Source organism: Salmonella sp. NW722 (assembly GCF_051702785.1).
GTDB lineage: Bacteria > Pseudomonadota > Gammaproteobacteria > Enterobacterales > Enterobacteriaceae > Salmonella > Salmonella enterica.
Map to the genome: position 1 here is coordinate 65,600 of NZ_JAMMIN010000005.1, position 225,304 is coordinate 290,903.

Below are 225,304 nucleotides of genomic sequence, written 5' to 3' on the forward strand. Positions count from 1 at the left end.
ACGCGACCTGTTCGGTCGTTGATACACACGCTCCTTCGGGAGCGTTTTTTTTGCCCGAAGCGTTGTTTGCCAGTGATTAAAAGGTGTATATTAAATGCATCTTTTAATCACCACATCAGGGAGATGTCTTATGTCCCACTTACGCATCCCGGCAAACTGGAAAGTTAAACGCTCTACCCCCTTTTTCACCAAAGAAAATGTTCCGGCGGCACTGCTCTCTCATCACAACACAGCGGCAGGCGTTTTCGGACAACTCTGCGTGATGGAAGGCACCGTGACCTACTATGGCTTTGCGAATGAAACCGCGACAGAACCAGAAGTGAAAGTGGTAATTAATGCCGGGCAATTCGCCACCAGTCCGCCGCAATACTGGCATCGGGTAGAACTGAGCGATGATGCGCGGTTCAACATTCATTTTTGGGTAGAGGAAGACCATCAGGGCGAGGAAATGTATCAACAGAAAAAAGCCTGACATCGGTAAACCAGTCACCACTGGGCGGCGTCCCGCCCAGTAGCCAGGTGATTAATGGCGCTAATTAAACGCTAGAGTAGTTTAATTTTAACGTGGTATCCCTCAAGCCCTTTCATCGTTTCTCGCGGCGCGAACTCTATTTCGGAAACCTCTTGCCCGGTTTTCTTCCGTAGTTCGGCAACCTTTTTGCTAATGAGTGCCGCGATTTCCTCTTCTGCTTTATGTGTCAACTCTTCGCTGTTCATTGATTTCCTCCTTTGAACTCGCAAACGGCTAAGCGCAATAAGACAGTGTCGTCATGGACGCGCTACTATTTTAACGTACAAAAAATTATAGGCTATCTTTCTGAGGATTATCAGGATGTTTCGCTTTAGAAGATGTAAAAAAACCGCCTGGCACAGGAGCTGCATCAGGCGGTTGGTTAATAGCACAAGTCGCTATCTACGAGGATCTTCAACCTCATTCTGGGTATCCGGGTCGAGAGGATCGTCTCCCTCTGGCGTATCCGGAATATTTTCACCAGGAAGCGGGTCATCCTCTGGTAATGGATCGACTAAATCAGGACGTTCAGACATAAAGCCTCCAACGAACCATAGTTATTAAAGATACCCTACAGCACTACTTTTGGTTTTTCTTTGGATTTTTTCCTTCGTCTTCGGGTGTCTTATCAGGCTTCCTGGGCTGATCCTTTGAAACGCGCAACGGTTGGTTATTCATGGGGTAACTCCTCAGGATAGGCAGCGATATACTGCTTTGAAAGTATAGAGTCGCCGCCATACGTGCGCGAGCGCAGCGACAAGGCGCGTCAGGGAAGAATAGAAGGCAGTGATAACGCCAGGTGACGGAATTTGCACGCAATTCCTGATTTCAGGGGTCGCCCGGCGTAAATTAAAGAATTGTAAACAATCAGCCGTTTTGCCGAAGACTTATTCTGCCCACGACGGTTTATTTAAAATATGATCCTGCCAGTCCCGTACTTCAGATTCTTTAACCGCGATATGACGGACAGAAATTCGCTCGCCATGCATAGCGGCTTTCGATCCAGTCAGCAGCGGATGCCACGTCGGCAAGGGCTTACCTTCCGCTAACAAACGGTAGGCGCAGGTCATCGGCAACCATTCAAAGTCTGGCAAGTTTTCGCGAGTGAGTTTGATACAGTCGGGTTCAAATTCAAAACGGCGCTCATAATGACGGCACTGGCACGTTTTAATATTTAATTGCCTGCACGCCACGTTGGTGAAGTAGATTTCATCTGTATCTTCATCCATCAGCTTATGCAGGCAGCATTGACCGCAGCCATCGCACAGCGACTCCCACTCGGCATCGGTCATTTCATCCAGGGTTTTACGTTGCCAGAAAGGTGTATCGCTCATTAAAGTATCCGCCATTGCACTAAAGCTGCACCTTATAACCAGTCTGGCCTGCAGATGCAAGTTTTACCGCCGCTGAAGGCGGCAAGCAGATTTTACAGAACGCGGGTAGACAACGTTTCGTCATTAAAACGAATGTCCAGCTCATCGCCGCTTAATAATGGCCCCACGCCTGCCGGCGTGCCGGTTAGCACCACGTCCCCGGCTTTGAGCGTAAAATAGCGGCTCATATAGGCGATAAGGGGCACAATAGGATGAATCATATCCGCGGTCGACCCTTGCTGGCGAACCTCGCCATTAACGTTAAGTCCGATAACCGTATTTTGCGGATCGCCGCAGAAGGCCGCGACAGGGATGAAGCCTGAAATCGGACATGCGTTATCAAAACCTTTGGCTTTTTCCCAGGGCTGTCCGGCCTTTTTCATTTTCCCTTGAATATCGCGCAGGGTTAAATCAAGCGCCACGCCATAACCGGCTATCGCTTTACGTACATGATCTTCGGTCGCCTGGCGGAGCGTTGCGCCAATCAGCACAGCAAGCTCAACTTCATGATGAACAGCCCCCATATCCGCCGGAATCGCCAGCGGCTGGCGAATATCACACAATGCGGTTTCCGGCTTGATAAAAAGCACGGGTTCTTCCGGCGTCGCGCTGCCCATCTCCTTGATGTGATTTGCGTAATTACTGCCCACGCAGACCACTTTACTTACCGGGTAATCAAGCAAGGCACCTTGCCAGTTACGATGTTGATACATATTTTCCCCTAAGATCATGATGGAATTCAGGCGCGGCGCCGAATACCGTTTAACGGTCAGCGGGCGACGTATTTTGTCCTACCGAAGAAAGATGTTGTTTCAGCAAATCTTCCGGCGGCGGCGGCAATTGTAAATAATAGCCCTGCTCGCTTAACGCCTGTTTTACTTTTTCGAGCTCGGCATTGACTAATTTTTTACGTCCATCAAGCGGCAGCATCATCGCTAACTGCGGTTGACCGAATCCTTTCATCAACGCTTCAGGCACCCGCGAAAAATCGTCTTTTTTTTCGACATACAAATAGGTTTGATCGCGCTTGCTACTTCTATAGATCACACAAAACATACTTTTACTCTGAATTAACGGGATGGTGACTTGCCTCAATATAATACTGACTATAACATGCCTTCTGGACTTCGGAATATCACTCCGTATCGGAGATGATAAATAGCAAATTGAGTAAGGCCAGGATGTCAAACACGCCAATCGAGCTTAAAGGCAGTAGCTTCACCTTATCAGTGGTTCATTTGCATGAAGCGGAACCAGAGGTTATTCGTCAGGCGTTAGAAGACAAAATAGCGCAGGCTCCTGCGTTTTTAAAACACGCCCCTGTCGTTATTAACGTTAGCGGTCTTGAAAGCCCGGTAAACTGGCCGGAACTGCATAAGATCGTGACCTCAACCGGCTTACGCATTATCGGCGTGAGCGGCTGTAAAGACGCCAGCCTGAAAGTAGAAATCGATCGGATGGGTCTTCCTTTACTGACTGAAGGTAAAGAGAAAGCGGTTCGGCCTGCGCCCGTTGAGCCGGCAACGCCCAGCGAACCGCCGCAAAACGCTAATCCCATCACAAAAACGCGATTAATTGATGTTCCGGTTCGTTCCGGTCAGCGCATTTATGCTCCACAATGTGATCTGATTGTTACAAGTCACGTCAGCGCTGGCGCAGAGCTTATCGCTGACGGCAATATCCATGTCTATGGCATGATGAGAGGTCGCGCGCTGGCAGGAGCGAGCGGCGATCGGGAAGCGCAAATTTTTTGTACCCATCTGACGGCAGAACTGGTCTCTATCGCAGGTGTTTACTGGCTGAGTGATAAAATCCCGGCAGAATTTTATGGCAAAGCGGCGCGCCTGCGTTTAGCAGACAACGCTTTGACAGTTCAACCGTTGAATTGATCCCTTTTTAACAAGGAATTTTTATGGCACGCATTATTGTTGTTACTTCGGGTAAAGGGGGCGTTGGCAAGACCACCTCCAGCGCGGCCATCGCTACAGGTTTGGCCCAGAAGGGAAAGAAAACTGTCGTCATTGATTTTGATATCGGACTGCGTAACCTCGATCTGATTATGGGGTGCGAACGTCGTGTCGTTTACGATTTTGTAAACGTCATTCAGGGCGATGCGACACTGAATCAGGCGCTGATCAAAGATAAGCGTACTGAAAATCTCTTCATTCTTCCGGCGTCGCAGACCCGGGATAAAGACGCGCTAACGCGCGAAGGCGTCGCTAAGGTACTGGACTCACTGAAAGCGATGGACTTTGAGTTCATCGTTTGCGACTCGCCGGCGGGTATCGAAACCGGGGCGCTGATGGCGCTCTATTTTGCCGATGAAGCGATCATTACGACCAACCCGGAAGTCTCTTCTGTCCGTGACTCGGACCGTATTCTGGGTATTCTGGCATCGAAATCTCGTCGCGCAGAAAATGGCGAAGAACCGATTAAAGAACATCTCCTGTTGACGCGCTACAATCCAGGCCGCGTCAATAAAGGCGACATGCTCAGCATGGAAGATGTACTGGAGATTCTGCGTATTAAACTCGTCGGGGTGATCCCGGAAGATCAATCCGTACTGCGCGCATCTAACCAGGGTGAACCGGTGATTCTTGACGCCACTGCGGATGCGGGTAAAGCCTATGCAGATACCGTAGATCGTCTGTTGGGAGAAGAACGTCCTTTCCGCTTCATTGAAGAAGAGAAGAAAGGTTTCCTCAAACGCCTGTTCGGAGGATAAATTATGGCATTACTGGATTTTTTTCTCTCGCGGAAAAAGAGTACCGCTAATATTGCAAAAGAGCGGTTGCAAATCATTGTCGCGGAACGTCGCCGTAGCGATGCCGAACCGCATTATTTACCGCAGTTACGTAAAGATATTCTTGAGGTCATTTGTAAATACGTACAAATCGATCCGGAAATGGTTACCGTCCAGCTTGAGCAAAAAGATGGTGATATCTCCATCCTTGAACTTAACGTAACGCTGCCGGAAGCCGAAGAGTCAAAATAAGCTCTTTTATGGGAAAATTCCTGGATTAAAAAAGGCAGAAGAATCTGCCTTTTTTATTTTTTTACATTATTCCGAATACGGACATTTATTTCACTGGCCGTTTTCCCGGCAATTACCGTCGTTAACGCGGATACTCCTGCAACAGAAGAGTTAACTTCTCCGCCATCAGTTCGGCGCGCCAGCCGGAAATCAATTCCGGTTGCCCATTTTGCGGTTTTAATTTCCAGTGCCAGTTAAGCAACTGATTAATCTGCCGACGCGATGCCAGTAGCTCGCCGCTGACGTGATGCGACGCGCTCACCTCCGCCACCAGCGCTTTGATGGCCTTAAACGCTTTGCGATAGCCCGGCATGTCCATCAGATTCAACAGGGGTTCCGGCAATGCCTCTTCCGGTAACGCCTGTGCTTTCGCCACCAGCGATATCAACGTCTTGCCGTGAAAACGAATCTCGCTGCCGGAAAGCCCCAGGCTATCCAGCTCACCGAGGCTGCCCGGCATATAACGCGCGACCGCCCACAGGTTTTCTTCACGCACAACAAAGTTCACCGCCATATCGCGCTCACGCGCCTTACGCAGCCGCCAGTCAGCTAAAAGTTGCAGACAGGCTAACTGGCGGGTACGCAGTTGCCAGGCATTGGTGATATCCCGCCATGCTTCTTCCGGCGCCTGAATCTCCTGACGACGCTGCTGCATCAATCGGCATTCATCAAGCGCGGCAGGCAGCCATCCTGCGGCTTCAGTTTCAATCATCAGCTTTTTGGCGATCGGTAACAGATACCAGACATCCGCCGCCGCGTATTCACACTGACGTTCGCTTAAAGGCCGGGCTAACCAGTCGGTACGAGACTCGCTTTTATCCAGCGCCACGCCCGTATACTCTTCTACCATCGCCGCAAAACCCCACGACAGCGGACGCCCGCAAAACGCCGCCAGAATTTGCGTATCAATCAGGGGTTCCGGCAGTTCGCCAAACGCATTCAGAAATACTTCCAGATCTTCGCTACCCGCGTGCAGAAATTTGGTGATTCCCGTATCGCGCAACACCGCTTTTAACGGCGACCAGTCGCTGATGCCGAGCGGATCGATCAGGGCGACATTTGCCCCGTCAAATAACTGGATCAATCCTAACTGCGGGTAATAGGTGCGGGTACGGACAAATTCCGTATCTAAAGCAATAGCCGGACATGCGCGGACAGCCTCACACAGGCTCGCCAGCGCATCGTCCGTTTCAATCATTTGGTAATTCAAATCGTGTTCTCTTTGGTTCGCGCCAAAAAAAACGCCGGCTTAACCGGCGTCTCTCGTTAGCTGACTTAACGCTCAGGCTTTATTGTCTACTTTGCCACGGGCTTCGTCACGCAGTTCTCGTCGTAAAATTTTCCCAACGTTAGATTTTGGTAATTCCTCGCGAAACTCGACCTGTTTGGGCACCTTATATCCGGTCAGATGGCGACGGCAGAAGGTGATCAACGCATCGTCAGTCAATGCCGGATCTTTCTTAACCACAAAAAGCTTCACCGCTTCGCCGCTACTACCGGAAGGCACGCCAACCGCCGCGACTTCCTGCACGCCAGAATGCTGCATCACCACATCTTCAATTTCGTTTGGATAAACGTTAAAACCAGAAACCAGAATCATATCTTTCTTACGATCGACAATCCGCAGAAAGCCGTCTTCATCCATAACCGCAATATCGCCCGTATGCAGCCAGCCATCTTTAATGATTTCATCCGTCGCGTCAGGACGCTGCCAGTATCCCAGCATAACCTGCGGGCCTTTCACGCAAAGCTCTCCGGCCTCACCCGGCGCGACTTCGTTGTCATCGTCATCCACCAGTTTGGCTTCTGTTGACGGTACTGGCAGGCCGATACTGCCGCTGTGATAATCAATATCATGCGGGTTGACGCTCACCAGCGGGGCGCACTCGGTCAGCCCGTAGCCTTCCAGCAGGTATTGCCCGGTCAGCTTTACCCAACGTTCCGCAACGACGTTTTGCACCGGCATCCCGCCGCCGGCTGACAGATGCAGCGAAGAAAAATCCAGCTGTTGAAACTCTTTATTATTGAGCAGAGCGTTGAATAGCGTATTAACGCCAGTCATCGCCGTAAATGGATATTTCGCCAGCTCCTTGACCAGGCCGGGGATATCACGCGGATTGGTAATCAGCAGGTTTTGCCCACCCAGCTCGATAAAAAGCAGACAGTTCATGGTTAAGGCAAAAATGTGATACAGCGGCAGCGCGGTCACTACCAGCTCTTTCCCCGGGTGCAGCAGCGGCCCATAGGTCGCTTTCACCTGCTCCAGATTCGCCAGCATATTGCGGTGGGTCAACATCGCGCCTTTCGCCACGCCCGTCGTACCGCCGGTATATTGCAGGAAAGCCAGATCTTCAGCGACAACCTCGGGTTTGACATACTGCATACGGTAGCCATGCTGTAGCGCGCTGCGAAACGAGATCGCATCTGGCAAGTGGTATTTTGGCACCAGACGCTTGATGTATTTCACGACAAAGTTAACAACCGTACCTTTGGCGGTAGAAAGCTGGTCGCCCATCCGCGTCAGAATAACGTGCTGTACCGACGTTTTCTCGACCACTTTTTCCAGCGTATGGGCAAAGTTAGAAACAATAATGATTGCCGCCGCGCCGCTATCGTTAAGCTGATGCTCAAGTTCGCGCGGCGTGTAAAGCGGGTTAACGTTCACCACAATCATGCCGGCGCGTAAAATACCAAATAGCGCGACGGGATACTGCAACAGGTTTGGCATCATCAGCGCCACACGGTCGCCTTTTTTGAGTCCCAGCCCTTGTTGTAAATAAGCCGCAAATGCCCGACTACGTTCTTCTAATTTGCGGAAGGTCATTACCTCCCCCATATTGACGAACGCAGGCTGATCGGCATAGCGCGTCGCCGCATGTTCAAACAGTTCAACCAGGGATTGATAACGGTCAGGGTTGATCTCCGCCGGAACATCAGCAGGATAACGGTTAAGCCAAACCTTCTTCAATGCATCACCTCTAAAATGAGTGTTCGTCGTCATCACAACCCCAGTTAATAAACAAGTCGTTAACATTATATTAACTCAGCGTACCAGTTTATTAATTACGCAACTGAAAGGTTGCGAAGCGCGTCACTATTTATTTTTATTATGTCTCTATGAATGCAGAAACAGCGGACCAGCCGCTGTTTCTTTTATTGATAAAACAAAGAGTTACTCTGTTACTATCGTCTGAACCTCTGCGGGTCCAGGGTTATACCACCCCCAACCGCCATAGCCATAAGGCCAGGCGCGTCCGCCGTAAAACCACGGATCGATCGGCTGTGGAGGCATGACGACCTGCTGAACAAGATGCCAGCGTTTATAGCCGGTAGCCTGCATCAGCATAAATTTATACGGCGTATTGCCGATTTTACCGTCAACCGTGCCGGTTATCGGGCCGACAACGGTAACTAACTGGCCACGGAAGTCCACCGGGTCCAGAAAACCGTTCACATCGGCAAAAATTCTGCCGCGCGAGGCTTCGCCCAGAACAGGACGCGCGCCGCTGTCGAGCGGTACGGTCGCGATTTCAAGCCGGGTTTTTCCCTGCTGATTTTGTACCGCCACAACTTTACCGCCGAAACGCGCCTCTTGCCCGATATAGAGCTGTGGCGCATTCATCACCCGCACCAAATCCTGCTGCGGCGTCGGACTCGAACCTTTAATGGCATCCGGGATAGTCACGCAACCACTCAGCATAAGCGCAAAAGCGCACACCAGCGCCCCTTTTATTAACCTTTTTTGAACCGCCATGATGCGACTCCTTTTTCTCGACCTCTATTCCACCCCACAGCATAAAGTATGGGGGGTAATAGTAGTGAGAGTCATTCTTTGCCGGGAAGTTTCTTCCACGCCACTTCGTTACGCAAATAAACCGGCTCGGCATGTTCCACGGCAACGGTCTCTCCTGCCGCCAGCTTTTGACTGGCGATGGGCAACATATCTTCCGCTGCCGGGAGCGACACCTCCCCATCATGAAGCGTCAGGCCGCACTCCTTCGCCAGATCGGGCCACGCGGACCAACCCGTTCCTACGGTCGCCCACTCGCCGGAAAGCTGTTTCAACCGCTCGCCGACCCGTTCCGGTTTCAGCACCGCTTCCGTCTCTTCGCCCTGCCAGACGCCCTGCGCATCACGCTGGTATTCCGCCCAGTACACTTCGCCCATCCGCGCGTCAATCGCGGCGAGTACGCGGGTCGCGCCGGTTTTACGCCATGCGCCCTGCGCCATCGTGGCAAGCGTCGAAACACCGATCATCGGCAGATTTGCCCCTAACGCCAGCCCTTGCGCAATGCCAATGCCGATACGCACGCCGGTAAAGCTGCCCGGACCGCGCCCAAACGCCAGCGCATCTATCTCATTGAGCGAGGCGCCGCTGGCGGCCAGAATCTCCTGCACCATGGGCAGGATACGTTGAGTGTGTTCTCGTGGACAAAGCTCAAAGTGAGCATTGATAGTACCGTTGTTCCACAGGGCGACAGAACAGGCCTCTGTGGCGGTATCGATAGCCAGAATTCGCATGAGGTTTCGTGCTTAGATCAATAAAATAACGCGCATCTTACCATACTCCGTAACAAATTACTCGGCGGATGGAATCGCAAGAAAGCGAACGGCACGGGCGATATCACGCGTGCGCGGCGCAGGAGGCAGGCTGGCGAGAAACGTGGCGCCATAGGGCCGCATCACCAGCCGGTTATCACAAATCACTAACACCCCGCGATCGTCCGCATCGCGAATCAGCCGCCCCCCCCCCTGCTTCAGCGTAATCACCGCGTCGGGCAGTTGAACCTCATCAAACGGATCGCCACCGCGCAAACGACAGTCTTCCATTCGCGCTTTTAACAGCGGGTCGTCCGGGGAGGTAAACGGCAATTTGTCGATAATCACCAAAGATAACGTATCGCCGCGCACGTCCACCCCTTCCCAGAAGCTGCTGGTGGCGACGAGCAGCGCGTTGCCGGCGCTAACAAATTGCTGTAACAGTTGGCCTTTACTGGTTTCCCCTTGCAATAATACTGGCAGCGTCATGGTGGCGCGAAACTGCTCCGCCAGATCGCGCATCATGGCGTGCGAGGTGCACAGCATAAAACATCGCCCGTTATTGGCTTCGATAATCGGCCTGAGCATAGCCGCCAACTGTCGCGCCGCGCCGGGCTGGTTGGTTTGCGGTAGGTTACGCGGTACGCAGAGTAACGCCTGGCGCGTATAGTCGAATGGGCTGGGCAGTAGCATGGATTCTGCCTGTTCAATTCCCAGACGGGCGGTAAAGTGGTGAAGATCATCATTTACCGATAACGTGGCCGAGGTAAAAATCCAGCTACCGGGTTTCTGTTCCATCACCTCTTTGAATTTGTCCGCCACGGTGAGCGGCGTCAGCGCCAGGGTGAAATGGCGCGAGGTGCACTCATACCAGTAGCTGTATCCCGGCTGATTGATCTCTTTTAAGCGTTTCAGCCGTGAACGGTATAGCGTGGCGCGTTCAAAAGCCGCATCCAGCAGCGCCGAACGGCCCAGCGACAGCTTCGCCACGTCGTAACAAAGCTCCAGCGTATCATCCAGCAGTAAAAATGCCCGTTGGATACGTGGGTCGGCTAACAGTTCACGCAAATTCCCCCGGTAGCCGGGCTCCCCCAGTTGCAGACGAAAATCCTGGGCGCTCTGAGCAAGGCGATCGGCGCATTTTTGCAACTGTTGAGTGTCTTTCAGTTCCGTCCGGTAGGCGATGGTGATGTCTTTTGCTAAATCCAGCAACTGACGGCTGGAGAGCGATTGTCCGAAATACTGGCTGGCGATGTCAGGCAGTTGGTGGGCTTCATCGAAGATCATTACTTCAGCCTGAGGGATAAGTTCGCCAAACCCGCTCTCTTTAACCACCATATCCGCAAGAAAAAGGTGGTGGTTTACAATCACCACATCCGCGTCCATCGCCTTTTTACGCGCTTTCACCACAAAGCACTCGTTGTAGAGCGGGCAATCGCTGCCAAGGCAGTTGTCGTTGGTACTGGTGACCAGCGGCCAGGCCTGGGAATCCTCCGCCACGCTGACGCAGGTGCTGATATCGCCATCCCGCGTCTGATTTGACCAGGAGCGCAGCAATATCACGTCGCTTAACGTTTGTACCGGTAAATCGCCGCCCGCCAGCGCTTGTTGTTCCAGACGCTCCAGGCAGAGGTAGTTTGAACGTCCTTTCAACAGGGCCGTCTTACCAGTAAACGCCAACGCTTTTGCTACCGTCGGCAGATCGCGGCTGTAGAGTTGATCCTGCAACGCTTTCGACCCGGTCGAAATAATGACTTTTTTCCCGGCGCGCAACGCCGGAGCGAGGTAAGCATAGGTCTTCCCGGTTCCGGTGCCGGCTTCAACAACCAGAGGCTGCGCATTTTCAATCGCTTGTGTTACGGCAACCGCCATTTGCCGCTGTGGTTCGCGCGGTTTAAAGCCAGTTATCGCTTTGGCCAGTTGGCCATCTGCTGCAAAATCGTCCGTCACACTGCCCCCTGTTAATTTGCACAGGGATTATGTCAGGGTAGAAAGGCTTACGCCAGTTACAGAGGTGACGGCGGCGCCACATTGTGGCAGTCTTGAGCCATTCAAATGGAAAGCAAATGAGGAATAAGTAATGTCTATCGTGCGTATTGATGCCGAAGATCGTTGGTCAGACGTGGTGATCTACAATAATACGCTGTGGTATACCGGCGTGCCGGAAAACCTGGACGCCGATGCTTTTGAGCAAACGGCGAATACTCTGGCGCAAATTGATGCGGTGCTGGAAAAACAGGGCTCCAGTAAGTCACGTATTCTGGATGCCACTATTTTCCTGAGCGATAAAGCGGATTTTGCCGCCATGAATAAGGCGTGGGATGCGTGGGTCGTCGCAGGCCATGCGCCGGTACGCTGTACCGTACAGGCCGGGTTAATGAATCCGAAATATAAAGTTGAGATTAAGATTGTCGCGGCGGTATAAGCCGGTTATTCGTCTTCATCCTCAAAACGCGCCACTATCCGTTCGCCGGTATGGTTGGCGCGAAGTTCGCCCGCCACTTGGGCAATCGCTTCTCCGCTGCTCATACCTTGCGACATCAATTCCTGGATACGTTCTACGGCTTTTTGCTGTTGTTCATGACTGAGTGAAGGTAAACCTGCAAACATGATTAACTCCTGCTAAATTGTTAGCGCTAATTATTTCACGCTACCCGGCGGTAAGCCAGTAGTGTTGTAACGAGTCAGGAATGATGAAGACGTTATCTCCCACTGTTATCACCTTACCCTGGCGTCCGGACGCCGCTGAACACTATTTTGCGCCCGTAAACCATTTGCCCTGGGCGATGCTGCTGCATTCAGGTGATGCTATTCATCCCTATAACCGCTTTGATATTCTGGTCGCCGATCCTGTCACCACACTGACCACGCGCGCGCAGGAAACCACGGTATGTACTGCGCGCACGACTACCGTCACTCTCGACGATCCGTTACACATTTTGCAGACTCAACTGGAGGCGCTGCCTTTTCATCCTCAGCCTGACCCTGACTTACCCTTTCAGGGCGGCGCGCTGGGTCTGTTTGGTTATGATTTAGGGCGGCGTTTCGAAATTTTGCCCGATACTGCCGCGCGCGATATCGCTTTACCCGATATGGCGATTGGCCTTTACGACTGGGCGCTGATTGTCGATCACCAAAAACAGGTGGTGTCGCTGATAAGCTATCACGATGCAGACGCCCGATATCGCTGGCTCACCAGCCAGCGCGCGCCGACCCAAACGCCCTTCAGGCTTACCTCGGCCTGGCAATCCAATATGACGCGTTGCGAGTATGGCGAGAAGTTTCGTCAGGTGCAGGCCTGGCTGCACAGCGGGGACTGCTACCAGGTTAATCTTTCCCAGCGTTTTCAGGCGAGCTACGAGGGTGATGAGTGGCAGGCTTTCGAACACCTTAACCGCGCCAATCGCGCCCCGTTCAGCGCCTTTCTTCGTTTACATGACGGCGCCATATTGAGCCTTTCTCCCGAGCGTTTTATCCAACTGGAGAATGGTCATATTCAGACGCGCCCGATCAAAGGTACGCTCCCACGGCTTAACGATCCGCAGGCGGATCGTCAGCAGGCGCAGAAACTGGCCAACTCAATGAAAGATCGCGCTGAAAATTTGATGATCGTCGATTTGATGCGTAACGATATTGGCCGGGTCGCCGTACCGGGTTCGGTGAAAGTGCCGGAACTGTTCGTCGTCGAACCATTTCCTGCCGTTCACCATCTGGTTAGCACCATTACCGCCCGTTTACCGGACTCGCTTCATGCCACCGACCTGCTGCGCGCGGCTTTCCCCGGCGGCTCCATTACCGGCGCGCCTAAAGTGCGGGCGATGGAAATTATCGACGAACTGGAGCCGCAGCGACGCAACGCCTGGTGCGGTAGCATCGGTTATCTGAGTTTCTGCGGCAAGATGGATACCAGTATTACTATCCGCACCGTCACGGCAACGCAGGGCCAACTCTATTGCTCAGCCGGCGGCGGTATCGTGGCCGATAGCAACGAAGAAGCGGAATATCAGGAAACTTTTGATAAAGTTAATCGTATCCTGCACCCACTGGAGAACTAATACGTGGATACCAGCCGTCTGACGCTCGATCATTTCTTATCGCGCTTTCAGCTTTTGCGCCCGCAGATGACTCATGAAACGTTGAACCAACGTCAGGCCGCCGTACTGATCCCTGTGGTTCGCCGCCCCCAGCCGGGGCTGCTGTTGACCCAGCGGGCTATTCATTTGCGCAAACACGCCGGACAGGTCGCCTTTCCCGGCGGGGCCGTGGACAGTACCGATGCTTCGCTTATCGCCGCAGCGCTTCGCGAAGCGCAGGAGGAAGTCGCCATCCCGCCGCAAGCCGTGGAAGTGATTGGCGTTTTACCGCCGGTAGACAGCGTGACCGGTTTTCAGGTCACCCCGGTGGTCGGCATTATTCCGCCAAATCTCCCCTGGCGCGCCAGTGAAGACGAAGTGTCTGCGGTGTTTGAAATGCCGCTGGCGCAAGCGTTGCAACTGGGTCGATATCATCCGCTTGATGTTTACCGTCGCGGCAATTCGCACCGCGTATGGCTCTCCTGGTATGAGCATTATTTCGTTTGGGGCATGACCGCAAACATTCTTCGTGAGCTGGCGCTGCAAATCGGCGTAAAGCCCTGACTGTACACAACGCCATTCACGTTGCCTCAAGGCGGTAACAATCGCCTCCCCCAAAGAGGCAGCCTGAAGGGCAACGTGTATATACTTAACTTTACGCGCGCAAGACACGACTTGAGATTACTGTCGCAATATTAGTAAAAACGCGGTTATTCATTAGTTTAATTCATGTGAATAGTTAAGCTGATGCCAGCGTTCCCTCTTACACTATGCGCAGTTATAACATCGTAACCGGAAGCCCCGGTTGCCCTGTCAGGAGTATTATCGTGATTAGCCTATTCGACATGTTTAAGGTAGGGATTGGTCCCTCCTCTTCCCACACTGTTGGCCCGATGAAGGCCGGTAAACAGTTCGTCGATGACCTGGTCGAAAAAGGATTACTGGATAACGTTACCCGCGTCGCTGTCGATGTCTACGGCTCGCTGTCGCTGACGGGGAAAGGTCACCATACCGATATCGCCATTATTATGGGTCTGGCGGGTAATGAACCCGCTACCGTGGATATTGATAGTATCCCCGGTTTTATTCGCGACGTCGAAACGCGCGAGCGTCTGTTACTGGCCCAGGGACGTCACGAAGTCGACTTCCCGAAAGATGACGGAATGCGTTTTCACAACGGCAATTTGCCGCTGCATGAAAACGGGATGCAGATCCACGCCTGGCATGACGACACGGTCATTTATAGCAAGACGTACTATTCCATCGGCGGCGGCTTTATCGTTGATGAAGAGCATTTCGGCCAGGAAGCGACGAATGAGGTTACTGTACCTTATCCGTTTAAATCGGCGAAAGAAATGCTGGAGTATTGCAACAGTACCGGCCTTTCACTCTCCGGCATGGTGATGCAAAACGAACTGGCGCTGCATAGCAAGAAAGAGATTGAAGAGTATTTCGGTCACGTCTGGCAAACCATGCAGGCTTGTATTGATCGCGGTATGAATACCGAAGGCGTTCTGCCGGGGCCGCTGCGCGTACCGCGTCGCGCCTCCGCGCTGCGTCGTATGCTGGTTTCCAGCGATAAGCTTTCCAACGATCCGATGAACGTCATTGACTGGGTGAACATGTTTGCTCTGGCGGTGAACGAAGAGAACGCCGCAGGCGGCCGCGTCGTGACGGCGCCAACCAATGGCGCGTGCGGCATCGTTCCTGCGGTACTGGCTTACTACGACCATTTTATTGAATCAGTCAGCCCGGATATTTACACCCGCTACTTCCTGGCGGCAGGCGCTATTGGCGCGCTGTATAAGATGAACGCGTCTATTTCCGGCGCGGAAGTCGGCTGTCAGGGAGAAGTCGGGGTCGCCTGTTCGATGGCGGCGGCAGGCCTTGCTGAATTGTTGGGCGCCAGCCCGGAACAGGTTTGCGTTGCCGCTGAAATCGGCATGGAGCATAACCTGGGGCTGACCTGCGACCCGGTTGCCGGTCAGGTGCAGGTGCCGTGTATTGAGCGTAACGCCATTGCTTCGGTTAAAGCGATCAACGCTGCGCGTATGGCCATGCGTCGAACCAGCGCGCCGCGCGTCTCGTTGGATAAAGTCATCGAAACGATGTACGAGACCGGAAAAGACATGAACGCAAAATACCGCGAAACGTCGCGCGGCGGGTTGGCTATTAAAGTCCAGTGTGATTAAACGCCGTTTCCCCTCCCTTCGCCCATCTGCTACGGATGGGCGAAATTTTTATCTCTTCCTCGTCGACTCCACGTTTCCCCACTACACTTGCTGTGTCGCGGTTGGCTTTTGTCGCCAACGCTTATTGGGCGGCCCGCATGCAAACAGCACAACGGATCATCAATCATTATCGCCGTAATCGTTTCATTGTTTGCACGATTTGTGCACTGGTCACGCTCATTCTTACGCTGAGCATCCGATTTATTTCGGAGCGGAACTTAAATCACCATCGCACGGTTGCATTCGCGAATCATGCCGTTGATGCGCTGGATAATGTGCTGCATCCTCTCCTGGTCGGACGAAACATACTGCTACCCTTACTTGAGCTTCCGTGCGCGACCGCGCATTTGCCGTTGCGTAAGCAAGCCGCCCGCCTGCAAACCATTCGTTCTATCGGGCTGGTAAAAGAGGGAATTCTCTACTGCTCAAGCATTTTTGGCGCCCGTAATACTCCCATACGCCAGCTTCAGCCCGATCTTCCCGCAGCTGGCGATCTGCTGCTACTTTCCACGGACCAATCGTTACTCAAGGGAAGCCCGATCCTCATTCAGTGGTATCCCGCCTCTGCCGATGGCCAGGATGGCGTGATGGAAATTGTGAATATTGACTTGCTGGCGACTATGCTACTTGAGCCGCAGCAGCCGCAAATTACCAGCGCCAGCCTGACGGTCGGCAAACGGCACCTGTTATATGGTCGGGGCGTGGTCGATACTCTTCCAGAATTAAAAAAAGATGAAGAGCGTTACCAGCTTTCATCGCGGCATTTCCCTTTTACTATCAGCGTCAGCGGGCCGTCGGCAGGCGTACTGGCGTTCAAACATCTCCCGACACAGTTACCGCTGGCCGTATTGCTTAGCCTGTTGATCGGTTATATCGCCTGGCTGGCGACGGCCAGCAGAATGAGCTTTTCCTGGGAGATTAATCTGGCCCTTGCCGAACGGGAGTTTGAGCTATTTTGTCAGCCGTTGCTTAATGCCCGCACGCAGCAGTGTACCGGCGTTGAGATCCTGTTACGCTGGAACAACCCGCGCCAGGGCTGGATCTCACCGGATGTTTTTATTCCTATCGCCGAGGAGCATAACCTGATAGCGCCGCTGACCCGCTATGTGATTGCGGAAACCATTCGGCAGCGGCACTACTTCCCCATCAACCATCAGTTTCATATCGGCATCAATGTGGCGGCAAGCCATTTCCGACACGGCGTGCTTCTCAAGGATCTTAATCAGTACTGGTTTAGTGCGGAACCTGTTCAGCAACTGGTGCTGGAGCTCACGGAACGCGACGCGTTGCTTGACGTTGATTACCGCCTGATGCGCGAGTTGCATCGTAAAGGCGTGAAGTTAGCCATCGATGATTTTGGCACAGGAAACAGCTCGCTCTCCTGGTTGGAAAAACTGCGGCCGGATATTTTGAAAATCGATAAATCCTTCACCGCGGCCATCGGTACCGATGCGGTCAATTCAACGGTGACCGATATTATTATCGCGCTGGGGCAGAGACTGAATATTGAACTGGTGGCGGAAGGGGTCGAAAACCAGACGCAAGCACAGCATTTGCGCCAGCATGGCGTGCAAATGTTACAGGGCTATCTCTATGCGAAGCCGATGCCCATTAGCGAATTTCCACAGTGGCTGGCGGGCAGCGCGCCGCCGCCCACCCGGCATAACGGACAGATTATGTCCGCGATGCCGCATCTATAGACTTGATTCCTGCGTGTGACGTTATTCCTCTTCGTCGTGGGCAGGCTGTTCTTTAACAATCCGAACCAGATCGACACGATAGTCGTTGGCCTCGACAATGGTGATCCGCAGGGGCGGAACATCAATGACATCGCCTACACGAGGAATATGGCCATTAGCGGCGATCACTAACCCCGCGACCGTCGCAATATCGCCCTCTTCGTTCACCAGATGGTCAACTTCCAGCGCCTGCTGTAGCGCATGGAGATCGGTGCCGCCCTTCACTATCCAGCCCTCGGCATCGGCAACGATTTCCGGCGTTTCATCGGCATCCGGGAACTCACCGGCAATCGCTTCCAGCACATCCAGCGGCGTAACCAGCCCCTGCACCACGCCGAACTCGTTAGTGACGATAACGAAACTGCCGCGCGCGCGACGCAAAACGCCTAACAGATTGATAGGATCAAGCGTTTCCGGCACCACTATCGCCGGGGAAGACGCGGCGATAGCCGCAACGTCCGCGCCCTCTTCCAGCCCCACCAGCAACTCTTTCGCGCGAACGATACCGATAATTTCATCCAGCTCGCCCCGACATACCGGGAACAGGCTATGCGGAGAAGAGAGTAACTGCTGACGGATTTCAGCTACGCTGAGATTCGCATCCACCCAACTAATTTCACCTCGCGGCGTCATAATGCCGCGCAGGGAGCGCGACGCCAGAGTCAGTACGCCGTTAATCATGTAGCGTTCTTCTTCGGCGAAGGCGCCTTCCGACACAGATATCGCGGCCGGGCTATCCGTCTCATGTTGCGTACTCGCCTGGCGTTTACCGCCCATCAGACGCAGGATAGCGTCCGCAGTACGCGCGCGCAGCGGCAACGTGGACTGATGACGAATAAAGTTGCGGCGCGCAATCTGGTTAAATACCTCGATAACGATCGAGAAACCAATTGCCGCGTACAGGTAGCCTTTCGGAATATGGAAACCGAACCCTTCCGCCACCAGGCTCAAGCCGATCATCAGCAGGAAACTCAGACAGAGCACCACCACCGTCGGATGCTGGTTGACAAAACGGGTCAGCGGTTTTGACGCCAGTAGCATCACCGCCATCGCAATCACCACCGCCGCCATCATAACCGGCAGATGGTTTACCATACCTACCGCCGTAATCACGGCGTCCAGCGAGAAGACCGCATCCAGGATGACAATCTGCGTGACTACCACCCAGAAGCTCGCATAGCCTTTACCGTGTCCGGTGTCATGCTCGCGGTTTTCCAGACGTTCATGCAGCTCGGTGGTCGCTTTAAACAGCAGGAATATACCGCCCAGCAGCATAATTAAATCGCGGCCGGAGAAGGTAAAATCCCAGACGGTAAAGAGCGGCTTTGTTAAGGTCACCAGCCACGAAATAATGGACAGCAGCGCCAGACGCATAATCAGCGCCAGCGAGAGCCCGATAAGACGCGCTTTGTCACGCTGCTTTGGCGGCAATTTATCGGCGAGGATCGCGATAAAGACCAGGTTATCGATACCCAGGACAATTTCCAGGACGACGAGCGTGAGTAAACCCACCCAAATTGAGGGATCCATTAATAATTCCATGACAAGCTCCTGCTTAAGGAATGACTAAACGGCGCCCACAACATCTCAAAGGATGCAGGCGGTAACGCAATAAACAAAGTAAGGCTATGGCAAGATATGCCAGATTGACAGGCGCAAAACGGCCAAAGAGTGAAATGACGTCGGTGACGATCCATACAACGGGCTGCTGCCCTATACCCCATTCTAATTAAACGGAAGCTAAACATAACAGAGACAACTGGTTTTTGGCAAAGATTTACCTTCCTTTGCAAAGAGATGTAACCGGGATATTTTACACTTCGAAATTTCTCATTATCGAAAACAAAATTACGGATCTCCATCACACAAAATATTTTTTTCGATATCTAAAATAATTCACGAAAATCATGCGTTTTTCGTTGTAACCCTCATCTGAATCGATTCGCTTGCGGACGGCGATTCAAAAAATACATCTGTCAAGTTGATGTGTTGACAATAATAAAGGAGGTAGCAAGTGACCATTGCTATTGTTATAGGCACACATGGTTGGGCTGCAGAGCAGTTACTTAAAACAGCCGAAATGCTGTTAGGCGAGCAGGAAAACGTCGGCTGGATCGATTTCGTTCCAGGCGAAAATGCCGAAACGCTGATCGAAAAGTACAACGCTCAGTTGGCTAAACTCGATACCAGTAAAGGCGTGCTATTTCTCGTTGATACATGGGGAGGCAGTCCGTTTAATGCTGCCAGCCGCATTGTCGTCGATAAAGAGCGCTATGAAGTTATTGCCGGCGTCAACATCCCGATGCTGGTCGAAACGTTTATGGCTCGTGACGACGATCCGAGCTTTGACGAGCTGGTCGCACTGGCGGTAGAAACCGGTCGTGAAGGCGTAAAAGCGCTGAAAGCGAAACCGGTAGAAAAAGCCGCGCCAGCGCCAGTCGCCGCCGCGCCAAAAGCGGCCGCACCGGCAAAACCGATGGGCCCGAATGATTATATGGTTATCGGGCTTGCCCGTATTGATGACCGCCTCATTCACGGTCAGGTCGCTACCCGCTGGACCAAAGAGACCAATGTCAGCCGTATTATTGTTGTGAGCGATGAAGTGGCGGCTGATACCGTACGTAAAACGCTGCTGACGCAAGTTGCGCCGCCGGGCGTTACGGCGCATGTGGTTGACGTCGCGAAGATGATTCGCGTCTACAATAACCCGAAATACGCCGGCGAACGCGTGATGCTTCTGTTTACCAATCCTACCGACGTCGAGCGCATCGTTGAGGGCGGCGTGAAAGTCACCTCCGTGAACATTGGCGGTATGGCCTATCGTCAAGGTAAAACGCAGGTGAACAACGCCGTTTCCGTCGATGAAAAGGATATCGAAGCCTTTAAAAAGCTCAACGAGCGCGGCATCGAACTTGAGGTGCGTAAAGTTTCCACCGATCCGAAACTGAAAATGATGGATTTAATTGCCAAAGTGGCGAAATAACCGCCGGCATTTAATTAGCTTTCACACTTAAGATAGCAATAGGAGAAGTACAATGGAGATTACCACTCTTCAGATTGTGCTGGTGTTCATCGTCGCATGTATCGCGGGTATGGAGTCGGTACTTGATGAATTTCAGTTCCACCGTCCGCTGATCGCCTGTACCTTAATCGGCGCCGTTCTGGGGGACATGAAAACCGGTATTATCATCGGCGGTACTCTGGAAATGATCGCTCTGGGCTGGATGAACATCGGTGCTGCCGTTGCGCCTGATGCCGCACTGGCGTCCATCATCTCTACCGTTCTGGTCATCGCCGGGCATCAAAGCATTGGCGCCGGTATCGCGCTGGCGATTCCGCTGGCGGCGGCAGGCCAGGTACTGACCATTATCGTTCGTACCATCACCGTGGCATTCCAGCACGCGGCGGACAAGGCGGCTGAAAACGGCAACCTGACGGCGCTCTCCTGGCTGCACGTTTCTTCTCTGTTCCTGCAGGCAATGCGTATCGCTATCCCGGCGGTTATCGTTGCCATCTCCGTAGGCACCAGCGAAGTACAGGGAATGCTGAATGCGATTCCTGAAGTCGTCACAGGCGGTCTGAACATCGCCGGCGGCATGATCGTCGTGGTTGGTTATGCGATGGTTATCAACATGATGCGCGCAGGCTACCTGATGCCGTTCTTCTACCTCGGTTTCGTCACCGCGGCTTTCACAAACTTCAACCTGGTCGCACTGGGTGTCATCGGCGCAGTGATGGCTATTCTTTACATCCAGCTGAGCCCGAAATACAACCGTGTAGCGGGCGCGCCTGCAGCGGCTGCTGGCAATAACGATCTCGACAACGAACTGGACTAACAGGTGAGCGAAATGGTTGATATGACTAAAACTACCACCGAGAAAAAACTCACTCCGAGCGATATTCGCGGCGTATTTCTTCGTTCTAACCTGTTCCAGGGGTCATGGAACTTCGAACGTATGCAAGCGCTGGGCTTCTGCTTCTCTATGGTGCCGGCGATTCGTCGCCTGTATCCGGAGAATAATGACGCGCGTAAACAGGCGATTAAGCGTCACCTGGAGTTCTTTAACACCCACCCTTACGTTGCGGCGCCGGTACTGGGCGTGACCCTGGCAATGGAAGAAAAGCGTGCGAACGGCGCAGAGATTGACGATGGTGCTATCAACGGTATCAAAGTCGGTCTGATGGGACCGCTGGCAGGCGTCGGCGACCCTATCTTCTGGGGTACCGTCCGTCCGGTATTCGCGGCGCTGGGCGCAGGTATTGCAATGAGCGGCAGCCTGCTTGGTCCGCTGCTGTTTTTCATCCTGTTTAACCTGGTGCGTCTGGCGACCCGTTATTATGGCGTGGCTTATGGCTACCGCAAAGGCGTCGATATCGTTAAAGATATGGGCGGCGGCTTCCTGCAAAAACTGACTGAGGGGGCGTCAATCCTCGGCCTGTTTGTCATGGGGGCATTGGTTAACAAGTGGACGCATGTGAATATCCCGCTGGTGGTCTCCACCATCACCGGTCAGGATGGTCAGACACGCGTTACCACCGTGCAAACCATTCTCGACCAGCTGATGCCGGGTCTGGTTCCGCTACTGTTGACCTTTGCCTGTATGTGGCTGCTGCGTAAGAAAGTTAACCCACTATGGATTATCGTGGGCTTCTTCGTCATCGGTATCGCCGGCTACTCCGTAGGACTGCTGGGTCAGTAAGGCTGTTGTACACTACCGGGGCCAAACGGCCCCGTTTTTTTATTTCTCTGGAGGATAAATGACTATCACGGACCTGGTGCTGATTCTCTTTATTGCCGCATTATTGGCTTACGCTCTCTACGATCAGTTCATCATGCCCCGTCGCAATGGCCCCACTCTGCTTTCTATAGCCCTGCTCCGCCGTGGTCGCGTAGACAGCGTTATCTTCGTTGGGCTGGTCGCCATCCTTATTTATAACAACGTAACCAGCCACGGAGCGCAGATGACCACATGGTTATTAAGTGCGCTGGCGTTAATGGGGTTTTATATATTCTGGATCCGCACGCCACGGATCATCTTTAAACAACGTGGCTTTTTCTTCGCCAATGTCTGGATAGAATATAACCGTATTAAAGAGATGAATTTATCGGAAGACGGCGTACTGGTGATGCAATTAGAACAACGACGCTTGCTTATCCGTGTACGCAATATCGACGATCTGGAAAAAATATATAAACTTCTTATTGAAAATCAATAATCTAAGATATAGCCTCAACTATGTTTTTCGAATTTTATTTCGAATCATAATATAGCTAAGGCTATATTTTCTATTGACCAATTGTTATTTAATTTAACGTTTTATTGATGAATAAATCTAAATGAAAATCGTTTTCAATTAGAAGGCAAATAATATTTTATCGCTGTTGTTTTATATTCTAAAAATATGTTAATGTTGCGCCGTCAATTGGGGAGTAGCCGATTTCCAGACTCCGGAAATGTACGCGTCAACATACTCGTTGCAAAACGTGGCGCGTACGGACCAGCCGCCGCTGGTCAGGCGAGACCATAGGCGCATCAACTGCTGTGTATTTCGTCACAGAATGGCGACATGCATGTTTGCTGGGGGCAGTGATGTGTTTAATGGATACCCCGGTCAGGACGCTGTCATGCACTTTACTGCTACTGTTCTTCTCGCTTTCGGCATGTCGATGGATGCTTTCGCGGCATCAATTGGCAAAGGCGCCACCCTACATAAACCCAAATTCTCAGAAGCGTTGCGTACCGGCCTTATCTTTGGCGCGGTTGAAACGCTGACCCCGTTAATCGGCTGGGGGCTGGGGATATTGGCGAGTAAATTCGTTCTGGAATGGAACCACTGGATAGCCTTTGTTCTGCTGATCTTTCTGGGCGGACGCATGATCATCGAAGGTATCCGCGGCGGTAGTGATGAAGATGAAACACCGTTACGTCGCCACAGCTTTTGGCTATTAGTCACGACGGCTATCGCGACCAGCCTTGATGCGATGGCGGTTGGCGTCGGTCTGGCGTTTTTGCAGGTAAACATCATCGCTACCGCATTAGCTATCGGTTGCGCCACGCTTATCATGTCCACCCTCGGAATGATGATCGGTCGCTTTATCGGCCCAATGCTGGGTAAGCGTGCTGAAATTCTCGGCGGGGTCGTACTGATAGGAATTGGCGTCCAGATCCTCTGGACGCATTTTCACGGTTAACGGTTACGCTGCCAGAGATGAAGGTTGAAATCCGTCTGGCAGCTAAGTCCGGCGCTGGCGGCCAGTTGTTCCCACACGTCTGGCCTGGCGCGCCAGGCAAATGGCGTCATTTGCAACAGTGCTACAGCCGCTTCGGCGGTGAGCTGCATGTGATAAGCAAGGCGGGTACTCTGCAGCAATGTGAATCCGTCGAGCTGCTCGGTATACGGCGCATGTAAACGCACCTCATCATAAATGAGCCCTTTTAGTTCCATCAGATGATGCGGCCCCGGCGTGGCGGTAACGACCCAACCACCAGGTTTCACCACGCGCGCCAATTCCTGCGCCTTACACGGGGCGTAGATTCTGATCACCGCATCCATTGACGCATCGGCAAAGGGCAGTCGATGGCTTGACGCCACACAAAACTTCACCTGCGAATAGCGTTTCGCCGCCGCTTTGATCGCCGTTTTAGCAACGTCCAGTCCAAACGTGGTAACTCCCGGCAACGCCTCGGCAAAAGCATGAGTGTAATACCCCTCGCCACAGCCAATATCCAGAATCGCCGTGGCCGACTGATCCAGCCGCTCGCGCAACAGGTTAATCACGGCATCGCGCAGCGGCTGATAATGGCCCGCATCAAGAAACGCTCTCCTCGCCTGCATCATTTCGGCGCTGTCGCCCGGATCGCGCGAACGTTTATGCTGTACCGGCAGCAGATTGATGTAGCCCTCTTTCGCCACATCAAACTGATGGCGCTGTGGACATATAACGCTGTTATTAATCTGCGTAAGCGGCTGATGGCAAAGCGGACAGGTAAACGACATGACAACTCCGGACTGGGGCGCTAAAGGGCGCAAGTGTAACGCGAATTGCGCCCCGGGAAAATCCTTTACGAGCCCGGAACCGCAACGTGGCTGCCATGCATCACCAGAAGGTGATCTGAATCGGCTGGCATACCGTCTGGCTCAACATTTTCCAGCCGCAGCACATCGCCCATGATCTGGCTGAATACGGGCGCAGATACCGCGCCGCCATAATAAGCCCCATTTTGCGGATTATTAATCACCACCACCAGCGCAAATCTGGGATTACTTGCCGGCGCGACGCCTGCGGTATATGCCACATACTTATCGACGTATTTACCATCATCGCCAATTTTTTTCGCCGTCCCGGTTTTGACCGCAATACGGTAGTCTCTTACTGCGGCTTTTGTTCCGCCGCCGCCAGGCAACGCGACGCTCTCCATCATATGTTCCACCTCGTGCACCAGTTCTTCCGGCATTACTCGCGTGCCGATCACGGGCGGATCAACTTTGGTGATCGATAACGGACGGTAGATACCAAAGCTGCCAATCGTGGCATAAACATGCGCCAGTTGCAGCGGCGTCACCATTAATCCATAGCCAAAAGCGAAGGTAGCGCGATCTAAATCACTCCAGTAACGGCGTTTCGGTAATAACCCGCTGCTCTCTCCGGTGAGACCCAGTCCGGTAGGCACGCCGAAACCAAAGCTTTTATAAGTATCCATTAATTTCTGCACTGGCATCGCCAGAGAAAGGTGAGAAACGCCGGTATCGCTGGATTTTTGCAAAATGCCGGTTAATGTCAGTTCCGGATAGTAACCGACGTCGCGGATACGGTGTCCATCGAGAGTAAAAGGATGGGTATCGATAACGCTGTCCGGCTGCACGATGCCCTGCTGTAACGCAGTCATAATGACCAATGGCTTCACAGTAGAACCGGGTTCGAAAGTATCGCTAATCGCGCGGTTACGAAAATCGTCCAACTGCGCGCCTTCACGGTTGTTCGGGTTGAAATCCGGATAGCTCGCCATCGAGAGAATTTCACCCGTTGGGATGTTAATCAATACGGCAGCGCCGGATTCCGCTTTGTTCCAGATGACGGCGTTATCCAGCGCATCTTCGGTAACCGTTTGCAGACGTTCATCAATGCTAAGCTGAAGTTCATGAGCAGGAACCGGATTCACTTCCGTAATGTTCTCAATAACGTGACCAAATTTATCTTTACGCACCAGTCGGGAGCCCGGTTTTCCCGTCAGTTGCGCGTTAAAGCTCTTTTCAATACCTTCTATTCCCTGCCCGTCGATATTGGTAAAGCCGATCAAATTGGCCGCTACGTGTCCGGCAGGGTAAAAACGGCGCGACTCTTCCCGCAGGTTAATACCCGGTAGATTCAGTTTATCTATCCATTCGGCTTGCTGGGGTGAAACCTGGCGCGCAAGGTAGATAAAACGGCCTGCCGGGTTACTGTTTACCCGTTCCGCAAGCGTACTGAGCGACAGATGTAAGGCGCTGGCCAGCGCCTGCCAGCGCTCATTGTAGCCAACGCCGCCTTTGCTTATGATAGTCTTCGGATCGGCCCAGACAGCATTAACCGGAACACTCACCGCTAAGGGCCGCCCTTCTCTGTCGGTGATCATGCCGCGTGGAGAGGCCGTGGTCACTTCACGAAGCGAGCGCATATCTTCTTGTTTCACCAGTTTCGACGGCGTAACAATTTGCAACCATGCCACCCGCCCTAACAACAATGCCATACTGAGCAGAATGGCAGTGCAAAGTAGTGCAAAACGTATGGGCGTAAAATTACGGGTACCGCCGTCGCTTTTCTTTTTCACCTGATCTCCAGCCGAATCATTTTTCAGGTGATTGATTTAACGGGAAACGGCCGGAAAAACCAGAAAAAACAATGCTAATAACATCGCGCCTTTGCAACAAATCGCTAACGAGAGCGCATCCAGACACATTTTGAAGGATATTGAATTAAAAAGCCCCGCTTTTAGCGAGGCTTTATATCTGAGGCTGACGCGACAAACGCATCAAATCAGTGGTGTCGATCAGATAGCTGTTACGTTAACAGCAGCCGGACCTTTCTGGCCGTCCTGAATTTCGAACTCAACGTTCTGGCCTTCAGCCAGAGTTTTGAAACCATTGCCCTGGATAGCGGAGAAGTGTACGAACACATCTTTGCTGCCGTCAGCCGGAGTAATGAAGCCAAAACCTTTGGATTCGTTGAACCACTTAACTTGACCTTTAATCTTTGCCATTTGCAAAATTCCTTAGAGTGTTTTCTTTGCCCGTAGGCATAACATAGATAAAACTGAGACATTACTGCTTGAGGCACTAATATAAGGTTCGGCAGAGAAGCGGTATTCAACGTCAACGTGTTTACTCAGGACTTCTTTACTGAAAATGCCACACATAAACAGAACTGTACCTCGTTTAACCCAAAGCCTGTTATCACATACAACGTTAATTATGGCAAGCCATTTTTAAACGTGTCTCGATCCGTCGCACAAATTACGAGAACCTTCACAAATTGACAGCACGTTTATGCAACAAAATTGCGAAAGATATATCCTCACGCGCTGACGGACTCCTGACAACGCCACTGCTGAAAAGCCATTTTTCTACCATAGCTCAATAACTTCGCTTCTTCCAGTGCATCAAATCACATTTAAAAGCTGTATTTTTCATATCACTTTTTATGCTGAGTTATGCATAAATTGTCACAATGATAAAAAACACCTTTTAATCAAAATAATAGAAAAGAAAAGCGATTTTCGACACCGCTTTTTGTGATGTTCTGCGTCTTTACAGAATGCCTTAAAATAATGAACAAACAATGACAATCCATAAAGAGAGAGAAACGTTTCGCTTTTAATAGAGAATGAGCGGTATCACAAAAATGCCATATGTCCATTTGTTATACATATAAAACTATGTTGCATATAAAGCCATATATTATGTAAGGTGTTGATGCTGTAGTATCAGTTGCAAACGGCAACGCGGAGAGATCCGACGGGGAAATGGGGCGTATGGCACTGGCGCCATTTGCGCCCCGGTAAGCATTATCGTTCTGCAACCAGACGAATGATGTCCTCATCCTCTTTTGGTTCGCTTGCCGCTGTTGCGGGTTCCGCTTCTTTTTCTGGTTCGTTTGCTTCGCAAAGGCGACGTAACAACGCGTTTTGCCGCTTCTGTTGATCTAATAACGCTTCGAGCAGTTCTATCTGCTCGTTGGCACGGGAACTTGCCCGGTTGACAAAGAACCAGAGCGCCAGCCCCACCACCAGAACCACCATTGATACTATTAAAGATGCAAGAGAAAACGCACCAGAGTTTAAAACGTCGTTCATTTCACCACCTCAATGTAGAGACGTCATTCTACCACTGCTACACGGGAAGGAAATCTCTGGTGTAAAACGTTTACCAGGGAATAAATTTATTGATGGCGCAAATACCGCTGAAAAATTGTACATCCTGATCGCACATGATATTAAACACCTGCGCCCACAGCAACAGGCATACTACCACCACGATGCCGAGAACGACCCATCGAAATTTTTTCACTCCACTCTCCGATCTTACATCTTATGTCGCTAAATTATCATGCGTTACTTAAACCAGGAGTAACTGTAGCGGCATTATATGTTTTTAGGAATGATTCACTTGTTTCAATCAATGTACACGCTACTCTTATTCTAACTAAAAAAGAAAAGAGGTAGTAATGCGTTTGATCATTCGCGCAATTGTATTGTTTGCCCTGGTGTGGATAGGCCTGCTGATGAGCGGCTATGGCGTCCTGGTGGGAAGTAAAGTGAACGCTGCGGGGCTGGGTTTACAGTGCCATTACCTGACCGCACGCGGCACCAGCACGGCGCAATATCTCCATACCAACAGCGGCATTATTGGCTTTTCCGACTGTCCCATTTTCAGAAAAATCGCCACCGTGGTGGATAATGGCTAAGCGGCAATAAATAATTTCACAGTGAAACTATCGCCAATAATTCCCCTATATTGGCTGTTGTTCATAAGTACTGTTAAATAATATTTTAATAACCGTTAAATAAGCCGACAGATATTATCTACTTTTACGATTTCATCCCACCCGATGTTATAAAAAAAGCAGCTACATTTTTCGTAGCTGCTTTTTTTTAACGTCATGCTAATAACGTTGCTTAGAAGGGATAATCGTTGTAACCCATTTGTTCAGAAATTTTACGCGCGGCGGCGTGTAACATAGCCACATATTCCTGTAGGCGTTCTTCTGAAAAACGCAGCGTCGGGAACGAAATGCTTAACCCTGCGATGACTACGCCAAAACGGTCAAATACCGGTACGCCGATACAACGTAACCCTTCTTCCTGTTCTTCGTTATCTTCACCGTAGCCTTGCGCACGCACTTCATCCAACAGCGGCAGCAACGCTTCAGTGCTGGTAATCGTGCGTCCCGTGCTTTGCTTATACTCTACGCCGTCGAGAATCTGCTTAACCTCATCACGGTCGCGCCAGGCCAGAAGCACTTTACCGATGGCCGTACTGTACAGCGGATTACGACGCCCAATACGTGAGTACATCCGCAGATTGTACATAGAGTCAATTTTATGGATATAGACAATGCTGTCTTCATCCAGCGCGCCAAGATGGATAGTTTCTTTTGTCAGACGAGACAGTTCGCGCATCTGAATGTCCGCACTGCGGATGAGATCAACATTTTGCAACGCTCGCGCGCCCAGCTCAAACAGCTTTAGCGTCAGAGAGTATTTTTCAGACTCCCCTTCCTGAGCCACGTAGCCCAGCGTTTTCATGGTTTGCAAAAAGCGATAAACGGTGCTTTTCGACATCATGACGCGCTGCGATAGCTCGGTAATCCCTATTTCACGCTCTTCACCCAGCGCCTGCAGAATGCCGAAAACTTTCAGCACAGAAGATACAGAATCAGGCTGCTTATCCAGATCTGCGTTTGCCATTTATCACCTCATTACGAGCGTTTTATAAAATTCAGAACGAGTTTTTATTATAATTTCACGCCAGGTCGCCCGCAATCCATCTTTGCTTACTTCGTTACAAATCTGCGACATAACAACTCAGTATTAATGCTAACATTATTATTCAGCTCATAATTCCCCTTATTACAAAATACTTATGGAAAAAACACGGGCCGATGGCCTGCCCCTCCCGCAGAGATACGGCGCTATCCTGACGATTATTATCGGTATTTCGATGGCGGTTCTGGATGGCGCAATCGCTAATGTCGCGCTGCCAACCATTGCGACTGATTTACATGCCTCCCCTGCCAGCTCTATCTGGATTGTCAATGCGTACCAAATCGCCATTGTCGTCTCACTACTTTCCCTGTCTTTTTTAGGCGACATGTTTGGTTATCACCGGATCTACAAATGTGGTTTAGTGGTATTTCTGCTTTCATCATTGTTTTGCGCGCTTTCAGACTCGCTGCAGATGCTGACGCTGGCGCGCATCGCGCAGGGATTTGGCGGCGCGGCGCTAATGAGCGTAAACACGGCGCTGATTCGTCTTATCTACCCCCAGCGTCATCTGGGACGAGGCATGGGAATTAACTCTTTTATCGTCGCAGTCTCTTCCGCCGCGGGTCCGACGATCGCCGCAGCGATTTTGTCCATCTCATCATGGAAATGGCTGTTTCTGATTAATGTCCCGTTAGGTATCATCGCGTTAATTCTGGCCATACGCTTTTTACCAGCAAACATCGCCCATGACACTAAGCCGCGCTTTGACTTACCGAGCGCGGTAATGAATGCGCTCACATTTGGCCTGCTGATTACCGCATTGAGCGGCTTTGCCCAGGGACAGTCGCTAACGTTAATTGGCGCAGAGCTGCTCGTTCTGGTCGTGGTCGGTTTTTTCTTCGTGCGCCGCCAGCTTTCTTTGCCCGTCCCTTTGTTACCCATCGACTTGTTACGCATTCCGCTTTTTTCACTCTCGATCGGCACGTCAATTTGCTCGTTCTGCGCGCAAATGTTAGCCATGGTCTCGCTACCTTTTTATCTGCAAACCGTGCTGGGCCGTAGCGAAGTAGAAACCGGCCTGTTATTGACGCCCTGGCCGCTGGCAACGATGGTAATGGCGCCGCTGGCGGGATACCTGATAGAACGTCTTCATGCCGGTTTGCTGGGGGCGCTGGGAATGGTGATAATGGCAGCCGGGTTGTTTGCGCTGGTCATGTTGCCAGCCTCCCCCTCCGATCTGAATATTATCTGGCCGATGATCCTTTGTGGCGCAGGGTTTGGCCTGTTCCAGTCGCCGAATAATCACACCATTATCACTTCCGCGCCGCGTGAGCGCAGCGGTGGCGCCAGCGGGATGCTGGGCACGGCGCGACTGTTAGGCCAAAGTACTGGCGCCGCGCTGGTAGCGCTGATGTTGAACCAGTTTGGCGATAGCGGTACGCATCTTTCTCTGCTCGCAGCGGCGATCCTGGCGACTCTCGCGGCGGTAGTGAGCGGTTTACGTATTACGCAACCACGCGTTCAGGCGTAAAAAAAGCGCGTCATTCGACGCGCTTTTCATACTTGCCAGTGGGCTTATTATTTCAGGTACTCACCGCTACGCAGCGCTTCAATGCGTTTATCCAGCGGTGGGTGCGTCATAAACAGCTCGCTTAACGATTTCGATTTACCGTTAATACAAAACGCCATCATGCTGGTCGCTTCTTGCGGCTCGTAGCTGGTTTTCAGGCGCTGCAACGCGGCAATCATTTTTTCACGGCCAACCAGCTTCGCCGATCCCGCATCGGCATGAAACTCACGGTAACGGGAGAACCACATGGTGATGATGCTCGCCAGAATACCGAAGACCAGTTCCAGCACTGTCGCAACGGCGAAATAGATTAGCGGATTACCGTTACTTCCTTCGCCTTCATCACGGTTGCCGCCCAGAAAACCAGCGGCAATTTGCGCGATAATGCGCGAAATAAAGATAACGAAGGTGTTAACCACCCCCTGAATCAACGTCATCGTCACCATATCGCCATTGGCAATATGGCTGATTTCATGCGCAATGACGGCTTCCGCCTCGTCAGGGCTCATGTTTTGCAACAAACCGGTGCTCACAGCGACCAATGAGGCGTCACGACGTGCGCCCGTCGCAAACGCGTTAATGTCCGGCGCATGGTAGATAGCAACCTGCGGCATGGCGATACCGGCCTGGCGCGCTTGCGTTGCTACGGTGTTCATCAACCAGCGTTCTCTTTCATTGCGAGGCTGTTCAATAACTTCCCCACCTACGGATTTTAACGCCATCCATTTGGACATCAGCAATGAAATAAAAGAACCGCCAAAACCAAACAGCAGCGCCATGATCAGCAAGCCTTGCACGCTGCTCGACTGTATCCCTGTCAGGCTCAGAACCAGCCCGAAAACGACCATCACGGCCAGGTTCGTCAGCAGGAAGAGCGCGATTCGCATCATAATTTTCTTTTAACCTCAATTTAACAAAGCGCACTATGCGATTACCCACATCGTATGGGTCTTATGGCTATTTTCAAGCATCACCAGGCGGTAAGTCACGAGAAAAACACAACTTTACATTTTGTAGCATTATCCTGACGACTTCTGCGCTTGTTAAAAAAAACAGGCACAATTTTTTGTGCCTGTTTAGCGTTACTTATTGGCTGCCGCCTGCTCCGCTGGTTTTTCTTTTTCAAGATGCGCCAGGTCCAGAGCAATCTTCACCGTTTCATCAAGGTACGGGTCCGGCTCTTGGTAATCCTTTGGCAGATCGTCCAGTTTCTTCAGCAACGGTTTACCCTCACGTTTAAACCGATCGTTAATACGCGCCAGACGCAGAGCGTCTTCTTCATTGTTCTCTTTCTCACGCTGCGCATAATTCAGAGAGACGATGTTGCGCTTATCCTTCATGGCATTGAAACGTGCAATATCCTTCATGATGTACTGAAACTCAGGATCTTTGGCGATACGCGCGTTGTGTTCTTTCAATAATTCCGGGCCAAACGGGGCCAAATCGTCCGATTTCACGTATTTCGCCGCATCAATGCTATCCCACGGCAAGGCGTTATCTTCAAATTTTTCTCCGGTTTCCGTCTCTTCATTGCCAGTCGGCATGATGATATCCGGCGTGACCCCTTTACGCTGCGTACTACCGCCGTTGACACGGTAAAACTTCTGAATGGTGTACTGCACCGAACCCAGCGCAGGCCATTCCGGGCGAAGCATCTGATCGTAAATTCGGTTTAGCGAACGATATTGCTGTACCGTACCTTTACCGAAGGTCGGCTCACCGACAATCAGCGCGCGCCCATAATCCTGCATCGCGGCAGCGAAGATTTCCGATGCCGAGGCACTGAAACGATCGACCAGCACCACCAGTGGGCCTTTGTAGTAGACCACGCCGTCGGTGTCGCTATCCTCACGCACTTTGCCGTTATTGTCGCGCACCTGAACTATCGGACCAGAAGGGATAAACAGACCGGAAAGCGAAACGGCTTCCGTCAGCGCCCCACCGCCGTTTGAACGCAGATCGATAACGATGCTATTAACGTTCTGTTTTTCCAGCTTCTGAAGCTGAACTTTGACATCATCGGTCAAGCCAACATAGAAGCCTGGAATATCCAGTACGCCAACTTTTTCCTTGCCGACGGTTTTCACCGACATTTTAACCGCGCGATCTTCAAGACGAATTCGTTCACGCGTCAGCGTGATAATACGCGTTTTCGTCCCTTTGCCAGCCGGCAGTATTTCCAGTCGAACCTTGCTGCCTTTCGGCCCTTTGATCAGCGCCACCACATCGTCAAGACGCCAGCCAATGACGTCGACCATCGGTTTTCCGGCCTGCCCTACGCCGACGATACGATCGCCGACGCTAATCGACTTGCTTTTCGCTGCCGGGCCGCCGGCAACCAATGAGTTAATGACAGTATAATCGTCATCCATTTGCAGCACCGCGCCGATACCTTCCAGAGACAGGCTCATTTCGGTATTAAACTGCTCGGTATTGCGGGGAGAAAGATAATTCGTATGCGGGTCGATTTCACGCGCAAAAGCGGTCATCGCCAGCGAGAACACATCTTCACTGTTGGTCTGCGCCAGGCGACGAATAGCGAATTTGTAGCGACGCGTCAGCGTTTCGCGAATTTCTTTGTCGCTCTTGCCGGTGAGTTTCAGACTGAGCTCATCGAATTTCACTTTACCATCCCACAGCGCATTTAGCTCAGCCTCATCTTTCGGCCAGGGCGCTTTACTGCGGTCCAGGTTAAACGTATCGTTTCCGGTGAAATCCATTGGCCGTTCCAGCACTTTTAGCGCGTACTGGTAACGTTCAAACCGGCGCTTTTGCGCCAGGTTATAAAGATCGTAAAAAACATCCAGCTTACCCGTGCGCAGCTCATCGCCCAACACGGTTTTCTTTTTCGCAAACTGCTCGACATCGCTCGCCAACAAAACGTTGTGGCTATAGTCGAGAAGATTCAGATAGCGATCAAAAATCTTTGCCGAAAATGCCTCATCCAGATCGAACTGGCGATAGTGGGAGCGGGTAAAACGCGACGTTACGCGCTCGCTCACCGTCGCATGTTGCGTCTCTTCCTTTAGTACGGGAATTTGATCGGCACGCGTAATATCTTCCACGGCGAAGGACTGGCCTGCTAATGCAAGCAGGCCAGCTAACGCGGTAAGCCTAAAAAAAGTGTTCATGCCAGGCCTGGCCTCCGTTTCAGAACACCAGGTGTTCTGCGCGTACAATCAAAGACATACCCGAATTCAGCTGTACACGGACACCATCTTTGGTGATTTCTAATACGGTGGCATCCATCGCATTATTACCCGCTTTCACCTTGAGGGACTGCCCTACGGTCAATACTGAAATATCAGAAACCGGCGTGTGCTTCTCTTCGCGAGGCGCACGCGGCGCTTTCGTCGTCGGTTTATCAGCGCGAGGTTTACGTTCAGCGCCTTCTTTACGACGCGCTACCGGGCGAGGTTTACGCTCGCGTCGCGGCGCGTCTTCTTTTTCGCCAGCCGCCGCGGCAGCTTCGCGTTTTTTCGCTTGCTGCTCTGCGCGCTGCGCCTGAACACGGGCTTTGGCTTCTTCAAGCTGCTTACGCGCATGTTCGACATGCTGTTCTTCCAGCTCGCCGCACGGATTGCCATCAAGGTCGACGCGCGTTGCGCCCGGCTTAACGCCGTACAGGTAACGCCAGCTTGAAGTATAAAGACGTAAAGCGGAACGAAGTTGCGTTTTGCTGAGGTTCATTTCGCCCCCAACTCGCTCTACCAGATCCTGAAAAATACCAATTTTCAGCGGGCGAGCTTCGCCTTCCGCACTAAAACAGTGAGGAAAACGCTCGGCCAGAAACGCGATAACTTCTTTACTGCTATTCAACTTAGGTTGATTTTCCATGAAATTTCCTGATTACAACGGACGTAGCCAACAAGCAGCAGGCATGAACAGGCGTCATTATAATGACGCCATCAGTAATTGCTACGTTATCCGTTGATTATCCTGCGACGCTCGCAAAGAATTTTTTGTAATCCGTCGTTGCAAGCACGGTTTCAAGCTGTGCGACCAGCGTACGCAGGCCGTGTTCATCTTCTTCGGTAAAACGGCCAAACGCCGTGCTATCTATATCCAGCACGCCGATAATCCGTTCGCCAACCGTGACAGGCAGCACAATTTCGGCGTTGCTGGCGGCATCACAGGCAATATGGCCGTCAAACGCATGAACATCATCAATACGTTGAACCTTATTCTGCGCTACCGCTGCGCCGCACACGCCGCGACCAACCGGAATCCGCACACAGGCGATTCGCCCCTGAAACGGCCCCAACACCAGCGTATCGCCTTCGAGGAGATAAAACCCTGCCCAGTTCACCTCGGTAAGACGTTCGAACAGTAGCGCGCTGGTATTCGCCAGCGTGGCCAGAAAGCTGGTTTCACCTGCCATTAACGACTGAAAATCGCGGTTTAACGCCGCGTATAGTTCTGTTTTGCTCATTATATAATCACTTCGTGGTCTTACTCCTAAACACAGGCTATTAAAATAAGCATTAAATGCGTTCTTGCTCAAGATTATTCCTGTCATGAGTTAAGATTACATTATTCTAACACTTTGATTCACGATACATGGATCTGAACACCTCACACGTCACGCCAACAAAAAAGCTAACGATCAGGTCAATTAGCGAAGCGCTGCCGCGCAGCCACTACCAGCGCTGCCCTGAATGCGACATGCTGTTCAGCTTGCCGGAGATGAGCGCTCATCAAAGCGCTTATTGTCCTCGTTGCCAGGCCAAAATTCGCGATGGGCGCGACTGGTCGCTGACGCGGCTGACCGCGATGGCAGTAACCATGCTGCTATTGATGCCGTTTGCCTGGAGCGAACCGCTACTCCATATCTACCTGTTGGGCGTACGCATTGATGCCAATGTGATGCACGGCATCTGGCAAATGACGCAGCAGGGCGATCCGTTAACCGCCGCAATGGTACTCTTTTGCGTGGTGGGCGCGCCGCTTATTCTGGTTTTTTCAATTGCTTATCTGTGGTTTGGCAGCCTTCTCGGCATGAATCTGCGTCCAGTCCTGCTGATGCTGGAAAAACTGAAAGAGTGGGTGATGCTGGACATCTATCTGGTTGGTATTGGCGTTGCCTCTATCAAAGTGCAGGACTATGCCTTTCTGCAGCCGGGCATCGGGCTTTTAGCGTTCGTTTCGTTGGTGGTTCTTAGCATTCTGACTATGATTCATCTGAATGTGGAGCAACTATGGGAACGATTTTATCCGCAGCGCCCTGCTCAACGTGCGGACGAAAGATTGCGCGTCTGTCTTGGCTGCCACTTTAGCGGCTATCCGGATGCGAAAGGACGCTGCCCGCGTTGTCATATTCCGCTACGGTTACGCAGAAAACAGAGCATACAGAAGTGTTGGGCGGCCTTGCTGGCGTCTATTGTCTTTTTGCTGCCGGCAAACCTGCTGCCTATCTCGGTAATCTACATTAATGGCGGGCGTCAGGAAGATACTATCCTGTCGGGCATTATGTCGCTTGCCAGCAGCAATATCGCCGTCGCCGCCGTCGTTTTTATCGCCAGTATTTTGGTGCCGTTTACCAAAGTCATCGTGATGTTTACGCTACTGTTGAGTATCCATTTTAAATGCGAACAGGGACTGCGGACGCGAATTCTGTTGCTGCGTCTGGTGACATGGATAGGCCGCTGGTCGATGCTGGATCTTTTCGTTATCTCGTTAACCATGTCTCTGATTAATCGCGATCAGATTCTGGCTTTTACTATGGGACCGGCTGCGTTTTATTTCGGCGCAGCGGTAATTTTGACTATTCTTGCAGTGGAATGGCTGGATAGCCGCTTACTTTGGGATGCACATGAGTCAGGAAACGCCCGCTTCGAAGACTGAAGCGCAAATTAAAACCAAACGCCGTATTTCACCTTTCTGGCTGCTACCGCTTATCGCGCTAATGATCGCAGGGTGGCTAGTATGGGATAGCTACCAGGATCGCGGCAATAGCGTGACTATCGATTTTATGTCGGCGGATGGTATCGTACCAGGCCGGACTCCCGTTCGTTATCAGGGAGTAGAAGTCGGCACCGTGGAAGATGTCAGCCTGAGCAAAGATCTGCGCAAAATTGAAGTTCGCGTCAGTATCAAATCAGATATGGAAGATGCGTTGCGCGAAGAGACGCAATTCTGGCTGGTGACGCCCAAAGCCTCGCTGGCGGGCGTTTCCGGCCTGGATGCGTTGGTCGGCGGGAATTACATCGGTATGATGCCAGGTAAAGGCAAGCCCAGGGATCATTTCGTCGCCCTGGATACACAGCCTAAATACCGGCTTAGCAACGGCGATCTGATGATTCATCTCAATGCGCCGGATCTCGGTTCGCTTAATAGCGGTTCACTGGTCTATTTCCGTAAAATCCCTGTCGGACGGGTGTATGACTATTCGATTAACCCTAACAAACAGGGCGTGACGATTGACGTTCTGATTGAGCGACGGTTTACCGATCTGGTGAAAAAAGGCAGCCGTTTCTGGAATGTCTCCGGCATTGACGCCGATCTAAGCCTGAGCGGCGCGAAGGTGAAACTGGAGAGCCTCGCGGCCCTGGTCAATGGCGCGATTGCGTTTGATTCGCCGGACAATTCCAAACCCGCCGCCCAGGATGACACGTTCGGCTTATATAAAGATTTAGCCCACAGCCAACGAGGGGTAATCGTTAAACTTGAGCTGCCCAGCGGAGACGGTCTGAAGGCGGAATCTACGCCGCTCATGTACCAGGGACTGGAGGTGGGTGAGCTTTCTAAACTGACGCTCAACCCTGGCGGTAAAGTCACCGGAGAGATGACCGTCGATCCCAGCGTTGTTCCGCTGATGCGGGAAAATACGCGCATTGAGTTACGCAATCCCAAACTGTCGCTGAGCGACGCGAATATCAGTTCGTTGTTAACCGGAAAAACCTTCGAACTGGTGCCGGGCGACGGCGAACCGCGCAGTGAATTTGTGGTGGTGCCGGGTGAAAAAGCCCTGCTGCATGAGGCGAATGCCTTAACCCTGACGCTGACGGCCCCGGAAAGTTACGGCATCGAACCGGGCCAGCCGTTAATTTTACATGGTGTAAAAATTGGCCAGGTCATTGAGCGCAACTTATCCAGTAAAGGCGTGTCATTCACCGTCGCGATTGAACCGCAGCACCGGGATTTGGTACAGGGCGACAGTAAATTCGTGGTTAACAGCCGGGTGGATGTCAAAGTCGGCCTTGACGGCGTAGAGTTCCTCGGCGCCAGCGCCAGCGAGTGGATTGACGGCGGAATTCGTATTTTACCCGGTACGAGCGGGAAGATGAAATCCACCTACCCGCTCTATGCTAACCTGGAAAAAGCGCTGGAAAATAGCCTCAGTGACTTACCGACTACCACCTTAACGCTGACGGCCGAAACGTTGCCGGATGTCCAGGCAGGTTCCGTCGTGCTGTATCGAAAATTTGAAGTAGGCGAAGTCATCACCGTTCGCCCACGCGCCAATACCTTTGACATCGACCTGCATATTAAGCCGGAGTATCGCCACCTGTTAACCAGCAATAGCGTGTTCTGGGCGGAAGGCGGCGCGAAGGTGCAACTTAACGGCAGCGGCCTAACGGTACAGGCCTCGCCACTCTCCCGCGCGCTGAAAGGGGCCATTAGTTTTGATAACCTGAGCGGCGCCAGCGCCAGCCGGCGCAAAGGCGATAAACGCATTCTTTATGCTTCAGAAACTTCCGCCCGCGCGGTAGGCGGACAAATTACGCTACACGCGTTCGACGCCGGAAAATTAGCGGAAGGGATGCCAATTCGTTACCTCGGTATTGATATCGGCCAGATCCAGACGCTGGAATTGATCACCGCACGTAATGAAGTGCAGGCAAAAGCCGTACTTTATCCGGAGTACGTACAGACATTTGCCCGCGCCGGGACACGTTTTTCCGTTATTACGCCACAAATTTCCGCGGCGGGCGTCGAGCATCTGGATACGATTCTCCAGCCCTATATTAACGTTGAGCCAGGACGCGGCGCGGCGCGGCGCGACTTTGAACTGCAGGAAGCCACGATTACCGACTCACGCTATCTGGATGGGTTAAGCATCGTCGTGGAGGCGCCAGAAGCTGGCTCGCTTAATATTGGCACCCCCGTCCTGTTCCGCGGTATCGAAGTGGGAACGGTCACCGGAATGTCCCTGGGGTCGCTCTCCGATCGCGTGATGATCACCTTGCGTATCAGTAAGCGTTACCAATATCTGGTGCGTAATAACTCCGTATTCTGGCTTGCCTCCGGCTATAGTCTCGACTTTGGTCTGACAGGCGGCGTGGTGAAAACGGGGACATTCAATCAGTTCATCCGTGGCGGTATCGCCTTCGCTACTCCACCTGGTACGCCGCTGGCGCCAAAAGCGCAAGCCGGTAAGCATTTCCTGTTACAAGAGAGCGAACCGAAAGAGTGGCGTGAATGGGGCACCGCTCTGCCACGTTAAACACCCGGCTCCGGCGTACTCGCGCCGGAGCGTTTTATGCTACACTGCGCGCCTGTTTTTTTGCCGGCGATACACCTGTGGCTCAACACGCTGTCTATTTTCCTGACGCTTTTCTGACGCAAATGCGTGAAGCAATGCCTTCCACGCTCTCTTTTGATGAATTTATTTCGGCCTGCCAACGCCCGTTGCGCCGTAGTATACGCATCAATACGCTTAAAATCTCCGTGGCTGATTTCCTTGCCCTAATCGCGCCCTACGGCTGGTCGCTCACGCCAATTCCGTGGTGTCATGAAGGATTCTGGATCGAGCGCGATGATGAAGAGGCATTGCCGCTTGGCAGTACCGCTGAGCATTTAAGCGGCCTGTTTTACATTCAGGAGGCCAGTTCGATGCTGCCGGTCGCGGCCCTGTTCGCCGATGATAATCATCCGCAGCGGGTCATGGATATGGCAGCGGCGCCTGGCTCCAAAACCACGCAGATCGCTGCCCGCATGGGGAACCGCGGCGCCATTCTGGCCAACGAATTTTCGGCCAGCCGCGTCAAAGTTCTGCACGCTAATATCAGCCGATGTGGAATCGCCAATACCGCACTGACGCATTTCGATGGCCGCGTATTTGGCGCTGCGTTACCGGAGATGTTTGACGCTATCCTGCTGGATGCGCCCTGCTCTGGCGAAGGCGTAGTACGTAAAGATCCTGATGCGCTAAAAAACTGGTCGCCAGAAAGCAATCTGGATATCGCGGCGACACAGCGGGAACTGCTCGACAGCGCTTTTCATGCTTTGCGACCCGGCGGCACGCTGGTCTACTCCACCTGCACGTTAAATCGCCAGGAAAACGAAGAGGTCTGCCTCTGGCTAAAAGAGACCTACGCCGACGCCGTTGAATTTTTGCCGCTGGATGATCTGTTTCCTGACGCTGACCGCGCCCTCACCCCGGAAGGCTTCCTGCACGTCTTCCCACAAATTTACGACTGCGAAGGATTCTTCGTCGCACGTCTGCGTAAAATATCATCCCTTCCAGCCATGCCCGCGCCGGGGTATAAAGTGGGGACGTTTCCTTTTACCCCCCTCAAAGGCCGCGAAGCATTACACGTTAGCCAGGCGGCCAACGCCGTCGGACTGCTATGGGATGAAAATCTCCATCTTTGGCAGCGTGAAAAAGAGGTCTGGCTGTTCCCGGCAGAAATTGAATCACTGATCGGAAAAGTCCGTTTTTCCCGGCTCGGCATTAAGCTGGCCGAAAGTCATAATAAAGGCTATCGCTGGCAACATGAGGCGACGATAGCCCTTGCCTGCCCGACTCATGCTCACGCGTTCGAACTTTCTGCGCAAGAGGCGGAGGAGTGGTATCGCGGTCGGGATATTTATCCGCAAACACCTCCTGCCGCTGATGATGTCCTGGTGACGTTCCAGCATCAGCCGCTTGGTCTGGCAAAACGTATCGGCTCAAGAATAAAGAACAGTTACCCGCGTGAACTGGTACGTGATGGCAAACTCTTTACTGGTAATAGTTAAAAGGCGCACAAAAAAACCGCACTTTTTGACTGGCGCTTTTGCGTACGTTGACTACGCTGAAAAATGGACGGCTAAACTGGTCGTACCACAATTAGCGTATTAACGGAGAGCACGATGATGAAAACCAGTGTGCGCATTGGCGCTTTTGAAATCGACGATGCCGAATTACATGGCGAATCGCCGGGGGAGCGAACGTTAACAATCCCCTGTAAATCCGATCCGGATTTATGTATGCAACTGGACGCCTGGGATGCCGAAACCAGCGTTCCCGCCATTCTCAACGGGGAACATTCCGTTTTGTTCCGTAATCATTACGATCCTAAATCTGATGCCTGGGTTATGCGTCTTGCCTGACTCAAAAAGAACCCGTCGCCAGGCGGGTTATTTATTCTTCCTTTTCTCATTTCCCCCCTGCGCTAACCTCTCCTACACTATCGTGTAAAGTAGTTAACATTGAGGATGTAATGTTCGCGCTGGTACTTTTTGTATGTTACCTGGATGGAGGATGCGAGGATATTGTCGTGGACATCTACGATACCGAGCAGCAATGTCTTTATTCGATGGACGATCAACGGATTCGCCATGGCGGCTGTTTTCCGGTAGAGGATTTTATCGACGGCTTCTGGCGACCTGCGCAGCAATATAGCGATTTTTAACCCTGGTCGCTGATGCCGCTATTGTATCCGCGCTAACGTCAATTGCCCGCCAAATACCGCGCCCGTATCAATATAGTGTACATTGGCAAAATCCATGCGCCGACGCAACGGCGTATGGCCAAACCAAAAATGATCGGCTCCGCTAATCCCACCGCGCTTATTTATGAGCCGTTCGCGGCTCCAGAGAACCTGATGTAAATCGACCTTTTTTTGCCATTGATAGGTTGATGCTGGATAATCTGCATGAGCGATCACATGCGTGCTATGGCGGCAACGAACTTCCAGTATCCAGGGCAGCCGCTGACAAAGAATAAAAAGCGCTTCAGCTTGCGCAGCGTGTTCAGCCGTCAGGCGGGTAAACCAGTCGCCACCATTCATCAACCACAGCGTCGACTGCAATGAGGCCCGCGCATCCAGCGCCATTTGTTCATGATTGCCGCGAACCGCCGTCATCCAGGACTCACGCAGTAAAGCCAGGCAACCCAGGCTGTCCGGGCCTCTATCAATGAGATCGCCCACAGAAACTAACAAGTCTTGTTGCGGATCAAATCGACACTCACGTAACCTTTTCATTAACATTGAAAAACAGCCGTGAATATCGCCGACCACCCAGACATGCCGCCAATTCTTTGCCTCTATTCGCTGATAAACCTCTTCAGGCCGCATCATGTTTTCCTGTCGTTCATTACCCAGGACAGATATAAAAAGATAGCGTGTGCAGATTTTCTTGCTTAGTAAACGTACACTGTTGTAAATAGCGAATTTCATCAGTAGTGAGTAAATGCTTTGTTATCATCGCACTAAAATATAACTGACTGCGCCAGGGGAGTGTTATCCCCTGGCGCAGCGAGCTACTCACTATCGCCTGTTCACCTTCAATATTCTCCCTCCTTAAAAGCATGCCAAAAACATAAACCACATATCGACACCACAGACTTCAGCACACTCTTGAGCTGAGTGAGTTGCAAGGCAAACCAGCGCCAATGCAGGTGTCGTTACCGTGGCGACCATCACCCCCACAAACAGGAGCAGCATAATTTTTTTTAAAGGCGGCATAACCTCTCCTGACAGTTAACAGACCATTAATCCTTATCGAGACATCATCCGTGCGCGGGTATCATAGACTTAACAACACGCAGCGTTACAAAAAAAACTGTCTGGTTATGTAGGTATTTAGGGTAATAACAATTATTTTAAGTTTTAAGGGTATCCATTTTATTTTTATATTAAAATAAAGATGACGACGTTTTGTTAAAAGCGTCGCCATAAAAATGAATATATACTTTCAGAAAATCTGCTATTAATTCATATGGTTAATAGCAGTATTGTGTTTGCTATCTTCAGGAGGCATTCTGAAGATACTTATTCGCGATATTTTCTATAGTTAGCTGAAATTGTTGTGGCGTCGGCATCGTCCCCTTATTAAACAGCGGCGTAACCTCTTTCATAACGATCTTCTCAGCATACGCTTTAAAAGACACCTGCTGATTATGATTTATAAACATATGCGGATATTTAATGCTCGCGGCAGCAATGAGGGGGACGACAAAAGGATTCGCCCCTGCCCCACCTGGAGTAAATACGCCGTTTTTTATCTCCCCAGGTAGCCCCGCATTCTGCGCAGCCTCTCCTATCTCTTTCAGAAAGGGGGTAATACTGACCCCTTTACTGATGAGTAATTTACAACAGTGATCTTTATTATTACTGTACACGGCTGATAACATGGCTTCGCATGTCTGACGAGCATAGGCCGGATCTTTACTCGCATTACCTTTGATATCCAGGCTATTGAGCTTTTGCAGCATAAAATCTTTAACAGTTTTACTGGTTAATACTGCCCTACCCTCAGAGGCGCTCCCACGATGAAAATGGCTAGTCGGTATGTCTGTTTGCAGATGCAGGCTCAAGCGATCTGACAGACTCGTCGACAGGCTGATAAAGCTATTTCTAACGGCAGTAATACTTTTTGCAAAAACGTCCTTATCCGTTGTTTTTTCTTTTACTGGTTCAACGTCACTTCTATGGATTCTGTAGTGCTGGGTGGATAGGGTTATATTAGTCACGGTAGTTCTCCTTTTAGATAACTATGCATAGCTACACTTTATTTATATTTCTTGCTTTCAAAAAATAGCCACCTTCTCCACAACCATTCTTACTCATTGATCTGTATAAATTTTATTTTCCTGATGAATTTTGTTCTTCTGTCACTTAGCCTGTTTTTTTTCGGCGCAAGGTGATCGACTTTTATCGAGGAACATTTTTATCGGGACAATCCTGAACAGGCAAAACATCACTTCAATTCAACTGCTGCGTCACAAAAAACATTCATGAATATTATTATTTATGCTGATGTTGTTACGATTTTGCCCCCATTCAAACACTGACTGTCAGTTATCCTGCCTGCAGGTTAGCCGCTTTTTCAAAACCTATAAAGTCGCCACGCCAAACCTCTCCACCACTGTAATCCTTATCTAAATATCAATTAATTAACTGATTTTTATATATTATGACTTTTCATGGCGTTCAGAAAAACTACAAATGAAATGGATTGACGCATCTATTAGTGGTCAAAAAAACGCGCTACGAGAAATAATCAGTAACAATTGCAACACTATTCCAATCATAACGTAAACTATATGATACCAGTCGATTATTATTGCTTTTAGGTAACATCTTTGTATAGCCGCTTTTAAGCAACAATACTCTAACACAACATTCAACATTATAACTTACAATAGGTTAACAAATGGAATTACAGCTTATGCTTAACCACTTTTTCGAGCGCGTCAGAAAGGATGCAAATTTCAACGCATTTCTAATCGATCTGGAATATAATAATATCGCTTATTACATCTATTTTGTTGCTACCGGTAATGTGAAAATTATCACTCATGCAGGCCACTTCATTTCTATTAAAAGCAATAGAAAGCTGATTAAAGTCAATTCAACACCAAATACGCAATTAATAAAATTGACTTCAGCTAAACACTTTTCGGGCGAGCATTCCTATGAAAAATACTGTACCGATCTGGCAACAGCAGGCGTTTTTAAATGGATTGTGGAATTAAACCAAAAAACTCGACAATACTGGTCGAAAGACAACCAATTATTATATATAGAAAATGTGGTCATGCCGCTTTAACAAGCCAGGGTAATAATAGCGTCAGTCGTGACATTCGGCGTGTTACGACTGCGGGTTATCCATTTGAGACCATGATGAGAGTCTGACTACGAGAGTTATCCTGTGCAGTCCGACCGACGCAGCAACGTTTGACACGATGCTCGACAACAGCATCTCTTGGATCAGGAGAAATGATATTCAAAGCGATATCGACTAAAAGCTCAAAATATTTGCCTGCTATTTATATTCTATCTAATTAATACCCTCCAGGAAGTGTGGCATAATTGCAGAATCTGTCAGGATTCCGGGAACATACCGGAGCGTAATCGAAAAACCATCTGGAGATGTATGAGCAAGGATGAAATCAGTTATCAAATTCTTTACCGGTACTCTCTGGAAAAGCTGTACAGTACTCTTACCAGAAGAGTAGATAACGTGCTGTCATTCGCCCTCGTTTTTCTCGGGGTCGGCGTCACCATAAACGTCGGGAGTCCCTTTATTCTGGGGCCAGGCATTGTGGGTATCGCCATACTAAAAAGAGTACTCCGCTTCGGCACGCGATCAGCACAGGCCGATCGGCAGTCCCGCGCCTGGCTGAAACTTTTTAATACTCAGCACCGCTTTCCTTCAGATAAAACTCTGTTCCTTGCCTTCACATCGCTTGAGCAAGACGCGAGCGAAGCATGGTCCATGCTTATTGGTCCTGCCATCGTCATGACTGAGACCGCCCTCAGAAAAACGCCCATTGAGCCATTAACGGCGGGTGAAAAACTCTGCGCATTTTTGAGTGGCGCGACGAAATCCCAGCCAGCAGATCGCAATTGACCTGTCTTCTAAACGCCTACGCCATACCACAGAGATTTAGTATAAAATTAATTAATGGAGTACTAACGCTGTCAGCAGGTTTCTCTGAGTGAAAGATTCGTATTATACGCACAGCCCAGTTTACAGTTTATATAACAGCGCTATATGTTTTTGTATCCGTACCATGCCGCCTACAAGCGGCTGTCTGAGTACCTCTAGCCGTGCCAGGGGCGAAGGGCAATTAGTTAAACGCCATCCCAACCCTCCCCTTAGCAATTATTTTTTTATCATTTCATGGTAGAGAGAATGTATTTCTCCAAGCGAATGAAATACCGGTAAATGTAAGTACGCTCTTTTACCTTGCCCATGATACCACAGTCCCAGCACACACTTTCCAGCACTCATCAATTTCAGTGACACGCTATCATCTCCACCAAGAATAATCGCCATAAATACTTGCTCGCGCCATAAAAAATGCTTTATTGTGATAACCTACAAGTCGAGTATTTCAGCAGCATAACGCTGTTTGGCTAAAAAGATATAAATCCTTTCGGCAATTGAAGAGACCGTGATATGAAATTCTCTCAACTGCTGCAATAACAATTTTCGTCTAACCGGAGACAAAGGAATACTTCCAGAGTCGGCATATGTTGTATCTTTAACATTTCAGTGCTCAACACGACTGATAGCCAGACTACTCCAGTAGACAGTGTTAGCTGTAGTAGTTTCATACTATGTTCAGTGCTGCGAAGTACATGGCGACTATCGTGATGACCATCACAATTAAAGAAATATGCCGCTTCACCGATGAAACTTTATTGCATTTGAGCCTGGACAGTTTAAAACATTAGAATTAATAACCTTACATTTGATTTTGTAGCAGTATTTAATCCTGTTTTCGTTTCGGTCTGAACACAGACTTGAAATTATCATTCATGATATTGAGCTCTCCCGCAAAATAAAAGACACATTTCATCAATAATATTATAAAATATTTCACAATCATGGTAAACACTTACAAACAAGACATTCGACATGTTAGTTTTTTAAAAGTGCTTCTTTCATGATTACTCTTAAATCACAATCATAAACGTTTATCGTATCGATCTATTTTTTGTTGTTTTGATTCAAATTCACTATTATTATCAATGAATTATATTAAATGTCGGCGTCCTGGGAGGGGGCCAGACACTTTGGTGGTGTGGCTTTTATTATTGATACCCGCTTTACATGAACGTCTCTCATTAATATTTTCAGACCTATCTTCAGCCTGTGATCAATAATTCTCATTCGCTCAAATGACATTATCTATGCGTAATAAAATAATGCTTACCCTAGCGACTGTCGGTATGATATATGGCGCGTCGACTTTTACTGCTGGCGCTATTGCCACCACTGACGCTGGCGGGAGGGCGATGACCTCAGTGTCTCAGCCATTGATGCGTCGGGCAGCATTGTGCCGGACAGCGAGAGCATCAAAGTAGACCAGGGTCTCAGCAGCAGGCAAGTCCTCGAGTTCGGTTTCAGTTATTATCAATCTTACCGGGTATTTATTCGAGGGCCTCGGAAGTACTTCAGGCGCGGGTGCCGCCACTATTCAACAGTGGCCATGACATTCCCGAGTGTTCTGCCCCCACTGGACGGTCATTTGGCTAAAGGAGAAATAGCAAATACTGCAAGCAATTCTGTTACTAATGTGGCTATTCAGCTTCTGACAGGTGATGGCGTTAATCCTGTGGACCTGAGCAAGGCACCTACAGCAGGTGATATTACGCTGGATACCTATTCGGCGACTAATAAGCTGAATTTCTTTGCACGTATGATAACCGCTGGAGGATCAATCTCCCAAGGCACTGTCGGCACCACAGTCATCTATAATCAGAAACATTTCTGATACGGCCCACAAGCCGATATTTATTTCAGATATTAATAAACAGTTTCGCTGTCCATTTATCTGGTATGTCCGGACGCCAGAATTGTTTATTTCTTCAGTGATGCGCTGTTATTTCACGGAACGGTTTAAATCAGCAGCGGCGGATTTTCATTTATACAGGCAACACGGATAGCGGCTTATACCATGAAACTGAATCGGCCTACACTGCTAATTACTCTGAATATACTGACGTTGCCAGTAGAGACGACGGAGTTCAGCGCCGATTCTCTTAAAAACAGTGACCACCTCAGTGTGGATTTATCCGCCTTCAGCCGGGATGGTTATATTGCGCCAGGGGTTTACCTGCTTGATATTTACGTGAATGACAGACTCATTTACAATCAATAAAAAGTCAGTGTGGTGGAGATTAGCGACGAGCACTCACGGTTCTGCATCATCTCTGCACTGGCAGACATGCTCGGGTTAAAAGAGGAGAACCGCCGACTACTCGGGCCCGTCCGGCAGTGTCTGAAACTGAACACTACGCATGGTAAAGTAACATACAGCCCGGATAACCAATCTCTGTTAGTCACTCTGCCCCAAGTCTGGATAGAATACCAGAATCTGGCTTGAGTACCCCGGCCCGCTGAAGTGATGGTGTCACAGCCGCCCTGCTGAGCTATAACCTGATGACGAACCTGTGGTCTACATTCCACTGGTATTGGCATCTGAAGCTGCACGCGAAAGATCTGGCTGGAAAATGGCATAGCCATTCATAGTCTCAGCCAAGCATGTACTGCAATTGACCCTGCAGATCTCGTCAATTTTGAATCTCTGGCTGTCGCTTGCATATGCTGGGTTCTCCTTAGCCCCCTCGTTCCTAAGTTTGTAATGCAGAGACGGTTTTTATGTTTGTAAATTTTCTGGCGCGATGGTTTTGCTCACAAGTGGTAAGTTGTTTTTCTTTTCCAGTGTAATATGTTAAATTTCTCGCACTGATTAATTCACTTTTTGTACGACATGCACAATCTAACGCCAGAATTATTGCAAACTCCATCTGTAAGAAGCAACAGAGACAGAAGTCTTGATATAGCCAAGGGAATTATGATGCTGTCTGTTGTTGCTGGACACATTGCAAATTTCCCATTTGGGGAGGTATACTATTACTATCAAGTTGCCGGATTTTTTCTGCTATCGGGTTATTTCTTTCATTACGACAAGTATGCTGACAGATTTAGTAAATTTTTAAAAAGCAGATCAAAGCTTATTTGTCAGTACCTTATTTATTCTGCGATAATCATATCGGCGCATAATTTACTTACTGAGTTTGGGTTACAACCTACAAATTACATTTATTACTCACCTACTGATTATGTCACAGCATTTATACGGTCTATAACAATACCATCTGAAGCACTGGCAGGTGCAATGTGGTTCATACCAGTATTGATTTTAATGCAGTTTGTTTTTTATTGGCTAAATAGAGTGGTTAAAGAAAATAAACTGCTAATTGGATCTTCAGTTTTAATTTTATTCTTCATTGGTTGGTGGATTGTAAAAAGTAATGCAATTGCTAATAATCCCTACATAAACACTCACATTCCAAACGCACAATACTTTGTCTATTTGCCGTTTTTCTACATAGGCTATATATTTAAAAAATTTGGATTCAAATCCTTGAGCAGCATAAATGCTATGCTGCCAGCGCTAATCGTCATAGTCCTTAGTTACATTGTAATACGGCCAACTATGTATTTATACGGAAGCATTGATCCGTATTGCTTTATCTTTTTATCGCTTATTAGCATTTCTCTCGTAATTGGTATTTCTTACCACATAAAATCTAACATACTCGTTAGATTTTTCACAACAATAGGCGAGAATACAGTACACATCCTCGCTATGCACTTCTTCTTTTTCAAGATAGCAACTCTTCTATTAACCATTGTAGGGCTCAAGCAAATTGATGATCTTCATCGCATTGACGGCCCATCTAATGGGTCAATCATTGAAACAATAACATATCTTTCATTCGGTATAGTTTTCCCATTAGTTCTTGTATCCTTAGTAAGGAAGATAAGAAGTAAGATTTTTGTAAATAAATATTCTCCGGCATAGCCGGAGGTTTTTCAGATGCGTCTGTAAGGCTATCTTACCCGCAGCCCCTAACAGGCGCATACGATCTAACATTTACATTAAGCTTCGTTACTTACGGCCCGTAAACGGACTGCCCGGATTAGGAGAAATGATTCTGGCAGAAGTAAGCACGCGTCATGTTGCAGAATTTCTTGAGCTATGGATCGCGGAAGGTAAAAACACGATGGCGGGGGCGACGAGGTCTGTACTATCTGACATGTTTTGTGAAGCTGTTGTAGAAGGAAGAATAACACTGAATCCGGTTGAAAAAGCCAAGGTACCAAAAATTGAAGTTGCAAGGGAGCGCTTGCGAATAGAGGTTTATAATGCTACACGAGCATATGCCTTCATGGTTCCCTCTCGCGATGGATTTAGCACTCGTTACAGGTCAACGTAGGGAGGATATCGTAAACATGAAATTTAATGATGTTTTTGACAACCGCTTATACGTAACTCAAATTAAAACCGGAATGAAAATAGCTATTCCCCTATCCCTGACCCTTGAGGTGCCAGGGTTACGTCCGGGAACGGTTATCGATCGCTGCCGGCTGGTAAGCAGAACCGATTTCATGATCAGTGCAGGAATCAGGAAAAATAGCCCGACCGGGAATATTCACCCGGATGGGCTCACAAAGAAATTTGTAAAAGCCAGAAAAATTTCAGGTGTTAAATTCAGTGATAACCCACCGACATTTCACGAGATCCGTAGCCTGGCTGGTCGGCTGTACAAAGACGAACGCGGCGAGGAATTCGCTCAAAAACTACTGGGCCACACCTCAGAGAACACCACGAAACCCTATCTCGATGAACGCAATAATAAAGCTTACGTGATGCTCTGATTTTACTGTAAAAGAAATGTTAACCCGGATTTGGATGTGATCTAACCAAAAAGACCGGAATACAGAAATTTGAGGAAATTTCGAAGGGAAACACATAACCCATTGATTTACAATGGAAATAAAAAGAGACCGAATTCGATTCCTGTTCTCGCCAAAAATAAAAATTCACTTTAAATTCATATAGTTAAACAAAAAACCACTATTTTATCGTCTGAAATACGTTCCGTTGCGTTCTAATAGATTCAATTAGTTATCACTTTTTCCGTTTTAATTCGGGCAGATTTCGGGCAAGTTTTCCTCTTATTATTAGCTCTCCTGACCGCATGAATAATAACGTTTTTTTAACGAATAACGATTTCGTTCTTAACTAGCTATGGAGTTTTATAAGTTCACCAGATGTCACATCCCACACTCGACATCTTTAGCTAGCACGCTAATCTATAATCTGAGAAAATGTTAAACACTTGCCGCTTGTGACAAAAAACAGATTTTAAGCGAAAAAGCGAGGGCCTGCTGTTAAATATACCAATGATTCAGGCAGCTATCATTATACCGGGACACTGCAAGAATCCACTTTATTGCTTGTATTCTATTGAGTTTTCCGCAACTTCTTCGAACTAACCACCGTCATCCTACCGCCAGGTAGTGAGGTACTGCAAACCAGCTAGTTCATTGAGCACATCGCTGCGGCCATCATCAGTGTAAAAGTCGAAAGGTTCGCATACCCCAATAAGTACATAGCAAGAATATTAATAGCTAACGAAGTTGTGAGTTGGTTCATGTTTTTTATCTGTTACGTATGAAATAAGAATTATCTGCAATGTTAATACGAAGTGTCAGGCGCAGTCGCCTCGTTGAGTAAAAACTCAACAAGATTTACGGAGTTACAATGATCGATAAATTAGTGCTTACGGTTACACCAATTTTCTCCATACCACCGCGTGGTGCAGCCGCAGTAGAGATATGGATGTACCAAGTTGCACGGCAAACAAAAACTACCAAACAGAATCGCTTGTATTAAGAATGAAGGTTATAGTGATTTTTTAAAGGTAAATGACCATTGTTCTGTTCATCGCATAGGTTTCAGAAAACTCTATAAGCGCCTCTTTCAGAAGTGGACTCGCCTTGACCCGCTCCCCTACTCACAGCGCATTCTGAATATTGCAAAAGACTTTAACGTTACCGATGATAGTGTAATCATCGTTCATAACAGCATAAAGCTGTACCGCCAGATCCGCAAAAGAGCCCCAAAGGCAAAAATGGTTATGCATATGCATAATGCTTTCGAACCTGATGGGTTAGATCAAAAAGTTAAAACGATCGTCCCCAGCATGATTTTGAAGAAGCATTATCAGGCGTACCTGCCGAATGCTGATATCGCTATCGTCCCTAATGGTATTGACCTGGAGGCCTATCAGAAAAACGTTGTACCACTGCAAAAGTCTGACCTGGGAATAACTCCGGAGAAAAAAACGATTTTCTTTGCAGGCCTTATATCACCGGATAAGGGAGTGACTTTGCTTTTACAGGCGTTCGAACAACTCCTCAAGGAACGCAACGATATAGAGTTAGTTGTCGTTGGTAACTATATGAGTAAAAGTAAAGGTGAAAAAGCAACCTATCAGCGTGAGGTGCGGGAATTAGCAAAACGGCTAAAACCACACTGTCATATGGTTGAAGGTGTAACGCCTGAAGAGATATACAATTACTATTCGTTAGCAGTTCTGGTTGTTATTCCCTTTCAATTCCAGGAACCGTTCTGCATGGTTGCAATTGAAGCAATGGGGCAGGAAAGCCTGTACTGGTCAGTACACGCGGCGGGATGACTGAGCTCGTAAAAGAGGGGGATACCGGCTTCCATTTGCAGGAGCCAATGACCCCAGAGACCATTGCCAGGGACATTAATAAAGCGCTGGCATCCCCTGATTTAAACAATATTGCCTTACATGGACAACGTTGTGTGGAAGAGAAATTCCCGTGAGAAAAAGTAACCCAGCGGTTTGAGGAAGTGGTTAATAACTGGTTTAGATAATTAATGCGCATTAGCTCAAATGTGAGCTGACATATCTATGGCACAGCGCCAAACCTAATCTGACTGTCCGCCCTGTGCCAGAAGCGGACGCTGAACATGGTGTGTACAGGCCAACAATACGATATATTTTAAAGCTACCTGATTGCAGCTTTCATAAGGCTATGGGTATTCAAATGCAGCAAAGCTATAAACCGGGCTTAATTAAATAATGCCTTTGCGAACCTACTTTAGGAAAGTCCGGTAGCGACATTTGAAGTATATAACCCTGTTTTTCATAAAAAGGGAGAGCCTGGAAGCTAAAGGTATCTACAAGTCCATGAACACAGCCTTTCCGCAAACCTTCTTTTTCGGCCATATCCATAAGTTTGCTTCCCAGACCGTTGCTCCTTGCAGATTCACTTACCCAAAGATAGTCGATGCAGAGCCACGGACCTTTTCTGTCAGCAATTAATCCGCCTACCATTTCGCCGCTTTCGTTTCTGCAGTAGACCCCAAGCTGCCCATTTTTACTAAAATCGACGAACTGAGCATTGTAGCTTCTTAATCCGGCTAATAGTTCTTCTTTATCAAATTCAGTAACTTGATGTGTAATTTGAATGTCCATACATATCCAATTGAACAAGTTTGCATTTGGAATATAACGTTATAAATAAGTTAATTAAATGTATCAATAGAAAGTTTATTTTTACTCCTGCGGGACAGGTCACGTCCGCTACTCGCTTAAAGCAAACTGTCAGTTGGAGTCTGAGCTGGTACAATTAATGTGCCACTGGTTAGAAATCAGTAATACGATTTTATCAGGCTGATGCTCTGGCCTGTCAGGATTTGAGGTATCCACCCGGTTTACCAGCCCCCTGTATTTGGCACCAGTGGAACCCACTTCCCGATCCAGGATATCCAGTACCCACCACCGAACCTTTTTCCCCAAAAGACATGAGCAACCTCAAGCGCCTTGTCTGGATGATAACCACGGTATGAAGTTTGATAACGCGTGGAATCAGGGCGTTTGGTACGCTCTCCGTTCAGCAACTGGACGCCCTTCTCCCCAGCCTTTCAGCGTTGAAAATTTGCCAGCGCTGGGTGAAAAGTGTAGGCGAATTATGAAAATCACTTCTGCCGTTTATACTTCGAAAAGACGTTATCAAAAAAGTGGTTCGCAAGCGCGGAGTTATTAAACCTTTACTTAACGAAAGACGCTTTAAGTTGCTTGAATTGCAGCAGAAAGAAAACGACGGCTTGCTGATGCTGGACAAATTAAGCAAGCATGGCATCAATGGACTGATACGCCGTCAATAAAAGGAAGGGTGCATGGACGATCCCGTCACATCACCAATCACAACAGAAGAGCACAAAACAACATTTCACAGCGTAAAGGATAAAACACGATGCCATTTTCAATCAAACACATATGTTCAGGCCCCAAAGGACACTACCCAGAAATCTCCGGACCTATACAGAACAAGCCAGTACCGAGGAATTGCACACTGACCTCAACAACATGCGATATACAGAGCTATACAGTATTCAGCAGATGGTCCTGCAGTTATGAAATGCGCCCACCCGGTGCAGAAGAAAGAACCCCACGACTAAAACTTTCAGCAACGGAGCTCTTATGGCTATCTAAAACAATAGAAACAGAGAGGTGCAACACAAAAGAATGAGCCTGTCAGTAATTCTGTGTAACTGCCCAGTTATTAAAGGTGATCGTTCAGGCGGTCACCGAATTCGATAATAAAACGGCTCATCGCCAGCCGCCAGTTCTGGATCGGCCTACTCCATTTTTTCGACGCATACTTGATTGCCAGATAAATAACTTTTCGTACTGAGTCATCCGTCGGGAACACCTTGCGTTTCTTAATCGCGGCACGGATCACGCAGTTCAGGGATTCGATTGCGTTTGTCGTATAGATGGCCTTGCGGATATCCGGCGGATAACTGAAGAGCGTATTGAGGTTTTCCCGGTGCGCACGCCAGCTTTTGCTGATTTGCGGATATTTATCGTCCCGGACTTTCGCGAACGCATCCATCGCCATCAGTACCGCATCTTCGGCCGGGCCTGAGGCCGCTGGTGGCGGCTTTGTAGTCTTTCCAGGACACGTATTTCAGGCTGTTACGCACCATATGAATGATGCACAGCTGGATATGGGGCTGCGGGAAGACGCTGTTTATCGCACCCGGGAAGCCCTTCAGACCATCCACACAGGCAATCAGGATGTCCTGAACATCAGGACGAAGCAGGTCTTCATAGCGGGTGGTGTACCGAGGCGAAAGCATTTCTCGCTTCATAGCCCACTGTTGCGGCATCCCCTGCCCGGCGAAGTACAACGTCCCCCATTCGCCTGGCGCGGTGAATATCATGTTCAGTTAAGGCGCTAGATAGCTACCCAGCATCTCCTCCACAAGAGGTCGCAGGCCATCCAAAAATGTCTTTTTCGCGCTCTCCATCGCTCTTGCTCCGATAGTGCGCTCTGCATCGGTATTACCGACAAGCCCAAACGGTCTCAGCTCTGTGTCAGACAGCATCCGGTACGTTTCCTCATAATCCGATATTTGCTTTTCACGAAGCGCGTTAACGCGTTCCGGCGCTTTGCGCTCCAGCACGCTGTATAACGGCCCCCACTGCAGTATCCACTCCCTGAGCTCGCTTTTTTCAGCGGCTTTCACCTGAAGCTCCGCAGCCTGAAGGTCTGAAACCGTCACGCCGGATACGCCAAAGAAACGCATTTCTGCCGTCACGCTGGTCAGCCCGAGTGCTTTCTTCAGCTTATTCTGATACGCCAGATAGACTTCAACATCATCGGCCAAGGCCAGCGTTCCGGCCTTTTCCCGGGCAATCTGTTCCAGTTTTTCCAGACGGAACATCTCACGCCCCGTGGCAACCAGCGCCGCGAGATTGTTATCGTATTGCCCTTTTTCTGCATCATGTACCAGTTGTACGTTCTTCATCTGGTGCAGAGCAAGTGTGACCCGATCCTGGCAGCTTGCTGTTGCCTCTGTTGCCATGGCAAAGGTTTTTGCTCTCAGCGCCTCATCTTCAGCCAGTTGTACCAGCCAGGACGATATCTGTGCCTTAAACCCCGCGTCCTTCATGAAGTTTTCCGTCTCACTCAGTCTGTCCAGGAAGAGGCTGAAGGCAGCAGCGTTATCTTCCTGTCCGAACATATGCCATCTGTCTGCAGGAGCCGGTTCGCCCTCCCGGGCAGGCACCAGCCAGCCAGCGGCCGCCAGGTGCAGTGCCCGGGCTTCCCGGGGGGCTGAGGCTCCCGCCATATCGAATAGTATCCTGGGGCCTGAATAGCCTGGCGCGCTGGTGATCTCCCGCAGCGCCTGCAGAGTGCGTTCAGACAGAGGATTGCCTTCCAGATTTACGCTTGCCTCTGAAGACAGACCCGTGATGCTTTCCGGCAGGCGGGTCAGTTGGTTATTGCGGGCATACAACCGTTGTAGGCCTGACGGCAGCGCCGGCAGGCGGGTCAACTGTGGGTTAGCATCAACCGACAGCGTCTGCAGTCCTTCCGGCAACGGCGGCAGGCGGGCCAGTTGTGGATTGCGCTCGAGCGTCAGCAACTCCAGTCCTGCCGGCAACAGCGGCAGGCTGGTCAGTTGATTATCTGATACCGACAGCACCTGTAGTCCTGCCGGCAACGGCGGCAGGCTGGTCAGTTGGTTACCTGCTACCAACAGCCTCCGTAGTCCTGCCGGCAACGGCGGCAGGCGGGTCAGTTGATTACCTGCTACCGACAGCATCTGTAGTCCTGCCGGCAACGGCGGCAGGCTGGTCAGTTGGTTACGTGCTACCAACAGCATCTGTAGTCCTGCCGGCAACGGCGGCAGGCTGGTCAGTTGGTTACCTGCTACCGACAGCGTCTGTAGTCCTGCCGGCAACGGCGGCAGACTGGTCAGTTGGTTACCTGATACCGTCAGCACCACCAGTCCTGCCGGCAATGGCGGCAGGCTGGTCAGTTGGTTATCTTCGACAGTAAGCACCTCCAGTCCTGACGGCAACGGCGGCAGGCTGGTCAGTTGGTTATCTTCGACAGTAAGCACCTCCAGTCCTGACGGCAGCGTCGGCAGGCTGGTCAGATAATTATTATGAGGAATAACCAATGTTGTTATATGCGCTGGTAAACGGTCTGGTAAGGCGGTAAGGCCTGACTCTCCCACATTAAGCTCTCGACTGCCGTTATTCAGGCAGGTACATATTCTCTGTACCGTCGCAGCACGACCGCGTAACTCTTCTGCTGGCGCAGCCCCCTTCCATTCTGACCAGACAGCATCATACTCTGCTGGTGTCTGTGGAGCCGCCGGAGCCGGAAGGGGGGATACCTGGAGTGTCCCGGATGCCCCTTCCGCATGTTCTGTACATTCCTCTCCCTGTTCTATGTCCATGGTGAAGCGATATGTTTCATTGTGCCCCTGGCAATTCACGGTATAGTTCCCGGCGTCATCAAGGGTGACCGACAATATCTCCTGGTTGTCTGCATCCAGGATACAGAAGTGGCTTTCCCCGTGGCGGCCGGAGTGAATGCTTTCCTCGTATCCGGCATACACGAGCATCCTGAGCTGTTCAAATCTGCTGACCACATCCTCCCGCGTCGTTCCGACCGAAGGGTGGCAAATCGTCCAGATACATTCCTGCGCTTCAGTCTGGTGCGTTGAGCAGAAAAACTCCTTAATTTTTTCCCATAAGCTCATTTCAGGCGGGGTTGCAGATTGGGCTATACAGTTAATACGAAGGTTAGTGATTGTGGCGGGAAGACATCCGCTTCCAACATGCAAGGGCATAATAAAAAACCTTTATAAATTTACACATAATGTCTGTCTGGCGGACATCCTCTTTCCCTGGTCTTAATTTCACAATAAGGTTATCGACGGATTCATGGTCGTCCTGCCATGGCGGGCTTCAGTAGGTGCAGAAGAAAAATCCGTTATGATGACCGGATGGCGGGACTGTCATTTTGCAGCTAAAGGTGTCGATTTTTTCAGGGGCGCTTTCTACGATGACCAGATCATCCGGCATCAGCGCCCGGGCGTTCAATTTTGGCAGGCAGATCCCTGACCCTTGAGGTGCCAGGGTTACGTCCGGGAACGGTTATCGATCGCTGCCGGCTGGTAAGCAGAACTGATTTCATGATCAGTGCAGGAATCAGGAAAAATAGCCCGACCGGGAATATTCACCCGGATGGGCTGACAAAGAAATTTGTAAAAGCAAGAAAAGCCTCCGGCGTTAACTTCAGCAATAATCCACCGACATTTCACGAGATCCGAAGTCTGGCCGGGCGGCTGTACAAAAACGAGCACGGCGAGGTGTTCGCCCAAAAACTCCTGGGCCACACATCAGCGAACACCACGAAACTCTATCTCGATGAGCGTGATGATAAAGCTTATATGATGCTCTAATACTCCAATTTTCCTTGTGAGATAAATGTTAAATTTAATTTGATTGTGATATAACCAAAAAGACCGGAATACAGAAATTCGGACAAATTTCGGACATTTTCGGACAAGCGTTTTTAATTGTTTGATTTGTAAGGAAAATAAAAAGAGACCGAATACGATTCCTGTATTCGGTCCAGGGAAATGGCTCTTGGGAGAGAGCCGTGCGCTAAAAGTTGGCATTAATGCAGGCTAAATCGCCTTGCCCTTTAAGAATAGATGACGACGCCAGGTTTTCCAGTTTGTGACGAAGGTGATTGAAAAAACCTGGCGTTTTGTCTGTCATCAGAGATAAAAAAACCGTAAGCCTTTTCGTGAAGGTTTACGGTTTTTTATTAAAAATCAGTCAGCTATTGGATGGATCACAAAGCTTTTGCGCACGTTCGATAAACGGCGCCAGACTCATTTTCTCACCGGGCTTCGCCGGGTTATCGATTTGAATGACGGCAATAGACTGAGCGCGCGTTTTACCCTCCGCTACTTGCTGTTCGGCAATAGCATTCAAGGGATACTGCACCAGCGTACTGGGGTTGATCACATAGAGCGCCTGGCCAGGCCGACAGGTCAACATGACCTCTTCCCGATTAAACGCCCACTTGTCTTTTCCTACTTCAAAACGACTTACGGTAATCACCTGCGGCGCCGCCAACGCTACGCCCGAAGTGGCCAGCAGAAGCGCCGGAAGGAGTATTTTTTTCATTCGTTATGCCAGTCCATCAGAAAGGTTCGAGGGTTGCAAACAGGCTGACGATCGCCAGAACTATGCCTCCAACTCCCCATTCAATTTGCGTCATCCTGACAAACCATAGGTCAGTCCGGGGATTTTCCTGTCGCATACGTGGTACGAGAACATACCGATTCGTCAGCGCAATTGCTACCATAAGCACCACCAGCGCACATTTTAACAAAAGCAACTGTCCATAGGTGGTCTGCCAGATAGCGGTAAATCCCGTGATAAATAGCGTGTTGCCAATGCCTGTGAGCAATACGCCCGCCACAAAAAAGTGACCATAACGAGAAAAACGCATCATGGCGCTAATAGCATGTTGACGCCAGCGTCCCTGAGCCATGCGCATACAATAAACCACTGGCAACAGCCCACCAAACCAGGCTGCGGCACAGAGTAAATGCAGAGCATGGTTAATCTGCTGTAATGTTCCCGCTACACCGTCGCGCATCGTCGCATGTCCAACGCCTGCCAGCAGGATAAACTGAGCAACGGTTAGAATAAGAAGCCGTCGTTGCATTTTTACCGGCGCAATGACTACCACCACCAGCGTGACCAGCGCGAGGATAATTTGCCATATCCAGACCGCGCCAAAGCGGGTTTGCAGTACCGCGCCCCACACCGAGACGGAAAAAACATCGGGCCAGCCGCCGCCCATCAGTCCGCCCTGAATCGCCAGCATGAAAGCCGCGCTGATAACGCTCCAGGCGGCGGCATGTCGTTGCAGATGTAAAAATCGACGCGTCATTAAACGACGAATTGGTGCGGGTGACAGCCAGGCGCCGTAAAGCGCGCAGCCGTAGACCAGCATCAAACTAGCAAAATGAATAAATCGGAGAGTTATCCAGACGAATGTCAGCATCATTTATTTCACGCTGAAGGTGTATTTCCCTTTTGTTTTATGTCCATCCACCGACACAACGTGCCAGTCTACCGTGTAAGCGCCAGATTTTAACGGCTGCTCAAGCGGGATAATCAACTGCGTTTTATCCTGTTCATTTCGCTTTGCCGGGCGCGTTTTGATGAGCTCTTGCTGAGGGCCAGTAATGGTTGCGCCGCTGAACCCTGGCTCAATCCCTTCAGAAAAGTTCAGGGTCAGCGCCTGTGGCGAGGCCGTAACGGCAGCATTCGCCGCTGGATACTGATGCGTCAGGTGCGCATGTGCCCAGGCCGCTGGCGTCGCAAATGTCGATGCCAGCAGCAGTAAAGCTAAACGTCGCGATGGTGCAGAAGAAGCCATATTCACTATTCCTTTTTGTTATACCTACGTTACAAAGAATAACCTTCAACAATCAATGAGTCGAGGATCATCATTTCCATCTTGCCATTACCGCGGACTCTTAGTACCTTCTGGCGGCAACAAAAAAGGAGACGCGTATGAAAACGAATCTGGCTCAGCTTGAACAAGCGGAAATGGATAAAGTCAATGTGGACCTGGCGGCAGCCGGGGTGGCATTTAAAGAGCGCTACAATATGCCAGTTGTCGCGGAGGCGGTCGAACGTGAGCAGCCAGAGCATCTACGCGCCTGGTTTCGCGAGCGGCTGATTGCCCATCGTCTGGCTTCCGTATCACTATCCCGACTCCCTTACGAACCCAAAGTTAAATAAAAATTATATAACGTTACACTTCCTTACATGCAGACGACTACATTATAAGGCGATTCTTAACCTATGCTTTCTAGAATGGCTGTAGAGACTATGAAAAGGAAGTCATTATGTCCTCCTGGAAAATTGCTGCTGCGCAGTATGCGCCCCTGAACGCCTCGCCGGCGGAGCATGTCGCCCATCATCTGGAATATATTGAGCTTGCGGCTCGTCAACAGTGCGAACTGCTGGTCTTTCCGTCACTGTCGCTATTAGGCTGCGACGAAAGGAATAAATCGTTGCCCGCCCCGCCTGACGAGGCGCTTTTACAGCCGCTCACTCATGCGGCCGATACCCACCATATGACTATCATTGTGGGTATGCCTGTTGAGCATAACTGCCGCTTCGTAAAAGGCATCGCTATTTTTGCCCCATGGCTAACGTCGCCGCTCATGTTTCACAAAAGTCATGGCGCCTGTATTGCCAGGCAGCGAAGCGCTATCAACGTGGTGGATGAGCAGCCAGAAGGTGGTGATATAGATCCCTCATTTACGTTATTCACAACCAGTCAATGTCTTAACGAACCTGAACTCCATGCTTCTACCTCACGCTTACAACGTTTTTCGCATAAATATGCGCTGGCCGTACTGATGGCCAATGCCTGTGGCAGTAGCGCGCTGTGGGATGAAAGCGGGCAACTTATTGTTCGTGCCGATTGCGGTTCGCTATTACTGACGGGTCTGCGCACAACCGAGGGTTGGCAAGGCGATATCATTCCATTACGCTAAGGTCTTTCGGTGAGGAATGAATCATGTTGCGGATTATAGACACGGAAACCTGCGGGCTGCAGGGCGGGATCGTAGAGATAGCCTCTGTTGATGTCATTGATGGCAACATTGTCAATCCCATGAGTCACCTGATACGCCCCGATCGCCCTATTACGCCGCAGGCGATGGCGATACACCGTATTACCGAAGCCATGGTCGCCGATAAGCCGTGGATTGAAGATGTCATACCGCTTTATTACGGTAGTGAGTGGTATGTCGCTCACAATGCCAGTTTTGACAGACGCGTATTACCTGAATTGCCGGGTGAGTGGATCTGTACCATGAAGTTGTCGCGACGCCTGTGGCCGGGAATAAAATACAGCAATATGGCGCTCTATAAATCGCGTAAACTAAGCGTACAAACGCCGCCGGGGCTGCATCATCACCGGGCGCTTTATGATTGCTATATCACCGCCGCCTTGCTGATTGATATTATGCGAACCACCGGCTGGACCGCGGAAGAAATGGTCAATATCACGGGCCGTCCTGCGCTGTTAACCACTTTCCCGTTCGGTAAATACCGCGGTAAGGCGGTATCTGAAGTCGCAAAACGCGATCCGGGCTATTTACGCTGGCTTTTTAATAACCTTGATAATATGAGCCCGGAACTTCGCCTGACGCTTAAACACTACCTGGAAGATGTTCAGGCTGGCGAGCAACGCAGCAATGGAACACCACAATAACCCGCGACGCTCACAAGCCGTTGCGGGCGCGCATCTATGCGCTATGTAAGGTTCCCTGCGCCAGGCCGATTAAAAAGGCGAACTCCAGCGCGACGCCTTCGTAGGATTTAAACCGCCCCGACTTACCACCGTGCCCGGAGTCCATATCCGTACATAACAGCAGCAGACGTTGGTCCGTTTTTAGCTCGCGTAATTTTGCCACCCACTTCGCCGGCTCCCAGTATTGCACCTGGGAATCGTGCAATCCTGTCGTCACCAGCAGGTGCGGATAGTCCTGCGCTTTGACATTGTCATAAGGACTATAGCTTTTCATATAGTCATAATACTTAATATCCTGCGGGTTCCCCCACTCTTCAAACTCTCCTGTCGTTAGTGGGATCGACTCATCCAGCATCGTGGTTAATACATCAACAAAGGGTACCTGGGCAATAACGCCGTGGAAAAGCTCGGGGCGTTCGTTGATAGCGACGCCCATTAGCATTCCGCCCGCACTCCCGCCCATCCCATAACACAGCGACGGCGAACCGTAACCCAGTTTTAATAAGGCATCGCAGGCATCAAGATAGTCATTAAAAGTATTCCGCTTTTTGAGGAATTTACCATCTTCATACCACTGCTGCCCCAGCTCACCGCCGCCGCGAACGTGTACGATTGCGTAAACAAAACCACGATCCAGCAAGCTCAGTCGGCTGCTGCTGAAGTCGGCGTCAATACTGGAACCGTAAGATCCGTAGCCGTAAATCAGAAGCGGATTTTGCCCTTTACGAAAATACTTCTGATGATAAACCAGCGATACCGGCACTTCGACACCGTCGCGTGCGGTGATCCACAGGTGTTCGCTCTGATAACAGCCAGAATCAAACCCAGGCACTTCCGTCTGTTTAAGTACCCGTCGCTCTCCGGTATCCATATCCAGTTCAAACAAGGTATCTGGCGTCGTCATTGAAGAATAGCCGTAACGCAGCCGGGAGGTCTCAGGTTCGGGATTATAGGCAAGCCAAGTCACGTAAGCCGGATCGTCAAAGGCGATGCCTATCACTTCACGGGTTTTACGGTTAATTTGCCGCAGGCTGGTAAGCCCCCGTTGACGCTCTTCGACCACTAACCAGTCGGTAAACAGGGTAAACCCTTCCAGCATAATATGCTCGCGCGGAGGGATCAGCTCTTCCCAGGCGTTTTCATTGCGCACGCGGGTACGGTACAACCCAAAGTTTTTACCGTTCCGGTTAGAGCGCAGGTAAAACTTATGTTGATAGTGATCGAGACTATATTCATGGTCTTTGCGGCGCGGTAAAAATGAAAACGGCTCGGCATCGGCCAGTTCCGCGTCAAGTAACAGCACTTCGCTAGTGGTGGCGCTGGCAAGATGAATCACCACATAATGCTGCGAAGTGGTTTTATGCAGGCTGACATAAAAGGTATCGTCTTTCTCTTCATATACCAGTTCATCTTGCGATGACGGAGTGCCAATCGTGTGTCGCCAAACCTGATAGGGCAGCAGCGTCTTCTTATGCTTACGCACATAGTAAAGGGTCAGGGAATCATTGGCCCAGACAAATTCAGGCGCAACGTTATCCAGCAGTTCCGGATACCAGTTACCGCTTTCGAGGTTACGAAAACGCAACCCATACTGACGACGGGATAAATAATCTTCCGCCAGCGCCATGATGGTATTATCCGGCGTAATGGCAAGTCCGCCGAGCGTATAAAATTCGCTGTGCGCGGCCCGCTGGTTCGCATCGAGCAAGGTTTCCCACACATCCCACTCTTCGCTTAACGCCGATTGTCGTTGATAGATGGCATATTCGCAGCCGGGTTCATAGATATAACGGTAGCGATAGCCGTTTTTCACATACGGAGCGGAAACTTCTCTGGGCGGGATGCGATCGATAATTTCTTTTAGAATGCGGTCCTGTAACGCCTGCTGAGAGGACATGACCTTCCGGCCATACTCATTTTCCTGATGCAGGTAATCAAGGACTTCCGGCTGCGAGCGAGTGTCATCTCGCAGCCAGTAATAATTATCAATGCGCGTATCGCCATGTACGGTCATGGCATAGGGAATTCGATTGGCTTTTGGCAACATGTCGTTTTTTCTTTTGCGTTAATATTTGTTATATATCACGCGGCAAACACAGCGGCGTAGCATGGTAGTCCCGGTCGCTCACCTCGGTAAGCGCCTGAGATGTCACTGCTTCGCCGCTATCCTGCAACATGAATGACGTAAACTATCCATCCTATAAGGGTGGCAAAAGACACGCATGATGCAAGCGAAACATGTTACTTAATGGCAGGTTATCAGCCTGGTAGCGCCTGTTTTTGCTGCTGCAAGTCCTGCTCGATACCGTCCCGAACCTCCTGAGGAATTTTTAGCGCGTCTCCTAACGCATTCAGATAGCTACGTTCCATAAAGTGGTCAATATCAATGGCGGCGCAGCTCAGGAAGTAGATTTCCAGGGCTTCTTCTTCATTGCGAACGCCCTGTGCCAGACGTTGTGGATCAAGCGGCTGCTCAATAGCTTTCTCGATAAACACACGCCCTTGCTCTTCAACACCTGATTCTCGCAGTTGGTGCTCAATCGCCGCGCGTTCTTTGGCATCAATATGCCCATCGCTTTTTGCAGCAAAAACCAGCGCCAGGATCAGTCGCTCAGTGCGAACATCCAGCGGCGTACTTTGGCTGCCGAATTGCGGCTCCCCCTGATGCGCAGCGCGTACTTTATCTTTGTACTTATTCCACAATACGGAACCCGCTACCGCGCCGCCGCCCACCAGCAAAGCGCCAGTACCGTATTTGGTTAATAATTTGCGCGAAGACTTATTGGCGACCAACAGTCCAGCCAGACCGCCCAGCGCGCCGGGAACCAGCAGTTTATTTAACCCCTGTTCACCGGAAGACGATGCGGAAGCGCCTTTTTGCCCAAGAAGTGATTGTAATTGGTTCAACCAGTTAGCCATAGTACCCCTCAAATACAGACCAATAATGGTCAAGCGTACCTGAGGGGATGTCAGGAATTGTCTGTTCCGGCAAAAGAAGCGCAAATTACGCTGCTAGCGGGGCTTATATTCCGCCTTGCCGGCTTTGCAATCAACGATGACCTGATAATGAATATCGGCGCTTTTACCGCGAACAGTTAGCGGAACTGTCCATTTATCATTTTGACCCACAACGTCCTGCACATTAACCCACGCGACCGGGTCAGCCTGCCCGACCTTTTTTTGGTCGTCTGCCCACCGCACGATACGATTTTGCTGGTAGTCGCGCTTCACGCTTGCCGCAATCCCGGCGGCATCCAGCCCTTCGCACTGCGGAAACTTAACCGATTTACTCTCGGTGGATGCCGCAAATGCCGATACGCTGGCGGATAACAACAGCAGGCTCAACAACGCTCCTCTTTTATTCATACTTTTCTCCTTAGCACAATGATTCAGGAAAAGCATGGTACAAAACGCCGGGAGCGCAAGTGTGGGTTCAGGCGGCTTGCTTTTTCGTTTTACTCGCGGCGTCCTTTTCAACCGCCTGCGGAGAAGGCAACTTACCGGTTTTGAGGATCGTGCTTAACACCTCTTTATGTTCCGCCAGCCACAGCGACAACGCCTCGCGCTGCCCATCTTCCAGCACGACTGGCGACTGCTCAAGCCAGGTATCAAGAAGATCGGCAGTATCGAGCATTTTGTCCCAGGCGTCGGCTTCCTTTTTACTGGTAAATGACATCTTCTCCTCACCCTCGCGAATGACTACGTATTTAACTTCAACCGCCATTTTGCAGCCCCTTATTTACCTGTGTTTATATACAGTATATTGCAAGACAGCAAGAAAAGCAATCTATTCGAAAAGACATACGCAAACGTTTTCGTATATACTGCGCGCAGGTAAATAAGGGGACAGAAATATGACGCTATTAGGCACTGCGCTGCGTCCGGCAGCAACGCGGGTGATGTTATTAGGGGCAGGAGAATTAGGAAAAGAGGTGGCGATTGAATGCCAACGCCTGGGGATCGAGGTTATCGCCGTCGATCGCTATCCTGATGCTCCCGCCATGCATGTGGCTCACCGTTCACACGTCATTAATATGCTGGACGGCGAGGCGCTACGTCATGTGATTACAGAGGAAAAACCGCATTATATCGTGCCGGAAATAGAAGCGATCGCCACCGATACGCTGCGCGAGCTGGAGGGCGAAGGGCTGAATGTCGTGCCTTGCGCCCGTGCAACGCAGCTCACGATGAACCGCGAAGGGATCCGTCGCCTGGCCGCAGAAGAATTAGGTCTGCCGACATCGACGTATCGCTTTGCCGACAGTGAGGCCAGTTTTCATGATGCGGTAGCCGCAGTGGGTTTTCCTTGCATCGTCAAACCGGTCATGAGCTCTTCCGGCAAAGGCCAGAGCTTTATCCGCTCGGCCGAACAGCTCGCGCAGGCATGGGAGTATGCTCAACAGGGCGGACGCGCTGGCGCGGGTCGCGTGATTGTGGAAGGCGTGGTTAAATTTGATTTTGAAATTACGTTGCTCACCGTTAGCGCCGTCGATGGCGTGCATTTCTGCGCGCCGGTCGGTCATCGTCAGCAAGATGGTGACTATCGCGAATCCTGGCAGCCACAGCAGATGAGCGAACTGGCGCTGAAGCGGGCGCAAGAGATTGCCCGTCATGTGGTACTGGCGTTAGGCGGTCATGGCCTGTTCGGCGTTGAACTCTTCGTCTGTGGCGATGAAGTCATTTTCAGCGAAGTATCCCCTCGCCCGCACGATACCGGAATGGTCACGTTGATTTCTCAGGATCTCTCTGAGTTTGCGCTGCATGTGCGCGCCTTTCTGGGAATGCCCGTAGGCGCTATTCGCCAGTATGGTCCCGCTGCCTCGGCCGTGATTCTGCCGCAGCTTACCAGTCGAAATGTGACGTTTGATAATGTACACGCGGCGGTAGGAGCCGGAGTGCAGGTACGGCTGTTTGGTAAGCCTGAGATCGACGGCAGCCGTCGTCTTGGTGTAACGTTAGCGACAGGTGAAAACGTTGAAGAAGCGGTGATAAGAGCGAAAAAGGCCGCCAGCCGCGTGACGGTAAAAGGCTAATGCGCCATCGCCTGATGGCGACGTTAGCGCATTTTTATCAGACCTGCCTGATCGCCACTCGTAAGCCCGATAAGCAAGCGCCATCGGGCATTTAACGGCTTACTGCTTTGCGCCTTCTACCGCTTCGCGCGCCAGTTTGGTGATGCGATCGTAATCACCCGCTTCCAGCGCGTCGGCCGGCACCAGCCAGGAACCGCCGATGCACAACACGCTTTTCAGCGCCAGATAGTCACGATAGTTTGCCGGAGAGATGCCGCCGGTTGGGCAGAAACGTACCTGAGAGAACGGACCGGCAATCGCCTGCAACGCTTTAGTGCCGCCATTCGCTTCCGCCGGGAAGAATTTGAACTCTTTCAGACCATAGTCCATGCCCAACATCAGTTCAGAAACGGTGCTAATACCGGGAATCAATGGGATAGTGCCTGCCGTCGCGGCTTTCAGCAGTGGCTCAGTCAGTCCCGGGCTAATCGCAAACTGCGCGCCCGCTTCCGTCACCTCCGCCAACTGCTGCGGATTGAGAACGGTTCCGGCGCCGACAATCGCTTCCGGTACTTCTTTAGCGATAGCGCGAATAGCATCCATCGCGCAGGCCGTACGTAAAGTCACTTCCAGAACGCGAACGCCCCCGGCCACCAGCGCTTTAGCCATCGGCACCGCGTGCTCCAGTTTATTGACTACAATGACCGGGACAACCGGGCCGGTGGTCAGGATTGCTTCTGCACTTGTTTTCCAGTTTTTCATCGGAATTCTTCTCTCGCCTGATTACTAGTGTGTCATCTTAAAAAGTGATACAGGTTGCGCCCTGCTCCGCACCCGACAGCTTTTCGCGCAGCGCGCCAAACAACTCACGCCCCGTTCCGACGCGCGACGCGCTCAGGTCCGGAATATGAGGCTGACGAGCGGCAAGTTCCGCCTCGTCGACCAGCAGAGTTAACTCACCTGTCTGCCCATTCACGCGAATGATGTCGCCATCGCGCACTTTTGCCAGTAAGCCGCCATCGTAGGCTTCCGGCGTTACGTGGATAGCTGAAGGCACTTTACCCGAAGCGCCTGAAAGTCGTCCATCAGTAACTAACGCGATTTTGAAACGGCGGTCCAATAATACACCAAGTGGCGGCATGAGTTTATGTAATTCTGGCATTCCATTCGCTTTTGGTCCCTGATGACGCACGACAACGACACAATCCCGGTCAAGCAGGCCCGCGTCAAACGCAGGCAGCACATCATGCTGACTTTCAAATACCATGGCAGGCGCTTCAATGATCTGGTTTTCAACCGGTACCGCAGACGTCTTCATTACTGCGCGTCCCAGATTACCGCTTAGCACCTTAGTACCGCCGTGAGGAGAGAACGGCTTATCAAAAGAGGCAATGACATCGTTATCCAGTGACCTTTCCGCGCCTTCACGCCAGTCCAGCTCGCCGTTGTTGAGCCAGGGCTCCAGCGTATAGCGTTTCAGGCCGAAGCCTGCGACAGTATTAACGTCTTCGTGCAGCAATCCGGCATTGAGCAGCTCACGCATCAATACCGGTACGCCGCCCGCCGCCTGGAAGTGGTTAATGTCCGCCGGACCGTTCGGGTACAGACGTGCCATCAACGGAACCACTTCCGACAAATCCGAGAAGTCATCCCAGTTGATCAGAATGCCCGCCGCGCGCGCCATTGCAACCAGATGCATGGTGTGGTTGGTGGAGCCGCCGGTAGCCAGCAGCGCGACAATGCCGTTCACCACGACTTTTTCGTCGATCATTTTACCGAGTGGCATCCACGTATTGCCGTTGCCGGTAAGACGTGTTACCTGACGTGCGGCAGCGGCAGTCAATGCCTCGCGCAGCGGCGCATCCGGATGCACAAACGAAGAACCCGGCAACTGCATTCCCATAAACTCCACCACCATCTGGTTGGTGTTGGCGGTGCCGTAAAATGTACAGGTGCCCGGCGCATGGTAAGAGGCGGCTTCTGACTCCAGCAGCGCCATTCTGTCTACTTTTCCTTCCGCATATAGCTGACGAATACGGACTTTTTCTTTATTCGGCAGGCCGCTCGCCATCGGGCCTGACGGAACAAAAATCGCGGGTAAATGACCAAAAGAGAGCGCGGCCATCGCCAGCCCCGGAACGATTTTGTCGCATACGCCGAGGAATAACGCGCCGTCAAACATATTGTGAGAGAGGCCTACTGCTGCCGACATCGCTATCACTTCGCGGCTGAGTAATGACAACTCCATGCCATCCTGACCTTGCGTAACGCCATCGCACATTGCCGGTACGCCGCCTGCGACCTGACCTACCGCATTCACGGAATGCAGGGCCTGACGAATAATCTGCGGATAATGTTCATACGGTTGATGCGCAGAGAGCATGTCATTGTAGGAGGTAATAATGGCGATATTATTGCGCAACATACTTTTCAGCGAGGCTTTGTCCTCTGGCTGACAGGCGGCGAAGCCATGCGCCAGGTTGCCGCAGGCCAGTTGAGATCGGTGGACCGTGGCGGTTTTCGCCTGCTCAATGCGGGCAAGATAGGCTTTTCGGGTCTGCTGCGAGCGTTCGACAATGCGCTGTGTTACGCGTAACAAATTAGGATTCATAGAGGCTCCTGAAATTTATCTGTCCGGCTACCGGGTTTACCATGCGTTTCATCAATGTGGAAAGACAGTGAAATACATGATGTCCGGGGATAATGGGGCAAAATCGTTTCAGGCAGTGTAATAAAAAAAGCCTCGCAGGTGAATCCACACGAGGCTTAAAAGTGCAAAAATGATTCTACAATCTGTGTTAGATCATGTTACCGGTAAAATACCACCTAAGAGTGAGTGGTAAATTTACTCAAACTCATTCCACGAACGACCGTCACGGGTAATCATCGCCACGGACGCTACCGGTCCCCAGGTGCCCGCCTGATACGGCTTCGGCGCGTCGTTGTCCATCGCCCATGCTTCGGTAATGGAGTCCACCCACTTCCAGGCTTCTTCCACTTCGTCACGGCGGACAAACAGCGCCTGAATGCCACGCATCGTTTCCAGCAGCAGGCGCTCATATGCATCCGCCAGGTGCGTCTGATTAAAGGTCTCGGAGTAGCTCAGATCAAGCTTCGTGATCTGCAGATTATGCTTATGATCCAGCCCCGGTACTTTGTTAAGCACCTGAATATCTACGCCTTCATCCGGCTGCAGGCGAATCGTCAATTTGTTCTGCGGCAGGTCTTGCCAGGACTCTTTAAAGAGATTCAGTTCAGGCGTCTTGAAATAAACCACGACTTCAGAGCACTTGGTTGGCAGACGCTTGCCGGTGCGCAGATAGAATGGCACGCCCGCCCAACGCCAGTTATCGATGTCGACGCGGATCGCGACGAAAGTTTCGGTGTTGCTGCTTTTATTCGCGCCCTCTTCTTCCAGATAGCCCGGCACCTTTTGCCCCTGCGCAAAGCCCGCGGTGTATTGACCACGAACCGTTTTTTCACGCACGTTGGAGCGATCAATACGGCGCAGCGATTTCAACACTTTGACTTTTTCATCGCGAATACTGTCGGCGCTCAGGTCAGACGGCGGTGACATGGCAATCATGCAGAGAATTTGCAGCAAGTGGTTCTGGATCATATCGCGCATCTGACCGGCCTGGTCAAAATATCCCCAGCGCCCTTCAATCCCCACCTCTTCCGCTACGGTAATCTCAACGTGATCGATAGTGCGGTTATCCCAGTTATTAACGAATAACGAGTTGGCAAAACGCAGCGCCAGCAGGTTGAGAACCGTTTCTTTGCCCAGATAGTGGTCGATACGATATACCTGGCACTCTTCAAAGTATTCGCCGACCCGATCGTTAATCTCACGCGAGGTCGCCAGCGAAGTACCCAACGGTTTTTCCATCACGACGCGCGCCGGTTTGGCGTTGAGTTTAGCCTCCCCTAACCCTTTGCAAATAGCGCCAAAGGTGCTGGGCGGCATCGCAAAATAGTTAATGGTGGTGCGGTTTTTTTGATCCAGCATATCGCCCAGGCGACTGAACGCAGGCGTATCGTTAACGTCAAGATTACAAAAATCCAGACGGCCGCTCAGCGTATCCCACAAGCCTTCATCAATTTTTTCCTTCATGAAGGTTTCCAGCGCCTCACGCACGACGTGGGTATAAGCTTCTTTATCCCAGTCCGCGCGCCCCACCCCAATGATCCGGGTATCCGGATGGATCTGGCCGGCTTTCTCAAGCTGATACAGGGAAGGCAGCAGTTTCCGGCGCGCCAGGTCGCCTTTCGCGCCGAAAATGACCAGGTCACATGCCTGGGCTGTTTGCGTTACCGCCATGTCATTCTCCTCAGTTAATCTCCTGGTACTTTAGCCAGGATATCGTTGTAATTTTATTACACAGCACTGTACTGCTTTTACGAGATTACGGAAACCGTAAACGCCTTTTCATAGGTGAACCGGCGTTTGATTGGCAATATAATCGGCAAAACGCCTAATAAAATTGTCGCTTTTCCACACAAGCTGGAACTTAAAATCCGACGTCGGTCATGTAATGAAAAAAAACGACACCTTTTTTAGCCATTTTGCCCCCTTTGACAGCCGCCAGGAGTAATATCTAACAAAACGCGCTCGGTTTCGCGCATCATTGAAATCGCTAATACCCATGAGCCTTGCTAATCATGAATATGCTGGAAAAAGTCCAGTCTCAACTGGAACATTTAAGCAAATCTGAACGAAAAGTCGCCGATGTTATTCTGGCCGCCCCAGGCAGATCGATTCACTTAAGCATTGCCATGCTGGCCCAGGAAGCTAACGTTAGCGAGCCAACGGTGAACCGTTTCTGTCGCAGCATGAATACCCGCGGCTTTCCTGATTTTAAACTGCATCTGGCGCAAAGTCTGGCAAATGGCACCCCCTATGTTAATCGCAATGTGGATGAAGATGACAGCGTTGAGGCCTATACAGGAAAAATCTTCGAGTCCGCCATGGCCAGTCTCGACCATGTTCGTCAGTCGCTGGATAAATCGGCCGTCAACCGCGCCGTCGATTTACTGACCCAGGCAAAAAAAATCGCCTTTTTTGGTCTTGGTTCCTCCGCCGCGGTCGCGCATGACGCCATGAATAAGTTTTTTCGCTTCAATGTGCCGGTGATTTACTCCGACGATATCGTGCTGCAACGGATGAGCTGTATGAATTGTAACGATGATGACGTCGTCGTGCTCATTTCGCATACTGGCAGAACCAAGAGCCTGGTGGAACTGGCGCAGTTGGCGCGGGAAAACGATGCGATGGTGATCGCCCTGACCTCCGCTGGAACGCCGCTGGCGCGCGAAGCCACGCTGGCCATTACCCTCGACGTACCGGAAGATACAGACATTTATATGCCCATGGTCTCTCGACTTGCTCAGCTGACCGTGATAGATGTGCTGGCAACGGGATTTACTTTGCGTCGCGGGGCGAAATTCAGAGATAACTTGAAGCGTGTCAAGGAAGCGCTCAAGGAATCGCGTTTTGATAAAGAATTACTCATCAGGAGTGATGACCGCTAAAAGCAATAACAATGTTCTACCCTTTTCGTCATCCGGGGACGTTCATTTTATACCGTTAAGGTTTCAGAACGACCGGATCAATGTTCACGCAACACCAAGTTGTTTTAGTCAACGGAGTATTACATGTCCAGAAGGCTTCGCAGAACCAAAATCGTTACCACGTTAGGCCCGGCAACTGACCGCGATAACAACCTTGAGAAGGTTATCGCCGCGGGCGCAAACGTAGTACGTATGAACTTCTCTCACGGCTCGCCGGAAGATCATAAAATGCGTGCTGATAAAGTCCGTGAGATTGCCGCCAAATTGGGGCGTCATGTGGCTATTTTAGGCGACCTGCAAGGGCCAAAAATTCGCGTTTCCACTTTTAAAGAAGGCAAAGTGTTCCTCAATATCGGGGACAAATTTCTGTTAGACGCTAACCTGGGTAAAGGCGAAGGCGACAAAGAAAAAGTCGGCATTGATTACAAAGGGTTGCCGGCAGACGTCGTTCCTGGCGATATCCTGCTGCTTGACGATGGTCGAGTGCAGTTGAAAGTGCTTGAAGTCCAGGGCATGAAAGTCTTTACCGAGGTCACCGTCGGCGGTCCGCTGTCTAACAATAAAGGCATTAACAAGCTCGGCGGCGGGCTTTCTGCTGAAGCGCTGACCGAAAAAGACAAAGCCGATATTCAAACCGCTGCGCTGATAGGCGTTGACTATCTGGCCGTCTCCTTCCCGCGCTGCGGCGAAGATCTGAACTACGCACGCCGCCTGGCACGCGACGCCGGCTGCGACGCGAAAATTGTGGCTAAAGTCGAACGCGCCGAAGCGGTATGCGACCAAAACGCCATGGACGATATCATTCTGGCCTCTGACGTTGTGATGGTCGCACGTGGCGATCTGGGCGTTGAAATCGGCGATCCGGAGCTGGTTGGTATCCAGAAAGCGCTGATTCGCCGTGCGCGTCAGCTAAACCGCGCAGTCATCACCGCAACGCAAATGATGGAGTCGATGATCACCAACCCGATGCCGACCCGTGCGGAAGTGATGGACGTAGCGAACGCCGTCCTGGATGGCACGGATGCGGTTATGCTGTCTGCCGAAACCGCAGCCGGTCAGTATCCTTCTGAAACCGTTGCCGCAATGGCGCGCGTCTGTCTGGGCGCAGAAAAAATCCCCAGCATCAATGTGTCTAAACACCGTCTCGACGTGCAGTTCGACAACGTTGAAGAAGCCATTGCCATGTCTGCGATGTATGCGGCAAACCATCTGAAAGGCGTTACCGCGATCATCACCATGACGGAATCCGGTCGTACCGCGCTAATGACTTCCCGTATCAGCTCCGGCCTGCCGATTTTCGCCATGTCGCGCCATGAACGCACGCTCAACCTGACCGCGCTCTACCGCGGAGTAACGCCGGTGCATTTTGATAGCGCGGCTGATGGCGTTGTCGCGGCGCATGAAGCTGTTAATCTGCTGCGCGATAAAGGGTATCTGGTTTCCGGTGACCTGGTTATCGTGACCCAGGGCGATGTCATGAGCACCGTCGGTTCAACCAATACCACGCGTATTTTGACCGTTGAGTAAAACTCCCCCACGCCTGTTCATCAGGTAGTACAGGGTTTGTCAGCATAAAGCCTCTCTTACGAGAGGCTTTATTTATTTGATGGGGTAAAGATCTTTACGCTTATACGGCTGAATCTCGCCTGGCTTACGGGTTTTGAGCAGCTTCAGGATCCAGGTGTACTGTTCCGGATGCGGGCCGACAAAAATTTCGACCTCTTCGTTCATCCGTCTGGCGATAGTGTGGTCGTCAGCCGTGAGCAGGTCGTCCATTGGCGGGCGAATCTGGATAGTCAGGCGATGCGTTTTACCATTATACACCGGGAAAAGCGGTATCACGCGTGCACGGCACACTTTCATCAGCCGACCAATTGCAGGCAGCGTCGCTTTGTATGTCGCAAAGAAATCAACGAATTCACTATGCTCCGGGCCGTGATCCTGGTCCGGCAGGTAGTAACCCCAGTAGCCCTGACGAACAGACTGAATAAAGGGTTTAATCCCGTCATTACGCGCATGCAAACGTCCGCCGAAACGCCGACGCACTGTGTTCCAGATATAGTCAAAAACCGGATTACCCTGATTATGAAACATCGCCGCCATTTTTTGCCCCTGAGAGGCCATCAGCATGGCTGGAATGTCGACGCCCCAGCCATGCGGTACGAGAAAAATGACTTTTTCGTCGTTACGACGCATCTCCTCAATGATTTCCAGACCTTCCCAGTCAACACGCTGTTGAATTTTTTTCGGACCGCGCATCGCCAACTCAGCCATCATCGCCATTGCCTGTGGCGCGGTGGCGAACATCTCATCGACAATCGCTTCGCGCTCAGCTTCGCTACGCTGCGGAAAGCACAATGACAGATTAATTAGCGCCCGGCGACGAGAACTCTTCCCCAGCCGTCCGGCAAAACGCCCCAGCGTCGCCAACAAAGGGTCGCGGAATGATGCCGGTGTTAATGCGATCCCCGCCATTGCCGCAGCGCCCAACCAGGCGCCCCAATACTGCGGATAGCGAAAGGATTTTTCGAATTCAGGGATATACTCACTATTATTTTTTTTGGTTTCCATGCTTTTCCAGGGTCTGCTGACGCGAAAAGGAATTGTGAATAGTGTAGCGACGTCTGCGTCTCACACAAAACAAAAAAGCCGGCACACATCGCGTACCGGCTCTGTCAGCGCATTTGTTAATCGAAGCGCAGTTGTGGCAGAACCTCTTTCACCTGTGCCAGGTATTCACGACGATCTGACCCCGTCAGACCTTCCGTGCGCGGCAATTTTGCTGTCAGAGGGTTAACGGCTTGCTGGTTGATCCATACCTCATAATGCAGATGCGGCCCTGTGGAACGCCCGGTGTTACCAGAAAGCGCAATACGATCGCCACGTTTCACTTTTTGCCCCGGTTTCACCAGCAGCTTACGCAAGTGCATGTAACGTGTGGTGTAGGTGCGTCCATGACGAATCGCAATGTAGTAACCGGCAGCGCCGCTACGTTTAGCGACCACTACCTCGCCATCCCCCACCGACAGCACCGGCGTACCCTGCGGCATCGCAAAGTCAACGCCACGATGCGGCGCAACGCGTCCGGTAACCGGGTTCAGACGACGCGGATTGAAGTTGGAGGAGATGCGGAACTGTTTGGCGGTCGGGAAGCGTAAAAAGCCTTTCGCCAGGCCAACCCCATTACGGTCATAGAATTTACCGTCAGCGGCGCGAATGGCGTAGTAATCTTTACCATCGGAACGCATCCGCACGCCCAACAACTGACTCTGTTCACGCTTGCCATCCAGCATCTCGCGCGACATCAGAACCGAAAATTCATCGCCCTTTTTCAGCTTGCGAAAATCCATCTGCCACTGCATTGCTTTTATCACTGCGCTGATTTCGCTGCTGGTTAAACCGGCCTCTTTCGCGCTGGCGACAAAGCTACCCCCTACCGTACCTTTCAGCAGACTGTTGACCCAGTCCCCCTGCTGCATTTCACTGCTCATTTTAAAACCGTTGGCAGTGCGATCGTAGGTACGCGTTTCACGGCGGGAGACTTCCCATGTCAGACGCTGTAAATCGCCATCGGCGGTCAATGTCCAGGAAAGCTGTTGGCCAATTTTCAGATTGCGCAGCTCCTTATCAGAAGCGGCAAGTCGGCTAATATCGCTCATATCGATGCCGTACTGATTCAGAATGCTGCTTAACGTATCGCCTGTGGAGACGACGTATTCATGGACGCCGACTTCGCCTGCGGTTTTATCGTCCAGCTCATCCTGAGGAATAGCTTCATCTTCCTGCGCGGCCTGATCGATGGGTTCGCTGGCCTCCGGTAAGAGGGAACGAATCTCGCTTTTCTCCAGTTCAATAGTTTTAACGATTGGTGCGGATTCTGGGTGGTAAACATAGGGCCGCCATACGGCGACGGCCAGTGTCAGAACGGTAAGTGACCCCAGCATAACGCGGTGGGGTCGGGGCAGATTATTAAATGCCAGGGCGACAGAGCGGGCTATCTGTTGCACGTATTCACTTCCTCGTTAATCTCCTTTCAGGCAGCTCGCATACTGGTTGGCTAATTGGCTTAAAAACGCTGAATAGCTTGTTTTACCCAGTTTAATGTTCGTCCCGAGGGGGTCCAGTGTTCCCATTCGAACGGATGTCCCTCTCGCCACGGCTTCCACGACCGCTGGCCTGAATTGTGGCTCAGCAAAAACGCAGGTTGCTTTTTGCTCAACCAACTGTGTTCTTATTTCATGTAAACGCTGCGCGCCAGGTTGTATCTCAGGGTTCACGGTAAAGTGACCGAGTGGGGTGAGTCCGTAGTGTTTTTCGTAGTAACCGTAGGCGTCATGAAAAACGAAATACCCTTTCCCCTTGAGCGGCGCGAGCTCGTTACCGACCTGTTTATCGGTTGCGGCTAATTGTGCCTCAAAATCCTTCAGGTTGGCGTCGAGTTTGGCTCGACTTTGCGGCATAAGTTCCACTAATTTTTCATGGATTGCAACCGCTGTAGCCCGCGCTATCTCTGGGGAGAGCCAAAGATGCATGTTATATTCGCCGTGATGGTGATGTACGTCACCTTTTTCCTCATCGGCGCCCGTATGCGCATGTTCATCCTCATCCTCATCCGCGCCCTTCATGAGTAACGGTTTTACATCGGCAAGTTGCGCAATGGTAACCTGCTTATTATCAGGGATATTCCTGACCGACTTCTCCATAAAGGCTTCCATTTCCGGGCCAACCCAGACGACTAAGTCCGCGCCCTGTAAGCGTTTTACGTCTGATGGACGCAATGAATAATCATGCTCGGATGCCCCATCCGGAAGTAATACTTGCGTATCCGTAACGCCATCAGCAATGGCGGAAGCGATAAACCCAAGTGGTTTAAGCGAAGCGACAACGGCGGCGTCGGCAGCCTGGGTTGCACTCCCCCAAAGCGCGGCGGATAATGCTGCGAAAAGAAGCGTATTTTTCTGTAACATAATGCGACTAATCATCGTAATGAATGTGTGAAATGTGATATTATAACATTCTATCACTTCTGCAAGCCTAAAATTAACATGACAAGTTTAGTTTCACTGGAAAACGTCTCGGTCTCATTTGGTCAACGCCGCGTCCTCTCTGACGTGTCGCTTGAATTGAGCCCCGGAAAAATTTTAACGCTTCTCGGCCCTAACGGCGCGGGGAAGTCAACGCTTGTACGCGTGGTTTTAGGACTGGTAGCCCCTGATGATGGGGTGATCAAGCGCAACGGGCAACTCCGTATCGGCTATGTCCCGCAAAAGCTCTATCTCGATACCACGCTTCCGCTGACGGTAAACCGGTTTTTACGTTTACGTCCCGGCACGCAAAAAACGGATATTCTCCCGGCGCTTAAACGCGTTCAGGCCGGACATTTGATTGACGCGCCCATGCAAAAACTCTCCGGCGGTGAGACACAGCGCGTACTGCTGGCGCGTGCTCTGCTTAACAGGCCGCAGTTGCTGGTACTTGATGAGCCGACGCAAGGCGTGGATGTCAACGGCCAGGTCGCGTTATACGACCTTATCGATCAGCTGCGTCGCGAACTCGATTGCGCCGTGTTGATGGTGTCACATGATCTACATCTGGTCATGGCAAAGACGGATGAAGTGTTATGCCTGAACCATCATATTTGCTGTTCCGGCGCGCCGGAAGTGGTGTCTATGCATCCGGAATTTATCTCTATGTTTGGCCCGCGAGGCGCGGAGCAATTAGGGATTTATCGCCATCATCATAATCATCGCCACGATTTACAGGGTCGTATTGTACTGCGCCGGGGAAATGGTCACTCATGATTGAATTATTACTGCCCGGCTGGCTGGCCGGGATGATGCTGGCGTGCGCCGCTGGTCCTTTGGGCTCATTTGTGGTCTGGCGTCGGATGTCCTATTTTGGCGATACGCTGGCTCACGCGTCGCTTCTGGGCGTGGCGTTTGGCCTGTTGCTGGACGTTAACCCCTTTTATGCGGTAATCGCCGTTACGCTGCTGCTGGCCGCCGGTCTGGTATGGCTGGAGAAACGCCCTCACCTCGCGATTGATACCTTACTGGGCATTATGGCGCACAGCGCCTTATCTTTAGGACTGGTCGTGGTCAGCCTGATGTCCAACGTCCGCGTTGATTTAATGGCTTATCTATTTGGCGATTTGCTGGCCGTCACGCCGGAAGATCTTATCTCGATCGCTATTGGGGTCGTTATTGTGCTGGCCATTCTCTTCTGGCAGTGGCGCAACTTGCTGTCAATGACTATCAGTCCGGATCTTGCCTTTGTCGATGGCGTGAAGTTACAGCGCGTTAAGCTGCTATTGATGCTGGTAACGGCGTTAACCATTGGCGTGGCGATGAAGTTTGTCGGAGCGCTGATCATTACGTCGCTGCTGATTATCCCCGCCGCAACCGCGCGTCGCTTTGCCCGTACGCCGGAGCAGATGGCGGGCGTCGCCGTTGGTGTAGGTATGATAGCGGTTACAGGTGGACTGACCTTCTCAGCCTTTTATGATACCCCGGCAGGGCCATCCGTAGTGCTGTGTGCCGCGCTGCTGTTTATCTTCAGTATGATGAAAAAGCAGGCAAGCTAAGCGTGTGTTGCCCGGTGGCGCTGCGCTTACCGGGCCTACAAAATCGCCCAGGTCTGATGAGCGCAGCGACTTCAGGCGCTAAGGCATCTCTGGCGGCGTGATCCCGAAATGGTTCCAGGCGCGCACCGTTGCCATACGCCCACGCGGCGTACGCTGCAAAAAGCCTTGCTGAATCAGATACGGCTCCAGCACATCCTCAATGGTTTCACGCTCTTCGCCAATCGCCGCCGCCAGGTTATCCAGTCCCACCGGACCACCGAAGAATTTATCAATAACCGCCAGCAGCAGCTTGCGATCCATATAGTCAAACCCTTCCGCATCGACGTTCAGCATATCCAGCGCCTGCGCGGCAATTTCCGCTGAAATAGCCCCGTCATGCTTCACCTCGGCGAAATCACGCACACGTCTGAGCAGGCGGTTGGCTATACGCGGCGTACCGCGCGCCCGACGCGCCACTTCCAGCGCGCCGTCATCACTCATCTCAAGCCCCATGTGCCTTGCGCTGCGCCCGACGATGTGCTGCAGATCGGGCACCTGGTAGAACTCCAGGCGCTGCACAATACCAAAACGGTCACGTAGCGGCGAGGTCAGCGAACCTGCTCGCGTCGTCGCGCCAATGAGCGTAAACGGCGGCAGATCGATCTTAATTGAACGTGCAGCAGGCCCTTCGCCAATCATAATATCCAACTGGTAATCTTCCATCGCCGGATAGAGTACCTCTTCCACCACCGGTGAAAGCCGGTGAATCTCATCAATAAACAGCACATCATGCGGTTCAAGATTGGTGAGCATAGCCGCCAGATCGCCTGCTTTTTCCAGCACCGGGCCGGACGTGGTTCGGAGATTGACGCCCATTTCATTGGCAACGATATTCGCCAGAGTCGTCTTACCTAACCCTGGCGGGCCGAAAATCAGCAAGTGATCTAGTGCGTCGCCACGCCGTTTTGCCGCCTGAATAAAGATCTCCATCTGGGAGCGCACCTGCGGTTGGCCGACATATTCCGCCAATAGCTTCGGGCGAATGGCGCGATCGGCGACGTCTTCTGCGATCGTGGCGCCTGCTGAAATCAGGCGATCTGCTTCTATCATCCTTTACCTCATAACGCGGCGCGTAACGCGTCGCGAATCAGTGTTTCACTGCTTGCATCCGGACGGGCGATCTTGCTTACCATCCGACTGGCTTCTTGCGGTTTATAACCCAGCGCCACCAGCGCAGCAACTGCTTCTTGTTCTGCATCTTCCGAGGTTGGGCTGGCCGGCGACGTCAATACCAGATCGACCGCTGGCGTAAAGAGATCGCCATGTAGCCCTTTAAAGCGGTCTTTCATTTCGACAATCAGCCTTTCGGCGGTTTTCTTGCCGATACCCGGCAGCTTCACCAGTGCGCCAAGCTCTTCGCGCTCAACCGCATTGACGAACTGCTGCGCCGACATGCCGGAGAGAATCGCCAGCGCCAGCTTAGGCCCGACGCCATTCGTTTTAATTAGCTCTTTAAACAGCGTGCGCTCTTGCTTATTGTTGAATCCGTACAGCAACTGCGCATCTTCACGCACCACAAAGTGGGTGAAGACGATTGCCTCCTGCCCGGCCTCCGGCAGCTCGTAAAAGCAGGTCATAGGCATATGTACTTCATAGCCTACGCCCCCTGTCTCCAGCAGCACGATCGGGGGTTGTTTTTCGAGAATAATGCCTCTGAGTCTGCCTATCACATGACGCTCCTGCGTAAAGGGCTGAAAAGATAATGCACTATCATAAAAAAAGACTGGATGTTTATCCAGATGAAAAACACGTATCCCGATATTTCTCTACTCCGACAACCCGCGATGGTTAACGACGGGTACGCTCCCCGCTGCGTACAAAATAAGTCGTACACTCATTGACAACTTTTTGCGTCCTACGCGAATAACTTTTTGCCAACATGCCGTGGCGCACGTTCGGTAGTCATTCAATAATGAGTATCCTGATAACACTAATAATGTATCCAGTACGAATGCCAACAGCGGAACATCGGGCCTCCAAAAAAACAGACCCGAGAATAGATTTAATAATATTAACCACTAGCGCTGAATTTAATCGCATGTTGTTTTATCGTCGCGCGCGACAGATTTTAATTCGCCATGACACAATAAATATTGTACAAACTCATTTTTCATGCCATCGAAATTCACGGCTGGTATCCCTTCTGAATAACTATAATAAATATTCACATACTCTTCGCTACTAAAAAGTGCCTGTCGTTTTGCTGCTAACCCACGGCCTTTTGCTGCAATATACTGGAAGCAGTGGCCGCTGGCGCCACAGCTCCGCCCATCATCAACAATATATATATCGGCAGCGTTAAACAGCTGTTCCAGCCAGCACTGGCGAATCGTTCCGGCCGCACAAACCAAAAATAATGATGCGCTAATCATCCACCCGGATTTTTTTACTGATGTCATAGCCAGGAAAGCCATAAAGCACGCTGCCTGCAGGCACAAAACCAGTTCTTTATTCCCGGCAACCAAATGCCACTGGTTAAATACTAAGGTAATGAAAACTGAACTCAATGTTGCCAACAGTCTGGTCCTGAACCGCCTGGCAGGGAGAAGCAAAAATAATAATGAAATCGTCCCTGGCTTTAATAAAAAAACAACAGTATTAGCCTCTGCCATATCAATACTCAAACAATAACAAAAACTAATAAACAGATGAAAGATAATAGCAACAAAAATATAAGAAAAATAAAACACCCAACCTATTCTCATTGGTTTATCATCAACCACGTCATACTCCCTGTCAATATGAGAGATCAGATGATGAGAAATTTACCACCTTAATTCCCCCCCAAATATATTTGCGACATTAATTCCAATAAATGAAATATTCACCATACATATTTCGATGACACTAAGGCTTGTCATTTATCTGGTATAATGCTAACTACCCTGTAGAATAAATAAAAGGAATTTATTTCAAATAATGGAATGCAGAGATGAAAAAACATTATTCTGTCCAATATGAAACCGGGGATATCGTCTTTACCTGTATAGGTGCCGCGCTTTTCGGCCAGATATCCACCGCTTCACAGTGCTGGAGCAACCATGTTGGGATTATTATTGGTCATAATGGTGATGACTATCTGGTGGCGGAAAGTCGCGTCCCCCTCTCAACCGTCACCACGCTGTCACTGTTTATACAACGTTCAGCCGGACAACGTTACGCCGTTCGTCGCCTGTGCGGCGGTCTGACGGTCGAACAGAAACTCGCCATCATGGAACAGGTTCCCGCCCGGCTGAATAAGTTTTATCACACGGGGTTTAAATACGAGTCATCGCGCCAGTTCTGCTCGAAATTTGTGTTTGATATCTATAAAGAAGCATTATGTATTCCGGTAGGCGATATTGAGACATTCGAAGAATTACTTCACAGCAATCCTGATGCGAAACTCGCCTTCTGGAAGTTCTGGTTTTTAGGTTCAATCCCGTGGGATCGTAAGACGGTGACGCCAGCCAGCCTGTGGCAACATCCCAATTTAGAATTAATTAGCGCCTGTGGAATTGAAACCCCTCAACGCGAGGCTGAGGGAGAATGATTTAGCGCAACCTTCCCCGCGCCAGATTGAGTCGGCTCTCGCTCATTTGCATCGCGTTCTGGCTAACGTGGCAATGCGTAATGGCGATAGCCAGCGCATCCGCGGCATCGGCCTGCGGGTTAGCGGGGAGCTTCAGCAACGTGCGCACCATATGCTGAACCTGGCTTTTCTCCGCGCTACCAATACCGACGACGGTTTGCTTCACCTGACGCGCCGCGTATTCAAACACGGGCAGTTCCTGATTGACCGCGGCGACAATCGCGACGCCGCGCGCCTGTCCCAGCTTGAGGGCTGAGTCGGCATTTTTCGCCATAAACACCTGTTCGATAGCAAAATAGTCCGGCTGGAACTGCGTGATGATTTCCGTCACGCCTGCGTATATGAGCTTCAAACGAGACGGCAAATCATCGACTTTGGTGCGAATACATCCGCTGCCCAGATAGGTCAGTTGTCTGCCTACCTGGCGGATAACGCCATAACCGGTAATGCGCGAGCCGGGGTCAATACCGAGAATAATCGACACGCTATCCCCCCTGCCCGCCGGCGTTTAACAGCACCATTACAGGGTCGCCGCCACCTCATCAGAGATCTCACCGTTATGGTAGACTTCCTGAACATCGTCACAGTCTTCCAGCATATCGATCAGACGTAGCAGTTTCGGCGCGGTTTCCGCATCCATATCCGCTTTGGTTGACGGGATCATGGACACTTCGGCGCTATCCGCTTTCAGACCCGCCGCTTCCAGCGCGTCACGCACTTTGCCCATCTCTTCCCAGGCAGTGTAAACATCAATCGCGCCATCATCATAGGTCACAACATCTTCCGCGCCAGCTTCCAGAGCGGCTTCCATGATGGTGTCTTCATCGCCTTTCTCAAAGGAGATGACCCCTTTCTTACTGAACAGGTATGCCACTGAGCCATCGGTACCCAGATTACCGCCGCACTTGCTGAAAGCATGACGCACTTCCGCTACGGTACGGTTACGGTTGTCACTCAGACACTCAATCATAATGGCCGTGCCGCCAGGACCATAACCTTCATAGATGATGGTTTCCATGTTCGAGTCTTCATCACCACCCACACCGCGAGCGATGGCACGGTTCAGAGTGTCGCGGGTCATGTTGTTGGCCAGCGCTTTATCTACAGCCGCGCGCAGACGCGGGTTGGCATCCGGATCGCCGCCGCCCAATTTAGCTGCCGTTACCAGTTCACGAATAATTTTAGTGAAGATTTTACCGCGCTTGGCATCCTGCGCAGCTTTACGATGTCTGGTGTTGGCCCATTTACTATGACCTGCCATAAATATTTCCTCAAAAAAAGCGCGCCTTTTCAGGCGACGTTAATGACAAACTCTTCAATCGCTTGCCGGTTACTCCAGGACTTGGTAAGCGCCGCCGCGTCAGGCGCATCAAGCCACTGGTACGTCAGATGTTCAGTGAATATCACCTGCCGCTCATGCGGTAACGCAAGGCAGAACCAGAATTCTGTATTGTGCATGACGCCCGGCGCATAGCGATGACGTAAATGTGAAAAAATTTCAAACTCCACCGTACGTTGGCAGTCGATTAAGGTCAGTTGCTCTGCCGCAACATCAATCGTGACCTCCTCTTTGACTTCACGTACAGCGGCCTGCAACGCGGTCTCCCCTTCTTCTATGCTGCCAGTCACTGACTGCCAAAAATCCGGGTCGTCGCGTCGCTGCAACATTAGCACCCGTTTCGTATCCTGCGCGAAAATAACCACCAGGACCGAAACGGGGCGCTTGTACACTTTATCCTTCACGCGACCTCGTTGTTGGCTGTTGAGTGACGCCGCGCATTGATGAGACTCGCCCTTGCGGGCCGCCGCGATATCACGCGAATGATGTCGTGTACATTGTTCATATCAGTTATTCTCGGCTTTCTTCACAACCTGAATCCCCAACTCCGTCAACGCTGCCTGGTTGGCGAAACTCGGCGCTTCGGTCATCAGACACGCGGCGGCGGTCGTTTTCGGGAAGGCGATAACATCACGAATATTGTCGGTGCCGGTCAACAGCATGGTCAGACGGTCCAGACCAAACGCCAGGCCCGCATGCGGCGGCGTACCGTATTTCAACGCATCCAACAGGAAGCCGAACTTCTCGCGCTGCTCCTGCTCATTGATACCGAGAATACCAAATACGGTTTGCTGCATTTCACCGTTGTGAATACGCACCGAACCGCCGCCCACTTCATAGCCGTTAATCACCATATCGTAAGCGTTAGCGACGGCTTCTTCCGGCGCAGTTTTCAGTTCAGACGCCGTCATGTCACGCGGGGCGGTGAACGGATGGTGCATCGCGGTCAGACCGCCTTCGCCGTCGTCTTCGAACATCGGGAAGTCAATCACCCACAGCGGCGCCCATTTGTCTTCGTCGGTCAGGCTCAGGTCTTTGCCCAGTTTCAGACGCAGCGCGCCCAGCGCATCGGCAACCACTTTTTTGTTATCTGCACCGAAGAAAATCATATCGCCGTCCTGGGCGCCGGTACGTTCAAGGATAGCCTCGACAATGTCGGCGGTCAGGAACTTGGCCACCGGACTGTTAATCCCGTCCAGACCTTTCGCGCGCTCGTTAACTTTGATATATGCCAGGCCTTTCGCGCCGTAGATCTTAACAAAGTTACCGTAATCGTCGATCTGCTTACGGCTAAGCTGTGCGCCGCCAGGCACACGCAGCGCTGCCACGCGGCCTTTCGGATCGTTAGCCGGGCCCGCGAAGACCGCGAACTCTACCGATTTCAGCAGGTCAGCGACATCTACCAGTTCCATCGGGTTACGCAGGTCTGGTTTGTCGGAACCGTAACGACGTTCCGCTTCGGCAAACGTCATGACCGGGAAATCCCCCAGATCCACGCCTTTCACTTCCAGCCACAAATGGCGCACCAGCGCTTCCATCACTTCGCGCACCTGTGGCGCAGTCATGAAGGAGGTCTCGACGTCGATCTGAGTAAACTCCGGCTGACGGTCAGCACGTAAGTCTTCATCACGGAAGCATTTGACTATCTGATAGTAACGATCGAAACCGGACATCATCAGGAGCTGTTTGAACAGCTGCGGCGACTGCGGCAACGCGTAGAATTTACCTTTGTGCACGCGCGAAGGCACCAGATAGTCGCGCGCGCCTTCCGGCGTGGCTTTGGTCAGCATCGGCGTTTCAATATCAAGGAAACCGTGATCGTCCATAAAACGACGCACCAGGCTGGTAATTTTGGCGCGAGTTTTCAGGCGCTGCGCCATTTCTGGACGACGCAAATCCAGATAGCGGTACTTGAGACGCGCCTCTTCGGTATTAACGTGGTTAGCGTCAAGCGGCAGTGAGTCTGCGCGGTTGATGATAGTGAGAGAGGACGCCAGCACTTCAATTTCGCCGGTCGCCATATCCGCATTGACGTTTTTCGCGTCACGCGCACGCACGGTGCCCGTAACCTGAATGCAGAACTCATTACGCAGTTCAGAGGCCAGCTTTAACGCGTCCGCACGATCCGGATCGAAGAACACCTGCACAATACCTTCGCGGTCGCGCATATCGATAAAGATCAGGCTGCCAAGATCACGACGACGGTTGACCCAACCACACAGAGTCACCTGCTGCCCCACGTGGGACAGACGTAGCTGTCCGCAATATTCTGTACGCATGAGATATCCCTTAACTTAGCCGCAGGCGGATTGTTGCCTGCCATGCAGGCGACGAAGTCGCAGCTTTAGCTGTATGTCACAACTGGATGAAAAAAGGCGGCTATTATACTGGAAATTCTGCCGCACGATAAGAGTCAATCCAGCATGGGAGCGATAACTTGCCCGTTTCATGCGGTATCGACGCCTGGTTCATACTGACTGTACCCGGCTTTTTCACGCGGGTATTGCGTATGCTCACAAAAATTAACAATATTTGTCGCCGCTTTCCCCTTTAATCGCGCTTAAGGTGTAGTGAAATCCGCTATTTTTAGGAGAGTGATTATCATGCTGAAACTCAACGCGACCACAACCGCCCTGGTGGTTATTGATTTACAGGAAGGAATTCTTCCGTTTGCCGGCGGCCCGTATACGGCAAATGAGGTGGTCGCCCGCGCCGCGCGGCTGGCGGAAAAGTGTCGCGCCAACGGCTCGCCCGTGGTTATGGTACGCGTCGGATGGTCTGATGATTATGCCGAAGCGTTAAAACAGCCGGTGGATGCCGCAACGCCTGCGCACGCGTTGCCGGAAAACTGGTGGACCTGGCCTACGGCATTGGGTAAAAAGGACAGCGATCTGGAAGTGACTAAACGCCAGTGGGGCGCGTTTTACGGCACCGACCTGGAATTACAGCTTCGCCGCCGGGGTATCGACACCATCATATTGTGCGGGATCTCAACCAATATCGGCGTCGAATCCACAGCGCGTAACGCCTGGGAGTTGGGATTTAACCTTATTATTGCCGAAGATGCCTGTAGCGCCGCCAGCAGTGAGCAGCATCAGAGCAGTATGACGCATATTTTCCCGCGCATTGGCCGGGTACGCAGCGTAGAGGATATTTTAAACGCCTTATGATCTACATTGGCTTGCCGCAATGGTCGCACCCGAAATGGGCGCGGCTCGGCATCACCAGTCTGGAAGAGTATGCCCGCCACTTTAACTGCGTGGAGGGCAACACCACGCTTTACGCGCTGCCGAAAGCGGAAATTGTCGATCGCTGGTATGCGCAAACTACGGACGATTTCCGTTTTTGCTTTAAATTTCCCGCCACCATTTCTCACCAGGCCGCGCTGCGCCATTGCGACGATCTGGTACAGGCGTTTTTTACCCGCCTGGCGCCGCTGGAAACGCGTATTGGCCAATACTGGCTGCAGCTGCCCGCCACCTTTGGACCGCGCGATCTCCCCGCCTTATGGCAGTTTCTTGATGCGCTCCCCGCCACGTTTACCTATGGCGTAGAAGTTCGTCATCCGTGTTTTTTTGACAAAGGTGAGGATGAACAGCGGCTCAATCGCGGGTTACACGCGCGCGGCGTAAACCGCGTGATCCTGGATAGTCGTCCGGTACATGCCGCCCATCCCCACAGCGAAGCCGTCCGCGACGCGCAGCGAAAAAAACCCAAAGTCCCGGTACATGCGGTCGTGACGGCCAGCCATCCGATGGTGCGTTTTATCGGTAGCGATAATATGGCGCAAAACCGTGAGTTTTTCGCCGCCTGGTTGCAGAAACTCCCGCAGTGGCGGCAGACCACCACGCCTTTTCTGTTTTTACATACTCCGGATATCGCGCAGGCGCCGGAACTGGTGAATACGCTTTGGCATGATTTACGCAGCGTCTTACCGGAAATCGGCACTGCTCCGTCCATTCCACAGCAATCTTCTCTTTTCTGAAAATGCCCCCTATCATAGACAGTGCCATCAGCCATTTTAAAAGGGAGTTTGTATGGTAAGCGCGCTGTATGCCGTTTTGGGTGCGTTATTATTAATGAAGTTCTCTTTTAATGTCGTTCGCTTGCGAATGCAGTACCGTGTCGCCTATGGCGACGGCGGTTTTAGCGAATTGCAAAGCGCCATCCGTATTCATGGCAACGCGGTGGAATATATTCCTGTCGCGCTGGTGCTGCTGCTGTTTATGGAAATGAACGGCGCCGAAACGTGGATGGTGCATATCTGCGGCATCATTTTAATCGCCGGTCGGCTGATGCATTATTACGGTTTTCACCACCGCCTGTTCCGCTGGCGGCGGGCGGGGATGAGCGCGACCTGGTGCGCATTGTTGCTGATGGTGCTGGCAAACCTGTGGTATATGCCCTGGGAGTTGGTTTTCTCCCTGTATTAGCGCACAATATGCGCCTTTATTTTTCCCGGATGTATACGTTATGTCTCACCGCGACACGCTTTTTTCTGCGCCTATCGCCCGTCTCGGCGACTGGACTTTTGATGAACGAGTAGCCGAAGTTTTCCCCGACATGATTCAGCGTTCGGTACCAGGCTACTCCAACATCATCTCCATGATCGGCATGTTAGCTGAACGCTTTGTGCAGCCGAACACGCAGGTCTACGATCTGGGCTGCTCGCTGGGCGCCGCGACGCTGTCTGTTCGGCGTAATATCCGCCATGAGCATTGTCGCATTATCGCCGTCGATAACTCCCCGGCCATGATTGAACGCTGCCGCCGTCATATTGATGCGTATAAAGCGCCTACGCCGGTTGAAGTCGTTGAAGGCGATATCCGCGATATCACTATTGAAAACGCCTCGATGGTGGTGCTGAATTTTACCCTGCAATTCCTTGAACCTGCCGAACGCCAGGCATTGCTGGATAAGATTTACCTGGGGTTGAATCCCGGCGGCGCGCTGGTACTGTCGGAAAAATTTAGCTTTGAAGACGCGAAAGTGGGCGAGCTGTTATTCAACATGCACCACGATTTTAAACGCGCTAATGGGTACAGCGAACTGGAGATCAGCCAGAAGCGCAGTATGCTGGAAAACGTGATGCTCACCGACTCGGTGGAAACACATAAAGCGCGCCTGCGTCAGGCGGGTTTCGAACACAGTGAACTGTGGTTCCAGTGCTTTAATTTCGGGTCGCTTGTCGCGTTAAAAGCCGGAGTTGCCGCATGATCGAGTTTGGTAACTTTTATCAGCTCATTGCTAAAAATCATCTCTCCCACTGGCTGGAAACATTGCCCGCGCAGATTGCCGCCTGGCAACGCGAGCAGCAGCATGGCTTGTTTAAACAGTGGTCGAACGCGGTAGAATTTTTACCGGAAATTACGCCCTGGCGGCTGGATTTACTGCACAGCGTCACGGCGGAAAGCGAAACGCCGCTCAGCGAAGGTCAGCTAAAGCGTATTGATACATTGCTGCGTAATCTGATGCCGTGGCGTAAAGGCCCGTTCTCGCTTTATGGCGTAGATATTGATACCGAATGGCGCTCAGACTGGAAGTGGGATCGCGTACTGCCGCATCTGTCAGATTTAACCGGCCGGACGATCCTTGATGTCGGCTGCGGCAGCGGCTATCACCTGTGGCGGATGATTGGCGCAGGCGCACATCTGGCGGTCGGCATCGATCCTACGCAGCTTTTCCTCTGCCAGTTTGAGGCGGTGCGTAAACTGTTGGGTAACGATCAGCGCGCGCATCTGCTGCCGTTGGGCATTGAACAACTCCCGGCGCTGAAAGCATTTGATACCGTCTTCTCGATGGGGGTGCTTTATCACCGTCGCTCGCCGCTGGAACATCTGTGGCAGTTAAAAGATCAGTTGGTCAACGAGGGTGAGCTGGTACTGGAAACGCTGGTCGTCGACGGCGACGAAAATACCGTTTTGGTGCCGGGTGACCGCTACGCGCAGATGCGTAACGTCTATTTTATTCCTTCCGCGCCGGCATTAAAAAAATGGCTGGAAAAATGCGGCTTTATTGACGTGCGTATCGCCGATGTCTGCGTCACTACCACCGAAGAGCAGCGCCGTACCGAATGGATGGTTACCGAGTCGCTAGCCGATTTTCTTGACCCGAACGATCGCAGCAAGACGGTGGAAGGCTATCCCGCCCCGCAGCGCGCGGTGCTGATTGCGCGTAAACCGTGATGGATTGTCGAATGATCGTTACGTATAGCACCGTTTCTCCAAAATAGTTCAAGTTGCAGCAAGGCGGCAACGCAGCAAATCCCCGGGAACGTAGGTACCTACGTGACCGGGGTGCGCGAGGCGGCCAACGCTGCTGCGGCTTGAAATATGAAGGAGAAAAAAAGGCCCCTGTTGAATTGGCAGGGGCCTGGTACGAGCAAGCATCATATTGGGCGACATGATGCAACGGTAAAAATCATTTGGCCTGATGGCGAACAATGATTCCTTTCATTTCAGCGACCGCCGCACCCTCTACTCTATAGCGAGAATACTCGTCCGCCTGAATATCGGCAGACATCGATAACCCCTGATTGCGATAGCGCATCGGCGAAGGCAGTAAGACTCCGGCGGAACTGTGTACTTCCCGTACTCCGGCATCGAGGAAATTCTGCAGGTTATTTGCACGAACCCCCGCACCAGCCATAATGATTGGAGCATCCCCCTGGGCAATAAGTTCCATAATTATTGATAAACCTTGCGCCGCATCGGCTTTTTGTCCGGAAGTCAGTACTCTTGCTACGCCTGCGTCAGCCAGATTCTTTAGCGCATTGAAGGGATTAGCGCACATATCGAAGGCGCGGTGGAATGTCACCGCCAGCGGCCCGGCCGCCGCCATTATTTTTTCCATTCGCGACATATCGACATCCCCATCAACGGTCAACACGCCAGTAACCAGCCCGGGAAACCCCAACTCTCTGACGAGGCGGATATCTTCCAGCATGGCGGCAAATTCGCCGTCAGTGTAGTAAAAATCCCCGCCGCGAGGACGAATAATCGGATGTACGGGAATCGTAATATGCTCGCGTACGCTGCGTAAGACGCCGAAAGAAGTCGTAAGCCCCCCTTCTTTCGGCGCGGCGCACAGTTCGATACGATCCGCGCCGTTTCGCTGCGCGGTGAGCGCGCATTCCATGCTGTAACAACAGATCTCAAGTAACGCCATATTCACTCCGCTCGGCAGGTTAATGGGCCGCCTGTTCGCTGGCGACAATCGCTTCAATCGACCATGGATGAAATTTTACCGTGACGCGGCCATCGGTCACAGCCAGCGTAGGGTTTGGCAAACGTTCATGCTCGCCCTGTGGCGAACTGGTTTTAACCACGATCCCCGGCTGACTAAGCCCCTCATCCGACAACAACGCCAGCGCCCTCGCGTTCAAGGTCTCCGGCTCGCCGGGCAGCACGATTTCAATATGCTCCCACCCTTCGTGTGGATAGCGTTTTTCTCCCGGCCACGGTAATTCAATAACAGAAAACCGCCAGTGTTCCACACATACCGGTTCATGCAGTTTAAACAGACAAATCGGCCTGCCGTTGATGATATTTTCCGACAGTAGCTCGCCGCATTGTTCAAAACCGCGACGCCAACGCTCCGCCGTCGTATTCTGGTGACAGCGCAATGAAATGTGATCGGCCTCAAGGGCGCTAATCTGCAAACCAAGGCGAGTGGAAAGTTCTCTGAACGCCAGAGTGAATCGCGGTAAATCTGCGGAAATATCATGCAGTTCATCAATGTGTTGCCAGTTCGCCATATCAGGACGCTCTTCTTGCTGTGAAAACCGCTAATTTACGCTGTTGCGCCCCGGTAACCAACCTTTGATTTGGTTGGGCGTTTATTGAATGCTTATGCAGATTATTGTTGCGTATATTTCAGGCGACGCGCCGCGCGCGCAATGCTGACGCCAACGGGCATTTGCAGTATACTCCCGCCCTAATTCTTAAACTGGCGCGGGCAATACAGTCCGCTTCATAAACGTAAGGTATTCCGGTGAATATTCAGGCTCTTCTCTCAGAAAAAGTTAGTCAGGCCATGATTGCTGCAGGCGCGCCTGCAGATTGCGAGCCCCAGGTTCGTCAGTCAGCCAAAGTTCAGTTCGGCGACTATCAGGCCAACGGCATGATGGCAGTTGCGAAAAAACTGGGTATGGCCCCCCGACAACTTGCAGAGCAGGTGCTGACTCATCTGGATCTCAGCGGCATCGCCAGCAAGGTTGAAATCGCCGGCCCTGGCTTTATCAATATTTTCCTCGAACCGGCTTTTCTCGCTGAACAGGTGCAGCAGGCGCTGGCCTCCGAACGTCTGGGCGTTTCTCAGCCGACTCGCCAGACGATTGTCGTCGACTACTCCGCGCCCAACGTCGCGAAAGAGATGCACGTTGGTCATCTACGCTCCACGATCATTGGCGATGCGGCAGTGCGCACGCTGGAGTTTCTGGGCCATCATGTTATTCGCGCTAACCACGTCGGCGACTGGGGCACCCAGTTCGGTATGCTTATCGCCTGGCTGGAAAAACAGCAGCAGGAAAACGCGGGCGACATGGCGCTGGCGGATCTCGAAGGATTCTACCGCGATGCGAAAAAGCATTATGACGAAGATGAAGCGTTTGCCGAGCGCGCGCGTAACTACGTCGTCAAATTGCAGAGCGGTGATACCTATTTCCGTGAGATGTGGCGTAAGCTGGTTGATATCACGATGACGCAAAACCAGATCACCTATGATCGTCTGAACGTCACTCTGACGCGTGACGATGTGATGGGCGAAAGTCTGTATAATCCGATGCTGCCGGGCATCGTCGCCGATCTGAAAGCCAAAGGCCTGGCGGTTGAAAGCGAAGGCGCAACGGTGGTTTTCCTTGATGAGTTTAAAAACAAGGAAGGCGACCCGATGGGCGTCATTATTCAGAAGAAAGATGGCGGTTATCTGTATACCACTACCGATATCGCCTGCGCCAAATACCGTTACGAAACGCTGCACGCCGACCGCGTGCTCTACTACATTGACTCCCGTCAGCACCAGCACCTGATGCAGGCCTGGACCATTGTGCGTAAAGCCGGTTATGTGCCGGATTCCGTTCCGCTGGAACACCACATGTTCGGCATGATGTTGGGTAAAGACGGTAAACCGTTTAAAACTCGCGCGGGCGGTACGGTGAAACTGGCGGACCTGCTGGATGAGGCGCTGGAGCGCGCGCGTCGTCTGGTGGCGGAGAAGAACCCGGATATGCCGGCTGACGAGCTGGAAAAACTGGCTAACGCCGTCGGTATTGGCGCGGTGAAATACGCCGATTTGTCAAAAAACCGCACCACTGACTATATCTTCGACTGGGATAATATGTTGGCTTTCGAAGGCAATACCGCACCTTATATGCAGTATGCCTATACGCGTGTGCTGTCTGTTTTCCGTAAAGCGGACATCGACGAGCAGGCGCTGGCGAGCGCGCCGGTTATCATTAGCGAAGATCGCGAAGCGCAGCTCGCTGCCCGTTTGCTGCAGTTTGAAGAAACCCTGACGGTGGTCGCGCGTGAAGGTACGCCGCACGTCATGTGCGCGTATCTGTATGACGTCGCCGGGCTGTTCTCCGGCTTCTACGAGCACTGCCCTATTCTCAGCGCCGAGAATGACGCGGTTCGCAATAGCCGCCTAAAACTGGCGCAACTGACGGCGAAGACGCTGAAACTGGGTCTGGATACGTTGGGTATCGAAACCGTAGAACGCATGTAAACGCGCCGTCGTTAACATCATCAGGCCTGACTCCGGGTAACGGACTCAGGCCTTTTTATTGCCACAGCGGTATATCTGTAACAAATCACAAGGAATGACACATTTCTATAGAGAGATGGAACATCTTTTACCTGTGCTGGCGCTGACCGCCCCGTATCATTAGGCGGCGGATTGTTCAGGTACAGGTAATGACTTTTAAAGACTTTGATGCGGAAGAGAAACTCTTCCTGAGACGTGTGATTGTGGCGTTTGGTGTAGTGGTTGTCTGCTTTGGTATCCTGATCTTCAACCTCTATAACTTGCAAATCCGTCAGCACCACTACTACACCACCCGTTCGAATGAGAACGATATCAAGATGCTACCCGTCGCGCCCACGCGCGGCATCATTTACGATCGCAACGGCATTCCGCTGGTGCGTAACGTAACCTGGTATGATATCGCGGTTACGCCCTATAAAATTGCCGATATGGATGCGCTGCTAAAACAGCTCACCCCTATTGTTGATCTCTCCCCCGACGATATCGCCGACTTTCGCCGCGCGCTAAAATCCAGTAGCCGCTATCGTCCGGTAGTGCTCAAAAACGCGCTAACGGATGTTGAAATCGCACGCTTTGCGGTCAATCAGTTTCATTTCAACGGCGTCACGATCAATAGCTATCAGGATCGGCAGTATCCTTACGGCGCGGAGCTGGCGCATGTTCTCGGTTACGTATCAAAGATAAACGATAACGATCTTAAAGCGCTGGATAAAAAAGGGCTGGCAGAGAATTACGCGGCGGACCATAACATCGGTAAACAGGGGATTGAGCGTTACTACGAAAACGATCTTCATGGCAAAACCGGTTATCAGGAGGTCGAGGTGGATAATCACGGGCGTATTGTCCGCCTGCTGAAAGACGTTCCTCCCATCGCGGGTAAGAACATTCACCTGACGCTGGATCTCCATTTACAAGAGTACATTGAAAGTTTGCTGGCCGGGCAGCGTGCTGCCGTACTGGTTGAAGATCCGCACGATGGTTCAGTGCTGGCGATGGTATCTATGCCCAGCTACGACCCGAATCCCTTTGTAAAAGGCATTAGCTATCAGGATTACGGCAAACTGCTGCACGATAAAAATCTGCCGCTGATCAACCGCGTGACGCAAGGGCTTTATCCCCCGGCGTCAACGGTTAAACCCTATATGGCGATGTCCGCGCTGTTATGCGGGATTATTACGCCGCAAACCACCTTCTTTGGCGCGCCAACCTGGACGCTTCCCGGCACGCAGCGTCATTACCGGGACTGGAAAAAAACCGGACACGGTATGCTGGATGTCACTAAAGCGATTGAGGAATCTGCGGATACCTTTTTCTATCAGGTCGCTTATATGATGGGTATTGACCGTATCGACACGATGTTGTCTCAGTTCGGCTATGGCAAACCGACGGGCATCGACCTTAATGAAGAGTATGACGGGCTGCTTCCCAGCCGCGCATGGAAACAGCGGGTCCATAAAAAAGCCTGGTATCAGGGCGATACCATCTCTGTCGGCATCGGCCAGGGTTACTGGATTGCCACCCCCATCCAGATGGTAAAAGCGATGGTGGCGCTCATCAACAACGGTAAGGTGATTGCCCCTCACCTGTTACTCAATGAAGAGAGCGGCAAAACGGTGGTTCCGTATCGTCCTTCAGGAACACCGGCACAGATAGCCGATCCGGCGTCGCCATACTGGGGACTGGTGCGTCAGGCGATGTACGGCATGGCGAATGCACCCAACGGAACGGGCTATAAGTTCTTTCACACCGCGCCCTACGGCATTGCGGCCAAAAGCGGCACGTCGCAGGTGTTTAGCCTGAAAGAAAATCAGACCTACAATGCGAAAATGATCCCCATTCGCCTGCGCGATCATGTGTTTTATACCGCTTTTGCACCGTATAAAAACCCTAAGGTCGCTATTGCCTTGATTCTGGAAAACGGCGGAAGCGACGGCGTTACCGCCGCGCCCATCATGCGAAAAATCCTTGACCACCTGTTTGATCCACAGGCTGATACCACACAGTCGGGTCAGGCGCCATAGTCAAATAAGCAAAGCGCCATCAGACAAGGATACGACCGGAATATCCGCATACATCAGAAATAGTTACGCAGATATTCCGTCAAACACAGCATAGCCATCGCCTGCCCGTAAGGCATAGAGGTCAACGGAATATGACGGTAAAAATCGAGATCGTGGCCCATGCCAGTGCCAAATGACGTTTGCAGCAGTTCACCTTCCGGCGAGATATGTTTCACTATCCCCCGAATAGCTTTTTCCGCCACCTGCGCATAGTGCCGTTCGACATAACGTTTGCGCACCGCTTTAAGAATACCGTAGGCAAAACCCGCCGTCGCCGACGCCTCAAGATAAGAGTGCGGATCGTCAAGCAGCGTATGCCACAAACCGCTTTCATCCTGACATTTCGCCAGCGCGGCGATCTGCGCATTCAGTACCTGGACCAGATAACGGCGCACGGCATTATTTTCCGGCAAGTCCAGCAGTTCAAGAAAATCCGGGATCACAATGGTCAGCCAGCTGTTGCCGCGCGCCCAGCGAGCGTTAGCGAAGTTATGATGACCGTCATAGCTCCAGCCGTGGAACCACAGCCCCGTCTCTTTATCCATCAAATTCTGCACGTGCAGCAGGAACTGATAGGTTGCCTCTTCCACATATTCCGGCCGGTTCAGCAGCTTACCGATTTTCGCCAGCGGCAGCACCGTCATCATTAGCGTGTCGTCCCACATCTGCTGATGATTTTCCTCCGCCAGCGTGATGTGCTGCATTCCGCCGTGATCGGTACGGGGCATTTCATTCATCGCCCATTCGGCCCACGTTTCCAGCCACGGTAAATACGCTGGATTACGCGTCTCTTCATAGCGATACGCCAGCGTTAAAAACGGCGCCATCGTATTAACGTTTTTCGTCGTCGCGCCTTCCGCAAAACGATCGGCAAACCAGTCATCAATGATCTTACGCATCGTCTGGTCGCCGGTCTGTTGGTAATAGTGATACATTCCGTACAGGCCCACGCCGTGCGTCCACTCCCATCCGGCCCAGCCTTTAGTATCGATCACGCGTCCGTCGTCCAGTCGCAATAAAAATTCGCCTGTCTCATCTTTAATATTGACCAGGTTATGCGTCACCTTTTGCACCAGGGCTTTTAGTTCATCTCTGGCGATAAAATGCTCAGGCTGACGCAATAGCGGACTGTGTTTGACTGGATAAACCATCATTTGCTTAACCTCTGTGTAATGTCGAATTCAGTGCTGCGTGCAGTTTTACCGCCGACGCAGTCGATTCGCTACAGTAAAAGCTAAGCTGGGCGGAAACCTTTTTGTTTCTGCCATTGCCAGAGCGTAAATGGCAAAAACGCAAAGAGTCCGGCAACCTACCTCACCATTTTATAAAACGGCGTTTCTATTTATTCAAAAAGAGAGTCAGGTCTGCTACCTGGCAAAGAAAGGGGCGGTTAGCGGTAGTTCACAATCACCTGATTGCTCCGCACTTTTAACGCCGGGATAAGTCGGCCGCCGCCGGGGACTTCCCAGACAAAGCGGAGCGGCTCGACTGCGGGAACATGAGCAAAACCGTGGGTCGTGCCACTCTGACCATCAAGTTCTACGCAACGGGACTGGGAACATAAACGTACCCGTAATCCCGCGGGAGTCGGGCCATTCAGTTCATAACGCCAGGCGACCAGCGTCATCACACCGGAAACCGGCTGACGCGCCGACAATGGCGAAGACGATGCGGAAACACCCCGGTAATTTAAGGTTACACCCATACCGCTATCCTGCCACGCGCCTTCGCCTGCGGCCTGAACCGTCAGGGGAAAGAGCAACAACGCCAGCCATTTACGCATTATTTTCCTCCAATGGTCGCCGTCATGCGGATATGACGGTTATCGGAAAGCTCAAGGTTCGACAACACCACCAGCTGCGGTAAACTGCGCCGCAAAAAGCGGGACAATAATGGACGTAGCGCATGGTTAACCAGTAATACCGGCGGCGCGCCAAGCATCTCCTGGCGAGAAAGCGCCTCTTGGGTCTGCGCCAGCAGGCGATCCGCCAACCCCGGCTCAAGTCCACCGCCGCCCTGCAATGCCTGAAGCAGCAAACGCTCCAGCGCAGTATCCAGGCCAATCACCTGCACTTCTTCATTACCGGGGAACCACTGTTGCGTAATCGCTCGTCCTAATGCCACGCGTACCACGGCGGTTAATTCATGCGGATCGCTTTGTAACGGCGCATGTTCCGCCAGCGTTTCCAGAATGGTGCGCATATCGCGAATCGGGACTTTTTCCGCCAGTAAGTTCTGCAGGACTTTGTGTAAGGTCGTGAGGGTCACGACGCCGGGGACCAGATCTTCCGTGAGTTTAGGCATCTCCTGAGAGACACGATCCAACAGTTGCTGCGCTTCCTGGCGGCCAAACAGTTCAGCGGAGAATTGGCCAATCAAGTGGTTAAGGTGCGTCGCCACAACGGTACTGGCTTCAACGACGGTAAAGCCCTGAATTTGCGCCTGCTCTTTCAGGGCGCTTTCAATCCAGATGGCATCAAGGCCAAAAGCTGGATCGACGGTTTTCTCGCCCGGTAGCGTTCCCGCCGCCGTGCCGGGGTTAATAGCCAGCCAACGTCCCGGATAGGCGTCCCCGCTGCCAATCTCTACCCCTTTCATCAAAATACGGTAGCGCGCAGGCTGTAAATCCATATTGTCGCGAATGTGGACCACCGGCGGCAGGAACCCCATATCCTGCGCGAATTTTTTACGAATACTGCGAATACGTCCGAGCAATTCGCCATCCTGTTGAAAATCCACCATCGGGATCAGGCGGTAGCCCACTTCCATTCCCAGTGAATCCTCAAGCTGTACGTCATTCCAGGTGGCTTCGACCACCGAGTTATTTTCCGGCATTTTTACCGGCTGCGGCTCCTCTGGCGCTTTTTCTTCGCGCCCGCGCAGCCACCATGCCAGGCCGAGCAAAGCGGCGGTAAAGAGTAAAAATACCAGGTTAGGCATTCCTGGCACCATGCCAAGCAGCCCCAGCACCGCCGCCGCCAGCAGCATCACCCTTGGATTACTGAACAGTTGGCCAACCATCTGCTCGCCTACATCCTGATCGGTACTGACGCGGGTCACAATGACGCCCGCCGCCGTGGAGATAACCAGCGCCGGGATCTGGGCGACCAGGCCGTCGCCAATGGTCAGCAGGGTGTAGCTTTCCGCCGCGCTGCCCATGCTCATTCCGTGCTGCAATACGCCGACCAGCAGCCCGCCGACCACGTTAATGACCATGATGAGAATACCGGCGATGGCGTCGCCGCGTACAAATTTACTTGCCCCGTCCATCGAGCCGTAGAAGTCGGCTTCCTGAGTGACTTCCGAACGCCGTTTTTTGGCCTCGTCTTCACCAATCAGACCGGCATTAAGATCGGCGTCAATCGCCATTTGCTTACCGGGCATACCATCCAGCACAAAGCGCGCGCCGACTTCGGCAATACGTCCGGCGCCTTTGGTGATGACCATGAAGTTGATAATGACGAGGATGATAAAAACCACAATCCCGATCGCGAAGTTACCGCCGACCAGGAAATGACCGAACGCCTCCACTACCTTTCCCGCCGCCGCCGCGCCGGTATGCCCTTCCATCAAAATAATGCGCGTTGAGGCTACGTTAAGCGCCAGACGCAGTAGCGTGGTAAACAGCAGGATGGTCGGAAACGCGGCAAAATCCAGAGTGCGCTGGGTAAACATTGCCACCAGCAGCACCATGATTGATAGCGCAATATTAAAGGTAAATAATAAGTCGAGGATAAAAGCAGGCAGCGGCAGCACCATCATCGACAAAATCAGCAGAATGAGGATCGGCCCGGCAAGAATTTGCCATTGCGTCGATTTCAGGTTGCTGGGCAGGCGCAGCATCGCGACCAGATTAGCCATCAGTATTCTTCTCGTTCATAAAATCCAGCGCTTCTGGCACCGGAAGGTTCTCAGGTTGTGGAGGACGTTGCCCGCCCGCAAGCCGCCAGCGTTTAAGCTGCCAGACCCAGGCCAACACTTCCGCAACGGCAGCATATAACTGTCCGGGAATTTGCTGACCGATTTCGGCGTGGCGATATAATGCCCGCGCCAGCGGCGGCGCTTCTAAAGTGGGAACCCGATGTTCAGCGCCGATCTCGCGAATGCGCAGCGCTATTAATCCAGCCCCCTTCGCGACCACTTTCGGCGCGCTCATTTTGTTTTCGTCATACTGCAGCGCCACGGAATAGTGTGTCGGGTTAGTGACGATGACGTCCGCTTTCGGCACATCTTCCATCATGCGGCGCTGCGCGGCGGCGCGTTGCATCTGGCGAATTTTGCCCTTAACATGCGGATCGCCTTCGCTCTCTTTAAATTCGTCGCGAATGTCCTGCCGCGACATGCGTAATTTTTTCAGGTGGCTAAAGATCTGGAAAAACACGTCAAATCCCACCATCGGAATCACGCCCAGTACCACCAGTAACGCGCAGAGTCCAACCAGATCCAGCGCATTCCCCATTGCGACGATCGGCGACTCCGCCATCAGGCGCATCATTTGCGGCCAGTGATGCCAGAGATAAAAGCCGGTAACGCAGCCGACCAGCGTGGATTTCAACACCGCTTTTAGCAGTTCCGCGCCGGTCTGCGCCGAAAACATGCGCTTAATTCCCGGCAGCGGGTTTAATTTAGAAAATTTTGGCTGTAGCGACTTACCGCTAAAAATCAGGCCGCCAAGCATAACCGGCGAGATAAGCGCCACCAGCACCACGCCCGCGATGAGCGGTAGCAACGCCATCATCGCCGCTTTAATCAGCAAAATTATCTGCCCCAGGATCAGGTTAGGATCGTTCACCATACGGTGATCGAAGTGCAGGCCTGCTGAGAGCATTCCCGCCAACTGCCGCGCTAACGACTCGCCGCCGAACCAAATAATACAAACGCCCACCAGCAATATCAGCAGTGAGGTCAGTTCTCTGGAACGGGGGATCTGCCCTTCTTCCCGCGCTTTTTCAAGTCGGTGGGGTGTGGGGGCTTCTGTTTTGTCGTCGTCGCTCTCTTCTGCCACGCAGCAAACCCTGGATAGATTGATAAGCGAGAATGATGCCAGAACCGCTTTACGCCAATGGGCAGAGTAAGCGGTAAAAAAGGCGGGGTTTATGGCGTTAATAGAGATAGCCGGATACGATAAGAAAGTCTCGTATCCGGCCGGGTTGACGGATTCGGACCCGATAAGCGCCGCGCCATCAGGTCAAAAAAGCTTAAAAGCCAAGACTGTCCAGCAGGTCGTCCACCTGATCCTGACTGGCGACGACGCCAGCTTTCGAAGTATCCACCTGCGGGCCGTTGAGTAAGCTTTCGTTCTCGCGTTTTGGTCGCGCGCTCTGTTCCGGGATGTTTTCCAGCAGCACCATTAACAACTGGCGCTCAATCTCCTGAATCACGTCCATCATGCGTTTGATCACCTGACCCGTCAGATCCTGGAAATCCTGCGCCATCATGATGTCCAGCAGTTGCGCGTTAGTAAAGCTGGTATGGCCCGGGACATCCCTGAGAAACTGGCGCGTATCCGTCACCAGTTCACGGGCGTCGGCAAGCTCGATCGGATTGTCAAACCACTCGTCCCAACGTTGGGTTAGCGCTTTCGCCTCTTTTTCCATCGCATCCTGATGCGGCTGCGAGGCTTCGACACTGTTTAGCGCGCGTTCCGCCGCCTGCGCCGTCATCTGGACGACGTAATCCAGACGGTCGCGCGCATCAGGGATCGCCTCCGCCGCTTCGGCAATCGCCTGGTCCAGCCCCAGTTCACGCAGGCTGTCGCGCAGCATTCGGGTCAGACTACCGATGCGCGCAATGATGTCTCCTGCTGAGCCTTCATCAGCAGGCTTGATAGATGGTTGCATCATCATCGCATCCTCACATGCCCAGTTTCTCAAAGATTTTGTTGAGCTTCTCTTCCAGAGTCGCTGCGGTGAACGGTTTTACGACATAACCGCTGGCGCCAGCCTGTGCGGCGGCGATAATATTCTCTTTTTTGGCTTCCGCCGTGACCATCAACACGGGTAACGCCGACATGGCGCTATCGGCGCGAATGGTTTTCAGCAGCTCCAGGCCATCCATGTTCGGCATGTTCCAGTCGGAGATAATAAAACCAAAGCCGCCCGCCTGGAGCTTGTTCAGTGCGTCGACGCCGTCTTCGGCCTCTTCCACATTGTTAAATCCAAGCTCTTTTAAGAGGTTGCGCACGATACGACGCATGGTCGAAAAGTCATCCACAACCAAAAATTTAAGCTCTTTATCCGCCATAAAATACTACTCCTGGTTCAAATACGTATCGCCTGTCCGGCACTGATTTTCGCCAGCATCTGCTGGCTTACCTGGCTAAGATCGACCACTTCGCTTACGCCACCCATATTGATGGCCTCGCGCGGCATGCCGAACACCACACAACTTGCTTCGTTTTGCGCAATGGTCCAGGCGCCAGCCTGGTACATCGCTAACATTCCAGCGGCGCCATCGTTGCCCATCCCCGTAAGAATGACGCCTACGGCGTTGCGCCCCGCGTGTTTCGCCACCGAATGAAACAGCACATCCACGGAAGGCCGATGCCGGTTTACCGGCGGGCCATCATGAATTTTGATTTGATAATTCGCCCCGCTACGCGCCAGCTCCATATGCTTGTCGCCGGGCGCAATGTAGGCATGACCTGGCAATACGCGTTCGCCGTCCTCGGCCTCCTTCACGCTGATTTGACAGAGTTTATTCAGACGCTCGGCAAACGAGCGGGTAAAGCCAGGCGGCATATGCTGCGTAATAATCACTGCCGGACTGGAAAGCGGCAGCGGTTGCAGCACATGTCGGATAGCTTCAGTACCGCCCGTTGAAGCGCCGATAGCAATCAGTTTTTCCGAACTGAGCAGCGGACCCGCTTTTAAGGTTGCCGGGGCCGCCATCGGTTTATGTGCGGCGATGCGGGCCCGCGCGGCGGTACGCACTTTTTCGGCGATCATCTCGCTATACGCCAGCATACCTTCACGAATGCCAAGCTGCGGTTTGGTGACAAAATCGATGGCCCCCAACTCCAGCGCCCGTAGCGTCACTTCAGAACCTTTCCCGGTCAGCGAAGAGACCATCACCACCGGCATCGGTCGCAGGCGCATCAGTTTTTCCAGAAAATCGAGGCCGTCCATACGCGGCATCTCAACGTCCAGGGTCAATACGTCCGGATTAAATTTTTTGATGAGATCCCTGGCGACCAACGGGTCCGGCGCAGTCGCCACCATCTCCATATCGCTATGGCTATTAATAATTTCAGTCATGATTTGGCGCATTAGCGCGGAATCATCAACTGACAATACCCTGATTTTACTCATGCTTTATCCTTACTTAGCGCATACACCGTCTGTCCGCGCAGGCTAAACTCGCGCACGAGGTTGCTAAAGTTTTCTGAGTGACCGGCAAACAACAGTCCGTCAGGTTTAAGGAGTGGAACAAAACGGCGCAGAATGTCCTCCTGAGTCGTTTTATCAAAATAGATCATGACGTTACGGCAAAAAATCGCGTCAAAGGGACCGGGTACGTTGTACTGCTTTTCCAACAAATTAACGGAGGAAAATTCAACATAACTGGCCAGTTCCTGACGCACGCGCACCAGTCCTTCATGCGGCCCCGTACCGCGCATGAAGTAACGTTGTAGCTGCTGCGGCGATAACGTTTTCAGTTCGCTGAGGCGATAAATACCGCTTCTCGCTTTTTCCAGCACTTCAGTATCAATATCGCTGGCGAATACTTTCCAGCGACCGGGGGCCATCCCCAACGCATCCGCCAGCGTAATGGCGATACTGTAAGGTTCTTCTCCTGTCGATGCCGCCGCACTCCAGACGCGGTACTCGCCGTGGCGGCGACGCGCATGTTCCGCAAGGATGGGAAAATGGTGCGCCTCGCGAAAAAAAGCGGTCAGGTTGGTAGTCAGAGCGTTGATAAAAGCCTGCCACTCAGCGCTGTTTTGATTAGCCTCCAGCATACTGAGATAACGGCCAAAATCATCCAGTCCCAGGGCACGCAGCCGACGGACCAGGCGGTTATAAACCATATCCCGCTTATGGTCGGCCAGCACGATCCCTGCACGCTGGTAGATTAATTGACATATCCGACGAAAATGCGCGTCGGACAGCGCGAGGCGCTGTGTCATCTGTAACAATACTGACGTTTGCCCGGAGGGCAGAGATGATGTCATAGCGCCTTCTTAATCACATTCAAAGTACAACGGGCGCGCCCTGCGGCAGCGCCATGCTTCCCGTATTACACATTTTTTGCTTTTATCTATGCGAACCAGACGAAAGGGATCGGCGGGTTCGCAAATTAATCGATAACCGACAGCACACAGCGCACATCGATCAGAAGGTTTCCCAGTTCGCATCATCCCCGGCGGCTAAGGGCCGCGGCGTATTGCCGGACTGAGCGTCCACTGATAAACGCATCTCAGGTTTATTTACCGCCAGCGGTCGCGATGCCAGGCGGAAAGCCGATACCGCCTGGGTCAGACGGCTGGCCTGCTCTTCCAGCGCGGCGGCGGCCGCTGCGGATTCCTGAACCAGCGAGGCGTTCTGTTGCGTTACGCGATCCATTTCGGAAACGGCCAAAGCGACCTGATCGATACCCCGGCTTTGCTCATCCGAGGCGGAGGCGATTTCGCCCATGATATCCGTGACGCGCGTAACGGCATTGACGATGTCAGTCATGGTTTCCCCGGCGCTTTCCACCAGCACTGAACCGGTATCGACACGCGAGACGGAATCTTCAATCAACGCTTTTATTTCTTTCGCCGCCTGGGCACTGCGGCTGGCCAGATTACGCACCTCGCCTGCCACGACCGCAAAACCGCGCCCCTGCTCTCCCGCGCGCGCCGCTTCTACCGCCGCGTTCAGCGCCAGAATGTTAGTCTGGAAGGCAATACCGTCGATAACGCTGATAATGTCAGCGATTTTTTTCGAACTGTCGGCAATTTCGTGCATGGTGTTTACCACGCCGTCGACCACTTTGCCGCCATGACGCGCGGTCTCGGAGGCGCTTTGCGCCAGTTGCGAAGCCTGACGGGCATTATCGGCGTTTTGCTTCACGGTGGCCGTCAGTTGTTCCATGCTGGCCGCCGTCTCCTCCAGAGCGGAGGCTTGTTGTTCGGTACGGGAAGAGAGGTCGGTATTACCGGCGGCAATTTCACTGGTGCCGGAATAAATCGCATCCGAACCTTCACGAACCTGCGTTACGGTGTCAATCAGCGAGCGTTGCATATGTTCAACCGTTCCCGCCAGTTCGCCAATTTCATTACATCCTGAGACGGTGAGCGTTTTCGTCAGGTCGCCGCTGGCAATTTCACGGATATGAGTAATCACTCGCGCTAATGGGTTAAGCAGGGCATGACGAATGCCGAACCAAACCACCATCAAAATCAGCACCAGCACGACCGCAAGCCCCCCCAGTTGCCATTGCGCAAAACGGTAGTCATGAGCGCTTTGATCAAATGTCTGGCGGTACAGGTTTTCGCTCACCCGGGCGTAATTGCCCAGCGCCTCGCCCAACGCGTTTTGCATTCCCTGGGTTGGCTGGGCGAAGTAGGCATCCATATTGCCATTGTCCAGAAACTGAATAAGTTCGGCTAATGCGGCCTGATAGCGCTGATATTTTTCATCGACGTTCGCGCTGGCCTCCGCCATCGCTGGCAATGGCGTCATATTTTTGAAATTGGCGTAGTGCGCCGCCGCCTGTGCGAGAGTCGTTTTTGCATTCTGGAGTAAATTCGTTTTGGCGCTGCTCTGCTGGTTAGAAGCGTCCATCATCATGCGTGCGGCGGAGCGGCTCAGGTTAATGCGCGTTTGCAGCATTAAGTCCCATGTCGACGTGAGTTCGCTTTGTTGCTGGCGTAATTCGTTAGAAATAACAAAACCTTGCTGGTTATGCTGTAATGAAGAAAACAGCAAACCACCGGAAACAAGCTGTAGCAGTGCGAAAACCCCCAGCACCATCATCAGCATTGTGACAACGCGGATACGGTTAAACATAAGGCACCTTCCTGATAACGAGTTATCAACGTTATCGGCACCTGCGGTGATAACTTTACTTTTGCAAAAAGGAAATACGCTGTTCCGGAAGACGATATTGACAATAACAGTGTCGCAGCGGCGATGTCGGCGCAAAATGCAGGTGCTGGGCGCGGGCGATGAAGAGGCACTCTCACCGCTGGCGGAAGCATAACGGTGAATATTGCCGAATGGCGCGACGCCATCCGGCAACGTTATTACGCGACGTGTGATGCTGCGATATCCAGCAGCGCCATCTCTTCGCTGTTAAGCAGTTTTTCGATATTCACCAGAATCAGCATACGCTCGCCGAGCGCGCCCAATCCCGTCAAATATTCTGTTGACAAGGTCACGGCAAATTCTGGCGCCGGACGGATCTGTTCCGCCGTTAACGACAGTACGTCAGACACGCCGTCTACCACTATCCCGACGACGCGTTGCCCCAGATTCAGTACGATCACTACCGTATTGTCATCGTACTCTACGTCGCCTTCGCAGAATTTCACGCGCAGATCGACAATGGGGACAATCACGCCGCGCAGGTTAGTCACCCCTTTTATAAAGGCCGGTGTATTGGCGATGCGCGTCACCTGGTCATAGCCACGGATCTCCTGCACTTTCAGGATATCGATGCCGTACTCTTCATTTCCCAGTGTAAACACCAGGAATTCCTGACCTGACGGCTCGCCGGCCAGTTTGCTTACATTACTCATACCGGTCATATTATTCCCTTCTCACTCAATCAGGCGGCTGTGATCGCCATACGTTGCTCGCGGTTTAAACCCTGCAATGCGGAAACATCAACAATCAGCGCGACGCTGCCGTCGCCCAGGATCGTCGCGGCGGAAATCCCCGGTACCTTGCGATAATTGCTTTCCAGATTTTTGACCACCACCTGGTGCTGACCGATGAGCTGATCGACCAGCAGCGCGTAACGGCGTCCCGCGCTTTGCAGGATCACAACAATGCCCTGCGTGGCTTCGGTTTTCGCCCCGTCCACGTCAAACACTTTCCACAATTCGACCAGCGGCAAATACTCGCCGCGAACTTCCAGAACCCGTTCGCCACCCGCCAGCGGATGAAGATCCTCTTCACGCGGTTGCAGCGACTCCATCACCGCATTTAACGGCAGGATAAAAACTTCCCCCGCCACGCGAACCGACATCCCATCGAGGATGGCCAGCGTCAGCGGCAGCAGAATACGAATCGTGGTGCCGGAGCCTTGTTTTGACTGGATCTCAACGTGACCGCCCATCTCCTGAATGTTACGTTTCACCACATCCATGCCAACGCCGCGACCGGAGACATCCGTGACCTGTTCCGCAGTTGAGAATCCCGGCGCGAAGATCAACATGCCTACTTCATCGTCGGTCATGTTTTCATTCACCGCCATCCCCTGCGACATGGCCTTCGCCAGGATACGCTCACGGTTAAGCCCCGCGCCGTCATCGGTCACTTCAATACAAATATTCCCGCCCTGATGTTCTGCGGAAAGAATCAGGTTGCCGACAACATTTTTCCCCGCCTCAAGGCGTTTTTCCGGCATTTCAATCCCGTGGTCGAGACTGTTGCGCACCAGGTGCGTCAGCGGGTCGATAATGCGTTCGATCAGGCTTTTATCAAGTTCAGTGGAGCTCCCCACCAGCGTCAGCTCTACCTGCTTGCCCAGTTTGCCCGCTAAATCGCGTACCAGACGCGGGAAACGGCTGAAGACGTACTCCATAGGCATCATACGAATCGACATCACCGACTCTTGTAAGTCGCGGGCGTTACGTTGTAACTGACCCATACTGGTAATGAGATCGCCGTGGTTTACCGGGTCCAGCTCGTTAGAACGCTGGGCCAACATTGACTGGGTAATCACTAACTCGCCGACCAGGTTTATGAGCTGATCCACTTTCTCTACCGCCACGCGAATGCTGGTGGACTCGCGTTCACGCGCAGGTTTTTCACGCCCCGCATGATGTTCATGGGCCGCGCTTTTGGCGGCTGGCGCAACGACTGCCGGAGACGCTACCGGTGCTACCTCGGTTTTCTCTTGCGCTTTTTCCACGGGCGCGGCGACCACTTTTTCAAAAGCGATCTGATCGGCCTCGATGACAAAACAGAGCACCGCGACAATGTCATCTTCCGCGACGCTGCCATCCAGAGTTGCCGACAGTGAATCCGCCCCCTTAACGACATCCGTCAGAGTAGCCAAATTGCCCAACTCTTCTTCAAGCAGATCGACCTCACTGGCTTTCAACCGTGAAAGTACAATGCGCAGTTTACTCTCGTCACGAGGCGATTCGGTTTCGGCTACGCTCTCTTCCTGGATCGCCGCGCTTAGTGCCGCGGTTTCTACGACCGCCGGCGTGGTTTCGCCTTTCGCCTCCAGCGCCAACTGGCGTAGCGCATTGCAGATATATTCGAAGCTTGCGGCATCCGGCTCTTCGGAGTTTTTATAGGCGTCGAGCTGTTCCTGCATAATATCTTTCGTTTCCAAAAACAGGTTGATAATGTCGGTATTGAGCTGCATTTCACCGCGTCGGGCTTCATCCAGCAGGTTTTCCATTAAATGTGTGGTTTCCTGCAGAATAGTGAAGCCGAATGTGCCCGCGCCGCCTTTAATGGAGTGCGCCGCGCGAAAAATGGCGTTCAGTTGTTCAGCGTCCGGGGATTCCGGCACCAAATCCAGCAGATGCTGCTCCATATCAGCCAACAGCTCGTCAGCTTCATCAAAAAATGTCTGATAAAAATCGCTAATATCCATGCTCACGCTATCACCTCGGTTCCGCTTTTGGCGATGTGGGTACGCTTGCCGGCGGGGCTGCCGCAGGCTGTTGTAATACACTTACCGGCTCATTCTGGCTTTCAGCGTTTTCATGCAAAATGGCCTGTTCCGCCTGTTTGTTTAACACCAGCAGGCTTATACGGCGGTTGATGGCGTCATCAGGACCGCGATCGCTCAGCCGCATCGTGGCGGCCATGCCAACCACCCGTAATACTTTTCCGTTATCCAGCCCGCCAGCGACCAGTTCGCGACGAGAGGCATTGGCGCGATCGGCGGATAACTCCCAGTTGCTATAGCCTTTTTCGCCGTTCGCGTAGGGAAAGTCATCGGTATGGCCGGCCAGGCTAATGCGATTAGGTATACCGTTTAACACTGGCGCAATCGCACGCAGGATATCGCGCATATACGGCTCAACTTCGGCGCTACCGGTTTTAAACATCGGGCGGTTCTGGCTGTCGATAATCTGGATGCGCAACCCCTCCTGAACTAAATCAATTTTCAGATGCGGACGTAACGCGCGCAGTTTGGGATCGGATTCGATCAGCTGATCCAGATCGCCACGCAGTTTGTTTAAGCGACTCTGCTCCATCCGTTTTTTCAGCTCGTCGATATTCGGCTGCTTTTCCACTTCACCCTGCTGTTGGGTGTAATCATCGCCGCCGCCTGGTATCGGGCTCTCGCTATTGGCAATCCGGTTCCCCCCCGTTACCGCGGTGGCCAACGGCGTACGAAAATATTCGGCAATCTGAATTAATTCTTTAGGGCTGGAGATGGAAATCAGCCACATCACCAGAAAAAAAGCCATCATCGCCGTCATAAAATCGGCGTAGGCAATTTTCCAGGAACCGTGCGCCCCGCCGCCGTGCGGTTTGTGCCTGCGGCGTTTTACGACGACAATGGGATGAGCCTGATTTTTCATGCTTCCTCAGTCGTCTGCTGCTGGTTTGGGTTTCTCACTGCGCGAACGTGTTCTTCCAACTCAATAAACGATGGACGCTCACTGGAATAAAGCGTTTTACGACCAAATTCCACGGCAATCGGCGGCGCATAGCCGTTCAGATTAGACAGCAGTGTGATTTTTACGCACTGCATCATCTTGGTGGTTTCGGCGCTCTTCTGGCGCAAAACGGTCGCTAACGGTGAAATGAATCCATAAGCCAGTAAAATACCGAGGAACGTACCTACCATGGCATGGGCAATCAGCGCCCCCAACTCCGCTGCCGGACGATCGGCTGAAGCCAGAGCGTGAACCACCCCCATTACCGCCGCGACGATACCAAAGGCAGGCAGCGAATCCCCCACCATCGCCAGACTGTTGGCCGGGACTTCCGCCTCGCTTTCATGGGTTTCAATCTCTTCATCCATCAACGCTTCAATTTCGAACGTATTCATGTTGCCGCTGATGATCAGGCGCAGATAATCGACAATAAAATCAAGCATTACCGCATCGGCCAGAATACGCGGATAACTGGCGAAGATTTCACTCTCTTTCGGATTTTCAATATCGCGTTCAAGGGAGAACATCCCCTGCTGGCGTGATTTGGCCATCAGGCGATAGAGCAACGCCAGCAAATCCATGTACATAGATTTTGTGTATTTCGAACGACGAAATAACAACGGGATCGCTTTCATCGTGCCTTTGATGGCCTTCCCGTTGTTGCCGACAATGAACGCCCCTATCCCCGCGCCGCCAATGATGACCAGTTCAGCAGGTTGATAGAGTGCCCCAAGGTGTCCGCCGGTCATGACATAACCGCCGAAAACTGTACCGATAACCACCAGGTAACCTAATAAGATAAGCACGACATCATCCTTCCGCTGTTGACTATGACAGGATGCGCAGTCGGGCGATTAACGCGAAGGCAAGGCAAAAAAAAGCAGCGGTAATGACTTACCGCTGCTGGAGTGTTTGTCCACACCGTTTCGGTTAAACAGCCTGTTCGATCTGTTCATCCAGCAGTTGTGGAATAATATCGGCAGCATCTCGGGAAAGTTTACGTCTTTTTACTGCGCGGGATGGCGGCTGGCATAAACTACACGCAAAGCTGCCTACGGGCTGATGCGCATGGGTAATAAAGTTCCCACCGCAGCAGTTACAGCTCGACAATTCAAGCAACCCACTTTCAACAAAACGCACCAGCGTCCATGCGCGAGTCAGCGCCAATAACGGCCCTTCAGGCGGTTGCGGACACTGCTCAAGATAAAGCCGATAAGCTTTAATCACCGCATCCACACCGCTGCATAAGCCGGTCTTCAGTAAAAATTGCCAGGCGTTGCAGAACATGGAGGCATGAATATTTTGCTCCCAGGTCATAAACCAGTCTGTCGAAAATGGCAGCATCCCTTTAGGCGGCGGGCTACCGCGTAATTCTTTGTACAGCCTGATGAGGCGACCACGGCTGAGCTGTGTTTCGCTTTCCAGCATTTGTAGACGAGCGCCAAGATTAATCAACTCCATCGCCAACTGGATATCGCGAGCTTCCTGAACAATGCTTTTTTCACTCATTATCATGCCCTTTTCTTACGCGCCGTATCGTCCACTTCATTGAGCAGACGCGTTGAAAGCATGATACCTGTGTGAATCTGCTGTAAGTCATCGACGCGCGAATCCTGAGTCAAACGGGTGATCGTCTGATGATCGTCAAACCGGAAATGACAAACTAACTGGTTCGTCTCCGCCAGTTTGACCATCTGCGGCAGGGTCAACGCGCCCAGTGTGTTTGCCATCTCTTCGTTGATACCGAGGCGGAACATCGCAGATGCTTTGTCCTGGACGATCAAACGCTGTGCAAGGAGTAAATATGACAAATTGATGTCATAAATGTGTTTTAGCAACTCGGATGTATGCATTGTTCCCATCCAGAATAACCAACTTTATTTTTGTGCGACGTAGCCGCACCCCGTGATGTCGCCGGGAAGGCCCGGTAAAAGAAGCAAAAAGGTCAAATGCATAGCAGCGCTCAGACATTGTGGACATTGTGACGTATAACGCAGCTTCCCACTGAGATTCGCCTTACACGTTTACATCAATTTTTACAAATGCCTAAGATTTTTCCTAATTCGACGCAACTCTACTCGTCAGCTTCGTGACATACAACGGAGCGGGACGGCGATTTTAGAAAATATGTGATGTAGATCACATAATTTAACGGAATACTTACGATAAAACCATCAGCATGGCTTTTACTTTGTTTAATTAATAACCTAATGTTCACTTTTTCTATTCCACACTGCTGAATAGGGGTACGTCAACACCAAATTCTTTTTTGTTTCTCTCTGTTAAAATAACGCCAGGATAATAGATAACAGGCTATTATTTCTATTTTAGAAACGATTTTATTTTACCTTTAGTAAACAGTGGCTTAAATATTAAACGTTATTAATTAATCTCGTCACAGCATACGCCCTCCGCTGTTAAAAATAAGCTCATTTGATTTAACTTTTAGCTTTCCTTGTTCACCCGTTTAAATGAAGCATCCTGGTGGTGTGTAAAAAGTGTCTTATGCCACGATTCTTTACATAAGAATAATTAATGATTAATTATGATGTCCTTCACATTAATGTGGCATTAGCGCATTGCAGAAATGCGATAAACAGAGTAAAGCTAAAGCACAATCTCATATTCTTGCAATCAAGGAGCGAGTTATGAGCTACACCCATATTCTTGTCGCCGTTGCCGTCACCCCGGAAAGTCACCAGCTACTGGCTAAAGCGGTCTCTATCGCCCGCCCTGTTCAGGCGAAAGTAAGCCTGATTACTCTCGCTTCCGATCCTGAACTGTATAACCAGTTCGCCGCGCCCATGATGGAGGATTTACGCGCGGTTATGCATGAGGAAACCGAGAATTTTCTTAAGATGCTGGGGGAAAAGGCGGATTATCCGATTGAACAAACTTTCATCGCATCAGGTGAGTTAAGCCAGCATATTTTGGCTGTGTGCCGCAAACACCATGTTGATCTGGTCATTTGCGGCAACCATAACCACAGTTTCTTTTCGCGCGCGTCCTGCTCGGCAAAAAGTGTCGTCAGCGCCAGTCAGGTAGATGTGTTGCTGGTACCGTTAGCGGGCGACTAGTCGCCGCTCGCGATATCTCAGGCCAGCTTAGGGAACGTCGCCACGTTGTTCTGCTGCTGACGCTCAGGGCTACGCGGCGTGACCTCCTTTAGGTCATGAATAAAACGCTCCTGCCAGCGGTTAATGTCATTTTTAACGATCACGTCCAGCATTTCCGCATGACGCGAAATACGCTCGGCAAGGGGCATCGTTAACGCGCGATTGAGCGCCGCCGCCACGTCATCCCGATCGTAAGGATTGACGATTAACGCCGACGTCAGTTCATTCGCCGCGCCGGCAAACTGTGACAGTACCAGTACGCCAGGATTAGCGGGGTCCTGCGCGGCGACAAACTCTTTCGCCACCAGGTTCATCCCGTCACGCAACGGGGTGACGAGCCCGACGTCTGAATAACGGAATATCTTCATTAACAGTTTACGGTCGAAATGCTGATTCAGATAATAGAGCGGCGTCCAGCCCAATTGTCCATATTTCCCATTAATCCGGCCTGCTTCCGTCTCAAGCTGGTGGCGAATATCCTGATATGCCTGTACTTCGCCGCGTGACGTAGGCGCAATTTGGGTATAACGAATTTTTCCCCGATGCTGCGGATAGTTTTCCAGTAGCGCTTCATACGCCAGAAAACGTTCCGGCAGCCCTTTCGAATAATCCAGCCGCTCAACGGAAAAAATATTCTTCACATTTTTCAGTTCCGCCTTGAGCTGCGCCAGTTTAGGCGGCAATGGCCCGGCAGCCTGCAGAGCAATCTCATCGGGCTCAATACCGATGGGATACACTTCTGTCTGGAAGTCTTTACCCCACGCGATATGCTGCTTGCCGCTGCGAGTCGTGACTCGCGTTTGACTCGAAAGACTATCCAGAAAAGCCAGGCGATCATTTTCCGTCTGGAACCCTAGCAGATCAAAGTCACACAACTGCTCCAGCAGTTCATCATGCGGCGGTAAAGCGTTAAAAATCTCCGGGGTCGGGAATGGAATATGCAGGAAAAAACCAATTCGGTTGTTCACGCCGCGTTTACGCAGCTCGCTGGCAAACGGTAACAGGTGGTAGTCATGCACCCAAATGATGTCGTTCTCTTTAATGAGGGGCAATAACTTATCCGCTAATAGCGCATTCACCCGCATATAGCCTTCCCATGCAGGACGCTGAAACTGTACCAGGTCCAGACGATAGTGGAACGCAGGCCAGAGAACCGCATTGGAAAATTGACAGTAATAATCTTCGTAATCTTGTTCACTCAGGTTAAACGATGCCCAGGTAATATTACCTTTTGTCACCTTTTTTAATGGCTCATCCTCGTTACCTGTCTCGCCACTCCAGCCGAACCACAACCCGCCAGCCGCTTTTAGCGCGCCAAGCACGCCAACGGCGAGGCCGCCGGCGCCGCCTTTATTATCCGGGGGGGCAATTCGATTAGATACTACGACTAAACGACTCATAGCCATCTCTCCTGTTATTCATTACTTGTTGTTCTTGTTGTGGATAATTGATTTGTTCCAGCCAGCGCCAGACATCGGGTACGCTTTCCAGTCGCCATGCCGCCTGGGTTGCCCCGACGCCCACTTTTACGGAAATTCCGCCAGCGTGATTCACCACGCCAAAGCCAGCCTCATCGGTCAAATCGTCGCCCACAAAAACGGGAATCCGTCCCGCAAAGGGCGCCTCCTGCATAAAGGCGGCAATCGCTTCGCCTTTATTAGTTCCCTTAGGTTTGATTTCCACAACACATTTACCAGGCTGCAACGCCAGTTGCGGCCAGTGCTGCGTAACGTGTTGCGCAAGCGCCAACAGCGCCGCTTCATGTTCCGGAGCCTGACGGTAGTGCAGCGCAAACGCCATCCCCTTCGTCTCCAGCTCCGTTCCGGGCAGCGCTGCAAGCGTCGAACGTAATAACGCCTCCACCTCACGGACTACCGCTTCAGGAAGGCGCACGATATGGGTTTTACCATTGATGTCACGACGCTCTGCCCCGTGAACGCCAGCGAGCGGAAAGCGAAAAGGCTTCGCCAAAGCATCCAGCTCAGTCATTGAACGCCCTGAAATCAATGCCAGTGCCCCTGCGTTGTGCGCCGCGAGACGGTCTAACAACTGAAGGATTTTATGCGGTACCACTACCTGATCGGGATGAGGCTTTATCTCTGCCAATGTGCCATCAAGGTCAAAAAAATACGCATAGTTCGCAGTGAGTTCGGGGGATACGGTTAACGGTTCTGCCACCCTGGTCTCCTCCTTATCATCATATTGAGATTCACAAACGGTCTCATTAGTCATGTAAGTATAGACAGTGTGACGCTGCTCGCCATTTAGAAAGACCATCGCCAGCCGGGGTAGCGGTTGGCGATGACGTGAAGCTATACTGTTTAGTTGAGTGTTAATTCATCAAATCGTACGCTTCGCTTTTTGCTTATAATGGTCGAAAATAACTGCTGCCAAAAGGATTCAGCCGCGAACCACGTACTGTGCAAAAGGTGAAATGTTGAGCAGGTTCATCGCGTTCTCCACCGTTCCTGATATCAGTACGCTCGCCACCACATATGAGATTTTTCCGAGGCCGCCTCTCAGGAAAACGCCCCCTAATACGCACGCAGAAATAACGATTAACTCATAACCCAGGGAATTCATTGACCTGCTTTAGCGTTTTTTATGTAGGGTAAAATCAAACGATTCTTGTTAGAGAAGACGTAAAACGGTGCACTGTCTTTCATTCATTAGATAAATGCTGATGGCGGGAATAGTTTTAGCGGAAAATGACATAACCCAGAGCGAATTCATCAGCCAAAAGGCAGGAAAGCCAGCACATTAATCCATAACATCAGCCAGCTAATCCTTATGGCCCTGGGTGAATAACGATTACCAGGGATAATAGATATGTTCAGCCTGTTCGCGAACCGGCGCATCGTCTCCCAGCAGTCTGGCGGAAAGGGTTAGCGCGAAATCAAAGACATGACCCAAGCCTTTGCCGCTAATTAAATTACCATCTTCAACAACGGGCGCATCCACATAGACACCTTCCGGAACCGCTTTCCACAGGTCGCCGGAACAGACATAACGACGCCCCTTCAGCAATCCGTGAGCACCCAGCACCCTTGCCGCCGCGGAACAGATAGGACAAATTAATTTGCCTGCCGCATCATGACGCGCAACGAAAGCGATCACCGCCGGATTAGCCGCCAGATTAGCGCTCCCCTGCGGACCGCCCGGCAGCACTACCGCATCGAAAAGCGCCTGCTGGCGTTCACTCAGCGTGCTGTCCGCAACCATAGGAATATCATGGTAACTCACCACCGCCCGTGATTCAGCACACGCCAGCGTTTCGACGTCGATATGCAAACGTCGCAGAATATCAAGAGTAACAATGGCCTCTGCTTCTTCAAATCCTGGTGCCAACAGCACCGCGACCTTTTTCATTGACTGCTCCTTGTTAACGAGTCACCCATCAAAAACTGCGCTCAACCGAATAACGTGCTCGTATGATTAATGACATTAAAAATGATCTACCGCAAAATCGGCTAGTTTATAAAAACAGGCATATTTGCTCTCAACCGTTTATGCGTGTGATATCCAGACTGACTAATGTTTATTTTATTGAAATTACCATACTTGAAAGACACATTTCATGATCTGAAACAATGTTTCATAAACCAGAAATCCATATAATATCATTTAACTTTCAAACAGTTGCAATATTTCCACACTCAAAATCATTACACCTGAAAAAATCACACCGCTGAAAATGTAAAAAAAGATAAACAATTGCATTTAAGGATTTTCTTATTTTTATTGACGCGCTATTCTCATTACCGATCGATAAACAGGAAATGAGATCGCATAAGGGACTGGCGGAACGGAGTTCTTCTGCTAAGAGTATTTATTGTGCATAGAGGTAAGAATGTGACAACGGCCCGTTGCATTCTCGTCTGTCATGCACATCAACACTTTCTGGAAATAAGGATATTGTTATGGCAGCTGTAGGAATGGTTCAAAAGCTCAACACGCCAATGAACCTTGAGTTTTACGCATCAAATCTTTACCTCCATCTAAGCGAATGGTGTTCTGAACACAGTTTAACAGGCACCGCCACCTTTCTTCGTACCCAGGCGCAAGGCAACGTGACGCAAATGATGCGCATGTTTAATTTTATGAAAAACGCCGGCGCCACCCCTATCGTTAAAGCCATTGACGTTCCGGGTGAAGAGCTCTGCTCTCTGGAAGAATTGTTCCAGAAAACACTGGAGGATTATCAGCAACGCGCCAGCACGCTGTCGCGTCTGGCAGATGAAGCGAAAGCGCTGAATGATGCCTCAACGCTCGATTTTCTCCATACCCTGGAAAAAGAGCAGCAGCAGGATGGCGTACTTTTACAAACTATTCTCGAAGAAGTTCGCAGCGCTAAACGAGCAGGGTTATGCCTGGCGCAAACCGATCAGCATCTCCTTAACGTCGTGACCTATCAGCATCACTGATAGCGGCTCCCCGAGCGACAATATTGAGACGTTATTAGCCGGATAGCAACGCGAAGCAGCTTATCCGGCCTACACCGTTTCTGGTCTGTTTGCCAGAGGTGGCGCCTGTCGCTGCTGGCGTATAATCGGCACATCATGCCAGCCGACAGGCGCGAAACCTCTCTGTCTTGTCCAGGCATTACCCCAGCATCTCACGTACAAACGCTTCTATTTCTTTATTCTGGCCGTTTTCAAACAAACATTGCTGGAAACGCGGCCCTGAAACCGCCGTTTTAACCAGTTCAGGATCGATAGCCCGTAGTGTATCCAGATAATTCTCTTTGACGACCGCGGCCTTAACCTGGTTCAAAATGCCCGCATTGCGTACCTGCGGCGCTTTGCGCTCAGGCGGATACCCCTCGCCTTTACGCCCGGTAAACGCTTTTTCAAAGATGAAACGCACGTTCAGCTCAGCGCCCCAGCCAAAGCCTTTTGCAAATGGCAGGGACAACGCATTGCCGTTGTTGATCTGCGCAAACAGAAACGCATCTGCCGGATCGATGCAATAGCCACAAATGACACCAGGATGAATATTTAACGACATCAGCGCGCCCTGCCCGGTGCCACAGCCAGTAACCACAAAATCAACCGCGTTTGCATTAAGCAAAATACTCGCCATGATGCCTAAATGAATGTACGTCAGGTGATGGTCATTTTCGTCGCACATGCCGACGTTAAAAACGGGAAATCCCTTTTCATTGGCGACGGCGCTAAGTTCGTTATAAATGATGGCATTTTTGCTGGCCTGGCTATTTTCCATCATCAGTGCAATTTTCATCGTGTTCCTCCTGAATGCAGACGGTCGCGTCTGCGTAAATCATGACGTTTTGCCCACACTACACACTTAAGAACACGCATTCAAATTTAATGAAACTAAGTTTCATTAAATGAAGAGACGCTCACACATTTTCTGTTCCCGCTGTAAACCTCCTGCCGTTACCTTTAATCAAGGCGAATCCGTAAGTTATTCCAGCCATTGACGGTGCAAGACACGAGGTAGCATGGTCTGATACCGAATTGTCGGAGCGATTTTATGAAGCCTCTTATTTTTACTCTTTCACTGCTAGCCCTGACGGGATGCACCATTACTCGACAAGCGCAGGTCAGCGAAGCCAGCCCGATAAGCGGCATCGTGCGCCTGACGTATAACCAGCCGCTATTTTTTACTTCACGGACAGATGACTATGTATCTCACGGGACCGCAACACGCGAATGCCAGCAGATGGGCTATGCCGATGCCGTTTCGTTTGGTCAGCCGGTAGGAACCTGTAGCATTTATGCGGGCTCGTTGTGTCTGAACACCCGATTTACCCTCTCCTGGCAGTGCCGGGGCGTTGCCGTCCCGCAAATTATGCCGCTTTATTATTAAGGCGGCTGGCTTAACGCCGACACCATCTACAATGGAGGAGAGTGCAGGGTCGCTATTGCCAGCATGAAGATGCTGGCTTTCCTTTATTTTTATACCCTATACACTGGCGTTAATGCGTTTTATTCCCATTCGTATTTTTAATAATTAAATTTAATATTTTACCTTTTGCAAATAATAAAATAACAAATTATAGTGGCGCCACATTACTGTATATCTTTTGCTATTTGTGGAGCGGAACCATGCTGAAAACAGAAATGATCGACAAACTGAATGAGCAAATGAATCTGGAGTTGTACTCCTCCCTGCTCTATCAACAAATGAGCGCGTGGTGCAGCTATCACAGTTTTGAAGGCGCGGCCGCATTTCTTCGTCGCCATGCGCAAGAAGAGATGACGCATATGCAGCGCCTGTTTGACTACCTTACCGATACCGGAAGCCTGCCGCGCATTAATACCGTTTCTTCGCCCTTCGCTGAGTACACCTCACTGGATGAGCTGTTCCGCGCGACTTATGAGCATGAGCAGCTTATTACGCAAAAAATTAATGAACTGGCTCATGCCGCAATGACCAGCCAGGATTATCCGACATTTAATTTCTTGCAGTGGTATGTGGCAGAACAGCATGAAGAAGAAAAATTGTTCAAATCTATTATTGATAAATTAACGCTGGCGGGAAAAAGCGGCGAAGGGCTTTATTTCATTGATAAAGAACTCTCCACCCTGGATACACAAAATTAATCCAGCACGTCCTTACACGGTGAGACGAGCTCTCACCGTGGCGTATTAATGGCGGCAGATTTTACTCTCATGCGTTGAAAAACCGCCATCCACTGCAATAAACTTTCCTTTTGCCGCCAGAAACGCGACCAGTTCCGCCGCCGTCATATCTGACGCTGAACAGGTGTGAAATCGTGCCCGCTCGCCAAAGCGCGCTTTTATTGCCGCCTCCAGCGAGGTATGCGTGTACTGCTCGCCAGACTCAATCATCATGTTGAGCACTTCGTGACCGTGAATGGAATCCATAACCCCTCCTGAATAAAACTCGTAGCCTAATGTGTCCTTGTGCGAGCGACTTTGCGCTAGCGCAGGTTTGCGGCGGTTGTCCGCGTCTCCTTCCATATTCGCTTTTATGCCCGGAACTGTAAATTTTACAGTACACCCATTGTAACGACCATTTGACGAAAATAGCGTAATGCCTTACCCTGCGCCGCGGATATCACCGTTCTTTGTTACCGGGGTAGTAGAAAGCGTGAAAAACAGAACTCTGGGCAGTATTTTTATCGTGGCAGGCACCACTATCGGCGCCGGGATGCTGGCAATGCCGCTGGCAGCGGCTGGCGTTGGTTTCAGCGTCACGCTGGGATTGTTGATTGGCCTGTGGGCGCTGATGTGTTATACCGCGCTACTATTACTGGAGGTATATCAACACGTTCCGGCGGATACCGGGCTGGGCTCGTTGGCAAAACGCTATCTTGGACGTTACGGACAGTGGCTTACGGGATTCAGTATGATGTTCTTAATGTATGCGCTCACCGCCGCCTACATTTCCGGAGCCGGAGAATTACTGGCATCCAGTATTAATAACTGGCTTGGCGCCACGCTCTCGCCCGCTGCCGGAGTACTGCTGTTCACCTTTGTTGCCGGTGGAGTGGTGTGTGTGGGCACCTCGCTGGTCGACCTTTTTAACCGCTTCCTGTTTAGCGCAAAGATCATTTTTCTGGTCATCATGCTTGCGTTGCTCACGCCACATATTCATAAAGTAAATCTTCTTACGCTTCCTTTACAGCAGGGGCTGGCGTTATCCGCCATACCGGTCATTTTCACCTCGTTTGGTTTTCACGGAAGCGTACCGAGTATTGTGAGTTATATGAACGGCAATATTCGCCGGCTGCGTTGGGTCTTTATGACGGGTAGCGCCATTCCGCTAGTGGCCTATATTTTTTGGCAGCTCGCCACGCTGGGAAGTATCGACTCGCCGACATTCAGAGGGCTACTGGCCAGCCATGCCGGGTTAAATGGCCTGCTGCAGGCGCTCAGAGAAGTGGTCGCTTCGCCACATGTCGAACTGGCGGTCCACCTGTTCGCCGATCTGGCGCTGGCGACCTCTTTTCTGGGCGTAGCGCTAGGATTATTTGATTACCTGGCCGATCTATTCCAGCGCCGCAGTACGGTGTCCGGACGTCTGCAAACCGGGCTGATTACCTTTCTTCCGCCGCTGGCGTTTGCGCTTTTCTACCCACGCGGATTTGTGATGGCATTAGGCTATGCCGGCGTAGCGCTGGCAGTACTGGCACTACTCATCCCTGCCATGCTGGTCTGGCAATGCCGTAAACAGAGCCCTCAGGCGGGATATCGTGTGGCAGGCGGCACGCCAGCGCTGGCGCTGGTGTTTATCTGCGGCATTGTCGTGATTGGCGTCCAGTTTTCGATCGCACTGGGGTTCCTGCCCGATCCAGGTTAACGCCAGGCAAAGATTATCGGGCCCGGACGCCGTCCAGGCTCGATAATCATCACGCTATGGCCGTTTACGAGCCATTAATGCAGGCAGCACTGCTTAAATTTTTTGCCGCTCCCGCATGGGCAAGGATCGTTACGCCCCACTTTCACCTCTGCTTTTATCGGCATCTGTAGCGGCGTCGTGTGCGGATGCGCCATCCACCAGGCATGCAGCTCAAGCGCCGCGATACGGATAGCATCAACGCTTTTATCGAACGCTTCCGGGCTCATTTTATCCAACAGCGCAAAGTTTTCTTCAGTGCCGTGTAAGGCAATCGCTTCCAGCGCCGGTTTTAGCGTATCCGGCAAGTCAGACCAGTCGGACAGCGACACTCCGCGCATGTAACCAAAGCACCATTCTTCAACAATCGTTAATTCATGGCCATCAACTTCTCGCAGGCCAAACAGCGGCTCGAACTGTTCTGGATAGTCTTCAAGCCGGGCGGCTGTGTCCGCCATGTGCTGGAACACCAGATCCATAAATCGCGTCATTTCTTTTTCAGATGTCCAGCGCGGTACGTACGCGGGTCCCCCCCATATCGCGACCAGCCACTGTTCCGGCTCGATGGGGCGCGGAGAGCTTAGTACCGCAGTAATCAGACCGTCCAGCTCCGCGACATCCAAAATGGCCTGATCGGTATTGTATTTCGTCAGCACATCATCCAGCCATTCCAGCTCGTTCTCGTTTAATGGTTCCATTTTCATAACGCTTTTCCTCAGTGATGACTTCCGCCTGTAGGCCTCTTACATTGCAGCGGATAAAAATAATTTTTTTGCAGGCAGTTGGATGGCAACCATCAGGGGCCAGATTAACACGAAATGAGGAGGATTCCGGAAGTTAACGCACAAAAGGAGGATCAGGGCGCAGATTTTCCGCCAGGAAGCGCTCGCCCCACACAAAAGCGAGAGATAGGTTTCTCGCTATATTATACTCATGCTAACTTATACCACCGCCGCGGACAGATAAAACCGCCCTCTCAAATAGAGCTTATTTTCAGTAAAAAAGTGTTTAATGAGTTCGTCTACCGCTTCTCTGTCAGCAGAAAAGGTTATTTCCATAAACAGCGTATCGTACCCTATTTTGATATTTTTTTTCTTACAGTAAACACGGATCTCATCCTGCACACTCAGCAACGGCAGGCTAAATGTGTATAGCGGTTGCGGTTCTTTTTTCGCCGCTTTCTCAAAAACTTTAGTGACCAGATCCCCAAGATCGCGCTCTGACCGGGCACCGTTATTAAAATGCAATAAATTACGTCTTTTTACCACCCAGCCTCCAGCCAGATACCGCCAACAATAACTCTCACTTCAATGTGTGAGGCACATAATCACATCCAGAATCAGCTCCAGATAGTATTTCAAATAAACAGCCCGCACTATAGCGCATACTTTTTTCAGACACAGTTTACAGGGATACTCTCTTTATATCCACGCGCACGGTTGTCTTAATCATGTCTTCCGCGATAACACAGTTTGTCAACCTATTCTATATAACCAAGCTTAAACAGAACCTTACCAGCCAGCGATATCAGCTCAGGATTTTCAGGATAAAAACGCAGTAACGGCAAAAATACCGCCTCACCGATAATGCTCCGGCTATTAGCATGGTTTGGGCGCAATCCCCAGATATTCTGATAAGTCATCGGCACGACCTGCCCATTCATGGTTGTGTTACCGATATACAGCATAATATGCCCTGGAATATAGACCAGCGTAGTAAACGGTTTTCCGTATCTGGTGAGATAATCGATCCGCATTTGGGGATTTTTATGACTAAGATCGACCACCCGTCCAGCAGACTCTACCTGCGCGGATGAATGTCTGGGCAGGAATATGCCAAACGGCATTAACAGGCTGCGGACTTCGGCTGAACAATCATTATAAAAGTTAAAATTTCCCCAACCGTAGGGGGCTCCATGCATTGCTTTCATTAGCACGGCGATATTTTCCGGCGTCATTTTCCACGGCATAGCCGTAAACTCGTTACCGCTTAGCCAGACCCAATGGATAAACGCGCGACCGTTGCTGCCGCGAACTGGCGCCGCAATCAGGAACTGGCCCGCCCGTTGATGTCGGAACGGTAAAATAGTGCCCGGTCGCCCGGTGAAATAATAGACGCCTGCGGCATGGACAGAAACCGGCGCGTTGATAAATGCCCCCAGTTGCTTATGAGCAAGCAAAACCCACTGTGTTATAAATTTCTGATCCGTACTGGCAATATCTTCACTATGAACCCAGCCAGTTACCGCTGGTGAAACGACATATTGCCAGCGTTGGTCTTTGCTCTTCGTCAGCGTATAGACCGGCGTACCGGGACGCAGCGAAGACATTTGTAAATTATCAAACGGATACCCCTCGCCCGCCTGACGGGGATCGTTAAAGAGCGGGTCGTCCGTTGGCAGCGCTCTGACTAAACTTTCTCTGACCATAATGCCTCGCCGGGAGGCATGATAGATATTGTCAATCTGCGTATCCGTATTCCCTCTAACCTCCTCTTTCCAGCGAGAGGTATAAAGTCTGAAGTTTTCTCCCCAATAAGCACTGCCGTCGCTAAGAAACTGCTTAATACTGGCATCCCGCGCCTGTGCTGCGTTTTTTTTCAGCAATGCGGTAATATAAAAACCATTCCACGGCGAGTGCGCTTCACTGTCCATTCCGAAATAATGAGATTTTAGTGCGTTAAAGTAGCGTTGTTGGGTAGCACTATCAATAACCGGAATAGTGTAATCAGCCGAGTCCGGAGGTATCCATTTATCAACCGACTGTGAATAATCCGCTAACGGAAAGCGTGTTTTTGTCGGGTCAATATAGCTCCCTGCGACAATTTCATCTTTGGCTGTTGATCGGTTGGTCGTCTGGTGGCAAGCGGTGAGGCACAATGGTATCAATAAAACGGCCCAGGTTTTCTTTTGCATCATCATCTCCGTAAAGCGGGGAAAGCATAATATAGAGACTGACCAAAACCGCCATTCACGAAAACCCGAAATTATCTGTAGTTGACCTGTTATTAAGACAATATTGCAAAACGTGATTAAAGCATGAAGCGGATCACATTACCTTATGATGAATATTAGTTCGCTATCTACCTTTAATTAAATTGTGCAGAAAATACCCCTGAACAGTTATATACTCGTTTAATTTGCATAAATACTCCACTGGCCCGCCCCTGTTTTTTTCAGACAATACATACTGTAGCGCGTCAGTTCTACTTTTTTTATATACTCTGCAAAGTCATTTTCATCGACGTTGCCAATAAAATTACGCGCATCACATGTCGAAGAGGAAAGCTCACCGGGAAGAGAGTAGGTTACGATTGCACTCTCAGGCTCATACAAAATAAAAAAAAGTAGCAAAGCGCAACCTACAATCCCAATATTAATGAAGCTAATAAATAATTTTGCATTATCGGTATATTTCACTGGCAGACCTACTCTCTTTAATAAAGCAGGCATAAAACATATCAGCATTTTTTATAGAGATTAATGGATTTTATCGGCTGATTTACCCGATGTTTAGTATTTACCAGCCATAAGTTCTTGCGGGTCGGTAGCACATAACTGTTGTACTGGCAGAAATGCCGCTACCGGTGTTTTTTTACTGTGTATCGCGCTGGAAAGTTCACGCTCGCGGTCGGCATACAAACTGAAGGCACAAAAAAACCACCCGTAGGTGGTTTCACGACACTGCTTATTGCTTTGATTATTCTTGTCTTTCCCATGGTACCCGGAGCGGGACTTGAACCCGCACAGCGCGAACGCCGAGGGATTTTAAATCCCTTGTGTCTACCGATTCCACCATCCGGGCTCGGGAAAAATTGGAGGCGCGTTCCGGAGTCGAACCGGACTAGACGGATTTGCAATCCGCTACATAACCGCTTTGTTAACGCGCCAAATTTTTTTGGCTTTTCAGCCAGCATCCGCTTTACGCCAATGCTTTTAAACTGGAGCGGGAAACGAGACTCGAACTCGCGACCCCGACCTTGGCAAGGTCGTGCTCTACCAACTGAGCTATTCCCGCAGTATCAAGCAACTTTGTTAATCACTTGATTTTGTTATCGTCTGGCAATCAGTGCTGCCGTTCGATGCGTTGCATTCTACTTACCTGACGCACTGAGTCAACGATATTTTTCGTCACTCACGATCGTTTGCTGAAATTTGCGGCGAAACGATCACTGATCAAGCAAATCTCCGCGTGCAGCGCTCAAATATTGCAACATGGACCACAACGTTAGCACCGCTGCGACAAAGAAAAGCGCGATCCCGGCATACTCTACCCAGATATTCGGACGCCACAAGAGCCACGCCAGCGCCACCATCTGCGCGGTAGTTTTGACTTTACCGATCCAGGAGACCGCTACACTACTGCGTTTGCCCAGCTCCGCCATCCATTCACGCAGAGCAGAGATAATAATTTCGCGGGCTATCATCGTCGCCGCAGGTAACGTCACCCACCAGCTATGATAATGCTCGGTGACCAGCACCATGGCGATCGCTACCAGCACCTTGTCGGCGACGGGGTCGAGGAAAGCGCCGAAACGCGTACTCTGGTTCCAGCGTCGCGCCAGAAAGCCGTCAAACCAGTCGGTAATAGCGGCAATACAGAAAATCAGCGCGCTGACCATCGGCGCCCAGGCGAACGGCAAATAAAACACCACGACAAAGAATGGAATCAGGATGACGCGAAACAGCGTGAGCAACGTAGGGATATTAAATTGCATAGTGACGGGTAACTATCTGTTGTCAGTGAAATTACCCCTATGTTGCTACAGTGGCCTCAATGTTTCAACGACCAGAAGATCTTTTCTGCCAGACCTTGCGAAATACCCGGCACTTTTGCAATTTCTTCTACGCTGGCGTTACGTAGTCCTTGCAAACCGCCCATATATTTCAGCAGCATCTGGCGACGTTTAGGCCCAACGCCTTCAATAGTTTCCAGCGTACTGGTATTTTTAACCTTCGCGCGTTTTTTACGGTGCCCGCCGATCGCGTGATCGTGCGACTCATCGCGAATATGCTGAATAACATGCAGCGCCGGCGAGTCCGGCGGCAGGCTAAACCCCTCGCCTTCCGGTTCAAAAAAGAGTGTTTCCAGACCGGCCTTTCTGTCCGCGCCTTTGGCGACGCCGAGCAGCAAAGGACGATGCTTATCCCAGGGGACATCCAGCTCAGCGAAAACGGCTTTCGCCTGGGCGAGCTGCCCTTTTCCGCCGTCGATCAGAATAACATCCGGAATCTTACTTTCTTCTATGGCCTTGCCATAACGCCGACGTAGCACCTGATTCATCGCCGCGTAGTCATCACCCGGCGTGATGCCCGCGATATTATAACGACGATACTCGGCGCGTAACGGCCCGTTAGCGTCAAATACCACACAGGATGCGACCGTTTGCTCCCCCATGGTATGGCTGATGTCAAAACATTCCATCCGCTTGATCGCAGGAAGTTTTAATACCGCCGCCAGCGCGGTCAAACGCTGCGTGATGGTGGACTGCTGCGAGAGTTTAGTGATTAAGGCCGTTGCCGCGTTGGTCCGCGCCAGCTTGAGATAACGGGCGCGATCGCCGCGCGGTTTTGTCTGGACATGAATACGCCGTCCGGCAAGTTCCGACAACGAATCGGCCAGCAGCGTTTTATCACTCAGATTAAAATCGAGCAGTATCTCGCCCGGTAGCGTGCGCATCTGGCTACCCTGCAGGTAAAACTGCCCGACAAAGGTTTCCACCACTTCGCCCAGTTCCGTACCGCCAGGTACTTTTGGAAAATAGCTGCGGCTGCCCAGCACCTTACCCTGGCGAATAAACAGCACATGCACACAGGCCATACCCGCATCAAAAGCCACGCCGATAACGTCGAGATCGTCGCCCGCATTGGAGACAAACTGTTTTTCCGTGACCCGGCGTACCGCCTGGATCTGATCGCGAATACGCGCCGCCTCTTCAAATGCCAGATCCTGGCTGGCCTTTTCCATCCGGGCAATCAGCTGTGTTAAGACCTGGTCGTCCTTACCGGACAAAAACAACCGGACATACTCCACCTGTTGCGTGTACTCCTCCTCGCTGACCAGTCCTGCAACGCAGGGGCCTAAACAGCGGCCAATCTGATATTGCAGGCAAGGACGCGAGCGGTTGCGATATACGCTGTTTTCGCACTGGCGGATAGGGAAAATTTTCTGTAACAGCGCCAGCGTTTCCCGCACGGCATAGCCATTAGGAAATGGGCCGAAGTACTCGCCTTTCGCATGTTTGGCGCCACGGTGCATCGCCAGACGCGGATGGGTATCGCCGCTCAGAAAAATAAAAGGATAGGATTTATCATCACGCAACAACACGTTGTAACGCGGTTGATACAACTTGATGTAATTATGCTCAAGCAGCAGCGCTTCCGTTTCGGTATGTGTTACCGTGACATCAATGTGTTGAATTTGCGCAACTAGCGCTTCGGTTTTACGCGAAGCCAGGTTGCTGCGAAAGTAGCTGGAAAGACGCTTTTTCAGGTCTTTTGCTTTACCGACATAAATAACCGTACCGCCGGCGTCATACATACGATAGACACCGGGTTGGCTGGTAACGGTTTTCAAAAACGCCTTTGCGTCAAATATTTCACTCACTGGCTTGTTAACGTCTCCGCATTACACAGGCCATGGCGGATTGCCAGGTGAGTCAGCTCAACATCACCATGAATGTTTAATTTACTGAACATACGATAGCGATAGCTGTTCACCGTTTTAGGACTGAGATTCAGCTGTTCTGAAATCTCATTGACCTTCTGACCCTTGGTGATCATCAGCATAATCTGCAACTCGCGTTCAGACAAACTGGCGAACGGCGTTTCCGTTTTTGCAGGCTCGATCTGACTGAGCGCCATCTGCTGAGCGATATCGGAGGCGATATAACGTTGTCCGGAATACACCGAACGAATAGCGCTCACCACCTCCTGAGGCGCAGCGCCTTTGCTGAGATAGCCAGCTGCGCCAGCCTGCATCACTTTGGCGGGCAACGGGTTCTCCGTATGGACGGTCAGCATGATCACTTTGATATCCGCTGTCGATCGGGCAATTTTACGCGTCGCCTCAAGACCGCCAATACCGGGCATGTTCATATCCATCAGCACGACGTCAACGGCGTTAGTACGGCACCATTTTACCGCATCCTCTCCGCAGCACGCTTCACCGACAACTTTAATGCCCTTTATATCTTCAAGAATGCGTCGTATCCCTGCGCGCACCAGTTCGTGGTCATCAACAAGAAGAACGTTGATCAAAGGAATATCTCCAGAATAGGGATAACGCTACTGATAGTTAATCGCCCTTATATTAGCTGGTTTTATCTCAACTTTGAAACGTAAAAAAACACCGGGTATTCGATTTTGCTCTCGTTTTTGGAAATTATGTTGTACGTCGTGTGGCAACTGCCAACGTTGTAGCCCCTTCTGACGGCGCTGTCCCGGGCTGCTATTTCATAATGGTGACAAAAATTTCACGTTCCGCTGTCTAAACACTAATTAGGGAATCAACTTTGTAACAATAATTAACGAGTAAAATACGCGTAATAAACAAAGAATGAAGAAAATATATGCATCACGCGGCAACGTTTATTTTGTGGGTAACCCCTCCGCTTTTTGATCAAAAAACAACCACTGCTATTTTTAGCGTAGCTTATGGTATACTCCGCCGCCTTAACATCTGCTATCGCACATTTTCACTGAAACATAACGAGGAAAATAAATGAGTACGCCTGATTTTTCCACCGCTGAGAATAATCAAGAACTGGCTACTGAAGTCAACTGCCTGAAAGCCATGTTAACGCTGATGCTGCAGGCGATGGGCCAGGCCGATGCAGGGCGCGTGATTCTTAAAATGGAAAAACAGATCGCGCAGATGGATGATGAAGCACAAGCGGCGGTATTTTCCAGTACGGTTAAGCAAATTAAACAGGCTTACCGCCAGTAGTAAAAAACCGGCTGTTAGCATCGCTTTCAGCCGGTTTCGCGTCTGGCGCGAAGCATCGTCAGCACGTCATATCAGACCTGTCGCCGCAGCGTAGCAGGCAATCTGTGTTTTATTTGGCGCATTGAATTTCTTCTGCATGTTTTTCTGATGGAAGTTAACGGTATTTTCAGAAATCGACAGAATAATGGCGATCTCCGATGAGGTCTTCCCTTCCGCCGTCCACTTCAGAATCTCTTTCTCACGTTTACTGAAACGCATCTCAGGCGCCATCACCATGTCGTCTTCAAATCTTGTCAGCGCCGAAAGACTCTCCCGCGCCAGCAGTTGCAACCTCAGCTCCACTTCATCGTAGGTAAACGAGGAGCAGCGTAAACTGCTACGAGAGAAAGATAAAAAGCCCAGCGCCCGGTTCGGCAACATCACACACTGGGTTACGCCTCTGCGTAATCCGAAACGCTGGGCGGCATCCCACATCTCCTGCGCTTCATGAAATAGCACGTCATCCCAATGTAAATGACCCTGTCTGAAATTTTCCGGCTTTAATACCGGATCGATCGCGAAATAGTTTTCGGACTGATAATGCGTTACCCACGCCGGAGGATAAGTGGTACGAAGCGATATTTTAGGCCGGGTAAAGGGGACGGGATGACGAACACACAGGGCATAATAATCAAATTCCAGCCGCTGTGTCTGATATTGCAATTCAGTATAAACATCCTCTGCTGCCGCCATCTCCTGAAAGCGTAACAACATTGCGCGTCGCCAGGTGAAGAAATCATTTTCCTGCATATTTTATGGTCACGCCTTTGATATTGATAATCATTATTATGAATAACTTAAATTAACACATAAATAGTGTTTATATATAAGAAATATCGGACGAAACGTAGAATACTTGAGCGGCATTACACTTTTTGGCTTCCGCCTGAGAGCGAGGTTAATAATCTGGCAGAATGACTTCATAATTATTCATTGCGCTCGCCCAAGGCGCGGCTAATTCGGGCGAGCGTTGAAAGGGCATTATTTCACTAAAAATTTCTCAAGGAACTGGCGGGTACGCGGATGCTGAGGATCGGCGAACAAGGTTTTCGCCGGCCCCTGCTCGACGATTTGCCCCTGATCCATAAATATTGCCCGATCAGCCACGTCACGCGCAAAGCCCATTTCGTGAGTGACGATCACCATCGTGCGCTTTTCCTGCGCCAGCTGGCGAATCGTATTAAGCACCTCGCCGACTAATTCAGGATCAAGCGCCGACGTGGGCTCATCAAACAGAATCACTTCCGGGCGCATCGCCAGCGCACGCGCAATCGCCACGCGCTGCTGTTGCCCGCCCGACAGGCGGCGCGGATAACGGGTCTCTTTACCGGCCAACCCGACTTTGGCTAACAGTTCCCGCGCCAGCGCCGTCGCCTCGGCTTTCGGCTCTCCCTTTACAATCACCGGACCTTCAATGATATTTTCCAGCACGGTACGATGCGGGAACAGGTTAAAACTCTGAAAGACAAAGCCGACATGCTGGCGTAGCTGGCGAATCAACCCTTTTTGCTGGCTGAATGGGCGGGCGGTATCGATGATAATATCGCCCACTTTAATGGTGCCCGCTTCCGGTTGTTCCAGCAGGTTAATACAGCGTAATAACGTTGTCTTCCCTGAGCCGCTCGGGCCGATAATGGCGACGACTTCTCCGGGCTTCACCTCAAGGTCAATACCGTGCAGCACCGTTTGACCATGAAATTTTTTGACCAGGTTGGTGACTTCGATCGCACTCATTTTGGCTCTCTCTCCTGGCGGTTAAGCTGGTTTTCAAAATAGTTTTGCAGTGCCGATAAGACGGTCGCCATTACCCAGTAGATTAACGACGCGGCCAGATACATGGTAAACACCTCCAGCGTTCGCGAGGTAATTAACTGCGCCTGGCGGAACAACTCCGGCACCTGAATCGTCGCAGCGAGCGACGTATCTTTCACCAGGCTGATAAAGCTGTTGCTCAACGGCGGAAGCGCGACGCGAGCCGCCTGCGGCAAAATAGCGCGACGTAGCGTTTGCCACGGCGTCATGCCAATGCTCGCCGCCGCTTCCCATTGTCCCTTGTCGATAGCCGAGATCGCCGCGCGCAGCGTCTCGGACGTGTAAGCCGCGGTATTGAGCGATAAACCAATCATCGCCGCCGGGATAGGGTCCAGCTCAATCCCAAATTGCGGCAGGCCGTAATAGATCATAAATAACTGGGCGATAAGCGGCGTACCGCGAAAAATCGAGATATAAAAGCGCGCCAGCCAGCGAACCAGCCATAGCGGAGACATCCGCATCAGCGCCAGCACAAATCCCAGCAGCAGACCAAAAAACATACCGCCAATACTCAGTTGCAGGGTAAAGACGGCGCCTTTAAGCAAATACGGCAGCGATTCAATAACCAGTTGGATACTTTCTTGCATTCGCGTTGATTACCTGGAGGTTATACATGAGGATGGTAGGCAAACAGCGCAGGCGCCCCACCGGTGTGAATAAAGAGAATCGGCCCGTCATCGTTAAAGCGTTTCTGGCTGATGCCGTCTATCAGACCCGCCATCGCTTTGCCGGTATATACCGGATCCAGCAACACCCCCTCCAGGCTCGCCAGCAGTTTCACCGCCTCCATCCCCGCGTCATTTGGCACGCCGTAACCCGGGGCAAAATAGTCATCCCATAAATGGATATCCGCCGTCGCCGTCAGCGCCAGCTGACCGGCAATAGCCTGCTGCAAGGCAATCACTTTGGGTTTCTGCTCGGCGACAGAACGTGAAACGGTCACGCCAATCAGTTCGACATCCGGCATCAGATGTTCCAGCCCGACAGCTAACCCGGCGTGCGTTCCGGCGCTGCCGGAGGCCACCACCACCGAAGAGAGCCCGACGACCTCTTCACACTGCTGGGCGATTTCCAGGGCGCTCTCTACGTATCCCATTGCCCCCAGCGCGCTGGAGCCGCCGACCGGAATCACATAGGGCCTGAACCCTTGCGCTTCAATGCGCGTCGCCAGCGTTTGCAGCTGCGCATCCGGATCGGTTAGCGCATCGCACATCTCAATTTGCGTATTAAATAAATCCAGTAACAGGCGATTACCATTCGTCAGGTAATTTTCCGCGGTGGTACCGATTGGATTTTCCAGCAAGGCGACGCAATGTAGTCCCAATTTGGCCGCGACCGCCGCCGTCTGACGGACATGGTTCGACTGAATCACCCCTGCGGTTATCAGCGTATCCGCCCCTTCTCGCAGCGCGTCGGCCACCAGAAACTCCAGCTTGCGCAGTTTATTGCCGCCCATTGCAATGGGCGTAACGTCATCGCGCTTAATGTAAATCTCACGGCCAAGATAATCAGACAATCGCGGCAGGTATTCGAGCGGGGTCGGCGCGCCGATAAGCTCCAGGCGAGGGAAGCGCGTTAAGTGATGTAGTGGCATTGAGCCTCCGGTAACGTTGTGGTGTGTTCTTTTTATTATGCACGTTGATCCAACGGAAATAAAAAAGGCGCCGATTAACGCGCCTCCGTTTGCTGACATAGTATGAGGTTGATATTGCCCGGCGGCGCTCTGCCTGCCGGGCAACGTAGAGCATTATTGGGTCACGTCAGCGCCAAACCATTTTTCAGAGAGCGCTTTTAAGGTGCCATCTTTTTGCATTTCCGCAATGGCGTTATCTACCGCCTTCAGCAAGTCTTCGTTGCCTTTACGTAACGCAACGCCGGACTCCTGACGCGAAAACGCATCACCGGTGACGGCCAGCGTACCTTTGGTTTTTTTCACCAGATCCAGCGCCGCCAGACGATCGACTAAAATCGCGTCAATACGGCCTACGCGCAGATCCTGGTATTTTGTAGGATCATCGTCATAAGTACGGATATCCACGCCCTGAACATGTTGACGTAGCCATTCTTCATAGTTAGTCCCCAGCCCAACGCCAACTTTTTTGCCCTGCAGATCGGCCGCCGTTTTGATCGTGCCTTCATTGCCTTTTTTCACCAGCGCCTGAACGCCGGAGACAGTGTAAGGCGTAGAGAAATCATATTTTTTCTTGCGGACGTCTGAAATCGTGACCTGGTTTATCACTACATCAATGCGTTTAGCGTCCAGCGACGCCAGTATTCCGTCCCATTTGGTCGGCTTCAACGACGCTTTAACGCCCAGATGTTTTGCCAACGCCTCGGCGAAATCGACTTCAAAACCGGTTAATTTGCCGTCTTCGCCCTGAAAGCTAAACGGCGGATAGGTACCTTCCAGCCCTACCAGCAGCGTGCCGCGTTCTTTAACTTTGTTCAGCAAACCCTCATCGGCAAAGCTCTTCGCGCTCATTCCCGCCACCAGCGCTACAGCCATTACTCCCATCAGTGCCTGACGTCCTAGCAGTGCTAATTTCATAGTAACCCCGAATATTGCCGTTAATGACCATAGACTGTGTCCCGCCATGGCGCATCGTCACGTCTCGCGAACCTTTGGGGGACTCAGCCTAATGTAGAAGGTTTGCCACGTTTCACCAACACGACTCTGCTACATCTTATGCTTTTTTAATATATATCAGAACTGGCGGTAAAGGGGGATTTCTGTCTGGGCGCAATCTGCTGATGCGCTTTATATTGCTGGTATTTACGTAGTGCGATACGGTAATTATTGGTGCTGGTTTCCGGCAACCATGGTGCCAGGCTTTCATCGAGAAAACCGTCCTGCAGCAGATCGTGGGAAATGTTTTGCTCGCTGAGGTAGTTGCCAAGACGTCGTAAACGCACGACATATTCCCGCACCGTGCCATGGCTCATCTCGGTTTGTTCAAACAAATACTGCTTGAAACCGATAATATCGAAAAAATCACTCTGCTTTTTGCAGTGCAAATCGCCGCAAAAGCGACACAGCGCCACCCACTCCTTCTGCTCCCGCTGCCAGGCAGCCTCGTCAAGTAGCATATCCAGCTGTGAAATAGCGATTTTATTAACGATCTTGCCACGGCGAACCAGCGTAATGCGGTCGAGCAGTTTGTGACAATGCGCGCAATGCGTCTGGCTGTGTTTAAAGTCTTTAAGATAGCGGCTCAAGGGCCGCCTTTTAGGTTGCTGCACCGTCATGAGAACTCCTGGTAGTCTATACGTTGTGCGGCACTTTTCGGGTGCGACCATGCGCGACCTATAACTTACCCAGTTTGGTGCGTAATCGTTTGATGGCCTGACTATGCAACTGGCTGACCCGCGATTCGCCAACTTCCAGTACCGCGCCAATCTCTTTGAGGTTGAGCTCCTCCTGGTAATACAGCGTTAACACCAGTTGCTCGCGTTCCGGCAGCGATTCAATCGCGTCCATTACCCGCTGTCGCAGGTCGCCCTCCAGCAGTTGATGTAACGGGTTTTCCTGTTGATGTTCTTCAGTCACCAGTTCGATGCTATCGCCATGCTCTTCCCGCCACTCATCGTAAGAGAAAAGTTGGCTGTTGTTGGTATCGAGCAACATCTGACGATACTCCGCAACAGGGATGCCAAGACGTTCCGCCACTTCGGTTTCCGTCGCATTACGCCCCAGTTCCTGCTCCAGTTGTCCCATCGCCTGCGCCACTTCGCGGGCATTACGCCGGACGCTACGCGGCACCCAATCGCGGCTGCGTAATTCATCCAGCATCGCCCCACGAATACGCTGCACTGCGTAAGTGGTAAATGCCGTTCCTTGCAAAGCGTCATATCGGTCGACCGCATTTAATAACCCGATGCCGCCCGCTTGTAGCAGATCGTCCAGTTCCACGCTCGCCGGCAATCGCACCTGCAGGCGCAATGCTTCGTGACGCACCAGCGGTACATAACGCTGCCACAGCGAGTGTTTATCCATTACACCTTCAGCGGTATACAGTGAATTCACGATAAACAGCCCTGCGTTAAATGAGTTATCGGCATGATTATCCGTTTCTACAGAGGGTTCTATCGAAGGAATAAGGCTATAAAAGAAGGGTTATTTCACTTATGTAACCTGTAGCACCTTTTTAGCGGCTAAAAGAGCAGAATAAAATCAGCCAGATAGGATAAACGGGATGCGCAAAAGCCCACCCCGAACAAAACTATGTCAGAAGATGAATCATCGACAGATCGTCGCCAGTACGTACCGTTTCTATATGGCGATGAAAATTCTTCGCCACCTCGCTGTTATGCTGGCTGCGGGAGTGAAAACTATACACAATATTAGTAACGTCATCCCACTCAAGCCGCCCGCGCTCATGCACGCTGGCTGCCGTTAATAGCTTAATAAAGGCATATTCCGCCACGATAATATACAGCGCGCGTAACGGGTCGACATTCGGCTGGTTGGGGAAATTATTTTCCCAAATTTTATAGAGAATTAAATTTCTGAAGGCCCAGTTCTTCTGCTGCTCATCCGCCTGTAAACAGCGCGCTAATGAGGACTCAATATCGCTCACCTTCTGCTCCATTGAAACGCCCTCTTCCGCCGTCAGCACCCGCAGAAGACACTGGATATAGTGATCGAGGACATAGCTTCCTCTGCTCGGTGGGAGCGCCCTGAAATAATCCTGCATCAACAGTACCAGGGATGTTTTGAATTTCTTATCCGGCGTAATATTAGCGAGTTCCTGAGTTAACGAACCGGACTGCAGCTGGGAAACTAACGTGCCATACACTTGCTCAATCTCCCCTAATGCAGCGTCATCAATCCGGGGAAACTTCTGCACATACATTACAAACTTGATCAACGCATATAATGCCGCATCCGGATTGCTGGCAGCATGGTTAATCAAACTCAGGCAAAACAAGTTAAGTAGTTTTTGCTGTGGGGAGAATAGCGGCGCGGTATTGTACTTCTGCTGAATGATCGCCTTTTCATTGAGTGCTACCGCATCAGCATCGTTTAAAATATGCGCAGTCACTTCCGGGCAAGCAAGGCTTAGAGAATGTCGTACCTCGTTTTTATAAGTATGGAACACCCGCGGAAACGTAGTGCAGGTATAACTTAATGCTTTAGCCCCCAGTGTTTTTTGTACCTTGCACAGACGATCGTCATCCAGATAAGGGCAGCTTCCTGTCCCAGATGGTAATTTAATCTCCCCCCAGTTATTTGGGTCTTTCTTTAAAAGAATAATACTATTTTTGGCAATCTCTCTGATGGTTACATCCTTGCTGGTAAGGTACTTTTTGACCGTCGTCTTATCCAGCGTGATTTTCCAGCCCTTACAACAGTGGTCGCGGCAGGCCGAGCCAGAACAGGAAAAGCGGGTGACAAAGGCAGGTTCAGTGACGGTGATTTCTTTCATTACACAGGCTCCGGAATTAAAAAAGGCAGCTTTCGCTGCCTTGATTGTGTACCACGTGTCGGTGAATCAATCGCCGGATTAACGCAGTAAAGAGAGGACGTTTTGCGGAACCTGGTTAGCCTGCGCCAGAACGGAAGTACCAGCCTGCTGCAGAATCTGCGCGCGAGACATGTTGGAGACTTCGGTCGCGTAGTCGGAATCTTCGATACGGCTACGTGCAGAAGACAGGTTGTTGACGGTGTTGCCCAGGTTAGTGATAGCAGATTCAAAACGGTTCTGCACCGCCCCCAATTGGCTACGGAAAGCGTCAACGGTTTTAAGCGCATCATCGATTTTTGCCAGCGGATCAACGTTTGCAGCCAAGGCTACGGTAGTACCCTCTGTTGTTTTACCGTCCGCGGCAAACGTGACAGATTTGAAAGTTGCATTTCCGTCTTTATCTAAGGTTTGGATAGCATAGAGATCTTTACCCTTATCATCTTTATATTTCACTAAAGACTGATCGGCTTTTAGATTTGCTCCATCAAATTTCACTTCACGCGACAAAGTATCAACCGTACTCGGAGCTGGTGCACCACCAGCTAAAGTAACTTCTTTAGCCGAATCAAAGCTAATTTCCCCAGTACTATTATCTACGGTAGCGGCATAATATTTAGGAGTAGCAGTGACAGTAACATCTTTAACAAGGTAATTTCCTTTATCATCTTTTACCAAAGATAATTTATCTGCTGCGGGACCACCCGTTGTTTTTGCATCTTTGAAATCAGCTTCTTTGATCTTAACATCACCAACTACCGAGGCTCCAGAGCTTACAGTGGTTGCGATTCCTTTAGTCACATCTAATTTATCTAAGCCCAGCTCGGTTTTATCGATTTTCTGAAGATCGATTGTGATAGTTTCGCCGTCATTCGCCCCAACTTGAATGGTCAGCTGTCCATCCTGGCTTAATACTTTTTTCCCGTTAAAATCGGTTTGTTCCGCGACACGGTTAATTTCGTTCAGGCGCTGATCGATTTCATCCTGGATGGATTTAAGATCGGAACCAGAGTTTGAGCCGTTCGCTGCCTGGACAGACAGTTCGCGCACACGCTGCAGGTTGTTGTTAATTTCGTTTAACGCGCCTTCAGTGGTCTGCGCAATGGAAATACCGTCGTTCGCATTACGGGAAGCCTGAGACAGACCTTTAATGTTAGACGTGAAACGGTTAGCAATCGCCTGACCTGCCGCATCGTCTTTCGCGCTGTTGATACGCAGACCGGAAGACAGACGCTCGATAGCAGTACCCAGAGCGGACTGGGATTTGTTCAGGTTATTCTGGGTCAACAGCGACAGGCTGTTTGTATTAATGACTTGTGCCATGATCTTTTCCTTATCAATTACAACTTGATGTTATTGGGCTGTTGCCCACGGTTTCTCACCGTAACCCTTGTATCGGCACCTGAATTTCGAACTTTAGAAAATTTTTCACTTCCCCCAATTTTTTTCTTAGCCTGCGAAATAGCCGCTTTATACATCATTATTCCGCGCATTATTTTTGCAAAATTATCATTAAACTTTGCCTCCAGATTGCCGATAACGCGCTTAACTACTGTTTGCAATCAAAAGGAATCAGGCATGGCTTCATTTTCATCATTGGGCGTTGGCTCAGGCTTACCACTAGATACATTGCTGACAAACCTGACTATTGCTGAAAAAAAGCGCTTAAACCCGATCACTCAGCAACAAACCGATAATACTGCTCGCTTAACCGCATACGGTACGTTGAAAAGCGCCCTGGAAAAATTCCAGACCGCGAATAGCGCGTTAAACAAAGCTGAACTGTTCAGAAGCAGTAACGTCACTAGCAGCACTGAAGATCTGAAAGTATCCACTGAAGCAGGCGCCGCGCCCGGGATTTACACGATTAGCGTGTCGCAATTGGCTCAGGCTCAGTCATTAAGCACGACGACGAAAATAGCCTCAACGAAAGAAGCGTTGGGTGACGCCGCTGCCACACGTACCATTAAAATTGAACAGCCTGGCCGTAAAGAGCCGCTGGAGATTACGCTTAATAAAGATCAGACCTCGCTAGATGACATCAGCAAAGCGATTAACGATACAGATAGCGGCATTTCAGCCAGTATTGTTAAGGTTAAAGAGGGGGAATATCGCTTAGTTTTGACGGCTGCAGAGGGACTGGAAAATAAAATGACCGTCTCCGTGGAAGGAGATAGCAAACTAAACGATTTGCTGGCCTATGATAGCAATACTGGTACTGGAGAGATGGAAGAGTTAGTCAGCGCACAGAATGCAAAACTAACGATGAACGGTATTGATATAGAACGTCCGAGCAACAAAATTACCGATGCACCTCAGGGGGTTACGCTTGAGCTGACTAAAAAAGTTACCGACGTGCGGGTCACCGTTACCAAGAGTAATGAAAAAGCGACTGAAGCGATTAAAGGCTGGGTCGATGCCTATAATTCTCTTATTGATACATTCAATACGCTCACCAAATATAAAGAAGTAGACCCCGGCGCGGAAACTCAGGATAAGGACAATGGCGCGCTGATAGGCGATAGCGTAGTTCGTACAATTCAAACAGGAATTCGCGCTCAGTTTGCTAATGGCGGTAGTACTGGCGCATTTAAAACGCTTAATGAAATTGGTATTTCATCTGACGGTACGACTGGCAAACTAAAAATTGATGATACCAAGCTTAAAAAAGCGCTGGATGAAAATACCGCCTCTGTGCGCGAGTTATTAGTGGGCGATGGTAAAGAAACGGGCATCACCACCAAAATTGCCACCGAAGTGAAAAGTTATCTGGCGGATGACGGTATTATCGACAATGCTCAGGATAGCATTAACGCCACGCTGAAAAAACTGACCAAGCAATACCTGGCTGTTAGCGCCAGTATTGATGACACCGTTGCCCGTTACAAAGCACAGTTTTCGCAGCTGGATACCATGATGAGTAAGCTGAATAACACCAGTACTTATTTGACCCAGCAATTTAATGCTATGAACAAGTCCTGATAACAGAGGTTACCATGTACACCGCGAGCGGTATCAAAGCTTATGCGCAAGTCAGCGTGGAAAGCGCCGTGATGAGCGCCAGCCCGCATCAGTTGATTGAAATGTTGTTTGATGGCGCAAATAGCGCTCTGGTGCGCGCTCGCCTGTTTTTAGAACAAGGCGATGTTGTCGCGAAAGGTGAAGCGTTAAGCAAGGCCATCAATATTATCGATAACGGGCTGAAAGCCGGCCTCGATCAGGAAAAAGGCGGTGAGATTGCGACGAATCTTTCCGAGCTATACGACTATATGATTCGCCGTTTACTGCAGGCTAATTTGCGTAACGACGCTCAGGCCATCGAAGAAGTGGAAGGGTTACTCAGCAATATTGCAGAAGCCTGGAAACAGATTTCACCGAAAGCATCTTTCCAGGAGTCTCGTTAATGACCTCAACCGTGGAGTTTATCAACCGTTGGCAGCGTATTGCGCTGCTCAGTCAATCGCTGCTTGAACTTGCGCAGCGAGGTGAATGGGATCTCTTACTGCAACAAGAGGTCTCCTATCTGCAATGTATTGAAACGGTGATGGAAAAACAAACTCCACCGGGCATTACGCGAAGTATTCAGGATATGGTCGCCGGATACATCAAACAAACGCTGGATAATGAGCAGCTCCTGAAAGGGCTGCTGCAACAGCGACTGGATGAACTCAGTAGTTTGATCGGACAATCCACCCGCCAAAAATCACTCAACAACGCTTATGGGCGTCTTTCCGGTATGTTACTCGTGCCAGACGCGCCTGGCGCCTCATAATATTTTCCCGTCTCGTATGAAAATTCTTCCATACTCCAGAGGTCGGCTAAACGACTTCTGGAGCACGGAAGATGAAAAACCCCACGTTATTGCAGTACTTCCACTGGTATTATCCCGACGGCGGTAAACTCTGGTCTGAGCTGGCGGAACGTGCTGATGGGCTGAATGATATCGGTATCAATATGGTCTGGCTACCGCCCGCCTGTAAAGGCGCCTCCGGCGGCTATTCCGTAGGCTATGATAGCTACGACCTGTTTGACCTCGGCGAATTTGACCAAAAAGGAACTATCGCGACAAAGTACGGCGATAAACGCCAGTTACTGACGGCGATAGACGCGCTCAAAAAAAATAATATTGCGGTGCTGCTCGACGTCGTCGTGAACCACAAAATGGGCGCAGACGAAAAAGAACGTATTCGCGTTCAGCGCGTGAATCAGGATGACCGCACGCAAATCGATGACAACATCATTGAATGCGAAGGCTGGACGCGCTACACCTTCCCTGCCCGCGCGGGCCAGTATTCCAACTTTATTTGGGACTATCACTGTTTCAGCGGCATTGATCACATCGAGAATCCCGACGAAGACGGCATTTTTAAGATCGTCAATGACTATACCGGCGATGGCTGGAACGATCAGGTTGATGATGAGATGGGTAATTTCGACTATCTGATGGGGGAAAATATCGATTTTCGCAATCACGCGGTTACGGAGGAGATTAAATATTGGGCTCGCTGGGTTATGGAACAAACCCATTGTGACGGCTTTCGCCTGGACGCGGTAAAACATATACCCGCCTGGTTTTATAAAGAATGGATTGAGCATGTACAGGCGGTTGCACCAAAACCGCTGTTTATTGTCGCAGAATACTGGTCGCATGAAGTAGATAAACTGCAAACGTACATCGATCAGGTCGACGGGAAAACCATGCTGTTCGACGCGCCGTTGCAGATGAAATTTCACGAGGCCTCGCGCCAGGGCGCGGAGTATGACATACGCCACATTTTCACCGGCACGCTGGTAGAAGCCGACCCTTTTCATGCGGTGACGCTGGTCGCTAACCACGATACACAACCGTTACAGGCGCTGGAAGCGCCGGTAGAACCCTGGTTCAAACCATTGGCCTATGCGCTGATCCTGCTTCGTGAAAACGGCGTACCGTCAGTGTTTTATCCCGATTTATACGGCGCCAGCTATGAAGATAGCGGCGAAAATGGCGAGACCTGTCGGGTCGACATGCCGGTGATTAACCAACTGGATCGGCTGATCCTTGCTCGTCAGCGTTTTGCGCACGGTATACAAACTCTCTTTTTCGATCATCCTAACTGTATCGCCTTTAGTCGCAGCGGTACTGAAGAGAATCCAGGCTGTGTGGTCGTACTTTCCAATGGCGACGACGGTGAAAAAACCCTCCTGCTCGGCGACAATTACGCTAACAAGACCTGGCGTGATTTTCTGGGAAACCGCAGTGAGCATGTTGTAACTAATGATCAAGGCGAAGCGACGTTCTTCTGCAACGCAGGCAGCGTCAGCGTGTGGATCATTGAGGACGTGTGATGAGCGTTCCCGGCGGCAGAGCGCTGCCGGGAAGCGAAATTATGGCAGCGGCGTCGGCAGCGGCGTTTTTTCTAACGCGGCGGCGCACTCCGGCGTCGGACGAGCGACCCGTTGCAGCGTCATGCCATCATATTCCAGGGTATTCCCGTCGCGCTCAATCTCATAGAGCTCACGCTTAACCGTAACATTGGTTAAGTCATCGGAGAGCATGGTCAGCTTGCCCGGCAGAGCAATAACGCGCTGCCACTGGCGGCAGTCCAGCGTATCGCCTTCTTTAGTCACCACCAGGCTGGCGATAGCTTCAGGGCTCACCAGCTTACGTTGCGGGCCTTTTGACTGCCAGTACCCTTCCAGACCGGCCGGCGCGGGCGTTTTCACCACATCATTATAGTTTTCCACCTCGGCGCATCCGGCCAGAACCAGCAATGCGCCAACGATCGCTACTTTTTTCATCATTCATCCTGCATCAGAAGAAAGAAGAATTGTGGCATTAAAGCCCTGACGCCGCCAGCCTTTCCAGGCGCTGGCCGCAATTTGATCCAGTCGGTATTACCGCTTATTAGGTGTAGGCAAATTCTGTGATCGGTGTAGTATGCGCACTTCTTGTTTCACACCTTCTGAGTTCAGAGGCTAAACACATGTCATGGCAACACTTCAAGCAAACCTGGTTAATTAAATTCTGGGCGCCGGCCCCTGCGGTGATCGCAGCCGGTATTCTCTCTACCTACTATTTTGGCATCACCGGCACGTTTTGGGCCGTGACGGGCGAATTTACCCGCTGGGGCGGGCAAATTTTGCAGCTTTTTGGCGTTCATGCCGAACAGTGGGGTTACTACAAGCTGATTCATCTGGAAGGTACGCCGCTGACGCGTATCGACGGCATGATGATCCTCGGCATGTTCGGCGGCTGTTTCGCCGCGGCGCTGTGGGCCAACAACGTAAAACTGCGTATGCCGCGCAGCCGAATCCGTATCGTACAGGCGGTGGCCGGAGGCATTATCGCTGGCTTCGGCGCGCGTCTGGCGATGGGGTGTAACCTGGCCGCCTTTTTTACCGGAATCCCGCAGTTCTCCCTACACGCGTGGTTCTTTGCGCTGGCGACCGCTATCGGCTCCTGGTTCGGCGCCCGCTTTACGTTGCTGCCGATATTTCGCATACCGGTGAAAATGCAAAAGGTCTCCGCGGCTTCGCCACTGACGCAGAAACCGGATCAGGCAAGACGGCGTTTCAGGCTCGGTATGCTGGTCTTTATCGGCATGATTGGCTGGGCGTTATTAACGGCAATGCATCAGCCGAAACTGGGGCTGGCGATGCTGTTCGGCGTCGGATTTGGGCTGCTGATCGAGCGCGCGCAAATCTGCTTTACCTCGGCCTTTCGCGACCTGTGGATCTCCGGACGCGCCCATATGGCGAAAGCGATTATTTTCGGCATGGCGGTCAGCGCCATTGGTATTTTCAGCTACGTGCAGTTGGGCGTTGCACCTAAAATTATGTGGGCTGGCCCGAATGCGGTCATTGGCGGACTGCTGTTCGGTTTTGGCATCGTGCTGGCGGGCGGCTGCGAAACTGGCTGGATGTACCGCGCCGTAGAAGGCCAGGTGCATTACTGGTGGGTGGGCCTCGGAAATGTCATCGGTTCGACCATCCTGGCTTACTACTGGGATGATTTCGCGCCCGCGCTGGCGACCAGTTGGGATAAAGTTAACCTGCTGAATACCTTTGGTCCGCTGGGCGGTCTGCTGGTCACCTACCTGTTATTATTTGCCGCGCTGATGTTAATTATCGGCTGGGAAAAACGTTTTTTCCGCCGTGCGGGGCTGACGCCTGCTAAGGAATCTGTATGAAAAATATCGTCCCTGATTACCGTCTGGATATGGTTGGCGAACCTTGCCCGTACCCGGCGGTCGCCACTCTGGAAGCGATGCCGCAGCTAAAAAAAGGGGAGATCCTGGAAGTGGTGAGCGACTGTCCGCAATCCATTAATAATATTCCACTGGATGCGCGCAATCACGGTTATACGGTGCTGGATATCCAACAGGATGGCCCGACAATTCGTTATCTGATTCAAAAATAAGCGCATACTCCCGCTGTACGTTACGGCGGGAGACCTTTTACGGCATAACCGGCAAAAATCTACAACGCATAAAAGAAATCAGACAAGGTCGTCTTGTGCGCCGTGGCACAAATCTATTATATAACGTATACCGTTTTAATTTTGTCTGAGCCGATGAAAAACCCTGGGTTATTTTAATCAAAACATAAAATAATTATTATTTTCCGTCTACGCCATAAAAGACTATCAGGTATTTATATTTTTACTCACTGACATCATCAGGTGATGATTTATTTATGCACAGCAGAAGCCAAAAAAATGATAAAAATTATTTTCATCTCCATTATTGGAGTCGTCTGTCTTGCCGCTGCCCGTTATTCACCCGTCACAGTGGTCAATGCACATCCGAGCGCCATTGCCCGCTGTCTCGCTGATAATCTGTCCCCGTATGGGTATATACTGGATCTCCATGAAACAGATATTCCAGGCATTAATAAAGAATTTACCGTGTATTATCGCAACGGCGCATATATTGCAGGAACATTCTGGATTGCAAACTCAATGACAATAGCGTCAGAACGAATAGTAGGAATGAATGGCGTCAGTAAACAGGCGTACCCTATTTTTAATAAGTCCCTGCAACAATGTGCAACCCGCTTATCAATAAAATGAGCGCGCCTCGCAAAAAACAAGCCCACATAATCACGCACTGGTTGCATGGGCGCCGCGTCCCCGTCGCTGACGTAGGTAAGCGCCCGGGAGTTCGCTGTGGATGTGTTGTCAGCCCTGGCTTAAACCTGCATAGACATCACTTCCTGATACGCGGCGACCAGCTTGTTGCGCACCTGAATCCCCATTTGCATGGAGACGGACGCTTTTTGCATATCGGCCATCACGTCATTAAGCGCAATGCCCGGCTCACCCAGAGTGAATTTTTCCGCCTGAACGCGCGCCGCCGTTTGTCTGTCGCTAATACGATCCAGCGCAGCATGTAGCTGGCCGGCAAAACTCACCGTCGACTGCGAGTGCGTTTCTTGCCCGCGCGCGGCCACCGCCGTCGCCTGTAACTGGCTAATAACCCCTTCAATCCCCTGTATTGCTGCCATGTTATTCCCCTGGATGATTTTTTACGCAGCAGAGATTAACAGTTTGTCAATAAGATAAAGGCGTTAAATAACGATAAAAAACCTCGGTTTTTAGCGCATAGAAAAATTCGAAACCACAAATAATGAGACCGTCAATTTTTCGAGTTTGCTGACCCGGGAGTGAGTCTTGTTCCACTTTGCAAAAAACGCCGTCCACGATCAGTCACGAGGTGCGAGATGAGTGCGACTGCATCGACTGCAACCCAACCTAAACCTCTCGAGTGGCTTAATCGCCTACGCGCGAATCCCCGAATTCCGTTAATTGTGGCGGGTTCCGCCGCCGTGGCGATCGTCGTTGCGATGGTGCTGTGGGCCAAAACGCCCGATTACCGCACGCTATTTAGCAACCTTTCCGATCAGGACGGCGGCGCGATCGTCGCGCAGTTGACCCAGATGAATATCCCCTATCGCTTTGCCAATGGCAGCGGCGCGATTGAAGTGCCCGCCGACAAAGTGCATGAACTGCGTCTGCGTCTGGCGCAGCAGGGGCTGCCTAAAGGCGGCGCGGTAGGCTTTGAACTGCTTGATCAGGAAAAATTCGGTATCAGCCAGTTCAGCGAGCAGGTGAATTATCAGCGCGCGCTGGAAGGTGAACTGGCCCGGACGATCGAGACGCTGGGGCCGGTAAAAAGCGCCCGCGTTCACCTGGCGATGCCAAAGCCGTCGCTATTTGTGCGGGAACAAAAATCCCCTTCCGCCTCCGTCACCGTCACACTGGAACCGGGACGGGCGCTGGATGAAGGACAAATTAGCGCCGTGGTACATCTGGTTTCCAGCGCTGTCGCCGGTTTGCCGCCAGGAAACGTCACTCTGGTCGATCAATCCGGTCATCTGCTCACGCAATCCAATACCAGCGGTCGCGACCTTAATGACGCGCAATTAAAATTTGCTAATGATGTGGAAAGCCGTATCCAACGCCGTATCGAAGCCATTCTGTCGCCTATCGTCGGGAACGGTAATGTTCACGCTCAGGTAACCGCCCAGTTGGATTTTGCCAATAAAGAACAGACGGAAGAGCACTACAGCCCGAACGGCGATGCGTCGAAGGCCACCCTGCGTTCACGTCAGTTGAATATTAGCGAACAGGTAGGCGCGGGCTATCCCGGCGGCGTGCCTGGCGCGCTGTCGAACCAACCAGCGCCGCCTAACGAGGCGCCGATCGCCACGCCGCCGACCAATCAACAAAACGCGCAGAATACGCCACAAACCAGCACCAGTACCAACAGTAACAGTGCTGGCCCGCGCAGTACACAGCGTAATGAAACCAGTAACTATGAAGTGGACCGCACCATTCGTCACACCAAAATGAATGTGGGCGATATTGAGCGTCTCTCCGTGGCCGTCGTGGTGAATTACAAAACGCTGGCAGATGGCAAACCGCTGCCATTGACCGCCGATCAGATGAAACAGATCGAGGATCTAACCCGTGAAGCGATGGGTTTTTCTGATAAACGCGGCGATACGCTAAACGTGGTGAATTCACCGTTTAGCGCAGTGGATGACACCGGCGGCGAACTGCCCTTCTGGCAACAGCAGTCCTTTATCGATCAGTTGCTCGCGGCAGGTCGCTGGTTGCTGGTGCTGGTGGTGGCCTGGATTCTGTGGCGCAAAGCGGTACGTCCGCAGTTGACGCGCCGTGTTGAAGAAGCGAAAGCGGCGCAGGAACAGGCACAGGTTCGCCAGGAAACCGAAGAAGCCGTGGAAGTACGCCTTAGCAAAGACGAGCAGCTCCAGCAACGCCGGGCTAACCAGCGTCTGGGCGCCGAGGTGATGAGCCAGCGTATTCGCGAAATGTCAGACAACGATCCGCGCGTGGTGGCGCTGGTCATTCGCCAGTGGATGAGTAACGATCATGAGTAATCTTAGCGGTACCGATAAAAGCGTCATTTTGTTGATGACCATTGGCGAAGACCGGGCGGCAGAGGTGTTTAAACACCTCTCCACCCGCGAAGTACAGGCGTTAAGTACGGCGATGGCTAACGTGCGTCAGATCTCCAACAAACAACTGACGGACGTACTATCAGAGTTTGAGCAAGAAGCGGAGCAGTTCGCCGCGCTGAATATCAACGCCAACGAATACCTGCGCTCCGTACTGGTTAAAGCGTTGGGCGAAGAACGCGCCTCCAGCCTGCTGGAAGATATTCTGGAAACGCGCGATACCACCAGCGGTATCGAAACGCTCAACTTTATGGAACCGCAGAGCGCCGCCGACCTGATTCGCGACGAGCACCCGCAGATTATCGCCACCATTCTGGTCCACCTCAAACGCAGTCAGGCCGCCGATATTCTGGCGCTGTTTGACGAGCGTCTGCGTCATGATGTGATGCTGCGTATCGCGACATTTGGCGGCGTACAGCCGGCGGCGCTGGCGGAGTTGACCGAAGTGCTGAATGGCCTGCTCGACGGTCAGAACCTGAAACGCAGCAAAATGGGCGGCGTAAGAACCGCGGCGGAAATTATCAACCTGATGAAAACGCAGCAGGAAGAAGCGGTTATTACCGCTGTGCGCGAATTCGACGGCGAACTGGCGCAGAAAATCATCGACGAGATGTTCCTGTTCGAAAATCTGGTGGATGTGGACGATCGCAGTATCCAGCGTCTGTTGCAGGAAGTGGATTCCGAATCGCTGCTGATCGCTCTGAAAGGCGCCGAACCGCCATTACGCGAGAAGTTCCTGCGCAATATGTCCCAGCGCGCCGCCGATATCCTGCGCGACGACCTTGCCAACCGTGGCCCGGTTCGTCTGTCTCAGGTGGAAAACGAGCAGAAAGCGATTCTGCTTATTGTGCGTCGTCTGGCGGAAACCGGCGAAATGGTGATTGGCAGCGGCGAGGATACCTATGTCTAATGAACTGCCGTGGCAAGTCTGGACCCCCGACGATCTCGCCCCGCCGCCGGAGACGTTTGTGCCGGTTGAGGCTGATAACGTGACCTTGACAGACGATACGCCGGAGCCCGAACTCACTGCCGAACAGCAGCTGGAGCAGGAGCTGGCGCAGCTAAAAATACAGGCCCATGAACAAGGTTATAACGCCGGGCTGGCGGAGGGACGGCAAAAAGGACACGCGCAGGGATATCAGGAAGGGTTAGCGCAGGGACTGGAGCAAGGACAAGCCCAGGCGCAGACGCAGCAGGCGCCGATTCATGCCCGTATGCAGCAGTTAGTGAGCGAGTTTCAGAACACGCTTGACGCGCTCGATAGCGTTATCGCCTCACGGCTGATGCAAATGGCCCTGGAGGCCGCACGTCAGGTCATCGGCCAAACGCCGGCGGTGGACAACTCGGCGCTGATTAAACAGATCCAACAACTGTTGCAGCAAGAGCCGCTCTTTAGCGGCAAGCCGCAGTTGCGCGTGCATCCGGACGACTTACAGCGGGTGGAAGAGATGCTGGGCGCCACGCTCAGCCTTCACGGATGGCGGTTGCGCGGGGACCCAACGTTGCATCACGGCGGGTGTAAAGTCTCTGCCGATGAGGGCGATCTGGACGCCAGCGTCGCCACTCGCTGGCAAGAGTTGTGTCGCCTGGCGGCGCCGGGAGTGCTCTGATGACCACGCGTCTGACCCGCTGGCTTACCGCGCTCGACAACTTTGAAGCAAAAATGGCGTTATTGCCGGCGGTGCGTCGTTATGGACGTTTAACTCGCGCCACTGGCCTGGTACTGGAGGCCACCGGTCTCCAGCTTCCGCTGGGCGCCACCTGCATTATTGAGCGCCAGGACGGCCCTGAAACCAAAGAGGTGGAATCGGAAGTCGTCGGTTTTAACGGCCAGCGTCTGTTTTTAATGCCGCTGGAAGAGGTCGAAGGCATTCTGCCCGGTGCCCGCGTTTACGCCCGTAACGGGCATGGCGACGGTCTGCAAAGCGGCAAACAGTTACCGCTCGGCCCGGCCCTGCTTGGTCGGGTGCTGGATGGCGGCGGTAAACCGCTCGACGGACTGCCTGCGCCGGATACGCTGGAAACCGGCGCGTTAATCACGCCGCCGTTTAACCCGCTACAGCGAACGCCAATCGAACATGTGTTGGATACCGGCGTACGCGCTATCAACGCGTTGTTAACCGTAGGGCGCGGTCAGCGTATGGGACTCTTTGCCGGTTCCGGCGTCGGTAAGTCGGTTCTGCTTGGCATGATGGCGCGCTACACGCGGGCGGACGTGATTGTCGTGGGACTTATCGGCGAACGTGGCCGCGAAGTTAAAGATTTTATCGAAAATATTCTCGGCCCCGACGGCCGCGCGCGTTCGGTGGTGATCGCCGCCCCGGCGGATGTTTCGCCACTGCTGCGAATGCAGGGCGCCGCCTATGCCACCCGCATCGCCGAAGACTTTCGCGATCGCGGACAGCATGTGTTGCTGATTATGGATTCGCTGACGCGCTATGCGATGGCGCAGCGTGAGATTGCGCTGGCAATCGGCGAACCGCCAGCCACCAAAGGTTATCCGCCTTCGGTGTTCGCAAAGCTGCCGGCGCTGGTCGAGCGTGCCGGTAATGGCATCCACGGCGGCGGCTCTATCACCGCGTTTTATACCGTGTTGACCGAGGGGGACGACCAACAAGATCCCATTGCCGACTCGGCACGCGCAATCCTCGACGGGCACATTGTCTTGTCCCGCCGTCTGGCGGAGGCCGGGCACTATCCGGCCATTGATATCGAGGCGTCAATCAGCCGGGCGATGACCGCGCTCATTACCGAGCAGCACTATGCGCGGGTACGGCTATTTAAACAGTTGCTTTCCAGTTTCCAGCGTAACCGCGATCTGGTCAGCGTCGGTGCCTATGCCAAAGGCAGCGATCCGATGCTCGATAAAGCCATTACCTTATGGCCGCAACTGGAAGCGTTTTTACAGCAAGGCATTTTTGAACGGGCCGACTGGGAGGACTCTCTGCAGGCGCTCGATTTAATTTTCCCGACGGTGTGATAAAGCAGGAGGGCGACGATCATGGCACAACATGGCGCTCTGGAAACACTCAAAGATCTGGCCGAAAAAGAGGTAGATGACGCGGCGCGTTTACTGGGCGAAATGCGTCGCGGCTGCCAACAGGCGGAAGAACAGCTCAAAATGCTGATCGATTATCAGAATGAGTATCGCAGTAATTTGAACACCGATATGGGCAACGGCATCGCCAGTAATCGCTGGATCAACTATCAGCAGTTTATTCAGACACTGGAAAAGGCGATAGAGCAGCATCGCCTCCAGCTTACGCAGTGGACGCAAAAAGTCGACCTGGCGCTGAAGAGCTGGCGTGAGAAAAAGCAGCGACTTCAGGCCTGGCAAACCTTACAGGACCGACAAACCGCGGCAGCGCTGTTAGCTGAAAACCGCATGGATCAGAAAAAGATGGATGAATTTGCTCAGCGTGCAGCAATGAGGAAACCCGAATGATCACCCTGCCCCAACTGATCACCACCGATACCGACATGACCGCGGGTCTGACGTCAGGAAAAACCACCGGTTCAGCCGAGGACTTTCTGGCGCTCCTGGCGGGCGCGTTAGGCGCAGACGGCGCACAGGGCAAAGACGCCCGCATCACGCTGGCCGATTTACAGGCGGCAGGCGGCAAGTTATCGAAAGAGCTACTGACCCAACATGGCGAGCCGGGCCAGGCGGTGAAGCTTGCCGACCTGCTGGCGCAAAAAGCGAATGCGACGGATGAAACGCTTACCGATCTGACACAAGCGCAGCATCTACTGTCTACGCTAACGCCATCGTTGAAAACCAGCGCTCTGGCCGCACTGAGTAAGACGGCGCAGCATGATGAGAAAACGCCCGCGCTGAGCGATGAGGATCTTGCCAGTCTGAGCGCCTTATTCGCCATGCTGCCCGGACAACCTGTCGCGACGCCTGTCGCCGGAGAGACGCCGGCTGAAAATCACATCGCCTTGCCGTCACTGTTGCGCGGCGACATGCCATCGGCGCCGCAGGAAGAGACACATACGCTCTCTTTTAGCGAGCATGAAAAAGGGAAAACCGAGGCATCGCTTGCGCGCGCCAGCGACGATCGCGCCACGGGTCCAACACTGACGCCGCTGGTGGTCGCTGCCGCCGCGACCAGCGCGAAAGTGGAGGTGGATAGCCCGCCCGCGCCAGTAACGCATGGCGCGGCAATGCCGACGCTCAGCAGCGCCACGGCGCAACCGCTACCTGTCGCCTCAGCCCCGGTACTCAGCGCGCCGTTAGGCAGCCATGAATGGCAGCAAACGTTCAGTCAGCAGGTCATGTTATTTACGCGTCAGGGACAGCAAAGCGCGCAGCTTCGATTGCATCCGGAAGAGTTAGGTCAGGTGCATATTTCGCTCAAGCTGGATGACAATCAGGCGCAGCTCCAGATGGTATCGCCGCACAGCCATGTCCGCGCCGCGCTGGAAGCCGCCCTGCCCATGTTGCGCACTCAGTTGGCGGAAAGCGGCATTCAGTTGGGACAAAGCAGCATCAGTAGCGAAAGCTTTGCCGGACAGCAGCAGTCTTCATCGCAACAACAGTCTGGCCGCGCCCAACACACGGACGCGTTTGGCGCTGAAGATGATATAGCGTTAGCGGCGCCGGCCTCGCTTCAGGCCGCCGCGCGCGGCAATGGCGCAGTGGATATCTTCGCCTAACGCCAGAGGTAGCATGATTATCCGCGTCTTTTCCACGCTTTGTCGTGGACAGGACACGGGATAATCAGCCAATAAGCAGTACCGAAACAGGAAGCCCGTATCAGATGACTGACTCCGCGATTAACAAAAAGAGCAAACGCTCGATTTGGATACCTTTGCTGGTGTTGATTACCCTCGCCGCCTGCGCGACCGCCGGTTATAGCTACTGGCGTATGCAGCAGCAACCGACCACGAACGCTAAAGCGGAACCGGCTCCGCCGCCCGCGCCGGTATTTTTTGCGCTGGATACGTTTACCGTCAATTTGGGCGATGCGGATCGCGTGTTGTATATCGGCGTGACCCTGCGTCTGAAAGACGAAGCGACGCGCGCGCGATTAAATGAATATCTGCCGGAAGTGCGCAGCCGTCTGCTGTTGTTGTTTTCCCGTCAGAATGCCGCCGAGCTCTCAACAGAAGCTGGCAAACAAAAACTGATTGCCGCCATTAAAGAGACGCTGGCCGCGCCGCTCGTTGCCGGACAACCAAAACAGGTCGTCACTGACGTGCTTTATACAGCTTTTATTCTGCGGTAACGATATGGGCGATAGTATTCTTTCTCAGGCTGAAATCGACGCGCTGTTGAACGGCGACAGCGACACCAAAGACGAACCCACTCCCGGTATCGCAAGCGATAGCGATATTCGCCCTTACGATCCCAATACTCAGCGTCGCGTCGTGCGTGAACGCTTGCAGGCGCTGGAGATTATTAACGAGCGTTTCGCACGCCAGTTCCGGATGGGATTATTTAACCTGCTGCGCCGCAGCCCGGATATTACCGTGGGCGCCATACGTATTCAGCCGTATCACGAATTTGCGCGTAACCTGCCGGTACCGACCAACCTGAACCTGATCCACCTGAAGCCGCTACGCGGCACCGGGCTGGTGGTGTTCTCGCCGAGTCTGGTGTTTATTGCCGTCGATAACCTGTTCGGCGGCGACGGCCGTTTTCCGACCAAAGTCGAAGGCCGCGAGTTTACCCATACGGAACAGCGGGTCATCAACCGTATGCTGAAACTGGCGCTGGAAGGCTATAGCGACGCATGGAAAGCCATTAATCCGCTGGAAGTGGAGTATGTGCGTTCCGAAATGCAGGTGAAATTTACCAATATCACCACCTCGCCGAACGATATCGTCGTCAATACGCCGTTTCATGTGGAGATCGGCAATCTGACCGGTGAATTTAACATCTGTCTGCCATTTAGCATGATCGAGCCGCTGCGTGAGCTGTTGGTGAATCCGCCGCTGGAAAACTCGCGCCATGAAGATCAGAACTGGCGTGATAACCTGGTACGCCAGGTTCAGCACTCTGAACTGGAGCTGGTGGCCAATTTTGCCGATATTCCGTTACGTCTTTCCCAGATTTTGAAGCTGAAACCCGGCGATGTACTGCCGATTGAAAAACCCGACCGCATTATTGCTCATGTGGACGGCGTTCCGGTACTCACCAGCCAATATGGCACTGTAAACGGACAGTATGCGCTACGCGTAGAACATTTGATCAACCCAATTTTGAATTCGCTGAATGAGGAACAGCCCAAATGAGTGACATGAATAATCCGTCCGATGAGAATACTGGCGCATTGGATGATCTGTGGGCTGACGCGTTAAACGAGCAAAAAGCGACCACCAATAAAAGCGCCGCCGACGCGGTTTTCCAACAGCTTGGCGGCGGCGATGTCAGCGGTGCTATGCAGGATATCGATCTGATTATGGATATCCCGGTCAAACTGACCGTAGAGCTGGGCCGCACGCGAATGACCATTAAAGAACTGCTGCGTCTGACGCAGGGGTCGGTCGTCGCGCTGGACGGGCTGGCGGGCGAGCCGCTGGACATCCTGATTAATGGCTACCTGATTGCCCAGGGTGAAGTGGTCGTCGTGGCGGATAAATACGGCGTACGTATCACCGATATTATTACGCCATCCGAGCGTATGCGTCGTTTGAGTCGTTAATGATGAAGACAGAAGCCACGGTTTCTCAGCCCACCGCGCCAGCCGGATCGCCGCTCATGCAGGTGAGCGGCGCATTAATTGGCATTATTGCGCTCATTCTGGCGGCGGCCTGGGTGATTAAGCGTATGGGATTCGCGCCAAAAGGAAATAGCGTCCGGGGACTCAAGGTGTCAGCCAGCGCCTCGCTTGGCCCGCGCGAACGCGTGGTGATTGTCGAGGTCGAAAATGCGCGCCTGGTACTGGGCGTGACCGCCTCGCAGATCAACCTGCTGCACACCCTACCGCCCGCGGAGAATGACACGGAAGCACCCGTTGCCCCACCGGCGGATTTCCAGAACATGATGAAGAGCTTACTCAAGCGTTCCGGGAGATCCTGATGCGCCGTTTGTTATTCCTTTCTCTGGCGGGTCTGTGGCTTTTTAGTCCCGCCGCTGCTGCGCAACTGCCGGGGCTTATCAGCCAACCATTAGCGGGCGGAGGCCAAAGCTGGTCATTATCCGTCCAGACGCTGGTTTTTATCACCTCGCTGACGTTTCTGCCGGCGATTTTACTGATGATGACGAGCTTCACGCGTATCATCATTGTTTTTGGCCTGTTGCGTAACGCGCTGGGCACGCCCTCGGCACCGCCAAATCAGGTGTTACTCGGACTGGCGTTGTTTTTGACCTTTTTTATTATGTCGCCCGTCATTGACAAGATTTACGTGGACGCTTACCAGCCGTTTAGCGAGCAGAAAATTTCTATGCAGGAAGCGCTGGATAAAGGCGCGCAACCGTTACGCGCGTTCATGCTGCGCCAAACCCGCGAAGCCGATCTGGCGCTGTTTGCCCGTCTGGCCAATAGCGGTCCGTTACAGGGACCGGAAGCAGTACCGATGCGTATCCTCCTGCCCGCTTATGTCACCAGCGAATTAAAGACGGCATTTCAGATCGGTTTTACGATTTTCATCCCTTTTTTGATTATCGACCTGGTGATCGCCAGCGTATTGATGGCGTTAGGGATGATGATGGTGCCGCCAGCGACAATCGCCCTACCGTTTAAGCTGATGCTGTTTGTGCTGGTCGATGGTTGGCAATTGCTTGTGGGGTCGCTGGCCCAAAGCTTTTACAGTTAGAGGCGCAAAATGACTCCTGAATCCGTCATGATGATGGGCACCGAGGCGATGAAAGTCGCTCTCGCCCTGGCTGCGCCGCTGTTACTCGTCGCGCTGATTACCGGCCTCATTATCAGCATCTTACAGGCCGCGACTCAGATTAATGAAATGACGCTGTCGTTTATCCCTAAAATCGTCGCGGTATTCATCGCAATTATCGTTGCCGGCCCGTGGATGCTCAACCTGCTGCTGGATTACGTGCGCACTCTGTTCAGCAATTTACCTTATATCATCGGATAAACAGAACGATGATTCAGGTTACAAGCGAGCAATGGCTATACTGGCTGCATCTCTATTTCTGGCCTTTGCTGCGCGTACTGGCGCTGATTTCAACGGCGCCCATTCTCAGTGAGCGCGCTATTCCCAAGCGGGTAAAACTGGGGTTGGGAATAATGATTACCCTCGTTATCGCGCCGTCGCTACCGGCAAACGATACGCCGCTTTTTTCTATTGCCGCCTTATGGCTGGCGATGCAACAAATTCTGATCGGTATTGCGCTGGGATTTACCATGCAATTCGCCTTTGCGGCGGTGCGTACCGCAGGCGAGTTTATCGGTCTGCAAATGGGGCTTTCCTTTGCCACCTTCGTCGACCCGGGCAGCCACCTGAATATGCCGGTTCTGGCGCGTATTATGGATATGCTCGCCATGCTACTATTTCTCACCTTTAATGGCCATTTATGGCTTATTTCGCTGTTGGTCGATACCTTCCACACTCTGCCCATCGGTAGTAACCCGGTGAACAGTAATGCATTTATGGCGCTCGCCAGGGCCGGAGGGCTCATTTTCTTAAACGGACTGATGCTGGCATTGCCGGTCATTACCCTCCTGCTTACGCTCAACCTGGCGCTGGGGCTATTAAACCGCATGGCGCCGCAGCTCTCGATATTTGTTATCGGTTTCCCGCTTACCCTCACCGTCGGCATTATGCTGATGGCCGCGCTAATGCCATTAATTGCGCCGTTTTGCGAACATTTATTCAGCGAAATTTTCAATTTGCTTGCTGATATTGTTAGCGAGATGCCAATAAATAATAACCCATAATTTTTATCCTGTTTTACTAAGGTTTATCCGAAAATAAATTTTAAAAAACATTCACCAGGATATATCCGCTGCCCCTTATTTGTTTTTACTTCACTCACATAACGCAACATTCACTTTACTTTAAGATGATTCCTGGCAAATTATATGTAACTTTACGGGATAGTAAGTTCGCCTGAAAAACCGCGTAAGCGTTGTCTAAGGTGACTATTCGTGTTCCGTCTGATTATGGTGAGTTATTCAGGTAAGGGGAATTATCGTTACGCATTGAGTGAGGGTATGCCATGTCAACGATTATTATGGATTTATGCAGTTACACCCGGCTAGGGTTAAGCGGGTATCTGGTCAGCAGAGGGGTGAAAAAAAGGGAAATCAACGACATCGAAACCGTTGACGAACTCGCTATCGCTTGTGGCGCGCATCAGCCTTCGGTGGTGTTTATTAATGAGGACTGTTTCATTCATACGTCTTCAGACAGTCAACAAATAAAGCAAATCATTAATCAACATCCTGACACGTTATTTATTGTTTTTATGGCAATTGCTAATGTGCATTTTGATGAATATTTATTAGTAAGAAAAAACTTATTGATTAGCTCGAAATCGATTAAACCTGACTCGCTGGATACCATTCTTGGCGATATTCTGAAAAAAGAGTCGGGTATTTCAGGAACCATAAATTTACCAACATTATCGTTAAGTCGAACTGAATCCAGCATGTTGCGAATGTGGATGGAAGGTCAGGGAACCATTCAGATTTCTGACAGAATGAATATTAAAGCAAAAACAGTATCCTCCCATAAGGGGAATATTAAACGAAAGATAAAAACGCATAATAAACAAGTGATCTATCACGTAGTGCGGCTGACAGATAACGTCACTAACGGCATTTTTGTTAACATGCGCTGAGACATCCGGACTGGCAATGTACCTCCAGTCCGGCTCAATTAGTCCTGCTCCGCCTTCTCGACAAAAATACCATCCTGGTGACCTGACTCATTGAAGAACCAGATGCCGAGCGGGTAATCCTCCAGCGAAACCAGGTACATTGTGCCTTCACTAAATTCTTCCACTGCCAGTACCACGCCCGGTCGGCGGGGACCGCCGTCCGTTTTAACGGTTACCCGATCATTCACCTTCATCATTTTCCTCCTGTCGCTTTGTGCCAGTGTAGAACAATTTTCTGCGTCTGACAGCGCCTTGCCGGCGTGTTTGCTGGTTTTCTCAACGGTCTATACTTAGGCTGTCAGGAACCCGTGAGGTAGTGAAGATGAAAACGGCAAAAGAGTACAGTGATACGGCCAAGCGCGAAGTGAGCGTCGATGTAGATGCGCTACTGGCGGCCATCAATGAAATCAGCGAAAGCGAGGTTCACCGTAGCCAGGAAGATCCTGAGCGGGTGAGCGTAGACGGACGGGAATATCATACATGGCATGAATTAGCTGAAGCATTCGAGCTGGATATTCATGATTTTAGTGTAACAGAAGTAAACCGTTAAAAATGGCCGAAAAAAATCCCGGCCCTACGGGTCGGGATCAAACTTGCTTATGCAAGAAGCACTTGAAAATTCGTTACACCAGGAAATCTGATGTGAGATTTACCTTATCTGCAATTTTTTTGCATGACAAGTAAATATTTTTTACATGAATGATTAAGCACGCTAATAGTTCGGTAGCAAAAGTGTGACAACGCATGTGCTGCCTGGAAGCGACGGGATCGGTTCCAGTTAGCGTTCGACTTCTTTCGGGTGTGCTTTAGGACTTTTCCTGGAAATAAGCCCGCCGTTGCAACGGAAAATGAGGAAAAAATGCTCTCAATCCATGACCCCTTGCTGATTTTTACCGATCTGGACGGCACACTGCTGAACAGCCACACTTTTGAGTGGCAGCCCGCGGCCCCCTGGCTTACTCGCCTGCATGAAAGCGGCGTGCCCGTGATCCTCTGTAGCAGTAAAACCGCGGCTGAAATGCTCCAGCTCCAGACGACGTTAAATCTACAGGGACTGCCGCTGATTGCGGAAAACGGCGCGGTGATCCAACTGGACGTTCATTGGGAAGACCACCCCAACTATCCCCGTCTGATAGCCGGTAATTCTCACAACGAAATCCGCCTCGTCCTGCATAAATTGCGTGAAAAGGAACAGTTTAAGTTCACCACGTTTGATGACGTTGACGATCAGGTGATAAGCGAATGGACGGGCCTAAACCGGGCACAGTCTGCCCTAACCCGTCTGCATGAAGCGTCGGTGTCGCTGATCTGGCGCGATAGCGATAAACGCATGGCGCAGTTTGTCGCCCGTTTAAATGACCTGGGACTGCAATTTGTCCATGGCGCCCGTTTCTGGCATGTGCTGGACGCCTCCGCCGGAAAAGATCAGGCTGCCAACTGGCTGATTGAAGCATATCGTCGGCAGTGGCACGCGCGTCCTCTGACGTTGGGGCTAGGAGACGGCCCCAATGATGCGCCCTTACTGGATGTGATGGATTATGCGGTTGTCGTTAAAGGGCTAAACCGGGAGGGCGTACATTTGCGTAACGACGATCCTCAGCGCGTCTACCGTAGCCAGAACGAAGGGCCGGATGGCTGGCGCGAAGGCATGGACTATTTCTTTTCCCGCTCCTGAGTCGCGTCGCTGGCGCAAATACGGTTACGTCCGGACTGTTTGGCGTAATAAAGCCGTTTGTCGGCCAGCGACTGCAACTGCTCAAAATCATAGTCGCCGTATTCCTCCGCGCTACTGATCCCCATTGACGCGCTGATACGAAGCGTCGTGCTTTTCGTCACCAGAATTTCTTTGTCATTAATGCGCTGGCGTATGCGTTCGGCAATCTGCAGCGCCTGCGCTTTCGTCGCGCCGGGCAGCACGATACAAAACTCTTCGCCCCCTACCCGTCCGGCGATGTCGTGCGCTCGAATGGTGCTGCCAATGAGCCCAGCGGCATGGGACAACACGCGATCGCCTGCCTGATGACCAAAGCGATCGTTAACGCTTTTAAAATAATCTAAGTCCAGCTGTATCACAGAAAATGGCTGGCGGGCTTCCCGGTAGCGCTTTGCCAGCCTGGACGCTTTTTCAAACAGCGCGCCACGGTTATATAGCCGGGTCAGCGGATCGTGCCATGCCTGCCATTGCAGCGAATTTTGCAGAACAAACATGTTTTTGACCATATGTCGAATAACGCCCCAGGAGATCAACAGCATCGCCGTAAAAAGCACCCATAACAGCGTCAGCGCGATACTAATACTGCCAAAATTCCCTTGTATGCCTTCACGTAATGTATGCACGCGCAGCAGGACGCCATCAAAATGATCCAGCCGCTCCCAGCTTACATAATGCGTTCCTAAACGCAGCCCGCCCAGGGTATCTTTTTCTATTTCACGCGCCAGTAAGGCGCGCTCACGGTCATTTAACGTATTCGCGGTTTGTTGTTCCGGCGCGGAGTCCGTCAACAAACGGAGATGGTTATCGTATAGCTGATATTCCCCTTCAATATCCTTTTCGGCCGCATCGCGCAGGAACCGCTGTAATGACGCGACGGGAATATCCATTGCCAGTACGCCATACCAGTAATTATCGTGATCCAGCGGTAGACTGGCTGTCACTTTTTTCTGCTCGTCAGCAACATAGGGCTGTGCGGAGGTAAACCACCGCACGCCGCGCTGTGGGTTACGCCGTTGGCTTTGCTCGATAAACCAGGGCTGAGTCACGTACTGATAGTAACGGGAGACAATATCGCTACCGTACGCCGTAGGGAGAGTTGAGAGGTAAAACCCTGAGCGAGAAACATACATCGTCTCCAGCGTCAGCATGGCGGATGAGCGCGCCAGACGCGCCAGATACCCTAACTCCAGCGTGGCGGTTAATTCATTTGCCAGGTCACGACTCTCCCGCGAAAGAAGCGTCGTCCGGGCGACAAATTGATCGGAAACGCCATACAACGGCAATGTCCGCCGCTTATCCAGCTCCAGTTGCCAGAAATGTCTGACGCGTCGTTGCTCAAACTGCGTCACCGCGCTCTGCAATGCGGAAAAAGCCAGCGGCGCCACCAGCGCTTCATGCATACCGTTGCGTAAAAAGATCAACCTGTCCATGTTGAATTGCAGTTGGCGGTCAAGGACATTCGCGACGCTCCCCAGATGATTGCGCTGACTGGCGACATACGCGTCTTTCAGTATCATCACTTCCCGCCAGGTAAGTAGCGTCGAGAACAGCATCACGATCAGAAAACAGGTGTTGACGACATGACCGGGACCAAAACGCCGCGCCAGCTTTTTAAACCAGCCTTGATTGTCTAACAGTGTTTCGTGCGGCACCCTGGTAACTCCTGGTTATTGATACAACGCCCCCTGATGGCTTACGGTAGCCAGACCTCATCAAGGGATACCACTCAATCCTGGCATAACCAGGTAGCAGCATGTCGCAGCGCGACGACTCTTTTTCTCCACAGCAAAACGCCCGGCATTAACCGGGCGTTTTGTCATCGGGCTTCGTCCCGCCCGCGCCTTTCCTTGCCTGGCACGAGCTCATTCTCATGGAATGCCTCCCGCTTTACGCCAAAACCATCATACCAGCGACACTCTACCATTCCGCTGGAATAACCGGTGACGATCATCCGGGGTCCACCTTCTTTCACGGTAACTTCCTCACTGACAGAAAAGACCATACCTGCCTCCTGTATCAGATGAAACGTTTTCACCTTAGACGAGGATGGGCAATTTTGCATAATTCATTGTAGAAAATCAGTGCGAAACACCGCGAATTTTCGCCACACCTTTCACCAGCGCCACCACAATGGCGCCGATAATAAAGCCGAGCACCAGATTCAGCCCCGCAGGGATCGTATGCGCCATGAAAGCTCCCTGCTGCTGCGCAAAATGTTCAATGGCATGGTGTAGCGGCGCAATACCGTGTACGACAATCCCGCCGCCGACCAGAAACATCGCCAGCGTACCGACAATGGATAATGCTTTCATTAACCAGGGCGCGATAATCAGTAATCCTTTACCGACGCCCTGCGCCAGCACGCTACGCTTTTCCGCCAGCCAGTACCCCATATCATCCAGTTTGACAATAATACCCACCAGGCCATACACGCCAATGGTCACAATCAACGCAATCCCCGCCAGCACCAACACCTGATTAAGCAGCGGCGCCTGCGCGACAATCCCCAGGGTAATGGCCACAATTTCAGCGGAAAGAATGAAATCGGTACGGACCGCCCCTTTTACTTTATCTTTTTCAAAGGCCAAAGGATCTTGCGCAGCCAGCGCCTCAAGACGTTTTTGCCGCTCCGCCGGGTCTTCTTTGTGTTTTCGCGCCTCAAAGGTATGCAGGACTTTTTCTACCCCTTCAAAGCAGAGAAACGCGCCGCCTAACATTAATAAAGGCGTGATGGCCCACGGGATAAATGCGCTTATCAGCAGCGCCAACGGCACCAGAATAACCTTGTTGATTAATGATCCTTTCGCCACGCTCCATACCACTGGCAGCTCGCGATTAGCGCGAACGCCGGTCACCTGCTGCGCATTGAGCGACAGGTCGTCCCCCAGTACGCCCGCGGTTTTTTTCGCGGCCAATTTGCCCATTACCGAAATATCGTCCAGCAGCGTGGCGATATCGTCGAGTAATGTCAGTAAGCTACTTCCTGCCAAAATGATTTCCTCGGTCTTTTCTTCTAAGACGTTAAGTATGTAGCAAAACGCGCAATGCCGAAACCGGCGGCGCGGGTCAACGCCTTTTTATTCCAAAAGGACAATTATAATGCTCGCCAGCATAATAATTTTGACGTTTACTATATTCACCCTTTTTATTTCACCGTGAGTGATTATGCGTTTCCGGCAGTTATTACCTCTTTTTGGCGCGCTTTTTGCCTTGTACATCATTTGGGGGTCTACCTATTTTGTTATCCGCATAGGCGTTGAAAGCTGGCCGCCGCTGATGATGGCAGGCGTACGTTTTCTCTCGGCGGGGATGTTGCTCATGGCGTTTTTGCTGCTGCGCGGCGAAAAACTTCCGCCGCTGCGCCAGACCATCAACGCCGCGCTGATTGGTCTACTGCTGCTGGCGGTGGGTAACGGCCTGGTGACGGTGGCGGAGCATCAAAACGTGCCATCGGGCATTGCTGCCGTCGTGGTCGCCACTGTCCCGCTATTTACGCTGTGCTTTAGCTACTTTTTTGGTATTAAAACGCGCAAATTAGAATGGGTGGGGATTGCCATTGGACTTGCCGGGATTATTCTGCTGAACAGCGGCGGCAACTTAAGCGGCAATCCGTGGGGCGCGATTTTGATCCTGATAGGTTCGATGAGCTGGGCATTTGGTTCCGTTTACGGCTCGCGCATCGCCCTCCCTGTGGGCATGATGGCGGGCGCGATTGAAATGCTGGCGGCGGGCGTGGTATTGCTTTGCGCGGCGTTTCTTTCCGGCGAAAAGCTCGCCACGCTGCCTGGTTTATCGGGGCTTATGGCCGTCGGCTACCTGGCGTTGTTCGGTTCTATTATCGCCATTAATGCCTATATGTACCTGATTCGCAACGTCAGTCCGGCGCTGGCGACCAGCTACGCCTATGTGAATCCGGTTGTCGCCGTGTTGCTTGGCACCGGCCTGGGTGGCGAGAGGTTATCGCCCGTTGAATGGGCCGCGCTGGGTGTGATTGTGTTTGCAGTAGTGCTGGTGACTCTGGGTAAGTACCTGCTTCCCGCCAGGGCGGTGGTCACGCCGTGTAAAACGGAAGATTCACGCCAGTAGATGAATCCCCTGGGTGTCGATCTGCGCGCTGGCGCCGCCGCCGCAGATCCACTCTTCCAGGCGCTCCGCCAACGCCGCGTCGCTCAATTTCGCTCGCCCGCGCAAGGCGCACTCCCAGACGATCAGCACCCGCCAGCCAAGCGCCTGTAAACGCTGGATATCGCGCTCATCGCGCTCAACGTTCTTACCGATTTTTTCCAGCCAGAAAGCCGTCCGCGTGGCCGGTACTTTGAACAGATAACAGTGGTGATGATGCCAAAAGCAGCCGTGAGTAAAAATCACACAATCATAGTCATTCACCACAAAGTCCGGCTTGCCCGGTAATGTCGCGTCCTGAGTATGAAACGTAATCCCCTGCGCGCTTAACAGGCCGGCAAGACGTTTTTCAATAGCCGTATCGCGGGTCGCTATCGCGCGCATATTTTTACTGCGCGTGGCTTTATCGTGAACGTCCGCCATCTACCGTCTCTCTCTGACGCAGCGTCACCGCCTGGTGAATTTTGGGTTCCAGCAGCTTTGCTACCGCGGCAAATACCGGCACCACCACGGAGTTGCCAAACTGGCGATAGGCCTGCGTATCCGAGACAGGTATCCTGAACTGGTACGTTTGCGGCGCCTCAAATCCCATTAAACGCGCGCACTCTCTCGGCGTGAGTCGGCGGGGACGATGTTGTTGGTTGCCAGCATCGTCGAAATTCACTTCGCCTTTCGCCATATCCCAACCACGATCGATCAGAATTTCGGCGCCATCTTTGTAGTAGCGAGCAGATAACGTGCGCGCCACACTTTCCGGATTGTCAGGATAAACCATGCCATAGCCAAAACCGTTTCCCCGCGCCTGGTGCTTTTTCGCGTAGCGATATAAATATTTCCACAGCACCGGCGTCAGGATATATTTGGCTTCGACGACGGGCTCCAGCAGTTCTGCCAGCGTCGGACGGCGCGGTGGATAACAGCGGGCGATATTGCGTAACGTAAAATCGGTTTTCAGGTTTAAATCGCGACGGAATCCCACCAACACAATACGTTCCCGATGCTGAGGAAGAAAGTGCTGCCCGTCGATAATTTTCGGATCGTCCGAGCCATTGTCAGCGGCATCCGCCACGTCATATCCCAGTTCATCGAGCGTTTGCATAATAATGCGGAAAGTGTTGCCCTGGTCGTGACTTTTAAGGTTTTTCACGTTTTCCAGCACAAACAGCGCGGGGCGGCGAGCGTCGATAATTCTTACGACATCAAAAAATAACGTCCCCTGAGTCTCGCAGGCAAAGCCGTGGGCGCGGCCCAGCGCATTTTTCTTGGAAACGCCCGCCAGAGAAAATGGCTGACAGGGAAAGCCCGCCAGCAGGACATCATGTTGCGGAATATGCTGGCGAATGTGTTCCGCCGCCTCATCATCGCTGACCCCTTCCCGGTGGCTCAACGTGATATCGCGGATATCTTCATTAAAGCGATGTTGCAGCGGATCGCAAAAATAGTTCGCTTTATATGTCCGTACCGCGTGCTTATTCCATTCGCTGGTAAACACGCACTGTCCGCCTATCGCTTCAAATCCGCGGCGAATGCCGCCGATGCCCGCGAAGAGATCGATAAAACGAAAGGCGTAATGTGGATGATGCGCTGGCGGCGTCGGCAACCCTGTTTTAAGACAGGTGAGTTCATTGTCGCTCAAACGATGCCATGCCGCGTTCATCATTACGCGCTTGAAGATGGCCGGGCTCCAGTGCTGTTCGCCCAGGCCGTTAAGGTGCGCCACCAGCGTTTTAACATCGTAGATTTCCAGCAATTGACTCAGCATCGCCTGGATCTCGCTTCCGGCGTCGTCGGCGATGAGGTTCCGGGCGTGTGTTACTGAAATATTTTCCTGCATACATTTAACCGGCCAAAAATAATTGCCGACAGACTAACATAAAATGACGCGGTTTACGTTTCAGCGGCAGGGGTTACTGATGCGTAGCAAACATCTGGATGACCGCATCATCCCGTGTTTCATAGTCGCCTTTCAGCTCAGCGCTCAGTTTCGCCATGTACGACACCAGAAAATCCGCATTACGCTGCGCCAGGTACTTGCCCCGTTCGGTCTGCATCGTCAGCGGCAGTTTCAGCAGTTTGGTTTGAAAATGGTCGAGCGCGAATTGCTTATCGTTAAGAGGCCGTCTGTTGGCAAAGGGATCGTCGGCATCAAACAGCGCGACGCCCAGCGCGCCGGAGACCGCGAAGACCCGCGCCAGACCAATGGCGCCCAACGCCTCCAGCCTGTCTGCATCCTGTACGATTTTTGCCTCTGGCGTGGTAGGCGCAATTTTTGCGCTGAAGCTATGCGCTTCGATAGCATGACAAATGCCCGCCAGTTTTTCTGCCGGAAAGTCAGGAAAATCCCGCAGAAAAATACGCCGGGTTTCTGCCGCCGCCAGAATGGAAGAACGATGCCGCTGCGGATGATTTTTCGCCAGGCTGACGATGTCATGGAAATAACATGCCGATAGCACCACCAGCCAGTCGACAGGAACGTTTTCCCCGAGCGTTTGCGCGGTTGCCCAAACACGACGAAAATGGAAGATGTCATGGGCGGCATCCTGTTCCTGGTGGTGGTGACGTAGCCAGTCTTCAAACTGCGATTGCCAGTATCCTGAGTCCATACGCCCTCTCTTTATAGCAGACCATTTTTATTACATGCCTGAGCACAGGGTTCGCTATCCTGACATATCCGCCACCACTTTACATCCTTGCGTGCTTGCGCGTTTCTGGCTGAGTGTCGGCGGGATAAGCCCTGTTTTTGCGAGGCCGGGTATACCAGGCAATACTCCCCAGAATAAGCCAGACGACGCCCAGCGAAAGCGCGTTAAGCCATTTTTCCGTTGCGCTGCCAGGAGTGCTGATTGGGCCGAGAACCGGCTCGGTTTGTATGGCGGACATCAGCCACACGCAACGCGCCATCGCCCAGATGAAGTAGCCGCAAAAGGTATAAAAAACCCATAACGCTAATTTACCGCCCATGCTACGGGTGGCGTTGTCCTCCCTGGTACTCAAACTTTACTCCGCTTTTGTGATGTAAGTCACATGACATTAATTACATTATAATGTGATATTAGTCACATTTCGACCATGAAATACCTTATCCACCTGTTCTGGTTATTCATTCCACAAATAGTTTATTCTCAGTTAATGTTGCGTCTGGCGCTGAACCTGCTGTTAAATAAGGGAATGGTGATTGAATCGCACTCTGATGCAGAATAACCCATAACCAGAACAACTTATTTTTACGCACCGCGATAGCGTTTTATTTTATTAGCATTAAGTGTCAGAATGATTCGGTTATTAGCCTTTTATCATTTATTTTATCATTACCCACATTACCGGCATTTATGCCGGTTTTTTTTATGCTTTTTCATAATCAAATCATGAAATACATATAAAAAACAAATTATATTCACGCCAAAAAACATCAAACCAAAACACATAACCCATTGATAAAAAATGATAATTATAGAATATATATTCTTAGTTACTTATATGGTTTGTATTATAAAAAATCAAACAGAAACAAATTGAAATATTTTAAATACCTTTGTTACATGTTATTTTTTAAATTCCATGAACTTCATAGAATAGTATCAATTTGTAGTTTTGTTGAAGTGGCTACATATTCATATAAATTATTATCATAAGGGAATACATAATGAACAGAAAAGTTCTGGCACTGCTTGTCCCGGCGTTATTAGTGGCAGGCGCAGCAAATGCGGCTGAAATTTATAATAAAAATGGCAACAAACTCGACCTGTACGGCAAAGTTGATGGTCTGCGTTACTTCTCTGACAATGCAGGCGACGATGGCGACCAGTCCTACGCCCGTATTGGCTTTAAAGGCGAAACGCAAATCAACGATATGCTGACCGGCTATGGTCAGTGGGAATACAACATTAAGGTAAACACCACCGAAGGCGAAGGTGCAAACTCCTGGACTCGTCTGGGCTTTGCCGGTCTGAAATTCGGCGAGTACGGCTCTTTCGATTATGGCCGTAACTATGGTGTTATCTACGACATTGAAGCCTGGACCGATGCGCTGCCGGAATTCGGCGGTGATACTTATACCCAGACCGATGTCTATATGCTGGGCAGAACCAACGGCGTTGCTACCTACCGTAATACCGACTTCTTCGGTCTGGTGGAAGGCCTGAACTTCGCGTTGCAGTACCAGGGTAATAATGAAAATGGCGGTGCTGGTGAAGGTACAGGTAACGGCGGCAGCCGCAAACTGGCCCGTGAAAACGGCGACGGTTTCGGTATGTCTGCCTCCTACGACTTTGACTTCGGGTTAAGCCTGGGTGCGGCCTACTCTTCCTCTGACCGTACGGACAATCAGGTTGCTCGTGGTTATGGCGACGGCATGAATGAGCGCAACAACTATGCTGGTGGTGAAACCGCTGAAGCCTGGACCGTAGGTGCCAAATATGACGCCTACAATGTTTACCTGGCGGCGATGTACGCTGAAACCCGCAACATGACCTATTATGGCGGCGGTAATGGCGAAGATAATGGCGGTATTGCTAACAAAACCCAGAACTTTGAAGTGGTTGCGCAGTATCAGTTCGATTTCGGTCTGCGTCCGTCCATCGCCTACTTGCAGTCTAAGGGCAAAGATTTAGGCGGTCAGGAAGTCCATCGTGGCAACTGGCGTTACACCAACAAAGATCTGGTTAAATATGTTGACGTCGGTATGACTTACTACTTCAACAAAAATATGTCCACCTACGTTGATTATAAAATCAACCTGCTGGACGAAGATGATGACTTCTACACAAACAACGGTATTGCAACTGATGATATCGTAGGTGTTGGTCTGGTCTACCAGTTCTAAGACGCTTTATGTTATTCAAGCCCGTGCTTAGCACGGGCTTGTTATTATAGGGCAAGAATTAAATAACGGATAAGGGCACAAAGACAGGTTGACCTGGTTTCATCGGATAGATGAAGACAACGTCGCTTTTTTCAGGCGCTGTCTGCAAGAGAAATAACACCTTTGGGGAAAGGTAAGCCACTATAGATGATGGATGTCAGCGTCTATAGATGATAATCATCCGGGCATAAAAAAGCTCCTGTACGGAGCTAATATGAATTATTTTCTAAAATCTGGCGGAACCTGTCCTGAGCGAATGTATAATCCAACATTATCAAAAGTGATCATGGTTGACTTACAAAAAATACATTTCGCGCCAAACGGGTTTTGCTCAGTAACATCGAATGTCGATGTTCTGTATTGTGAACCATGGCAACATGGACACCGGAAGTGAATTTTATTAGTAATATTAGTTGCCTTAAAGCGCCACAACGTTGACCGCTGATGGACCTTTTGGTCCCTGTTCTACTGAAAACTCCACTTCCTGATTTTCATTCAGAGTGCGGAATTCATTACTTTGAATGGCGGAAAAATGCACAAACACATCTTTGCTGCCATCTTTAGGCGTAATGAAACCAAAGCCCTTTTCAGGGTTAAACCATTTTACTAAACCAGTGATTTTCGTCGTCATAATATTGTTACCTTTTGAATGAGCCCTTGGGCAAAATGGCCTGAAGAAAATTATCAGAGAGAAAAAAACCTAAAGGAGATCTCAAGAGGAACAAATGATGAGAAATATTACAATCACTACTTCAGATAAGTTTGTATCAAACCGCACAACCATTAACGCATGGTTAACTGCACATAGCAAGCTTTAGTTTTGTTAAAAAAATATTAATTGTTTTTTAGTATTATCACGCTGATTGCCATACTCTTTTTATCCATGCCCGTCGCTACGGCTGAAACCTGGCGTAAATAAGTGACGTCTCACAACGCCTACCTGGCAATAAACGCGCCACATTTCCTGATGTCGTAAACCAGGATACATGCGCCTCATCGTGAGAGGTTCCTGTGATCTTGTGCGACCAAAACCGGTTAGAGAACGGGGATGATTTGGCAACTATCTCAGGCATTGATCGCACAAGTTACTTAACACGCAGTAGATCAGAGTATCTTGTGGTGTACCGAGGCGAAAGCATTTCTCGCTTCATAGCCCACTGTTGCGACATCCCCTGCCCGGCGAAGTACAGCGTCCCCTTCCCGTCTTTTGCGTTAAGATGGTCCAGTACTTCCATCAACTTCGCACTACCGGCGCGCGGCGCGTTATCGTCGAAAAGGTTGAGTTGCGCTACGCCCTGACTGAAGAAGTCACCCAGCATCACCCCCGCTTTCTGGTAGCGATGGCCGTCGCGCCAGATTTTATCCAGGCATTTCACAGCCGCATTGATAATGTCGCGTGAATCCTGCGTGGGGGTGAGAAGCGTCACCGCGGCGCTGTTACCGTAGTAGGGCTCGTTCAGGGCAAAGGGGGATGTTTTGACGAATGTTGAGATGAAACGGCAGTACTGGTGCTCGCCGCGGAGTTTTTCTGCCGCGCGCGCAGCGTAGCTGTAAATAGCCTGGCGCATTTCCTCATAGTCTGTGACCCGCTCGCCGAAAGAGCGGCTACAAACGATTTCCTGCTTTGCCGGCGCAAACTCTTCAAGCTCCAGACATGGCTCTCCGCGAAGCTCTCTCACGGTACGCTCCAGCACGACATTGAAGTGTTTCCTGATGATCCAGGTACTTTGTTCAGAGAGATCGAGAGCAGTCTTGATGCCCAGGGCATTGAGCTTCTTACTGATGCGTCTGCCGACACCCCAGACATCCTCTACGGGTATCAGGGCCAGCAGCCGACGCTGGCGGTCGATGTTCGACAAGTCAACCACCCCGTCGGTCTGGCGCTGCCACTTTTTCGCAGCATGGTTAGCCAGCTTGGCAAGGGTTTTCGTCTGGGCAATGCCTACACCGACAGTCAGGTGCGTGCGCTTCAGGACCGTCGCTCTTATCTCGCGCCCGAAATCTGTCAGATCCCGGCAGTTTCGTACCCCCGTTAGATCACAAAAAGCCTCATCAATGCTGTAAATTTCTACCCGCGGCACCATCTCCTCGAGTGTGGTCATTACCCGGTTCGACATATCAGCGTAAAGCTCGTAATTACTGCTGAAGCAAACAACACCGGATCGCCGGAAGCGTTCTTTCTGTTTGAAGTATGGCTCACCTGGTGCGATACCGAGCTGCTTCGCCTCGGCGCTACACGCGATAACGCAGCCATCATTGTTTGATAACACCACCACCGGTCGGCCACATAAATCAGGACGAAAGACCGTTTCGCAGGAAGCGTAAAAGCTATTAACATCGCAGAGCGCGAACATAATCAACTGACCGCTTTAATGATAAAGGTCACCACCCCGAATATGTCGAGCGTGTCTTCACTGCCGACAGGTATGGGTCGATAGGCGCCGTTCATGGGGATTAACTGCACTGTCGGGCGCAACTGCAACCGTTTTACGGTGAACTCTCCTTCAATTGCCGCAATTACAATGTCACCGTGGTCAGCGTTCCGTGAGCTATCCACCACCAGCAGGTCACCGTCGCTGATGCCTGCTTCAATCATTGAATCCCCCGAGGCTTTGACAAAATATGTTGAGCTGGGATGAGAAACGAGCAACTCATTAAGATCGATACGCTGCTCAATGTAGTCCGCCGCGGGGCTGGGGAATCCACACGGCACTAAGTAACTGAAAAATGGGAGAGGAATAATTTCGCGCAACTCTGTAGGTCTGAAAAATTCCATAATCCATACCTCGAATACTGTTTTTATATACAGTAGTATTATTTGAACATGCGCGCAAGATACCGGAGTCGCTACGGCTGTTTAAATCTTCGTCGCTTCGTTTGTAAGTTTCTCTCTCAGTTCAAATTATGGATTTTGTAAATTTTCCGGTTGTATTGTCATGTGAGCATATTTAAGCCAGTCTGGAGGCCAGATTTTCTGTACAGTGTCGACAGTCCCGCAGCGTAAGTTATCGCCACGCGCCAGCGCGTTTCCCTGACAGCAAGTAATCTTTTGCCTGGCGACCATGTCTACAGGGGAACATTTCGGGCAACAGGCCGGGTGCGATGATTACCGAGGACGACGGCGTTAAGTCGCCGCGAGTGACATCACTGTGAATCCCGATGGGGTACAGCGAGCTTCATGGATTTACTAAAAATATAACAGACACAAAAAATAGTTTTATTTTTCATTATGATTAATATCAGTTTGCATATTGGAAATAAGGATAACTGACCAGAACACCATGATAAACACTGACAACAAATTAAAAGCGTAGTATTTTTGATTTGCGGCAACAAAATTAATAAGAGTCATGGTAGCTAAAAAAACTCTTTTTCTTTTCCTGTACAAATAAGATAAAAATCGCTTCATCCACCACCGCAAGAATATGTATATTATCTGTTATTACTATTTCGATAACACAATATCAAATTAAATATATCTCTATTACCTATCCATTAGTGTAATTTTCTTAAACTGAAAATTTATCATTTACAGCCCAAACTCTTACGCATTTTTTCTTTTAATGGCTCGGCTACTTCTGGACGTAATTTTGAGTATAAATTTTGTACATTTTCACAGCCAGCAGGTTGGCCTGATGATAAAGGTTCTATTTTCGTCAGGATATTCCACAAAATATAAATTGCAAATGCGATTAGCATTATACTTAAAAAATAAATACGGATACCCCGAGCATTAAACAACGCAGGGACATTTGATGTTTCTTGTTTAACGGATGGCACATAATTTACGACCGGAGCAGCAACCTCAGGAATAACAAGTTGTTTTCCATACGGAACGAAGTATGCAGAAATATGCTCTGGGCTATAACGCTGTTCAACACGTTTCCACTCATCTGACGGAATGAGTAAGAACGATAATGTATCACTAAAAGTGCTGTTCTGATATACCCGCAAACTATATCCACTATTAGCCAATATATGCTCAATGCGCACCAGTTCTGTATCAAAACCATCACTTCCCATTGGGTAGTGATGAAACACATACTGCGTATCAACCAAATTTATCGTTGCTGTTTCAATCTCACTGTCATAATCGAATTTGACCGTGACAGGCTTCCCTCCCTGATTATCTGAAAGTGCCTCAAGCAGGCTAAAAGTCCCCTCTTTCCAGTCAAGATTAATTCCGTAGATACTCATAAACAGCGCCTGGTAGTCCTCTAATGCAGACTCAGACAGACACGGTTCTTTATGTTTCTCCAAAAAAAACTTACGCCTTAAAGAGGCTTGTTCATCATCATTGGCAGCAAAAAAATCAGAAAACTCATCCTGTTCTGGTAATTGCATCGTGGTTCCATCCAATATTTTATTAATCAAAAATCGATCCCAGCAGCCAATTCCCCCTGCTGTCTATGATAGAATAGAATATGTGATCTCAAAGCGTCAAGATGACAAGACCAAACGAGCACGCATCCATTCAATAAATGAATAAACCCTGTTAATACAAATAGTTTTAAAAATGATTTATCTGGACAACTGAAATTATCTTTATACTGATAGCAGTACAGCCATTTCTGTAAGTTTAAATGACAGATAAAAACACGGACAAATCGTTTTACGTTATTTCCAATATTTTTCAATGTCTGCCCTCTTTTTTTTTACGTAATCTCTATGTTGTCGCGACGGGAACAATAATAGCGAATTCGCGTATGACGTTTTAGGGGCATTCATAAAAGAGTTTTTTGAAAAACATGAAGGGAGATTAACGGAAAAAGGTTCGTTAAGGCTGGATGCGATCACGTTCGCTTCCGGCGAACGTAACCCTTTTTACCTGGCTGCATTTTTCTTCTTCTTTTCGTCCTCAACATGCTTATCAACAGGTGAGTCTTTTAAGCGATTGTGTTGCATGATGTCATCTTCAAGCGATTTTAGATAGCTTGCATCAGTCAGAAAGGCTATTGCCAGCGTTTTCGCATAAAATTGCGCGTGGCTTCGTGTCGTAGGATTTACCTCGTAGGTTCTGGCAAGCTCATGTCCGAGGTGGCAGTATCCCACTGAAAATGATTTCGCCTCTTTTCCTCCATCCTCCAGCAATCCATTTCCTTTAAGATACCCTTACAAGATCCGTGTGAAGCAACGGCAGTTAAACTGTTTTGTCACCAGAGATGTGAGATGGGCGTTGCAAAAGAGTGTGAGCTTGTGAGCTAAAGAAGATAAAAGTGGATGCCCGACGCGCAGCAAAATGGTAAAAAACAGCATCAGTAGTAAGAAAAATCGAGCGAGTGAAAGAAATTTTAATGCAGGGATTTATGTATGACGAAATCAAAAACGCTTTGTCAGTGATTGATTTTGTTGAATGATTGGCGGAGAGAGGGGGATTTGAACCCCCGGTAGAGTTGCCCCTACTCCGGTTTTCGAGACCGGTCCGTTCAGCCGCTCCGGCATCTCTCCGTATATTGCAATGATGCCAGGTAATTTGGCATTTTAACAGACCCTATTCGGGTAATTTTGTTCAAGTGACGAGTTTACGAGCAAAACGATGATTAAGTGGCCCTGGAAAGCACAAGAAATAACCCAGAACGAAGACTGGCCGTGGGATGATGCGCTGGCTATACCTCTTCTGGTAAACCTCACCGCGCAAGAACAGGCTCGGCTTATTGCGCTAGCCGAACGTTTTTTGCAGCAGAAAAGACTGGTAGCGCTACAGGGATTTGAGCTCGACTCGTTAAAAAGTGCACGTATTGCGTTAATTTTTTGCTTACCGATCCTGGAGCTCGGTATTGAGTGGCTTGATGGTTTTCATGAAGTGCTCATTTATCCCGCGCTCTTTGTGGTAGATGATGAATGGGAAGATGACATAGGTCTGGTGCACAGCCAGCGTGTCGTACAGTCGGGGCAAAGCTGGCAACAAGGGCCCATCATTCTGAACTGGCTGGATATCCAGGACTCGTTCGATGCTTCGGGTTTCAACCTCATTATTCATGAAGTCGCGCACAAACTGGATATGCGTAATGGCGATCGCGCCAGCGGCATCCCTTTCATCCCGTTGCGCGATGTGGCTGGCTGGGAACACGATCTCCACGCGGCAATGAATAATATTCAGGATGAAATCGATCTTGTTGGCGAAAGCGCTGCCAGTATAGATGCCTATGCCGCCACCGACCCTGCAGAATGTTTTGCCGTGTTGTCAGAGTATTTTTTCAGCGCGCCAGAACTGTTTGCTCCACGTTTCCCGGCGCTATGGCAGCGTTTTTGCCAGTTCTATCGCCAGGATCCTTCTCAGCGCTTACGGGTAAGCGCTGCCGAAGGCGACTACGGCGAGGAATCCGAACATTAATCCCTCACTTTGTGGGTTAATTAACCAATTGAATTGGCGCGTTAATTTTACTGTTGACACGTTATAGCCGGCCCAGTATTATGCGCCTCGTTGAAACAATTCCTCTGTAGTTCAGTCGGTAGAACGGCGGACTGTTAATCCGTATGTCACTGGTTCGAGTCCAGTCAGAGGAGCCAAATTAAGGAAAGCAGACGTTCAGTGACGCCTGCTTTCTGCATTTATATCAATCGATTATCCCTTTCTTCAGGTTCACTCTCGTTCACTAAAAACCACTCGCAGCCATACCCTTTTGCTGGTAAAGCTGGTTCGATTTGCGTTTTACCAGCACGCGGAGGGAACCGTCATGTCACTGACTGATACTAAAGTAAAAAATGCCAGACCAGCGGAAAAGGCCGTCAAGCTCACTGACGGGCTTGGCCTCTATCGATTCAAAATACTGGCAGACAGGCTATCGCTTCGATGGCAAACAGAAGGTGTTTTCTATTGGGGTTTACCTTGCTGTATCGCTTGCTGATGCCAGACAACGCCGTGACGAGGCCAAAAGGCTGCTGGCTCAGGGGATTGATCCGAACGCAAATAACAGGCTGATGAAAAAATCCTTCAGGAAAAGCGCGATAAAACCCGCTCGTTCCGTGTCGTCGCCAAAAGCTGATGCGCCATAATTCTGCCTATGATATTGACGGAAATCTTTTCGCCTGCACCAGAAATTTATCTGCCATTTCCGCTACCGGCGTCAGACTGCCTGTATCAACCATTTTCACAAAATATCTCACGTCTAAAGTTCATTCTGCCCCCTGCCCTTAATCTCTACGGCGTTATGTCTCAGAATTATTTGCCAAGTGCCTGCCAGTTTTTCACGTTTCATCAGACGCTGGCACATAGCCATTGCGGTAAGGTCACAGCATTTGACTTGTGCAATTACAGACAAAGTTGCGCCATGCCGGGGCAAAGTAGAAATTAGATCAAAACTTCAACGCTTTGTTGTTTTTGTCAGCAAACAAACGCGCAACCTTATTTCCCCCTTTGACAAGCCGATCGCACATCGTTACTATGCGCCCCGTTCACACGATTCCTCTGTAGTTCAGTCGGTAGAACGGCGGACTGTTAATCCGTATGTCACTGGTTCGAGTCCAGTCAGAGGAGCCAGATTTTAGTTTCGGGACATCCTGGCGAGTCCGGAGACGTTTAAAAAACAAGAAATTATCTTTACCCGGTTGATCTGATAAGGTTTGCCGGGTTTTTTGACATCCATAGTTTTGGGGCTTAATCGGGGCCTCACGGTTCGTTGAGTAAATAGAGCCCCCTCCTATGGCATTAACCGATACCGCTGGCGGCACGCAGACCGATCCGGGTACAGGAAAACCGTCAGAAAATCCACCCGCCGATCCACCGTCAGATGGTCCCGCTTCTGAAAAACCACACGACCCACCCGCCGATCCCAATAAGCCCACTCCACCGAAAGAAGAAACGTCGCCCGGCGCGCCGGAGAAATACGCGTTCACCGCCCCTGAAGGTCAGGAACTCGATACCAGCGCGCTGGCGCAGTTCGAACCAGTGGCGCGTGAACTGAACCTGACGCAAGAGCAGGCGCAGAAGCTGGTGGACGTCTATCCGAAAGTGCTGGCGGGAGTGCAACAACAGCAAGCGGAGTCATGGCAGAAGCAAACAGAAGACTGGGCTGCGGCAGTTAAAGCCGATAAAGACATTGGCGGTGACAAGCTGGCGTCTAATCTCGGCGCAGCTCAGCGGGCTATCGACACGTTCGGTACCAAAGAACTGAAAGAGTATCTCGATGGTACCTGCGCCAGATCTCTGGTCAATGCTGCACCGTGACGGAAGCGATTCCACCCGGCACCCGTTACCACATCAACGCCTTTTACTTTACGGGCTGCGGCCTGCAAAGACGTCCGGCTTTGCTGCCGCGTGACCGTAAAACAACACCAGAGTCTGCGATCTTTCGCGTACTGCACTCGACCAGTGCGTCGCTTTCGTCGCGCAAAGCGACAAAGTGACGCACAACCACTACACCGCGCCATGCCCCTGTTTTCGGGGTTCCGGCGTTCATTCCCGAATCTGACACGCCTTTTTGGGGCCGCTGTCAGCAAGAAAGAAGAGAAAAAGATCGATACCGAGGGGGGGCATGATGCCCCGGAGAATTCCTGCTCACGCAGGCAGCCTGTACCGCGTACAGTCTGAAACTCCCTATACCTCAACAAACTGCCACTCCGGCGTAAAGGTATCGTTCTGGCACAGCCCAAAAGCATACGCCGGAGACTGTTTGTGTTCTCAAAATCACAGGAGAAGTGTATGGGCAAGTTAGGTGGTGAAATGAAGGCACTGGCAAAGCACTGTGGCGGTAGCCATAAAACGGTGAACGATCGCATTCATATCGTGCAGCGTTTCGATCACCACTTACGGGCTTTGAACGTCCATATCCAGCGGGTTGCGCAGATTAAGGTGCGCCACATTGAAAGCTATATTCATGAAAGGTTGGCGCAGGGGATCGGCAAACGCACGCTGCAAAATGAAATGGCCTCGCTGCGCGCTGTTCTGCAACAGGCCGGGCGTAAACTGGTGGCAGAGCATGAGCGGCTGACTAATAAATCGCTGGTTTTGTCTGGTGCATCGCGTAACGGTACGCGGCAGGCTATTACGCTGGATCATTACCGTCATGTACTGGAAACAGCCCGCGCGAAAGATCCGGGGCTGGCGGCAGCGCTGGAACTGGCGAGGCTGATGGGCTTACGTTCACAGGAAGCGGTGCAGAGCGTGCAATCGCTGAAAACGTGGAAACAGGCCATTGAACGCAGCGATACGCGCTTAACCGTGGTGTTCGGCACCAAAGGCGGACGGCCCCACGAAACGGTGATTCTGGATACTATAGCTGTCAGAAAAGCGCTGGATAATGCGCTGGCTATTGCAGAAAGCCGTCATGGCCGACTGATCGACAAACCGGATCTGAAAAGCGCGATGGACTACTGGCACAACCAGGCGGCGCGTATTGGTCTGACTGGCGCATATTCTCCGCATTCCCTGCGTTATGCGTGGGCGCAGGATGCCATTAGTCACTATCTGGCGCAGGGGTTCAACAGGAAAGAAGCGCTGGCAATTGTGGCGATGGATCTGGGGCATGGAGACGGGCGTGGGCGGTATGTGGCGCAGGTGTATGGGCAAATTTGACAGTTGGCTAAGAGCGAGCAGCGGATGGAGCTGGTTACCACAGTTCACAGTTAGTGAAAGACTGGGCGGAGGTGGTAAATATCAGGCTGCATTACCTTCCCCCTTACAGTCCAAACCTGAATCCGATAGAACGAATGTGGAAATTAATGAACGAACATGCCCGGAATAATCGCTACTTCAGCAGTACGCGAGAGTTCAGGGACGCAATATCTGTCTTTTTTAACCAGACGCTGCCGGATATAGCGGACTCACTGACATCTCGAATTAAAGATCACTTTCAGGTGCTCACTCCCGCATCTTGAGGTTTATTGGGTATATAATCGTTAATAATCATCAGCGCGTTATTATCAAATTAAAAACAACGCGCTCGTAATACTTAAATTATTCTTACTGGTAACTGAAGCAAACTCTCCTGCCAGAATATGCTCCTCGCATCTTTACATTAACTCTTTGTTTCTATAGCATGAAATAAGTTTCAGGGAGTTATTATTCATACAAGGAGAACATCTTGAAGAAAATATTCATAACAATTATAGTTTCATTATATTGCGCGAATATATGTGCAAAACAATCCCCCAGTACAGAATCCAAACCCGTTAATTTCATCGCCCAAATTGGAAATATCGATTTTAATAAAACTGCCATTAGCAGTGACCTGAAACTTTTACTCGCCGACCGTTATTATTTTAAAGATAAAACACCCTGTAATACTAATACCCTTTCTGCGCGCGCAGAATCAATGGGACTGACGACAGAGGAATATATTAATAAAATACGCAGTTTAAGACCGGCTATTCTCGATGACCGTTATTTTTACCTGACGGTCGATCAGTGCGATGCTGGCGGCACGCCCATGCTGACTGGAATCGAGCTATGTACCGAAGCGCTGTGCGGTGCCGAATACATGAAAAGATCGTCTGACTTGTGGCTGGATGATGAACTGCAACCGACGGTTAAACGTCAGGCAACAACAGTAGTCCATATGCCTCTCCCCTATGACAAAGAGAAAAAATTATGGAAAGTCACCGGCTGGTATCTGGAATCCTCAGAAGAAACAGGGGAAGTGATGCAGAGTAAACAGATAGCCTTTGAAGGCTATACCAACGAAGAAAACTTCGCTAACCGACAACGAGTTTCTGTATTTAAATCTTTCTATGAAAGCGGCAATCTCAAAAGTATTTATCATTATAATGCGCAAAATAAGCGTGACGGAAAAGCTGAAACTTACTTTGATGAAAAAGACAAAATAGCGGAAACGCTGACGTTTAAAGATGGTCAACCCGAAGGGGAATACATCGTATACCATGAAAACGGAGCCGTTGAAAGTAAACGTTACTTTGCCCAAGGTAAAATTAAAGATGGCGAATGCCCACATTTTTATGATAACGGCGTTTTAAAACAAAAACACAGCTATTTAAATCAGAAACTGGAAGGCCCGGCATTTGAATATTTCCCTGATGGGAAAATAAAGGAGAAATATTCATACAGTAAAGGCACCATTGTCGGCACCAGTACGGAATATTATTCTACCGGTAAAATTCGTGGTGTTTACCACAGAAATAACCAAGGTGAAAACGACGGAACGTTCGAACAATACAGTGAAGAGGGCAAACTCCTTTCTAAAGCGACCTATAAAAATGGCAAACAGCTTTCTGCTCAGAGCTGGTATGGAAATGGGCATCCCAAAGAAGAATCCTCTTTTGATAGTGAAGGCCGTAAACATGGTGCGGTCAAAGAATGGTTCAGCAACGGAAAGCCTGCCTCATCCAAAATGTATAAACATGATGTGTTAGACGGGGATTCCGAAAAGTGGTACGAAAATGGTCACCGCGAATCAGTCTATCCCTATAAAAACGGTATGCTAAATGGGGACGTTAAGCACTGGAATGAACAGGGCAAACTCACCTATACCACCGAATATAAAGACGATAAAAAGCAGGGAGCCGATCGCCGCTGGAGCGAACGTACCGGCAAACTTGTTGAAGAGGTTATGTTTGCTAATGATGAAAGAAACGGCCTGAAAAGAGAGTTTAACGATCGTACGGGTAAGGTCTTAAGTGCGCTGCCCTATGTCGATGGCGACAAGGAAGGTACAGAAGAAGCCTATGATGAAGACGGCATAAAATACATCCGTTGTTACCACAACGATGAAGAGCTTTCAGAGCTATATGCACCGACTGACGTCACCAATAAGGCAAAGCAGGGTGACAGCACTGCGCAATATCATTTAGGTAAGTATGAGTTTGAATGCACAAACTACGATGCGGCGATGAAATGGTTAACTCAGTCCGCAGAGCAAAATCATCCCGGCGCGCTTCTCTTTTTGGCCTATGCGTACAACGACGGTGATGGCGTAGCGCAAGACAGCAAAAAATATCTCTCCTATTTATTCAAAGCGGCAGAGCTTGGCGAAAGTTATGCGCAGTTAGAAGTGGGATATTTAAATCTTATCGGCGAAGGAATGCCGAAAAACCTGCCGGAAGCCTATAAGTGGATTAAAAAATCCGCTGACCAGGGAAATGCTCAGGCGCACTATAACCTTGGACTCATGTACAGGAATGGTGATGGCGTTGAGAAAGACCTCAACAAAGCCAAACTTCATCTTACAGCGGCGGTAAAAGGCGGCGTCAAACCTGCACTGGCAGCCTTAAAGGAATTAACGCCTCAAACTAAGTAAATATGACTTTGCTGTAAAGAGGCTATTCAAACGGAACTGAAAGGATACACGTTGCTATGAAATTTAAATTCGCCACATTACTCACAGCCGCCACGGTTTTTTACTCTTATCAGAGCGTTGCACAAAGTCAGCAATCGCCTGATGTCTGGTCAGTTGTCGAACAGAAACTGCAAAATGCCGTCCCTTTAAATGAAAACACCACTTTTAAATCGCAGGCAGCCTGGTTTGAATTACACAGGGAACTGTTTATGTACGGCCCGATGAGCCGTGCGGATGCATTACTGAAAAAGCTGGACACACAATCGAATGATGCGAAGTTTTCGCTAAACCATGAGGCCTCGTGGATCGCTGAAAATAATAGCCCGGATGCCGCGATGGTTTTCCTGTCCAAAATTGGTCTCGATAAACCGTCGAGCATTACCGCCTACGAGAGCTACGTTGATGGCTGGGTTAATCGCAAACAGCCTGAAAAAGCCTTAGCCCTTCTTAGCAAAAATGCCGACGCGAGGAATTTTTATTTAGCCACGGTTTTAGAATCCTGGCACTCAGAGCCTGATAAAACCGCCGCTATTTATAATGAAAATTACGCTGATAAAATTGTTGTTCCTTATACTCAGCTAAAAATGCTGCTTATTATTGCGAAGCAGTACCATGCCAAGGGCGACACCGCAAAGGCGTTGGTTTACGCAGATAGCGCGCTGAAAATGTTTGATACGGCTATTGCTCAACAACCGAGTGCTGAAGCCTACCGTTATCAAGAGTATCTCGACCTGATGGAGATCTATTACGCCACGGGTAATAAAGAGAAGGCGATGGCGTTGTCTGCGAGATTGCGCAAAGCAACCGGCAATAAAGGAAGCTATTTCCAGTATTCATTATCGGGATTGCTCTCTTTTTATAAGAAAAACGAGCTGACACAGAATTATCAAGAGACGCTTTCAACCTATGTGACGCAGGTCGATAAAATATTCAATTTTGCCCCTTCGCCGCGCATTGAAATGGAGCTGATTAATTTATTAAGCAAGCTTGATGATGTTGCGCTGATGAATAAGCGTATCGATTTGCTGATGAGCGCGCCGGAATATACCTGCTACGACGACAGGTATTGCTACGAGTACAAAATCAAAGCGCTGAAGAATCTCTTTCAGCATAAGCAGAATGCTGTGGCGGAAAAGCATATCGCAACCCTCTCCGCCGAGGCGCAAACCCTGACGTTCGCCGAATGGGAAGATGCAACAAATGAAATAGGTGAAGTACTCAAAGAAATTGGTCATCCTGAGGCAGCGCAAAAATTAGCCGTCAGCGCCGAGGCGATTTACCTCAGCCAGGCAAAAGCCTGGCCTGATGAAGATATGTCGCGTTCCTTTCAAAGGCTTGCGGAGCTTTACGGCTATGGCAACGACACGGTGAATGCCAAACGGGTGTTACACCAGCACGTTCCCTCTCTCGAAGAGGAGGCGATGATCGACCACTACATGAATGCAAAACAGTGGAGTCAGGCAAGGGAATTGATGATTAACGCAGACAGGGTCGATAATAAAAACCTGATGCTGTTACGCCAGATTTGTTCTGAAAACACGCCCGAGTGTCAGGAACATATTACCTTTACGCTGAAAAAATTAACCACGCAGGCGTCGATTACCCGCCAGGACGACACCGGTAATCAGCAGCTTTATCAGATTGGGAATATTTTTCACAGATTGGGTATCATACCGGGAGCGGAACAGCAGGCGTTGATTCAGGCGTTGTATAACAAGGCCGCAGAGCCTAAAAAAGCCACGCCTTAATCGATTTACCCGCCCTGCCACCTTTCTCACATGCGGGAAGGCGGCGGGCGGGAAAAATCAATCGCGGAAGTTTTTGAACTGGAACGGCTGGCCCAGATTGCCGCCGCGCACCAGCGCCATCGCTGCCTGCAGATCGTCGCGGGATTTACCGGTCACACGCACTAACGTAAATTCGAATCCAAACCCACAGAGATTACCGCAAGATATTAATGTTGACCCAACACCGCCTGCCGGAAGACCCGCGCTGGAACGCCCTGCACGAGGAGTTCAGCTTTGACGACGACGACAACCTGCTGGGCATGAACATGCCGCCCGAAGGTGGCGAGCATCAGGCGAAAGTCAAAGGCGACCGCCTGCTGCTACAGGGCAGACCACCACTATGAGTACGGCGAGTCCGGCAATCCCATCGCTGACCGCTGGGGCAAGGCGCAGTGCCGGGAGCACCGATTTGAATGGAACGGCGAGCACCGGCTGGTGCGCTTTACCGACGTGCGCCAGCTTTGCGCGCCACTCGTGGCGCTATGAGTTCGATAATGACGTGACCACCCTATATCCCTGCCCAACGCGAAAATCCTCAGTATCAAGCCTTCTGACACCCCTTTAAGCTGACCGCTTCTCACGGTCGGTATCTGCTTGTTAATCCGGGCTTGTGGGTCAGGCGCTCAAGGAGCGTGAAGTGCGACGCAATGTTTTCGCCTTCCGGCGCGTTTCCTGGCGTAGACGCGATTATCGGCGGCAGGTATCCGGCGATGGTGATGAAGCTCGCGGCACAATAAGGCCTTGGCGGGATGCAAAATCGCCTCCCGCTAAGGCTTCATTCAGCCGCTTTTCATATCACATAAATACGCCTCTTCCACTCCTGTCCAACAGCAGGCGACAGCTCATTTCGTTAGCGAAACGGTGGCTCATTAAACGTGCGTAATTTACGTGAGTGCAAACGATCACCTTCTGCGCGTAGTAAATCAATAGCACGAATACCAATTTGCAAATGTTCTGAAATAGCCCCCTCATAAAACCGGTTTGCCTGCCCGGGCAGTTTAATTTCACCGTGTAAAGGTTTGTCAGAAACACAAAGCAGCGTGCCGTAAGGCACGCGGAAGCGATAGCCCTGGGCTGCAATCGTCGCGCTCTCCATATCAATCGCGACCGCGCGGCTAAGGTTGAATCGCAGCGCCGATGCGGAATAACGAAGCTCCCAGTTACGATCATCCGTGGTGACGACCGTTCCCGTGCGCAGTCGCTGTTTCACCTCTTCGCCGGGCATTCCGCTAACCGCTTTGGTAGCGTCGTACAGCGCACGCTGTACTTCCGCAATGCTTGGAATAGGAATATCAGGCGGCAGAACGGCATCCAGCACATGATCATCGCGTAAGTAGGCATGGGCCAGCACATAATCGCCAATCGCCTGACTTTCTCGTAACCCTCCACAGTGCCCAATCATAAGCCAGACGTCAGGCCGCAACACGGCCAAATGGTCGCAAATCGTTTTAGCATTTGAAGGGCCGACACCGATATTTACCAGCGTAATCCCCTGCCCATCTGCCGTTACCAGGTGCCAGGCGGGCATCTGATGCTTCTTCCAGGCCAGATCGGAAATAGCCTCTTCCGGCGCTTCCGTTTCTGCCGTGATCCAAATTCCGCCAGCACAGGAAAGCGCGACATAGGGACTGTCAGGATCAAGAATTTGGCTGCATCCCCAGCGCACAAACTCATCGACATAGCGGGTGTAGTTGGTAAACAAAACGAAGGGCTGAAAATGTTCAACCGGCGTACCGGTATAGTGCCGTAACCGGGCCAACGAGAAGTCAACACGACGCGCGTCGAAGTGCGATAACGGATAGAATTCGCCGGGGTGGAACAGACCGTCTGCTGTCTCATCGCCAATCTGCGCCAGTTCTGTGGTAGGAAAATGGCGCGTTAGCCCAGCACTCATAGAACGATCCAGCGTCAGAGCCGAGCCATCGATCACGTAAGGATACGGGATCTCATGGTGCGAGGCCTCCACCGCAATATGCGCGCCATAATCATGGTAAACGAGGTTAAGCTGTTCCAGAAGATAAGCGCGAAATAGCGCAGGCCGCGTAACGGTAGTGGTATAACAGCCAGGATGAGTAAAGCGTCCAAAAGCGCGTGTTTTAGGCGGGTTCGGTGTCGCGCCATCCCAGCTTACAGACAGCGAAGGATAAACAAACAGTCCGTTAAGCCTGGCGTGGGGATCGGGCAGCGTACCGTTATCAACATAGTCAGCGATGGCTTCACGGAGCGCGTTAACCGACTGCTCGTACAGCTCCTCCAGGCGATCCAGCGCCTGCTCGGGCGTCAGGTTTGTGCCTTTATTTTCCATATTATTCTCCTTAGCGTTCACAGGTGAGGCACGTCATTCGATAGTATGACAGCAAAGGAGGAAACTAAAGGGGTTAGCGTAAGGGTGGCGGCAGTAAACATGAACCCTTTAAAAAGAAAAGAGAACTATCTTAGCGCCACCATCATCGCTCAAAAAGAAGGGTACTGGTACAGCCATTTGTTAAGTTCATTACAATTAGTCATATAACCATTTCCCGGCTTTTGCTGACTCGATCAGCATGCTGATAGTGAAATCTGGGACGGGTACAGGCTCCGTTTTCTTGAACGGATGCCATGAAAAAGGGTGATTAGGAAAATAGGTTTCTATTCTGAAGTTACCTCGCTCGACATTGAGTTTCTCGAAGAATTTATTCATGAGATCTTCGGCTTCAAGTTCATCAATGCTCAGATCAGTATCAAGGTCAATCTCTGGTGTTAATTCCACTTGCTTAATGTTGAAAAGATATGTGCCAGCATAAGGCCGTACAAGCTCGTAAACTTGCTGTTCAATATTGTCTACCATAACTTATCATTGCCCCGAGCAATGGTATTGTAGTCGCGTATAGTGCGATATGTTATTTGTGACACATCTGCGGCAAGGATAATTTCCCCGATCAAAGGAATGGAACGTCCAACAAACGGCGCAATATTACGAACCATAACACGTCTGGCTGTCCATGGGGTGTAACCGCCTAACCATGTCGGAAGGGATATTCCAAAGGGAAATTTTGACTTTTTAAACACTGCACGTGCAGTCCTGGACGCGTATGATGTGCCTTTAGTCGCTCCAGCGGGTTTCGCCCTTGTCCAGAGATTATTACGACCTGATAGCAGAGCAACAACGGCCCCGAAATCTGCAACACCAATCCCAAACTGGCTTGCGGTATTCTCACAAAAAATCATAAACAGAAGTTCGGCAGCAGTCAGATTGGATTTTCCTGCATAGAAGTATGTTCCATTTAGTTCTTCTACTGTATCCATTAGAAACTCTATAGTTGCTATTTTGGTTTACTTATTGTACAGCCTTGTTTCGAATGAAAGAAATCAATCTTTTGGGAAAGAACGGATCAAGATCACGGGAAATATCTGAAATCAGATGAAAGAGACGGTCGCGATTCCCACCAAGGGCATCACCTCGCAAGCTTGTGTGATCGCTCCGTTTGAACCGAACGCATCTATATGTCAGCATACTGATACGGATTTGATCTTGCGGATAGCGGTATCGGTTAATGCCATAGGAGGGGGCTCCATTTACTCAACGAACCGTGAGGCCCCGATTAAGCCCCCAAAAACCATGGATGTCAAAAAACCCGGTAAACCTTCTCAGGTCAACCGGGTAAAGATAAGTTATTGTTTTTTTAAACGTCTCCGGACTCGCTGGGATATCCCGAAACTAAAATTTGGCTCCTCTGACTGGACTCGAACCAGTGACATACGGATTAACAGTCCGCCGTTCTACCGACTGAACTACAGAGGAATCGTTTGAACGGGGCGAATATTAACGAGGTGCCCCTGGCTTGTCAAAGCCTGTTTTCACAAAAAAAGTTCGTTTGCTGCTTTATTCCACACTTCGGTTAAAATTCACCGTTTCCTGATGATTTTCACAGCAAAAAGCGCTTACTCCCTCTTTACGCGCGGGTATCTCCACAGCCAGCGCCCGCTTACCAGACGCCAGTAAAACAGTGCGCCGCGCACGGCCCAGTCAAGAAACATCCCCAGCCAAACCCCTACAACCCCCATACCCAGCACAATACCAAGCGTATACCCTGCCACAACGCGACAGCCCCACATCCCCAGCATCGATACCCACATCGCAAATCGCACATCGCGCGCGCCTTTAAAACCCGACGGCAGCACCCACGCGGCCGCCCAAATTGGCATAAAGGCAGCATTAAGCCAGAGCAGAACTTTCACTACCTCTTTTACGTCCTGCTCCTGGGTATAAAATGAGGCAAACAGACCCGCGAACGGCGCTGTCCCCCAGGCGATTGCCGTAAGTACGATAGTCGACATCCAGAATACATGGCGCAGTTGACGCTCTGCCTGACCAATTTGTCCGGTACCAAGACGCTTACCGGTGATAATAGTCGACGCCGAACCAAGGGCGTTACCCGGCAGGTTGATAAGCGCCGCCACGGAAAAGGCAATAAAGTTACCCGCAATAACGTTAGTGCCCATTCCGGCGACAAACATTTGCGTCAGTAGCTTGCCACCGTTGAACAGCACTGATTCAATGCTCGCCGGAATACCGATACCCATCACTTCCCAGATAATGCCGAAATTCAGCGGCTTCAGATAGCTTTTCAGCGGAATGCGCAGCGCCGGATTAAAACCAATCATCAGCACCCAAATAATCGCTACCGCGCCGATGTAGCGCGAAATGGTTAATCCCAGCCCCGCGCCGGCAAAACCCAGCCCTTGCCAGGAGAAAGCCCCGTAAATCAGGATGCTGCTGATGATAATATTGAGAATGTTCATCCCGCCGTTAATCATCAACGGGATTTTCGTATTCCCTGCCCCACGCAGCGCGCCGCTACCGATTAGCGCAATTGCCGCAGCCGGATAACTCAGCACCGTCAGTTCAAGGTACGTTAACGCCAGCCCCTTTACTTCTGGCGTCGCCTCGCCTGCGACAATATTAATAATTTCACTGCCGAAATAATGAATGACCACTGCCAGCACAACGGCAAATAGCGTCATAATCACCAGCGACTGGCGCGCCGCCGCCCTTGCCCGTCGCCTGTCGCGCTTGCCCAGGCTAAAGGCAACCACCACCGTAGTACCAAGATCGATAGCCGCAAAAAAAGCCATAATTACCATATTAAAACTGTCGGCAAGCCCCACGCCCGCCATTGCTTCCTTGCCCAGCCAACTGACGAGAAAAGTACTGAGCACGCCCATTAGCAAAACACAGGTATTTTCCAGAAAAATAGGGATAGCAAGTGGGGTGATTTCACGCCAGAACAACACTTTGTAGCTCTTGCGTTTGGCATACCAGGGCGTACGGACGACAGCCTGGCGTAAGGCAGTGGAGACGTTCAAAATGGACCTTAAAGAAGAGAGTTGAAACCACATTTCAATAATGAGCGAGAAATCGTAAGGCTGCAAAGCTTTTTGCAGAAAAAATGTCTGCAAATGCAACAAAGTGATGAGATAACCCGCAATCGAATCTGTAAGAGGTTAAATGGGGTTTGACAAAAATTTTTCCGCCGCTAATATACGACCCCACACGATTCCTCTGTAGTTCAGTCGGTAGAACGGCGGACTGTTAATCCGTATGTCACTGGTTCGAGTCCAGTCAGAGGAGCCAGATTTTAGTTTCGGGACATCCTGGTGAGTCCGGAGACGTTGAAAAAAACAAGAACTTATCTTTACCCGGTTAACCTGATAAGGTTTGCCGGGTTTTTTGACACCCATAGTTTTTGGGGACTTAATCGGGGGCCTCACGGTTCGTTGAGAAAATGAAGCCCCCGCCGATGGCATTAACCGATACCGCTATCCGCAAGATCAAACCCACCGAGAAATCCTTCAAGATTACCGACAGTTCAGGACTCTACCTGCTGATCAAACCCAACGGCTCGAAACTCTGGTACATGAAGTACCGCATTGACGAGAAAGAGAAGAAGCTGGCTTTTGGCCCCTATGCGGTGAAAAAACAGTTAATCAGGTCGAACCCTGCGCAAAATCTGGATGGTGAGTTCACGCCGCCTGAAACACAGCATTACCCGGCCCTGCCCCTTGAGAAACTGCCTGAATGTTTGTCGCGAACGGATAATTAGAGAGGGATAATATCTCCGCTAAGCTCTCTCATACCACCCTTTCGAACGATTCACCACTCGCACAACCAGCAGCATCACCGGCACCTCAATGAGCACCCCAACCACGGTCGCCAGCGCCGCACCGGAATGAAAACCAAACAGGCTGATTGCCGCTGCGACAGCCAGTTCAAAGAAGTTCGATGCGCCGATCAGGCTGGATGGACAGGCAATATTGTGCTTTTCGCCCACCAGTCGATTCAACCCATAGGCCAGTGCCGAGTTAAACAGCACCTGAATCAGAATTGGCACCGCCAGCAGGGCAATGACCAGCGGCTGTTGCAGAATGGCTTCGCCCTGAAACGCAAACAGTAACACCAGCGTTGCCAGTAATGCCGCCATTGACCACGGGCCGATTTTCGTCAGCGCATTATCGAATGCCGCTTGCCCCTTGCGTAGCAGGGCCTTACGCCAGAGCTGGGCCAGAATAACCGGCACAACGATGTATAGTACCACGGAGGTTAACAGGGTGGCCCACGGCACGATGATTGAGGACAAGCCGAGCAGCAGCCCAACAATCGGCGCAAAGGCGAAAATCATGATGGCATCGTTCAGCGCCACCTGCGACAGCGTGAAATAAGGGTCGCCGTTGGTGAGTCGGCTCCAGACAAACACCATTGCCGTACAGGGCGCGGCAGCCAGCAGAATAAGCCCGGCAATGTAGCTGTCAAGCTGATCGTCTGGCAGCCACGGCGCAAATAAATAACGGATAAACAGCCAGCCGAGCAGCGCCATTGAGAATGGTTTAACCAGCCAGTTGATAAACAACGTTACGCCGATCCCGCGCCAGTGCGCTTTGACCTGCCCCAAAGCCCCAAAATCAATGCGCAGCAGCATAGGAATAATCATTACCCAGATAAGTAAACCGACCGGCAAATTAACGCGGGCAATCTCCAGACCGCCGATAACGCGAAAGACGCCCGGCACCACCTGTCCGAGCAAAATGCCGATGGCGATGCAGAGCGCAACCCAGACGCTCAGGTAACGTTCAAACAGGTTCATGGCCGGAGCGGCCTGGGTTTGTGCTGACATGTCAGGCTCCTTTGGGGTTATTTTTCGGTTGTGCTCAGTTGTAGTAAACGCTCAACGCCGACAGGCTCTTCCGCCTGTAGCGGCACCAGCGCACAGCGTCGGGCATGGTGGGTACAGACGGCATCAATCTGCGACCGTTCGCGTTCGGCACGCTGGCGCAGCAGCGGCGATGTAGTCGGCGTATTGATCAGGCTGTTATTAATGACCCAGCCCCACGGTTCAATCCCCGCGCGACGCAGGTCGTCCTGCAAATGAGCGGCTTCCAGCACCGGGGTGGTTTCCGCCAGCGTGGCGATGAGAACTTTTGTCTGATCGCTGTCCTGCAGGCGCATCATGGGCGTCAGTACGGGCTGACCGTGTTCCCCGGTCAGTCGGGCAATCTCACGGTGGTAAGCGCCGGTGGCGTCAAGCAGTAGCAATGTATGGCCGGTTGGCGCTGTATCCATAACGACAAACTGCTTACCCGCTTCCTGAATGATGCGTGAAAAAGCCTGAAACACGGCAATTTCTTCCGTACAGGGAGAACGCAGATCTTCTTCAAGAACGGCACGCCCCTGTTCGTCGAGGTTTTTACCCTGCTCAGCCATCACCTGCTGCCGGTAACGCTCGGTTTCAGCCTGCGGGTCGATACGGCTGACGCTCAGACCGTCGAATGAGCCGTCCAGCGTGTCGGTCAGGTGCGCCGCCGGATCGGATGTGGACAGGTGAACCGGATAACCGCGACGGGCCAGTTCAACGGCAATCGCCGCTGCCAGCGTAGTTTTCCCCACACCGCCTTTGCCCATCAACATGATCAGGCCATGTCCCTGCGACGCGAATCCGTCGATCAGTGATGACAATGAAGGAAGATCTACGGGGGAGATATCTCCGACTTCCGCCGGGGAGCCAGTTGAACTGTCGTCCAACAGACCCCGTAATGCCGCCAGCCCTACCATATTGAACGGTTTTAACGGCAGGCGATCGCAGGGCAATGCGCGCAGGTTATCAGGTAAATGTTGCAGCGCCTGTTGTTCACGCTGATACAGTGCCTGCGCCAGCTTATCGCGTACGGTTTCCTGCTCAGGCAACAGGCCGTTAATGACCAGATACTGCTGCGTCAGACCGATGGCGGCCAGTTCGTCATAGGTACGCGATACTTCTTTCAGCGTTGCGGTTTGCGCTCTGGCAACCAGCACCATCCGCGTCAGTTCCGCATTCGCCAGTGCGTCTACGGCGGCGCGATACTGGCTGCGCTGTTTTTCCAGCCCGGCCAGCGGTCCGAGACAGGACGCACCGTGCTGGCTGTTGTCGAGATAACCGCTCCACGCGCCGGGCAGTTGCAGCATTCGTAGCGTATGCCCGGTTGGCGCGGTGTCGAACACAATATGATCGTACTCATCGCGCAGTTGCTGATTAGTCAGCAGCGCGGTGAATTCGTCAAAGGCGGCAATCTCGGTGGTACAGGCACCGGAGAGCTGTTCCTCAATACCCGCCACGATATCGTCTGGCAGGATCCCCCGTACCGGTCCAACAATGCGCTCACGGTATGCCGCTGCGGCAGCGGACGGATCGACTTCCAGCGCAGCCAGTCCGTTGACCGCTGCAATCGGGGTTATCTGATGACCGATAGTCTGTTCAAATACCTGCGCCACATTGGAAGCCGGATCGGTGCTGACCAACAGTACACGTTTGCCAGAGGCGGTCAGATGAATCGCGGTAGCACAGGCCAGCGATGTTTTACCCACACCGCCTTTACCGGTAAAAAACAAAAAGGGGGGCACCTGCCGAAGCATCAGCATAAAAAAGACTCCTTTAAATTAAATAAAGCGGGAAATCAGTCCGTCAGCAGCACTTATCGCCGCCGCAACAGGAGGAAGCCGCTGGCGTAAAACTCGAATAGACGGTAAGCCCCATCCAACGCGCCAGTTCCTCTCTGCGAGGGTAGCGACCAGCCAGTGCGACTTCACCATCCACCAGAATCAGCGGTAGCGCCTCTTTGCCGGAACGGGCCAGAAAGCCTTTAACGATTTCGTTCTGTGCGAAGAGCAATGGTTGCTGCGCCAGATTGAAACGCTCAATATTGACGCCCTGCGTTCTGGCCCACTCAAAATCAGCGGCGAATGCGACCAGCGCCGGATCGGTTTCCGGGCCACAGACGCCGGAAGAACAGCATAATGCGGGATCGAAAATCTGAATCGTCTTCATTTGACTCTCCATCAATTATTGAAATACAGGTCGTTAAAAAATTTCGCCAATACGATCCAGTTCAACTTTCAGACGAGCGCGATCGTGCAGCAATTCATTCAGCGGCAGCGCCAGAAAAGCTTCAATACGCGCACGTAATGTCTGGTAAGCAGTGACAAAAGCCGCATCGATTTCGGCATCGCTACCGGTAGCACGAGCCGGATCGTCAACGCCCCAATGGGTACGCATCACGTTACCGAGCCAGGCCGGACAGGTTTCTCCGGCAGCGTTTGAACAGACTGTCACGACAATATCCGGCGTCTGCGGCAGATCGTTCCACAATTTGCTGAAATAGCCTTCTGTTGAAATGCCTTCCCGCGCCAACAACGCCAGTGCTCGGGGATGTACGTAACCCGCCGGGTGACTGCCTGCGCTCATGGCGCGCCATCCGGCAGGAGCCAGATGGTTAAACGTGGCTTCGGCCAGCACGGAACGGCAGGAGTTGCCGGTACAGAGAAAAAGTACGTTCATGATTTACTCTTTTTCGTGGTGTTGAGTGGTGGTAAAACGGCTTCTGAGCAGGAAGAAGCCGAACGAAAATCCGCGCATTGTTCCGGGTGGCCTGAGCAGCACTCCTCGGTCAGCCAGCCGATTAAATCCAGCATCAGTGGGATGTTGGCACGATAACGCTGGTAACGACCTTCCTGTTCTACCGTCAGCATCCCGGCTTGCGTCAGCGCCTTTAAATGAAACGATAAGTTAGTCGGCGGGATATCCAGCGTTGAAGCGATCTCCCCGGCAACCATGCCCTCGGTACCCATTTTTATCAGTAGGCGATATACGTCCAGACGTACACCGGAGGAGAGGGATTCAAAGATGGTTGTGGCAGTTTGTTTGTTCATAATGTGGGGCGGCCCTCTATGATTCAATATTTCAATCATTATTGAATAATCGAATTAATTCAAGTATCCGTTAATAATATCTAGTGGAAATGGCAAGATGGGGGGAAATAATCCCACTTTTAAAATGTGATAAAAATCACATTCTTAGTGCATCATTACGATCGGGGCTTTTATAAGGGCCTTATTTTGAATTTAGAAAATAAATATTTTATTATTCAATGAGATAAAAAACGCACCCAGTCAGAGGAGCCAAATTCCTGTTTTCAGGCATCTCAGCATGTCTCAATAGTATTTTGATTCAGAGAGTTAGCGTAGAAAACTGTCTCAGTGCATATTGATTTATCTCTCCGCATCGGGACAAATTGGTGGTCTGATTTGGGGTCACTTCAGTTCGATAAAGGAGTGACCACCACATGCCCCTTACTGACAGTAAAATCCGCGCTACTAAACCTTCACCAACTCCCTTTAAACTGATCGCTTCTCACGGTCTGTTTCTGCTTATCAATCCGGGCGGTTCCCGCCTCTGGTATCTCAAATATCATTTCGACCGAAAAGAATACTCGGCGCGGTGGATAAGAGAGCCTTGCAGACGCATATGAAAAACCTCCGGCGATACCGGAGAAAAGATTTATGACTTTGAGCTTAATCGGAGGGCTCACGGTTCGCTGAGAAATGGAGCCCCTGCCATGACACTCACTACTAATACAGATACTCCAGCCCATGAAAACCAGCAATGTGGCGGGATATTTAAAGGCCAGACCTGCCCGCGCTAATGTTGACCGGCATTCCGGAACGGCGCTCCAGCACCTCATTAACCCGCGAAGTATCAACGTCATCCCCTTTGATAAACGTGCGCAGCACTGGCGTAACGGGCAATGGAACTTTTTTGTCTGACTCAAATTCAGCACGGTTGCGAGAAAGCGGTTCGTGTACCTCCAGCCAACGACTGCCATCCGGCTCTACCGAAAATTTAACGGGCCTGTCGATAATCTGAACGCGGGTTCCTACAGGAACATGGTCGAATAAATATTTAATATCGTCATTGCGTAAACGGATACAGCCCTGACTGACGCGAAGGCCAATGCCAAAGTTAGCATTAGTGCCATGGATGGCATATAACCTGCCGATATATATTGCGTATAGCCCCATAGGGTTATCCGGCCCCGCAGGCACCATCGCGGGCAGCGTTTTTCCCTCTTTAGCATATTCCCGACGCGTATTAGCCGTTGGCACCCAAACCGGGCCATCTTGTTTGCGTTCAACCGCAGTTACCCAGTTGCGCGGCGTTTCACGGCCAGCCTGACCAATACCAATGGGTAGCACCTCAACCGTATTCGTGCCTGCGGGATAATAATAAAGGCGCATCTCGGCGACGTTTACCACAATACCTTCACGAACGGTGTCAGGCAGAATCAACTGCTGCGGCACTACCAGTGTGGAACCAGACTGAGGTAAAAACACATCCACGCCGGGATTCGCTTCAAGCATATTACTCAGCCCCTGACCGTAGCGGGCGGCAAATGACTCTAAGGGCTGAGTATTGTTCTGTGGTACGGCGATTGTGACAGGCTGTCCTACCAGACGACTGCCTTCGGGCGGCAACGGATAGCTTATAGCCAGCGAGAAATGGCTTACCAACAAGACGAAAAACGGAAAAAAAGGTGTGATACGACGCATTATATCCCTTCCTTTGTCGCGGCAGGTGTGCGTTAAGTATAGCTTTTTTCTCACATGGCTGGTGTTGTGCGCCCGGGTTATGTTGCGTTTGCGTTCCCCTCCGGCAGGACAATATTACTGGCCGCTAACTCCCCCATATTGTGGAACATGGCGCACGCGGCTTCCACGATCGGCATCGCCAGCGCCGCGCCGCTTCCTTCACCTAACCGCATCGCCATATGCAAATAGGGTTCCATAGACAAATGCGCGAGCGCGATGCGGGCACCCTTTTCCGCCGAAAAGTGCGACGGGATCAGATAAGGTCTCACCGCAGGCGCAATCTGACAGGCCGCCAGCGCTGCCGAGTAGGAAAGAAAGCCATCCAGCAATACGGGTAAGCCACACCTTGCCGCGCCAAGCATCACGCCGGTCATCCCGACCAGATCGAAACCACCCACCTTCGACAACACATCAATGCCATCGCGCGGATTGGGCTGATTAATCGCAATCGCCCGCCGCACGACGTCCACTTTATTATCGATGCGGGAAGGCGGAAGATTCGCGCCAATCCCCACCACCTCTTTTGCATCACTTCCTGTAAAAACGCTGACCATCGCGGCGGCTGGCGTAGTGTTCGCCATTCCCAGCTCCCCTACGCCAAATAAGGTCACGCCGCGTTGCGCCAGGTCGCAGGTGTAGCGGGAAACCTCCAGCAAAAGCGCCTCAGCCTGCAAGCGACTCATCGCCGGGCCAACGGCAATATTTCCGCAGCCGCGCGCGACGCGCATATTAACTACGCCAGGAATAGGTTCGGCATCAATACCGACATCAATGACATGCACCTTCGCACCGGCCTGAGCGGCAAGCACGCATACGCCGGTTGTTCCCCGCGTCATATTCGCCGCCTGAATCGCCGTCACGATTTTGGGCGAAACCGCTACGCCTTCATCCCAGACGCCATGGTCGGCGCACATCACCAGCACCGCCTTTTCACCTACCTGCGGCGTACCGTTAAGACCCGGCATACCCGCGAGCTGAACGGCTAAGGTTTCCAGTCTGCCCAGGCTGCCCGGCGGTTTGAGCAGGCCGTCAATATGTTGCTGCGCACGCGCCATCGCCTCGGCGTCCGGCGCAGGAATGTCACGGAGTAAAGCGTGTAGTGTCTGCATAAGATGTCTCGTCCGTAATAATCGGCTCATAACAGAGCCAGCAGAAAGATCAGTTCGCCAAGTTCGATCGCCGCGCCCAGCGTATCGCCGGTTTGACCGCCAAGCGTACGTTTAAGCAACTGGCCAAGGATGAAAATCGCCGCGCATGTGACCACCATTGCGGCCAACCCTTGCATACCAGGCAGTAATACCGTGGCGACGATTACCGCCAATCCCAGAGTAATGCAGGTTTGCCGTCCGCTGACTTTACCGATAAATACATTGCCAAGCCCCTCTTCACGGGCGTAGCGATGACGGTACATCAATAAAACGGCGCTGCCGCGCCCAGCCGCACAGGCCGCTGCCAGCGCCGCCAACATTGGCGTTCCACGTAACGCCAGTTCGCTGACCACCAGAATTTTTGCCAGTAGCACAAAAATAAGCGCCAGCCCGCCATGGGTTCCCAGACGACTATCACGCATAATCTCCAGCATTCGCTCACGGCGGCGCGCGGAAAAAATGCCATCGCAGGTATCGGCCAGCCCATCCAGGTGAAAACCACCGGTCAGCAGCGCCAGCGCCAGAATACAGAACAACGCCGCTAGCGGAATACCGCACCAGGGTTGCAGGAGGATGAAAATCAGGCCGCTTACCCCTCCCAGAATCAACCCGATAAAGGGAAACATCACGATCCCACGCGAATACTGCTCGAAATCCAGTCCCTGCGACCAGCGTGACGGCACGGGCAAGCGGCTAATAAAAGCGAGCATGGCCCAAAACAGCTTACTCATTTAATTTTGACTCCAATACCTGAGACCACCAGCCAGACCTCATCCGCCGCTGCCGCCAGTCGTTGGTTGACCCGACCGGCAATATCACGAAAATGGCGCGCCAGACGGTTTTCCGGGACGATCCCCATTCCCACCTCATTTGTCACCAGTACCACTTTCGCCGGGCAGCGCTGGCAGGCTGCAATTAAAATCTGAATTTCATCGTCAATGGCGCGCTCCATCGCCGCATAATCCCACTGTTCGGGATCGTTTTCGCCTCCCAGCGCAAACAGCAGATTCGTCACCATGGTGGTAATACATTCCAGCAAAATCGCGTCGTCAGGAGCAAGATCCGCGGTAATCAACGTATCAAGATGCCGCCAGCATTCTGCGGTCCGCCAGTGTGCCGGCCTGCCATCTTTATGATGCTGAATTCTCGCCGCCATCTCGTCATCAAGAATCTGCGAGGTGGCGATATACAGTACCTGCGGCGCATCGCCAATTAAGGCTTCAGCATGACGGCTTTTACCACTACGCGCCCCGCCCGTCACCAGAATCATCATACCGGCTCCTGATGTTGTTGCATGATGGTATAAATTTTATCAATATCAATATGTTGCCGCATCGTTTCCGCCAGCAGATCAAATTGCCGCGCTTTATGCTCCGCATAACAAAAAGTCGTTTCCCACGGCGCAAGCCCTTTTCGCGCCCGTAACCCATTGACCACCGCACGAGTAAACGCATCGCTGTCAAACAGGCCATGAAGGTAAGTGCCAAACGCCAGTCCGTCGGCGGTGACCGCGCCATCCGCCACAGAGCATCCATTTTTCTGTAACGTCATGGCCGTACAGCATCCTTCCTGTAGCACCGTTTCCCCCATGTGAATTTCATAACCGCGTACCGGTAGCCCCGCCGCGGCAGCCAGCCAGCCGGGCAGCTCGCCTGACATTGTCGCGTTAACCTGCGTCGTGGTTTTATCCTGTGCAAAGCGAGTGATCGTATTAAGCAGCCCCAGGCCCGGCTGCGTACCCAGCCCCGACTCCACCTCATCCACAATGGTGTCGCCCAGCATCTGGTAGCCGCCGCAAATCCCCATCACCGGCACGCCCTGCCGATGTGTCTGCAATACCGCATCCGCCATCCCGCTTTCGCGCAGCCAGGCGAGGTCGCTCAGCGTATTCTTACTGCCCGGCAGGATCACCAGATCAGCGTCAGTCAACGCTTCCGGGCGGCGAATATAGCGTATGCGCACATCCGGCTGCGCCGCCAGAGCGTTAAAATCCGTAAAGTTAGAAATATGTGGCAGTTGCACAATGGCAATAGTGATATCACGGGGGGCGTTACCGCGATATTTATCGTTTTGCAGCGCGACGCCATCTTCATCTTCCAGATCCACATCCAGCCATGGCATCACTCCCAGGACCGGGACGCCAGTAAGCGATTCGATTTGTTCGATACCGGAATAGAGTAGCGCCACGTCGCCGCGGAATTTGTTGATAATGACGCCCTTTACTCTGTCACGCTCCTGTTTATGCAGCAGCGCCAGCGTGCCATAAATAGCGGCAAATACGCCGCCCCGGTCGATATCCGCCACCAGAATAACCGGACACTGGGCCATTTCCGCCATTCCCATATTGACGATATCGCGATCGCGCAGATTGATTTCCGCCGGGCTTCCGGCGCCTTCCAGCACAATAACGTCATATTCCTGCGCCAGGCTGTTATAGACCGCAAGGATTTGCTCACGCAAACGCGGTTTATAGTCATGGTAACTAACCGCATCCATATTGGTCGCCACTTTCCCCATCAGCACGATCTGCGCCTGGCGATCGCTGGTCGGTTTGAGCAGCACCGGGTTCATACGCACATCTGGCGTGATCCCCGCGGCTTCCGCCTGAAAAATTTGCGCCCGCCCCATCTCTTTACCATCCGGCGTAATACCAGAATTAAGCGCCATATTTTGCGATTTAAACGGCGCGGTACGCAGACCATCCTGATAAAAAATGCGGCATAAACCCGCCGCCAGCACACTTTTGCCGACGTCGGATGCCGTCCCCTGCAACATAACTGCCTGCGTCATGACGCCTCCCTGAATACGCACTTTTGCATTCGATGAAAAAACTCCGTTTCTGTTTTACACAGCGGCAGTCCCAGTTGAGTATGAAGTTTGACCAGCCAGGGCTGGGTTAGCCCCGCTTGTTCCATCGCTTCCGTACACGCGAAAACCTCGCCAGGCGCGCCATGCGTCAGGATCTGGCCCTGGCGTAACACGTATACGGCATCGCTAATTTCATAAATAAGATCGATATCATGGCTGGAGATAATGACATGATTTCCCTGCGCCACAATCCGCCTGATGATAGCAATCATCTGAGTGCGCCCTGCGGGATCGAGACCAGCAGTGGGTTCATCCAGCAATAGATAGCGCGCCTGTAGCACTAGCGCTCCAGCGATAGCCACACGTTTTTTTTGCCCATGACTCAAACACTGAATGGGCTGATGGCGAAAATGTTGGGCGTCAACCAGCGTTAGCGCCTCGTCGACGCGGCGCGTGATTTCCGCCTCCGGCACCCCCAAATTACGTAAACTAAACGCAATATCGCTATCGATATCAGTATAAAAAATCTGCTGTTCAGGGTCCTGAAAAACCGTCGCAACTTGCTGGCGCAGCGCCAGTAGTCCGCGCTTGCTGTAATCCAGCGGTTTTCCCTGCCACAATACGGCCCCTTTTTGCGGACGCAACAGGCCGCTCAGGTTCATAAAAAGCGTAGACTTCCCACAGCCGTTCGCGCCCACCAAACCGGTAACAGGCGAGAGCGAAAAATCCAGATTTAACCCTTTAAGTACCGGCTCATCCTGATAACGAAACCACAGGTCTGAAGTGGCAAGCATAATAGTCCTTACAGGTGAAAATCACCCTGATACAGTTTGATATCCAGCGTGGTGGTCATTTGCTGATAACGCATTAACACTCGCGTAAACAGGAGTCCAGCCAGCATCGCCAGAGATCGATAGCCGTTCGGCAGGCTGCAATAACCAAAACGCAGCGTTTGCGCGCGACGGATTGCCACCGCCTCATCCAGAAGAATAAAGAGAAAGCGCCACGTTAACAGGATTTGCTCGGTAAGCAGGCGTGGAATATGCGCGCGCTTAAGCAAGCTAATTAACTGCGGAAACGGTAGGTTCATCACCAGCCACAACGTCGCGGACAGCGCCGTCAGGCTACGCCAGAACGTTTCATTCGCCGTAACCACGCCCGCACGGGTAATCCCGATCCAGTACGGCCCAACAGATATGCCAGCCAGCAGCATTTGCGGCTCGCGGCTGATGCTGAAGATAATCGTTATCACGCCGACCAACAAAAATCCAAAAGGTATCGCCATCCATCGACACCAGCGCCAGAGGGATATGCGCAATAGCCAACAGCTCAATCCGGCAATGATCAGCAGCTCAATGCCCTGCCCTACAGGCGGCAGAACAAACGCCAGTATCATCATCGCCAGCCACAGCAAAAACTTGCGCTGCGGCGCAACGTGTGCCCAGCGGCTTTGATAGCTGAGTCGATCAAGCCCGGTCATCACGGCGTTGTTTACCTTTGCAATACCCCAGGATATAAAAAATCACCGCCGCGCCAAGAGAGCCCTGAAGGGTAAACAGCAGGCTTTCAATTTCACCGCTGGCAGGTTCATATAACGGCTGAAACCAGGGTTTATACTGCGGCGCAATAGCCTGAATCTGGCTTTCCGCTTCGCCGTCTGAACCGCCATATTCACCGCCATGGTTAATAAAAAACGGCAGAATCACCAGCGCCACCACCATCGCTAACAACATCAACGTTTTTTTCATTTTAATGTCCTTGTACGGTAATCACTTGCCGTTTGGTTAACTGGTCATAAATCATGACGGTTAATAAACCTTCGGCAATGGCGACAGGAATCTGTGTGAGGCAGAAAATCCCCATAAACTTCACAACAGACCCTGTCGCTCCGGCATGGGGATCGGGAAACGCAACGCCAAGCTGGACTGAAGTCACAAAATAGGTCGCCAAATCCGCCAGCATCGCGCACAGAAAAACGGCGACATCACGGCGCAGTCCGGCACGGCAGGCCATTTTCCACACCAGATAACCGACAACCGGGCCAATCACCGCCATCGACATTCCATTTGCGCCAAGCGTCGTCAGGCCGCCGTGCGCCAGCAATAGCGCCTGAAACAACAGCACAACCGCGCCGAGAATCGCCACCACCCCGGGCCCGAACAAGATAACCGCCAGACCAACGCCGGTCGGATGTGAACAACTCCCCGTTACCGACGGAATTTTGAGCGCGGACAGGACAAAAATAAACGCGCCGCACAGCGCCAGCAGTACCTTCTGATGATTATCCTCCTGCACAATACGCCGTAAGCGCACCAGCCCATACCACAAGCAGGGTAAAAACAGTAACCACCAGGCCAGCGCCCACACTGGCGGTAAAAAGCCCTCCATGATATGCATCGCAAACGCCTGTTGCGGGACAACCATCAGCAATAGCGCTGCAGCCAGTCCACTGAAAGACAACTGTCGAAGCTGCTGTTCAAGTTTCATTCTGCATACTCCCACTGTTTATTGACCAGAATGGTCGAAAAATAGGGCAACGGTCGATCATCGTTGACCTCGTGGAGATGGCGCCAGCACTGCTCGCCGGGCAGCGTGGCCTCGGACATCATTAAGGCGCATTCCAGCAGGCCAGCCTGCGCCAGCAACGCTTTAATACGAGCGAACCGGCCATACACTTTCATCAGCACCAGGCTATCATGCTGTTGTAGCGCCTGGGCTATTTCCGCTTCCGGCGCGGTACAAGAAATAACCGCCAGCGATTGCCGTTCTATGGCGAGCGGCATTTTCGCGCGGGCGGCTATCGCGGCGAAGGACGTGACGCCGGGGACAATCTCCAGCCACTCCGGGCAGCCGATTCGCTGGAGTAAAAAAATCCAGGTACTGAATAGCATCGCATCGCCCAGGGTAATAAAACCGACCTGTTTACCCGCTTCCACCTCTGCAGTAAGCGCGGCGGCAACCTCGTTCCAGACCGCTTCTTTCTCGGCGCCGTCAGCGCTCATAGGGAAATGGCAACAACGTACTTCCGTCTGCTCGCCGAGATAGTCGCGCACAATCGACAGCGCCAGACTATCGCCCCCCTTACGACCGGCGGGCGCATACAGAATGTCCAGCGAGCCAAGAATCCGCGCTGCGCGGACGGTTATCAGGTCGGGCGCGCCTGGCCCGGTACTTAATGCGTATAATTTACCGTTCATGCCGCCTCCTCTACCGCCATGTTCAGCGCCTGGTGCAAATGCGCGACAAACATCGCCCGGATAGCCGGGTTTTCTCCCAGCCCGCTCAGCCACGGCGTCGCCGGAATGCCCGCCGCGTTAAAGCGCATTTTCCATGAGTCGCCGTCGTCTGAAGCCATATCATTAATGGCGTGATCGCCCGCCACCAGCATTAATGGCATCAAATGTACGCCGGTGACGCCTTCGTCACGCAGGCTGTCGATCAGGATGTCGACCTCCGGGTAGCTTTCTACGGCGCCGACGCGCGCCGGAAAGCGCTGCGCGGTCATCATATGATCGAGACAGGCATAAGCAGCGAATGCGTGATGGCTGGCGCCGTGGCCCATAAAAACGACTTTCTCCGTTTGTCTGAGCGATGGCATCTGTTGTCGCAACGCCTGCATTAGCTGCACATAATCGTTATGGCTGCTCAGCAGCGGCACGCCCAGCGTCAGGCGAGTGAATAACGGACGCAAGAGTTGTACCTCACGGACAATTTTTTCATATTCGTCGCCGTTAATAATGTGCAACGACTGAATCGCCACGTCCTGATATCCCTGTGCGGCAAGCTTTTGCAAAGCCTGTAATGGCGTATCGATGTCGATACCGTCACGCTGGCGAAGCTTGCGAATGATCATTCCGGAAGTGAAGGCGCGAAACAGGTCGCGATCGGGACAGGACGCCGCCAGATCACGTTCGCACGCCACAATGTTTTTTTCACAGGTGTCGTGATAGCTGGTGCCAAAACTGACTACCAGAAGCGCTTTTTTCATTTTTACTCCTTAGCTGCGGCCAGCCAGCGCGATAAACGCTGCGCAAAGGCGGCCTGGCTTTCCAGTAACTCATCACCCGTCACAAGCGGCGTCGGGCGCGCAATAACGATGCAGGGAATGCCCGCATCCAGACAGGGCTGAACTTTTTCCTGATATCCCCCCTCCGCGCCGGACGCTTTGGTAATGACTACGTCGGCCCGGCACTGGTGGTAAAACGCGGCGTTAAAATCAGCGCTGAACGGCCCACACAGAGCGAAAATTTCTCCAACGCCGAACCCCAGTTCGCTGCAGCGTTGAATCACCTCCGCCACGGGCAGTACGCGCGCCAGCAACGTTTTTTCCGCCAGCCCGGCACGCCAGACGGCCAGATCTTTACTGCCGGTCGTCAGTAACACGCGCGGACCAAAATGCCTCGCTATCTCGCAGGCATCGGCAATACTACGCGCCGTATAGAGAAGCGGATGCGTCAGATTGCTAAGCTGATCCGGACGCTGATAACGACTTAACAACACGCCTGCCGTTTCACAGGCGCGAAGGAGGTTATGGCTGACCATTTCTGCATAAGGATGCGATGCATCTATTACCCAGCGAGTACGGTTTTCTTTTAGCCAGGCGACCATCTGCCCGTACTCCAGACGACCACAGCGCACCTGCCCTTTAATGTCGCCAGCCAGCGCTTTTCCGGCTGGCGTCGCCACGGATAAGGTGTACGCGACGTTCGCCGCATCCAGTTGTCGGCATAACGCGCGCGCATCGCTGGTGCCGCCCACCACCAGCACCTCCCCCTCACTCACAGCGTGTAACCTCGCGGCGTTATCATCAGCCCATCCTGAACATAGGTCGTTTTATTACCAACGATGACCAGACTGGTCATATCTACCGGTTCAAAATCCATATCGCCGAGCGTAGTCAGCCATTTTTCCTCTTTTTTACGTCCGGCGGATTTCACCACGCCAACCGGCGTCTGCGCGCTTTTACTGGCGGCAAGCAGGTCAAACGCGCGCGCCAGATGCCCTTCGCGCCCGCGGCTGCGCGGGTTGTAAAAACAGATAACAAAGTCGGCTTCGCCTGCGGCAACGATGCGTTTTTCAATAACCGGCCACGGCGTCAGCAGGTCGCTGAGGCTGATATGACAGAAGTCATGCATCAGCGGCGCGCCCAGTAAAGAGGCGGCGGCGATGCTGGCGGTCATGCCAGGAATGAGCCGTACCTCGACGTCCAGTTTTTGCTTGCCGACCAGTTCCAGCACCAGACCCGCCATGCCGTAAATTCCCGCATCCCCGCTGCTGATGAGCGCTACGTTATGCCCAGCCTGCGCCAGTTCAATAGCCGCCTGGCAGCGTTCAATTTCCTTACACATGCCGGTCTTGATCACCTGTTTGTCGCCGGTGAATGCTTTAACCAGATGGGTATAGGTTTTGTAGCCCACGACGATTTCCGCCGCCTGAAGCGCCTCAATCGCCTCCATCGTCATCATTGCCTGCGAACCGGGGCCAATACCAATTACGCTCAACATCAGTGTGCAACTCCTAAAGTAATAGTGACGCCCTGCTCTCGCAGGGTCTCGCCTAACAATTGTCCCTGGCTTAATAACCACGCAGCCGGGCCGGATACGCTGCCAACACCCACCGTTTTTCTGACGAAGCCAGAACCGGGAAAATGGTGTTCGAATTCGCGCAACGCTTCGGCGGTAAAGGTTTTAAAAGGCACGCGGCAGCAGGAGGCGAGCTGAATAAGCCCCGGCTCCCCTTTTTTGAGCGTGACGCTGCCAATCGCTTTTAACGCCAGCGGATCGAGTTTCTGCGCTTCAAGCTGGCGCGCCAGTAATGTCGCTAACAGGGGAAATGGCGTATCGCGGCGACAGCCAATTCCCGCCACCACGCGCTGGGGCACCAGTTTCCAGTGCGGTACGGGAAGCTCAGGGAGGTCATTACGCAAAGAGACGCAGATAAGCGCATCCAGTTCAGGCAGCCGCTGCAAATCATCAACAGGGATAAAACCGCGAATATCGCACTGGCCGATCTCTTCCGTTAGTTCGGCATCCCACCATAACCCCACACGTTGATGACTGACCAACATCTGGTTAACGGTTTTTACCGCCGTGCGAAGATCGGTCATGCGGGCGTTAAGCTGGAAAGCTAAAGTGTCCAACGCGGACATCTCATTGACATCCGTTGCCGTGGTAATCACCGGATCGGCGCCTAACATTCCTGCCAGGTAGCGCGTCAAGGCATTGGCCCCGCCCGCATGACCGGAAAGCAGGCTAATGACATGCTGACCACGTTCATCAATGACGACCACCGCCGGATCTCTGAACTTGTCGTTCACTAACGGCGCCAGGACACGAACGGCAATGCCGGTCGCGCCGATAAAAATAAGCGCGGTATAAGTGGTAAAAGCCTGCCGGGCGGTATTAGCGAATCCGCCATCAAAGGGAATAAATCCCTCTTCCCGCAGTTTTTCACTGGTAAAGCAGGTTAACGGCAGCATCGCGGCGAGTCTTTTTGCCAACGCCACGCCGCCGGGCGTCAGGCAAAACAACGCAATGGATTCAGGCTTTACGGTATTCATGGCTAAAGTCCGCTGCATAGAGTCTTGAGTAGTGATACTCCTTACCCAGAAAATTCCCGACCAGAATCAGCGCCGTCTTACGGATGCCAGCATCACGTACTTTGTCGCTAATATCCGCTAACGTGCCGCGAACGGTCTGGCTTTCCGGCCATGTAGCCTTATAGATGACCGCGACAGGCGTAGCTGCCGGATAACCGCCGGCAATGAGACGTTCCGCCACTCGGTGAATACGCTGAACGGAGAGATAAATCGCCATCGACGTCTGGTGACTGGCGAACGCCTCCAGTTGTTCGCGCGCCGGTACTGGCGTACGCCCTTCCAGACGGGTAATAATGAGACTCTGCGATACCTCCGGTACGGTATATTCCACACCCAGCTCCGCCGCAGCGCCGAGAAACGCGCTGACGCCAGGCACTACCTGCCAGTCGATACCACGGCGGGTTAACTCTTCGCCTTGCTCACGTACGGAGCCGTACAGCGAGACATCGCCCGTTTGCAACCGCACCACCGTTTTTCCCGCTTTCACGCCCGCCGCCATCAGCTCGATAATCTGCTCAAGATGCAGTTCGGCGCTATCGTAGCGTTCTGCCTGCGCGGGGCAGTAATCCAGCAGTTCGGTATTGATCAGCGAACCGGCATAGATAACTACCTGCGCCTGTTGCAGCAGGCGGTAGCCTTTAAGCGTGATCAGCTCGCGATCGCCCGGCCCGGCGCCGACGAACCATACACAGCGTGGATCAAATGTCTCTGACATGGTTTTCTTCCTTCTGACAGGCGATAACAAAAACAGGGTTGTTCGGTTTGAAATAGTGTCCCGCCCCCAGCGGCGTTAACGATGAAAGCTGAAGCTGTACACAGTCCATTCGGCATGCGCCGATGTGCGCAAGATGCGCCAGCGCGCTATGAAGGTTTTCCTGCAAGATAAAGGTCATCACCAGACGGCCACCGGGATGCAGATGGCCCATCGCCCAGTCAATCAGCGCCGTCAGATGACCGCCGCTGCCGCCCATAAACACCGCATCGGCTTTCCCGGTTATGGTCATTGGCGCTTCGCCGGGGAGAATATCGATATTGCCGCAGGCAAAGCGCTGACGATTCTCATCAAGCAACCGTAGCGCGGCAGGATTACACTCAATAGCCGTCACCTGCAACGAAGGAAATTGCAGCGCCGCTTCAATTGAGACGCTTCCCGTTCCCGCCCCGACGTCAATCAGGTGACTGGCGCGGTGGAGCTCAAGTTTCGACAGTGCCAGCGCCCGTACCGCCTCTTTGGTCATTGGCACGTTCTCGCCGCGCAGAAAAAGCTCATCTTTCATCCAGGATCACCACTGCATTCATTTCATAGTCGGCGTTGACCGCACTGACAGGTAGCCAGTGGATCCGCTCATTTTCCATCGCCAGATTTTCACCAATCACCATTAAGCGATGCCCTTTACCACGCGCGACCAGCTCCCGCGCGATTTCTCGCGGCCCGCAGCGGGCATCCGTGACCATCGCCACTTTGCGATGGTTCGCCAACTGCTCGAAGCTGACGCAACGACCGTGGCTACTGGTCAACCACATGTCATTCATATCAATTCCAGCCTGTGCGCACAGATACTGTACGGCGCTGATGCCAGGGATAATGCGAACCTGTTCGATACCAAAATGCGCCACCAGGCGTGTACCGATGCCATAAAACAGCGGATCGCCGGAGGCCAGCACCACGATCCCTTTATCCCGACGGGCGGCAATCCATGACAACAACGCGCCAATATCCGCGCCCAGCGTAAATCGTTCGCCGCCAAACGCCGGAAACTGCTCCAAATGGCGTTTACCGCCTGCCAGCGCATCGGCGTGGTCTATCGCTTCCAGCGCCGCAGGCGTCATCAAATGCCGTCCAGCGGGCCCCATTCCCACGACCGTTAGCATTGCAGCTCCTTAGCAATCTCGTCGACGGGACGATTACTGCCGAGAATATGGTTATCAAAAGAAAACAGGATGGCGTCGCAGACAGGCGGCGTTTTGGTAAAACGCAGCATCTGCATGACTCGCAAACAAATACGCCTGGCAAGATGGTTATAGATATGCCCGAAGCCATATGCTTCAATGTGCTCCATTGCCGCTTCGGTGGTATCGCAATCGCTGACCAGGGTGAGTAACTCCAGCGGCGCGCCCAGTAAAGCTAAATGCGCGACCAGCGTTTCCATGCGCGCATCGGCAATATGGCTATGGGTATGAAAGATCCCGGCGGCGATTTTGATCAATTTTCCAGGATGCCCCACCAGCACTATCTGGCAAAATCCCAGCCGTACCGCCTCTTCAATCATGTAGCCGACAAAATTGCTCATGGTGACGACCGCCTGTGTGTCGGCGCCCATTTGTTCGCGAACAAACCGTTCGCCGTGGTTGCCCGGCACGAGTATCACCCGCGTTAATCCTGACGCCCGTTTGATCTCCAGTTCCAGCGATAGCGAGCGTTTCCAGCTTTCTTCCGACATCGGCGTCACAATGCCGGTAGTGCCAATAATGGAAATGCCGCCAAGAATGCCAAGCCGCGAGTTATACGTCTTTTGCGCCCGCACTTCGCCTTCCGGGGCAAAAATCTCCACATCGGCCCCACGCGCCGGGCCTATCGCTTCGCGCACCGCAGACTCAATGGTATGGCGTGGCGTACGATTGATGGCGGCGCTCCCGAGCGGTAGTCCAATCCCTTTACGCGTTACCGTACCAATACCTTCGCCGCCAGTGAGCGTAATCTCACCGCTGTCGTTGAGCGTAACGCGGGCAAAAATCAGCATTCCGTGCGTGGCATCCACATCATCGCCGCCATCTTTACGAATTGCGGCTATCGCCTGCTGGCCTTCAATGTGCGGCGACTCCACGTTCAGGCATAGCGTGACGCCCGACGGCGTGACGATGGAGACCTGATGAATCAGATGTTGACGCAATACCATCAGCGCGGCGACTTTTGCCGCCGCCGTCGCGCAGGAACCGGTGGTATATCCTTTACGTAACGCTTTACCGTGGCGCCAGACCGGCGCGTCAAAAGAAAGCTCGCTCATCAGGCCTCCCGGAGGTGATAGAGCAGCGCATTGACGATAGCGGCAGCCACGTTACTGCCGCCTTTAGGCCCTAACGCGGCAACCGCGGGGAAATGGCTATGGGTGAGCGCCTCTTTGGACTCCGCCGCGCCGACAAAGCCTACCGGTACGCCCACCACGCCGCTCACCGTCACGTTATGTTCAAGCAAACGGAACAGGGCCGTCGGCGCATTACCGAAAACAAAGAGCTTGTTTTTCTCCTCCTCGGCGATAGCGATATCGACGGCGGCCATTGAGCGGGTAATCCCCTGCGTTTTTGCGGCGCGCACCACGCGCGGATCGCTGATATAACAGCGACACTCGCCGCCAAACGTCGCCAGTAATCTTTTATTAATGCCGGACAGCGCCATCGTGGTATCGGTATAAATAATGCCAGGTTGACGTAGCGCATCACAAAGCTGTTCCAGCGCATCGGCAGAGAACCACAAAATGTCCAGCCAGTCGAAATCGGCGGTGGTATGAATAACCCGCTTGATAATGGCCTCATGGAGCGGACTGGCGAAACGGTAATCAGGACGCGTTTCGCGAATAATGTCGCTAATAATGGTGAAACTGTTGGCCTCAATGGTTTGGGGCTGCTGGATATAATGCATACTGTCGTCCTCAGGCCACGCCAGATAACCCGCACCGCGCCGCAATAAACAGCGCCAGCGCCAGGGTTGAAGCGACCCACATTAATCGAATCGTTCGGGAAATATCGTCCACGGAAATATCGCGCTGCGCGTCGCCGATCCAGGGCTTGTCCACACGCTCGCCAAAGTAGTTATTTGGGCCACCGAGCTGGATACCTAAGGCGCCGGCCACACACGCTTCCGACCAGGCGCAATTTGGGCTACTGTGGTTATAACGGTCACGCCAGCCAATACGCAGCGCCCGCCAACCACTCAGGCGACACAGTCCTGCCGCAATGCCCAGCAACAGCCAGCTCAGTCGGGCAGGAAGATAGTTCGCTACGTCGTCCATACGGGCGCTGACCATACCAATCGCCCGGTATTTTTCATGTTTGTAGCCCACCATTGAATCCAGGGTATTGACGGCTTTGTAGGCCATCGCCAGCGGCGCGCCGCCGAGAAAGAGGAAAAAGAGCGGCGCGATAATGCCGTCAACGGTGTTTTCTGCAACCGTTTCCACCACGGCGCGATTGATCTGCGCTGGCTGAAGTTGCGACGTATCGCGCCCGACGATCCAGGAGAGTTTTATTCGGCTTTCCGCAAGGTCGTTCTCCCGCAACGGTCGTTCAACCTCCTGTGCGGCGCGGGCCAGAGAGCGTCCGGCCAGCGTGGTAAAGATCATCCAGACTTCGACGCTCCAGCCAAACCAGGGGTGAATCCGCTGCGCCAGCGCCAGTACGCCCCATGCCACGCCCCAGGTCGCCCCGACAACCACAACCCACATTACGCCGCCGCCAATCCGCAGCGCTTTATCGCCGGGACAATAGCGACGCACAATACGCTGCACAAACGTAATTAATCGGCCTATCCAGCGTACCGGATGGGGCCAATGTTGAGGGTCGCCGATGATAAAATCCAGCACCCAGGCGATACACCAGGCAAGGATCGTCATAATACGCGCCTCGCCGCCGCCAGCCAGTGCTGCAACATTTCCGGACGCTGGGCGAAATGGACGTGCAGATAGCTGGCAAACGTGTTGCCTGTCTGCCAGCCGCCAGTCCATTCCTGTAACACGCGGCCATCGCGAACCTTACGACAGGCCATAACGGCGGGTGTTTCGGGGATAAAATCTGAGTAGTGAAATTCATGGCCGCGCACTATCTCGCCAGGCGCCGCCAATAGCGTTGGCTGCATAGCCTGCGCCTCACAATAACCAAAGCGGGTAAGTCGCTTACCCATTTTGCTGTGACCGGGGATAATATTCGCCATCTGATGAATTTCCCCACCACTATCCTCCAGAGTGCTCCCCAGATACATCAGACCACCACACTCCGCGTAAATCGCCACGCCGCGCTGATGCGCTGCCCGCAAATGTTTTAACATCACCGTATTTGCCGCCAGATCCGCGGCGTATAATTCAGGATATCCACCGCCCAGCCAGATCATCTGACAATCAGGCAATGCGCGGTCATGCAGTGGGCTAAAACGCACAATGTTAACGCCGGCACGCTCCAGCAAATCGATGTTATCGGGATAATAAAAGTTAAAGGCCTCATCATCCGCCAGAGCAAGCGTCAGCCCTGCCCCCGCTGTGTTATCGGGGCGTTCAGGCCACATTCCCGCCGGAAGCGCTGATAACACGCTCAGCGAGAGTAGCGCATCCACATCCACTGTTTGCTCCAGCGTGGCGGCAAAATCATGCCATGATTGCTGATTGACGAGGGATTCTCTGGCGGTAATCAACCCCAGGTGGCGTTCAGGTAATGCGACGCCGTCGCAAGGAGGGACATACCCCAGTACCGGCAGTGAGCAATAATGTTCAATGGCATTTTTGAGGAGCTGATAGTGGGCGTCGCTAGTGACGCGATTCACAATCACGCCCGCGAGGTTGAGGGTCGGGTCGAAGTGCTGAAATCCCATAACGGTAGCCGCAAGCGACGTTGAAACAGCCTTGCCGTCCACCAGTAGGATGACCGGGCAACCAAGCTGTTTGGCCATCGCGGCTGTGCTGCAGTAATTGGGGTCGACGCCATAGCCGTCATACAGCCCCATGACGCCTTCAATGACAGCGATATCCGCCTGCCGCATTTGTTCGCAAAATAAGGCGTTGAGAACAGGAGGAGGAAGCATGAAACTGTCAAGATTACGGGACGCCACGCCACAGATAGCGGTATGCCAGCCGGTATCAAGGTAATCTGGCCCAACTTTAAACGGCTGTACGCGCAGCGCGCGTTTTTGCAGCAGCCTCAACAAACCAAGCGTCACCGTGGTTTTGCCGCAACCGCTTCCTGTGCCTGCAAGAATAAATGCGTGATGCCTTGCCGCCATTACCCTGATCCTGTTCAGGGTGGTAGGGGTATACAGGTACGCGCATGTTCAGTCTTTCGACTGTACGCGTCTTCGCAACCCACTTCCCACCGAAGTTGTTGGTTATCACCGACAGGCAGGTCTTCTGGCTTAGCGTCCTCCTCGCCCGTCCTTCCCAATCTTGCGATCAGTGGTCTTTACGGGGTCGTCAGCATCACAGCAGCGGGGGCTGCGGGGGATTTTCACCCCCTTCCCTACCACAAATGTGGCAAACCTGTTGGTTTACGTTATGGCTGTACGGCACACCCATAACGGCAATTAATAATGTGTTACGTTTTACATTTCTGTGAGCAATAGCCTGAGCGGTTGCTCATCTGACGTTAATCTACTCATCCTTATCGGTATATTGACGATAAAACGTATCGACAAAGCGTAATAAAACTTATCTTTCCTGACACTGTACTTCATCACAAAAATAAAAACTGGTGCAGTTTATGCCCTAAATTTTATTATTTTGTTGCGCTATGACAATTTATTGTTACACCAGATAAATTTTCTTTCTGAAATGATTAAGATACAAAAGACTATCAAAAATCGGCAATAGCAAAATATTGCTATTCATAACGATGGAGGATGAGAATTCTCATTTATCTGCTGGCGATAAGCCTGCGGCGTAACCTGATAGGTCTGGCGGAAGACTTTGCAAAAATAGCTGGTTTGCGAAAAGCCTAAATTACGCGCAATACTGGCAATACTCCAGTCACTATGGCAAAGCAATTCTCTGGCGCTAACCATTCTCTGGCGGTTTACCCACGCATTAAATCCGATTCCCTGATATTTCTTGAATAGTTTACTGAAGTAATAGGGGCTGAGATAGACATGTGAGGCGACATCCTCAAGACGAAGATCGTCGGACAAATGCGCATCAATATAGCGAAGCGCTTTTTTCATTTTACTGTCATGCGGAGTGGGACCACAAGTGGTTTTATTTGCCTCCGATTGCTGCGGATTGTCTTTGATAACCACGAAATTGAGCTGTTTTTTCAGGCAATTCTCAACAATCAGTTTAAGAAGATCGGCGGAAGCGATAACGCGTGAATAGTCCATCTCTGGCACATTCCGAAATTCATTCAAGAGCTCAGGGTCAGCCTGCCAGCGATCGTCGACATTAAGAATGTTTACCAGCTCCACGTCATTACTTAAACGAACCTGCCCGCATAAAACAAAGCCAACTAAATGCCCTGCGATTACCAGCGGAATAGAAAAATCCGTTAGACCGGCATGACAACGATAAATACAGGGTTGATCGGACTTCGATGCCTCCAGTCCCCCGCAGCGATCGCTCATACGACAACGTGTACTATGCTGGGGATGCTGCCGCATCAACTGACAAAACGGCGTGAAATTGAATAGCTCAGATATTTCATCACCATGAATATTGACAACCACAACCGCCAGACCGGTGGCTTGTGCAAAATCCTGTGCGATTTTATTAATGAGTTCTGAGTTCAGAGCGCTCGCAGAAATCATGATAAAACCCCTCAGTTAATTTATTGTTATAAACAAAACACATTATTTACATTCACTTTTTATTAGCATTATCCTGGCCCTGATAAAAAGTACAATGACAATATCAAAAGTCTCCCATTGCCGGGAGACGTTTTGATCAGTTCGTGAAAGCAGATCACGAAATTATCTCACCTGTTTTTACGATACATCATTGCTGTGAATCTGGTTCGCATTTTCTTACAGTTCACAGCGGTTACAAGGTAAATTCTTACCAATAAAATAGCGATATATGGCTGCTCCGGCACAGGCGCCGATAACAGGCGCGACAATCGGCACGATAAAATAAGGGATCTCTCGCCCACCGCTCATCGCCATGTTCCCCCACCCCGCTAACCATGTGAACAGTTTGGGACCGAAATCACGCGCCGGGTTCATTGCAAAACCGGTAAGGGGTCCAGTAGACGCGCCGATAACGGCAACCAATATCCCAATAAGCAAAGGCGCAAGCGGCCCTTTAGGAATGCCATTGCCATCATCCGTCAATGCCATGATCATGCCCATCAGAATCGATGTAATGACCACTTCCACCAACGCAGCCTGCCATACATTTAGCGCTGCGGCCGGATAGGTACTGAAAATGCTGGCTAATTGCAAACTTTCGACGCTACCGCGCACCATATGATGCGCAGTCTCAAATTCAGTAAAAAGGCTACTATAAAGCACATACGCCAGCAGAGCGCCGCCAAAAGCGCCAGCAAACTGGGCAATAATATAAGGCAATACTTTCTGTTTGGGAAAGCAGGCAAAGAGCCACAGCGCAATCGTCACCGCAGGGTTAAGATGTCCGCCGGAGATCCCGGCCGTAAGGTAAACGGCCAGTGAAATCCCAAGCCCCCAAATAATGCAAATCTCCCATAATCCGAGGCTGGCGCCTGCGACTTTGAGCGCGCTCAAACAACCGATACCAAAAAACAAAAAGAGTCCGGTGCCTAAAAATTCCGCACCACATTGCGCCTTTAGAGAATCATTCATGTGACACCTTCTGAGCAAAGTTCGTGTCCTGGCCAGCGCAAGTTTCGGCTGGCGGTAGAGTACAGCTAACCTCACTATAAAAAGTGCCGCCTGTAAATTGTTGGCAACCTGCGGGCCTGCCTTCCGGAAAAATCGTGTTGCGATAGCAAAATTTTGCTTTTCCGATATTTTTATCAGCCCATCACACGGGAAATTTGAGCTATAAAATACGCCTGTTGAAATAATAAAATATTGCACAAGCCAACTTATCAATTTCGAATAAACATCACATTTTGCGTCTTTCGCCATATCAAATAAAAATACTCTCGTCACTAACAAAAATGTAAAAATGAAATAATAAAAACAAAATAATCATATAGACAATAATAAATTAAATATTGATTATCAATGAGTTATAAAAATAAAAGGCAATTTAGTCATATTGCTTTCCCATTATTTTCTGATGCTCAACAGCAAGTCAGCCATTCTTTTTCCTCGCATCTTCTTATAGTCCCAACTATCGGAACACTCCATGCGAGGTCTTTATGCAACAAGAAGCACTAGGAATGGTAGAAACCAAAGGCTTAACCGCAGCCATAGAGGCCGCTGATGCAATGGTTAAGTCAGCCAATGTGATGTTAGTGGGCTATGAAAAGATTGGCTCCGGGCTGGTAACCGTCATCGTGCGCGGCGATGTTGGCGCGGTCAAAGCGGCCACCGATGCAGGTGCCGCAGCCGCACGCAACGTGGGTGAAGTGAAAGCCGTACACGTCATCCCACGCCCTCACACCGATGTAGAAAAAATCTTACCGAAGGGAATTAGCCAATGAGCAGCAATGAGCTGGTGGAACAGATCATGGCGCAGGTGATTGCCCGTGTGGCAACGCCGGAACAACAGGCCATCCCTGGTCAACCCCAACCTATACGAGAGACGGCTATGGCAGAAAAAAGCTGCAGTTTAACGGAATTTGTCGGGACCGCCATTGGCGATACCCTGGGCCTGGTTATCGCCAACGTCGATACCGCCTTGCTGGACGCGATGAAGCTTGAGAAGCGCTATCGTTCCATCGGCATTCTCGGCGCCCGCACCGGCGCAGGCCCGCACATTATGGCGGCGGACGAAGCGGTGAAAGCCACCAACACCGAAGTGGTCAGCATTGAGCTGCCGCGCGATACCAAAGGCGGAGCGGGCCACGGTTCGCTGATTATTTTAGGCGGTAACGATGTATCCGACGTCAAGCGCGGTATCGAAGTCGCGCTGAAAGAGCTGGACCGCACCTTCGGTGATGTTTACGGCAACGAAGCCGGGCATATCGAGCTGCAGTACACCGCTCGCGCCAGCTACGCGCTGGAAAAAGCGTTCGGCGCGCCGATTGGCCGTGCCTGCGGCGTCATCGTCGGCGCTCCGGCTTCCGTCGGCGTACTGATGGCCGATACCGCCCTGAAGTCAGCCAACGTTGAAGTCGTGGCGTACAGCTCTCCGGCGCACGGCACCAGCTTTAGTAACGAAGCCATTCTGGTGATTTCCGGCGACTCCGGCGCGGTCCGTCAGGCGGTGACCTCCGCCCGCGAAATCGGCAAAACCGTCCTTGCGACCCTCGGTTCTGAACCGAAAAACGATCGCCCGTCCTACATCTGATACCCACGAGGCTGATTCATGAGATCGAAAAGATTTGAAGCACTGGCGAAACGCCCTGTGAATCAGGACGGCTTTGTTAAGGAGTGGATCGAAGAAGGCTTTATCGCAATGGAAAGCCCGAACGACCCGAAACCGTCGATTAAAATCGTTAACGGCGCGGTAACCGAGCTGGACGGAAAACCGGTTAGCGAATTCGACCTGATCGACCACTTTATCGCCCGCTACGGCATCAACCTGAACCGCGCCGAAGAAGTGATGGCAATGGATTCGGTCAAGCTGGCTAATATGCTCTGCGATCCTAACGTCAAGCGCAGCGAAATCGTCCCGCTGACCACCGCGATGACCCCAGCGAAAATTGTTGAAGTGGTTTCGCATATGAACGTGGTTGAGATGATGATGGCGATGCAGAAAATGCGCGCCCGCCGCACGCCATCTCAGCAGGCGCACGTCACCAACGTTAAAGACAACCCGGTGCAAATTGCCGCCGATGCCGCCGAAGGCGCATGGCGCGGGTTTGACGAACAAGAAACCACGGTTGCGGTAGCGCGCTACGCGCCGTTCAACGCCATCGCGCTGCTGGTTGGTTCTCAGGTAGGTCGTCCGGGTGTACTGACTCAGTGCTCCCTGGAAGAAGCCACCGAGCTGAAGCTCGGTATGTTGGGCCACACCTGCTACGCCGAAACCATTTCCGTTTACGGCACCGAGCCGGTCTTCACCGACGGTGACGATACGCCATGGTCGAAAGGCTTCTTAGCCTCTTCCTACGCCTCTCGCGGCCTGAAAATGCGCTTCACCTCCGGCTCCGGCTCCGAAGTGCAGATGGGCTACGCCGAAGGCAAATCCATGCTGTATCTGGAAGCGCGCTGCATCTATATCACCAAAGCCGCGGGCGTTCAGGGGCTGCAAAACGGCTCCGTAAGCTGTATCGGCGTACCGTCTGCCGTGCCGTCAGGCATTCGTGCCGTGCTGGCGGAAAACCTGATCTGCTCGTCGCTGGATCTGGAATGCGCCTCCAGTAACGACCAGACCTTCACCCACTCCGATATGCGTCGTACCGCGCGCCTGCTGATGCAGTTCCTGCCGGGTACCGACTTTATCTCCTCTGGTTATTCCGCGGTGCCGAACTACGACAACATGTTCGCCGGTTCCAACGAAGATGCGGAAGACTTTGACGACTACAACGTTATCCAGCGTGACCTGAAAGTGGACGGTGGTCTGCGCCCGGTTCGCGAAGAGGACGTTATCGCCATCCGTAACAAAGCCGCCCGCGCGCTGCAGGCCGTGTTTGCCGGAATGGGACTACCGCCGATTACCGATGAAGAAGTTGAAGCCGCGACCTATGCCCACGGTTCGAAAGATATGCCGGAGCGTAACATCGTCGAAGACATCAAGTTCGCCCAGGAAATCATCAATAAAAACCGCAACGGTCTGGAAGTCGTTAAAGCGCTGGCGCAGGGCGGGTTTACCGACGTGGCCCAGGACATGCTCAACATCCAGAAAGCCAAGCTAACCGGCGACTATTTGCACACCTCCGCCATTATCGTCGGCGACGGACAAGTGCTCTCTGCGGTTAATGACGTCAATGACTATGCCGGTCCGGCAACAGGTTATCGCCTGCAGGGAGAACGCTGGGAAGAGATTAAAAACATCCCTGGCGCTCTTGATCCCAACGAGATTGATTAAGGGGTGAGAAATGGAAATTAATGAAAAATTGCTGCGCCAGATAATTGAAGACGTGCTCCGCGATATGAAGGGCAGCGATAAACCCGTCTCGTTTAATGCGCCTGCGGCATCCACAGCACCACAGACCGCTGCGCCTGCGGGCGACGGCTTTCTGACCGAGGTGGGCGAAGCGCGCCAGGGCACTCAGCAGGACGAAGTCATTATCGCCGTCGGCCCGGCATTTGGCCTGGCGCAAACCGTCAATATCGTCGGCTTACCGCATAAGAGCATTCTGCGCGAAGTCATTGCCGGTATTGAAGAAGAAGGCATCAAGGCGCGCGTGATTCGCTGCTTTAAATCTTCCGACGTGGCGTTCGTCGCCGTTGAAGGTAACCGCCTGAGCGGATCCGGCATCTCCATCGGCATCCAGTCGAAAGGTACTACGGTTATCCACCAGCAGGGGCTACCGCCGCTCTCCAACCTGGAGCTGTTCCCGCAGGCACCGCTGCTGACGCTGGAAACCTACCGTCAGATTGGTAAAAACGCCGCCCGTTATGCGAAACGCGAATCACCGCAGCCGGTCCCTACGCTGAATGACCAGATGGCACGCCCGAAGTACCAGGCAAAGTCGGCCATTTTGCACATTAAAGAGACCAAGTACGTCGTGACGGGCAAAAACCCGCAGGAACTGCGCGTGGCGCTTTGATAAAGGATAACTCCATGAATACCGACGCAATTGAATCGATGGTCCGGGACGTATTGAGCCGCATGAACAGCCTGCAGGGCGATGCGCCAGCAGCGGCTCCTGCGGCAGGCGGCACGTCCCGCAGCGCAAAGGTCAGCGACTACCCGCTGGCGAACAAACACCCGGAATGGGTGAAAACCGCCACCAATAAAACGCTGGACGACTTTACGCTGGAAAACGTGCTGAGCAATAAAGTCACCGCTCAGGATATGCGTATTACCCCGGAAACCCTGCGCTTACAGGCGTCTATCGCCAAAGATGCGGGCCGCGACCGGCTGGCGATGAACTTCGAACGCGCCGCCGAACTGACCGCGGTACCGGACGATCGCATTCTTGAAATCTACAACGCCCTTCGTCCGTATCGTTCAACGAAAGAAGAGCTGCTCGCTATCGCCGACGATCTCGAAAACCGTTATCAGGCAAAGATTTGCGCAGCTTTCGTTCGTGAAGCGGCAGGGCTGTACGTTGAGCGTAAAAAACTCAAAGGCGACGATTAAGGATTTCGTATGCGATATATAGCTGGCATTGACATCGGTAACTCATCAACGGAAGTCGCACTGGCGCGGCAAGATGAGACTGGCGCACTGACAATCACCCACAGCGCGCTGGCGGAAACGACCGGGATCAAAGGCACGTTGCGTAACGTGTTCGGCATTCAGGAAGCGCTCGCCCTCGTTGCAAAGCGCGCGGGGATCAATGTCAGCGATATTTCGCTCATCCGCATTAACGAAGCCACGCCGGTGATTGGCGATGTGGCGATGGAAACCATTACCGAAACCATCATCACCGAATCGACAATGATCGGCCATAACCCAAAAACGCCGGGCGGAGCAGGCCTTGGTGTGGGTATCACGATTACGCCGGAGGAGCTGTTAACCCGCCCGGCGGACTCGTCCTATATTCTGGTGGTATCGTCAGCCTTTGATTTTGCTGATATCGCCAATGTTATCAACGCCTCAATGCGCGCCGGATACCAGATTACCGGCGTCATTTTGCAGCGCGACGATGGCGTACTGGTCAGCAACCGGCTGGAAAAATCGCTACCGATTGTCGATGAAGTGCTGTACATCGACCGCATTCCGCTGGGGATGCTGGCGGCGATTGAAGTCGCCGTGCCGGGAAAGGTTATCGAAACCCTCTCCAACCCTTACGGCATCGCCACCGTATTTAATCTCAACGCCGATGAGACGAAAAACATCGTCCCGATGGCGCGCGCGCTGATTGGCAACCGTTCCGCCGTGGTGGTTAAAACGCCATCCGGCGACGTCAAAGCGCGCGCAATACCCGCCGGTAACCTGGAGCTGCAGGCTCAGGGTCGTACCGTGCGCGTGGATGTTGCCGCCGGTGCCGAAGCTATCATGAAAGCGGTGGACGGCTGCGGCAAGCTCGACAACGTCACCGGCGAGGCCGGGACCAATATCGGCGGCATGCTGGAGCACGTGCGCCAGACCATGGCCGAGCTAACCAATAAGCCCAGCAGCGAGATTTTCATTCAGGATCTTCTGGCCGTTGACACCTCGGTTCCGGTGAGCGTCACCGGCGGTCTGGCCGGGGAGTTCTCGCTGGAGCAGGCCGTCGGCATCGCCTCGATGGTGAAATCAGACCGTCTGCAGATGGCGATGATTGCCCGTGAAATTGAGCAGAAGCTTAATATCGACGTGCAGATCGGCGGCGCTGAGGCTGAGGCCGCCATTCTGGGCGCGCTGACCACGCCGGGTACCACCCGACCGCTGGCGATCCTCGACCTCGGCGCGGGCTCCACCGATGCCTCCATCATCAACCCTAAAGGCGAAATCATCGCCACCCATCTCGCCGGGGCAGGCGACATGGTCACGATGATTATTGCCCGCGAACTGGGGCTGGAAGACCGCTATCTGGCGGAAGAGATCAAAAAATACCCGCTGGCTAAGGTCGAAAGCCTGTTCCACTTACGCCACGAGGACGGCAGCGTCCAGTTCTTCCCGACGCCGCTGCCTCCCGCCGTGTTCGCCCGCGTCTGCGTGGTGAAACCGGACGAACTGGTGCCGCTTCCCGGCGACTTGGCGCTGGAAAAAGTGCGCGCCATTCGCCGCAGCGCTAAAGAACGCGTCTTTGTCACCAACGCCCTGCGCGCGCTGCGTCAGGTCAGTCCAACCGGCAACATTCGCGATATTCCGTTCGTGGTGCTGGTCGGCGGCTCGTCGCTGGATTTCGAAGTTCCGCAGCTGGTCACCGATGCGCTGGCGCACTACCGCCTGGTCGCAGGGCGGGGAAATATTCGCGGCAGCGAAGGCCCAAGAAACGCGGTAGCCACCGGCCTGATTCTCTCCTGGCACAAGGAGTTTGCGCATGGACAGTAATCACAGCGCCCCGGCCATCGTCATTACCGTTATCAACGACTGCGCCAGCCTCTGGCACGAAGTGCTGCTGGGTATCGAAGAGGAAGGCATCCCTTTCCTGTTTCAGCATCACCCGGCTGGAGTTGTCGTTGACAGCGCCTGGCAGGCGGCGCGCAGCTCGCCGCTGCTGGTTGGCATTGCCTGCGATCGACACTCGCTGGTCGTGCATTACAAGAATTTACCCGCATCGGCGCCGCTTTTTACGCTGATGCATCATCAGGACAGTCAGGCCCAACGCAACACCGGTAATAACGCGGCACGACTGGTCAAAGGGATCCCTTTTCGGGATCTCCATGTTTAATCACAGGAGAACGGCAGTATGAATAACGCACTGGGACTGGTTGAAACAAAAGGGCTGGTCGGCGCCATTGAAGCCGCCGATGCAATGGTTAAATCCGCCAACGTACAGCTGGTGGGCTACGAAAAAATTGGTTCTGGCCTGGTTACCGTCATGGTTCGCGGCGATGTCGGCGCGGTTAAAGCAGCCGTAGATGCAGGCAGCGCGGCGGCAAGCGTCGTGGGTGAAGTGAAATCCTGCCACGTTATCCCGCGTCCGCACAGCGATGTTGAGGCCATTTTACCGAAATCAGCCTAATCGATGGCAAATAAGGAGCACCGCGTGAAGCAATCACTGGGATTACTTGAAGTTTGTGGTCTGGCACTGGCTATCAGCTGCGCCGATATCATGGCGAAATCCGCTTCTATCACGCTGCTCGCCCTCGAAAAGACCAATGGTTCAGGCTGGATGGTGATTAAAATTACCGGTGATGTGGCCTCCGTGCAGGCGGCCATCACCACCGGTGCGCATTTCGCCGAACAGCGGAATGGCCTGGTGGCCCACAAGGTTATCGCCAGGCCCGGAGAAGGGATCCTGCTCGCAGAGGCTCCCTCTCCCTCCGTCATTGAACCTGAGCCTGAAGCGTCAGAGATGGCCGATGTCGTTTCTGAAGCGCCATCCGAAGAGGCCCCGCAGGAATCAGAACTGGTCAGCTGCAATCTGTGTCTGGATCCAAAATGTCCGCGCCAGAAGGGCGAACCTCGCACGCTTTGCATTCATCCCGGTAAGCGAGGTGAAGCGTAATGGATAAAGAGCTTCTGCAATCAACGGTCCGTAAAGTTCTCGACGAGATGCGCCAGCGGCCTATTCCGCTGGGCGTCTCAAACCGTCATATCCACCTGTCCGCGCAGGATTATGAGCAGCTATTTCCTGGCCATCCCATCAGCGAAAAAAAAGCGCTGCTGCAGCCGGGACAATATGCTGCGGAACAAACCGTCACCCTGGTAGGGCCGAAAGGACAGCTCAAAAATGTGCGCCTGCTCGGTCCGCTGCGCTCGGTAAGCCAGGTGGAAATTTCGCGTACCGATGCGAGAGCGCTGGGGATTGCCGCGCCGCTGAGAATGTCCGGCAACCTGAAGGGCACACCGGGCATCCGCCTGGTCAGCCCCTTTGGCGAACTGGAGCTACCTTCCGGGGTTATCGTCGCGCAGCGGCATATTCATATGTCGCCGCTTGATGCGCTGATCCTGCGGGTTTCCCACGGCGATATGGTTTCAGTGGCGATTGAAGGCGACGATCGCGGGCTGATTTTCAACAACGTGGCGATTCGCGTTTCACCGGACATGCGCCTCGAAATGCACATTGATACCGATGAAGCCAACGCCGCTGGTGCCGATAACCCGCAGGCCTTTGCCCGGCTGGTAGGCCCGCGATGAACGGCGAAATTCTGCAGCGCATTGTCGAGGAGATTGTCTCCCGACTGCAGCGCCGTGCCCAGAGCACGGCAACGCTGAGCGTTGCGCAGCTTCGCGATGCCGACTGTCCAGCGCTGTTCTGTCAGCACGCGTCGCTGCGCATCCTGCTCGTCGACCTGCCGCTGCTGGGTCAGCTTGCGGATGCGGAAACCGACGATGCCGCAGCACGGAAAATTCACGATGCTCTGGCGTTTGGCATCCGCGTACAGCTCAGCCTGCACAGCCAGCTGCTGCCGGTTATCCCGGTCAAAAAACTGGCTCGTCTGCCGCTGGTATTCACCGATGAGCACGGACTGCCGCTGGTTCTGCATGCGGGTTCGGTGCTGAGCTATCGCGATGTCGCGCTGCTAAGCCGGGGGCGTGTGGTTGTCCACCGCAAATGCATCGTGACCGCCATGGCGCGTGACGCGGCCAATGCGCGGAATATTCAATTAATTAAGCAGGAGTAAATCATGCATCTGGCACGAGTCACGGGCGCGGTTGTCTCCACGCAAAAATCACCTTCTTTGATTGGGAAAAAGCTGCTGCTGGTGCGTCGGGTCAGCGCCGATGGCGAACTCCCCGCCTCGCCTACCTCCGGCGATGAAGTGGCCGTGGACTCCGTCGGCGCGGGCGTCGGCGAACTGGTTTTGCTCAGCGGCGGCTCCAGCGCCAGGCACGTTTTTTCCGGGCCAAATGAGGCCATCGACCTCGCCGTTGTCGGCATTGTAGATACGCTTTCGCGTTAAGGGGCGGTTATGGCGATTTATACCCGAACAGGTGACGCTGGCACCACATCACTGTTTACCGGCCAGCGGGTGAGCAAAACCCACCCGCGGGTTGAAGCCTACGGCACGCTGGATGAGCTGAACGCCGCGCTGAGCCTGTGCGCCTGCGCCGCTGCGGATGAAAATCACCGCACCTTACTCGAGGCCATCCAGCAGCAACTTTTTTGGTTTAGCGCAGAGCTGGCCAGCGACAGCGAGCAGCCGTCGCCCAAACAGCGCTACATCAGCAGCGAAGAGATTTCGGCTCTGGAAGCCGCTATCGATCGGGCAATGGCCCGCGTCGAACCGCTGCACAGCTTTATTTTACCCGGACGCTGCGAAGCCGCGAGCCGCTTACATTTTGCCCGCACGCTGGCGCGCCGCGCCGAACGCCGTCTGGTTGAACTGGCAACGGAAGTCAACGTACGCCAGGTGCTGATGCGCTACATCAACCGCTTATCGGACTGCCTGTACGCCCTGGCCCGCGCGGAAGATAGCGATGCGCACCAGGCCAACATCATCCGTGAAGTTAGCAAGCGCTATCTGGCTGCCAGCCAGCCGACCCGCAGCAAGGAGACAACGCCCGTGGCCCTCTCATTCCACGATCTGCACCAGCTTACCCGCGCCGCCGTTGAACGCGCGCAGCAACTGCAGGTTCCGGTAGTCGTCAGCATCGTTGACGCGCACGGTACGGAAACTGTGACCTGGCGGATGCCGGACGCCCTGCTGGTCAGCAGCGAACTGGCGCCGAAAAAGGCATGGACCGCAGTGGCAATGAAAACGGCGACCCATGAGCTGAGCGATGTTGTTCAGCCAGGCGCGGCGCTTTACGGTCTGGAAAGTCATTTACAGGGAAAAGTGGTCACCTTTGGCGGCGGTTACGCCCTGTGGCGCGACGGCATATTAATTGGGGGTCTTGGCATCAGCGGCGGCAGCGTTGAGCAGGACATGGACATAGCACAGACCGCCATCGCGGCTATTAACGTGGGAACTCATCAATGAATACTTCTGAACTCGAAACCCTGATTCGCACCATTCTTAGCGAGCAATTAATCACGTCGGCACAAACGCCGGCCCAGCCTCAGGGCAAAGGGATTTTCCAGTCCGTGAGCGAGGCCATCGATGCCGCGCATCAGGCGTTCTTACGTTATCAGCAGTGTCCGCTGAAAACCCGCAGCGCTATCATCAGCGCGATGCGTCAGGAGCTGACGCCGTTGCTGGCGACCCTGGCGGAAGAGAGCGCCAATGAAACGGGGATGGGCAACAAAGAAGACAAATTCCTCAAAAACAAGGCGGCGCTGGACAACACGCCGGGCGTAGAAGATCTCACCACCACCGCGCTGACCGGCGACGGCGGCATGGTGCTCTTTGAATACTCGCCGTTTGGCGTCATCGGTTCGGTCGCCCCAAGCACCAACCCGACGGAAACCATCATCAATAACAGCATCAGCATGTTGGCGGCGGGCAACAGCGTCTACTTTAGCCCGCATCCGGGGGCGAAAAAGGTCTCTCTGAAGCTGATTAGCTTGATTGAAGAGATTGCCTTCCGCTGCTGCGGCATCCGCAATCTGGTGGTGACCGTGGCTGAACCCACCTTCGAAGCGACCCAGCAGATGATGGCCCACCCGCGAATCGCGGTACTGGCTATTACCGGTGGCCCGGGCATTGTGGCAATGGGCATGAAGAGCGGTAAGAAGGTGATTGGCGCTGGCGCGGGTAACCCGCCCTGCATCGTCGATGAAACGGCAGACCTGGTGAAAGCGGCGGAAGATATCATTAACGGCGCGTCATTCGATTACAACCTGCCCTGCATTGCCGAGAAGAGCCTGATCGTAGTGGAGAGCGTCGCCGAGCGTCTGGTGCAGCAAATGCAAACCTTCGGTGCGCTGCTGCTAAGCCCTGCCGATACCGACAAAGTCCGCGCCGCCTGCCTGCCAGAAGGCCAGGCGAATAAAAAACTGGTCGGCAAGAGCCCATCGGCCATGCTGGAAGCCGCCGGGATCGCTGTCCCTGCAAAAGCACCGCGTCTGCTGATTGCGCTGGTTAACGCTGACGATCCGTGGGTCACCAGCGAACAGTTGATGCCGATGCTGCCGGTGGTAAAAGTCAGCGATTTCGATAGCGCGCTGGCGCTGGCCCTGAAGGTTGAAGAGGGGCTGCATCACACCGCCATTATGCACTCGCAGAACGTGTCGCGCCTGAACCTCGCGGCCCGCACCCTGCAAACCTCGATATTCGTCAAAAACGGCCCCTCTTATGCCGGGATCGGCGTCGGCGGCGAAGGCTTTACCACCTTTACTATTGCCACGCCAACCGGTGAAGGGACCACGTCAGCGCGTACTTTTGCCCGCTCCCGGCGCTGCGTACTGACCAACGGCTTTTCTATTCGCTAACCGAGGTCGCGATGAATACCTTCTCACTACAAACGCGGTTGTACAGCGGTCAGGGCAGCCTGGCGGTGCTCAAGCGCTTTATCAATAAGCACATCTGGATAATCTGCGATGGCTTTCTGGCTCGCTCTCCGCTGCTGGATACCCTGCGTAACGCGCTGCCCGCAGATAACCGCATCAGCGTCTTTAGCGAGATAACGCCGGACCCCACCATCCACACAGTGGTTCAGGGCATTGCGCAAATGCAGGCTCTGCAACCGCAGGTGGTGATCGGTTTTGGCGGCGGCTCGGCAATGGACGCGGCGAAAGCGATTGTCTGGTTTAGCCAGCAGAGCGGGATCAACATCGAAACCTGCGTGGCGATCCCGACCACCAGCGGCACCGGTTCGGAAGTGACCAGCGCCTGCGTAATTAGCGACCCGGATAAAGGCATCAAGTACCCGCTGTTCAACAATGCGCTGTATCCGGATATGGCGATCCTTGACCCGGAATTGGTGGTCAGCGTACCGCCGCAGATTACCGCCAACACCGGTATGGACGTGCTGACCCACGCCCTGGAGGCCTGGGTGTCACCGCACGCCAGCGACTTTACCGACGCACTGGCGGAAAAAGCCGCCAAACTGGTGTTCCAGTATCTGCCCACGGCGGTGGAAAAAGGCGACTGCGTAGCGACGCGCGGGAAAATGCACAATGCCTCAACGCTCGCCGGGATGGCCTTCAGCCAGGCGGGACTGGGTCTTAACCACGCGATAGCTCACCAGCTCGGCGGACAGTTCCATCTGCCGCACGGGCTGGCCAATGCGCTGCTGCTCACGACGGTGATCCGCTTTAACGCGGGTGACCCGCGCGCCGCCAAACGCTACGCGCGGATGGCCAAAGCCTGCGGCTTTTGCCCGGCAGAAGCCAATGACGTTGCGGCGATCAATGCGCTGATTCAGCAAATCGAACTGCTTAAGCAACGCTGTGCCCTTCCCTCACTGGCCGTTGCGCTTAAAGAAGGAAGATCCGACTTTTCCGCACGCATTCCGGCGATGGTGCAGGCTGCGCTGGCTGACGTTACGCTGCGCACTAACCCGCGCCCGGCCAATGCCGAAGCCATTCGGGAACTGCTGGAGGAACTGCTATGAGTACCACCGTCAACGTCGTTGAAATGTCTTATAGCGCTGATGAAATTCGCGAGCGCGTTCGCGCAGCGGGCGTTGTCGGCGCGGGCGGCGCAGGTTTTCCCGCTCACGTCAAACTACAGGCGCAGGTAGAGATTTTTCTGGTGAACGCCGCCGAGTGTGAACCGATGCTCAAAGTTGACCAGCAACTGATGTGGCAGCAGGCCGCGCGTCTTGTTCGCGGCGTGCAGTACGCGATGACGGCAACCGGCGCGCGCGAAGGGGTGATAGCCCTGAAAGAAAAATATCGCCGGGCCATCGACGCCCTCACCCCGCAGCTGCCAGACGGTATCCGCCTGCATATCCTGCCGGATGTATATCCCGCGGGCGATGAGGTGCTGACTATCTGGATGGCAACCGGCCGCCGGGTCGCCCCGGCTGCGCTACCGGCCAGCGTCGGCGTGGTCGTCAATAACGTGCAAACGGTGCTGAATATTGCCCGGGCGGTCGAGCAGCAGTTTCCGGTCACTCGTCGCACGTTGACCGTGAACGGCGCGGTCGCCAGACCGTTGACCGTTACCGTTCCTATCGGCATGTCACTGCATGAAGTGCTGGCGCTGGCGGGCGGCGCAACGGTCGACGACCCTGGTTTTATTAACGGCGGCCCGATGATGGGTGGCCTGATTACCTCTCTTGATAACCCGGTGACGAAAACTACCGGCGGCCTGCTGGTGCTCCCCAAAAGCCATCTGCTTATCCAGCGGAGAATGCAGG

The 225,304-nt window shown here is 51.9% G+C and carries 239 protein-coding genes, 8 tRNA genes, 10 pseudogenes and 2 riboswitches (2 of these 259 cut by a window edge); of the genes and pseudogenes, 111 read left to right on the forward strand and 146 right to left on the reverse strand.

Annotated features, from left to right (window positions below):
• Both dsbB and NA330_RS13225 read left to right on the forward strand, forming a co-directional pair.
• Positions 1-22 carry the 3' portion of a disulfide bond formation protein DsbB gene (gene dsbB, locus NA330_RS13220; RefSeq protein ID WP_023242517.1) on the forward strand. 509 nt of this gene lie to the left of the window's left edge, so the window shows 22 of its 531 coding nt (coding positions 510-531); the start codon falls outside the window, past its left edge; the stop codon is at positions 20-22.
• Positions 23-130: 108 nt separating this feature from the next.
• On the forward strand, positions 131-472 hold the full coding sequence (locus NA330_RS13225) for a DUF1971 domain-containing protein (RefSeq protein WP_000018967.1): 342 nt from the start codon (positions 131-133) through the stop codon (positions 470-472).
• 71 nt (positions 473-543) lie between these two features.
• Here the strand turns inward: NA330_RS13225 and NA330_RS13230 are convergent, their stop codons facing one another.
• The 5 genes from NA330_RS13230 to NA330_RS13250 all read right to left on the reverse strand — a co-directional run bounded on the left by NA330_RS13230 (position 544) and on the right by NA330_RS13250 (position 2,940).
• Positions 544-717 carry a GnsA/GnsB family addiction module toxin gene (locus NA330_RS13230; RefSeq protein WP_001083582.1) on the reverse strand — a complete coding sequence of 58 codons (174 nt, stop codon included), beginning with the start codon at positions 715-717 and terminating at the stop codon, positions 544-546.
• A gap of 192 nt (positions 718-909) precedes the next feature.
• Complete coding sequence (locus tag NA330_RS13235) at positions 910-1,047, reverse strand: hypothetical protein (protein WP_001540194.1); 138 nt, start codon at positions 1,045-1,047, stop codon at positions 910-912.
• A gap of 351 nt (positions 1,048-1,398) precedes the next feature.
• Positions 1,399-1,845, reverse strand: coding sequence for a YcgN family cysteine cluster protein (locus tag NA330_RS13240; protein WP_001285703.1), 447 nt, complete (start codon positions 1,843-1,845; stop codon positions 1,399-1,401).
• Between the two features lie 92 nt (positions 1,846-1,937).
• Entirely contained in the window at positions 1,938-2,597 is a 660-nt protein-coding gene (locus NA330_RS13245; protein ID WP_001519560.1) for a fumarylacetoacetate hydrolase family protein, read from the reverse strand.
• A gap of 49 nt (positions 2,598-2,646) precedes the next feature.
• The gene (locus NA330_RS13250; protein ID WP_001525604.1) at positions 2,647-2,940 is read right to left on the reverse strand and encodes a YcgL domain-containing protein; all 294 of its coding nucleotides are present in this window, start codon (positions 2,938-2,940) and stop codon (positions 2,647-2,649) included.
• A gap of 125 nt (positions 2,941-3,065) precedes the next feature.
• On the opposite strand from NA330_RS13250, the gene minC reads away from it, so the two are divergent.
• From minC to minE, 3 genes are read left to right on the forward strand one after another with little or no spacing between them, the layout of a single operon-like run.
• Positions 3,066-3,773, forward strand: coding sequence for a septum site-determining protein MinC (minC, locus tag NA330_RS13255; protein ID WP_000072527.1), 708 nt, complete (start codon positions 3,066-3,068; stop codon positions 3,771-3,773).
• A 23-nt stretch (positions 3,774-3,796) separates the two neighbouring features.
• Positions 3,797-4,609 carry a septum site-determining protein MinD gene (minD, locus tag NA330_RS13260; RefSeq protein ID WP_000101047.1) on the forward strand — a complete coding sequence of 271 codons (813 nt, stop codon included), beginning with the start codon at positions 3,797-3,799 and terminating at the stop codon, positions 4,607-4,609.
• A 3-nt stretch (positions 4,610-4,612) separates the two neighbouring features.
• Positions 4,613-4,879, forward strand: a complete 267-nt coding sequence (gene minE / locus NA330_RS13265; protein WP_001185666.1) for a cell division topological specificity factor MinE — start codon at positions 4,613-4,615, stop codon at positions 4,877-4,879.
• A 121-nt stretch (positions 4,880-5,000) separates the two neighbouring features.
• On the opposite strand, the gene rnd is transcribed toward minE, so the two are convergent.
• The 5 genes from rnd to NA330_RS13290 all read right to left on the reverse strand — a co-directional run bounded on the left by rnd (position 5,001) and on the right by NA330_RS13290 (position 11,407).
• The gene (gene rnd / locus NA330_RS13270) at positions 5,001-6,128 is read right to left on the reverse strand and encodes a ribonuclease D (protein ID WP_001109124.1); all 1,128 of its coding nucleotides are present in this window, start codon (positions 6,126-6,128) and stop codon (positions 5,001-5,003) included.
• Positions 6,129-6,200: 72 nt separating this feature from the next.
• On the reverse strand, positions 6,201-7,886 hold the full coding sequence (fadD, locus tag NA330_RS13275) for a long-chain-fatty-acid--CoA ligase FadD (protein WP_000758418.1): 1,686 nt from the start codon (positions 7,884-7,886) through the stop codon (positions 6,201-6,203).
• A gap of 204 nt (positions 7,887-8,090) precedes the next feature.
• Positions 8,091-8,672, reverse strand: a complete 582-nt coding sequence (locus NA330_RS13280; protein ID WP_021294445.1) for a Slp family lipoprotein — start codon at positions 8,670-8,672, stop codon at positions 8,091-8,093.
• Positions 8,673-8,743: 71 nt separating this feature from the next.
• Positions 8,744-9,439: a tRNA (adenosine(37)-N6)-threonylcarbamoyltransferase complex dimerization subunit type 1 TsaB gene (tsaB, locus tag NA330_RS13285; protein ID WP_001221014.1), complete on the reverse strand. Its 696-nt coding sequence runs from the start codon at positions 9,437-9,439 to the stop codon at positions 8,744-8,746.
• A 57-nt stretch (positions 9,440-9,496) separates the two neighbouring features.
• Complete coding sequence (locus tag NA330_RS13290; protein WP_438796413.1) at positions 9,497-11,407, reverse strand: ATP-dependent DNA helicase; 1,911 nt, start codon at positions 11,405-11,407, stop codon at positions 9,497-9,499.
• A 130-nt stretch (positions 11,408-11,537) separates the two neighbouring features.
• Between NA330_RS13290 and NA330_RS13295 the strand changes: the two genes are divergently transcribed.
• Entirely contained in the window at positions 11,538-11,882 is a 345-nt protein-coding gene (locus NA330_RS13295) for a RidA family protein (protein WP_000029550.1), read from the forward strand.
• Between the two features lie 5 nt (positions 11,883-11,887).
• Here NA330_RS13295 and NA330_RS13300 read toward each other — a convergent pair whose 3' ends face one another.
• Complete coding sequence (locus tag NA330_RS13300; RefSeq protein WP_000457328.1) at positions 11,888-12,067, reverse strand: YoaH family protein; 180 nt, start codon at positions 12,065-12,067, stop codon at positions 11,888-11,890.
• An 80-nt stretch (positions 12,068-12,147) separates the two neighbouring features.
• Between NA330_RS13300 and pabB the strand changes: the two genes are divergently transcribed.
• From pabB to NA330_RS13320, 4 genes are all read left to right on the forward strand, one after another.
• Entirely contained in the window at positions 12,148-13,512 is a 1,365-nt protein-coding gene (gene pabB / locus NA330_RS13305; RefSeq protein WP_072103229.1) for an aminodeoxychorismate synthase component 1, read from the forward strand.
• Between the two features lie 3 nt (positions 13,513-13,515).
• Positions 13,516-14,094, forward strand: a complete 579-nt coding sequence (locus tag NA330_RS13310; protein ID WP_000381544.1) for a CoA pyrophosphatase — start codon at positions 13,516-13,518, stop codon at positions 14,092-14,094.
• Positions 14,095-14,357: 263 nt separating this feature from the next.
• Positions 14,358-15,722: an L-serine ammonia-lyase gene (gene sdaA / locus NA330_RS13315; protein ID WP_000624276.1), complete on the forward strand. Its 1,365-nt coding sequence runs from the start codon at positions 14,358-14,360 to the stop codon at positions 15,720-15,722.
• A gap of 137 nt (positions 15,723-15,859) precedes the next feature.
• A complete protein-coding gene (locus NA330_RS13320; RefSeq protein ID WP_023206803.1) occupies positions 15,860-17,461 on the forward strand; it encodes an EAL domain-containing protein in 1,602 nt (533 codons plus the stop codon).
• 21 nt (positions 17,462-17,482) lie between these two features.
• Here NA330_RS13320 and yoaE read toward each other — a convergent pair whose 3' ends face one another.
• Together yoaE and NA330_RS13330 are read right to left on the reverse strand one after the other, a co-directional pair.
• Positions 17,483-19,042 carry a CNNM family cation transport protein YoaE gene (yoaE, locus tag NA330_RS13325; RefSeq protein WP_052894942.1) on the reverse strand — a complete coding sequence of 520 codons (1,560 nt, stop codon included), beginning with the start codon at positions 19,040-19,042 and terminating at the stop codon, positions 17,483-17,485.
• Complete coding sequence (locus NA330_RS13330) at positions 19,030-19,362, reverse strand: protein YoaL (RefSeq protein ID WP_011233029.1); 333 nt, start codon at positions 19,360-19,362, stop codon at positions 19,030-19,032. Before NA330_RS13330 ends, yoaE begins: the two co-directional genes overlap by 13 nt.
• Before the next feature lie 152 nt (positions 19,363-19,514).
• Here NA330_RS13330 and manX point away from each other — a divergent pair, with 152 nt between their 5' ends.
• The 5 genes from manX to mntP all read left to right on the forward strand — a co-directional run bounded on the left by manX (position 19,515) and on the right by mntP (position 23,693).
• The gene (gene manX / locus NA330_RS13335) at positions 19,515-20,483 is read left to right on the forward strand and encodes a PTS mannose transporter subunit IIAB (protein ID WP_000150521.1); all 969 of its coding nucleotides are present in this window, start codon (positions 19,515-19,517) and stop codon (positions 20,481-20,483) included.
• Between the two features lie 52 nt (positions 20,484-20,535).
• Positions 20,536-21,336 (forward strand): PTS mannose transporter subunit IIC, encoded by an 801-nt coding sequence (gene manY / locus NA330_RS13340; RefSeq protein WP_000406918.1) that lies wholly within the window; start codon positions 20,536-20,538, stop codon positions 21,334-21,336.
• Positions 21,337-21,348: 12 nt separating this feature from the next.
• Positions 21,349-22,200 carry a PTS mannose transporter subunit IID gene (locus NA330_RS13345; protein ID WP_001518647.1) on the forward strand — a complete coding sequence of 284 codons (852 nt, stop codon included), beginning with the start codon at positions 21,349-21,351 and terminating at the stop codon, positions 22,198-22,200.
• A 58-nt stretch (positions 22,201-22,258) separates the two neighbouring features.
• Complete coding sequence (locus NA330_RS13350; protein ID WP_000156280.1) at positions 22,259-22,717, forward strand: DUF986 family protein; 459 nt, start codon at positions 22,259-22,261, stop codon at positions 22,715-22,717.
• Between the two features lie 196 nt (positions 22,718-22,913).
• Positions 22,914-23,015, forward strand: a riboswitch (yybP-ykoY riboswitch).
• 111 nt (positions 23,016-23,126) lie between these two features.
• On the forward strand, positions 23,127-23,693 hold the full coding sequence (gene mntP / locus NA330_RS13355) for a manganese efflux pump MntP (protein ID WP_001518359.1): 567 nt from the start codon (positions 23,127-23,129) through the stop codon (positions 23,691-23,693).
• Here the strand turns inward: mntP and rlmA are convergent.
• The 6 genes from rlmA to mgrB form a co-directional block, all read right to left on the reverse strand.
• Positions 23,690-24,499, reverse strand: coding sequence for a 23S rRNA (guanine(745)-N(1))-methyltransferase (gene rlmA, locus NA330_RS13360; RefSeq protein ID WP_000010920.1), 810 nt, complete (start codon positions 24,497-24,499; stop codon positions 23,690-23,692). The two genes, mntP and rlmA, sit on opposite strands and share 4 nt — an antisense overlap.
• A gap of 65 nt (positions 24,500-24,564) precedes the next feature.
• Positions 24,565-26,310, reverse strand: coding sequence for a peptidoglycan glycosyltransferase FtsI (gene ftsI / locus NA330_RS13365; RefSeq protein ID WP_023241953.1), 1,746 nt, complete (start codon positions 26,308-26,310; stop codon positions 24,565-24,567).
• A 219-nt stretch (positions 26,311-26,529) separates the two neighbouring features.
• A complete protein-coding gene (gene cspE / locus NA330_RS13370; protein ID WP_001062678.1) occupies positions 26,530-26,739 on the reverse strand; it encodes a transcription antiterminator/RNA stability regulator CspE in 210 nt (69 codons plus the stop codon).
• Positions 26,740-26,751: 12 nt separating this feature from the next.
• The gene (locus NA330_RS13375; RefSeq protein ID WP_001537930.1) at positions 26,752-26,895 is read right to left on the reverse strand and encodes a DUF2627 domain-containing protein; all 144 of its coding nucleotides are present in this window, start codon (positions 26,893-26,895) and stop codon (positions 26,752-26,754) included.
• A gap of 648 nt (positions 26,896-27,543) precedes the next feature.
• The gene (locus NA330_RS13380) at positions 27,544-27,831 is read right to left on the reverse strand and encodes a YebO family protein (protein WP_001000660.1); all 288 of its coding nucleotides are present in this window, start codon (positions 27,829-27,831) and stop codon (positions 27,544-27,546) included.
• Between the two features lie 70 nt (positions 27,832-27,901).
• Positions 27,902-28,045 carry a PhoP/PhoQ regulator MgrB gene (gene mgrB, locus NA330_RS13385; RefSeq protein WP_000714547.1) on the reverse strand — a complete coding sequence of 48 codons (144 nt, stop codon included), beginning with the start codon at positions 28,043-28,045 and terminating at the stop codon, positions 27,902-27,904.
• A gap of 157 nt (positions 28,046-28,202) precedes the next feature.
• Between mgrB and yobH the strand changes: the two genes are divergently transcribed.
• On the forward strand, positions 28,203-28,442 hold the full coding sequence (yobH, locus tag NA330_RS13390) for an invasion protein YobH (protein ID WP_001236780.1): 240 nt from the start codon (positions 28,203-28,205) through the stop codon (positions 28,440-28,442).
• Positions 28,443-28,653: 211 nt separating this feature from the next.
• On the opposite strand, the gene kdgR is transcribed toward yobH, so the two are convergent.
• On the reverse strand, positions 28,654-29,445 hold the full coding sequence (kdgR, locus tag NA330_RS13395; RefSeq protein WP_001262195.1) for a DNA-binding transcriptional regulator KdgR: 792 nt from the start codon (positions 29,443-29,445) through the stop codon (positions 28,654-28,656).
• A 175-nt stretch (positions 29,446-29,620) separates the two neighbouring features.
• Here kdgR and NA330_RS13400 point away from each other — a divergent pair, with 175 nt between their 5' ends.
• Positions 29,621-30,994, forward strand: a complete 1,374-nt coding sequence (locus NA330_RS13400; RefSeq protein ID WP_000416128.1) for an MFS transporter — start codon at positions 29,621-29,623, stop codon at positions 30,992-30,994.
• A 47-nt stretch (positions 30,995-31,041) separates the two neighbouring features.
• Here NA330_RS13400 and htpX read toward each other — a convergent pair whose 3' ends face one another.
• From htpX to NA330_RS13420, 4 genes are all read right to left on the reverse strand, one after another.
• Complete coding sequence (htpX, locus tag NA330_RS13405; RefSeq protein ID WP_000984498.1) at positions 31,042-31,923, reverse strand: protease HtpX; 882 nt, start codon at positions 31,921-31,923, stop codon at positions 31,042-31,044.
• A 192-nt stretch (positions 31,924-32,115) separates the two neighbouring features.
• Positions 32,116-34,164, reverse strand: coding sequence for a carboxy terminal-processing peptidase (prc, locus tag NA330_RS13410; protein WP_001091237.1), 2,049 nt, complete (start codon positions 34,162-34,164; stop codon positions 32,116-32,118).
• A 19-nt stretch (positions 34,165-34,183) separates the two neighbouring features.
• Complete coding sequence (proQ, locus tag NA330_RS13415; protein WP_000431401.1) at positions 34,184-34,870, reverse strand: RNA chaperone ProQ; 687 nt, start codon at positions 34,868-34,870, stop codon at positions 34,184-34,186.
• Between the two features lie 97 nt (positions 34,871-34,967).
• Positions 34,968-35,465 carry a GAF domain-containing protein gene (locus NA330_RS13420; protein ID WP_001518229.1) on the reverse strand — a complete coding sequence of 166 codons (498 nt, stop codon included), beginning with the start codon at positions 35,463-35,465 and terminating at the stop codon, positions 34,968-34,970.
• 128 nt (positions 35,466-35,593) lie between these two features.
• Between NA330_RS13420 and yebS the strand changes: the two genes are divergently transcribed.
• From yebS to NA330_RS13445, 5 genes are all read left to right on the forward strand, one after another.
• A complete protein-coding gene (gene yebS / locus NA330_RS13425; RefSeq protein WP_023241952.1) occupies positions 35,594-36,877 on the forward strand; it encodes a membrane integrity lipid transport subunit YebS in 1,284 nt (427 codons plus the stop codon).
• Positions 36,846-39,479 carry a PqiB family protein gene (locus NA330_RS13430; RefSeq protein WP_001529852.1) on the forward strand — a complete coding sequence of 878 codons (2,634 nt, stop codon included), beginning with the start codon at positions 36,846-36,848 and terminating at the stop codon, positions 39,477-39,479. Before yebS ends, NA330_RS13430 begins: the two co-directional genes overlap by 32 nt.
• Positions 39,480-39,556: 77 nt before the next feature.
• On the forward strand, positions 39,557-40,996 hold the full coding sequence (rsmF, locus tag NA330_RS13435) for a 16S rRNA (cytosine(1407)-C(5))-methyltransferase RsmF (protein WP_023241951.1): 1,440 nt from the start codon (positions 39,557-39,559) through the stop codon (positions 40,994-40,996).
• A 117-nt stretch (positions 40,997-41,113) separates the two neighbouring features.
• Positions 41,114-41,350, forward strand: a complete 237-nt coding sequence (locus NA330_RS13440; protein WP_024131167.1) for a YebV family protein — start codon at positions 41,114-41,116, stop codon at positions 41,348-41,350.
• A gap of 110 nt (positions 41,351-41,460) precedes the next feature.
• Complete coding sequence (locus NA330_RS13445) at positions 41,461-41,652, forward strand: YebW family protein (RefSeq protein WP_000457838.1); 192 nt, start codon at positions 41,461-41,463, stop codon at positions 41,650-41,652.
• 18 nt (positions 41,653-41,670) lie between these two features.
• Here the strand turns inward: NA330_RS13445 and pphA are convergent, their stop codons facing one another.
• The 4 genes from pphA to sopE2 form a co-directional block, all read right to left on the reverse strand.
• Positions 41,671-42,321, reverse strand: a complete 651-nt coding sequence (pphA, locus tag NA330_RS13450) for a protein-serine/threonine phosphatase (protein ID WP_023241950.1) — start codon at positions 42,319-42,321, stop codon at positions 41,671-41,673.
• Between the two features lie 16 nt (positions 42,322-42,337).
• A complete protein-coding gene (locus NA330_RS13455; protein ID WP_024149241.1) occupies positions 42,338-42,553 on the reverse strand; it encodes a hypothetical protein in 216 nt (71 codons plus the stop codon).
• Entirely contained in the window at positions 42,544-42,708 is a 165-nt protein-coding gene (locus NA330_RS13460) for a hypothetical protein (protein ID WP_001134854.1), read from the reverse strand. The genes NA330_RS13455 and NA330_RS13460 overlap by 10 nt, the downstream gene beginning before the upstream one ends.
• Before the next feature lie 284 nt (positions 42,709-42,992).
• The gene (gene sopE2 / locus NA330_RS13465) at positions 42,993-43,715 is read right to left on the reverse strand and encodes an SPI-1 type III secretion system guanine nucleotide exchange factor SopE2 (protein ID WP_023241949.1); all 723 of its coding nucleotides are present in this window, start codon (positions 43,713-43,715) and stop codon (positions 42,993-42,995) included.
• A 683-nt stretch (positions 43,716-44,398) separates the two neighbouring features.
• Between sopE2 and NA330_RS13470 the strand changes: the two genes are divergently transcribed.
• Together NA330_RS13470 and NA330_RS13475 are read left to right on the forward strand one after the other, a co-directional pair.
• A complete protein-coding gene (locus NA330_RS13470; RefSeq protein WP_000422887.1) occupies positions 44,399-44,794 on the forward strand; it encodes a DUF1398 domain-containing protein in 396 nt (131 codons plus the stop codon).
• Positions 44,795-45,121: 327 nt separating this feature from the next.
• Positions 45,122-45,598 carry a hypothetical protein gene (locus tag NA330_RS13475; protein WP_023241948.1) on the forward strand — a complete coding sequence of 159 codons (477 nt, stop codon included), beginning with the start codon at positions 45,122-45,124 and terminating at the stop codon, positions 45,596-45,598.
• Positions 45,599-45,853: 255 nt separating this feature from the next.
• Here NA330_RS13475 and NA330_RS13480 read toward each other — a convergent pair whose 3' ends face one another.
• Positions 45,854-46,027, reverse strand: a complete 174-nt coding sequence (locus NA330_RS13480; protein WP_001518512.1) for a CZB domain-containing protein — start codon at positions 46,025-46,027, stop codon at positions 45,854-45,856.
• Positions 46,028-47,225: 1,198 nt separating this feature from the next.
• Between NA330_RS13480 and NA330_RS13485 the strand changes: the two genes are divergently transcribed.
• From NA330_RS13485 to NA330_RS13505, 5 genes and pseudogenes are all read left to right on the forward strand, one after another.
• Entirely contained in the window at positions 47,226-47,471 is a 246-nt protein-coding gene (locus NA330_RS13485) for a hypothetical protein (protein WP_001051755.1), read from the forward strand.
• Positions 47,472-47,654: 183 nt separating this feature from the next.
• On the forward strand, positions 47,655-47,858 hold the full coding sequence (locus NA330_RS13490) for a FimD/PapC N-terminal domain-containing protein (protein ID WP_023241945.1): 204 nt from the start codon (positions 47,655-47,657) through the stop codon (positions 47,856-47,858).
• A gap of 612 nt (positions 47,859-48,470) precedes the next feature.
• On the forward strand, positions 48,471-49,568 hold the full coding sequence (locus tag NA330_RS13495) for an acyltransferase family protein (RefSeq protein WP_223154448.1): 1,098 nt from the start codon (positions 48,471-48,473) through the stop codon (positions 49,566-49,568).
• Positions 49,569-49,686: 118 nt separating this feature from the next.
• Positions 49,687-50,425, forward strand: a pseudogene (locus NA330_RS13500) (tyrosine-type recombinase/integrase); the annotation flags it as partial.
• 889 nt (positions 50,426-51,314) lie between these two features.
• Positions 51,315-52,406 (forward strand): annotated as a pseudogene (locus NA330_RS13505) (glycosyltransferase).
• A 235-nt stretch (positions 52,407-52,641) separates the two neighbouring features.
• On the opposite strand, the gene NA330_RS13510 reads toward NA330_RS13505, so the two are convergent.
• Positions 52,642-53,061, reverse strand: coding sequence for a GNAT family N-acetyltransferase (locus NA330_RS13510; protein WP_023137951.1), 420 nt, complete (start codon positions 53,059-53,061; stop codon positions 52,642-52,644).
• Between the two features lie 370 nt (positions 53,062-53,431).
• Here NA330_RS13510 and NA330_RS13515 point away from each other — a divergent pair.
• Positions 53,432-53,700, forward strand: a pseudogene (locus tag NA330_RS13515) (hypothetical protein).
• Between the two features lie 165 nt (positions 53,701-53,865).
• A complete protein-coding gene (locus NA330_RS13520; RefSeq protein WP_031608346.1) occupies positions 53,866-54,006 on the forward strand; it encodes a hypothetical protein in 141 nt (46 codons plus the stop codon).
• Positions 54,007-54,151: 145 nt separating this feature from the next.
• On the opposite strand, the pseudogene NA330_RS13525 reads toward NA330_RS13520, so the two are convergent.
• From NA330_RS13525 to sspH3, 3 genes and pseudogenes are all read right to left on the reverse strand, one after another.
• Positions 54,152-54,680: pseudogene (locus NA330_RS13525) on the reverse strand (transposase); the annotation flags it as partial.
• Positions 54,681-54,686: 6 nt separating this feature from the next.
• Positions 54,687-54,788 (reverse strand): annotated as a pseudogene (locus NA330_RS13530) (DUF4113 domain-containing protein); the annotation flags it as partial.
• A 33-nt stretch (positions 54,789-54,821) separates the two neighbouring features.
• Positions 54,822-57,242: a type III secretion system effector SspH3 gene (sspH3, locus tag NA330_RS13535; RefSeq protein ID WP_024149240.1), complete on the reverse strand. Its 2,421-nt coding sequence runs from the start codon at positions 57,240-57,242 to the stop codon at positions 54,822-54,824.
• Between the two features lie 261 nt (positions 57,243-57,503).
• On the opposite strand from sspH3, the pseudogene NA330_RS13540 reads away from it, so the two are divergent.
• A pseudogene (locus NA330_RS13540) lies at positions 57,504-57,857 on the forward strand (tyrosine-type recombinase/integrase); the annotation flags it as partial.
• A gap of 382 nt (positions 57,858-58,239) precedes the next feature.
• On the opposite strand, the gene NA330_RS13545 reads toward NA330_RS13540, so the two are convergent.
• From NA330_RS13545 to yobA, 3 genes are read right to left on the reverse strand one after another with little or no spacing between them, the layout of a single operon-like run.
• Positions 58,240-58,593, reverse strand: a complete 354-nt coding sequence (locus NA330_RS13545) for a YebY family protein (RefSeq protein ID WP_023241939.1) — start codon at positions 58,591-58,593, stop codon at positions 58,240-58,242.
• Positions 58,594-58,609: 16 nt separating this feature from the next.
• A complete protein-coding gene (gene copD, locus NA330_RS13550; RefSeq protein WP_000979700.1) occupies positions 58,610-59,485 on the reverse strand; it encodes a copper homeostasis membrane protein CopD in 876 nt (291 codons plus the stop codon).
• Positions 59,486-59,860, reverse strand: coding sequence for a CopC domain-containing protein YobA (gene yobA / locus NA330_RS13555; protein WP_000168393.1), 375 nt, complete (start codon positions 59,858-59,860; stop codon positions 59,486-59,488).
• A gap of 137 nt (positions 59,861-59,997) precedes the next feature.
• On the opposite strand from yobA, the gene NA330_RS13560 reads away from it, so the two are divergent.
• The 3 genes from NA330_RS13560 (at position 59,998) to exoX (ending at position 61,714) form a co-directional block, all read left to right on the forward strand.
• Positions 59,998-60,228 carry a DNA polymerase III subunit theta gene (locus NA330_RS13560; protein ID WP_000856224.1) on the forward strand — a complete coding sequence of 77 codons (231 nt, stop codon included), beginning with the start codon at positions 59,998-60,000 and terminating at the stop codon, positions 60,226-60,228.
• Positions 60,229-60,335: 107 nt separating this feature from the next.
• A complete protein-coding gene (locus tag NA330_RS13565) occupies positions 60,336-60,992 on the forward strand; it encodes a carbon-nitrogen hydrolase family protein (protein WP_000100257.1) in 657 nt (218 codons plus the stop codon).
• A gap of 23 nt (positions 60,993-61,015) precedes the next feature.
• On the forward strand, positions 61,016-61,714 hold the full coding sequence (gene exoX / locus NA330_RS13570; protein WP_000944282.1) for an exodeoxyribonuclease X: 699 nt from the start codon (positions 61,016-61,018) through the stop codon (positions 61,712-61,714).
• A 34-nt stretch (positions 61,715-61,748) separates the two neighbouring features.
• Here exoX and ptrB read toward each other — a convergent pair whose 3' ends face one another.
• The 4 genes from ptrB to yebG all read right to left on the reverse strand — a co-directional run bounded on the left by ptrB (position 61,749) and on the right by yebG (position 65,477).
• Positions 61,749-63,800 carry an oligopeptidase B gene (ptrB, locus tag NA330_RS13575; RefSeq protein ID WP_023241938.1) on the reverse strand — a complete coding sequence of 684 codons (2,052 nt, stop codon included), beginning with the start codon at positions 63,798-63,800 and terminating at the stop codon, positions 61,749-61,751.
• Between the two features lie 212 nt (positions 63,801-64,012).
• A complete protein-coding gene (locus NA330_RS13580; protein WP_000024715.1) occupies positions 64,013-64,672 on the reverse strand; it encodes a tellurite resistance TerB family protein in 660 nt (219 codons plus the stop codon).
• A 93-nt stretch (positions 64,673-64,765) separates the two neighbouring features.
• Entirely contained in the window at positions 64,766-65,119 is a 354-nt protein-coding gene (gene yebF / locus NA330_RS13585; protein ID WP_001042123.1) for a protein YebF, read from the reverse strand.
• 67 nt (positions 65,120-65,186) lie between these two features.
• Positions 65,187-65,477, reverse strand: coding sequence for a DNA damage-inducible protein YebG (gene yebG, locus NA330_RS13590; protein ID WP_000257723.1), 291 nt, complete (start codon positions 65,475-65,477; stop codon positions 65,187-65,189).
• A 130-nt stretch (positions 65,478-65,607) separates the two neighbouring features.
• On the opposite strand from yebG, the gene purT reads away from it, so the two are divergent.
• Positions 65,608-66,786 (forward strand): formate-dependent phosphoribosylglycinamide formyltransferase, encoded by a 1,179-nt coding sequence (purT, locus tag NA330_RS13595; protein WP_023241937.1) that lies wholly within the window; start codon positions 65,608-65,610, stop codon positions 66,784-66,786.
• A 99-nt stretch (positions 66,787-66,885) separates the two neighbouring features.
• Here the strand turns inward: purT and kdgA are convergent, their stop codons facing one another.
• The 3 genes from kdgA to zwf all read right to left on the reverse strand — a co-directional run bounded on the left by kdgA (position 66,886) and on the right by zwf (position 71,086).
• A complete protein-coding gene (gene kdgA / locus NA330_RS13600) occupies positions 66,886-67,527 on the reverse strand; it encodes a bifunctional 4-hydroxy-2-oxoglutarate aldolase/2-dehydro-3-deoxy-phosphogluconate aldolase (protein ID WP_000800497.1) in 642 nt (213 codons plus the stop codon).
• 37 nt (positions 67,528-67,564) lie between these two features.
• Positions 67,565-69,376: a phosphogluconate dehydratase gene (gene edd, locus NA330_RS13605; protein WP_001069124.1), complete on the reverse strand. Its 1,812-nt coding sequence runs from the start codon at positions 69,374-69,376 to the stop codon at positions 67,565-67,567.
• Positions 69,377-69,610: 234 nt separating this feature from the next.
• Positions 69,611-71,086: a glucose-6-phosphate dehydrogenase gene (gene zwf, locus NA330_RS13610; protein WP_000301711.1), complete on the reverse strand. Its 1,476-nt coding sequence runs from the start codon at positions 71,084-71,086 to the stop codon at positions 69,611-69,613.
• A gap of 341 nt (positions 71,087-71,427) precedes the next feature.
• Here zwf and NA330_RS13615 point away from each other — a divergent pair, with 341 nt between their 5' ends.
• Entirely contained in the window at positions 71,428-72,297 is an 870-nt protein-coding gene (locus tag NA330_RS13615; protein ID WP_001056719.1) for a MurR/RpiR family transcriptional regulator, read from the forward strand.
• 123 nt (positions 72,298-72,420) lie between these two features.
• Positions 72,421-73,863, forward strand: coding sequence for a pyruvate kinase (gene pyk / locus NA330_RS13620; protein WP_000091156.1), 1,443 nt, complete (start codon positions 72,421-72,423; stop codon positions 73,861-73,863).
• Positions 73,864-73,935: 72 nt separating this feature from the next.
• On the opposite strand, the gene lpxM is transcribed toward pyk, so the two are convergent.
• From lpxM to znuA, 3 genes are all read right to left on the reverse strand, one after another.
• Positions 73,936-74,907, reverse strand: a complete 972-nt coding sequence (lpxM, locus tag NA330_RS13625; RefSeq protein WP_000448401.1) for a lauroyl-Kdo(2)-lipid IV(A) myristoyltransferase — start codon at positions 74,905-74,907, stop codon at positions 73,936-73,938.
• Between the two features lie 116 nt (positions 74,908-75,023).
• Entirely contained in the window at positions 75,024-76,343 is a 1,320-nt protein-coding gene (mepM, locus tag NA330_RS13630; RefSeq protein ID WP_001184028.1) for a murein DD-endopeptidase MepM, read from the reverse strand.
• Positions 76,344-76,358: 15 nt separating this feature from the next.
• Entirely contained in the window at positions 76,359-77,303 is a 945-nt protein-coding gene (znuA, locus tag NA330_RS13635; RefSeq protein ID WP_023241936.1) for a zinc ABC transporter substrate-binding protein ZnuA, read from the reverse strand.
• A 78-nt stretch (positions 77,304-77,381) separates the two neighbouring features.
• On the opposite strand from znuA, the gene znuC reads away from it, so the two are divergent.
• Entirely contained in the window at positions 77,382-78,137 is a 756-nt protein-coding gene (gene znuC, locus NA330_RS13640) for a zinc ABC transporter ATP-binding protein ZnuC (RefSeq protein WP_000203013.1), read from the forward strand.
• Positions 78,134-78,919, forward strand: a complete 786-nt coding sequence (gene znuB / locus NA330_RS13645) for a zinc ABC transporter permease subunit ZnuB (RefSeq protein WP_000571508.1) — start codon at positions 78,134-78,136, stop codon at positions 78,917-78,919. The genes znuC and znuB overlap by 4 nt, the downstream gene beginning before the upstream one ends.
• A gap of 78 nt (positions 78,920-78,997) precedes the next feature.
• On the opposite strand, the gene ruvB is transcribed toward znuB, so the two are convergent.
• The 3 genes from ruvB to NA330_RS13660 form a co-directional block, all read right to left on the reverse strand.
• Positions 78,998-80,008, reverse strand: a complete 1,011-nt coding sequence (gene ruvB / locus NA330_RS13650) for a Holliday junction branch migration DNA helicase RuvB (RefSeq protein WP_000568508.1) — start codon at positions 80,006-80,008, stop codon at positions 78,998-79,000.
• Between the two features lie 8 nt (positions 80,009-80,016).
• Positions 80,017-80,628, reverse strand: coding sequence for a Holliday junction branch migration protein RuvA (gene ruvA / locus NA330_RS13655; protein WP_000580335.1), 612 nt, complete (start codon positions 80,626-80,628; stop codon positions 80,017-80,019).
• A 360-nt stretch (positions 80,629-80,988) separates the two neighbouring features.
• Positions 80,989-81,681: a hypothetical protein gene (locus NA330_RS13660; RefSeq protein WP_023241935.1), complete on the reverse strand. Its 693-nt coding sequence runs from the start codon at positions 81,679-81,681 to the stop codon at positions 80,989-80,991.
• 209 nt (positions 81,682-81,890) lie between these two features.
• Between NA330_RS13660 and NA330_RS13665 the strand changes: the two genes are divergently transcribed.
• Complete coding sequence (locus tag NA330_RS13665) at positions 81,891-82,490, forward strand: YebB family permuted papain-like enzyme (protein ID WP_000716750.1); 600 nt, start codon at positions 81,891-81,893, stop codon at positions 82,488-82,490.
• A gap of 1 nt (position 82,491) precedes the next feature.
• On the opposite strand, the gene ruvC is transcribed toward NA330_RS13665, so the two are convergent.
• The 4 genes from ruvC to aspS all read right to left on the reverse strand — a co-directional run bounded on the left by ruvC (position 82,492) and on the right by aspS (position 86,147).
• Positions 82,492-83,013 carry a crossover junction endodeoxyribonuclease RuvC gene (gene ruvC, locus NA330_RS13670; protein WP_000022509.1) on the reverse strand — a complete coding sequence of 174 codons (522 nt, stop codon included), beginning with the start codon at positions 83,011-83,013 and terminating at the stop codon, positions 82,492-82,494.
• A gap of 36 nt (positions 83,014-83,049) precedes the next feature.
• Positions 83,050-83,790, reverse strand: a complete 741-nt coding sequence (locus NA330_RS13675) for a YebC/PmpR family DNA-binding transcriptional regulator (protein ID WP_000907242.1) — start codon at positions 83,788-83,790, stop codon at positions 83,050-83,052.
• A gap of 29 nt (positions 83,791-83,819) precedes the next feature.
• Positions 83,820-84,272: a dihydroneopterin triphosphate diphosphatase gene (nudB, locus tag NA330_RS13680; protein WP_000653693.1), complete on the reverse strand. Its 453-nt coding sequence runs from the start codon at positions 84,270-84,272 to the stop codon at positions 83,820-83,822.
• A gap of 102 nt (positions 84,273-84,374) precedes the next feature.
• The gene (gene aspS / locus NA330_RS13685; RefSeq protein WP_001258633.1) at positions 84,375-86,147 is read right to left on the reverse strand and encodes an aspartate--tRNA ligase; all 1,773 of its coding nucleotides are present in this window, start codon (positions 86,145-86,147) and stop codon (positions 84,375-84,377) included.
• Between the two features lie 324 nt (positions 86,148-86,471).
• Between aspS and NA330_RS13690 the strand changes: the two genes are divergently transcribed.
• The 5 genes from NA330_RS13690 to cmoB are packed head-to-tail and all read left to right on the forward strand — an operon-like array spanning position 86,472 to position 90,053.
• Entirely contained in the window at positions 86,472-87,038 is a 567-nt protein-coding gene (locus NA330_RS13690; protein ID WP_000916144.1) for a hydrolase, read from the forward strand.
• On the forward strand, positions 87,035-87,853 hold the full coding sequence (locus NA330_RS13695) for a DUF72 domain-containing protein (protein ID WP_000639234.1): 819 nt from the start codon (positions 87,035-87,037) through the stop codon (positions 87,851-87,853). The genes NA330_RS13690 and NA330_RS13695 overlap by 4 nt, the downstream gene beginning before the upstream one ends.
• Before the next feature lie 52 nt (positions 87,854-87,905).
• Positions 87,906-88,301, forward strand: a complete 396-nt coding sequence (locus NA330_RS13700; RefSeq protein ID WP_000252975.1) for an MAPEG family protein — start codon at positions 87,906-87,908, stop codon at positions 88,299-88,301.
• Positions 88,302-88,341: 40 nt separating this feature from the next.
• Complete coding sequence (gene cmoA / locus NA330_RS13705; RefSeq protein ID WP_000019609.1) at positions 88,342-89,085, forward strand: carboxy-S-adenosyl-L-methionine synthase CmoA; 744 nt, start codon at positions 88,342-88,344, stop codon at positions 89,083-89,085.
• A complete protein-coding gene (gene cmoB / locus NA330_RS13710) occupies positions 89,082-90,053 on the forward strand; it encodes a tRNA 5-methoxyuridine(34)/uridine 5-oxyacetic acid(34) synthase CmoB (RefSeq protein WP_000569026.1) in 972 nt (323 codons plus the stop codon). Before cmoA ends, cmoB begins: the two co-directional genes overlap by 4 nt.
• Positions 90,054-90,288: 235 nt before the next feature.
• Here the strand turns inward: cmoB and cutC are convergent, their stop codons facing one another.
• Together cutC and NA330_RS13720 are read right to left on the reverse strand one after the other, a co-directional pair.
• Complete coding sequence (cutC, locus tag NA330_RS13715) at positions 90,289-91,035, reverse strand: copper homeostasis protein CutC (RefSeq protein WP_023241934.1); 747 nt, start codon at positions 91,033-91,035, stop codon at positions 90,289-90,291.
• A 19-nt stretch (positions 91,036-91,054) separates the two neighbouring features.
• The gene (locus tag NA330_RS13720; RefSeq protein ID WP_000024796.1) at positions 91,055-91,624 is read right to left on the reverse strand and encodes a VOC family protein; all 570 of its coding nucleotides are present in this window, start codon (positions 91,622-91,624) and stop codon (positions 91,055-91,057) included.
• Between the two features lie 236 nt (positions 91,625-91,860).
• Between NA330_RS13720 and argS the strand changes: the two genes are divergently transcribed.
• Both argS and mrdA read left to right on the forward strand, forming a co-directional pair.
• Complete coding sequence (argS, locus tag NA330_RS13725; protein ID WP_001025365.1) at positions 91,861-93,594, forward strand: arginine--tRNA ligase; 1,734 nt, start codon at positions 91,861-91,863, stop codon at positions 93,592-93,594.
• A gap of 188 nt (positions 93,595-93,782) precedes the next feature.
• Positions 93,783-95,654, forward strand: coding sequence for a penicillin-binding protein 2 (mrdA, locus tag NA330_RS13730; protein WP_000142868.1), 1,872 nt, complete (start codon positions 93,783-93,785; stop codon positions 95,652-95,654).
• 53 nt (positions 95,655-95,707) lie between these two features.
• Here the strand turns inward: mrdA and bglB are convergent, their stop codons facing one another.
• The 15 genes from bglB to flhD form a co-directional block, all read right to left on the reverse strand.
• Positions 95,708-96,847, reverse strand: a complete 1,140-nt coding sequence (bglB, locus tag NA330_RS13735) for a beta-galactosidase BglB (RefSeq protein ID WP_000989908.1) — start codon at positions 96,845-96,847, stop codon at positions 95,708-95,710.
• Between the two features lie 236 nt (positions 96,848-97,083).
• Complete coding sequence (gene flhE / locus NA330_RS13740; protein ID WP_001233619.1) at positions 97,084-97,476, reverse strand: flagellar protein FlhE; 393 nt, start codon at positions 97,474-97,476, stop codon at positions 97,084-97,086.
• The gene (gene flhA, locus NA330_RS13745; protein ID WP_000002392.1) at positions 97,476-99,554 is read right to left on the reverse strand and encodes a flagellar biosynthesis protein FlhA; all 2,079 of its coding nucleotides are present in this window, start codon (positions 99,552-99,554) and stop codon (positions 97,476-97,478) included. Before flhA ends, flhE begins: the two co-directional genes overlap by 1 nt.
• Positions 99,547-100,698: a flagellar biosynthesis protein FlhB gene (gene flhB / locus NA330_RS13750; protein ID WP_000797081.1), complete on the reverse strand. Its 1,152-nt coding sequence runs from the start codon at positions 100,696-100,698 to the stop codon at positions 99,547-99,549. The genes flhA and flhB overlap by 8 nt, the downstream gene beginning before the upstream one ends.
• Before the next feature lie 193 nt (positions 100,699-100,891).
• A complete protein-coding gene (gene cheZ / locus NA330_RS13755; protein ID WP_000983585.1) occupies positions 100,892-101,536 on the reverse strand; it encodes a protein phosphatase CheZ in 645 nt (214 codons plus the stop codon).
• Positions 101,537-101,546: 10 nt separating this feature from the next.
• On the reverse strand, positions 101,547-101,936 hold the full coding sequence (cheY, locus tag NA330_RS13760; protein ID WP_000763861.1) for a chemotaxis response regulator CheY: 390 nt from the start codon (positions 101,934-101,936) through the stop codon (positions 101,547-101,549).
• Positions 101,937-101,953: 17 nt separating this feature from the next.
• The gene (gene cheB, locus NA330_RS13765; protein ID WP_000036389.1) at positions 101,954-103,003 is read right to left on the reverse strand and encodes a protein-glutamate methylesterase/protein glutamine deamidase; all 1,050 of its coding nucleotides are present in this window, start codon (positions 103,001-103,003) and stop codon (positions 101,954-101,956) included.
• Positions 103,000-103,866: a protein-glutamate O-methyltransferase CheR gene (gene cheR, locus NA330_RS13770; RefSeq protein ID WP_000204363.1), complete on the reverse strand. Its 867-nt coding sequence runs from the start codon at positions 103,864-103,866 to the stop codon at positions 103,000-103,002. The genes cheB and cheR overlap by 4 nt, the downstream gene beginning before the upstream one ends.
• Positions 103,867-104,026: 160 nt before the next feature.
• The gene (tar, locus tag NA330_RS13775) at positions 104,027-105,688 is read right to left on the reverse strand and encodes a methyl-accepting chemotaxis protein II (RefSeq protein WP_023241932.1); all 1,662 of its coding nucleotides are present in this window, start codon (positions 105,686-105,688) and stop codon (positions 104,027-104,029) included.
• A 236-nt stretch (positions 105,689-105,924) separates the two neighbouring features.
• On the reverse strand, positions 105,925-106,428 hold the full coding sequence (gene cheW / locus NA330_RS13780) for a chemotaxis protein CheW (RefSeq protein ID WP_000147295.1): 504 nt from the start codon (positions 106,426-106,428) through the stop codon (positions 105,925-105,927).
• 20 nt (positions 106,429-106,448) lie between these two features.
• Positions 106,449-108,464 carry a chemotaxis protein CheA gene (gene cheA, locus NA330_RS13785; RefSeq protein ID WP_072103228.1) on the reverse strand — a complete coding sequence of 672 codons (2,016 nt, stop codon included), beginning with the start codon at positions 108,462-108,464 and terminating at the stop codon, positions 106,449-106,451.
• Positions 108,465-108,468: 4 nt separating this feature from the next.
• On the reverse strand, positions 108,469-109,398 hold the full coding sequence (gene motB, locus NA330_RS13790) for a flagellar motor protein MotB (protein WP_000795653.1): 930 nt from the start codon (positions 109,396-109,398) through the stop codon (positions 108,469-108,471).
• Positions 109,395-110,282 carry a flagellar motor stator protein MotA gene (gene motA, locus NA330_RS13795; protein ID WP_000906312.1) on the reverse strand — a complete coding sequence of 296 codons (888 nt, stop codon included), beginning with the start codon at positions 110,280-110,282 and terminating at the stop codon, positions 109,395-109,397. Before motA ends, motB begins: the two co-directional genes overlap by 4 nt.
• A 124-nt stretch (positions 110,283-110,406) precedes the next feature.
• Complete coding sequence (gene flhC / locus NA330_RS13800) at positions 110,407-110,991, reverse strand: flagellar transcriptional regulator FlhC (RefSeq protein ID WP_000605987.1); 585 nt, start codon at positions 110,989-110,991, stop codon at positions 110,407-110,409.
• Entirely contained in the window at positions 110,988-111,329 is a 342-nt protein-coding gene (flhD, locus tag NA330_RS13805; protein WP_001518146.1) for a flagellar transcriptional regulator FlhD, read from the reverse strand. The genes flhC and flhD overlap by 4 nt, the downstream gene beginning before the upstream one ends.
• A gap of 682 nt (positions 111,330-112,011) precedes the next feature.
• Here flhD and NA330_RS13810 point away from each other — a divergent pair.
• Positions 112,012-112,128, forward strand: a complete 117-nt coding sequence (locus NA330_RS13810) for a hypothetical protein (RefSeq protein ID WP_001617301.1) — start codon at positions 112,012-112,014, stop codon at positions 112,126-112,128.
• Complete coding sequence (gene uspC / locus NA330_RS13815; protein ID WP_000122606.1) at positions 112,125-112,553, forward strand: universal stress protein UspC; 429 nt, start codon at positions 112,125-112,127, stop codon at positions 112,551-112,553. The genes NA330_RS13810 and uspC overlap by 4 nt, the downstream gene beginning before the upstream one ends.
• Before the next feature lie 17 nt (positions 112,554-112,570).
• Here the strand turns inward: uspC and otsA are convergent, their stop codons facing one another.
• From otsA to NA330_RS13835, 4 genes and pseudogenes are all read right to left on the reverse strand, one after another.
• Positions 112,571-113,992, reverse strand: coding sequence for an alpha,alpha-trehalose-phosphate synthase (otsA, locus tag NA330_RS13820; protein ID WP_000089042.1), 1,422 nt, complete (start codon positions 113,990-113,992; stop codon positions 112,571-112,573).
• A complete protein-coding gene (otsB, locus tag NA330_RS13825; RefSeq protein ID WP_000830109.1) occupies positions 113,967-114,770 on the reverse strand; it encodes a trehalose-phosphatase in 804 nt (267 codons plus the stop codon). The genes otsA and otsB overlap by 26 nt, the downstream gene beginning before the upstream one ends.
• Before the next feature lie 222 nt (positions 114,771-114,992).
• Positions 114,993-115,175 (reverse strand): annotated as a pseudogene (gene araH / locus NA330_RS13830) (L-arabinose ABC transporter permease AraH); the annotation flags it as partial.
• A 228-nt stretch (positions 115,176-115,403) separates the two neighbouring features.
• On the reverse strand, positions 115,404-115,961 hold the full coding sequence (locus NA330_RS13835; protein WP_000754800.1) for a DJ-1/PfpI family protein: 558 nt from the start codon (positions 115,959-115,961) through the stop codon (positions 115,404-115,406).
• Between the two features lie 551 nt (positions 115,962-116,512).
• Between NA330_RS13835 and NA330_RS13840 the strand changes: the two genes are divergently transcribed.
• Positions 116,513-117,016 carry a non-heme ferritin-like protein gene (locus tag NA330_RS13840; RefSeq protein WP_000741707.1) on the forward strand — a complete coding sequence of 168 codons (504 nt, stop codon included), beginning with the start codon at positions 116,513-116,515 and terminating at the stop codon, positions 117,014-117,016.
• A gap of 178 nt (positions 117,017-117,194) precedes the next feature.
• On the opposite strand, the gene NA330_RS13845 is transcribed toward NA330_RS13840, so the two are convergent.
• On the reverse strand, positions 117,195-117,833 hold the full coding sequence (locus NA330_RS13845; RefSeq protein ID WP_000684804.1) for an RpiB/LacA/LacB family sugar-phosphate isomerase: 639 nt from the start codon (positions 117,831-117,833) through the stop codon (positions 117,195-117,197).
• A 255-nt stretch (positions 117,834-118,088) separates the two neighbouring features.
• On the opposite strand from NA330_RS13845, the gene NA330_RS13850 reads away from it, so the two are divergent.
• Together NA330_RS13850 and ftnA are read left to right on the forward strand one after the other, a co-directional pair.
• Positions 118,089-118,424: a YecR-like lipofamily protein gene (locus NA330_RS13850; protein WP_000803229.1), complete on the forward strand. Its 336-nt coding sequence runs from the start codon at positions 118,089-118,091 to the stop codon at positions 118,422-118,424.
• A gap of 239 nt (positions 118,425-118,663) precedes the next feature.
• Complete coding sequence (ftnA, locus tag NA330_RS13855) at positions 118,664-119,161, forward strand: non-heme ferritin (protein ID WP_000920619.1); 498 nt, start codon at positions 118,664-118,666, stop codon at positions 119,159-119,161.
• A gap of 45 nt (positions 119,162-119,206) precedes the next feature.
• On the opposite strand, the gene NA330_RS13860 is transcribed toward ftnA, so the two are convergent.
• Positions 119,207-119,446, reverse strand: a complete 240-nt coding sequence (locus NA330_RS13860; RefSeq protein WP_023242292.1) for a YecH family metal-binding protein — start codon at positions 119,444-119,446, stop codon at positions 119,207-119,209.
• A gap of 226 nt (positions 119,447-119,672) precedes the next feature.
• On the opposite strand from NA330_RS13860, the gene tyrP reads away from it, so the two are divergent.
• The gene (tyrP, locus tag NA330_RS13865; protein ID WP_001562965.1) at positions 119,673-120,884 is read left to right on the forward strand and encodes a tyrosine transporter TyrP; all 1,212 of its coding nucleotides are present in this window, start codon (positions 119,673-119,675) and stop codon (positions 120,882-120,884) included.
• A gap of 74 nt (positions 120,885-120,958) precedes the next feature.
• Here tyrP and NA330_RS13870 read toward each other — a convergent pair whose 3' ends face one another.
• The 10 genes from NA330_RS13870 to uvrY form a co-directional block, all read right to left on the reverse strand.
• Positions 120,959-121,624 carry a YecA family protein gene (locus NA330_RS13870; protein ID WP_000781521.1) on the reverse strand — a complete coding sequence of 222 codons (666 nt, stop codon included), beginning with the start codon at positions 121,622-121,624 and terminating at the stop codon, positions 120,959-120,961.
• Positions 121,625-121,861: 237 nt separating this feature from the next.
• Entirely contained in the window at positions 121,862-122,188 is a 327-nt protein-coding gene (locus tag NA330_RS13875) for a glucose-6-phosphate dehydrogenase (protein ID WP_000240837.1), read from the reverse strand.
• Between the two features lie 212 nt (positions 122,189-122,400).
• Positions 122,401-123,840, reverse strand: coding sequence for an SH3 domain-containing C40 family peptidase (locus NA330_RS13880; RefSeq protein ID WP_077905752.1), 1,440 nt, complete (start codon positions 123,838-123,840; stop codon positions 122,401-122,403).
• Positions 123,841-124,053: 213 nt separating this feature from the next.
• On the reverse strand, positions 124,054-124,386 hold the full coding sequence (locus NA330_RS13885) for a hypothetical protein (protein WP_001747701.1): 333 nt from the start codon (positions 124,384-124,386) through the stop codon (positions 124,054-124,056).
• A gap of 250 nt (positions 124,387-124,636) precedes the next feature.
• Positions 124,637-124,723 (reverse strand) — tRNA-Leu (locus NA330_RS13890).
• A gap of 11 nt (positions 124,724-124,734) precedes the next feature.
• A tRNA-Cys gene (locus tag NA330_RS13895) sits at positions 124,735-124,808 on the reverse strand.
• A 52-nt stretch (positions 124,809-124,860) separates the two neighbouring features.
• Positions 124,861-124,936 (reverse strand) — tRNA-Gly (locus tag NA330_RS13900).
• A 151-nt stretch (positions 124,937-125,087) separates the two neighbouring features.
• Positions 125,088-125,636 carry a CDP-diacylglycerol--glycerol-3-phosphate 3-phosphatidyltransferase gene (gene pgsA, locus NA330_RS13905; RefSeq protein WP_001160192.1) on the reverse strand — a complete coding sequence of 183 codons (549 nt, stop codon included), beginning with the start codon at positions 125,634-125,636 and terminating at the stop codon, positions 125,088-125,090.
• A gap of 56 nt (positions 125,637-125,692) precedes the next feature.
• Positions 125,693-127,525 carry an excinuclease ABC subunit UvrC gene (gene uvrC, locus NA330_RS13910; protein WP_001289472.1) on the reverse strand — a complete coding sequence of 611 codons (1,833 nt, stop codon included), beginning with the start codon at positions 127,523-127,525 and terminating at the stop codon, positions 125,693-125,695.
• Positions 127,522-128,178, reverse strand: a complete 657-nt coding sequence (gene uvrY, locus NA330_RS13915) for a UvrY/SirA/GacA family response regulator transcription factor (protein ID WP_000611323.1) — start codon at positions 128,176-128,178, stop codon at positions 127,522-127,524. The genes uvrC and uvrY overlap by 4 nt, the downstream gene beginning before the upstream one ends.
• Positions 128,179-128,489: 311 nt before the next feature.
• On the opposite strand from uvrY, the gene NA330_RS13920 reads away from it, so the two are divergent.
• The gene (locus tag NA330_RS13920) at positions 128,490-128,645 is read left to right on the forward strand and encodes a hypothetical protein (RefSeq protein ID WP_000546186.1); all 156 of its coding nucleotides are present in this window, start codon (positions 128,490-128,492) and stop codon (positions 128,643-128,645) included.
• Entirely contained in the window at positions 128,642-128,866 is a 225-nt protein-coding gene (locus NA330_RS13925; RefSeq protein WP_000106483.1) for a DUF2594 family protein, read from the forward strand. Before NA330_RS13920 ends, NA330_RS13925 begins: the two co-directional genes overlap by 4 nt.
• A 66-nt stretch (positions 128,867-128,932) precedes the next feature.
• On the opposite strand, the gene sdiA is transcribed toward NA330_RS13925, so the two are convergent.
• From sdiA to NA330_RS13970, 9 genes are all read right to left on the reverse strand, one after another.
• Positions 128,933-129,655 carry a transcriptional regulator SdiA gene (gene sdiA / locus NA330_RS13930; protein ID WP_023242293.1) on the reverse strand — a complete coding sequence of 241 codons (723 nt, stop codon included), beginning with the start codon at positions 129,653-129,655 and terminating at the stop codon, positions 128,933-128,935.
• A gap of 231 nt (positions 129,656-129,886) precedes the next feature.
• Positions 129,887-130,639 carry an L-cystine ABC transporter ATP-binding protein TcyN gene (gene tcyN / locus NA330_RS13935; protein ID WP_001273033.1) on the reverse strand — a complete coding sequence of 251 codons (753 nt, stop codon included), beginning with the start codon at positions 130,637-130,639 and terminating at the stop codon, positions 129,887-129,889.
• Entirely contained in the window at positions 130,636-131,304 is a 669-nt protein-coding gene (gene tcyL / locus NA330_RS13940) for a cystine ABC transporter permease (protein WP_001158234.1), read from the reverse strand. The genes tcyN and tcyL overlap by 4 nt, the downstream gene beginning before the upstream one ends.
• 20 nt (positions 131,305-131,324) lie before the next feature.
• Positions 131,325-132,311 (reverse strand): D-cysteine desulfhydrase, encoded by a 987-nt coding sequence (gene dcyD / locus NA330_RS13945; RefSeq protein WP_023242294.1) that lies wholly within the window; start codon positions 132,309-132,311, stop codon positions 131,325-131,327.
• 153 nt (positions 132,312-132,464) lie between these two features.
• Positions 132,465-133,265: a cystine ABC transporter substrate-binding protein gene (gene tcyJ / locus NA330_RS13950; RefSeq protein ID WP_000761634.1), complete on the reverse strand. Its 801-nt coding sequence runs from the start codon at positions 133,263-133,265 to the stop codon at positions 132,465-132,467.
• Between the two features lie 146 nt (positions 133,266-133,411).
• Positions 133,412-133,963: a flagella biosynthesis regulatory protein FliZ gene (gene fliZ, locus NA330_RS13955; protein WP_020898906.1), complete on the reverse strand. Its 552-nt coding sequence runs from the start codon at positions 133,961-133,963 to the stop codon at positions 133,412-133,414.
• Between the two features lie 58 nt (positions 133,964-134,021).
• Positions 134,022-134,741 carry an RNA polymerase sigma factor FliA gene (locus NA330_RS13960; RefSeq protein WP_001087453.1) on the reverse strand — a complete coding sequence of 240 codons (720 nt, stop codon included), beginning with the start codon at positions 134,739-134,741 and terminating at the stop codon, positions 134,022-134,024.
• A 196-nt stretch (positions 134,742-134,937) separates the two neighbouring features.
• On the reverse strand, positions 134,938-136,143 hold the full coding sequence (gene fliB, locus NA330_RS13965; protein ID WP_023214817.1) for a flagellin lysine-N-methylase: 1,206 nt from the start codon (positions 136,141-136,143) through the stop codon (positions 134,938-134,940).
• Between the two features lie 78 nt (positions 136,144-136,221).
• Entirely contained in the window at positions 136,222-137,502 is a 1,281-nt protein-coding gene (locus tag NA330_RS13970) for a FliC/FljB family flagellin (protein ID WP_023242295.1), read from the reverse strand.
• Positions 137,503-137,757: 255 nt separating this feature from the next.
• Between NA330_RS13970 and fliD the strand changes: the two genes are divergently transcribed.
• From fliD to amyA, 4 genes are all read left to right on the forward strand, one after another.
• On the forward strand, positions 137,758-139,161 hold the full coding sequence (gene fliD / locus NA330_RS13975) for a flagellar filament capping protein FliD (RefSeq protein ID WP_023242296.1): 1,404 nt from the start codon (positions 137,758-137,760) through the stop codon (positions 139,159-139,161).
• Between the two features lie 14 nt (positions 139,162-139,175).
• Positions 139,176-139,583, forward strand: coding sequence for a flagellar export chaperone FliS (gene fliS / locus NA330_RS13980; RefSeq protein ID WP_000287764.1), 408 nt, complete (start codon positions 139,176-139,178; stop codon positions 139,581-139,583).
• Positions 139,583-139,951: a flagella biosynthesis regulatory protein FliT gene (gene fliT / locus NA330_RS13985; RefSeq protein ID WP_023242297.1), complete on the forward strand. Its 369-nt coding sequence runs from the start codon at positions 139,583-139,585 to the stop codon at positions 139,949-139,951. Before fliS ends, fliT begins: the two co-directional genes overlap by 1 nt.
• Positions 139,952-140,022: 71 nt before the next feature.
• Entirely contained in the window at positions 140,023-141,507 is a 1,485-nt protein-coding gene (amyA, locus tag NA330_RS13990) for an alpha-amylase (protein WP_023242298.1), read from the forward strand.
• Positions 141,508-141,546: 39 nt separating this feature from the next.
• Here amyA and yedD read toward each other — a convergent pair whose 3' ends face one another.
• The gene (yedD, locus tag NA330_RS13995; RefSeq protein ID WP_000754694.1) at positions 141,547-141,960 is read right to left on the reverse strand and encodes a lipoprotein YedD; all 414 of its coding nucleotides are present in this window, start codon (positions 141,958-141,960) and stop codon (positions 141,547-141,549) included.
• A gap of 185 nt (positions 141,961-142,145) precedes the next feature.
• Here yedD and yedE point away from each other — a divergent pair, with 185 nt between their 5' ends.
• The 3 genes from yedE to NA330_RS14010 all read left to right on the forward strand — a co-directional run bounded on the left by yedE (position 142,146) and on the right by NA330_RS14010 (position 144,232).
• Complete coding sequence (gene yedE / locus NA330_RS14000; RefSeq protein WP_001662379.1) at positions 142,146-143,351, forward strand: selenium metabolism membrane protein YedE/FdhT; 1,206 nt, start codon at positions 142,146-142,148, stop codon at positions 143,349-143,351.
• Positions 143,348-143,581 carry a sulfurtransferase-like selenium metabolism protein YedF gene (yedF, locus tag NA330_RS14005; protein ID WP_000790504.1) on the forward strand — a complete coding sequence of 78 codons (234 nt, stop codon included), beginning with the start codon at positions 143,348-143,350 and terminating at the stop codon, positions 143,579-143,581. The genes yedE and yedF overlap by 4 nt, the downstream gene beginning before the upstream one ends.
• Before the next feature lie 264 nt (positions 143,582-143,845).
• Complete coding sequence (locus NA330_RS14010) at positions 143,846-144,232, forward strand: hypothetical protein (protein WP_000639596.1); 387 nt, start codon at positions 143,846-143,848, stop codon at positions 144,230-144,232.
• A gap of 119 nt (positions 144,233-144,351) precedes the next feature.
• Here the strand turns inward: NA330_RS14010 and fliE are convergent, their stop codons facing one another.
• Positions 144,352-144,666, reverse strand: coding sequence for a flagellar hook-basal body complex protein FliE (fliE, locus tag NA330_RS14015; protein WP_023242299.1), 315 nt, complete (start codon positions 144,664-144,666; stop codon positions 144,352-144,354).
• 216 nt (positions 144,667-144,882) lie between these two features.
• Between fliE and fliF the strand changes: the two genes are divergently transcribed.
• The 14 genes from fliF to rcsA all read left to right on the forward strand — a co-directional run bounded on the left by fliF (position 144,883) and on the right by rcsA (position 156,394).
• Positions 144,883-146,565 (forward strand): flagellar basal-body MS-ring/collar protein FliF, encoded by a 1,683-nt coding sequence (fliF, locus tag NA330_RS14020; protein ID WP_001276833.1) that lies wholly within the window; start codon positions 144,883-144,885, stop codon positions 146,563-146,565.
• Positions 146,558-147,553, forward strand: a complete 996-nt coding sequence (gene fliG, locus NA330_RS14025; RefSeq protein WP_000067735.1) for a flagellar motor switch protein FliG — start codon at positions 146,558-146,560, stop codon at positions 147,551-147,553. The genes fliF and fliG overlap by 8 nt, the downstream gene beginning before the upstream one ends.
• Entirely contained in the window at positions 147,546-148,253 is a 708-nt protein-coding gene (fliH, locus tag NA330_RS14030; RefSeq protein ID WP_000064158.1) for a flagellar assembly protein FliH, read from the forward strand. Before fliG ends, fliH begins: the two co-directional genes overlap by 8 nt.
• The gene (fliI, locus tag NA330_RS14035) at positions 148,253-149,623 is read left to right on the forward strand and encodes a flagellar protein export ATPase FliI (protein ID WP_000213257.1); all 1,371 of its coding nucleotides are present in this window, start codon (positions 148,253-148,255) and stop codon (positions 149,621-149,623) included. The genes fliH and fliI overlap by 1 nt, the downstream gene beginning before the upstream one ends.
• Positions 149,624-149,644: 21 nt before the next feature.
• On the forward strand, positions 149,645-150,088 hold the full coding sequence (fliJ, locus tag NA330_RS14040) for a flagellar export protein FliJ (protein ID WP_000046981.1): 444 nt from the start codon (positions 149,645-149,647) through the stop codon (positions 150,086-150,088).
• Entirely contained in the window at positions 150,085-151,302 is a 1,218-nt protein-coding gene (gene fliK / locus NA330_RS14045) for a flagellar hook length control protein FliK (protein ID WP_023242300.1), read from the forward strand. Before fliJ ends, fliK begins: the two co-directional genes overlap by 4 nt.
• Positions 151,303-151,406: 104 nt before the next feature.
• Positions 151,407-151,874: a flagellar basal body-associated protein FliL gene (gene fliL, locus NA330_RS14050; protein WP_000132169.1), complete on the forward strand. Its 468-nt coding sequence runs from the start codon at positions 151,407-151,409 to the stop codon at positions 151,872-151,874.
• A gap of 4 nt (positions 151,875-151,878) precedes the next feature.
• Positions 151,879-152,883 carry a flagellar motor switch protein FliM gene (fliM, locus tag NA330_RS14055; protein WP_000502811.1) on the forward strand — a complete coding sequence of 335 codons (1,005 nt, stop codon included), beginning with the start codon at positions 151,879-151,881 and terminating at the stop codon, positions 152,881-152,883.
• Positions 152,880-153,293: a flagellar motor switch protein FliN gene (fliN, locus tag NA330_RS14060; RefSeq protein WP_001282111.1), complete on the forward strand. Its 414-nt coding sequence runs from the start codon at positions 152,880-152,882 to the stop codon at positions 153,291-153,293. Before fliM ends, fliN begins: the two co-directional genes overlap by 4 nt.
• Complete coding sequence (gene fliO / locus NA330_RS14065) at positions 153,293-153,670, forward strand: flagellar biosynthetic protein FliO (RefSeq protein WP_000978276.1); 378 nt, start codon at positions 153,293-153,295, stop codon at positions 153,668-153,670. The genes fliN and fliO overlap by 1 nt, the downstream gene beginning before the upstream one ends.
• Positions 153,670-154,407: a flagellar type III secretion system pore protein FliP gene (gene fliP / locus NA330_RS14070; protein ID WP_001253411.1), complete on the forward strand. Its 738-nt coding sequence runs from the start codon at positions 153,670-153,672 to the stop codon at positions 154,405-154,407. The genes fliO and fliP overlap by 1 nt, the downstream gene beginning before the upstream one ends.
• A gap of 9 nt (positions 154,408-154,416) precedes the next feature.
• Positions 154,417-154,686: a flagellar biosynthesis protein FliQ gene (gene fliQ / locus NA330_RS14075; protein ID WP_000187355.1), complete on the forward strand. Its 270-nt coding sequence runs from the start codon at positions 154,417-154,419 to the stop codon at positions 154,684-154,686.
• Positions 154,687-154,694: 8 nt separating this feature from the next.
• On the forward strand, positions 154,695-155,489 hold the full coding sequence (gene fliR, locus NA330_RS14080) for a flagellar biosynthetic protein FliR (protein WP_000616953.1): 795 nt from the start codon (positions 154,695-154,697) through the stop codon (positions 155,487-155,489).
• Positions 155,490-155,770: 281 nt separating this feature from the next.
• On the forward strand, positions 155,771-156,394 hold the full coding sequence (gene rcsA, locus NA330_RS14085; protein WP_052894938.1) for a transcriptional regulator RcsA: 624 nt from the start codon (positions 155,771-155,773) through the stop codon (positions 156,392-156,394).
• A 38-nt stretch (positions 156,395-156,432) separates the two neighbouring features.
• On the opposite strand, the gene dsrB is transcribed toward rcsA, so the two are convergent.
• Complete coding sequence (dsrB, locus tag NA330_RS14090) at positions 156,433-156,627, reverse strand: protein DsrB (protein ID WP_000867218.1); 195 nt, start codon at positions 156,625-156,627, stop codon at positions 156,433-156,435.
• Between the two features lie 128 nt (positions 156,628-156,755).
• Here dsrB and yodD point away from each other — a divergent pair, with 128 nt between their 5' ends.
• Complete coding sequence (gene yodD / locus NA330_RS14095) at positions 156,756-156,983, forward strand: YodD family peroxide/acid resistance protein (protein WP_000844798.1); 228 nt, start codon at positions 156,756-156,758, stop codon at positions 156,981-156,983.
• Positions 156,984-157,292: 309 nt separating this feature from the next.
• A complete protein-coding gene (locus NA330_RS14100) occupies positions 157,293-158,108 on the forward strand; it encodes a mannosyl-3-phosphoglycerate phosphatase-related protein (protein ID WP_023242497.1) in 816 nt (271 codons plus the stop codon).
• Here the strand turns inward: NA330_RS14100 and dgcQ are convergent.
• The 3 genes from dgcQ to NA330_RS14115 all read right to left on the reverse strand — a co-directional run bounded on the left by dgcQ (position 158,087) and on the right by NA330_RS14115 (position 161,143).
• Positions 158,087-159,799 (reverse strand): cellulose biosynthesis regulator diguanylate cyclase DgcQ, encoded by a 1,713-nt coding sequence (gene dgcQ, locus NA330_RS14105; RefSeq protein ID WP_001119828.1) that lies wholly within the window; start codon positions 159,797-159,799, stop codon positions 158,087-158,089. The two genes, NA330_RS14100 and dgcQ, sit on opposite strands and share 22 nt — an antisense overlap.
• A gap of 164 nt (positions 159,800-159,963) precedes the next feature.
• Complete coding sequence (locus tag NA330_RS14110; RefSeq protein ID WP_001521741.1) at positions 159,964-160,149, reverse strand: YodC family protein; 186 nt, start codon at positions 160,147-160,149, stop codon at positions 159,964-159,966.
• 76 nt (positions 160,150-160,225) lie between these two features.
• Complete coding sequence (locus tag NA330_RS14115) at positions 160,226-161,143, reverse strand: DUF808 domain-containing protein (RefSeq protein WP_086013476.1); 918 nt, start codon at positions 161,141-161,143, stop codon at positions 160,226-160,228.
• 169 nt (positions 161,144-161,312) lie between these two features.
• Here NA330_RS14115 and yedA point away from each other — a divergent pair, with 169 nt between their 5' ends.
• Positions 161,313-162,233, forward strand: a complete 921-nt coding sequence (gene yedA, locus NA330_RS14120) for a drug/metabolite exporter YedA (protein ID WP_023242496.1) — start codon at positions 161,313-161,315, stop codon at positions 162,231-162,233.
• On the opposite strand, the gene NA330_RS14125 is transcribed toward yedA, so the two are convergent.
• The 4 genes from NA330_RS14125 to drpB all read right to left on the reverse strand — a co-directional run bounded on the left by NA330_RS14125 (position 162,222) and on the right by drpB (position 165,263).
• Positions 162,222-162,692 carry a very short patch repair endonuclease gene (locus NA330_RS14125; RefSeq protein ID WP_000785978.1) on the reverse strand — a complete coding sequence of 157 codons (471 nt, stop codon included), beginning with the start codon at positions 162,690-162,692 and terminating at the stop codon, positions 162,222-162,224. The two genes, yedA and NA330_RS14125, sit on opposite strands and share 12 nt — an antisense overlap.
• Positions 162,673-164,103 (reverse strand): DNA cytosine methyltransferase, encoded by a 1,431-nt coding sequence (locus NA330_RS14130; RefSeq protein ID WP_052894936.1) that lies wholly within the window; start codon positions 164,101-164,103, stop codon positions 162,673-162,675. Before NA330_RS14130 ends, NA330_RS14125 begins: the two co-directional genes overlap by 20 nt.
• 73 nt (positions 164,104-164,176) lie before the next feature.
• Entirely contained in the window at positions 164,177-164,872 is a 696-nt protein-coding gene (locus tag NA330_RS14135; protein ID WP_023242494.1) for a phosphohydrolase, read from the reverse strand.
• Positions 164,873-164,951: 79 nt separating this feature from the next.
• Positions 164,952-165,263, reverse strand: coding sequence for a cell division protein DrpB (gene drpB, locus NA330_RS14140; RefSeq protein ID WP_023242493.1), 312 nt, complete (start codon positions 165,261-165,263; stop codon positions 164,952-164,954).
• Positions 165,264-165,912: 649 nt separating this feature from the next.
• Between drpB and ompS1 the strand changes: the two genes are divergently transcribed.
• Complete coding sequence (gene ompS1, locus NA330_RS14145) at positions 165,913-167,091, forward strand: porin OmpS1 (RefSeq protein ID WP_023242492.1); 1,179 nt, start codon at positions 165,913-165,915, stop codon at positions 167,089-167,091.
• A 258-nt stretch (positions 167,092-167,349) separates the two neighbouring features.
• Here the strand turns inward: ompS1 and ymcF are convergent, their stop codons facing one another.
• The 7 genes from ymcF to NA330_RS14180 all read right to left on the reverse strand — a co-directional run bounded on the left by ymcF (position 167,350) and on the right by NA330_RS14180 (position 172,578).
• Positions 167,350-167,538, reverse strand: a complete 189-nt coding sequence (ymcF, locus tag NA330_RS14150; protein WP_024131109.1) for a cold shock small protein YmcF — start codon at positions 167,536-167,538, stop codon at positions 167,350-167,352.
• 10 nt (positions 167,539-167,548) lie between these two features.
• Entirely contained in the window at positions 167,549-167,761 is a 213-nt protein-coding gene (cspE, locus tag NA330_RS14155) for a transcription antiterminator/RNA stability regulator CspE (protein WP_000208509.1), read from the reverse strand.
• A gap of 454 nt (positions 167,762-168,215) precedes the next feature.
• A complete protein-coding gene (locus NA330_RS14160; RefSeq protein WP_001728934.1) occupies positions 168,216-169,484 on the reverse strand; it encodes a Y-family DNA polymerase in 1,269 nt (422 codons plus the stop codon).
• A 2-nt stretch (positions 169,485-169,486) separates the two neighbouring features.
• Positions 169,487-169,906, reverse strand: coding sequence for a translesion error-prone DNA polymerase V autoproteolytic subunit (locus tag NA330_RS14165; protein WP_000394196.1), 420 nt, complete (start codon positions 169,904-169,906; stop codon positions 169,487-169,489).
• 749 nt (positions 169,907-170,655) lie between these two features.
• The gene (locus NA330_RS14170) at positions 170,656-171,474 is read right to left on the reverse strand and encodes a hypothetical protein (protein WP_023242491.1); all 819 of its coding nucleotides are present in this window, start codon (positions 171,472-171,474) and stop codon (positions 170,656-170,658) included.
• A 480-nt stretch (positions 171,475-171,954) separates the two neighbouring features.
• Positions 171,955-172,221, reverse strand: a complete 267-nt coding sequence (locus NA330_RS14175; protein ID WP_023242490.1) for a hypothetical protein — start codon at positions 172,219-172,221, stop codon at positions 171,955-171,957.
• A 267-nt stretch (positions 172,222-172,488) separates the two neighbouring features.
• Positions 172,489-172,578: transfer RNA gene (locus NA330_RS14180), tRNA-Ser, on the reverse strand.
• A gap of 88 nt (positions 172,579-172,666) precedes the next feature.
• Here NA330_RS14180 and mtfA point away from each other — a divergent pair.
• The 9 genes and pseudogenes from mtfA (at position 172,667) to NA330_RS14225 (ending at position 181,108) form a co-directional block, all read left to right on the forward strand.
• Positions 172,667-173,464, forward strand: coding sequence for a DgsA anti-repressor MtfA (gene mtfA / locus NA330_RS14185; protein ID WP_023242489.1), 798 nt, complete (start codon positions 172,667-172,669; stop codon positions 173,462-173,464).
• A 100-nt stretch (positions 173,465-173,564) separates the two neighbouring features.
• Positions 173,565-173,640, forward strand: a tRNA-Asn gene (locus NA330_RS14190).
• Between the two features lie 167 nt (positions 173,641-173,807).
• Positions 173,808-174,113 (forward strand): annotated as a pseudogene (locus tag NA330_RS14195) (Arm DNA-binding domain-containing protein); the annotation flags it as partial.
• 421 nt (positions 174,114-174,534) lie between these two features.
• Positions 174,535-174,610, forward strand: a tRNA-Asn gene (locus NA330_RS14200).
• Between the two features lie 162 nt (positions 174,611-174,772).
• Positions 174,773-175,297: an endoprotease gene (locus NA330_RS14205; protein ID WP_023182005.1), complete on the forward strand. Its 525-nt coding sequence runs from the start codon at positions 174,773-174,775 to the stop codon at positions 175,295-175,297.
• A gap of 474 nt (positions 175,298-175,771) precedes the next feature.
• Positions 175,772-176,644, forward strand: a complete 873-nt coding sequence (locus NA330_RS14210) for an integrase domain-containing protein (RefSeq protein WP_023242486.1) — start codon at positions 175,772-175,774, stop codon at positions 176,642-176,644.
• Positions 176,645-176,667: 23 nt separating this feature from the next.
• A pseudogene (locus NA330_RS14215) lies at positions 176,668-176,946 on the forward strand (transposase); the annotation flags it as partial.
• A 680-nt stretch (positions 176,947-177,626) separates the two neighbouring features.
• Positions 177,627-179,321: an SEL1-like repeat protein gene (locus NA330_RS14220; protein ID WP_077917568.1), complete on the forward strand. Its 1,695-nt coding sequence runs from the start codon at positions 177,627-177,629 to the stop codon at positions 179,319-179,321.
• A gap of 56 nt (positions 179,322-179,377) precedes the next feature.
• Positions 179,378-181,108, forward strand: a complete 1,731-nt coding sequence (locus tag NA330_RS14225; protein WP_023242484.1) for a hypothetical protein — start codon at positions 179,378-179,380, stop codon at positions 181,106-181,108.
• A gap of 57 nt (positions 181,109-181,165) precedes the next feature.
• On the opposite strand, the pseudogene NA330_RS14230 reads toward NA330_RS14225, so the two are convergent.
• Positions 181,166-181,270, reverse strand: a pseudogene (locus NA330_RS14230) (DUF520 family protein); the annotation flags it as partial.
• 47 nt (positions 181,271-181,317) lie between these two features.
• Between NA330_RS14230 and NA330_RS14235 the strand changes: the two are divergent.
• Entirely contained in the window at positions 181,318-181,491 is a 174-nt protein-coding gene (locus NA330_RS14235) for a hypothetical protein (protein ID WP_000957535.1), read from the forward strand.
• Between the two features lie 506 nt (positions 181,492-181,997).
• Here the strand turns inward: NA330_RS14235 and NA330_RS14240 are convergent.
• Entirely contained in the window at positions 181,998-183,452 is a 1,455-nt protein-coding gene (locus NA330_RS14240) for an AMP nucleosidase (RefSeq protein ID WP_017441829.1), read from the reverse strand.
• Between the two features lie 45 nt (positions 183,453-183,497).
• Here NA330_RS14240 and NA330_RS14245 point away from each other — a divergent pair, with 45 nt between their 5' ends.
• Positions 183,498-183,659 (forward strand): hypothetical protein, encoded by a 162-nt coding sequence (locus NA330_RS14245; protein ID WP_023888257.1) that lies wholly within the window; start codon positions 183,498-183,500, stop codon positions 183,657-183,659.
• Here the strand turns inward: NA330_RS14245 and NA330_RS14250 are convergent.
• The 4 genes from NA330_RS14250 to NA330_RS14265 all read right to left on the reverse strand — a co-directional run bounded on the left by NA330_RS14250 (position 183,648) and on the right by NA330_RS14265 (position 186,526).
• Positions 183,648-183,974, reverse strand: coding sequence for a DUF1493 family protein (locus NA330_RS14250; protein WP_000228159.1), 327 nt, complete (start codon positions 183,972-183,974; stop codon positions 183,648-183,650). The two genes, NA330_RS14245 and NA330_RS14250, sit on opposite strands and share 12 nt — an antisense overlap.
• A complete protein-coding gene (locus tag NA330_RS14255; protein ID WP_000381834.1) occupies positions 183,968-184,432 on the reverse strand; it encodes an STM2901 family protein in 465 nt (154 codons plus the stop codon). The genes NA330_RS14250 and NA330_RS14255 overlap by 7 nt, the downstream gene beginning before the upstream one ends.
• A 420-nt stretch (positions 184,433-184,852) precedes the next feature.
• Positions 184,853-184,928, reverse strand: a tRNA-Asn gene (locus tag NA330_RS14260).
• 140 nt (positions 184,929-185,068) lie between these two features.
• A complete protein-coding gene (locus tag NA330_RS14265; RefSeq protein ID WP_001538409.1) occupies positions 185,069-186,526 on the reverse strand; it encodes an EmmdR/YeeO family multidrug/toxin efflux MATE transporter in 1,458 nt (485 codons plus the stop codon).
• A gap of 159 nt (positions 186,527-186,685) precedes the next feature.
• Between NA330_RS14265 and NA330_RS14270 the strand changes: the two genes are divergently transcribed.
• Together NA330_RS14270 and NA330_RS14275 are read left to right on the forward strand one after the other, a co-directional pair.
• A tRNA-Asn gene (locus NA330_RS14270) sits at positions 186,686-186,761 on the forward strand.
• A gap of 166 nt (positions 186,762-186,927) precedes the next feature.
• Positions 186,928-187,230 (forward strand): Arm DNA-binding domain-containing protein, encoded by a 303-nt coding sequence (locus NA330_RS14275; protein WP_020898938.1) that lies wholly within the window; start codon positions 186,928-186,930, stop codon positions 187,228-187,230.
• 18 nt (positions 187,231-187,248) lie between these two features.
• Here the strand turns inward: NA330_RS14275 and arsB are convergent, their stop codons facing one another.
• From arsB to NA330_RS14300, 5 genes are read right to left on the reverse strand one after another with little or no spacing between them, the layout of a single operon-like run.
• Positions 187,249-188,298 carry an ACR3 family arsenite efflux transporter gene (gene arsB / locus NA330_RS14280; protein WP_001276044.1) on the reverse strand — a complete coding sequence of 350 codons (1,050 nt, stop codon included), beginning with the start codon at positions 188,296-188,298 and terminating at the stop codon, positions 187,249-187,251.
• A gap of 17 nt (positions 188,299-188,315) precedes the next feature.
• Positions 188,316-190,076, reverse strand: coding sequence for an arsenical pump-driving ATPase (gene arsA / locus NA330_RS14285; RefSeq protein WP_023242483.1), 1,761 nt, complete (start codon positions 190,074-190,076; stop codon positions 188,316-188,318).
• Between the two features lie 43 nt (positions 190,077-190,119).
• Positions 190,120-190,482, reverse strand: coding sequence for an arsenite efflux transporter metallochaperone ArsD (arsD, locus tag NA330_RS14290; protein ID WP_000849417.1), 363 nt, complete (start codon positions 190,480-190,482; stop codon positions 190,120-190,122).
• 33 nt (positions 190,483-190,515) lie between these two features.
• The gene (locus NA330_RS14295; protein ID WP_023242482.1) at positions 190,516-190,992 is read right to left on the reverse strand and encodes an arsenate reductase ArsC; all 477 of its coding nucleotides are present in this window, start codon (positions 190,990-190,992) and stop codon (positions 190,516-190,518) included.
• On the reverse strand, positions 190,989-191,363 hold the full coding sequence (locus NA330_RS14300; protein ID WP_001041816.1) for an ArsR/SmtB family transcription factor: 375 nt from the start codon (positions 191,361-191,363) through the stop codon (positions 190,989-190,991). The genes NA330_RS14295 and NA330_RS14300 overlap by 4 nt, the downstream gene beginning before the upstream one ends.
• Positions 191,364-191,776: 413 nt before the next feature.
• Here NA330_RS14300 and NA330_RS14305 point away from each other — a divergent pair, with 413 nt between their 5' ends.
• Positions 191,777-191,962, forward strand: a complete 186-nt coding sequence (locus tag NA330_RS14305) for an Arm DNA-binding domain-containing protein (RefSeq protein ID WP_023242481.1) — start codon at positions 191,777-191,779, stop codon at positions 191,960-191,962.
• A gap of 148 nt (positions 191,963-192,110) precedes the next feature.
• Here the strand turns inward: NA330_RS14305 and ldtA are convergent, their stop codons facing one another.
• The 23 genes from ldtA to pduF form a co-directional block, all read right to left on the reverse strand.
• Positions 192,111-193,040 (reverse strand): L,D-transpeptidase, encoded by a 930-nt coding sequence (gene ldtA / locus NA330_RS14310; RefSeq protein ID WP_001252817.1) that lies wholly within the window; start codon positions 193,038-193,040, stop codon positions 192,111-192,113.
• 77 nt (positions 193,041-193,117) lie between these two features.
• On the reverse strand, positions 193,118-194,188 hold the full coding sequence (gene cobT, locus NA330_RS14315) for a nicotinate-nucleotide--dimethylbenzimidazole phosphoribosyltransferase (protein ID WP_001193983.1): 1,071 nt from the start codon (positions 194,186-194,188) through the stop codon (positions 193,118-193,120).
• Positions 194,189-194,214: 26 nt separating this feature from the next.
• Positions 194,215-194,958: an adenosylcobinamide-GDP ribazoletransferase gene (gene cobS, locus NA330_RS14320; protein ID WP_000039997.1), complete on the reverse strand. Its 744-nt coding sequence runs from the start codon at positions 194,956-194,958 to the stop codon at positions 194,215-194,217.
• Entirely contained in the window at positions 194,955-195,500 is a 546-nt protein-coding gene (cobU, locus tag NA330_RS14325) for a bifunctional adenosylcobinamide kinase/adenosylcobinamide-phosphate guanylyltransferase (RefSeq protein WP_000973145.1), read from the reverse strand. Before cobU ends, cobS begins: the two co-directional genes overlap by 4 nt.
• Positions 195,497-197,017: a cobyric acid synthase gene (locus NA330_RS14330; RefSeq protein ID WP_023242480.1), complete on the reverse strand. Its 1,521-nt coding sequence runs from the start codon at positions 197,015-197,017 to the stop codon at positions 195,497-195,499. Before NA330_RS14330 ends, cobU begins: the two co-directional genes overlap by 4 nt.
• Positions 197,014-197,829 (reverse strand): energy-coupling factor ABC transporter ATP-binding protein, encoded by an 816-nt coding sequence (locus NA330_RS14335; RefSeq protein WP_001808107.1) that lies wholly within the window; start codon positions 197,827-197,829, stop codon positions 197,014-197,016. The genes NA330_RS14330 and NA330_RS14335 overlap by 4 nt, the downstream gene beginning before the upstream one ends.
• An 8-nt stretch (positions 197,830-197,837) precedes the next feature.
• On the reverse strand, positions 197,838-198,515 hold the full coding sequence (locus tag NA330_RS14340; protein WP_000147137.1) for an energy-coupling factor ABC transporter transmembrane protein: 678 nt from the start codon (positions 198,513-198,515) through the stop codon (positions 197,838-197,840).
• Complete coding sequence (locus NA330_RS14345; RefSeq protein WP_000753212.1) at positions 198,502-198,783, reverse strand: energy-coupling factor ABC transporter substrate-binding protein; 282 nt, start codon at positions 198,781-198,783, stop codon at positions 198,502-198,504. The genes NA330_RS14340 and NA330_RS14345 overlap by 14 nt, the downstream gene beginning before the upstream one ends.
• A 1-nt stretch (position 198,784) precedes the next feature.
• Positions 198,785-199,522 (reverse strand): cobalt ECF transporter S component CbiM, encoded by a 738-nt coding sequence (gene cbiM, locus NA330_RS14350; RefSeq protein WP_000764336.1) that lies wholly within the window; start codon positions 199,520-199,522, stop codon positions 198,785-198,787.
• A complete protein-coding gene (locus tag NA330_RS14355) occupies positions 199,519-200,232 on the reverse strand; it encodes a cobalt-factor II C(20)-methyltransferase (RefSeq protein ID WP_001013552.1) in 714 nt (237 codons plus the stop codon). Before NA330_RS14355 ends, cbiM begins: the two co-directional genes overlap by 4 nt.
• Positions 200,229-201,023, reverse strand: a complete 795-nt coding sequence (gene cbiK / locus NA330_RS14360; protein WP_000709784.1) for a sirohydrochlorin cobaltochelatase — start codon at positions 201,021-201,023, stop codon at positions 200,229-200,231. Before cbiK ends, NA330_RS14355 begins: the two co-directional genes overlap by 4 nt.
• Positions 201,024-201,025: 2 nt before the next feature.
• The gene (locus NA330_RS14365) at positions 201,026-201,817 is read right to left on the reverse strand and encodes a cobalt-precorrin-6A reductase (RefSeq protein ID WP_023242479.1); all 792 of its coding nucleotides are present in this window, start codon (positions 201,815-201,817) and stop codon (positions 201,026-201,028) included.
• A complete protein-coding gene (locus tag NA330_RS14370; protein ID WP_000953637.1) occupies positions 201,814-202,539 on the reverse strand; it encodes a precorrin-3B C(17)-methyltransferase in 726 nt (241 codons plus the stop codon). The genes NA330_RS14365 and NA330_RS14370 overlap by 4 nt, the downstream gene beginning before the upstream one ends.
• The gene (gene cbiG / locus NA330_RS14375; RefSeq protein WP_023242478.1) at positions 202,539-203,594 is read right to left on the reverse strand and encodes a cobalt-precorrin 5A hydrolase; all 1,056 of its coding nucleotides are present in this window, start codon (positions 203,592-203,594) and stop codon (positions 202,539-202,541) included. The genes NA330_RS14370 and cbiG overlap by 1 nt, the downstream gene beginning before the upstream one ends.
• Positions 203,575-204,348: a cobalt-precorrin-4 methyltransferase gene (locus tag NA330_RS14380; RefSeq protein ID WP_000004867.1), complete on the reverse strand. Its 774-nt coding sequence runs from the start codon at positions 204,346-204,348 to the stop codon at positions 203,575-203,577. Before NA330_RS14380 ends, cbiG begins: the two co-directional genes overlap by 20 nt.
• Entirely contained in the window at positions 204,332-204,910 is a 579-nt protein-coding gene (locus NA330_RS14385) for a decarboxylating cobalt-precorrin-6B (C(15))-methyltransferase (RefSeq protein WP_023242477.1), read from the reverse strand. Before NA330_RS14385 ends, NA330_RS14380 begins: the two co-directional genes overlap by 17 nt.
• Positions 204,900-205,505, reverse strand: coding sequence for a cobalt-precorrin-7 (C(5))-methyltransferase (locus NA330_RS14390; protein WP_023242476.1), 606 nt, complete (start codon positions 205,503-205,505; stop codon positions 204,900-204,902). Before NA330_RS14390 ends, NA330_RS14385 begins: the two co-directional genes overlap by 11 nt.
• Entirely contained in the window at positions 205,499-206,638 is a 1,140-nt protein-coding gene (gene cbiD, locus NA330_RS14395) for a cobalt-precorrin-5B (C(1))-methyltransferase CbiD (RefSeq protein WP_023242475.1), read from the reverse strand. The genes NA330_RS14390 and cbiD overlap by 7 nt, the downstream gene beginning before the upstream one ends.
• On the reverse strand, positions 206,638-207,270 hold the full coding sequence (locus NA330_RS14400; RefSeq protein ID WP_023242474.1) for a cobalt-precorrin-8 methylmutase: 633 nt from the start codon (positions 207,268-207,270) through the stop codon (positions 206,638-206,640). The genes cbiD and NA330_RS14400 overlap by 1 nt, the downstream gene beginning before the upstream one ends.
• 10 nt (positions 207,271-207,280) lie before the next feature.
• A complete protein-coding gene (cbiB, locus tag NA330_RS14405; protein WP_000153654.1) occupies positions 207,281-208,240 on the reverse strand; it encodes an adenosylcobinamide-phosphate synthase CbiB in 960 nt (319 codons plus the stop codon).
• Positions 208,237-209,616 carry a cobyrinate a,c-diamide synthase gene (locus NA330_RS14410; RefSeq protein ID WP_000741259.1) on the reverse strand — a complete coding sequence of 460 codons (1,380 nt, stop codon included), beginning with the start codon at positions 209,614-209,616 and terminating at the stop codon, positions 208,237-208,239. The genes cbiB and NA330_RS14410 overlap by 4 nt, the downstream gene beginning before the upstream one ends.
• Before the next feature lie 97 nt (positions 209,617-209,713).
• Positions 209,714-209,888, reverse strand: a riboswitch (cobalamin riboswitch).
• Positions 209,889-210,213: 325 nt separating this feature from the next.
• Positions 210,214-211,125 carry a transcriptional regulator PocR gene (pocR, locus tag NA330_RS14415; RefSeq protein WP_080164323.1) on the reverse strand — a complete coding sequence of 304 codons (912 nt, stop codon included), beginning with the start codon at positions 211,123-211,125 and terminating at the stop codon, positions 210,214-210,216.
• A 216-nt stretch (positions 211,126-211,341) separates the two neighbouring features.
• Entirely contained in the window at positions 211,342-212,136 is a 795-nt protein-coding gene (gene pduF, locus NA330_RS14420) for a propanediol diffusion facilitator PduF (protein WP_001000023.1), read from the reverse strand.
• Between the two features lie 524 nt (positions 212,137-212,660).
• Between pduF and pduA the strand changes: the two genes are divergently transcribed.
• The 16 genes in view from pduA to pduS are tightly spaced (at most 18 nt apart) and all read left to right on the forward strand, a layout consistent with a single transcriptional unit that may run on beyond the window.
• Entirely contained in the window at positions 212,661-212,945 is a 285-nt protein-coding gene (gene pduA, locus NA330_RS14425; protein WP_001183618.1) for a propanediol utilization microcompartment protein PduA, read from the forward strand.
• Positions 212,942-213,754 (forward strand): propanediol utilization microcompartment protein PduB, encoded by an 813-nt coding sequence (gene pduB, locus NA330_RS14430; RefSeq protein ID WP_000097500.1) that lies wholly within the window; start codon positions 212,942-212,944, stop codon positions 213,752-213,754. The genes pduA and pduB overlap by 4 nt, the downstream gene beginning before the upstream one ends.
• Before the next feature lie 18 nt (positions 213,755-213,772).
• Complete coding sequence (pduC, locus tag NA330_RS14435; RefSeq protein WP_001256896.1) at positions 213,773-215,437, forward strand: propanediol dehydratase large subunit PduC; 1,665 nt, start codon at positions 213,773-213,775, stop codon at positions 215,435-215,437.
• A gap of 10 nt (positions 215,438-215,447) precedes the next feature.
• Positions 215,448-216,122 carry a propanediol dehydratase medium subunit PduD gene (gene pduD, locus NA330_RS14440; protein ID WP_000405048.1) on the forward strand — a complete coding sequence of 225 codons (675 nt, stop codon included), beginning with the start codon at positions 215,448-215,450 and terminating at the stop codon, positions 216,120-216,122.
• Between the two features lie 14 nt (positions 216,123-216,136).
• Positions 216,137-216,658 carry a propanediol dehydratase small subunit PduE gene (gene pduE / locus NA330_RS14445; protein WP_001090597.1) on the forward strand — a complete coding sequence of 174 codons (522 nt, stop codon included), beginning with the start codon at positions 216,137-216,139 and terminating at the stop codon, positions 216,656-216,658.
• Between the two features lie 9 nt (positions 216,659-216,667).
• On the forward strand, positions 216,668-218,500 hold the full coding sequence (pduG, locus tag NA330_RS14450) for a propanediol dehydratase reactivase alpha subunit PduG (RefSeq protein WP_001268879.1): 1,833 nt from the start codon (positions 216,668-216,670) through the stop codon (positions 218,498-218,500).
• Positions 218,490-218,840, forward strand: a complete 351-nt coding sequence (gene pduH, locus NA330_RS14455; protein ID WP_023241996.1) for a propanediol dehydratase reactivase beta subunit PduH — start codon at positions 218,490-218,492, stop codon at positions 218,838-218,840. Before pduG ends, pduH begins: the two co-directional genes overlap by 11 nt.
• A gap of 18 nt (positions 218,841-218,858) precedes the next feature.
• Positions 218,859-219,134 carry a propanediol utilization microcompartment protein PduJ gene (gene pduJ, locus NA330_RS14460; RefSeq protein WP_001057755.1) on the forward strand — a complete coding sequence of 92 codons (276 nt, stop codon included), beginning with the start codon at positions 218,859-218,861 and terminating at the stop codon, positions 219,132-219,134.
• 3 nt (positions 219,135-219,137) lie between these two features.
• Positions 219,138-219,620, forward strand: coding sequence for a propanediol utilization microcompartment protein PduK (gene pduK, locus NA330_RS14465; protein ID WP_077943781.1), 483 nt, complete (start codon positions 219,138-219,140; stop codon positions 219,618-219,620).
• Complete coding sequence (locus NA330_RS14470) at positions 219,620-220,252, forward strand: phosphate propanoyltransferase (RefSeq protein ID WP_001528476.1); 633 nt, start codon at positions 219,620-219,622, stop codon at positions 220,250-220,252. Before pduK ends, NA330_RS14470 begins: the two co-directional genes overlap by 1 nt.
• Positions 220,249-220,740: a propanediol utilization microcompartment protein PduM gene (pduM, locus tag NA330_RS14475; RefSeq protein WP_001645044.1), complete on the forward strand. Its 492-nt coding sequence runs from the start codon at positions 220,249-220,251 to the stop codon at positions 220,738-220,740. Before NA330_RS14470 ends, pduM begins: the two co-directional genes overlap by 4 nt.
• 3 nt (positions 220,741-220,743) lie before the next feature.
• Positions 220,744-221,019, forward strand: coding sequence for a propanediol utilization microcompartment protein PduN (gene pduN, locus NA330_RS14480; protein ID WP_000549825.1), 276 nt, complete (start codon positions 220,744-220,746; stop codon positions 221,017-221,019).
• A 9-nt stretch (positions 221,020-221,028) separates the two neighbouring features.
• Positions 221,029-222,039, forward strand: coding sequence for a two-domain cob(I)yrinic acid a,c-diamide adenosyltransferase PduO (gene pduO / locus NA330_RS14485; protein WP_001029486.1), 1,011 nt, complete (start codon positions 221,029-221,031; stop codon positions 222,037-222,039).
• Positions 222,036-223,430 (forward strand): CoA-acylating propionaldehyde dehydrogenase PduP, encoded by a 1,395-nt coding sequence (gene pduP, locus NA330_RS14490; protein WP_023241998.1) that lies wholly within the window; start codon positions 222,036-222,038, stop codon positions 223,428-223,430. The genes pduO and pduP overlap by 4 nt, the downstream gene beginning before the upstream one ends.
• Positions 223,431-223,441: 11 nt before the next feature.
• Positions 223,442-224,554 (forward strand): 1-propanol dehydrogenase PduQ, encoded by a 1,113-nt coding sequence (gene pduQ / locus NA330_RS14495; RefSeq protein WP_023241999.1) that lies wholly within the window; start codon positions 223,442-223,444, stop codon positions 224,552-224,554.
• Positions 224,551-225,304, forward strand: the 5' portion of a protein-coding gene (gene pduS, locus NA330_RS14500; protein ID WP_023242000.1) for a cobalamin reductase PduS. Its footprint extends 602 nt past the window's final position; the window shows 754 of its 1,356 coding nt (coding positions 1-754); its start codon is at positions 224,551-224,553; its stop codon lies beyond the right edge, outside the window. Before pduQ ends, pduS begins: the two co-directional genes overlap by 4 nt.

Bases quoted from the DNA above. Each gene is read 5' to 3' on its own strand.
- NA330_RS13245 (WP_001519560.1), bottom strand. From the start codon at position 2,597: ATGTATCAACATCGTAACTGGCAAGGTGCCTTGCTTGATTACCCGGTA.
- yoaE (WP_052894942.1), bottom strand. From the start codon at position 19,042: ATGGAATTATTAATGGATCCCTCAATTTGGGTGGGTTTACTCACGCTC.
- NA330_RS13695 (WP_000639234.1), top strand. From the start codon at position 87,035: ATGATCTACATTGGCTTGCCGCAATGGTCGCACCCGAAATGGGCGCGG.
- NA330_RS14225 (WP_023242484.1), top strand. From the start codon at position 179,378: ATGAAATTTAAATTCGCCACATTACTCACAGCCGCCACGGTTTTTTAC.
- cbiB (WP_000153654.1), bottom strand. From the start codon at position 208,240: ATGACGATCCTTGCCTGGTGTATCGCCTGGGTGCTGGATTTTATCATC.
- NA330_RS14470 (WP_001528476.1), top strand. From the start codon at position 219,620: ATGGATAAAGAGCTTCTGCAATCAACGGTCCGTAAAGTTCTCGACGAG.
- cspE (WP_001062678.1), bottom strand. From the start codon at position 26,739: ATGGCAAAGATTAAAGGTCAAGTTAAGTGGTTCAACGAATCCAAAGGT.
- NA330_RS13835 (WP_000754800.1), bottom strand. From the start codon at position 115,961: ATGAAAAAGGTCGCGGTGCTGTTGGCACCAGGATTTGAAGAAGCAGAG.
- fliM (WP_000502811.1), top strand. From the start codon at position 151,879: ATGGGCGATAGTATTCTTTCTCAGGCTGAAATCGACGCGCTGTTGAAC.
- yebG (WP_000257723.1), bottom strand. From the start codon at position 65,477: ATGGCGGTTGAAGTTAAATACGTAGTCATTCGCGAGGGTGAGGAGAAG.
- NA330_RS13850 (WP_000803229.1), top strand. From the start codon at position 118,089: ATGAAGCCTCTTATTTTTACTCTTTCACTGCTAGCCCTGACGGGATGC.
- uspC (WP_000122606.1), top strand. From the start codon at position 112,125: ATGAGCTACACCCATATTCTTGTCGCCGTTGCCGTCACCCCGGAAAGT.
- NA330_RS14295 (WP_023242482.1), bottom strand. From the start codon at position 190,992: ATGAACGTACTTTTTCTCTGTACCGGCAACTCCTGCCGTTCCGTGCTG.
- ldtA (WP_001252817.1), bottom strand. From the start codon at position 193,040: ATGCGTCGTATCACACCTTTTTTTCCGTTTTTCGTCTTGTTGGTAAGC.
- pduK (WP_077943781.1), top strand. From the start codon at position 219,138: ATGGCAAATAAGGAGCACCGCGTGAAGCAATCACTGGGATTACTTGAA.
- NA330_RS14240 (WP_017441829.1), bottom strand. From the start codon at position 183,452: ATGGAAAATAAAGGCACAAACCTGACGCCCGAGCAGGCGCTGGATCGC.
- pduG (WP_001268879.1), top strand. From the start codon at position 216,668: ATGCGATATATAGCTGGCATTGACATCGGTAACTCATCAACGGAAGTC.
- NA330_RS13870 (WP_000781521.1), bottom strand. From the start codon at position 121,624: ATGAAAATGGAACCATTAAACGAGAACGAGCTGGAATGGCTGGATGAT.
- copD (WP_000979700.1), bottom strand. From the start codon at position 59,485: ATGATGCTGACATTCGTCTGGATAACTCTCCGATTTATTCATTTTGCT.
- arsB (WP_001276044.1), bottom strand. From the start codon at position 188,298: ATGTCAGCACAAACCCAGGCCGCTCCGGCCATGAACCTGTTTGAACGT.
- bglB (WP_000989908.1), bottom strand. From the start codon at position 96,847: ATGATGGTTTATCCAGTCAAACACAGTCCGCTATTGCGTCAGCCTGAG.
- fliI (WP_000213257.1), top strand. From the start codon at position 148,253: ATGACCACGCGTCTGACCCGCTGGCTTACCGCGCTCGACAACTTTGAA.
- NA330_RS14220 (WP_077917568.1), top strand. From the start codon at position 177,627: ATGCCTCTCCCCTATGACAAAGAGAAAAAATTATGGAAAGTCACCGGC.
- fliJ (WP_000046981.1), top strand. From the start codon at position 149,645: ATGGCACAACATGGCGCTCTGGAAACACTCAAAGATCTGGCCGAAAAA.
- pduC (WP_001256896.1), top strand. From the start codon at position 213,773: ATGAGATCGAAAAGATTTGAAGCACTGGCGAAACGCCCTGTGAATCAG.
- cobS (WP_000039997.1), bottom strand. From the start codon at position 194,958: ATGAGTAAGCTGTTTTGGGCCATGCTCGCTTTTATTAGCCGCTTGCCC.
- fliK (WP_023242300.1), top strand. From the start codon at position 150,085: ATGATCACCCTGCCCCAACTGATCACCACCGATACCGACATGACCGCG.
- NA330_RS13510 (WP_023137951.1), bottom strand. From the start codon at position 53,061: ATGGACATTCAAATTACACATCAAGTTACTGAATTTGATAAAGAAGAA.
- tcyL (WP_001158234.1), bottom strand. From the start codon at position 131,304: ATGCAAGAAAGTATCCAACTGGTTATTGAATCGCTGCCGTATTTGCTT.
- flhD (WP_001518146.1), bottom strand. From the start codon at position 111,329: ATGCATACATCCGAGTTGCTAAAACACATTTATGACATCAATTTGTCA.
- pabB (WP_072103229.1), top strand. From the start codon at position 12,148: ATGATGAAGACGTTATCTCCCACTGTTATCACCTTACCCTGGCGTCCG.
- NA330_RS13665 (WP_000716750.1), top strand. From the start codon at position 81,891: ATGAAAAAACATTATTCTGTCCAATATGAAACCGGGGATATCGTCTTT.
- NA330_RS13440 (WP_024131167.1), top strand. From the start codon at position 41,114: ATGAAAACCAGTGTGCGCATTGGCGCTTTTGAAATCGACGATGCCGAA.
- cheB (WP_000036389.1), bottom strand. From the start codon at position 103,003: ATGAGTAAAATCAGGGTATTGTCAGTTGATGATTCCGCGCTAATGCGC.
- sspH3 (WP_024149240.1), bottom strand. From the start codon at position 57,242: ATGCCCTTGCATGTTGGAAGCGGATGTCTTCCCGCCACAATCACTAAC.
- NA330_RS13920 (WP_000546186.1), top strand. From the start codon at position 128,490: ATGCATCACGCGGCAACGTTTATTTTGTGGGTAACCCCTCCGCTTTTT.
- mtfA (WP_023242489.1), top strand. From the start codon at position 172,667: ATGATTAAGTGGCCCTGGAAAGCACAAGAAATAACCCAGAACGAAGAC.
- NA330_RS13840 (WP_000741707.1), top strand. From the start codon at position 116,513: ATGGCAGCTGTAGGAATGGTTCAAAAGCTCAACACGCCAATGAACCTT.
- proQ (WP_000431401.1), bottom strand. From the start codon at position 34,870: ATGGAAAATCAACCTAAGTTGAATAGCAGTAAAGAAGTTATCGCGTTT.
- pduP (WP_023241998.1), top strand. From the start codon at position 222,036: ATGAATACTTCTGAACTCGAAACCCTGATTCGCACCATTCTTAGCGAG.
- aspS (WP_001258633.1), bottom strand. From the start codon at position 86,147: ATGCGTACAGAATATTGCGGACAGCTACGTCTGTCCCACGTGGGGCAG.
- znuB (WP_000571508.1), top strand. From the start codon at position 78,134: ATGATTGAATTATTACTGCCCGGCTGGCTGGCCGGGATGATGCTGGCG.
- manY (WP_000406918.1), top strand. From the start codon at position 20,536: ATGGAGATTACCACTCTTCAGATTGTGCTGGTGTTCATCGTCGCATGT.
- yebS (WP_023241952.1), top strand. From the start codon at position 35,594: ATGGATCTGAACACCTCACACGTCACGCCAACAAAAAAGCTAACGATC.
- pduF (WP_001000023.1), bottom strand. From the start codon at position 212,136: ATGAATGATTCTCTAAAGGCGCAATGTGGTGCGGAATTTTTAGGCACC.
- fliH (WP_000064158.1), top strand. From the start codon at position 147,546: ATGTCTAATGAACTGCCGTGGCAAGTCTGGACCCCCGACGATCTCGCC.
- fliB (WP_023214817.1), bottom strand. From the start codon at position 136,143: ATGAAAGAAATCACCGTCACTGAACCTGCCTTTGTCACCCGCTTTTCC.
- htpX (WP_000984498.1), bottom strand. From the start codon at position 31,923: ATGATGCGAATCGCGCTCTTCCTGCTGACGAACCTGGCCGTGATGGTC.
- cbiK (WP_000709784.1), bottom strand. From the start codon at position 201,023: ATGAAAAAAGCGCTTCTGGTAGTCAGTTTTGGCACCAGCTATCACGAC.
- pduO (WP_001029486.1), top strand. From the start codon at position 221,029: ATGGCGATTTATACCCGAACAGGTGACGCTGGCACCACATCACTGTTT.
- lpxM (WP_000448401.1), bottom strand. From the start codon at position 74,907: ATGGAAACCAAAAAAAATAATAGTGAGTATATCCCTGAATTCGAAAAA.
- cmoA (WP_000019609.1), top strand. From the start codon at position 88,342: ATGTCTCACCGCGACACGCTTTTTTCTGCGCCTATCGCCCGTCTCGGC.
- NA330_RS13545 (WP_023241939.1), bottom strand. From the start codon at position 58,593: ATGAAAAAAATACTCCTTCCGGCGCTTCTGCTGGCCACTTCGGGCGTA.
- cutC (WP_023241934.1), bottom strand. From the start codon at position 91,035: ATGGCGTTACTTGAGATCTGTTGTTACAGCATGGAATGCGCGCTCACC.
- tar (WP_023241932.1), bottom strand. From the start codon at position 105,688: ATGTTTAACCGTATCCGCGTTGTCACAATGCTGATGATGGTGCTGGGG.
- NA330_RS13720 (WP_000024796.1), bottom strand. From the start codon at position 91,624: ATGGCGAACTGGCAACACATTGATGAACTGCATGATATTTCCGCAGAT.
- fliE (WP_023242299.1), bottom strand. From the start codon at position 144,666: ATGGCAGCAATACAGGGGATTGAAGGGGTTATTAGCCAGTTACAGGCG.
- NA330_RS13560 (WP_000856224.1), top strand. From the start codon at position 59,998: ATGAAAACGAATCTGGCTCAGCTTGAACAAGCGGAAATGGATAAAGTC.
- fliR (WP_000616953.1), top strand. From the start codon at position 154,695: ATGATTCAGGTTACAAGCGAGCAATGGCTATACTGGCTGCATCTCTAT.
- NA330_RS13475 (WP_023241948.1), top strand. From the start codon at position 45,122: ATGAGCAAGGATGAAATCAGTTATCAAATTCTTTACCGGTACTCTCTG.
- NA330_RS13925 (WP_000106483.1), top strand. From the start codon at position 128,642: ATGAGTACGCCTGATTTTTCCACCGCTGAGAATAATCAAGAACTGGCT.
- flhC (WP_000605987.1), bottom strand. From the start codon at position 110,991: ATGATAATGAGTGAAAAAAGCATTGTTCAGGAAGCTCGCGATATCCAG.
- NA330_RS13675 (WP_000907242.1), bottom strand. From the start codon at position 83,790: ATGGCAGGTCATAGTAAATGGGCCAACACCAGACATCGTAAAGCTGCG.
- NA330_RS14125 (WP_000785978.1), bottom strand. From the start codon at position 162,692: ATGGCGGACGTTCACGATAAAGCCACGCGCAGTAAAAATATGCGCGCG.
- fliL (WP_000132169.1), top strand. From the start codon at position 151,407: ATGACTGACTCCGCGATTAACAAAAAGAGCAAACGCTCGATTTGGATA.
- NA330_RS14110 (WP_001521741.1), bottom strand. From the start codon at position 160,149: ATGGTCTTTTCTGTCAGTGAGGAAGTTACCGTGAAAGAAGGTGGACCC.
- amyA (WP_023242298.1), top strand. From the start codon at position 140,023: ATGAAAAACCCCACGTTATTGCAGTACTTCCACTGGTATTATCCCGAC.
- mntP (WP_001518359.1), top strand. From the start codon at position 23,127: ATGCACTTTACTGCTACTGTTCTTCTCGCTTTCGGCATGTCGATGGAT.
- yedF (WP_000790504.1), top strand. From the start codon at position 143,348: ATGAAAAATATCGTCCCTGATTACCGTCTGGATATGGTTGGCGAACCT.
- purT (WP_023241937.1), top strand. From the start codon at position 65,608: ATGACGCTATTAGGCACTGCGCTGCGTCCGGCAGCAACGCGGGTGATG.
- fliG (WP_000067735.1), top strand. From the start codon at position 146,558: ATGAGTAATCTTAGCGGTACCGATAAAAGCGTCATTTTGTTGATGACC.
- NA330_RS13380 (WP_001000660.1), bottom strand. From the start codon at position 27,831: ATGAACGACGTTTTAAACTCTGGTGCGTTTTCTCTTGCATCTTTAATA.
- NA330_RS14100 (WP_023242497.1), top strand. From the start codon at position 157,293: ATGCTCTCAATCCATGACCCCTTGCTGATTTTTACCGATCTGGACGGC.
- flhA (WP_000002392.1), bottom strand. From the start codon at position 99,554: ATGGCTAATCTGGTCGCGATGCTGCGCCTGCCCAGCAACCTGAAATCG.
- NA330_RS14355 (WP_001013552.1), bottom strand. From the start codon at position 200,232: ATGAACGGTAAATTATACGCATTAAGTACCGGGCCAGGCGCGCCCGAC.
- pduA (WP_001183618.1), top strand. From the start codon at position 212,661: ATGCAACAAGAAGCACTAGGAATGGTAGAAACCAAAGGCTTAACCGCA.
- NA330_RS13520 (WP_031608346.1), top strand. From the start codon at position 53,866: ATGTTCAGGCCCCAAAGGACACTACCCAGAAATCTCCGGACCTATACA.
- NA330_RS13455 (WP_024149241.1), bottom strand. From the start codon at position 42,553: ATGCTTTTAAGGAGGGAGAATATTGAAGGTGAACAGGCGATAGTGAGT.
- NA330_RS13375 (WP_001537930.1), bottom strand. From the start codon at position 26,895: ATGTGTGGCATTTTCAGTAAAGAAGTCCTGAGTAAACACGTTGACGTT.
- cobT (WP_001193983.1), bottom strand. From the start codon at position 194,188: ATGCAGACACTACACGCTTTACTCCGTGACATTCCTGCGCCGGACGCC.
- ruvB (WP_000568508.1), bottom strand. From the start codon at position 80,008: ATGATAGAAGCAGATCGCCTGATTTCAGCAGGCGCCACGATCGCAGAA.
- NA330_RS13460 (WP_001134854.1), bottom strand. From the start codon at position 42,708: ATGCCGCCTTTAAAAAAAATTATGCTGCTCCTGTTTGTGGGGGTGATG.
- yobA (WP_000168393.1), bottom strand. From the start codon at position 59,860: ATGGCTTCTTCTGCACCATCGCGACGTTTAGCTTTACTGCTGCTGGCA.
- NA330_RS13810 (WP_001617301.1), top strand. From the start codon at position 112,012: ATGATTAATTATGATGTCCTTCACATTAATGTGGCATTAGCGCATTGC.
- pduJ (WP_001057755.1), top strand. From the start codon at position 218,859: ATGAATAACGCACTGGGACTGGTTGAAACAAAAGGGCTGGTCGGCGCC.
- cbiM (WP_000764336.1), bottom strand. From the start codon at position 199,522: ATGAAACTTGAACAGCAGCTTCGACAGTTGTCTTTCAGTGGACTGGCT.
- rlmA (WP_000010920.1), bottom strand. From the start codon at position 24,499: ATGTCGTTTACCTGTCCGCTTTGCCATCAGCCGCTTACGCAGATTAAT.
- cheW (WP_000147295.1), bottom strand. From the start codon at position 106,428: ATGACCGGTATGAGTAATGTAAGCAAACTGGCCGGCGAGCCGTCAGGT.
- motB (WP_000795653.1), bottom strand. From the start codon at position 109,398: ATGAAAAATCAGGCTCATCCCATTGTCGTCGTAAAACGCCGCAGGCAC.
- NA330_RS14390 (WP_023242476.1), bottom strand. From the start codon at position 205,505: ATGCTAACGGTCGTGGGAATGGGGCCCGCTGGACGGCATTTGATGACG.
- NA330_RS13300 (WP_000457328.1), bottom strand. From the start codon at position 12,067: ATGTTTGCAGGTTTACCTTCACTCAGTCATGAACAACAGCAAAAAGCC.
- tsaB (WP_001221014.1), bottom strand. From the start codon at position 9,439: ATGCGAATTCTGGCTATCGATACCGCCACAGAGGCCTGTTCTGTCGCC.
- NA330_RS13495 (WP_223154448.1), top strand. From the start codon at position 48,471: ATGCACAATCTAACGCCAGAATTATTGCAAACTCCATCTGTAAGAAGC.
- ompS1 (WP_023242492.1), top strand. From the start codon at position 165,913: ATGAACAGAAAAGTTCTGGCACTGCTTGTCCCGGCGTTATTAGTGGCA.
- NA330_RS14275 (WP_020898938.1), top strand. From the start codon at position 186,928: ATGGCATTAACCGATACCGCTATCCGCAAGATCAAACCCACCGAGAAA.
- NA330_RS13445 (WP_000457838.1), top strand. From the start codon at position 41,461: ATGTTCGCGCTGGTACTTTTTGTATGTTACCTGGATGGAGGATGCGAG.
- NA330_RS13250 (WP_001525604.1), bottom strand. From the start codon at position 2,940: ATGTTTTGTGTGATCTATAGAAGTAGCAAGCGCGATCAAACCTATTTG.
- NA330_RS13700 (WP_000252975.1), top strand. From the start codon at position 87,906: ATGGTAAGCGCGCTGTATGCCGTTTTGGGTGCGTTATTATTAATGAAG.
- NA330_RS14300 (WP_001041816.1), bottom strand. From the start codon at position 191,363: ATGAACAAACAAACTGCCACAACCATCTTTGAATCCCTCTCCTCCGGT.
- NA330_RS13225 (WP_000018967.1), top strand. From the start codon at position 131: ATGTCCCACTTACGCATCCCGGCAAACTGGAAAGTTAAACGCTCTACC.
- pduB (WP_000097500.1), top strand. From the start codon at position 212,942: ATGAGCAGCAATGAGCTGGTGGAACAGATCATGGCGCAGGTGATTGCC.
- NA330_RS14205 (WP_023182005.1), top strand. From the start codon at position 174,773: ATGGCATTAACCGATACCGCTGGCGGCACGCAGACCGATCCGGGTACA.
- NA330_RS14265 (WP_001538409.1), bottom strand. From the start codon at position 186,526: ATGTGGTTTCAACTCTCTTCTTTAAGGTCCATTTTGAACGTCTCCACT.
- cmoB (WP_000569026.1), top strand. From the start codon at position 89,082: ATGATCGAGTTTGGTAACTTTTATCAGCTCATTGCTAAAAATCATCTC.
- NA330_RS13490 (WP_023241945.1), top strand. From the start codon at position 47,655: ATGAAACTGAATCGGCCTACACTGCTAATTACTCTGAATATACTGACG.
- zwf (WP_000301711.1), bottom strand. From the start codon at position 71,086: ATGGCGGTAACGCAAACAGCCCAGGCATGTGACCTGGTCATTTTCGGC.
- znuA (WP_023241936.1), bottom strand. From the start codon at position 77,303: ATGTTACAGAAAAATACGCTTCTTTTCGCAGCATTATCCGCCGCGCTT.
- fliS (WP_000287764.1), top strand. From the start codon at position 139,176: ATGTACACCGCGAGCGGTATCAAAGCTTATGCGCAAGTCAGCGTGGAA.
- NA330_RS13480 (WP_001518512.1), bottom strand. From the start codon at position 46,027: ATGGCGATTATTCTTGGTGGAGATGATAGCGTGTCACTGAAATTGATG.
- pduN (WP_000549825.1), top strand. From the start codon at position 220,744: ATGCATCTGGCACGAGTCACGGGCGCGGTTGTCTCCACGCAAAAATCA.
- fliT (WP_023242297.1), top strand. From the start codon at position 139,583: ATGACCTCAACCGTGGAGTTTATCAACCGTTGGCAGCGTATTGCGCTG.
- NA330_RS14370 (WP_000953637.1), bottom strand. From the start codon at position 202,539: ATGTTGAGCGTAATTGGTATTGGCCCCGGTTCGCAGGCAATGATGACG.
- pduD (WP_000405048.1), top strand. From the start codon at position 215,448: ATGGAAATTAATGAAAAATTGCTGCGCCAGATAATTGAAGACGTGCTC.
- NA330_RS13420 (WP_001518229.1), bottom strand. From the start codon at position 35,465: ATGAGCAAAACAGAACTATACGCGGCGTTAAACCGCGATTTTCAGTCG.
- NA330_RS13295 (WP_000029550.1), top strand. From the start codon at position 11,538: ATGTCTATCGTGCGTATTGATGCCGAAGATCGTTGGTCAGACGTGGTG.
- cheY (WP_000763861.1), bottom strand. From the start codon at position 101,936: ATGGCGGATAAAGAGCTTAAATTTTTGGTTGTGGATGACTTTTCGACC.
- NA330_RS14385 (WP_023242477.1), bottom strand. From the start codon at position 204,910: ATGAAAGATGAGCTTTTTCTGCGCGGCGAGAACGTGCCAATGACCAAA.
- yodD (WP_000844798.1), top strand. From the start codon at position 156,756: ATGAAAACGGCAAAAGAGTACAGTGATACGGCCAAGCGCGAAGTGAGC.
- NA330_RS13345 (WP_001518647.1), top strand. From the start codon at position 21,349: ATGGTTGATATGACTAAAACTACCACCGAGAAAAAACTCACTCCGAGC.
- NA330_RS14305 (WP_023242481.1), top strand. From the start codon at position 191,777: ATGCCCCTTACTGACAGTAAAATCCGCGCTACTAAACCTTCACCAACT.
- pyk (WP_000091156.1), top strand. From the start codon at position 72,421: ATGTCCAGAAGGCTTCGCAGAACCAAAATCGTTACCACGTTAGGCCCG.
- kdgR (WP_001262195.1), bottom strand. From the start codon at position 29,445: ATGGCAAACGCAGATCTGGATAAGCAGCCTGATTCTGTATCTTCTGTG.
- NA330_RS13235 (WP_001540194.1), bottom strand. From the start codon at position 1,047: ATGTCTGAACGTCCTGATTTAGTCGATCCATTACCAGAGGATGACCCG.
- NA330_RS13845 (WP_000684804.1), bottom strand. From the start codon at position 117,833: ATGAAAATTGCACTGATGATGGAAAATAGCCAGGCCAGCAAAAATGCC.
- NA330_RS14400 (WP_023242474.1), bottom strand. From the start codon at position 207,270: ATGCATTATATCCAGCAGCCCCAAACCATTGAGGCCAACAGTTTCACC.
- NA330_RS14135 (WP_023242494.1), bottom strand. From the start codon at position 164,872: ATGGACTCAGGATACTGGCAATCGCAGTTTGAAGACTGGCTACGTCAC.
- fliZ (WP_020898906.1), bottom strand. From the start codon at position 133,963: ATGACGGTGCAGCAACCTAAAAGGCGGCCCTTGAGCCGCTATCTTAAA.
- NA330_RS13690 (WP_000916144.1), top strand. From the start codon at position 86,472: ATGCTGAAACTCAACGCGACCACAACCGCCCTGGTGGTTATTGATTTA.
- NA330_RS14250 (WP_000228159.1), bottom strand. From the start codon at position 183,974: ATGGTAGACAATATTGAACAGCAAGTTTACGAGCTTGTACGGCCTTAT.
- NA330_RS13240 (WP_001285703.1), bottom strand. From the start codon at position 1,845: ATGAGCGATACACCTTTCTGGCAACGTAAAACCCTGGATGAAATGACC.
- fliD (WP_023242296.1), top strand. From the start codon at position 137,758: ATGGCTTCATTTTCATCATTGGGCGTTGGCTCAGGCTTACCACTAGAT.
- NA330_RS14245 (WP_023888257.1), top strand. From the start codon at position 183,498: ATGACAGCAAAGGAGGAAACTAAAGGGGTTAGCGTAAGGGTGGCGGCA.
- NA330_RS14345 (WP_000753212.1), bottom strand. From the start codon at position 198,783: ATGAAAAAAACGTTGATGTTGTTAGCGATGGTGGTGGCGCTGGTGATT.
- yedD (WP_000754694.1), bottom strand. From the start codon at position 141,960: ATGAAAAAAGTAGCGATCGTTGGCGCATTGCTGGTTCTGGCCGGATGC.
- NA330_RS13470 (WP_000422887.1), top strand. From the start codon at position 44,399: ATGGAATTACAGCTTATGCTTAACCACTTTTTCGAGCGCGTCAGAAAG.
- minE (WP_001185666.1), top strand. From the start codon at position 4,613: ATGGCATTACTGGATTTTTTTCTCTCGCGGAAAAAGAGTACCGCTAAT.
- NA330_RS13970 (WP_023242295.1), bottom strand. From the start codon at position 137,502: ATGGCACAAGTCATTAATACAAACAGCCTGTCGCTGTTGACCCAGAAT.
- NA330_RS13400 (WP_000416128.1), top strand. From the start codon at position 29,621: ATGGAAAAAACACGGGCCGATGGCCTGCCCCTCCCGCAGAGATACGGC.
- pocR (WP_080164323.1), bottom strand. From the start codon at position 211,125: ATGATTTCTGCGAGCGCTCTGAACTCAGAACTCATTAATAAAATCGCA.
- NA330_RS14235 (WP_000957535.1), top strand. From the start codon at position 181,318: ATGTTGACCCAACACCGCCTGCCGGAAGACCCGCGCTGGAACGCCCTG.
- cbiD (WP_023242475.1), bottom strand. From the start codon at position 206,638: ATGAGCGAGCTTTCTTTTGACGCGCCGGTCTGGCGCCACGGTAAAGCG.
- NA330_RS14160 (WP_001728934.1), bottom strand. From the start codon at position 169,484: ATGTTCGCGCTCTGCGATGTTAATAGCTTTTACGCTTCCTGCGAAACG.
- NA330_RS13885 (WP_001747701.1), bottom strand. From the start codon at position 124,386: ATGCTGATATGTTTTATGCCTGCTTTATTAAAGAGAGTAGGTCTGCCA.
- pphA (WP_023241950.1), bottom strand. From the start codon at position 42,321: ATGATGCGGCCTGAAGAGGTTTATCAGCGAATAGAGGCAAAGAATTGG.
- yedA (WP_023242496.1), top strand. From the start codon at position 161,313: ATGCGTTTCCGGCAGTTATTACCTCTTTTTGGCGCGCTTTTTGCCTTG.
- pduQ (WP_023241999.1), top strand. From the start codon at position 223,442: ATGAATACCTTCTCACTACAAACGCGGTTGTACAGCGGTCAGGGCAGC.
- fliN (WP_001282111.1), top strand. From the start codon at position 152,880: ATGAGTGACATGAATAATCCGTCCGATGAGAATACTGGCGCATTGGAT.
- cheR (WP_000204363.1), bottom strand. From the start codon at position 103,866: ATGACATCATCTCTGCCCTCCGGGCAAACGTCAGTATTGTTACAGATG.
- fliF (WP_001276833.1), top strand. From the start codon at position 144,883: ATGAGTGCGACTGCATCGACTGCAACCCAACCTAAACCTCTCGAGTGG.
- NA330_RS13880 (WP_077905752.1), bottom strand. From the start codon at position 123,840: ATGATGATGCAAAAGAAAACCTGGGCCGTTTTATTGATACCATTGTGC.
- rcsA (WP_052894938.1), top strand. From the start codon at position 155,771: ATGTCAACGATTATTATGGATTTATGCAGTTACACCCGGCTAGGGTTA.
- yebF (WP_001042123.1), bottom strand. From the start codon at position 65,119: ATGAATAAAAGAGGAGCGTTGTTGAGCCTGCTGTTGTTATCCGCCAGC.
- arsA (WP_023242483.1), bottom strand. From the start codon at position 190,076: ATGCTGATGCTTCGGCAGGTGCCCCCCTTTTTGTTTTTTACCGGTAAA.
- dsrB (WP_000867218.1), bottom strand. From the start codon at position 156,627: ATGAAGGTGAATGATCGGGTAACCGTTAAAACGGACGGCGGTCCCCGC.
- pduE (WP_001090597.1), top strand. From the start codon at position 216,137: ATGAATACCGACGCAATTGAATCGATGGTCCGGGACGTATTGAGCCGC.
- fliQ (WP_000187355.1), top strand. From the start codon at position 154,417: ATGACTCCTGAATCCGTCATGATGATGGGCACCGAGGCGATGAAAGTC.
- tcyJ (WP_000761634.1), bottom strand. From the start codon at position 133,265: ATGAAATTAGCACTGCTAGGACGTCAGGCACTGATGGGAGTAATGGCT.
- pgsA (WP_001160192.1), bottom strand. From the start codon at position 125,636: ATGCAATTTAATATCCCTACGTTGCTCACGCTGTTTCGCGTCATCCTG.
- NA330_RS13615 (WP_001056719.1), top strand. From the start codon at position 71,428: ATGAATATGCTGGAAAAAGTCCAGTCTCAACTGGAACATTTAAGCAAA.
- NA330_RS14255 (WP_000381834.1), bottom strand. From the start codon at position 184,432: ATGGATACAGTAGAAGAACTAAATGGAACATACTTCTATGCAGGAAAA.
- mrdA (WP_000142868.1), top strand. From the start codon at position 93,783: ATGACTTTTAAAGACTTTGATGCGGAAGAGAAACTCTTCCTGAGACGT.
- cobU (WP_000973145.1), bottom strand. From the start codon at position 195,500: ATGATGATTCTGGTGACGGGCGGGGCGCGTAGTGGTAAAAGCCGTCAT.
- pduH (WP_023241996.1), top strand. From the start codon at position 218,490: ATGGACAGTAATCACAGCGCCCCGGCCATCGTCATTACCGTTATCAAC.
- NA330_RS13580 (WP_000024715.1), bottom strand. From the start codon at position 64,672: ATGGCTAACTGGTTGAACCAATTACAATCACTTCTTGGGCAAAAAGGC.
- prc (WP_001091237.1), bottom strand. From the start codon at position 34,164: ATGAACACTTTTTTTAGGCTTACCGCGTTAGCTGGCCTGCTTGCATTA.
- edd (WP_001069124.1), bottom strand. From the start codon at position 69,376: ATGAATCCTAATTTGTTACGCGTAACACAGCGCATTGTCGAACGCTCG.
- NA330_RS14410 (WP_000741259.1), bottom strand. From the start codon at position 209,616: ATGGCGGCAAGGCATCACGCATTTATTCTTGCAGGCACAGGAAGCGGT.
- ftnA (WP_000920619.1), top strand. From the start codon at position 118,664: ATGCTGAAAACAGAAATGATCGACAAACTGAATGAGCAAATGAATCTG.
- exoX (WP_000944282.1), top strand. From the start codon at position 61,016: ATGTTGCGGATTATAGACACGGAAACCTGCGGGCTGCAGGGCGGGATC.
- sdiA (WP_023242293.1), bottom strand. From the start codon at position 129,655: ATGCAGGAAAATGATTTCTTCACCTGGCGACGCGCAATGTTGTTACGC.
- fliP (WP_001253411.1), top strand. From the start codon at position 153,670: ATGCGCCGTTTGTTATTCCTTTCTCTGGCGGGTCTGTGGCTTTTTAGT.
- minD (WP_000101047.1), top strand. From the start codon at position 3,797: ATGGCACGCATTATTGTTGTTACTTCGGGTAAAGGGGGCGTTGGCAAG.
- dcyD (WP_023242294.1), bottom strand. From the start codon at position 132,311: ATGCCACTACATCACTTAACGCGCTTCCCTCGCCTGGAGCTTATCGGC.
- NA330_RS13280 (WP_021294445.1), bottom strand. From the start codon at position 8,672: ATGGCGGTTCAAAAAAGGTTAATAAAAGGGGCGCTGGTGTGCGCTTTT.
- NA330_RS14170 (WP_023242491.1), bottom strand. From the start codon at position 171,474: ATGCAATTACCAGAACAGGATGAGTTTTCTGATTTTTTTGCTGCCAAT.
- NA330_RS13350 (WP_000156280.1), top strand. From the start codon at position 22,259: ATGACTATCACGGACCTGGTGCTGATTCTCTTTATTGCCGCATTATTG.
- NA330_RS14165 (WP_000394196.1), bottom strand. From the start codon at position 169,906: ATGGAATTTTTCAGACCTACAGAGTTGCGCGAAATTATTCCTCTCCCA.
- minC (WP_000072527.1), top strand. From the start codon at position 3,066: ATGTCAAACACGCCAATCGAGCTTAAAGGCAGTAGCTTCACCTTATCA.
- fliO (WP_000978276.1), top strand. From the start codon at position 153,293: ATGATGAAGACAGAAGCCACGGTTTCTCAGCCCACCGCGCCAGCCGGA.
- NA330_RS14130 (WP_052894936.1), bottom strand. From the start codon at position 164,103: ATGCAGGAAAATATTTCAGTAACACACGCCCGGAACCTCATCGCCGAC.
- flhE (WP_001233619.1), bottom strand. From the start codon at position 97,476: ATGCGTAAATGGCTGGCGTTGTTGCTCTTTCCCCTGACGGTTCAGGCC.
- tcyN (WP_001273033.1), bottom strand. From the start codon at position 130,639: ATGAGTGCGATCGAAGTCACCAACCTGGTCAAAAAATTTCATGGTCAA.
- NA330_RS13320 (WP_023206803.1), top strand. From the start codon at position 15,860: ATGCAAACAGCACAACGGATCATCAATCATTATCGCCGTAATCGTTTC.
- znuC (WP_000203013.1), top strand. From the start codon at position 77,382: ATGACAAGTTTAGTTTCACTGGAAAACGTCTCGGTCTCATTTGGTCAA.
- NA330_RS13230 (WP_001083582.1), bottom strand. From the start codon at position 717: ATGAACAGCGAAGAGTTGACACATAAAGCAGAAGAGGAAATCGCGGCA.
- NA330_RS14010 (WP_000639596.1), top strand. From the start codon at position 143,846: ATGATTTATTTATGCACAGCAGAAGCCAAAAAAATGATAAAAATTATT.
- NA330_RS13565 (WP_000100257.1), top strand. From the start codon at position 60,336: ATGTCCTCCTGGAAAATTGCTGCTGCGCAGTATGCGCCCCTGAACGCC.
- cspE (WP_000208509.1), bottom strand. From the start codon at position 167,761: ATGACGACGAAAATCACTGGTTTAGTAAAATGGTTTAACCCTGAAAAG.
- NA330_RS14340 (WP_000147137.1), bottom strand. From the start codon at position 198,515: ATGACCGGGCTTGATCGACTCAGCTATCAAAGCCGCTGGGCACACGTT.
- ptrB (WP_023241938.1), bottom strand. From the start codon at position 63,800: ATGTTGCCAAAAGCCAATCGAATTCCCTATGCCATGACCGTACATGGC.
- cbiG (WP_023242478.1), bottom strand. From the start codon at position 203,594: ATGAATACCGTAAAGCCTGAATCCATTGCGTTGTTTTGCCTGACGCCC.
- NA330_RS14335 (WP_001808107.1), bottom strand. From the start codon at position 197,829: ATGCTTGCCACTTCAGACCTGTGGTTTCGTTATCAGGATGAGCCGGTA.
- pduM (WP_001645044.1), top strand. From the start codon at position 220,249: ATGAACGGCGAAATTCTGCAGCGCATTGTCGAGGAGATTGTCTCCCGA.
- NA330_RS14210 (WP_023242486.1), top strand. From the start codon at position 175,772: ATGGGCAAGTTAGGTGGTGAAATGAAGGCACTGGCAAAGCACTGTGGC.
- NA330_RS14330 (WP_023242480.1), bottom strand. From the start codon at position 197,017: ATGACGCAGGCAGTTATGTTGCAGGGGACGGCATCCGACGTCGGCAAA.
- otsA (WP_000089042.1), bottom strand. From the start codon at position 113,992: ATGAGTCGTTTAGTCGTAGTATCTAATCGAATTGCCCCCCCGGATAAT.
- yobH (WP_001236780.1), top strand. From the start codon at position 28,203: ATGCGTTTGATCATTCGCGCAATTGTATTGTTTGCCCTGGTGTGGATA.
- arsD (WP_000849417.1), bottom strand. From the start codon at position 190,482: ATGAAGACGATTCAGATTTTCGATCCCGCATTATGCTGTTCTTCCGGC.
- kdgA (WP_000800497.1), bottom strand. From the start codon at position 67,527: ATGAAAAACTGGAAAACAAGTGCAGAAGCAATCCTGACCACCGGCCCG.
- NA330_RS14380 (WP_000004867.1), bottom strand. From the start codon at position 204,348: ATGTCAGAGACATTTGATCCACGCTGTGTATGGTTCGTCGGCGCCGGG.
- NA330_RS13430 (WP_001529852.1), top strand. From the start codon at position 36,846: ATGAGTCAGGAAACGCCCGCTTCGAAGACTGAAGCGCAAATTAAAACC.
- NA330_RS13330 (WP_011233029.1), bottom strand. From the start codon at position 19,362: ATGGAGATCCGTAATTTTGTTTTCGATAATGAGAAATTTCGAAGTGTA.
- NA330_RS13860 (WP_023242292.1), bottom strand. From the start codon at position 119,446: ATGGATTCCATTCACGGTCACGAAGTGCTCAACATGATGATTGAGTCT.
- yedE (WP_001662379.1), top strand. From the start codon at position 142,146: ATGTCATGGCAACACTTCAAGCAAACCTGGTTAATTAAATTCTGGGCG.
- cheZ (WP_000983585.1), bottom strand. From the start codon at position 101,536: ATGATGCAACCATCTATCAAGCCTGCTGATGAAGGCTCAGCAGGAGAC.